This window comes from Oricola thermophila, from assembly GCF_013358405.1.
Taxonomy (GTDB): domain Bacteria; phylum Pseudomonadota; class Alphaproteobacteria; order Rhizobiales; family Rhizobiaceae; genus Oricola; species Oricola thermophila.
Map to the genome: position 1 here is coordinate 624056 of NZ_CP054836.1, position 225329 is coordinate 849384.

Below are 225329 nucleotides of genomic sequence, written 5' to 3' on the forward strand. Positions count from 1 at the left end.
TCTTCGCGACGGGCGGCAATCCCGAGGCGGCCATGCTGGCCGGCATCAACACGCGGCTGCTCACGGTGAAGGTGTTCGCCATCATGGGGCTTCTTTGCGCGATTTCCGCGGTCGTGGCCTCGTCGCGCCAGACCTTCCACTCCAACGACATCGGCACGCTTGACGAGTTGCGGGTCATCGCCGCGGCCGTGATTGGCGGCACCGCGCTTTCCGGCGGCATGGGCACGATATACGGCGCCATTCTCGGCGCGCTGATCATGCAGAGCCTGCAGTCGGGCATGGCAATGGTCGGCGTCGATGCGCCGTACCAGAACATCGTTGTCGGTATCGTGCTGGTTCTCGCCGTTTTCATCGACATCGTCTATCGCCGCAGGACGGGAGACAAGATATGACCACACCGCTTGTCGAACTGCGCGACATGCAGAAGTCGTTTGGCGGCATCAAGGCCGTCGATCATGTCAGCTTCGATCTCTATCCGGGGGAAGTGGTCGGCGTGCTCGGTCACAACGGAGCAGGCAAGTCCGTGTTGATGAAGATGCTGTCGGGCGCGTTGCCGCGCGACGGTGGCGAGATCTACATCAACGGGGAGAAGGCGAATATCAACAATCCGCGAGACGCCCGCGACTACAAGATCGAGACGATCTACCAGTATCTCGCGCTCGCGGATAATCTGGATGCCGCGTCGAATCTCTTCCTCGGTCGCGAACTCGTCACGCCGAGCGGTTTTGTCGACGACGCGCGGATGGAGGCCGAGACGCGCAAGATCATGAAACGCCTCAACCCGAATTTCCGGCGCTTCCACACGCCGGTCGCGGGGCTGTCGGGCGGCCAGCGCCAGTCGGTGGCAATTGCACGCGCGGTCTATTTCAACGCCAGGATCCTGATCATGGACGAGCCGACCGCTGCGCTCGGCGTGCAGGAAACCAAGATGGTTGCCGAACTTATCGAGCAGCTGAAGTCCGAAGGTATCGGCATCTTCCTGATCGATCACGACATCCACCAGGTGAAGATGCTGTGCGACCGGGCCAATGTCATGAAGAACGGGCAGCTTGTCGGCACGGTCAAGGTGGACGAGGTTTCCGAGGATGACATGCTGGGGATGATCATAGCCGGCAAGTGTCCGCCGCAGGGCGTCCCGGGGCCCGGCGCGATCTCCTGATCCGCCATGCGGGCGCGGTCGTGACATGTTGCCGCGCCCCTGCTCTTTCTCTCAAATTCATATATAGTGAGCGGACCTTCCTTCGTGGTGATCCGCGGGGGAAGGATTTGCCTTGAGTCTCGGAGAGCGGATCGTCATGGATACTGCACGCAAGAACGAACAGTCCTCGGAAATTCCCGCTATCTGCCGTTCTTGCGAGGCGCGCCACGGAGGGATTTGTGGCGTGCTTTCCCCCGATCAACTGAAAAAGCTCAACCGTTACACCAAGCAGTATTCCTACGAGAGCGGGAACGAGCTTCTTTCCGCCGGCGAGGAAGCCCATCGCTATTCGAACATTCTTCGCGGCGTGGTGAAGCTGTCCAAGCTGCTTGCCGATGGCCGTCAGCAGATTGTCGGCCTGCAGTTCGCTCCCGATTTCATGGGCCGCCTGTTCCGCGAGGAAAGCGATGTGATCGCTGACGCGGCGACCGATGTGACGCTTTGCACGTTTCCACGCAACGTGATCGAGGAACTGGTTCGCGAATCGCCCGAACTCGAGCACAAGCTGCACGAGCAGGCCTTGAAGGAACTCGACGAGGCACGGGAATGGATGCTCACGCTCGGTCGCAAGACTGCTGGAGAAAAGGTGGCCAGCTTTCTTTACCTTATCGCGGCAAATGTCGATCCGGAACTCGCTGACCATGACGGGCCGATCCGGTTCGAACTTCCGCTCAAGCGTTCGGATATCGCGGATTTTCTCGGTCTGACCATCGAAACCGTCAGCCGGCAGATTACCAAGCTGCGCAAGGCCGGGGTGATCCAGATCGAGAACAACCGGACGGTGATCGTGCCCGATCTCGAGAGACTCGAAGCCGCCTGCGAAACCGACCGTTGATCAGACGGCCTTGGAATAACGTACCGAACTGTCTTCCAGGTAGGCGTCGAACCAGCTTGCGACGATGCGCGTGAAGCGGCGCGCTTCCTCCCTGACGCGGAATCTGCGGTCATCGGCTTCGGAGAGGCCGAAGCGGTCCGTCGCGGCGACCAGCCGGGCCTCGGCGATGTAGGGCCGGGCCAGGTCGCCGAACCTTTCCTCCATCGCCTCAAATGACACGGCGAAATCGCACATGATGCGTTCGATCATGTAGGCACGAATCCGGTCGTCGACACTCAGCTCGACACCGCGCGCAGCCGCGATCTTGCCGTTGCGGACGGTATTCTCGTATTCTCTGGTAGGGACAATGTTCTGCACATAGGCGTCCCCGTAGGAGCTGATCGCGGATGCGCCGAGACCGATCAGCGTGCGGCAGGCGTCTGTCGTGTAGCCTTGGAAGTTGCGGAACAGGCGCCCCTTGCGGGCGGCAAGTGCAAGGCTGTCGTCCGGCTTCGCGAAGTGATCGATCCCGATCCGGTCATAGCCGGCGCCGGCAATCATGTCGGCGGCGAGTCCGGCGTGATGGAACCGCTCGATCGTGCCGGGCAGATCCTCCTCGCGGATCAGTCGCTGGTGCTTCTTCATCCAGGGCACATGGGCGTAGCCGAACAGCGCGATTCGGTCCGGGGACAGGGTGAGTACCTTGTCGATGGTGGAGACGAGTCGTTCCTCCGTCTGTAGCGGCAGGCCGTAAAGGGCATCGACATTGATCGAGCGCACGCCCGATTCGCGAAGCGTATCGATGATCTCGCGGGTCTGCTCGAAGGTCTGCGGCCGGTTGATTGCCCGCTGTACCTCTTCGGAAAAGTCCTGGACACCGACGCTGGCGCGGGTGACGCCGAGAACGGAGAATCCCTTCAACGTTTCGGCCGTGACATCCGACGGATCGATCTCGATCGAGATCTCCGTATCCGCGCCGAGCCTGAAATTGTCCTGCAGCGCCCGGGCGAGACGCTCGATGTCCGGCTGGCGCAGCATGCTCGGAGACCCCCCGCCGAGATGCAGATGCGCCAGCCGGAACCGACGGCCGGCGAGTTCCCGCACGGTCGCCATTTCTTCCAACAGTGCCCCGACATAGGCCTCGACCGGCGCATATTTCAGGGTGTGCTTGGTATGACAGCCGCAAAACCAGCAGAGCCGGTCGCAGAAGGGCACATGCAGATACAGTGAAACCGGTTCGTCAGCGGGCAGGCGCTCTAGCCGGGCTCGGGCTATGGACAGTCCGTCCGGCGCGCTGAAATGCGGCGCGGTCGGATAGCTGGTGTAGCGCGGCACGGCACCGCGCTGGCTGGCGAGAATCCGCTCCGCGTCGATCATTTGGATACCTGTTTCTGGCAAAGAAGCGGCACGATGTGCTCGCGCTCGAAAGCTATGTGGCGCCGCAGCCCCTCGAAAAAGCCGCGCAGCATGTAGGCAAGGGTTTCGACATTCACGGAGGCCTTGTCCGTGACGAACCGAGACAACGCATCCGAAACCTCGTCGGCGTAGCTCTCGTCCTCCCAGTGCTCGTAGCGGAGCCGCTCAAGGGAGGCCTTCAGGTTCGAGTCGATTCCGTCGCTCGCCATCAGAATGGGAAAGACTGTCCTTTCCTCGTGTTCATGTGCAGCACGGACCATCGGCTGGATCTTGCGGGCCAGACTCAGACACATCTGCGTGTCGGAAATTTCGGGCAATTCGTCCGCGATTTCCTCGAGTTTCTGGCACAGGGCCAGCTGCTCTTCGTGATGGGCAAGGATTTGCGCGCAGACCTGCCCGGCGTCCACGCATGTATTTCGCAGCAGCGGAACGACGTTGTCCTTCTTTGCGTCTTCGCGCGTTTTCATTTGTCTACAGCCTCGCAGGGCGATTAAGGTCAGCGGCAAGCATTGCGCCTTGGCGAGTCCCGCACATTGATTCAGGTCAAGGCGCGTCGGTACGAAGCACTGACATATCGAGGATGCGAATAGATGCCAGCGCGGTCGGGACAGCCGCGGCTGGCCTGAGCGCATGTCCGAAGGGGGTTCCCATGAACAACAGCTACATGACCGCGCTGGTGGGGCTGGCGGCGTTTCTCGCCCTGCTCGGAGCGGCATTCGCCCAGGATGCGGCTTTCCAAGCGCATGCCTGGGTCGTCTTTTTCGCGCTGGCGATCGGCACGATTGTCATGCTGCGGAAACTTGAATTCGCGCCTGCCGGCGCGGCGGCCGACGAGTCGGCCTATTTCGACAATGTGGTGCGCTATGGTGTCGTCGCCACGCTTTTCTGGGGCGTTGTCGGCTTCCTGGTCGGTGTTATCGTTGCTTCGCAGCTGGCATGGCCCGAACTCAACATCGAGCCCTGGTTCAATTTCGGTCGTATGCGTCCGTTGCATACCTCGGCCGTCATTTTCGCCTTTGGCGGAAACGCGCTGATCGCAACCTCGCTCTATGTCGTTCAGCGCACGACGCGGGCGCGCCTGTTCGGCGGAAGCCTCGCTTGGTTCGTCTTCTGGGGGTACCAGCTCTTCATCGTCATGGCCGCGACCGGCTACCTGCTCGGAATAACCGAAAGCCGCGAATATGCCGAGCCTGAATGGTATGTCGACATCTGGCTGACGGTGGTGTGGGTTGCCTACCTGATCGTGTTCATGGGAACGCTGTTCAAGCGCAAGGAACCTCACATCTACGTGGCGAACTGGTTCTATCTTTCCTTCATCGTGACGATCGCGATGCTGCACATCGTCAACAACCTGTCGATGCCCGTGTCGCTGCTTGGTGCGAAGAGCTACTCGCTGTTCGCCGGCGTGCAGGACGCGCTGACGCAATGGTGGTACGGCCACAACGCGGTGGGCTTCTTCCTGACTGCCGGATTCCTCGGCATGATGTACTACTTCGTTCCGAAGCAGGCCGGACGCCCGGTCTATTCCTACCGGCTTTCGATCATCCACTTCTGGGCGCTGATCTTCCTCTACATCTGGGCGGGCCCGCACCATCTCCATTACACGGCGCTGCCCGACTGGGCGCAGACGCTGGGCATGGTGTTCTCGATCATGCTCTGGATGCCTTCGTGGGGCGGCATGATCAACGGCCTGATGACGCTCTCGGGCGCCTGGGACAAGCTGAGAACCGACCCGATCATGCGCATGCTCGTGATCTCGGTCGCCTTCTACGGCATGTCGACCTTCGAGGGGCCGATGATGTCCATCAAGACGGTGAACTCGCTGTCCCACTACACGGACTGGACCATCGGGCACGTTCATTCTGGCGCGCTCGGCTGGGTCGGCATGATCTCCTTCGGTGCCATCTACTATCTTGTGCCTAAACTGTGGAACCGGCAGCGCCTCTACAGCCTGCGCCTTGTCAGCTGGCACTTCTGGCTGGCGACTCTTGGCATCGTCGTCTACGCGGCGGTCATGTGGGTGTCGGGCATCCAGCAGGGCCTGATGTGGCGCGAGTACGATGATCAGGGCTACCTGGTCTACTCCTTCGCCGAATCCATCGCAGCCATGCATCCCTACTACGTGCTGCGCATGCTCGGTGGCGTGCTCTACCTGGCGGGTGCGCTGGTGATGGCGTTCAACATCTACAAGACGATCCGCGGCGACGTCCGGTCCGAGGTGCCCATGGGTGCCGAGCAGCCGGAAGCGCTTGCGCCGGCGGAATGAGGAGCTGAAACATGGCTTTGATCGATAAACACGAGATACTCGAGAAGAACGTCACGCTCCTGTTCCTCGCCTCCTTCGCGGTGGTGACGGTCGGAGGCATCGTCGAGATCGTTCCGCTGTTCTACCTGGAGAACACGATCGAGAAGGTGGAGGGGATGCGTCCCTATTCGCCGCTCGAACTGGCAGGCCGGAACATCTATGTGCGCGAAGGCTGCTATGTCTGCCACAGCCAGATGATCCGTCCGTTCCGCGACGAGGTGGAACGCTACGGCCACTACAGCCTGGCTGCAGAGTCGATGTACGACCACCCCTTCCAGTGGGGATCGAAGCGAACCGGGCCGGACCTGGCCCGGGTCGGCGGGCGATACTCAAACGAGTGGCATGTGGAGCACCTGAAGGATCCGCAGTCGGTCGTTCCGGAATCCGTCATGCCGTCCTACGAGTTCCTCGCCAACACGGAACTGAAGATCGAGAACGTGTCGGGTCACCTGATCGCGAACCGGCGCGTGGGCGTGCCCTACACGGACGAGATGGTCGAAAACGCGGAGGCCGACCTGATGGCGCAGGCGGATCCCGAGGCCGACTGGAGCGGGATCGAGGAGCGCTATCCGAAGGCAGTGCTCGGAGATTTCGACGGCAATCCGACGAAGGTTACGGAGATGGACGCGCTTGTGGCCTATCTCCAGATGCTCGGCACGCTCGTCGACTTCTCGGTCTACGAACCTGAAGAAAACTACCGGTAGGGGAGGGACAGATGGAATTCGACTACCACTCCATGCGTACCTTCGCCGACAGCTGGGGCCTGCTCTACATGTTCGTGATCTTTCTCGCGGTCGTCGTGTGGGTCATGCGTCCCGGTTCCAAGAAACACAGTGAAGATGCGGCCCGCATCCCCTTCAAGGAGGACTGATCCATGGCCGACAAAAAGGATATCGATGAAATCTCCGGTGTCGAGACCACGGGCCATGAGTGGGACGGCATCAAGGAACTCAACAACCCGCTGCCGCGCTGGTGGCTCTGGACATTCTACGGCTGCATCGCCTGGTCGCTGGCCTACACGGTATTCTATCCGGCCTGGCCGGGCATCACCGACGCGACGGCGGGCGTTCTCGGCTGGTCCAGCCGTGCCCAGCTTGCCGACGAGATGACCGAGCTCCAGGCGGAGCGCGCCGTCTATCTCGACAGGATTGCGTCGATCGACGTGACGGAGATCAGCGCGGATCCGGATCTTGTCCAGTTTGCCACGGCAGGCGGCGCATCGACCTTCAAGGTCTATTGCGTGCAGTGCCACGGCTCCGGTGCGCAGGGCGGTCCGGGCTATCCGAACCTCAATGACGACGCATGGATCTGGGGCGGCACGGTAGAGGACATCTATACCACGATCATGCACGGCGCCCGCTACGAGACGGACGAGGACACGCGCATCTCCGACATGCCGGCCTTCGGCCGTGACGAGATACTGGAACGCGACGACATCGTCGATGTTGCCTGGTACGTCCGCAAGCTGTCCGGCCAGGAACATGACGAGGAGGCGGCGGCGCGCGGCGAAACTGTCTATGTCGACAACTGCGCCGTCTGCCATGGCGATGCGGGCGAGGGAGATCCCGAACTCGGTGCGCCCAATCTGTCGGACGCGATCTGGCTCTATGGCGGTACTCACGCCGACATCGTTGCCCAGGTAAGCAGCCCGCGACAGGGCGTCATGCCGGCCTGGGGCGATCGCCTCGGCGAGTCGACCGTCAAGCAGCTCGCCGTCTACGTGCACGGTCTCGGCGGCGGTCAGTAAGACGCCGGCGCGTAACTGCAAGATAGGCCGGGCGGCGTCAGCGCCGCCCGGCCTTTTTTGTCGCTCAGCGGAATTTTAAGCTTTCGGTGGTCTCCTTGCCTTCCAAGGGTGGGACGGACCATGAGCGACAACCAGGCGATTCATGTTGCGAAACCGATGGCGGGGTTCGGCGCGCTGGTACTGCCGCTGTTTTCGTTGACGATCTTCCTCAGCGCCTTCCTGCTTTTTTCCGTCCAGCCCCTCTTCGCCAGAATGGTCCTGCCGAAGCTGGGCGGCACGCCTGCGGTGTGGTCCGTCGCCATGGTCTTCTTCCAGGCGATGCTGCTCGCCGGCTACGGCTATGCGCATTTCCTGACAAAGCGGCTGAACCTGCGCGTGGCGGCCGTCGTGCACATTGCGGTGATGGCTTGCGCGCTCGTCTTCCTTCCGATCGCTGTTTCCGAAGCGTGGGGGCAGCCGCCGCAAAGCGGCCAAGCGATCTGGCTGTTGGGCCTGTTCGCGGTCTCGGTCGGGCTGCCGTTCTTCGCGGTATCGGCCAACGGGCCGCTGCTTCAGGCCTGGTTCCATCGCACCGGGCATCCGCACGCGCACGATCCCTATTTCCTCTACGGCGCCTCGAACATCGGCAGCTTCGCATCGCTGGTCCTCTACGTCGCGTTTTTCGAGCCGGCATTCGTCCTGCAGGCGCAGTCTGCGATGTGGGCGGGCGGCTTCATTGCGCTCGGCGCGGCCATCGCCGCCTGCGCGCTCGCCGCGGGCAGGGGGACGCTGCAACGGGCAGCGGCGGAGCAGGCGGACCCTGTCGAAGCCGGGCCGCGCACGCAAGCCGGATGGCGCACACGGCTGCAATGGGTCTGGCTGGCCTTTGTGCCGTCGGGCCTGATGGTCGCGGTAACGGCACACATCTCGGTGGATGTCGCGGCGATCCCGCTGCTCTGGATCGTGCCGCTGTCGCTGTATCTGATGACGTTCGTCTTCGCCTTCGCGCGCAGGCCTGTCGTGCCCGTCAGATTCCTGGACCGCGCGCTGCCCGCGCTCGGTTTCGGAGCGCTGGCGGTCAGCTATTTCAACCTGTTCCCGCTGGTCGCTCAGATGCTGATCCAGGTCGTCTTTTTCTTTGCCGCGGCGCTGCTTGCCCACAGCGTCCTGGCGTCGAAGCGGCCGGCGGCGTCCGACCTGACGAATTTCTATTTCTGGATGTCCACCGGTGGTGTGCTCGGTGGCGTCTTCGCATCGCTGCTGGCCCCGGTCCTGTTCGACTGGATTGCCGAATATCCTCTGCTCGTGCTCGCCGCGCTGTTGATCCGCCCGTCCATCTGGGCGGAGGACGCTCGACCGGCGTGGATCGTGTCGATCGCGGGCCTCATCCTGCTGTTTCTTGCCGGAAGTCCGTTCGGCCCGGCCTTGTTCTCGGCGGTTCCGACGGACTTGACGCTGATGGCGTTCATCGCCTTCGCCGCCGCCGGATCGATCGTCCACCTGCGAGCGGAACCCGCCTTCGTCGCTTCGGTGATGGCCTTCGGTGTGCTCTGTTTCGGGCTTCAAATGCAGGGCAACCAGCTCTTCATGGAACGGTCATTCTTCGGCGTCCTGAAGGCGCGCCTGAGCGAGGACGGGGAGTTCATGAACATGTCGCACGGCACGACGATCCACGGATCGATGCGCGTCGATGAAACAGGGACCCCGACTCCGCTGACCTACTATCACGCAAGCGGCGGTATCGCCCGCGCGCTGTTCTCCGTCCAGCGGCGCAAGGCGGGCGAGCCGGCCGAAATCGGCGTTGTTGGCCTCGGCGTCGGCTCGTTGATCTGCCATCGCTCGCCCGGCGAGCGGTGGACGCATTTCGAGATCGATGCCGACGTGGTGCGGCTCGCGCGCGACCCCGAATACTTCCGGTTCATGTCCTCCTGCGAGATGCCCGACGACCGCATGGTCATCGGCGACGCGCGGCTGAAGCTGGCCGACGAGCCCGACCGGCGGTTCGACTATCTGTTGATCGATGCATTCTCGTCCGATTCGATTCCCATACATCTGCTGACGACGGAAGCTTTCGACCTCTATCGGGACAAGCTGGCCGAAAGGGGCTTGCTTGTCGTGCACATCTCGAACCGGTACATGGAGCTTGCCACTGTCTTGGCGGCCATCGCCCGCGAGACCGGCATGGCGATGCGGGCCGGAAAGTTCATTCCGGACGCGGCGGCGCGAGACCAAGGTGCCACGACCTCCATGGTCGCCGTGCTGGCCCGCGACGAGCGGGACCTTGCCGCACTGGCGGCTGACAATACCTGGCAACCCGTCGATCCGGGCCGAACCGCGGCCTGGACCGACGGCTACTCCAACGTTCCGGCCGCGATCCTGCGCAAGTCCTGGTACGCCGAGCCCGAGGCGAAATGACGCGGACGGGGCCGGTAGCCCTTCCGCCACTTGGTGGCCTTGATTCAGGTCAAGGATTGTTGGGCGCTCTGTCGCCAAAAAGGGGCATGCGGGGCGCATGTTTGCGCGCCCACCGCTATGGCAGGAGCATGTTTTGGATCAGGCGACCGAAGTTCCGTCCGTCGACGTCGAACCCGTCAACGCCGGCGCGAAGAAGAAAGCACAGCCGCTATACGCGGCCCGCAAGCAGATTTTCCCGAAACGGGCGGAGGGCCGGTTCCGCCGCCTGAAGTGGCTTATCATGCTGGTCACGCTCGGCATCTATTACGTGACGCCGTGGCTACGCTGGGACCGTGGCGATCATGCGCCGGACCAGGCCGTTCTGATCGACATGGCCAATCGGCGCTTCTATTTCTTCTTCGTCGAGATCTGGCCACAGGAGTTCTTCTTCGTCGCCGGCCTTCTGGTGATGGCGGGCGTCGGCCTGTTCCTGGTCACATCAATCGTCGGGCGCGCCTGGTGCGGCTATGCCTGTCCGCAGACCGTGTGGACGGACCTTTTCATCGCGGTGGAACGATTCTGGCAGGGCGACCGCAACGCGCGCATGCGCCTCGCCAAGGCGCCATGGTCGTTCGAGAAGGCCCGAAAGATGGTCGCGACCCATGCGTCCTTTCTCGCCATTTCCGTGGCGACGGGTGGTGCGTGGATATTCTACTTCGCCGACGCGCCGACGCTGCTGAAGGATCTTGTGACCTTCCAGGCACCATTCATCGCCTATTCGACCGTCGCGGTCCTGACGGCAACGACCTATGTGTTCGGCGGCCTGATGCGCGAACAGGTGTGCATCTACATGTGTCCGTGGCCGCGCATCCAGGCGGCTATGCTCGACGAGGATTCGCTGGTCGTCACCTACAACGACTGGCGCGGCGAGCCACGCAGCCGCCATGCCAAGAAGGCCGCAGCCGAAGGCAAGGCCGTCGGCGATTGCGTCGATTGTAACGCCTGCGTTGCCGTCTGTCCGATGGGCATCGACATCCGCGACGGACAACAGCTGGAGTGCATCACCTGCGCGCTGTGCATCGACGCCTGCGACTCGGTCATGGACAAGATCGGCAAGAAACGCGGGTTGATCGCCTATGCGACGCTGCACGAGTACAACCACAACATGCAGCTCGCCACGGACCCGGAGACCGGGGCCGTCGACCCGGCGCGCGTGCGCGGCGAGGACGGAAAGTTTGACGACCGCATAAAGCATTTCAACTGGCGGATCATCTTCCGCGTCCGTTCGCTGATCTACATGGGCGCATGGGCTGCCATCGGCCTCGCCTTGGTGGTTGCGCTGCTCAGCCGCGACCGGCTCGAGGTGAACGTGCAGAAGGACCGCAATCCGGTTTTCGTCACGCTGTCCGACGGATCGATACGCAACGGCTACACCGTCAAGCTCCTCAACATGATCCCCGAGCCGCGGGTCATCTTCCTGTCGCTGGAGGGACTGCCGGGCGCCACCATGAGCATCAACGGCCTCGACCAGCCGGACGGCACCAGTTTCGCCATTCCGGTCGAGCCGGACAAGTTGCGGGCGCTTAAGGTGTATGTCACGCAACCGCTGGAATACACCGTGGAAGGGCGCGCGCCGTTCCACTTCATCGCCGAGGACAAGCAGTCCTTCGAGAGCGACGTCTATGACGCGGTATTCGAGGCACCGGAAAGATGACCATGATCGAGAAGATACTCGGGCTGAAGCATTTCACCGGCTGGCACATGCTGGGCGTGCTGGTCCTGTTCTTCGGGACCATCATCGGCGTCAACCTGACGCTTGCCTGGTTTGCCAATTCCAGCTGGACGGGGCTGGTGGTGCAGAATTCCTATGTCGAGAGCCAGCGTTTCAACGAGGTGACGGCCGAGAAACGTCGTCAGCTCGCGCTTGGCTGGCAGGCTGAAATCGCCTATGGCGGCGACACCTTCACGGTGGAGATGACCGACAAGGACGGCGCGCCGTTGCGCGGTGCCATCGTTTCGGCGAAAATCGGTCATCCGGTCCAGGACCGGAACGACCAGACGGTATCGCTGCTCGACAGGGGCGGCGGGGAGTATGCCGCCGATGTCGCGCTCGATCCGGGCATCTGGAACGTCGACCTGACGGTCACGGGGGCGAAGGGCGAGATCTGGACGCGCGCGATCAGGTTCCTGGTCAGGGAGTAATGCGCCATGGCGGGTAGCTGTTGCGGCGGAGATCTCGGGGTGGACAATGCGCTTGCCTCTGCGGGCGTGGGCGATTTCACGCGCGTGGAGGAGTTGCAGCGCGCCGGCCACATCGAGAATGACGGCACCGTGCGCTACGTGCTTTCGGTGCCCGAGGTGCATTGCGGCGCCTGCATCTCGGCGATCGAGCGCGGGCTGAACGGCCTCGAAGGCGTCGTTTCGGCGCGCGTGAACCTGTCGCTGAAACGCCTGACGGTCATCCTGGATTCCGAAGACCGCTCGCCCGGCTTCGTGCTCCAGACGCTCGACCGCCTGGGGTATCGCGCCATGCCGGTCGACCTGGGCGAACTCGGCGATGTAGAGCACAAGCGGCAGTCCGAGCGCCTTTTGCGGGCGCTCGCGGTCGCGGGCTTTGCCGCGGGCAACATCATGCTCCTGTCGGTGTCGGTCTGGTCCGGCGCCACCGGTGCCACTCGGGACCTGTTTCACCTGATTTCCGGCCTTGTCGCCGTTCCCGTCGTCGCCTATTCGGGCCAGGTGTTCTTCTCCTCGGCGCTGAAGGCCCTTGCTGCGCGCCGCCTCAACATGGACGTGCCGATCTCGCTTGCCGTAATCCTGGCGCTGGGCATGAGCGTCTATGAAAGCCTGACCGGCGGCGCGGAGGCCTATTTCGACGCGGCCGTGACGCTCCTCTTCTTCCTGCTTATCGGACGCTATCTCGACCAGCTGATGCGCGACCACGCCCGCTCCGCCGTGCTCGGGCTTGCCCGCATGACGGCGCGCGGCGGCAATGTCGTCGGGGATGACGGCTCGCTCACATATGCGCCGGTCGACGAGATCGAGCCGGGCATGGTGGTGCGGGTCGCTCCGGGCGAACGCATTCCCGCGGACGGCCGTGTAGTCCGGGGCACCAGCGATCTCGACCGTTCTCTGGTGACCGGCGAGAGCGCGCCGGTTGCTGTCGCGGCCAATACCGAGGTGGAGGCCGGCACGCTGAACCTTACCGGCCCGATCGACGTGAAGGTCGTTCGCAAGGCCGACGAATCCTTCATCGCCGAGGTGATGCAGATGATGGAGGCCGCCGAGAACGGTCGCGGGCGCTACGTGCGCATCGCCGACCGGGCGGCGCGGGTCTACGCGCCCGCGGTGCACCTGTTGGCGCTGTTTGCGTTTCTCGGCTGGATGATCGTGACGGAAGGCGACTGGCATGCGTCGCTTTACACCGCCATTTCCGTCCTCATCATCACCTGTCCTTGCGCGCTCGGCCTTGCCGTGCCCGTGGTGCATGTCATCGGGGCCGCACGCCTGTTCGGCCGTGGCATCCTGATGAAGGACGGGTCGGCCCTCGAAAGGCTGGCCGAAGCCGACACGGCGGTCTTCGACAAGACCGGCACGTTGACCACGGGCACGCCGCGCATCGCGGCAACGGCGATCGGCGCCGACGACGCGCCGGCGGCCAAGGCGCTGGCCATGCACTCGATCCACCCGGCTTCGCGTGCGGTCGCCGTGTTCCTGGCGGATACGCCGGTCGCTGCGCTGTCCGATATCCGCGAGGTTCCGGGCTACGGTGTCGAGGGTATCGTCGATGGCGAGCGCGTGCGCCTCGGTCGTGCCGAATGGGCGGCCGAAATGGCCGCGCCGGGGACCGGGGAGGCAGCGCGGGGCGCCGGGCTTGCCTTTGCCCGCGAAGGGGGCGAGGTGGCCGGCTTCACCCTGTCGGAGACCCTGCGGCCCGATGCGGCGGATGCCGTCGCAGCGCTCAGGGAACAGGACATGGCGGTCGAACTCCTGTCGGGCGACAGCGCCGCCGCGGTCAAGGCAATCGCAGCCACGGTCGGCATCGAGGCGGTACGAGCGCAGGCCACTCCCGCATCCAAGATCGCCCGCGTCCGCGAACTCCAGGCCCATGGCCGCCATGTCATGATGGTCGGCGACGGACTCAACGATGCTCCGGCGCTCGCGGCGGGGCACGTTTCCATGGCGCCGGCCTCGGCGTCGGATATCGGCCGCATGGCCGCCGATTTCGTCTTCACCCGGGAGACCATGATGTCGGTGCCGTTTGCCCGCGAGATCGCGCTCAAGGCGGGCCGGCTGGTGCGGCAGAATTTCGGGCTTGCCGCGCTCTACAACGTCATCGCCGTGCCGCTGGCCGTCGCCGGCTACGTGACACCGCTGATCGCTGCGCTCGCCATGTCGGGATCGTCCATCGTCGTCGTGATGAACTCCATGCGCCTGGCGCGCGGCGGGCGGTTGCTGCCGCGCCTCGGACGCACGCGGAAGGCGGCGGAACCGAACGAGGTTCTGGCATGAACGTGTTGATCTACCTCATACCCGCGGCACTCGGGATGGGCGCGCTTGGTCTCTTCGCCTTCCTGTGGTCGATGAAGAGCGGCCAGTACCAGGATCTCGACGGCGCGGCGGAACGCATCCTCGACGAGGAAGCTGACGAGAAGCCGCTCTAGGGGAGAGGGCAGGGCCACCGGAACGCGGCGGCTATGCTCCGTTCGCCTGCCGTCTCTGTCTTGCCGCCAGTCTTTCCCGGTGCAGGGTGTAAATGCCCGAGACCATGATGATGGCCGCGCCGATCAGGGACCACGCGTCCGGCAATTGCGAGAAGAGCAGCCAGCTCAGGCCCGTGCTCCAGATGATCATCGTGTATTGCAACGGAGCCAGCGTCGCCGCTTGGGCAAGTTCCAGGGCCCGGATGATGAGAAACTCCCCGATCCCTGCGGTGCAGGCAATGAGCAGGATCAGCAATACCTGCCTGAGGCTGGTCGGCGTCTGCCAGACAAGGATCGTCGGTATGGTCAACAGCACGACACTGCTGATCGCCGTGTAGACGATGGTCGTGATCGTCCGATCCACCGGCCCGAGAACGCGCGACAATATCTGTCGCACCGCGAACAGGGAAGCTGCTGCGAGGACCACGAAGATCGCGGGATGGAACAGGCCGAGGCCGGGACGGATCACGATCAGCGTTCCGATGAAGCCGATCGTGACCGCCGTCCAGCGGCGTATGCCCACTGTTTCGCGCAGCACGACCGCGGCCAGTATGGTGACGACGAACGGTGCGACAAAGCTCACGGCGGTGGCATCGGCCAGCGGAACGTAGCCGACAGCGAATATGAAGGCGGATGCCGACAGCGCGGCCGCCATCCCCCTGCCTATCTGCAATACAGGGCGGGCCGTCCTGAAAACCGAACGACCGCGTGTGGCGACGATCCATGTCGCGATGGTCAGAAGCCCGAGCTGGCGAAACCATGCAATCTGGAATGGCTCGAAATCCCGCGTGAGTATCTTGGCGGTCGCATCCGTTATTGAAAAGAACATGAAGCCGAGAAGCATCAGGCCGATTCCGAGGCCGGTTCGGCTTGTTCTGGGCGGTTCGGTGGAGGCTATGGGCGCGTTCGGAAAGGTCATGCAGTCCGCCCATACCCCTTTCCGCGGCGCGAGGCCAGCAGGCAGGGCGTTGCGATGACGGTTCCGCGTGCCGGCTACCGCTTCAGCGAGCGGAAATGGTCGTCCCAGCCCCGGTGTCGACGACCGGTGGCCGCGAGATGGTCGCTCTCGTTGTCCGGCGCACGCACGATTTTGGCGCCGAGCTGTTCCGATACGGCGGTAACAGCAATGGTCATGGCAATGTCGTGCGGTCAGCTTCGAAGGTGGGCGGGAATATTGTTGTTGGCCGGCGAGCTGTGGACCGGCTCGATGTCGTCTTCCCCGACGACGCGCTCATACGCCTCATGCTCGCTCTTGATCCTGTACTGGACGATGCCTTCGCGCGGGGGCAGGACGGCGCTGACCTCGAAGGAGTCCGGCATCTTCATGAGGGTGCGGCTGCGGTAGCAGACGAGGTCGCCGACGCTGAATCTGTGGGTGTCCATAATCCGATTTCCCAATAAAAAAGCGGGGACCAGTCCCCGCTTCGTGTGTCGATGGGAACCGGGCAGGGGACGCTTGGCGGTCCGCCCGGTTTCACTGCCGGTTAGAGCAGCTGGAGGTTCGCCGCGCTCGTACGGCCGTCACGGCCGGACTCGAGGTCGAAAGAGACCTTCTGGCCTTCGACGAGACCGCCGATGCCTGCGCGCTCGAGGGCGCTGATGTGGACGAACACGTCCTTGCTGCCGTCTTCCGGCTGGATGAATCCAAAGCCCTTCTGGCCATTAAAGAACTTTACGGTACCTGTAGTCATGTCTGCTATTCCTAAGCGTAACTTGCCGCGCCGCAACGTGCGGACGCGATCCAAACATCGAAATTTTGGAAAGAAATTGGCGGGTCGATAGCGTTGACGCCGCGAATAGCCAAGACTGGCCAAAAGAACGATGATTTTACATAGTACGGATTTGCGGTTTATTCAAGGCCGTCATCCGAAGTCTTGCGAAAATGTGCACTGGCTGACGGCGAAACGCCCGATATCGGCGTTCCCGGCCGATCCGGCACAAACAAAAAAAGCGGGCTATTGCCCGCTTTCCCCGTTCAACCGTGACCTGCCAGGTGCCAGTACATCCGTGGTCACGTGGCGGTCTTCCGGTTGTCGCAGCCAGCGCCGGGGACCTCTCGACACATCCGGAAGGAGCCCCACGCGGCGCCGTGCCGCTCAACAATAGATGGGCGGCGCGGGGCGCGGTTTCAAGGCCTGAACCGAGACATGGTCGGAAATCCGACTACTCGAAGCTGTAGGGCACCGTATCGCGCGCCTTTTCGTCCACGAACAGCTTGTGCTTGAGCGGCGGCACGGCGCGCTGGTGGCAGTCCTGGCGCTCGCAGATGCGGCACGAAATGCCGATTGGCTCGAAGGCCTCGTCGCGGCCGGTGTCGAGATCGTCGGCATAGACCAGCTCGCCGGCATGGCGCACCTCGCAGCCAAGCGCCAGCGCATAGCGCTGCACGGGGGCACGGAAGCCGCCTCCCGGTTTCGAGACGGTCGTCGCGAGGCACAAATACCGAATCCCGTCAGGGGTTTCGGCCAGTTGCCTGATAATCCGGTTCGGCGTCTCGAAGGCGGAGTGCACGTTCCAGAGCGGGCAGGCGGAACCGAAGCGGGCGAATTGCAGCTTGGTGGCCGAGTGGCGCTTGGTGATGTTGCCGGCCTGGTCCACGCGGGCGAAGAAGAAGGGCACGCCCTTCAGCCCCGGTCGCTGCAGGGTCGACAGCCGGTGGGCGACCTGCTCGATCGAGGCACCGAAGCGCTCGGCAAGCAGCTCGAGGTCGTGACGCAGCTCCCGGGCGGCTTCCATGAATTCGCCATAGGGCAGCAATGCCGCGCCGGCGAAATAGTTGGCCAGGCCGATCCGGCAGATGGCCTCGGCATCCCTCGAGCGGAAGGCGGCCTTGCGCACGATCTCGTCGATGGCATCCGAATGGGCGATCAGGGCCAGCTGGTGGGCGATCTGGAAGGCCCGGGTGGCGGGCGAGGAGCGCGGATTGAGCGACAGTACCTTCGAATGACGGTCGTAGCGCCTGATTGCGCCGGGCCGTGCCGCCGCTCCGCCGATCACCGTGCGCACGCCGTGGCGGGACTCGATGAACCCGGCCAGCGCGCGCGTTCGGTCGGTGCGACCGGCATCCAGCTGGCCGGCGAGATCCTCGGCCGCGCGGTCCAGCCAGTCGATGTAGTTGTCCATGTAGTGAAAGAAGTCGCGGACTTCCTCGTAGGGTGTCGGCTCGGCCTGTGCCCCGGAGCGCTCCAGCGTGTCGTCCAGTTCCGCCAGCCTCTCGCCGGCGCGGCGCAGCGCCTGGTGCATGGAGAGGAAGGCATGGGCCACGGCGGGCGTGTTCTGGACGACCAGCTTCAGGTCCTGCGCCGGCGGCGCGTCGCCGGAAAACAGAGGGTCGGCGAGGGCTTCCGACAGGTCCGCCAGCAGCCGGTCGTCGTCATTGCCCGACAGGTCCTTGATGTCGACGGCGAAAACCTCGGCCAGCGCCATGAGGACCGGGGCGGTCACGTGGCGCTGATTGTTCTCGATCTGGTTGAGATAGGAGGTCGAGATGCCGAGCTGGGCCGCGAAAGCCGCCTGGGTCAGGCCGCGTTCCGTGCGGATGGAGCGGATCTTGCGTCCGGCGAATACCTTGCGTGCGCGCATGTTTGCAATTTCGCAATTTGCTATTTGATTTTTCACTAAATCCGCTTGCTTGCTTTTTCAACCCTAGCTGCGCAGGCTCGCAGGCGTTACGGAAAACGCCCCGGCAAACGCGAGGACTTCATGCAGGATATTCTGGAACAGCTGGAAGAGCGCCGGCGCGAAGCGCGCCTCGGCGGCGGTCAGAGGCGTATCGACGCACAGCACGCCAAGGGCAAGCTGACCGCGCGCGAGCGGCTGGAGGTGCTGCTCGACGAGGGCTCCTTCGAGGAATACGACACCTACAAGGCGCATCGCTGCGCCGATTTCGGCATGGATCAGACGAAGATCCCCGGCGACGGCGTGGTCACGGGCTGGGGCACCATCAACGGCCGGCCGGTCTATGTCTTCTCCCAGGATTTCACCGTTTTTGGCGGTTCGCTGTCGGAAACGCACGCCGAGAAGATCTGCAAGGTTATGGACCTTGCCATGCAGAACGGCGTGCCGATCATCGGCCTCAACGATTCCGGCGGCGCGCGCATCCAGGAGGGGGTGGCCTCGCTGGGTGGCTATGCCGAGGTGTTCTGGCGCAACGCGCAGGCCTCCGGCGTCATCCCGCAGATTTCCGTCATCATGGGCCCGTGCGCGGGCGGCGCGGTCTATTCGCCGGCCATGACCGACTTCATCTTCATGGTGAAGGACACCAGCTACATGTTCGTCACCGGCCCGGACGTGGTGAAGACCGTCACCAACGAGATCGTCACGGCGGAGGAACTCGGCGGCGCATCGACCCATTCGAAGAAATCCTCCGTCGCTGACGGCGCCTACGAGAACGATGTCGAGGCGCTGCTCGAAATCCGCCGCATGTTCGACTTCCTGCCGCTGTCGAACCGCGAGGCGCCGCCGGTCATACCGACCGCCGACCCGGGTGACCGCGTCGAGATGGCGCTGGACACGCTGGTGCCGGAAAATCCGAACAAGCCCTATGACATGCACGAGGTCGTCACCAAGGTGGCGGACGAGGGCACCTTCTTCGAGATCCAGAAGGATCACGCCGGCAACATTCTCTGCGGCTTCATCCGTCTCAACGGCTCGACCGTGGGCGTGGTGGCCAACCAGCCCATGGTGCTGGCCGGTTGCCTCGATATCGATGCTTCGAAGAAGGCCGGGCGCTTCGTGCGTTTCTGCGATGCCTTCAACATCCCGATCCTGACCTTCGTTGACGTGCCGGGCTTCCTGCCGGGTACCGCGCAGGAATATGGCGGCATCATCAAGCACGGCGCGAAGCTCCTGTTCGCCTATGCGCAGGCGACCGTGCCCAAGGTCACGGTGATCACCCGCAAGGCCTATGGCGGTGCCTATGACGTGATGGCGTCGAAGCACATTCGCGCGGACGTCAACTACGCTTGGCCGACTGCGCAGATCGCGGTGATGGGGGCCAAGGGCGCGGCCGAGATCCTCTACCGCTCGGAGCTGGGCGATGCCGACAAGATCGCGCAGCGCACCAAGGAGTACGAGGACCGCTTCGCCAATCCCTTCATCGCCGCCGAGCGCGGCTTCATCGACGAGGTGATCATGCCGCACTCGACGCGTCGCCGCGTGGCGCGGGCCTTCGAGCTGCTGAAGGGCAAGCAGGCGGAGGCCCCGGCCAAGAAGCACGACAACATTCCGTTGTGAGGGTGGCGGCTGCCGTGGAAGGACAATTCGCAATTTCTCGTGATGAGGGGCGCCGCAGTCGGTGCGTTCTTCCTATATGGTGCAGCGCCAATGCAAACCTCAGGAAGGACATGAATTCATGACCGATCAATTCGATCCCGCAAACAACTTCCCCGCCGGCTACGTTCCGCCGAAGGTCTGGGAATGGGAGCAGGGCAATGGAGGCACCTTCGCCTCGATCAACCGGCCGACCGCCGGTGCGCAGTTCGAGAAGGAGCTGCCTGTCGGTCGGCATCCGCTGCAGCTCTATTCGCAGGGCACGCCCAACGGGGTGAAGATCACGGTCATGCTGGAGGAGCTTCTGGCTGCCGGCCACGAGGGAGCCGAATACGACGCCTGGCTCATCCGGATCGGGGAGGGCGACCAGTTCGGCTCCGGCTTCGTTTCCGTCAACCCGAATTCCAAGATCCCGGCCATGATGGACCATGCGCCGAAGGGTGGCGGCGAGCCGATACGGCTGTTCGAGTCCGGCTCCATCCTGCTCTATCTCGCCGAGAAGTTCGGCGCCTTCCTGCCGACCGACATTCGCGGGCGTACCGAGGCGCTGAACTGGCTGTTCTGGCAAATGGGCTCCGCTCCCTATCTCGGCGGCGGCTTCGGCCATTTCTACGCCTATGCCCCGATGAAGATAAAATACGCCATCGACCGCTTCGCCATGGAGGTGAAGCGCCAGCTCGACGTGCTCGACCGGCACCTGGCCGACCACGAGTACATGGCCGGCAGCGAGTACACGATTGCCGACATGGCGATCTGGCCCTGGTACGGGCGGCTCGCCAGCCACGGCGCCTACAACGACGCCGGCGAGTTCCTCTCCGTCGACGAATACGAGAACGTCCAGCGCTGGACGAAGCAGATCGCGCAGCGTCCGGCGGCGCAGCGCGGCTCGATGGTCAACCGCACCTTCGGCGATCCGGCGAAGCAGCTGCACGAACGTCACGACGCCTCCGACTTCGAGACGAAGACGCAGGACAAGATCGGGGACGCGGGCTGATGGTGAAACTGCCGCACATGACCAAGCATCGCGGCTTCCCGTCCGGCCTGCCGGGCACGGGGTACCAGTTCACGATCCGCCGCGCCAACCCGAAGGGAGTGACGCCGATCGTGCGCCGAGAGCGCAAGCGGGATCGCCTGCCGGTCGAGATACTTGCCGACACCGCCTTCCTGCACGCGTTGTGGCACCATTTCGGCAACGAGCCCTTCGAGCGGGGCAATCTCGACGCGGGCCGGCTGTCCTGGCTGTTCGGGCGGGAGGTCGTGCCCGCCGAGCAGCCCTTCGACCCGGCCTCCTACGAGGCGCTGCTGAAGATCGATGAAGAGGTCGCCCGGGCGAGTTTCCCGGACGCATTCGAGGATGTGCTAGAAGTATGACAACAGAGCTTTTCTCCAAGATCCTCGTCGCCAATCGCGGCGAAATCGCCTGCCGCGTCTTCAGGACCGCGAAACGTCTCGGCATCGGAACCGTCGCGGTGCACTCGGAGGCCGACCGCAACGCGCTCCATGTCGAGATGGCCGACGAGGCCGTGGAGATCGGCCCTGCACCTGCCTCCGAGAGTTACCTCGTCATTGACAGGATCATCGAGGCCTGCAAGGAGACCGGCGCCGACGCCGTGCATCCCGGTTACGGCTTCCTGTCCGAGCGGGCCGAGTTCGCCGAGCGGCTGAAGGCCGAGGGCATCGCCTTCATCGGCCCGCCGGTCAATGCCATCGAGGCGATGGGCGACAAGATCACGTCCAAGAAGCTTGCCGCCGAGGCCGGGGTCTCCACCGTCCCCGGCTTCATGGGGCTGATCGACGATGCCGATCATGCGGCGAAGATCGCGTCCGAGATCGGTTATCCGGTGATGATCAAGGCGTCGGCGGGCGGCGGCGGCAAGGGCATGCGGATCGCCTGGAACGACGACGAGGCACGAGAGGGCTTCGCGCGCTCGAAGTCCGAGGCCGCGTCCTCCTTCGGCGACGATCGCATCTTCATCGAGAAATTCATCACCGAGCCGCGCCACATCGAGATCCAGGTGCTGGCCGACTCCCACGGCAATGCCGTCTGGCTCGGCGAGCGGGAATGCTCGATCCAGCGGCGCAACCAGAAGGTCATCGAGGAGGCGCCGTCGCCCTTCCTCGACGATCAGACGCGCCGGAAGATGGGCGAGCAGGCCGTCGCGCTGGCGAAGGCCGTCGGCTACTCGTCGGCCGGCACGGTCGAGTTCATCGTCGACCGGGACCGCAACTTCTACTTCCTGGAGATGAACACCCGCCTGCAGGTGGAGCATCCCGTCACCGAGCTGATCACCGGCGTCGATCTCGTCGAACAGATGATCCGGGTTGCCGCCGGCGAGCGGCTGACGCTGGCCCAGGACGACATCCGGCTGGACGGCTGGGCGATCGAGAGCCGGCTCTATGCCGAGGACCCGTACCGCAACTTCCTGCCCTCCATCGGACGGCTGACGCGCTACCGCCCGCCGCGCGAGGGAAAACGCTTCGACGGCGTGATCGTGCGCAACGATACCGGCGTCTTCGAGGGCGGCGAGATATCGATGTTCTACGATCCGATGATCGCCAAGCTTTGCACCTGGGCGCCGACGCGCGACGAGGCGGTCGAGGCCATGGCGGAGTCGCTCGACGCCTTCGAGGTCGAGGGCATCGGCCACAACCTGCCGTTCCTGTCGGCGGTGATGGACCATCCGCGCTTTCGCGAGGGACGTATCACCACGGCCTTCATCGCCGAGGAATATCCGGACGGCTTTGCAGGCGCGGAGCTTTCCGCCGAGAACCTGCGCCTGGTGGCGGCCACGGCCGCGGCGGCGCAGTGGATATCGGAGCGCCGCGGCAGCTTCATCACCGGCCGCATGGGAAGCGGCCATCGCGCCGAGCCGCGGGAAACGCCCTACGTGGTGCGTGCGGGCGGCGAGGAGTTCGAGATCGCCATCGACGCGGAAGCCACGCGCGGCTTCTACGACGCCGAAAGCCTTGTCGCGCCGTCCGGCGGCGAGTGGGGCGGCCCGATATGGCTCACCTTCGCCGACGAGGACGAGGCGCGCGGCTACCAGGTCGCCTGGCGGCCCGGAGACCGGGTGGCGATCCTGTTCGCCGAGACCGGCGAGAAGGGGCGCTGGCGCGAGATCGCGGCGATGAAGATCGCGCCGATCCCCGGCGGCTTCCGGATGCGCTACCGCGGCGCCGATCTCGCCGTCCATGTCATGGCCCCGCACGTGGCGCGGCTTGCCGCCATGATGCCGGAAAAGGAGGCGCCCGACACCTCCAACCTGCTGCTGTGCCCGATGCCGGGCCTCGTCGTCGCGCTGCATGTCGAGGAAGGCGAGAAGGTGGTCGAAGGCCAGCCGCTCGCCATCATCGAGGCGATGAAGATGGAGAACGTGCTGCGTGCCGAGAAGGCCGGCACGGTGGCGAAAATCCCCGTCTCGGTCGGCGAAAGCCTCGCCGTCGATGCGGTCATCATGGAGTTCGAGAGATGAGCAGGACGAAGCGCGACTGGCTGGACCTCGCCACGAAGGAACTCAAGGGCCGCGATCCCGCCGAACTCGACTGGGAGACGCCGGAGGGCATAACCGTCAAGCCGCTCTACACGGCCGAGGACCTGCCGGAGGGCGCCGTCGACGAGCTGCCCGGCTTCGCGCCCTTCACCCGCGGCGTGCGCGCCACCATGTATGCGGGCCGTCCGTGGACCATCAGGCAATATGCGGGCTTCTCGACCGCGGAGGAGTCCAACGCCTTCTACCGGCGCAACCTTGCCGCCGGGCAGAAGGGCCTCTCGGTCGCCTTCGACCTGGCCACCCATCGCGGCTACGATTCCGACCATCCGCGCGTTGCCGGCGATGTCGGCAAGGCGGGCGTCGCCATCGACTCGGTCGAGGACATGAAGATCCTGTTCGACGGCATCCCGCTCGGCGAGATGAGCGTGTCCATGACCATGAACGGCGCCATCATACCGGTGCTGGCCATGTTCATCGTCGCCGGCGAGGAGCAGGGCGTCGACAAGTCGAAGCTCACCGGCACGGTGCAGAACGACATCCTCAAGGAGTTCATGGTCCGCAACACCTACATCTACCCGCCGGAACCGTCGATGCGCATCGTCGCCGACATCATCGACTTCACGGCCCGCGAGATGCCGCGCTTCAACTCCATCTCGATCTCCGGCTACCACATGCAGGAGGCCGGCGCGACGCTGGCGCAGGAGCTGGCCTACACGCTGGCCGACGGCATGGAATATGTTCGCGCCGCCACCTCGCGCGGCCTCGACGTGGACGCCTTCGCCGGGCGCCTGTCCTTCTTCTTCGGCATCGGCATGAACTTCTTCATGGAGGCCGCCAAGCTGCGCGCCGCGCGCCAGCTCTGGGCGAGGATCATGACCGATTTCGGCGCGAAGTCCGACCGCTCCAAGATGCTGCGCACCCACTGCCAGACCTCCGGCGTCTCGCTGACCGAGCAGGACCCGTACAACAACATCGTGCGCACCGCCTACGAGGCGCTGGCCGCGGTGCTCGGCGGCACCCAGTCGCTGCACACCAATTCCTTCGACGAGGCGATGGCGCTGCCGACGGACTTCTCCGCCCGCATCGCCCGCAACACCCAGCTGATCCTCGAGCACGAGACCGGCGTCGCCAATGTCGTCGATCCGCTCGGCGGCTCATACTATGTAGAGGCGCTGACGAAGGATCTCGCCGACAAGGCGTGGGAACTGATCCAGGAGGTCGAGGCGCTGGGCGGCATGACGAAGGCCGTCGAGCAGGGCCTGCCGAAGCTGCGCATCGAGGAGGCGGCGGCCAAGCGCCAGGCGCGCATCGACAAGGGCGAGGAGGTGATCGTCGGCGTCAACCGCTTCCGCCCGGCCGACCCGGACAAGGTGGACATCCTGTCCATCGACATCTCGAAGGTCCGCGCCGCGCAGATCGCCAAGCTGAAGAGGGTGCGCGAGACGCGCAGCCAGTCGGCCGCCGAGAGCGCGCTGGCGGCACTGGAAAAGGTCGCGGCGAGCGGGCAGGGCAATTTGCTGGAAGCGGCGATCGAGGCTGCGCGCGCCCGCGCCACGCTGGGCGAGATCTCGGATGCCATGGAACGCGCCTTCTCTCGCCACAAGGCCGTCACCCGCGTCATCTCGGGCGTCTATGGCGAGGCCTATGCCGACGACCCGGAATACAAGGCCATCCGCACCCGCATCGAGCAGGCGACGAAGACGATGGGCCGCAAGCCGCATATCCTCGTCGCCAAGATGGGCCAGGACGGCCACGACCGCGGCGCCAAGGTGATCGCCTCGGCCTTCGCCGACATGGGCTTCACCGTCGATTTGTCGGACATGTTCGAGACGCCCGACGAAGTGGCCGGGAAGGCGAAGGCCATGGGCGTCGACGTGGTCGGCGTCTCGTCGCTGGCCGCCGGGCACCTGACGCTGGTGCCCGAGCTGATCGACCGGCTGAAGGCCATCGGCGCCGGCGATATCAAGGTCGTCTGCGGCGGCGTCATCCCCGAGCAGGACTACGCCGCGCTAAGGGCGGCCGGCGTCGCCGAGATCTTCGGCCCCGGCTCCAACGTGCTGGAGGCGGCGAACGCGGTGTTGGCGCAGGTTGAGGGGGTGAGAAGGAACCGGTAGAGTTCAGTAAAGGGCAGAATTTCTACCTAGATTACTTTCTTGGATTTCGGTGTATCCGGCAGGTGGATAGTCTTAATATAGCGCCCATATGATTTGTTGATGGCGAACGGTTCAGGCCGGAGGAAAAGCTGTATGTGTTCTCCTTTCTTTTGGCCAGGGTAGGGCGTTCCGGCTTTTACGAAACCCGAACGTTCCAGAATGCGGTGCATTCCGATATTGTCTGTCCGGGTTGTTGAAAATATTCCCCGGTTTTCGGCGCATTCGATGGACGCCCTTATCAACTCACTCGCGTAGCCGTTATTGCGCACGACCTCTGCGACAAACACATAGCCGAGTTCGTAAGGGTAATCCGCATCCCCAACATACACGCCGGTTCTCTTGGGGAATTTTGAGCGATAGCTGGCTTGAGGTATTTTAAGTGCGGCAGCCCCGAGCGCTGTGCCTCTAACACGAAGGAAAATAAGACGTTTGGCATTCGGCACATTGGTCCGAAGCGTCTTTTCGCTAACCTCGCCGCCAACCAATATAAGATCAATGAAATCCTTTTGAAGAACGGAAGAAAAATCGTCCGGGTTTCCTGTAATAATCTCAATCACTACGGCACCCTTGATTTGTAGTCGACGATTGCCGCAGTAATTCGCTCCAACAACGGCTTGAAGCCGTTAAAATCGATTTTGTCTGCATTGGGCCGGACCACTTGCTCGGCGAATACGAACTTTCCGTAGCCACCGGAAGCGCCACCATATTTTAACGAATTGAACTTCTTTCCTTTGACTTTGGTTTCCAAAAGGGAAGGCTCGAAACAATCCTCGATGCAGGATTTCCCTGACTCTCCTTTCTCGATAGTTTTAACGAGGTAAAGATTATCGGTGATGTGGTAGAATTTATCATCTGATTGCAAATCAATTGTTATTCCGAAATTCTGCTTGATAGTTTTGAAAAGCCCCTTAGCACCGTCGTCGTTGTCGATCAGCACGATGACCGGGTGTTGCAGCGGTTTGTGGCCGAATCTATTTATGATTTCGTGGTAGCGCGTCTTGATAAAGAAGAACTTCAAATCCTCGGTGCCGCCACCCAACTCCAGCACTGAGTGCACACGGCCAGTGTAGTTGAAGAAAGATATTTTCGAAGTGAATTTTTCGTCCTTTATTTTGGCCAATTCCGGAAATGACGGCGTGAGTTTCCGCAGCGCACACTTCAAGTAGATACTGTCAGTCTTGCCTTCACAAATTACGAGCGGTTGATCTAGGCAGACGAATTTCTTGAATATCAAAAACCGCCTATAGAGCTGGCGCGCCGCTGTCCCGTGTCTTCTTTTCTCCGGTTCGATGCGTACATCGATGGTGTCTTTGACGTGATGGATATGGCTCAGAATTCCCTCTAATGGATTCAGGGATTCGATCATTTCAGGCTCTTTTTCACCAACGACCGACACTTTAGATGGCCGATAATATTTTCCCGACTTGAAAGCCTGGTGGCACATTGAGCGAGCGTAACGGTAGTACTCCGGACGGATATTGACTTTGTCGTTGACAGTAAGTCCTGTAACGAGTTGGCGGCCATCCCGAAATTGCATGCGGGTCTTGTCGGGATTGATCTTAAAGCCGGCGCCTTCAATCGCCTTTGTCAACGGATCTGCGAGTTTCCAATCCGGTCCCTCGCCAGCTACAGGTTGTGCCAAAGCCGCCGGAAATTTCTTCAAGCTTGTAGAAAAGGTGATGTCGTCGGCATAGCGCGAGTAGGTGACTTTGTGGTCTTTCGCAAGCCGTACGAGCCGCGCGTCAAGAATGTTTGCGATCAGATCAGCAATGATGGGCGAACACGGGCTTCCTTGCGGAAGTGAGTTCTCGTGGCAGGCAATCTGGCTGATAAGCGTTGCAACGTTTTCGTGAAAACCAAAGCGGTTGTCACTAATGAAAAAACCACGCACTCGCCCGAAATTGAAGGTAGGAAAGAAATCCTTCAGGTCGAGGTTTAGGACGTAGCGACGACGTTTATGCTTCCGCGCATTCGAGATAATGGAATGCCCGCGACGAAAGCCGTGGGAGGTAGAGTTTATTCCTTTTTCTGCCTCAATTGAATCAACAGAGGCATAGAGCACATTGGCGAGCCGTCGCTGGAGCGTTTTCAGCGGTTCGATGGGTGCGCAGATTTCTCTCTCGCCTCCGTGGGATTTTTTGATCTTGAATTTCTTGTACTTTGAATTTTCTTCCAGCTTGTATATTATGTAAGAAATTCCCTTTGGCGAGAAGCCAAGTATTTTTGCGAGGTCTTCTAAATCTTTAGCGTCTTGTAGTTTCTTTAGTATGGTCATTTAGCAATTTCGTAATAAGGAAATGCTTACAGGCACTCCTATGCGATACCCAGTTTTCGTCCATTCATCACAAACGAATAGGCATTAAGGATCGTCGGGAAGCGATTCCCTCCTGACATTGTTTCTTATATCGCGATACGCGATAACAATTCTGCCTGTAAGCGGTTTTCTAATAACCGCTTCAATCAAATGGCACAAGTTTGTCAATCATCGGCGAACATGGAAAGCTATCTGGCGCACGGTGATAGTTTGTACCGGTCGCAACCAATATACTGATGTTGCACTTCGAGGCTTCTTATCCCCGTTTTTGCGGGCTAGCCTTAATCCAACTCTCCTTATTAAACTTTACCCGCCCTCCCTATCTCCTCCCCCCCCCCCCCCCCCCCTTGAACTCCGTCCCCACCGTCCCCATCTATTGATCAACCGGCTGACGCCGCGTGAAGCTCCTTCCAGATAGGTTGCGAGGTTTCGGGCGAGGTCGGGTCAGAGCTGATCGACAGTCTGGCGACCGCGGAAGTACCGGCGCCATCCAAGTCTCAGCGAACGAGGGAAGCGGGCAATAGCCCGCTTTTTTTGTTTCCGGCGCCGAGCCGGTCAAGCCCGGTGATCACGTCAGGGCGGCGAACTGCTTGCGGATGTCGGCGACAAAGACGCGCATGCGCGCCGTATGCCGGAAGTCGCGGTGGTAGAGAATCCAGACATCCCGGTCCGATTTCACCGTCAGTTCGGGAAGCTGGACGAGATCCGGTATCCAGGCGCCCACGATGACCGGGAGTTCGACCACGCCCATATTCGCCAGCGCCGCGGCAACCGCGGCAAGCTTGGTATCGACCCGGCAGGCCGCGCGCCCGCCGGGAAAATGCGATGCCGCCCATTCGGGCCGACCCTCGCCCGTGTCGTGCCAGATCCAGTCGAGGTCGGTGCGCCGGGTTGCTTCCTCCGCATCGGTTCCCTTCGCTTGCAGGTAGGCCCGCGTGCAGTAGAGGCTGTTCCGGTTCGCGGTCAGCCGATGCCCGACCAGCGTCTCTTGTGGCGCGGCGGTCGCACGGATGGCGACGTCGGCCTCGCGCCTGTTCAGGCTCGCGAGCTCGTCCGAGGCCAGCAAGGTGACCTCTATCTGCGGGTAGCGCGACGAGAAACCGGCGATCATTGGCATGAGCAGGTAGTGCGCGAGAAGGGGCGGCGCCGCTATCGTGAGCTTGCCGCCGATGCGGGCATCCCTGGCGCTTGCGCCGCGCGAGAAGCGCGACACCTGGTTCTCGACCTGCTCCGCGATCGGAACGAGTTCGCTTCCCGCGGCCGTCAATGCAAGCCCGCTCGCCAGCCGGTCGAACAGCCTGACGCCCATCCGCCGCTCGAGCTGCGCTATGCGGCGCGATACGGTCGAATGGTTGACTGCCAGCCGACGGGCGGCCGCGGTTATGCTGCCCGTTCGGGCAACGGCCAGGAAATGGCGGATGTCGTCCCAGTCGTGCATTGTGCAAAAATGCACGAGAAGTCTGCAAAAGTCGAGAATTTTCGAACCGGTCCGACCCTGCTAGCAACCGGGACCTGCCCGTAGGCGCAGCGCACAGCAAAACAGGAGCCAACCCATGCACATCGATAGACGCAGCTTTCTCACCGGTGCAGGCAAGTTCGCCTTTGCAACCGCCCTGGTTTCGCCGGGCGCTGCCCTGCAATTAGCTTCCCATCCAGTCCGGGCGAGCCAATCCACCGGCGCGCACAGCTGGAGCGTCGGCGATATCAGGATCACCGCCCTGCTCGACGGCTTCGTCGAACTCGACGCGACGATATTTGCCGACGCGGACCCGTCCGAGCGGCGAACGCTTCTGGAGGAAGCCGGCCAGAAGCCAGGCAAGTTCGCAGTCGACGTGAACGCGTTTCTGCTGGAACACTCGGGCAAGCTCACGCTCATCGACAGCGGCACCCGCGATCTCTTTGGCCCGACGCTCGGCAAGGTGCCTGCGGCGCTGAGGAACATCGGCGTGGATCCCGCCAACATAGGCCATGTGCTGCTTACCCACATGCATAACGATCATGTCGGCGGTCTGCTGGACGAGAATGGCGCGGCCGCGTTCCCCAATGCCGAGCTTGTCGTTCCGGCTGCCGAGTGGGACTACTGGACGTCCGAGGACGTCTACTCCGCCGCATCGGATCAGGGACGGTATTCCTTCGCCGGAGCACGGGCCGCGGCGCCGGTCTACAAGGACCGGGTGAAGACCTTCGCGGGTGAGGCCGAGATACTGCCGGGCGTCTTTCCGATCGCGTTGCCCGGCCACAGTATCGGGCACACCGGTTTCCGCCTCGCATCGGGCTCCGAGCAGATGATCGTCTGGGGCGACATTGTCGTTTCTCCGCAGGTGCAGTTCGCGCATCCGGAATGGGCGTCGACCTTCGATGCGGACGGCCAGCTTTCGATCGCCTCGCGCATACGGATGTTCGACGAGGCTGCGGCCGACAGAATCCTCGTCGCGGGAATGCATCTTCCATTCCCGGGGGGCGGACGTGTCGAAGTGCACGGTCTCTCCTACCGGTTCTTGCCATTCGAATAGCGGACTTCCTGTTAATGTCGGTCGGTGACCGACCGGTGTTTCCCTGTCCGCTAAAAATGCAGGGGCTTTCCCGAAGCGACTGGACGGAAGGGCAGGGGCGGAGCAGGTGGAAGAGTGCACCGCCCCCGCCCCTTGAACTCCGTCCCCACCTATTGATCAACCGGCTGACGCCGCGTGAAGCTCCTTCCAGATAGGTTGCGAGTTTTCGGGCGAGGTCGGGTCAGAGCTGTTCGACAGTCTGGCGACCGCGGAAGTACCGGCGCCATTCGAGTCTCGGCGAACGAGGGAAGCGGGCAGTAGCCCGCTTTTTTTGTTTCCGGCGCGCCCCGGCGCGGTGGAAACGGCCGGGCGGCCCGTGCAGGCCGCCGCGCCGTCGCGGTCATTCGATGCCGTCCGAACCAGCGGGCAACGCCCGCCGCCCGCTACTCCTGGCTTTCCAGCGTCAGGAACATCAGCGCCAGGTAGACCACCGGCATGACGCCGAGGACGATGAGTTCCAGCCCCATCGAGATGCCGCAATTGCTCGCATGCATCCGGTAGCCGACGAAGATCACCGCCGCCAGGATCACGGCAAGGCCGATGAACCACGGGGTGAGGCGGTTGCGCTTGCGGGTTTTCCCGCTCATGAATCCTCACCTTCTCCCGGGGCCGTCATGTGCTTGGCGATATAGGCCGGCTCGCCCATGCGCGAGAGCAGGTCGAGCTGCAGTTCCAGCCACGACATGTGCCCCTCCTCGTCGAGGGCGATGGTCTCGAACAGCAGCCGCGAACCCACGTCGCCTTCCTTGGCGGCATCGCGGGCGGCCTGGCTGTAGAAATCGATGGCCTCCTTCTCGTCCGCGAGATCGGCCTCGAACATCTCGGCAAGCGACGTCGCGATCGCCGGCGGCTTGGCCAGTCGCAGCTCGGGCTCGCCCTTCAGGAACATGATGCGCTCGATGTAGTCGTCGGAATGTCCGAGTTCCTCGTGCATTTCCTCGCGCATCTTGTCAGCGAGGCGGTCGATGCCCCAGCCGTCGAGCACATGGGCGTGGAGCTGGTACTGGTGCGCAGCGCTCAGCTCCATGCCCAGCGCCTTCTGAAGGTTCTTGAGTGTCTTGGCATGTGCCATGGTCGCATCCCCTGTTGACGAGAAGTCGGTCGCGGCTTCGGCAGCGCGCGGTTGCGCGCGACATATTTCCGCAAGGGAATGTTACGCCAGTTTTCGCGCGGCGCCTAATCGGCGGCGCTTCGGGAGGCGAGGGGGCTGCTATCCCGCGTTGCGCGGCCGGTTGGTGCTCTGGCGGGCTATCACCTCGAAGCCGAGATCAACGAGGGTCTCGTCCGGTTCCCGGCCCTCGAGGGCGTCGACCATCATCCGCATCGCGCGTTTCCCGATCTCCTGGCGGTGCGTGCGGACGCTGGTTATCGGCGGCACCGCCGATGCCATCATCTCGAAATCGTTGAAACCGCAGATGCCCATGTCGGCGGGCACCGACAGTCCGCGCCGCTGGCACTCGAACAGGGCGCCGAGGGCAAGGTCGTCATTGTTGCAGAAAATGGCGTCGGTGTCGGGGGCGCGCGAGAGCAGGTCGGCCATCAGCAGGCCGCCCAGCGTGACGGTGGAGGGTTGCGGCGTCGTGACGATGCGGTTCTCGTCCATCATGCCGGCGTCCTGCAGTACGTCGCGAAATCCCTCGAGGCGTCGCTGGGTGCGCGGGTCGAGCCGGGCGCCCAGAAAGCCGATGTGGCGGTAGCCCCTCCCGATCAGGTGGCGCGTCGCGGCGCGCGCGCCCTCGATGTGGGAGAAGCCCACCAGCATGTCGAGCGGCCGGTCCGTTGTCTCCATGATCTGCACGATACGGCAGGAGGATTCGCGCAGCAGCTTCCGCGTCTCTTCCGACTGGTCGATGCCGGATATGACAAGGCCGGCCGGGCGCTGGTTCAGGAATGTGCGCACCAGGCTTTCCTCCTCCAGCGGCGAATAGCGCGAATTGCCGAACTGGACCTGCCACCGCGTGTTCCCGGCCGCGTCGTAAAGGCCCCGCATGACGTCGGCGAAGACGTTGTTCGTCACCGACGGAACGATCACGCCGATGACGTTCGTCCGCCCCGCGGCAAGCGCCTGGGCTGCCGGGTCGGGCACGTAGCCGAGCCGGTCGATCACGGCACGGATCTGCTTCAGCGATTTGGCGGAAACGCGATCCGGCTCGCGCAGCGCTCGCGATACCGTCATAGCGCTAACACCGGCTTCCCGCGCGACGTCGGCAATCGTAACAGTCTTGTTTCTGTTGTTTTTCAACAGCTAATCCCGATTTTATGAAGTTCGTCTCAACTTATCATTATTTGCCGTGTTGACAAATGTTAGCGTTATCATATTCCTTGCGGCGGGAGTTTGATCATGCGAGCGGGAAATCCGAACGACGTTCTGGTGGTGATGGGGGTATGCGGCGCGGGGAAGAGCGCCGTCGCCGGGCGTCTTGCCGCGTGTCTCCGGGGCGGACTGATCGAGGCCGACGATTTCCACACCGACGAGGCAAGGGCGAGAATGTCGCGCGGCGAACCCCTCGACGACGCCCTGCGCCTGCCATGGCTCGATCGCATCGGCGAGGCGACGCTGGCCAGGCTGCGGCAGGGCGGTCCGGTCGTTGTGGCCTGCTCGGCGCTTCGCCGTCTCTATCGCGACAGGCTGCGCGGGTTCGTTCCGTCCGCGCTCTTCATTCACCTGAACGGAGACCGCGAGCTGATCGCGCAACGGCTGGACCGGCGCGAAGGGCATTTCGTGGGCCGCTCGCTGCTGGACAGCCAGATTGAGGCTCTTGAACCGCTCGCACAGGATGAGGCGGGCATGGTTCTTGATGTCGCGGTACCTCTCGACACGCTCGTCGGGACGGTACTGCGCGAACTGGGGAATGCGGAAACGCCGTCCCTGAATTCCGGTCCGGTCGGCGACGATGTCGCAGGCCGGCAAAACTGAAACATGTGTCTGGGAGGTATCTACATGCTCAAGTCACTCATAAAGGCAGCCCTTGCTTCGGCCGTCGGTATCGCGCTCGGTGCGTCGGCCATTGCGCAGGAGATGACGCTGAAATTCCAGTCGTCCGATCCGGCGGGCAACGCGAACTTCATCCTCCAGCAGGGCTGGGCGGAAAGCGTGAAGGAAAAGACCGGCGGACGCATCGCCATCGAGCTTCTTCCGGTGGAATCGATCGTTGCCCACAACGAGACCCAGGACGCCATTGCCGCCGGCATTCTCGACGGCCATGTTACCGACACGTCCTATTTCGCGGGCAAGGATCCCGCCTTCGGCCTGATCGCGAACCCCGTCGGGGCTTGGTCCTCGCCGCAGGAAATGTTCGACTTCATGGAGAAGGGTGGCGGCAAGGCGCTGATGAACGAATTGCTCGAGCCCTACGGCCTGCATTTCATCGGTGCGACAACGCCGGGCCTCGAGGCTTTCGTATCCAAGGTTCCGCTCGATGGAGTCGATGATCTCAAGGGCGTGAAGATGCGTGCGCCGGAAGGCCTGGTGCAGCAGGTGTTCGCTGCCGCGGGTGCCGTGCCGGTCAATCTTCCGGGGTCGGAAGTGTTCACCTCGCTCGACAAGGGGGTGATCGAAGCGGCGGACTACTCCGTCTATTCGACCAACAAGGCGCAGGGTCTGCATGATGTCGCGAAGCACCCCGTCTATCCCGGCTTCCATTCCATGCCGCTGGTCGAGATTTCGATGAACAAGGCGAAGTGGGATGCGCTCGACGACGATCTCAAGGCGGCGCTGGAGGAAAGCGTACGCGAGTTCGCGCAGAATCAGGTTGCCGCGCTCGCCGAAAGCGACCTGAAGGCCGTCGAGGAAGACAAGGCAAGCGGCGAGGTGACGGTGCATGACTGGCCGGCCGAAGAGCGCGCCCGGTTCCGTGCCATCGCGACCGGCGAATGGGCCAAGGTGGCCGAGCGCTCGGAAAACGCGAAGAAGGTCTACGATGTCCTGACCGGCTATCTGAAGGACAATGGCCTGTTGAAGTGATCCGGCAGGAAGCTGTAACCGAATGGTAGCACCGGGCGGCTAGGCCGCCCGGTCTTTCTCGGGAGGATGACCACGATGAGCGATGAAAAGGCAGTTCCGGACGAGGGCCGGGAAGCGGGGGCGATCCCGCAGGCAGGGCTTCTTGGCCGGCTGATCGACCGGGCGGGCGTCGTCTTTGCTCTCGGCATTGTCCTGTCGATGGCCATTCTCATCAACGAGGTCGCACTGCGCTACATCTTCAACGCGCCGACAATCTGGGCGCACGAGACCACGATCTTCCTGTGCGGCATCGCATTCGTCTATGGCGGTCTCTATTGCAGCGCCCGCGACAAGCACATTCGAGTGGTGCTGGTCTATGATGCACTGCCGGCACGCGCGCGGCGTATCCTCGATGTCTTCATATCCCTCGTCTGTGCAGCATCCAGTGCCATGTTCGCGTGGGCGGCCTGGGCCATGGTGCAGCGGGCGGCCTTTCGCCCCGACGGCTCGTTCCGCCTCGAGCGTTCGGGCAGCGCGTGGGATCCCGTCTATCCCGGCCTCCTGAAGATATTCCTGCTGGTCGTCATGGCCGTCATGGCTGTCCAGTTCGTCATCCTCGCCATCAACTACGCCCGGGGCCGCAACTGATGGAAATTTTCGGGTCGTTCCAGTCGCTCGGGATCGAGGGCGGCACGCTGCTCATGTTCGCCATGCTGCTCGGCTTCCTGGTCTGCGGCATACCGCTGGCCTTCGTCACGCTGCTGGTGGCGCTGATCTTCGCGCTGGGCTGGTTCGGGCCGATGGTCGTCCCCCTGATCACCAGCCGCGTCTTCTCCTTCGTCTCCTCGTTCGTGTTCGTCTCGGTGCCGATGTTCGTGCTGATGGCCGCCATCCTCGACCGGTCGGGCATCGCCCGCGACCTGTTCGACGCGATGAGACTGCTCGGCGGGCGGTTGCGCGGCGGCGTCGCCATCCAGACGATCGCGGTCGCCGTCATCCTGGCAGCAATGAGCGGCATCATCGGCGGCGAGGTCGTGCTGCTCGGACTCGTGGCGCTGCCGCAGATGCTGCGGCTCGGTTACGACAGGGGGCTTGCCATCGGCGTGGTCTGTGCGGGCGGTGCGCTCGGCACGATGGTCCCGCCCTCCATCGTCCTCATCATATACGGGTTGACCGCCAATGTTTCGGTCGGTGACCTGTTTACCTCGGCATTCGTTCCGGGCCTGATGCTGGCCTCCTTCTACGTGGCCTATGTGTTGATCCGCGCCTATCTGAATCCCGCCGTCGCCCCGATTCCGGAAGGACCGGCAGCTCCGACAGCCGAGAAGATCCGGTTGCTCAAAGGGCTCATCCTGCCGCTTTGCGTCGTGGGCGGGGTACTGGGGTCCATCTATGGCGGAATTGCCAGCGTGACGGAGGCTTCCGCCGTTGGCGTGGCCGGCGTGATCCTGTCGACGATCGTGCGCGGCGAGTTCACCTTGGGGCTGCTGAAGGACGCTGCCCTGCAGACCCTTCAGACGGTGGGCATGATCGTATGGATCGGCATTGGCGCGAGCGCGCTGGTAGGCGTTTTCAACCTCATGGGCGGTATCAAGTTCGTCTCCGAACTTATTACCGGAATATCCGACAATCCGACGATCGTCCTGCTGTTCATGATGATGATCCTGTTCGTGCTGGGCATGTTCCTGGACTGGGTAGGCATCGCGCTACTGACCATGCCGATCTTCGTGCCGATCATCATCGAACTTGGCTATGATCCGGTCTGGTTCGGCGTGCTGTTCTGCATGAACATGCAGGTCTCCTTCCTGTCGCCGCCTTTCGGGCCCGCGGCGTTCTACCTGAAGAGCGTCGCCCCGCCGGAGATTTCGCTGGGAATGATCTTCCGCGCGCTGCTGCCGTTCATCGCCCTGCAGGTGCTGGCCCTCGCACTCCTGATCGCTTTTCCGTTCATTACCGGGCGATAGGATTGTCCGCTTTGCCGGCAGCCGCGCGTTGCCGGGGATATTCGGCCGGATCTCCTATCCGCTCCACCTGCCCCTGCCGCTGATCGCGATCGTGCCGGCGGCTGCCTGCGCTTGGTAGGACGGAAACAGCCTGCTGCCGGCGGCGGTGCTGCCCGTCTTCCTCCTTCCCGTCATCCGCGCCGTTTCGCCTTCCGCGGTTCCGGCGCGGCCGCAATGGCGGCAAGGCCGGCCCCCGCCACGCAGGAGGCGGCCGCGAGCCACGGCCACAGCCCCGGCAGGATCGAGAACAGGAACAGGTAGTCGCGCGTTGCCGCCCAGGCGGGCAGGCAGACAAGCGGCAGGGCGAAGACGCCGGCGGCAATGCGCGACATCCTGCCGGCGGGACGTCGCCATGCCGCCCATGCAGCGGCGATGCCGCCAAGGACAAGTGCCGCGATGGCGAAGCGCGCGGCGGTCTCGGCAAGAAGCACGCGGGTCATGCCGACCGGCGCCACGCCGAGGCTTTGCGACCAGGTCCGCAGCACGTCTGCGAAGAGCGGCCAGGCGCGCTGGCTGTTGGCGAGGATCACGATGCCGTCGCCGGTTTCCGGGACCATGTGCAGATGCGTCATCCAGCCATGGCCCTGGCCGCCATGCCACACAGCCCTGCGCCCGTCCGACAATGTCTCGACGAAATGGCCGAGGCCGTATGCCTCGGCGGCGAAGCCGAACAGCCCGCCCACCTCGACGGCCGGGGCATGCAGCTCTTCCACGCCCTGTGCGGACAGTACCGGTTGTGCCGCTTCCGCCATGCCGGCGGCGGCGAAACGTGCAATATCCGTCGCAGTGGCCAGCAGGCCGCCGGACGCGCGCGCCGGGTAGACATAGGGAGCGACGGTGCGGCCGTGCAGGTCGTGGCCCACCGGCATTCCGGCGCCGGTCCACTCGAAGCTTGCTTGCTCCATGCCCAGCGGCTGCAGGACTTCCCGTTTCATCATCAGGGAGAAATCCTCGCCGGTGCAATCCTCCATCACCAGTTCGAGCAGCGCGAAACCCGTGTCCGAATAGGCAAATCCGGAGCCGGGATCGCCGGGTTGCGCGAAATCCGCGTCCAGGAACCGTGCCAGGTCCGGGCGAGGACCCGCCGGGTCGTAACGCGCGGCGTAGTCGCCAAGGCCGATCCCCGCCGTATGCGACAGGAGCTGCCGGACCGTAAAAGGCTTCGTGCCGGACGGCGGAACCCAGCGCGACAGGCAGCCGGAAATCGGCGCATCAAGGTCGAGTCGTCCGGTCTCGGCAAGCCGCATGGCGCCCCATGCGGTCACGGGCTTGGACAGCGACTCGACCCGGAAGAGCATGTCCGCCACCATCATCTGGCCTGTTGCGGGATCGGCGATGCCGAAGGCCGTGCTCCATGCCGGGACGCCGTCCCGCAGCACGACGATCACCGCGCCTGCCACACCGTCGGCTTCCATGCGGGCCGGGACCCGCGTCCGGAGGTTGGCCGCCAGCGTCCCGATATTCTCGTCTCCGGCCGGCGCGGCCGGCGTGCCGGCGAGGCCCGGAAAGGCGGCGAGGGCAAGTGCGGCCGCGGCCGGACGCAACAGGCGGTGAAAGAAGGCAAGGAAATTTCGCGTGCGTGGCGTCTGTTCGGGATACATGTGCCTGCCGTTCATTGCGCGAATGCGGTCCGCATTCGCGTTTCAAGCGATCTAGTTCCGGATGCGTCGCGGGCGACATGATGCAGATCAACTGCTGCGGCTCCGCCTCCGTTGGACAAATTCTGCGCCGCTTTCCCGGAATCCCGGCATTTCCGCGAAAACTTGTCCACCGCCCTCCGGCCTCCCTTACCCTTCCCCTTGCCCCCTCGCGGAAGCCTGAGTGCGCACCGGCATTTCGGGGAGGGGGACGGTACCCGGTGTCCGCGTGCAGGTGGCGCGGGCAGGAGCCGGCTTGACGGAAGTCGCCCAACAGCTCCGAAACCGGGGAGGCATATCGGTCCCGCGCGTGACCGCCGTGCCGCCGGCTCCCCCGGGCGGTAGCAGCAGCGGCGGGCGAGCGGCGCCGGAACGCGAGCGCATCCGCCACGGGGAAGGCGGGTCACAGATGCGTGCCGTATCCGGCCTGCGAGCTGCCCACGGGCAAGGCGGCGGGATGACTGATGTCGTGAGAATGCCGAGCGGGCGGTCGGGGGACCGCGCAAAAATCAAGATGAGCGGCCTCCGACCGCCCGTCTTCCACCCGTTTCAATGGCCAGACCGGTTGGTTCCGGGGCGTGGCGAGGATAGGGCATGGCCTGATGCGGGGCCGGTTGCTTTACCCGTGCGATGCGCGGCATTCCGCCCAATTCCGGCCATCGCCACCATTTCGCCCCATTTGTGCCGTGAAAGGGCTTCGGTCGTCGCCCTTAACGCTTTGTTAGGGTTAACGATTTGTGTGCTTGAGCGTATACGGAGGGGACGTGCCGCTTATTCGCGGGGACAAGGGCCGGCGCAGGTTCCGACGGATTTTCCGCATTGCGGCGCTTCCGGCGATCGCGGTATTCGCCAATCTCTCCCTGCCGACCCAGGCCGCGCTTCCCCAGTTCTCGACAACCGGATGGACCGAAGCCCGCGTGGACGAGGCCGGCAAGATCGGCCGCTGGTGGGCGGTGTCGCGCGCCGCGGGCGAGGCGGCGGCCGTGCCGGACCGGGCAGTGGCCCGCGCATTCGCCAATGTCGCGCCGGAACGCCTGGCCGGACCGCTGCCCATGAGGCCCGATCCCGTGGTGGAGGGCGAAACCGATCCCTACGCCATCGCCTACACGCCGTTCGAGGCGAAGCGCGTAGTTTGGTCGCCGCTCGCCTTCTACACCCAGCCGCCGGTAGGGAAGGGCGATCACGCCTGGATGCGAAAGCCGCTGCCGGAAAACGTGTTCACGGCGGAGGAACAGCAGTGCCTCGCGACCGCGATCTATTTCGAGGCGCGCGGAGAGAGCCGCAAGGGGCAGGCGGCCGTTGCGCAGGTGATCCTCAATCGCGTGCGCAACCCGGCCTTTCCGAACACCGTGTGCGGCGTCGTCTACCAGAATGCCGACCAGCGAAACCGCTGCCAGTTTTCCTTCGTCTGCGACGGGATACGGGACGTCATCCGTTCGCGCAGCTCATGGCAGCGCGCCAGAGATGTGGCGATGGCCGTGACCTCGGGCGAGACCTTCCTGCCGGAAGTCGGCTCGGCGACGCATTACTTCGCCAGCTACGTGCGGCCGCGCTGGGCCGGGGCGATGCAGAAGATGGCGTCCATCGGCCAGCACCAGTTTTTCCGCACGCGCGGCGGCGGCTGGAAGTAGCCCAGGAGGCGGTATCAGGCGGCGGCGCGATGTTCCGACGCGCCGGTATGCGTGATCCGCTCGACAAGCGCGTCCATCATGCCGATGCCGTCACCGGCGAATTCCTGCCACAGGGACAGGTGCGACCGGGCCGGCAGTGCGAGTTCCGCTTCCAGCGTCCCGGAATCGAGCCGGGTGACGATGCGGCCGAATTTCCTGAGCAGGTGCCGCATCTTCCGGTTCTCCGGCAGGCAGGCGATATAGATCGATTTCGCATTGCGGTTGCGCGCCAGCACCAGCGAGCGCCGCAGCAGTTCCGTGCCGATACCCTGTCCCTGGAAATCGTGCTCCACCGAAAGGGCCAGTTCGCATCGCCGGTCGCCGTCGTCCTCGAACCACAGTTCCGACGCACCGCGCAGGGTGCCGTCGACGAAACAGCCGATGACCACGCTCGACGGACCGCCGACAAGCGAGCAGTGGGCACGTATGAAATCGTCGTTGACCCCGCCCATGAACCGCATCACCCGGTCCTCGCCGCCGACACGGAGCAGGTGTTCCTCGAGAAGCGGGTTTTCCTTTTTCGTCAGCTTGCGGATGCTGAGCATGAGAATCTCCGGTTAGCTCCTCCCGGAATTCCGATTCACGCGTCGTCTCGACGCCTGCAGGTCCAATATAATACCTTTGTCGCAGCAATCCGTTGCGGAGTGTGCATGGGAGCCATGCGACGAATGCATTTCCCAGGATGAGAATATTGGCTCAAATCACTCAAAATTAAGAAAAATACTCGTTCGCGAAGAATCCGTTCCTTCATCACCGGTGGTTATTCCTGCGCCGACGAGGAGCATGGACATGACCGCGATCACGCCCGTATCCCCAGTTTCCGAAACACGTCCGACCCACGGGCTGCGGACCCTGCCCGGCGAGACCGTCAGCCCGCCGCTGGAAACGCAAGGCATCGCCGCCGGTGGCGCGACGAGCGTCGAGGAAATGCTGCTGAAGCTGCAGGAAAAGGCCTTCTACACCGAAGCCGCGCTGCGCGTTCAGGTTGGCGACATGGGCCGGCAGCCGCTCGCGCGTGTCGATATCACCGATCTTGCGTTGATGATCATTTCCGGCAAGGCCATGAGCGACGCGCTGGCCGCGCGCGCGGCCGACCAGCCGCCGATATCGGCCACGCCGGCTTCCGCCTACCGCGGCTGACGGCAGGCGGCGCGACCGGCTCATTCACCGAGCGCGATGCCTTCCCGGCGCGGATCCGCCCCGCCGCTGAGACCGTCCGGCCGGATGGCTATGGCGTGCAGGCCGGAATTGAGTTCACCGACATTCACCTTGTAACCCATCGCCTCCAGGGCCGGTTTCAGGGATTCGGCCACTGTTCCTTCTTCGAGGTCGAAGGTTCCGAAGCGGTTGACCGCGTGCGCCATGGAGACCGCCCGCTGCACGTCCATGCCCCAGTCTAGATGGGCGATGATTGCCTGCGCGACGTAGCCGATGATGCGGCTGCCGCCCGGCGAGCCGATGGCCAGCACCGGCTTGCCTTCGCGCAGCACGATGGTCGGCGACATGGAGGATCGGGGGCGCTTGCCCGGTTCGACCCGGTTGGCGATCGGCCAGCCGCCGGCATGCGTCCGGAAGGAGAAGTCCGTCAGCTCGTTGTTGAGCAGGAAGCCGTTGGTCATCAGCCGCGAGCCGAACCCGTTTTCGATGGTCGTGGTCATGGACAGGACATTGCCGTCGGCATCGACGATGGAGATGTGGCTGGTAGAGGGAAACTCGATCGAGGCGTCGTCGCCTAGCAGCAGCGCGTGGTCATAGGGCGGTTCGCCGGGCAAGACTTCCTCCAGCGCCCCGAAGCCGTCGATCCGGTCGCCCTCGATCAGGTTGGCGCGTTCGGCCAGGTAGTCGGGATCAAGCAGGCCTTTGACCGGCACGGGGACGAAGTCGCTGTCGGCCATGTAGCGGCCGCGGTCGGCAAAGGCGAGGCGCGAGGCATCGCCGATCAGCCGCCAGGTATCGGTATCGCCCGGATCGCCGAGCGAGAAGTTCTCGATGATGCCGAGGATCTGGCCGACGGTCAGCGCGCCGGAGGAGGGCGGCCCCATGCCGCAGACGTCATGGCCGCGATAGGGCGCGCAGACAGCGGGCCGTTCCTTTACCGTGTAGGTCTCGAAATCCTTGATCGACAGGACACCGGGGTTGCCCTCGGCATTGCGTACCGTGTCGACAATGGCCTGCGCTATCGGACCCGAATAGAACGCGTCCGCCCCGCCCATCGCAATTGCGCGCAGCGTTTCGGCATATGCGGGATTCTGCAGCCGGTCTCCAGCATTCAGAGGCGTGCCCCCCGGGAGAAAGTAGTTGGCCGTGGTCGAAAAGCGTGAAAGTCGCTTTGCGTCGGCGGCTATCATGCCCGCAAGGCGGGGAGACACCTCAAAACCGTTTTCGGCAAGCGCGATGGCGTTGGCGAACAGATCGGGCCAGTCCACCTTGCCCCAGCGTTTCCAGGCTTCCTCCAGCAGCATCGGCGTTCCGGGCGTTCCGACCGAGCGCCCGCCGACGACCGCGTCGAAGAATTTCAGCGGCTCGCCGTTCCCGTCCTGGAACAGGGTCGGGGTTGCTTCCATCGGCGCTGTCTCTCGGCCGTCCAGCGTGGTGATTTCGCCGGTCGCCGCGTCGTACCAGACGAGAAACGCGCCTCCTCCGAGTCCGGAAGATTGCGGCTCGACCAGACCGAGAACGGTCTGAACGGCGACCATCGCATCTGCCGCGCTGCCGCCGGCGCGCAGAATCTTTGCGCCTGCTTCGACAGCCAGCGGATTGGCTGCCGCGACCATCCAGTTCTTCGCCTCGACCGGCTTGCCGGCGGCCTTGGCTTCCAGTGCGGCACGAATCTCCGGCGACGTGAAGCCGTGGGGGCCGGTAGTCCCGATTTCGGGTGCGATGGCATCGGCGGCTTCCTGGGAGCGGGCATTGCCGGCAAGGGCTGACAAGCCTGCGGCGGCAATAATGGCAATTCGGATGCTGGCTCGAAAGGTCATTGGGGCCTCCTTTCTCCCCATATTAGAGGATGGAAAGGGCCTCGCGGCAAGACTTGCCTCCTTGTCGGCAGGTGTAACAATCTCGCAGGATATGGAAGCCTCATCATGATCGAAGACCGTTTTACAGTCGTTCAGGGCGACATCACCACGCTCGACGTCGATGCCATCGTCAACGCTGCCAATGAGAGCCTTATGGGCGGTGGCGGCGTGGACGGCGCGATTCACCGCGCGGCCGGGCCGGGGCTGCTGGCCGAATGCCGCACGCTCGGCGGCTGCCCCACCGGTCAGGCGAAAATCACGGCCGGCTATGACCTGCCGGCGCGCCACGTCATTCACACGGTCGGGCCGGTGTGGCGCGGCGGCGGGGTGGGCGAACCGGCATTGCTGGCCTCCTGTTACCGGAATTCGCTGCTGCTGGCCGCGGAACATCGCTGTTCCACCGTTGCCTTTCCGGCGATTTCCACCGGTGTTTACGGCTATCCGGCGGAGGCGGCGGCGAAGATCGCTGTCGAAACCGTGGCTCGGACGCTTGGCGAACTGCCGAAGATCGAGCGCGTCACCTTCTGCTGTTTCTCGGAGCGGTCGGTCGAACTCCACCGCGTGGCGATTGCCGCACTGTAAATGACGGACAGGATCAGTCCGGCATGTCCGTTTCCGCCAGTTCCCGCATCGCTTCGGCACCGATCCGGAAGGACTGCAACCGCGCCGCGTGATCGTGGATATGACCGGTCAGGATCACCTCGTCCGGGCGGTATTCGTCGATGAAGCGGGCAAGCTGGTTCCTGACGCTTTCGGGGGAGCCGACGGCGGTGATCCGGAGCGCCTCGTCTACCATCGGGCGCACATTCGGGTCGATCGCGGCGTCGATGTCCTCGACGGGGCGCGGCAGCTTGCCGGGCATGCCGGTGCGGAGCCTCGCGAACCCGAGTTGCATCGAGGTCCGGATATACCGGCCTTCCTCGTCCGTCGGTGCGGCAAAGAGGTTGATCGCGAGCATGAAATGCGGCCTTGCGAGAAACTCGGACGGCCGGAAAGTGCGGCGGTAGATTTCGGATGCCTGTTCCAGCGCCGCCGGGGCAAAGTGCGAGGCGAAAGCATAGGGCAGGCCGAGATGGGCGGCGAGCTGCGCGCCGTAAAGGCTCGATCCGAGGATCCAGATCGGCACCTTCGTGCCGGTGCCGGGGATCGCCCGAACCTTCGCACCGGGATCGGAATCGCCGAGGTAGCCGATCAGTTCCACCACGTCGTTGGGAAAATGGTCGGCGCCATCCATGCCGCGGCGCAGTGCCCGCGCCGTGGCCATGTCGGTTCCCGGCGCGCGGCCGAGGCCGAGATCTATGCGGTCAGGGAAGAGCGTCGCCAGCGTACCGAACTGCTCGGCGACGACGAGCGGTGAATGGTTCGGCAGCATGATGCCGCCGGCTCCGACCCTAATCCGCTTGGTTCCGCCTGCGACATGGCCGATCAGGACCGATGTTGCGGCGCTGGCGATGCCGGGCGAATTGTGATGCTCGGCCAGCCAGTACCGGTTGTATCCCCATTCTTCCGCATGGCGGGCGAGGTCTAGCGTGTTGCGAAGCGCATCGGCGGCCTCGAAACCTTCGGGTATGGGCGAAAGATCAAGCAGCGAATAGGGGACCATGGAGGCTCACAGGGAACGGTTGCGGTCGCCACGACCTATGGTCTGTGCCGCCCCGGTTCAAGCGGGCCCTTGTCCGAACGAGCGCTGGTCGGCGCCGTTTGGTCGTCGTTGTCGATCTTCAACTCGACACGGTCGGCGGCAAAGCGGGTTTCCGAGTAGTGGACGGGTTTTCCCTCGGCATCGACATTGATTGCACGTGTCACCAGCACGATGGCGCCGGCCGAAAGACCAAGGAGTTCGATGTCCTCCGCGGATGCATGGCGCGCCTCCACCACAGTCGACCTGCGCATGTAGTCTCTCACGCCGCAGGAGGCCAGCGCCCTGGTGATGGAGGCATGTTCCTCGAAAGTCTTTCGGATGTCGGCGAAACGCGTGGCGTCAAACCACGAAGTCGCGCGCGACACCGGTACACCGTCGGCGTCGCTGATCGTCTCGAGGCGTATCGCCGGATCTCCGGCAGAAATGCCCAGCGCGTCGGCGACTGTCTCGGACGCGGGTTCTTCGTGGCTTTCAAGCATGCGGGTGCTTGTAGAACCTGCCTGGTTGCCGAGGCCGGCTGAGAAGCGTGTGCGCCTTGTTATGGGATAGCTGAGCCGTTTCCGGCGCCGGACAAAGGTGCCGCGTCCCTGCTCGGAACGGAGTACGCCTTCCTGTTCGAGCGAGGCGATCGCGGATCGAACCGTGTGGCGGTTTACACGGTAGCGTTCGGCCAGCTTCATCTCCGACGGCAGCTTTCCGTCCGCGCCGGCGGCGCCGCTGGCAATGTCCGAGCGGATCATGTCGGCGATCTGGCGCCAAAGTGCCACGCCCGATTTTCGCTCCAGCAACTTGTCACGCAAATCCCGTCCTCCGTCATACTTCTGTCATCCGCGACGGATACATGAATAATATGTTCAGTTGTCTATATCAATAGACATGTTGTGATCCAAGGTGGCCAGGGAATGGGATGGCAGGACAGGTAACGGGAAATCAAAGGCAGGAGCGGTTGTCGGTGCTTGCCAGGGCCAGCGGTTCGGAACTGGCCGAGTTGTGGCAGCGACTTGGAATCGACCCGGCTTGCGAGATCGTGCGTGGTCCGGAGACCGGGCTGGTGGCGTTGCGCGGTCGGATCGGCGGGGGCGGCGCGCCGTTCAATTTTGGCGAGGCGACGGTAACGCGGGCGACGGTGCGGCTGGAAAACGGCGCGGTCGGCCATTCGGTTGCTCTAGGGCGTGACCGGCGAAAGGCGAAGCTGATCGCGATCCTCGATGCGCTTTCTCAGGACCCGGCGATGGCGGTGCGTGTCGACACGGAAATCGTGCAGCCTCTGCTGGAATCGCTTGTCGCCCGGGATGAGAAGCGGCGTGCGGAAACAGCAGCGACCAGGGTCGATTTCTTCACGATGGTGCGAGGAGAGGACTGATGATGGCAAGCGCAGAGATCGTCGAGGGCGGCTTTGCCGAACCCGTTTTTGCCGCGCAGTCCGTGTTTCGCGCCGTGATGGATGCGATGGCGCAGCCGGGCACGGTGCACAGCATCGAAACGGTTGCCGGTCCTCCGGCGCCGCTGAGCGCAACGGCGGGGGCGGTGGTTCTGACACTTGCGGACGCTGACACGCCGGTCTGGCTTGATGCCAATTTGGCGCGCAGCGACGCGGTGAAGGGCTGGATATCCTTTCATGCAGGTGCACCATTCGCGAGCATGGCTTCGGATGCATCCTTCGGGATCGTCACGGATCCCGGGCTGGCGCCTCCTCTTTCCGGCTTTACTCTCGGTACGCAGGAATATCCGGACCGCTCGACAACGCTGATCCTGCAGGTCGAGACATTGACCGGGGGCGATCCGCTGACGCTTCGCGGTCCCGGTATCCGGAATACGCGATCCTTTGCCCCGCATCCGCTACCCGGCCATTTCGAAATGCAGTGGCGCGAGAACGGCGCAATGTTTCCGCGCGGCATCGACATCATCCTGGCTGCGCCGAATGCGGTCGCCTGCCTGCCGCGCACGACGCGGATCGTCGAAGGGGGAGCCTGAACATGTATGTCGCGGTGAAGGGGGGCGAGATCGCCATTCGCAATGCGCACCGGTTGCTCGCCGACCGGCGGCGTGGTGACCGATCGGTGCCGGCGCTTGGGTTGGAGCAGATAGCGGAGCAACTTGCGCTGGCATGCGACCGTGTGATGTCGGAGGGCTCGGTCTACGACAGGGAACTGGCGGCACTCGCGATCAAGCAGGCAAGGGGAGACCTGATCGAGGCGATTTTCCTGTTGCGTGCCTACCGCACGACGCTGCCGCGTTTCGGATATTCGGAACCGATCGATACCGCCGAGATGCAGGTCGAGCGGCGTGTCTCGGCAACCTACAAGGACCTGCCGGGCGGACAGATGCTCGGGCCGACCTTCGATTACACGCATCGCCTGCTCGATCCGGAACTGGCGCGCGACAGCGAGGTCGCGGAGCCGGAAAGCCGGATGGGCGACGACGCGCCGGTGATGCGGGTTTCCGACATTCTCGCCGAGGAAGGGCTGATAGAAGAGGACGGCGATGTGCCGGGCGACGGGATCGGTGACCTGACCCGCACGCCGATGGAATTCCCGATGACCCGCGACACCCGGCTGCAGGCGCTGGCTCGCGGCGACGAGGGCTTTCTCCTGGCGCTCGGATATTCCACACAGCGCGGCTATGCCCGCACCCACCCCTTCGTCGCCGAAATCCGCATCGGCGAGGTCGAGGTCAAGCTGGACGTGCCGGAGCTTGGGTTCGCCGTCACGATCGGCCGGATCCAGGTGACCGAGTGCCAGATGGTCAACCAGTTCAAGGGATCGGCCAAGGCGCCGCCGCAATTCACCCGCGGCTACGGCCTCGTTTTCGGTCAGTCGGAACGCAAGGCGATGGCCATGGCGCTGTGCGACCGCGCCCTACGCGCAGGCGAACTCGGCGAGGATGTCGTCGCTCCGGCGCAGGACGAGGAATTCGTCATTTCACATTCCGACAACGTGCAGGCGACCGGTTTCGTGGAGCACCTGAAGCTTCCGCATTACGTCGATTTCCAGGCGGAACTCGACCTGGTGCGACGCATGCGCAGCGAACATGCGAAGCGGCAGGGTGGTGACAGCGACATGCAGGAGGCGGCGGAGTGACGATCGGGACCGATATGGATGACGGGCTGGCGACCTACAACTTCGCCTATCTGGACGAGCAGACGAAGCGGATGATCCGGCGTGCGATCCTCAAGGGGATCGCGATACCTGGCTACCAGGTACCGTTCGCATCGCGCGAGATGCCGATGCCATACGGCTGGGGCACCGGCGGCGTGCAGGTGACGGCCTCGATCATCGGGCCGGACGATATTCTGAAGGTGATCGACCAGGGTGCCGACGACACCACCAATGCGGTATCGATCCGGGCCTTTTTCGCCAGGGTCGCCGATGTCGAGACAACCACCGAGACCGGCAAGGCGACGATCATCCAGACGCGTCACCGCATTCCCGAGGAAAAGCTCAAGAAAGGCCAGGTGCTGGTCTACCAGGTGCCGATCCCCGAGCCACTGCGTTTCCTTGAACCGCGGGAAACCGAGACGCGCAAGATGCATGCGCTCGCGGACTACGGGCTGATGCATGTGAAGCTGTACGAGGACATTGCCCGAAACGGTCATATCGCCACCACCTATGCCTATCCGGTCCAGATCGAGGGGCGTTACGTGATGGACCCGTCACCGACTCCGAAATTCGACAATCCGAAGATGCACATGTCGGACGCGTTGCAATTGTTCGGCGCGGGGCGCGAGAAGCGCATCTATGCGGTGCCGCCGCACACGCAGGTGGTCAGCCTCGATTTCGAGGACTACCCGTTCGAGATCCAGCAATTCGAGGAGCCGTGCGCCCTGTGCGCCGCGAAGGGCGTCTATCTCGACGAGGTGATCCTCGACGATCACGGCGGGCGGATGTTCGTCTGTTCGGATACCGATTATTGCGAAAAGCGGCGCGCGGAAGGCCATCGCGGCCATCTCGCCGGCGAGACGACGGAGGCCGCGGAATGAGCGACCAACCACTATTGAGAGTCAGCGGCGTATCGAAATTCTACGGCACCCGTACCGGCTGCCGCGATGTCAGCTTCGATCTGTATCCCGGCGAAGTGCTGGCCGTCGTCGGCGAGTCCGGCTCCGGCAAGACGACGCTGCTCAATTGCATTTCGACGCGGCTGATGCCGACCGCCGGGACCGTCAGTTACCGCATGCGCGACGGCCGGTTCCGGGACCTCTATCGCATGGGCGAGGCGGAACGGCGATTCCTCATGCGCACGGATTGGGGTTTCGTGCACCAGAACCCTGCCGACGGGTTGCGCATGAGCGTTTCGGCCGGCGCCAATGTCGGTGAGCGGCTGATGGCCGTCGGCGAACGCCACTACGGCAACATCCGTGCCACGGCGACCGACTGGCTCGGGCGGGTGGAAATCGGTGCCGACCGCATCGACGACCAACCGCGCGCCTTCTCCGGCGGCATGCGGCAGCGCCTGCAGATCGCCCGCAATCTCGTCACCGGGCCGCGCCTCGTTTTCATGGACGAACCGACCGGCGGCCTGGACGTGTCGGTTCAGGCGCGACTGCTGGACCTGCTGTGCGGTCTCGTCAACGACCTCGGTCTTGCCGTGGTGGTCGTGACCCACGACCTCGCGGTGGCGCGGCTGCTGTCGCACCGCATGATGGTGATGAAGGACGGGCAGGTGATCGAGTCCGGCCTTACCGACCGGGTGCTTGACGATCCGCGCGCGCCCTACACCCAGCTTCTCGTTTCCTCGATCCTGCAGGTTTGACGATGCCCACTCCGCTTGTCGTTTCCGATATCGCGAAAACCTTCACCATGCATTTGCGCGGCGGCGTTGAAATTCCGGTGGTCGAACATGTCGACTTCTCGCTGAAGGCGGGACAATGCGCCGTGCTGGGCGGGCCGTCAGGCGCGGGCAAGAGTTCCATCCTGAAGATGCTCTACGGTAATTACGGCGTCGACAGGGGGCAAATACTCGTCAGGCACAATGGCGATTATGTCGATCTCGCCACCGCCGATCCGCGCATGGTGATCGCCATCCGGCGCGACACGATCGGCTATGTCAGCCAGTTCCTGCGCGTCGTGCCGCGGGTTTCGGCGCTCGACGTTGCGTCCGAACCGCTGGTACAGCGTGGCGCCGATCCGGGAGAGGCGAGAGCCAGGGCGGCGCATCTGTTTTCCCGGCTCAATCTTCCCGAAACGCTGTGGAACCTGCCTCCGGCGACGTTTTCCGGCGGCGAGCAGCAGCGCGTCAACATCGCGCGCGGCTTCATTACCGATCATCCCGTTCTGTTGCTCGACGAACCGACGGCTTCGCTGGACGCGAGGAACCGGCAGGTGGTGATCGACATGATTGCGGAGAAGAAGGAAGCCGGCGTCGCGTTGCTCGGAATCTTTCACGACCAGGACGTGCGCGACGAGGTCGCCGATGCGGTCATCGACGTCACGCGTTTCGCGGCCAAACGGGCGGCCTGATCACCGATGACGAAGAAGCTGGGCATCGAGCCGTTCATCCATCCGACGGCGCGCGTCACCAATTCCACCCTCGGACGCTACACGGAGATCGACGAGCGGTGCATCGTTTCCGAGTGCGAAATCGGCGACTATTCGTACCTTATCCGTGAAACCGAGGCGTGGTGCGCGACCATCGGAAAGTTCGCGAACATCGCCAGTCATGTGCGCATCAACGCGACCAATCATCCGACCTGGCGGGCGACACAGCACCACTTCGTCTACCGGGCAGGCGACTACTTCGACGACGCATCCCACGAGGACGAATTCTTCGAATGGCGTCGCGGCAACCGGGTGGTCATCGGTCACGATACCTGGATAGGCCACGGGGCGATCATCCTGCCCGGCGTGACCGTCGGCGACGGTGCCGCCATAGGCGCCGGCGCGGTCGTCACGAAGGACGTTGCACCGTACACGATCGTGGGGGGCGTTCCGGCGCGGCCGATCCGGGAACGCTTCTCCAGGGCGACGGTGGACCGGCTACTGGCACTGGCCTGGTGGGACTGGGATCACGCCCGCCTGCGTTCTGCGCTCGAGGATTTCCGTGCGCTCGATGTCGAGGCGTTTCTGGACAAGTACGAATCCGCCTGAGTTGCGCAGCGTTCATCATCCCGATTGCCGCACTTGTTGACAGTTCCGTGACATGACGCGGACGGGAGCCCGGGCGACCGGCAGGAGATGCCCTGTTTTCAAGCATGCCGGGAGGGGCGGATGACCGTCCACAGCTCCGTTCGACATGTCATGGAATTGAAATCGAACTGACATTCTCCGGTTATCGAAGCCGCATAGACCCCGCATTGGCTCAATCGAAATCGGGGTTGCCGATGCTCGAAATCAGGAACGTGACGCGCCGTTTCGGCGCAAATACGGCAGTGAAGTCAGTCGACCTCAGGATTCCGACCGGCCAGATGGTCGGCATAATCGGCGCTTCGGGCGCCGGAAAATCGACGCTCCTGCGGATGATCAACCGGCTGATCGATCCTTCTGAAGGCAGCATCCTGTTCGAGGGCAGGGAAGTGTCGTCGCTAAAGGGCAAGGCGTTGCGGAGCTGGCATCGCGATTGCGCGATGGTATTCCAGCAGTTCAATCTGGTGCCGCGTCTCGATGTCGTGTCGAACGTTATGCACGGCTTGCTGAACGAGCGCTCGACGCTGGCGACAATATTCAACGTCTGGCCGCGCGCCGACATTCTGCGCGCCATCGACATTCTCGAGCGCCTCGGCGTCGGCGATCACGCCGTGAAGCGCGCCGAAGCGCTCTCCGGCGGCCAGCAGCAGCGCGTGGCCATTGCGCGGGCTCTGATGCAGCAGCCGAAGGTTGTTCTCGCCGACGAACCGATTGCATCGCTCGATCCACGCAACGCGCAGATCGTCATGCAGTCGCTCAGGGACATCAACCGGCAGGACGGCCTCACTGTCATTACCAATCTTCATACGCTCGACACCGCGCGAGCCTTCTGCGAGCGCATCATCGGCATGTCCGCGGGAGAGGTGGTGTTCGACGGCACGCCGGAGGACCTCACGGAGGCCGCTGCACGCCGCATCTACGGGGCGGACGGCCTCGATGAGGCGTTCTCCGAATCTGTCACCTCGACCAGCTTCAACGCCGTGCGGGAGACGGTCGCGCCCAAGCCCGAGCCGGAAGTGCTGGCGGCGCAGCCCTGACGGCGGTTTCGGAATTCCTCGCGATGTGGGTCGCGTCGCGCGGATGCATGCTTCGAACGACCACCAACCGGGCAATCCAGCCCAACAGGAGAGACCTTATGTTCAAGAAGCTTCTTCTCGCGACGGTCGCCGTTGCTGCTGTCGCAGCCGGCTCCCTGTCCGCCAAGGCGCAGGAGATCAACGAGTTCCGGATCGGCATTCTCGGTGGCGAAAACGCCCAGGATCGCCTGACCTCCAACGAGTGCGTCCGCGCCTACGTCCAGGACCTGCTCGGCGTCGAGACCAAGCTGTTTACCCCGGCTGATTATGACGGCGTGATCCAGGGGCTGCTCGGCGGGACCATCGACATGGCCTGGCTCGGCGCCTCGGCTTACGCGAAGACCTATCTGACCGATCCGGAAGCCGTGGATGTCGTACTCGTCAAGACAAACCTTGACGGTTCCTTCGCATATCACTCTGTCGGCTTTGCCCGCGCCGATTCCGGCATCAAGTCGCTTGCCGACATGAAGGGCAAGGTCTTCGCTTTCGGCGATCCGAACTCGACCTCCGGATATCTCATTCCCTCGATCGAGATTCCGCAGGAGATTGGCGCCACGATGGAATCCGGCGACTATTTCAAGGAAGTGAAGTTCGTCGGCGGTCATGAACAGACAATCGTTGCCGTCAACAACGGCGAAGTCGACGCGGGCGTCACATGGGCCGACGGTCAGGGTGCCTGGGAAGACGGCTACAATTCCGGCGCATTGCGCAAGGCCGTCGACTCCGGCCTCATCGACATGAACGATCTCGTCGAGATCTGGAAGTCCAAGCCGATCCCGGAAGGTCCGATCGTGCTGCGTCGTGCGCTGCCGGAGGATGTCAAGACCAAGGTCGTCGACTTCCTGAAGGGCCTGCACGACAGCGACCCCCAGTGCGCCTACAACATGGCCGCCGGCGATACGGCGGGCTTCCGTCCGATCACGCACGAGGCCTACGAGACGATCATCGCCGTCCGCAAGGCCAAGGGCAGCTAGTCGCAAGATTTCAACATTGCCGGGCGGGTTTCCCGCCCGGTGCCTGATTATTGAAGGTCTGGGACATGGCGCAAATCGCGGCGGGCGGAAGCCAGGACATCAGGACTGCATATCTGGCGATGGCGCGCCAGAAGCAAGTGTATAGCGGGATCATCGTACTGGTCTTCGCGCTTCTGATGGTGTCGGGCTATCAGCTCGCAAACATGCGCAGTGCCGGCGGTTTCCTGGACGGGTTGACGAGCTTCTTTGACTTTCCCCACGAGGTCATTGCCGAAGCGAGCGAGAAGGCCGCCAATCTTCCGGGACTGCTGGTCAGGTTTTTTCCGTCATTGATCGAAACCATCAACATAGCGGGCGTTTCGACCCTGATCGGTGCGATCGCGGCCGTGTTCCTGTCCCTGCTTTCGACGCGCGGACTCGCGCGGTTTCCGCGTCTGATCCCCGTTTTCCGGCGGATCATGGACGTCACGCGCGCGATTCCCGAGATCGTCGTCGCGCTGATCCTCATCTTCGTTCTCGGTGGCGGTCCGGTTCCGGCCATGATTGCCATCGCCGTCCACACATCGGGTGCGCTGGGCAAGCTGTTTTCGGAAGTCAACGAAAACGCGGACCTGAAGCCGCTGGAGGGACTGGCTTCCGTCGGCGCCAACTGGTCGCAGCGCATGTGGCTCGGTGTCGTGCCGCAGGTTGCGCCGAACTGGCTCTCCTACGGATTGCTTCGCTTTGAGATCAATGTCCGGGCTTCTGCCATTCTCGGCTTCGTGGGCTCCGGTGGCATTGGCCACGACCTGCGGCTGGCCATGCAGTGGGGTGTTGGCCGTTACGACGAGGTCGTCTCGATATTCATCCTGTTGTTCCTCGCCATCGTGATTATCGACCAGGTATCCAGCCACTACCGAAACCGTCTCGTGAAAGGTCACTGAAAGCCATGTCCGCAACAGCCGCCGATTTCGGTTCAACCGGCGCCCGCACCGACCTGCGCGAAGCGGTGGTCGCCGGGATCAACCGGCGCAAGTGGATATCCTTCGCGATTCCCGTGCTGATCCTCGTCTATCTGGGCTATTCCGCGTTCGCGTTCGACGTGGCGGGCCTGTTGCAGAGAGCCCGGCTCGACAACGTGCAGATACTCCTCTCGGACTTCGTGAGCTACAAGACGCACGTTACCCGCGACAATCGTTCGGCGTCGATCGTCGTCGCCATCGAGGGGGAAAACAAGGGTACATATCCCGAGGGACAGATGCCGGGCTTTGTCTCGATGGATGGAGATGTGGTGAGGATCGATCTCGGTGGCGGGCATCGTGTGACCTACGAGGGCCCGGTCGCGACCTACAGCTACCCCGGCTATGGCGAAATCGTTGTCTCGCGGGACGGCAATCGCGTCGACCTGTCATTGCCGGGAGAGGATTTGCCTCCCTTCATCAATGCCTCGCGCAGCCGCGTGACGATCAAGACACCTCGGGGCCGGATGTCGTACACGCGCAACAAGATCGAGACCTTCAAATACGACTATGGCTGGGAATTGTTCTTCTTCACGCTGGACAGCCCGTTCGCCGGCAAGGGGCCGGGAGAATTGATCGAACTGGCGCTGTGGGGCGAGCGGATCGATCCGGACAGGAGCAACCTCTCCTACATGTTCTCCGAATTCTGGAACAACCGGATGTGGCGACACAAGGACGTCATGTGGGCGATTTTCGAGACCGTGCTCATGGCTTTCCTTGGGACCATGACGGCGGCTCTCGTGGCGCTTCCACTTGCCTTTGTCGCGGCACTGAACTTCACCCCGTCACGTGTGGCTCGCGCAGGCGCACGCCGTCTCTTCGATTTTTTCCGCGGCGTGGACGGCCTGATCTGGACGATCATTTTGAGCCGCGCCTTCGGCCCCGGTCCGCTTACCGGTGCTATTGCGATCGCGATCACCGATACCGGCAGCTTTGGCAAGATGTTCTCCGAGGCGCTCGAGAACGTGGATCACAAGCAGATCGAGGGCGTTCAGTCGACCGGCGCCAACGTGCTTCAGCGGGCACGTTTCGCAGTCTTGCCGCAGGTGGTCCCGGTGTTTCTCAGCCAGGTGCTCTACTACTTCGAATCCAACACGCGGAGCGCGACGGTGATCGGCGCCATCGTGGGTGGCGGCATCGGACTCCTGCTGACGCAGGCAATCTCCACCCAGAAGGACTGGGAAGAAGTCAGCTACTACATCGTGCTCATCATCCTGATGGTGATGGCGATGGACAGCGCTTCGGGCTGGATCCGGGCCAAACTGATCGGCCGGTCGTCCTGAACGCATGCGGTTGGCCGGGCCAGCGACGGCGGAACGTAAACCTGCCGCCTTTCCCTGCCACTGCGTCATTGCGGAATCGGATAAAGGAATGGGGTAAGTCTTTTCATGAACGAAATCAGGGGCGCATTGGCCTTCGCCGTGACACAGTCGGAAGAAATTTTCACGAATGCTCGCATCGTCCTTGCCGACGAGGTGCTTGACGGCACCGTTGTCGTGCGGGACGGGCGGATTGCCGATATCCAGCCCGGCGGCACGGCGGTGCCCGCACATGACCTGGAGGGCGACTATCTGACGCCCGGCCTTGTCGAGCTGCATACGGACCATCTGGAAACCCACTACAGCCCGCGCCCCGGCGTTGTCTGGAACCTGATGGCATCCGTGCAGGCGTATGACGCGCAGATCGCCACGTCCGGCATCACAACGGTGTTCGATTGCTTCCGCATGGGATCGGACGAGGACGGCGGCTTCCAGCCGGGCGAGATGCGAAAGCTGGCGGACGCGCTGAAGGCGGCGCAGACGAAGGGTCGGCTGCGCGCTGAACACCGCATCCACCTGCGCTGCGAGGTGTCGTCCCACAACGTGCTCGAGGAACTCGACCAGTTCCGTGGCGAGGAACTGGTCGGTCTTGTCTCGCTGATGGATCATGCGCCGGGGCAGAGGCAGTTCCAGACAATGGACAAGTATGTCCTCTACTACCAGAAGAAGCGTGGCCTGAACGATGACGAGTTCGCGGAGTTCGTGAAGCGCAGGCAGGAGGAATCGGCACGCTATTCCGACAGGCATCGCGCGGAAATCGCTGAACACTGCCATGCAATGGGCATCGCCATCGCCTCGCATGACGACGCCACGCTGGATCATGTGGCGGAAGCGATCCGGCTCGGTGTCAGGCTGGCGGAATTCCCGACCACCCTCGAGGCTGCGAAGGCTTCGCACGAGGCGGGCATGAGCGTGCTCATGGGGGCGCCCAACATTGTGCGCGGCGGCTCGCATTCGGGCAATATCGCGGCAATCGATCTGGCGAGGCACGGAATTCTGGATGTGTTGTCCTCGGACTATATCCCGTTCAGCCTGCTGCATTCGGTCTTCGTCATCGCGCATGACGTCGAGACGATCACGTTGCCGATAGCAATGCGCATGGTCACCAAGACGCCGGCCGAGGCTGTCGGATTGGTGGACCGCGGCGAGATCGCGATCGGCAAGCGCGCGGATGTCGTTCGGGTCCATCATGACCCCGAACACTCGGATCATGTGCCCGTGGTGCGCGGTGTCTGGCGCGCAGGTCGCCGCGTGGCGTGACAGGCATGGCGATGCCAGGAGAGCAGGGCTGCTTCATCGCCGTTGTCGGGCCGAGCGGATCCGGCAAGGATACGATCATAAACTGGCTGAGGCCGAGACTGGCGGCGGACGCGCGGGTGATGTTCGTGCGCCGCGCCGTGACCCGCGATGCAGACGGCGCGACCGAGGATCACGACTCGCTTGATCGGGAAACCTTCGATCGTGAGGAGGAGGCCGGGCGCTATGCCGTCTGCTGGAACGCACATGGCCTTCGCTATGGCCTTCCCGCCGCGGCCCTCCGTCATGTCGAACGCGGCGGCATAGCAATCGGCAACGGATCGCGTCGAGCGCTGCGCGAAATCGAACTGGTATTCGGAAATCTTCTGGTCGTCAGCCTGAAGGTGGACAGGGATGTCCTCGCGCGGCGGCTTGCAGGGCGGGGGCGCGAAACAACCGAAGAGATCGCAAGGCGGCTGGCACGCAGCGAACTGGCCCTGCCGGTTGCCTGCCGCGTGGTCGAGATCGACAATTCGGGCCCTGTCGATCGGGCTGGCGAGGCTTTCCTGGCGCTGATTGAGAATGAATTCGGCCTGGGAACCGTCCGACCGGCCTAGTCCTCCGGCAGCGGCCCGTCCTTGACTGCCTGCATCGAGACATAGGTCGAGGTGTTGGAAACGTGCGGCAGGGACGAAATCGCTTCGCCCAGCACACGCCGGTAGGCCGCGATGTCGCGGGTGCGCACCTTCAGCAGGAAATCGAACGGCCCCGCAATCATGTGGCACTGTTCGACCTCGGGGATGCGCTTCACCGCGGCATTGAAATCCGCGAGTGCCCGTTCCGTCGTGTCGGAGAGCTTCACTTCGGTGAAGGCGACGTGTTCGCGGCCCATCTTTGCCATGTCGAGCACGGCCTTGAAGCCGAGGATGTAACCATCCTCGATCAACCGTTTCAGACGCACCTGGCAGGGGCTCTTGGAAAGGCCGACGCGGCGGGCGAGCTCCGTCACCGGCAGGCGCCCCTCGGATTCAAGGATGGCTATGATGCGTCGATCGTATCGGTCAAGTCGATTGCCTTCCGGTCTTGTATCATCCATGAGGACTTCATTCCGGCTCAAAATTGGGAAAACTTCCTGCGATGCCCGAAAACTAGGGAAAATGGCCTTCAGGGTCAATGTTACGATGACGGCAGGTTCGCAGTTCGGAGAGAGCCATGCCGATTGATCCCATATCCCACGCCCGTCGGGCCATGCGGACAGCGCATCGTGCCGACGAGGCAGCCATCGTTGAAAGCTTGATCGCCGGACATGCGCCGGAACTTGCGATAAGGGAACGGTCTGTGCGGCGCGCCGCCCGGCTGGTCAAAGCGATCCGCGCGGAAACGCGTCCCGGCTTGATGGAGGTGTTCCTCGCCGAATACGGGCTTTCGACCGAGGAGGGCGTCGCGCTAATGTGCCTGGCCGAGGCACTGTTGCGTGTACCGGATGCCGCGACGATAGACGAACTCATCGAGGACAAGATTGCGCCGTCACAATGGGGGCGCCATCTCGGGCGGTCCAATTCCCCGCTGGTAAACGCTTCAACCTGGGCGCTGATGCTGACCGGCAAGGTGCTGGATACGGAGAACGCGCAAGGCATGGCCGGCTTGCTGCACGGTGCAGTGAAAAGGCTCGGCGAACCGGTGATCCGTGCCGCGGTTCGCCAGGCGATGAAGGAACTCGGCAACCAGTTCGTGCTCGGCGAAACCATCGAGGGAGCGATGCATCGCGGCTCGGCGATGGAGGCGAAAGGCTATACCTATTCCTATGACATGCTGGGGGAGGCGGCGCTGACCGCGGCTGACGCGGCCGCCTACTTCGATGCATATGCTTCCGCGATCAGGGCCATATCGAGCGGCTGCCGGTCGGATGACATCCGCCGCAACCCGGGCATCTCCGTCAAGCTTTCCGCACTTCATACGCGCTACGAGATGGCGCAGCGCGAGCGTGCGATGGAGGAACTCGTGCCTCGCGTTGCCGACCTGGCCGCAAAGGCCGCGGAAGCTCGCATGGGGTTCAACATCGATGCCGAGGAGGCCGACAGGCTGGATTTGTCGCTCGATATGATCGAGGCCGTGCTGGCCGACGAACGACTTGCCGGCTGGGACGGCTTCGGCGTCGTGGTGCAGGCCTATGGCAAGCGCGCCGCGCACGTTATCGACTGGCTCCATGCGTTGGCGGAAAGGCTCGATCGACGCATCATGGTGCGCCTTGTCAAGGGCGCCTACTGGGACACGGAGATCAAGCGGGCACAGATCGACGGCGTCGCGGACTATCCGGTGTTCACGCGCAAGTCGGCGAGCGATGTCTCCTATATCTGCTGCGCCAGGAAGCTGCTCGGCCTGACCGACCGGATCTATCCGCAGTTCGCAACCCACAATGCCCATAGCGTCGCCGCGATCCTGGAGATGGCCGAAGACAGGGACTCGTTCGAGTTCCAGCGGCTGCACGGCATGGGCGAGGCGCTGCATCGGCTCGTGCTCGAGGGCGAGGGGACGCGCTGCCGCATCTACGCGCCCGTGGGTGCCCATCGCGATCTTCTCGCCTATCTCGTTCGGCGGCTGCTGGAGAACGGCGCCAATTCCTCCTTCGTCAACCGTATCGTCGACGAGACCGTTCCGGTGGCGGAGATCGTCGCAGACCCGTTTGCCGCTTGGGCGAAAGACCCGACGTCCAACCCGCGCATCCGCAAGCCGGCGGACATCTTTCTGCCGGAACGCGGCAATTCGCGCGGCTTCGACCTGCGCAACCGCGACGATCTGGAGGAAATCGAGGCCGCTCGCGCGCCCTTCCGCACGGAGCGTTTTCGCGCGGAGCCCATGCTCGGCAGCGCATTCGGGCGCGACAGGCCCGTGCGCGAGATACGCAATCCGGCCGATCCCGCGGACATCGCCGGCGAGGTCGCGGATGCGGACGGGGCCGATGTGGAGGCGGCGCTGGACGCGGGGCGTGACTGGTCTCATTGTTCGCCGGAAAAGCGTGCCGAAGTGCTGCGCCGGGCAGGGGAGCTTTACGAGCGGGATTTCGGCGCGATCTTCGCGCTGCTGGCCCGCGAGGCCGGCAAGACGCTTCCCGATGCCGTCGGCGAGCTGCGCGAGGCGGTCGATTTCCTGCAATACTACGCCAATCAGGCCGGGGCGCTGAAAGCGCCGCCGCGCGGGCTGTTTGCCTGCATTTCGCCATGGAACTTCCCGCTGGCGATCTTCACCGGCCAGATCGCGGCGGCGCTCGCGGCCGGCAACGGCGTGCTCGCGAAGCCGGCCGAGCAGACGCCTCTGATCGCCGCGCGCGCGGTGAAGCTCATGCACGAGGCCGGCGTCCCGCGCGACGTGCTTCAGCTCCTGCCCGGCGATGGAGCGACGGTCGGTGCGGCACTCACGTCCGATCCGCGCGTCGACGGGGTCTGTTTCACCGGCTCGACGGAGACGGCGCAGGCGATCAACCGGGCGATGGCACGGCATCTTGCGCCCGATGCGCCGCTGATCGCGGAAACGGGCGGGCTGAACGCCATGATCGTCGATTCCACGGCCCTTCCGGAACAGGCCGTGCGCGACATTGTCGCTTCGGCATTCCAGTCCGCGGGGCAGCGCTGCTCGGCGCTGCGTGTGCTTTACTTGCAGGAGGATGTCGCCGACGGTGTGCTGGAGATGCTGTTCGGCGCGATGGACGAGTTGCGCGCGGGCGATCCCTGGGCCCTGGCGACGGATACCGGGCCGGTGATCGATGAGGAAGCCCGCAGGGGGATTGTCGGCTACATCGAAAAGGCAAGGCTCGAGAATCGCTTGCTGAAGGAACTTGAGAAACCGATTCGGGGAACCTTCGTCGCGCCGACGGTTATCCGGGTGAACGGTATTGGCGATCTCGAACGGGAAATATTCGGTCCGGTTCTTCATGTCGCCACGTTCAGGGTGGCGGAGATCGACCAGGTCGTCGCCGATATCAATGCCTGCGGCTACGGGCTGACCTTCGGCCTGCACAGCCGTATCGACGACCGGGTGGAACACATCACGTCCCGGCTCCGGGTGGGCAACATCTATATCAACCGAAACCAGATCGGCGCCGTTGTCGGTTCGCAGCCCTTCGGCGGCGAGGGGCTGTCCGGAACGGGACCCAAGGCCGGCGGCCCGCACTATCTTTCAAGGTTTGTGCGGACCGGGATCCGTGTCTCCACGGTCCGGCCGGCTGAAGCGGCTGACGCCGGCGTTGTGCAAGCGCAACTCGACCGGTTGAGGCCGGATCGGCACAGGGTGCTGTCAACACGTGACATGCCGGGCGTTACGGGTGAATCGAACCGGCTGTCCGATTTTCCGCGCGGGGTTGTGCTGTGCCTCGGGCCGTCGGCGGAGGACGCGGAGGCGCAAGCCGAACTGGCCAAGGGGCGTGGCTGCGTTCCGCTGATCGCCACGGGCCTTGATCACGCGGCACTTTCGACACTTTCGGGTTTCGATGCCGTCATGCTGTGGGGCGGCGAGGATGATCTGCGTGCCGCGCGCATCGCGCTGGCGAAACGGGAAGGACCGCTGATCCCGTTGATTGCGGAGGCCGATCCGGCCGTGCGGCTGATCCTCGAGCGTCACGTCTGCATCGACACGACGGCGGCGGGAGGCAACGCTGCACTGCTCGCGGCGAATGCGTGATATTCTACAGCCCGCGCTCGATGGCTTGCAGTAGCCGGAACCGCAACTTGCCCGTGCCGCCGCCAAGCGAGATCACAAAACGCACATCGCCGTGGCTCGAGGTCTTGGCCACTCCCGCGAGGGTTCTTACGCCGGAGAACGTACCGGTCTTGTAGCGTGAGCCGCGCTTGGTTCGCCGCATAAGGTCCGCATGCGGGGCAAACAGGTCTAGCACGCCGGCAAGGCCGCGGGCCGTGAAGCTGTTGTCGCGGCTGATGCCCGAACCTTCGACCAGGTGAATGCCTTCCGCTAGGTCGTGTGCGGCGAGGAGTTCCTTCGCGACGCGGAGCGATTTCTCGAGGCTGACAGGGGCGCCGTGGCGGCTCGCGCCGACTTCTAGGAAAATCTGGTTTGCGATGTAGTTGTTCGAGCCGATCAGCATTTGTCGCAGGATCTCGGAGAGCGGGCGGGACTGCCGGTGCACGTAAACCGGCTCCAGTCCTTCGGGAACCGGGCCGACGGTTATATCGCCCTCGACGCTTCCGCCGGCGCGTTCGATGAAGGCCGAGATGAGTTCTCCGGCATAACGCACGCTTATGTCGGGATCCTCCTGGGTCAGGCTGATACGGCTTCGACCGTTGGGACCGCGGGCGCGGAACTGGCTGATTGCCAGGGGCGTGATCGGGGTCTGCTCCTCGGCCGAGCGCACGGTCTTGCCGTTGCGCACGGCATGGATGGTGTTGAAATTGACCGCGAGCGCCGAGTTGAGCGCGTCATAGGCCTCGTCGGTCGCCTCTATGCCGGGGATGCGGAGATCGGCGGGGTAGTAGCTCCCGTCGAGCACCATGCCGGCGAACGGCTCCTTGCCTGTCGCCTCCAGCAGTTGCGGAGCGAGCAGGGCCAGTTCCTCGGAAATCAGGAACGGGTCGCCGCCGCCGCGCACGTGGAGAACCCGGTCGGCATCGAGGTAGAAACTCGTCTTGAACCGGTAGTCGCCGCCCAGCACTTCCATCGCCAGCCATGCGGTGACGATCTTGGCGACGGATGCGGGAACAAAGGCCTTGTCCGCGTTCTGTGCCACGAGTTCCTCGCCATTCTCGTCGACGACGAGAACAAGTGCCGACGGCGCAAGCGCCGCGATCTCTTCCTTCGCCCCGGCAAGGGCCGACGCGGGCAGCAGCAACGTGGCTAAAGCCACGGCAATCAGGCGAAACCGCATGGCGACTCCTTTTCGGGAACGGTCAGGGATATCCGGCATCACAGTAACGCCGCCCAGCCGCAACGCAAGGGAATGCGCAGGTTTCGCGGATGGCAGATCGTCAACGGTCCGGTTCCGCGTTCAGCTCGTTGTTGACCGCGCGGGCGATCACCCGTTCCTCGTCTGTCGGAACGACCATGACGCGGGTGCGACCGACGGCGAGATCGAGTGCGTGATCGGCGTTTCTTTCATCGTCGATCTCGATGCCGAGCCATTCCATGTTTTCGCAGACCTTCCGGCGCACCAGCGCCGAGTGTTCACCGATGCCGCCGGTGAACACGAGCGCATCCAGTCCGCCGAGCGTTGCCGAAAGCGCGCCCAGTTCGCGGCGGATCCGGAAGACGAAATATTCGATGGCCTCGGCCGCTTCGGGCCGGCCGGATGCCTCCAGTTCGCGCATGTCGTGGCTGACGCCGGACAGGCCCTTCAGTCCGCTTTCGTGGTAGAGCAGCTTCGAAATTTCCGGGGGCGTCATCTTCTCCTGATCCATCATGTAGAGCAGGACGCCGGGGTCGAGCTGGCCGCAGCGCGTGCCCATCGGAAGGCCGTCCAGCGCGGTGAAGCCCATGGTGGAGGCGATGCTCCTGCCGTCGCGTACCGCGCACATGGATGCGCCATTGCCGAGATGGGCTATCACGACCCGGCCATGGCGCAATTCCGGCGCAATGCGTGCCACCTCGCCGGATACATATTCGTAGGAAAGTCCGTGGAAACCGTAGCGGCGCACGCCGCGCTCGTACCATTCGCGTGGCAGGGCGAAAGTGTCGTTCACCCACGGGTGTGCGCGGTGAAAGGCCGTGTCGAAACAGGCAATCTGGACCGCGGACGGAAAGGCGCTGCGTGCCGCGCGAACCGCGGCAAGGTTGTGCGGCTGGTGCAGCGGCGCCAAGGGTTCCAGCGCGGCCAGTCGCTCGACGGTCGCGTCGTCGAGGCGGGTCGGCGTGGTGAAGTCGGTACCGCCATGGACGATACGGTGGCCGACACCGGCAACTGTCTCCCCGTCGAGCGCATGGCCCGAATGGGCCAGGATCGCCGCCATCGCTGCCCGGTGATCGACATGGCCGATCTGGAAACGCCTTTCGCCGCCGTCTCCCCGCACGATGGCCAGTTCGGCATTGTCCCCGCCGATCTTCTCGACCTCGCCGCGCAACCTTTCCTCCGGCTCGTCGCCCGCCATGTATATCGAGAACTTGATCGACGACGAACCGGCATTCAGCGTCAGGATGGCACCGGATGTCATGGCCGTTTTCTCCACTCGTGATAGAGCGCGGCGACCGCGCATGAGGCTAGGCGGGCCTTGTCGTCGTCGGCGCGGCTGTTGAGAATGATCGGGCACAGTGCGCCCATGACGATGCCGGCGGCCTCGGCGTGGGCGACGAAAGTCAGTTCCTTGGCGAGCATGTTGCCCGCTTCCATGTTCGGCACGACAAGGATATCGGCATGGCCGGCGACCAGCGAGCGTATGCCCTTGGTTTTCGCGGCTTCGATGTCGACCGCGTTGTCCATGGCCAGCGGGCCGTCGACCAGGCCGCCCTTTATCTGGCCGCGCTCGGCCATCTTCGAGAGAACGGCTGCGTCGATGGTCGAGGGTATCTTGGGATTGACCGTTTCGATGGCCGAGAGGATTCCGACCTTCGGCTGCTCTATGCCGAGCGAAAGACCGAGGTCGATTGCGTTCTGGGTGATGTCGACCTTTTCCTCGAGTGTCGGCGTGATGTTGATGGCTGCGTCGGTGACCATCAGCAGGTGGTCCAGCCCCGGAACGTCCATGACAAAGACATGGCTCAGGCGCTTTCCGGTACGCAGTCCGCCGTCGCGTTTGACGATATGGCGCAGCAGGCGGCTTGTATGCAGATGCCCCTTCATGAGGGCGTTGGCACGTCCCTCGTGAATCAGCCGGACGCCGGTCGCGGCAGCCTGATCGTGGTCGGGCTCGTCGAGCAGTTCGAAACCGGTCAGGTCGGCTCCGATCTGCGCGGCCACTTCGGCGATCTTCCCGCTGTCGCCGATGAGGATCGGGCGTATCAGCGTGTGCTCGGCAGCCAGAAGCGCGCCGGCCAGCGCGTTTTCCTCCTCGGGGCACACGACCGCGGTGGGGATCGGGTCGAGCGGTTCGGCCAGGTCGAGCAGCCTGTCGAAATGGACATGGCGGCGCACGGTCAGGCCGGGGAGGTCCTCGTCGTCGAAAGTGACCGACCTTTCGGGGGCTATGACCTCCGCAACACCCTCGACGATCCGGCGGCCGTCTTCGGCCTCGATCCAGGTTTCGAAGCAGGCGACCCTGTCGGGCTTCAGCTCGGTCAGGCGCACTTTCACCGTCAGCTCCTCGCCCGCACGGGCGCGGTCGAGGAAGCGCAGTGTCTGTCCCTTGTAGAGTGTTCCCGGGCCGGGAAGCATGTTGCCGAAAACCGCGGAAAACAGCGAGGCGACCCACATGGACGGCGCGACCGGCTCATCGGGCGTGCCGTCTCCGTCATGGTCCTCCCTGGGCAGATGCATCGGGTTGTGATTGCCGGAAGCGTTGGCGAAGACGAAGAAATCCTCGGCCCGGCACAGGCGCCGGATTTCCGCCTCCATGCCGACGGAGAGCTCGCTGTATGGTGTGCTGGAATAGAGCGTCATGGGTTCGATCTCTACAATCTCGTTGCATCCGGAGCGGATTCTGGGCCCTTGTCCACCATTGGGCGCAGACAATGGTTGCAGATAGGTTCCCTTTGCCGGGCGTGGCGGCGCCGACCCTCGCATGGCTGCTGGCCAGGGGAATTGCGCCCGATCAAAAACTGCGCATTCAAATTTGACCTTTTGATAAAATTCGGTCATCCTCGACTTCTCACGGCGGCGCGCACGGGCCGCAGGGCAACGGAATGTGGAGGGAGTGCCGCATGAATGCTCAACAAGGCAGCCGCGATGTCAGGGCCGGCAGGCTCGGCGCGGAAGAATATGCAGAACTGTTTTCGGACCTGCATCCGCCGCTTGACGATCACGAGGCCCATGTCGAGGCCGATCGCTGTTATTTCTGTTACGACGCGCCGTGCATGACGGCCTGTCCCACCTCGATCGACATCCCGATGTTCATCCGCGAGATTGCGACGGACAACCCGCTGGGTGCCGCCAAGACAATCTTCGACCAGAACATCTTCGGCGGCATGTGCGCGCGGGTCTGCCCGACCGAGACGCTTTGCGAAGAGGTTTGCGTCCGCGAGACGGCCGAGGGCAAGCCGGTCAAGATCGGGCTGCTGCAGCGCTACGCGACGGACAAGGCGATGGCGGAGGGAAGGCAGTTCTATGAGCGTGCCGCCCCGACCGGGAAGAGGGTTGCCGTGGTCGGTGCAGGCCCTGCGGGACTCGCCTGCGCGCACCGCCTTTCCATGCGTGGCCATGAAGTCGATGTCTTCGAGGCGCGCGAGAAGGCCGGCGGCCTCAACGAATACGGTATCGCCTCCTACAAGACACCTGGCGGCTTTGCGCAGGCGGAGGTCGACTACATCACTTCCATCGGCGGTATTGCCGTTCACTACGGCAAGACGCTCGGACGCGACATCACGCTCGAAGGGCTGGCGAAAGACTACGATGCCGTGTTCCTCGGCATGGGCCTTGCCGGCGTCAATGCGCTCGGCGAGGCGGATGCCGATGCCGAGGGCAGCCTGGACGCCGTCGACTGGATCGGCAACTTGCGCCAGGCTTCGGATATCTCCGAGATTCCGGTGGGGGCCCGTGTCGTCGTCATCGGAGGCGGCATGACCGCCGTCGACGCGGCGGTGCAGGCCAAGGCGCTCGGTGCCGACGAGGTGACGATATGCTATCGTGGTCCGCGGGAACGCATGAAGGCGTCGGAATACGAGCAGGAGATCGCACAGGTGCGCGGCGTGACGATCCGCTGCAACATGACGCCGAAGCGCATGCTGGTCGAGGATGGCGCGGTGGTCGGCATGGAGTTCGATCGCAACGGCGAGACGGTGACGATCCCTTGCGACGAGGTGATGAAGGCGATTGGCCAGTCCTTCGACCACGGCAGCGTCGACGGCGCGCAGATCGCGCTCGACGGCGGTCGCATTCGTGTCGATGACGAGGGCAGGACCTCGATGACCGGGGTCTGGGCCGGCGGCGACTGCGTCAATGCCGGCGACGACCTGACCGTGACGGCGGTGGCGCAGGGGCGCGATGCGGCCGAAAGCATTCACCGCGCGCTCAGCGCCTGACGAGGAGGACGCGACATGGCTGATCTTTCCACCAACTTTCTCGGCATCAAGTCGCCGAACCCGTTCTGGCTGGCCTCCGCGCCGCCCACCGACAAGCAATACAATGTCGAGCGCGCCTTCGAGGCCGGCTGGGGCGGCGTCGTCTGGAAGACGCTCGGCGAGGCCGGGCCGCCCGTCGTCAATGTCAATGGTCCGCGCTACGGGGCGATCTGGGGCGCCGACCGTCGTCTGCTCGGGCTCAACAATATCGAGCTCATCACCGACCGCGACCTGGAGATCAACCTGGCGGAGATCAAGGCGGTCAAGAAGAACTGGCCCGATCATGCCGTGGTCGTGTCGCTGATGGTGCCCTGCGAGGAGGAACCCTGGAAGAAGATCCTCGGTCGCGTGGCCGAGACCGGCGCCGACGGCGTCGAGCTCAATTTCGGTTGCCCGCACGGCATGAGCGAGCGTGGCATGGGCGCCGCGGTCGGCCAAGTGCCGGAATATATCCAGATGGTCGCCGAGTGGTGCAAGAAGCACACGGACATGCCGGTGATCGTCAAGCTGACGCCCAATATCACGGACATCCGGTACCCCGCCCGCGCGGCTAAGGCCGGCGGCGCCGACGCAGTGTCGCTGATCAACACGATCAATTCCATCGTGTCGGTCGATCTCGACAGTTTCTCGCCCGTTCCGTCCATCGACGGCAAGGGTACCCATGGCGGCTATTGCGGCCCGGCGGTCAAGCCGATCGCGCTCAACATGGTCGCCGAGATCGCGCGCGATCCGGAGACTGCCGGCATGCCGATTTCCGGTATCGGCGGCGTGACGACGTGGCGGGATGCTGCCGAGTACATCGCGCTCGGCTGCGGCACGGTGCAGGTTTGCACGGCTGCCATGACATATGGCTTCAAGATCGTGCAGGAAATGATCGCGGGCCTGTCCAACTACATGGACGAGAAGGGCTTTGCCACGATCGAGGACTTCCGCGGCATGGCGGTGCCCAACGTCACCGACTGGCAGTATCTGAACCTCAACTATGTCACCAAGGCCAAGATAAACCAGGAACTGTGCATCAAGTGCGGCCGCTGCCACATCGCATGCGAGGATACCTCGCACCAGGCGATCACGAACATGGTCGACGGAGAGCGTCACTTCGAGGTGATCGACGCCGAATGCGTCGGCTGCAATCTGTGCGTGAATGTCTGCCCGGTCGAGGACTGCATCACGATGGAGCAGATCTCCGGGGTGGATCCGCGGACCGGAAAGCCGATCGACCCGAACTATTCCAACTGGACCGAACATCCGAACAATCCGGCCGTTTGGTCGAAGCAGGCCGCGGAATAGGCACATAGGCATGGCCGGGAGGGGCGCCGCGACGAGCGACGGCACCGCCGCGTCGCGGACGGTGCATGCGAAAGGCCGCGAGAAGCTTCTCGGCCATCTGGCCATGATCCTGTTCGCGCTGCTGATCGCGGGCTCGTTTTCCTTCGGTGCGATGACGGCGCCGCATATCGGGGCTGCGCCGCTCAATTCGATCCGTTTCGCGATCGGCGCCGCGATCATCGCGGTGATCGCATTCGGCGTGCGGCGCGAGCCGCTCCGCCTGCCGCCGGCGCCGTGGCGTTTCCTCGTGCTGGGCGCGCTCATGGGCGTCTATTTCGTCACCATGTTCGTCGCGCTCGGCATCGCCCTGCCGGTGTCGGTGGGAGCTGTCTTCACGCTCAATCCTCTGCTTGCGGCGGTTTTCGGCTTTTTTGTCCTGGGGCAAAGCGCGCGCCCGGTGGTCATCGCCAGCCTGCTGGTCGCCGGCGCCGGCGCCCTGTGGGTGATATTTCGGGGCGATGTCGAGGCGATGATGGGGCTAAGGATCGGGCGAGGCGAGGCCATCTTCGCGGTCGGCGTCGCCTGCCATGCACTCTACGCGCCCCTGTTCCGTCGCTTCGCGCGCAGCGAGCCCGTTGTCGTCTCCACCTTCTGGGTGCTGCTTTTCACCGGCATTTGCATCACGCTATACGGCGCGCGCGACATTCTCGCGACGGACTGGACGTCGATGCCCGCGATGGTCTGGATCGCGATCTCCTATCTCGCCGTCTTCGCCACGGCAGCGACCTTCTTCCTCGTGCAGTTCGCCTCGCTGCGCCTGCCGGCGGCCAAGGTTTTCGCCTATGGCTATCTCACTCCCTCCTTCGTCATCGTGCTGGAAGGGCTGATCGGCCATGGCTGGGCGAGCGGGGCGGTGCTGTCCGGCGCGGTCGTGATCGTCCTCGGACTGATCGTTCTCGCGTTCGCGCCGGACGGGTAGGGCGCTTCCCTCTCAGCGCGGCCTGATCCCGTAGAGTATGATCGACAGGATTGCCTGCCCCGCCTGCTCGTAGAAGCCGGGACGACCTGCCTGCGTGCCGAGCACGGCCCGTATCTGGACGTCGAAATCGGCATAGTGCTGGGTCGTCGCCCATATCATGAAGATCAGGTGATAGGGGTCGATGGGGGCGAGCTTGCCTTCCCCGACCCAATGGCGAATGACTTTCGCCTTTTCGTTGACGAGATTCTTCAGCCTGGTTTCCAGGAATTCGCCGATCACCGGTGCGCCGTGGAGAACCTCGTTTGCGAAGAGCTTGGAAGCGTTGGGATTGTCCTCGGACATCTTCAGCTTGACGGTGATGTAGCGGCGCAGTTCCTCGATCGGGTCGCCATCGGGGTCGATATCCTCGAACGGCGCCAGCCACTCTCCGAGCGTCTGTTCCAGAACCTGCTGATAGATCTGGCGCTTGCTCTTGAAGTAATAGAGCAGGTTCGGTTTCGACATGCCGCAGCGGGTTGCGATCTCGTCGATGGTCGCGCCACGAAAGCCCGATGCGGCAAAGACCTCGATCGCTGCATTCAAGATTGCCTTGCGATTTGCCTCCTGTATGCGGGACAGGGGCTTGGCGGATGTTGCCGCGTTTCGTTTTGTCTCTTTCACCTGAATCTTCTTTCGCCTCGTTTCTCGGGCCGCATGTTCCGATTGTAAAGCACTTGACCGCTTCGAAAAGCTCTTTTAGCGTTCGATTTGACCAAACGGTCAAGCAAGCGTCCGGCGCATTTCGGCATGCCGGATGCGCCACGGGAGGGTATAGCCGTTTTGCCGGGCAACCGGAATGTCTGGCGGCGGTCAAAGGGTGAGCAGTATGTCCGAGCGAGCAGTGGTTCCAAACAATCTCGAAGCCTTCTGGATGCCGTTCACGGCGAACCGGCAGTTCAAGAAGAATCCGCGCATGCTCGTCGGCGCGCAGGACATGCACTACACGACTGCTGACGGTCGCCAGGTCCTCGACGGCACGGCCGGTCTTTGGTGCTGCAACGCCGGTCACGGCCGGCCGAGGATCGTCGAGGCCATCCAGAAACAGGCCGCCGAACTGGACTACGCCCCGGCCTTCCAGATGGGACATCCCAAGGCATTCGAGCTTGCTGCCCGGCTGGCCGCGAAACTGCCGTCGCCGCTCGACCACGTATTCTTCACCAATTCCGGCTCCGAGAGCGTCGACACGGCTCTGAAAATCGCGCTCGCCTATCAGCGCCAGATCGGCCAGGGCACGCGCACCCGCCTGATCGGCCGCGAGCGCGGCTATCATGGCGTGGGTTTCGGCGGCATATCGGTCGGCGGCATAGTCGCAAACCGCCGCACATTCGGAACCATGCTGACCGGCGTCGATCACATTCGCCACACGCACGACCCGGAGCGCAACGCGTTCACCCGCGGTGAGCCGGAACACGGCGCCGAATTCGCGGACGATCTGATCAGCGTCATCAACCTGCATGATCCGTCGACCATTGCCGCCGTCATCGTCGAGCCGGTTGCCGGCTCCACCGGCGTGCTGATTCCGCCGAAGGGCTATCTCAAGCGACTTCGCGAGATTTGCGACAAGCATGGCATCCTGCTGATATTCGACGAGGTCATCACCGGCTTCGGTCGACTCGGTGCGCCTTTCGCGACCGACTATTTCGATGTCGTGCCGGACCTGATCACCACCGCCAAGGGGATCACCAGCGGCACGGTGCCGATGGGGGCGGTGTTCTGCTCCGCCGACATCTACAACGCCTTCATGACCGGGCCGGAGAACATGATCGAGCTGTTCCACGGCTACACCTATTCGGCGCATCCGATCGCCTGTGCGGCGGCGCTCGCCACGCTCGACACCTACGAGGAGGAGGGGCTGCTGACGCGCGCGTCGGAGCTTGCCTCCTACTGGGAAGATGCGGTTCATTCGCTGAAGGACTGCCCGCACGTCATCGACATCCGCAATCTTGGCCTGATTGGCGCCATCGAGCTGGAGCCAATCGAGGGGCAGCCGACGAAACGCGCCTTCTCGGCCTTCCTCGAGGCCTATGAGAGGAACCTGATGATCCGCACGACGGGTGACATCATCGCGCTGTCGCCGCCTTTGATCATCGAAAAGAGCCAGATCGACGAGTTGTTCGACACCTTGCGCGGCGTCCTGAACTCGATCGAATAGAAAAAACGGGAGGACGGCATGGAAACGATAAGGAACGCAATCAACGGTAAACTCGTCCAGTCGTCCTCCTCGCGATCCCAGCCGGTCTTCAATCCCGCGACGGGCGAGGAATCAGCGGTCCTGCCGCTTTCAAGCGCGGCCGAACTCGACGAGGCGGTGGCCGCCGCCAAGGCAGCCCTGCCGGCCTGGCGCGACATGCCGCCGCTGAAGCGCGCGCGCTTCATGTTCAGGTTCAAGGAACTGCTCGACGCCCACGCTGAGGACATCGCGCGGGCGATCTCCAAGGAGCATGGCAAGACCCATGACGACGCACTGGGCGAGGTCGCGCGCGGCATCGAGGTCGTCGAGTTCGCCTGCGGCATCCCGCATCTGCTGAAGGGCGAGTTCAGCCGCAATGTCGGCCCGGCGATAGACTCGTATGCCGACAGGCAGCCGCTCGGTGTGGTCGCCGGCATCACGCCGTTCAACTTCCCGGCCATGGTGCCGCTTTGGATGTATCCGATCGCGGTGGCCTGCGGGAACACCTTCGTCCTTAAGCCGTCGGAGCGCGATCCGTCGGCGCCGATGCTGGTCTACGAGCTGTTTCAGAAGGCCGGATTCCCGGATGGTGTGCTCAATGTTGTGCATGGCGACAAGGAAGTCGTGGACGCGATCCTCGACCATCCCGACATAAAGGCGGTTTCCTTCGTCGGCTCAACGCCGATCGCCGAGTATGTCTATTCGCGCGGCACGGCGGCCGGAAAGCGCGTCCAGGCGCTGGGCGGCGCGAAGAACCACATGGTGGTGCTGCCGGACGCCGACATCGACAAGGCGGCCGATGCGCTGATGGGTGCGGGCTACGGTTCCGCCGGCGAACGCTGCATGGCGATCTCCGTGGCCGTCCCCGTCGGCGAGGAGACGGCCGACAAGCTCGTCGCGGCGCTCAAGCCGCGCGTCGAGGCGTTGAAGATCGGACCGTCCACCGACAGCGAAGCCGAAATGGGACCGCTGGTCACGAAACAGGCGCAGGAACGCGTTCTGGGCTATATCGACAAGGGTGTGCAGGAAGGCGCCGATCTCGTCGTGGATGGGCGCGGCTTCTCGCTGCAGGGCTACGAGAACGGCTATTTCGTCGGCGGCACGCTGTTCGACCGCGTGACCACGGACATGACGATCTACAAGGAGGAGATTTTCGGGCCCGTGCTGTCTGTGGTGCGGACCAATTCCTACGATGAGGCTGTCGGGATGATCGACGCCCATGAATACGGCAACGGCACTGCCATCTTCACGCGCAACGGGGATGCCGCGCGCGACTTCGCAAACCGCATCGAGGTCGGCATGGTCGGCGTCAACGTGCCTATCCCCGTGCCCGTGGCGTATCATTCGTTCGGCGGCTGGAAGCGGTCGCTGTTCGGCGACCACTCGATCTACGGGCCGGAAGGCGTCCGGTTCTACACGAGGCTCAAGACGGTCACGACACGCTGGCCGGATGACATCCACGAGGGAGCGGTCTTCACGTTCCCAAGCATGAAGTAATAAGAAAGGAGAGCGAGACCATGGCAGCACCGGGCGAAAATCTGAGGATCAACGGAGACAGGCTGTGGGACTCGCTGATGGAGATGGCGAAGATCGGCCCCGGCGTCGCCGGCGGCAACAATCGCCAGACCGTGACCGACGAGGATGCCGAGGGGCGCCGCCTGTTCCAGAAATGGTGCGAGGAGGCCGGGCTCACCATGGGCGTGGACCAGATGGGTACCATGTTCATGCGGCGCGAGGGCACCGATCCGGATGCTCTGCCGGTCTATGTCGGCTCGCACCTCGACACCCAGCCGACCGGCGGCAAGTTTGACGGTGTGCTCGGCGTGCTTGCCGGCCTCGAGATCGTGCGCACGCTCAACGATCTGAACATCAAGACGAAGCACCCGATCGTCGTGACCAACTGGACGAACGAGGAGGGCACGCGATTTGCCCCGGCGATGCTCGCCTCCGGCGTTTTCGCGGGCATCCATGAGCTGGACTGGGCCTATGAGCGCGAGGATGCAGAGGGCCTGAAGTTCGGCGAGGAACTGGAGCGGATCGGCTGGAAGGGCGACGAGGAGGTCGGCGCGCGCAAGATGAAGGCCTTCTTCGAGCTGCATATCGAGCAGGGCCCGATCCTCGAGGCCGAGGGCAAGGATATCGGCGTCGTCACGCACGGCCAGGGCCTGTCTTGGACCCAGGTCACGATCACCGGAAAGGAGAGCCATACCGGTTCGACACCGATGCCGATGCGCAAGAATGCCGGTCTCGGCATGGCGCGCGTGTTGGAGCTGGTCGACGAGATCGCCTGGAGCCACAAGCCGCACGCGGTCGGCGCGGCCGGGCATATCGATGTCTATCCCAACTCGCGCAACGTGATCCCGGGCAAGGTGGTGTTCACCGTCGACTTCCGTTCGCCGGACCTCGCCGTCATCACCGACATGGAAGAGCGGTTGAAGAAGGGTGCGAAGGAAATCTGCGACGAGATGGGCCTCGGCATCGAGTTCGAGAAGGTCGGCGGCTTCGATCCGGTCGAGTTCGACAAGGACTGTGTCAAGGCCGTGCGCGATGCCGCCGAAAGGCTCGGCTACTCGCACCGGGATCTGATCTCCGGCGCCGGGCACGATGCCTGCTGGATCAATCGCGTCGCGCCGACCGCCATGGTCATGTGCCCGTGCGTCGACGGGCTGAGCCACAACGAGGCGGAGAAGATTTTCCCGGAATGGGCGCGCGCCGGGGCTGACGTGCTGTTCCACGCGGTCGTCGAGACGGCGGAAATCGTTGAGTAAGGAGAAGCGGACATGCCAGCTACAATAATCAAGAACGGAACCGTCGTTACCGCGGACCTGACCTACAAGGCCGACGTGAAGATCGAGAATGGCGTGATCACCGAGATCGGGCCGAACCTCTCGGGCGGCGACGAGCTGGATGCGACCGGCTGCTATGTGATGCCGGGCGGCATCGATCCGCATGTGCATCTCGAAATGCCCTTCATGGGTACCTATTCGGCAGACGATTTCGAGAGCGGCACCCGCGCCGGCCTTGCCGGCGGCACGACAACGGTTGTCGATTTCTGCCTGCCCGATCCCGGCCAGTCGCTGCTCGACGCGCTGAAGCGCTGGGACAACAAGTCGACGCGGGCCAATTGCGACTATTCCTTCCACATGGCGATCACCTGGTGGGGCGAGCAGGTCTTCAACGAGATGGAGACCGTGGTCCGCGAGAAGGGTATCAACACCTTCAAGCACTTCATGGCCTACAAGGGCGCGCTCATGGTCAATGATGACGAGCTCTTCGCCTCGTTCCAGCGTTGCGCGGAACTGGGGGCGTTGCCGCTCGTCCATGCCGAGAACGGCGATGTTGTCGCCTCGATGCAGGCGAAACTGCTGGCGGAAGGCAACAACGGCCCCGAGGGGCATGCCTATTCGCGGCCGGCGGAAGTGGAAGGCGAGGCGACCAACCGCGCCATCATGATCGCCGACATGGCCGGCGTTCCGCTCTATGTCGTGCACACGTCCTGCGAGCAGGCGCACGAGGCGATCCGCCGCGCCCGCCAGGCGGGAAAACGCGTCTATGGCGAACCGCTGATCCAGCACCTGACGCTCGACGAGAGCGAGTATTTTCACAAGGACTGGGACCATGCCGCGCGGCGCGTGATGAGCCCGCCCTTCCGCAACAAGCAGCACCAGGATTCGCTGTGGGCCGGCCTGCAGTCCGGATCGCTCCAGGTCGTTGCCACCGATCACTGCGCGTTCACCACCGAGCAGAAGCGCTATGGCGTCGGCGACTTCACCAAGATCCCGAACGGCACCGGCGGTCTCGAGGACCGGTTGCCGATGCTGTGGACCTACGGCGTGAGCACCGGGCGGCTGACGCCGAACGAGTTCGTGGCCGTTACTTCAACAAACATCGCCAAGATATTGAACATGTACCCGAAAAAGGGCGCGATACTTGTTGGTGCCGATGCCGATATCGTCGTTCTCGACCCGGAGAAGGAGAAGACGATCTCGGCGAAGACGCAGCAGTCCGCGATTGACTACAACGTCTTTGAAGGCAAGCATGTGAAGGGGTTGCCCCGCTTTACCCTGTCCCGTGGCAAGGTGGTGGTCCATGACGGCGAGATCAGGACCGAGGAGGGGCACGGCAAGTTCGTCGCACGCGAACCGTTCCAGGCGGTCAACAAGGCGTTGTCGACCTGGAAGGAACTGGTAGCGCCGCGACCAGTCGAGCGGACCGGCATCCCGGCGAGCGGGGTGTGATCTGCCCATGCTTGCACCGGACAGGACAATGAACACCGTCATCAAGGCCGACAAACTCAATCTTACGTTCCAGACCAATGACGGGCCGGTTCACGCCCTGTCGAATATCGATCTCTCGATCGAGAAGGGAGAGTTCGTCTCCCTGATCGGCCCGTCGGGTTGCGGCAAGACCACGCTGTTGCGGGTCATCGCCGATCTCGAGAAGCCGACCGAGGGGACGATCTCGGTCAACGGCATGACGCCGGAGGAGGCGCGCCTCAAGCGCGCCTACGGCTATGTCTTCCAGGCCGCGGCCCTGTTCCCGTGGCGCTCGATTGCCGACAACGTCGCCCTGCCGCTGGAGGTCATGGGCGTAGACAGGGCCGAGCGGGAAAGGCGGATTGCGGAGAATCTCGAACTGGTCGATCTTGCCGGCTTCGAGAAGAAGTTCCCGTGGCAGCTTTCGGGTGGCATGCAGCAGCGTGCCTCAATCGCCCGCGCGCTCGCCGTGCAGCCCGACATGCTGCTGATGGACGAGCCGTTCGGCGCGCTGGACGAGATCGTCCGCGACCATCTCAACGAACAGCTCCTGAAGCTGTGGGCGGCGACGAAGAAGACCGTCGTCTTCGTCACCCATTCGATCCCCGAGGCCGTGTTCCTGTCGACCAAGATCGTGGTGATGAGCCCGCGTCCGGGTCGCATCCACGACGTGATCGACTGCGATCTCGGCGACGAGCGCCCGCTCGACATCCGCGAGACGCCGGAGTTCCTGAAGATCGCGCACCGGGTGCGCGAGGGGCTTCGGGCAGGGCATGCCTATGACGATTGAGGTATCGCAGCCGTGCTGAAGTCCCGCATTCTTCCCGTTCTCACGGTCGCCGCGGCCATAATTGCGATCTGGTACGTCGCAGCCGCGATCCTCAACGCGCCGTTCGAATACGCGCAGGCCGAGCGCGCCGGCAAGGAGATTTCCTTCTCGGAAGTGCTGCCGAAGACCATGGCGCAGGAACGCCCGGTCCTGCCCGCACCGCACCAGGTCGTTGTCGAGCTCTGGGAGACGACGGTCAACAAGAAGATCACGTCCAAGCGCAGCCTCGTCTACCACGGCTGGGTCACGCTCTCGGCGACGCTGCTGGGCTTCGTCATGGGCACCGTGCTCGGCATCCTGCTTGCCGTGGGGATCGTGCACAGCCGCGTGCTCGACAAGAGCCTGATGCCGTGGATCATCACCTCGCAGACGATACCGATCCTCGCCATCGCGCCGATGATCATCGTCGTGCTCAACGCGGTCGGCATCACAGGCCTGGTTCCCAAGGCATTCATCTCGACCTATCTCTCCTTCTTCCCGGTCGCCGTCGGCATGGTGAAGGGGCTGCGTTCGCCCGAGGCAATGCACCTAGACCTGATGAAGACTTACAGCGCGTCGCGGTCGGACGTGTTCTGGAAGCTGCGCTGGCCGTCCTCGGTACCGTTCCTGTTCACGTCGATGAAGGTGGCGATCGCGGCAAGTCTCGTCGGTGCCATTGTCGGCGAGCTGCCGACCGGGGCCGTCGCCGGGCTCGGCGCGCGCCTGCTCGCCGGCTCCTATTACGGCCAGACGATCCAGATATGGTCGGCGCTGTTCGCCGCGGCGATCATGGCGGCCGTGCTGGTCACGCTGGTCGGACTGGCGGGCGACCGGCTCAACAGGCGCATGGGTGTCAGACCGGAGGGCGCACGATGAGCGGAATCGGTATCTTCGTTGCCGCGCTGCTGTTCTGGGTGGCCGCCTGGTATGCCAATGCGCGGCTGTCGGCCGTCAAGGTGGAGAAGCGCGAAACCGCGGTTTTGATAAACCTGCTGATTCCGCTTCTCTTCGGCGCCGCCCTGCTGGTGTTGTGGGAGGGCGTGACGCGGGGCTTCGACGTGCCCGCGGTGCTGCTGCCGCCGCCGACGATGATCTGGGAGCGGATCACGAATTCCGTGTCGATCCTCTGGGCCGACTTCCGCCAGACCTATCTCAAGTCGGTGATCTCGGGCTACCTGCTCGGGTGCGGTGCCGGGTTCGCGATCGCCATTCTGGTGGACCGGTCGCCCTTCCTGAAGGCGGGCATCATGCCGGTCGGCAACCTCGTCTCGGCGCTGCCGATCGTCGGTATCGCGCCGATCATGGTGATGTGGTTCGGCTTCGACTGGCAGTCCAAGGCCGCGGTCGTCATTGTCATGACCTTCTTCCCCATGCTGGTGAACACGGTCGCGGGACTGGCTGCCGCCGGGCACATGGAGCGCGACCTGATGCGCACCTACGCATCGAACTACTGGCAGACGCTGTTCAAGCTGCGGCTTCCGGCGGCGATGCCGTTCATCTTCAACGCACTGAAAATCAATTCCACGCTGGCGCTGATCGGCGCCATCGTGGCCGAGTTCTTCGGCACGCCGATCGTGGGGATGGGATTCCGCATCTCCGCGGAGGTGGGCCGACTGAACGTCGACATGGTCTGGGCAGAGATCTTTGTCGCCGCATTGGCGGGGTCGCTGAGCTACGGGCTGATAGCCCTGATCGAGCGGTCCGTCACATTCTGGCATCCGTCAAACAGAAACTAAGGGTTGGGAGGACCCATAAACAGGCGGGAAAAAAAGGGTGCCAACACGCAACCGAAGCAGGAGTGTCTAACATGAGAAAATGGATTGCATTGGCAACCGGTGTCGCACTGTCCGTGACGGCAACCGCATCGCAGGCGGCGGACGAGCTGACGCTGCAGCTCAAATGGGTGACGCAGGCGCAGTTCGCCGGCTACTACGTCGCCAAGGACAAGGGTTTCTACGACGAGGAAGGACTCGACGTGGAGATCAAGCCGGGCGGCCCTGATGTCGCTCCGCCGCAGGTGATCGCCGGTGGCGGCGCCGACGTGGTCGTCGACTGGATGCCGTCCGCGCTCGCCACGCGCGAAAAGGGCGTTCCGCTGGTCAACATCGCCCAGCCCTTCAAGAAATCCGGCATGATGCTGACCTGCCGGAAGGAAACCGGCATCACGTCGCCGGCCGATTTCAAGGGCCGGACACTGGGCGTCTGGTTCGGTGGCAACGAGTATCCGTTCCTGTCCTGGATGAGCCAGCTCGGCATTCCGACCGAGGGCGGCGAAGAGGGCGTGACCGTGCTCAAGCAGGGCTTCAACGTCGATCCGCTGATCCAGAAGCAGGCCGATTGCATCTCGACCATGACCTACAACGAGTACTGGCAGGTGATCGATGCCGGCTTCACGCCGGAGGATCTCGTCGTCTTCAAGTACGAGGAGCAGGGCGTCGCCACGCTTGAGGACGGCCTCTACGTGCTCGAGGAAAGCCTCGAGGACGACGCCATGGTCGACAAGCTGGCCCGTTTCGTGAAGGCTTCCATGAAGGGTTGGAACTATGCCGCGGAGAATCCCGACGAGGCAGCCGAGATCGTGCTCGACAACGACGCCACGGGCGCCCAGACGGAGAAGCACCAGAAGCGCATGATGCGCGAGATCGCCAAGCTGATCGACGGATCGGACGGCACGCTCGACGTCGCGGCCGCGGAACGCACCGTCGACACGCTTCTGGCCGGCGGTTCCGACCCGGTGATCACCAAGAAGCCGGAAGGCGCCTGGACCGACAAGATCACCAACATGATCAAGTAGTCGCTATCCGGCGATTGCACGAAACGAAACGGGGCCGCGTGAGCGGCCCCGTTTTTCATGTCCCGTGAATCGGTTGGCGCGGGAAGCTGAGAAAAAGATTCAGGCCGCGATCGCTTCCGCCGGCGGCTCCGCGGCCCCGGTCATGAAGGCGACGGCGTCGGACATTGTGTAGTCCTTCGGGTTGATGACGCAGAGCCGCTTGCCCAGCCGGTGGACATGGATGCGGTCGGCGACCTCGAAGACATGCGGCATGTTGTGCGAGATCAGGATGATCGGGATGCCGCGCGATTTCACGTCCTGGATCAGTTCCAGTACGCGCCGCGATTCCTTGACGCCAAGCGCTGCCGTGGGCTCGTCCAGGATGATGACCTTCGAACCGAAAGCCGCCGCGCGCGCCACCGCCACGCCCTGGCGCTGGCCGCCGGACAGTGTCTCGACGGCCTGGTTGATGTTCTGGATCGTCAACAGGCCGAGTTCGTTCAGCTTCTCGCGGGCGAATTTCTCCATCGCCGGTCGGTCGAGTTGGCGGAGCAGCTTGCCCATGATGCCCGGCTTGCGCAGTTCGCGACCCATGAACATGTTGTCGGCGATGGACAGGGCCGGGGACATGGCAAGCGTCTGGTAGACAGTCTCGATGCCTGCTTCCCGGGCGTCGTTGGGCGAGGTGAAATGAAGGCGCCGGCCCTCCATCCATATTTCTCCGGCATCGGGCGTGACCGCGCCGGAGATGGCCTTGATCAGCGTCGACTTGCCGGCGCCGTTGTCGCCGATGACGGCGAGGATCTCGCCCGGCATCAGGTCGAAGTCGCAATGGTCGAGAGCGACGACCTTGCCGTAGCGCTTGACGAGATTGCGGGCGGTGAGAATGGGTTCGCTCATGCCGAAACCTTTCTGATCCACTGGTCGACTGCGACGGCGGCAATGATGAGCACGCCGATCAGCAGGTAGGTCCATTGCGCGTCCGCTCCGAGCAGGCGCAAGCCGAGGGTGAAGACGCCGACGATCAGGGCGCCGAACAGGGTGCCGAGAACGGAACCGCGGCCGCCGAACAGCGATATGCCGCCGATCACCACGGCGGTGATGCTCTCGATATTGGCGAGCTGGCCGGAGGTCGGCGACACCGAGCCGATGCGGCCGATCAGGGCCCAGCCGGCGAAGGCGCAGATCAGGCCGGACAGCATGTAGACCGAGATAAGCGTGCGCTTGACGTTGACGCCGGACAGTTCGGCGGCTTCCGGATCATCACCGACCGCGTAGACATGGCGTCCCCAGGCCGTGTGGCGGAGCACATAGGCGAGGACGAGCACCAGCAGGATCATGAAGATGACGCCGAAGGTGAAGATCGCGCCGCCTATGTTGATCTTGTTGCCGAAGAACTGGAGCAGGGGCGCCTGCGCCTCGATGTCCTGCGCGCGGATGGTCTCGTTGGCGGAATAGAGGAAGTTTGTCGCCAGAACGATCTGCCACATGCCCAGCGTCACGATGAAGGGGGGCAGCTTGACGCGGGCGACGAGAAATCCGTTGATGAAGCCACACAGAGTGCCGCAGACGAGGCCGCAGAAGACCGCAATGCCGGGTGGCAGGCCGTAGCGGAATGCGAACTGTCCCATCACCACCGAGCTCAGCACCATGATTGCGCCGACCGACAGGTCGATGCCGGCGGTCAGGATGACAAGGCTCTGGGCCGCGGCCACGATGCCGACGATCTGCACCTGCTGCAGGATCAGCGTCAGGGCGAAGGGCGAGAAGAATTTCGAGCCCAGCAGCAACCCGAAAATCAGAATGGACATCAGCAGGACGATCAGCGGCACCAGCGACGGTGTCTGGTGCAGCGCGTGCTGCAGCCTGCTTATGAGGCTATCGGTATGGTCTTCGAACTCTGCGACCTGTGCGGGGGTGTGGGCGAGGGCGGCCTCGAAATCCTGCCCCTTGCCGATGCTGTCGGCCATGCTCCTCCTCCGTGATCCGGAATTGCGCGACGTGACGTGCCCCGGATCGGGCGCCTGTCGCTTCTGGTTGTCCGGCGGGGGGACCGTTGCGACGGTCTCCCCGCTTCATCCTACACGATTTAGGCGATTAACCCCAGCAAAGGTCCATGCCTTCCTTCACCGAAATGGACGGCACGCCATCCGCAGGCTTGTCCGTAACAAGGGCGACGCCGGTGTCGAAGAAGTCCTTGCCCTCCGTCGGCTGGGGCTTGGTGCCGTCCTTGGCAAACTGGGCGATGGCCTCGATACCCTTGGAAGCCATCAGCAGCGGGTACTGTTGCGAGGTGGCGCCGATGATGCCCTCGGCGACATTCCGCACGCCCGGGCAGCCGCCGTCGACCGAGACGATAAGCACGTCGTTCTCCCGTCCGATCGCCTTCAGCGCCTCATAGGCGCCGGCAGCGGCCGGTTCGTTGATCGTGTAGACGACGTTGATCATCGGGTCGGTGGCCAGCAGGTTCTCCATCGCCTTGCGGCCGCCTTCCTCGTTGCCTGATGTCACGTCATGGCCGACGATGCGCGGATCGGTCTCGTCGCCCCACTTGTTCGGATCGCCGAGGTCGATACCGAAGCCCTGAAGGAACCCCTGGTCGCGCAACACGCCGACTGTCGGCTGGCTGACGGCGAGGTCGAGCATGGCGATCTTCGCGTTGGCGGCCTCGTCGCCGAGCGTGGCGGCAGCCCACTGGCCGATCAGCTCGCCCGCCTTGAAGTTGTCGGTGGCGAAGGTCGCATCGGCCGCGTCGATCGGATCGAGCGGGGTGTCGAGGGCGATGACGAGCATGCCCGCATCGCGCGCCTGCTGGACGGACGAGACGATGGACGAGGTGTCCGAGGCCGTCAGCAGGATGCCCTTGGCGCCGTCGGCGATGCAGGTCTCGATGGCTTGCACCTGGGTCTCATGGTCGCCGTCGATCTTGCCGGCGAAGCTCTTCAACTCGATGCCGAGTTCCTCGGCCTTGGCTGCGGCGCCTTCCTTCATCTTGACGAAGAAGGGATTGGTGTCGGTCTTGGTGATCAGGCAGGCGATGGTGTTGTCCTGCGCGGATGCGGGGACGGCGAATGCCGCGGCAAGTGCGAGCGCGGCGGATGCTGCGAGTAGATGCTTCTTCACGATTTCCTCCCAGGAGTTGAAAACCCGGACCCGTTTGTCCGGGGCGGTTGACGCGAAGGGCGTGTGCGGACGCCTCAAACGCTCGACCTGCAAAAATGGAACAACAACCATGCGCATCTGTCAATAACTAATTCATCATGATTTAATTATTGACAGGATCGGCGCACATGCACATTCTTTCGATGCAGGAGGTACCCCCAGATGACGAATCCGGGTAAGTCGTGGCCGAGATTGAGAGGCGGGGAGAGTTCGGCATGGCCTGGTCGGAGGAGATGTCCATGCCGGTGAGCGAGTCCGGCGGCGCGCAGCTGCGCGGCACCAATCAGAGCGGCATGCGCATTTACAACGAGAAGCTGATCCTGACGCTTCTGCGCCGTTTCGGCGCAATGCCGAAATCGGAACTGACGCGCATGACCGGCCTGTCGGCGCAAACGGTCTCGGTCATCATGCGCGGGCTGGAGAATGACGGGCTTGTGCTGCGCGGCGAGCCGGTACGCGGGCGCATTGGCCAGCCATCCACTCCAATGGCGCTTGATCCCGACGGCGTTTTCTCCATCGGCATGAAGATCGGGCGCCGCTCCGCCGCGCTGGTGTTGATGGATTTCACCGGCGCGATCCGGATGCAGGAGCGGGTCCACTATCGCTATCCGCTGCCCGGCAGGATGATGGAATTCCTCCGCGAAGGGCTCGAAAAGGCGAGGGGCCAGCTCGACGACGTCCAGTGGGGTCGCGTAGCCGGGATCGGCATTGCCGCACCGTTCGAGTTGTGGAACTGGCCGGAACAGCTCGGCGCACCGGCGGCGGAGATGGAGGCCTGGCGGGATTTCAGCTTCGGCGAGGAGATTGCCCGTTTCACGCGCCTGCCGGTTTTCGTGGAGAATGACGCAAGTTGCGCCTGCGGCGCCGAGAACGTCTTCGGTCTGGGGCGCGAATATTCCGATTTCGCCTATTTCTTCGTCGGGTCGTTCATCGGCGGCGGTGTCGTCCTCAACGGCGCCATTTTCACCGGGCGCACCGGAAATGCCGGTGCATTCGGCACGCTGCCGATCCGCCATCATGACCGCAAGGGCGACCAGTTGATCGACAGTGCCTCGATCTTCGTCCTGGAAACGCGGCTGAAGGAAGCGGGCATCGACCCGTCGCCGTTGTGGCTCGATCCCGACGGCTGGGACCGGTTCGAGCCCCATCTCTCGGACTGGATCGAGATGACCGGCGAGAGCCTTGCGATCGCCGCCGTGTCGGTGTGCTCTGTCATCGACTTCGAGGCCGTGCTCGTGGATGGCGGCTTTCCGGCCGCGGTCGGCGAGCGCATCGTCGCGGCGGCGCGGCGGTCCCTGGATACGGTCGACTGGCAGGGAATCGAGAAGCCGAATATCCAGCGCGCCGAGGTCGGCGCCAATGCGCGGGTTCTGGGGGCCGCTAGCCTGCCGCTGTTCGCCCGCTACCTGCTCAGCCACGCGATAAACAGGAAGGAAGCGGCCTGACGCCGCACCGCCTTCGCGAAGACGTTCCGCCCGATTGACACCCGGCATGCGCATTGCTTTTGTGCACCGGCGCCCGTGCCGGGCGCGCCTGCGGCCCGTGCCGCCAGACACGCATGAAAGGGACAAGATGGGCGATGTAACCGCGCCGGAACTCGGCTCGTTTTCCTGGGAGGATCCTTTTCGCCTCGACGGCCAGCTGAGCGACGAGGAGCGCATGCTGCGCGACGGCGCGCATGCCTTCGCGCAGGACAGGCTGCAACCGCGCGTCATCGAGGCATTCGCCAACGAGACGGTGGATCCCTCCATCTTCGCCGAAATGGGAGAGATGGGCCTGCTCGGCGTCACCGTGCCGGAGCAATATGGCGGCGCCGGTGCGAGCTATGTCGCCTATGGCCTGATCGCCCGCGAGGTCGAGCGTGTCGATTCCGGCTACCGCTCCATGATGAGCGTGCAATCCTCGCTGGTCATGTACCCGATCCACGCCTATGGCTCGGAGGAGCAGCGCCGGAAATACCTGCCGAAGCTCGCCTCGGGCGAGTGGATCGGCTGTTTCGGCCTGACCGAGCCGGATGCCGGCTCCGATCCCGGTTCCATGAAGACCACGGCGCGCAAGAGCGACGGCGGCTACGTGCTGAACGGCTCCAAGATGTGGATATCCAACGCCCCGATCGCCGATGTCTTCGTCGTCTGGGCGAAGTCGGAGGCCCATGGCGGCAAGATCCGCGGCTTCGTGCTGGAAAAGGGCCTGAAGGGCCTGTCGGCGCCGAAGATCGCCGGCAAGCTTTCCCTGCGCACCTCGGTGACGGGCGAGATCGTGCTGGACAATGTCGAGGTGGGCGAGGATGCGCTCCTGCCGGGCGTGGAGGGGCTGAAGGGTCCGTTCGGCTGCCTCAACCGGGCGCGCTACGGGATCGCCTGGGGCGCGATGGGCGCGGCGGAGTTCTGCTGGCACGCGGCACGCCAATACGGTCTCGACCGCAGGCAGTTCGGCAAGCCGCTGGCGCAGACGCAGCTGTTCCAGAAGAAGCTCGCCGACATGCAGACGGAGATCGCGCTGGGCCTGCAGGCGGCGCTGCGCGTCGGCCGGCTGATGGACGAGGGCAATGCGGCGCCGGAGATGATCTCGCTCATCAAGCGCAACAATTGCGGCAAGGCGCTCGACATCGCGCGCATGGCGCGCGACATGCACGGCGGCAACGGCATTTCCGAGGAGTTCCAGGTGTTCCGCCACATGGCGAACCTCGAGACGGTCAACACCTACGAGGGCACGCATGACGTGCACGCCCTGATCCTCGGACGGGCACAGACCGGGTTGCAGGCGTTCTTCTGAGATGACCGCCGATCGCGCCGAACACGTTCACCGGCGGTTCCTTCACCGCGTCGCTGCCGGAGATCTTCCGCCGGCCGGCCTGCCGCGCGAGCTGTCGCTCGATCGCGAGTCCGCCATCGGCATCTTCCGCTCGCAATGCATCTCGCGCCATCTCGACCGGATGGGGCGGAAGATGCAGAAGGCGGGGCTGGGCTACTACACCATCGGCTCGTCAGGCCACGAGGGCATGGCCGCCGTTGCCGCCGCGCTGCGTCCCACCGACATGGCCTTCCTGCATTACCGCGACGGTGCGTTCCAGGTGCAGCGCTCCGCCCAGGTCGGCGGGCAGAACCCGATCCGCGACATGCTGCTTTCCTTCGCCTGCTCGTCGGAGGACCCGATCTCCGGCGGCCGGCACAAGGTGCTGGGATCGAAGGCACTGGCAATCCCGCCGCAGACCTCGACGATCGCCAGCCACCTGCCGAAGGCGGTGGGCGCGGCCTATTCCGTCGGGCTCGCGAAGCGGATCAATCCCGAGCACCGGGCGCTTCCGCAGGATGCGGTCGTGATGTGCTCCTTCGGCGACGCCTCGGCCAACCATTCCACGGCGCAGGGCGCGTTCAACACGGCAGCCTGGACCGCCTACCAGGGCGTGCCGCTGCCGCTGATCTTCGTCTGCGAGGACAACGGCATCGGCATCTCCGTGAGGACGCCGCCGGGCTGGATCGAGGCCAATTTCTCCAAGCGGGCGGGACTGGCATATTTCTCCTGCAACGGACTCGACATCTTCGACACCCATGCGACGGCCCTGAAGGCGGCGGCGTTCGCCCGCCGGAAACGCCAGCCCGTGTTCCTGCACGTGAAGACCGTGCGGCTGTTCGGCCATGCCGGGTCGGACATCGAGGCAGCCTACAGGCGGAAAGCCGAGATCGAGCAGGCGGAGGACAACGACCCGCTGGTGCACACGGCGGCGCGGCTCGCGGCCGCCGGATATCTCGCGCCCGGCGAGGCCGCGGCGCTCTATGCCGAGGTCGAGGCGGAATGCGAGGCCGAGATGGAGCGGGTCGTCGCCCGGCCGCGGTTGAAGACCGTCGCGGAGGTGATGGCGAGCCTGGTCCCGCCGAAGCGGGCCTGCGCGCCCACAAACGGCCCGTCGGAAGAGGAGCGGGAACAGGCCTTCGGCGGCGACTTCAGGGCGCTGGAACAGCCGCAGCCCATGGCGAAGCTCATCAACTGGGCGCTGACCGATCTCATGCTTGAACATCGCGAGATCGTGCTGGCCGGCGAGGATGTCGGCGCCAAGGGCGGCGTCTACGGCGTGACCCAGAAACTCTCCGAGCGCTTCGGCCGCCATCGCGTCATCGACACGCTGCTCGACGAGCAGTCGATCCTGGGACTTGCCATCGGCATGGCGCACAACGGCTTCGTGCCGATCCCCGAGATCCAGTTCCTCGCCTATCTGCACAATGCCGAGGACCAGTTGCGCGGGGAGGCGGCGACGCTGCCCTTCTTCTCCAACGGGCAATATGCGAACCCGATGGTCGTGCGCATCGCCGGGCTGGGCTACCAGAAGGGTTTCGGCGGCCATTTCCACAACGACAACTCGCTGGCCGTGCTGCGCGACATTCCGGGCATCGTCATCGCATGTCCCTCGAACGGCGAGGATGCGGCGATGATGCTGCGCGAATGCGTGCGCCTCGCACGCGAGGAACAGCGCGTCTGCGTATTCGTGGAACCCATCGCCCTCTATCCCATGCGAGACCTGCACGCCGAGAAGGACGGGCTGTGGATGCGCCGTTACCCGTCACCGGATCGGCGCATACCGCTCGGCGAGGTCGCCGTGGAGGGGATCGGCGAGCATCTTGCCATCGTCACCTACGGCAATGGCTGCTACCTCGCCCACCAGGCGGCAAAAAGGCTGATCGAGGATCACGGGATCGAGCCGCGCATCGTCGACATGCGCTGGATTGCGCCCTTGCCCGAAAAGGCGATCCTCGACGCAGTTTCCGGCTGCCGCCACGTGCTGATCGTGGACGAGTGCCGGCGCACCGGCTCGCAGTCGGAGGCGCTGATGGCGCTGATGGCGGAAAGCGGAGTGAAGTCCTTTGCCCGGGTTGCGGCGGAGGACAGTTTCATCGCCACCGGCCCGGCCTATGCGGCGACGCTGCCTTCGGCGGCGGGCATCGTGGATGCCGCGGTCCGGCTGGCCGGGGCGTAGGGGAGTTTCCGGAAGATTTTTCGGCCTGTCCGCGTAGGTGCGGCCACTTGCATGCGTGTCACTTGTCGAGGCGCGGGCAATCGGCCCGTGCGCGCTTGGCCGAAAGGATAGACCATGACACGCATTCTCCTTCTGCTCGCCGCCGGGCTGGTGCTGCTCGGCATCGCCGCAATTCCCGCATCGGCGGCGACGCCGGCGATCGCCACCACCGACGTCAACATGCGCGCGGGGCCGGCGACTGCCTATCCCGTCGTGACCGTCATTCCGCGTGGAGCGCGCGTTGTCACGCATGGCTGCGTGGCCGATTTCAGCTGGTGCGACGTGGCCTGGGCCGGCAAGCGCGGCTGGGTTCATGCGCGCTACGTGCAGATCGTCTGGCGAGGCGCGCCCGTGGTCGTGACGCCGGCAGTCGCGGCGCAGGCCGGTGTCGTCGTCGTCACCTACGACCGCGCATACTGGGATACCTGGTATGTCGGCTATCCCTGGTACGGTCGCTGGACCTACTATCCGCCCCATGTCGCGCCGCGCGTGACATCGCACAGCCGGACGGTCGATTGCGGCAACGGAAGCTGCACGGCGATCCGCTCCACCACCGGCATCCATGGCGGCTCCTCGACGCATGTTCGCAGCTGTGCGAATGGCGAGTGCACGGCTACGCGTACCGCGGTCGGTCCCCATGGCGGAACCGCGACACGCACGCGAAACTGCAGCCGCGCGGATGCGTCGTGCACGGTTAGTCGCACACGTTCCGGTGGTGGAACCGTATCGCGAACGCGCGTCTGGTCGCGTTAAGGGGTCAGGCTTCCGGTCGGATTGTCCGTCCGTCGGCGGCGAGCATCCGCGCGAACCCGTCGAGATCAGAGGGCCTGGAAAACCGGTATCCCTGAGCGATCGTTATGCCCAGTTCCTTCATGCAGGCGATGTCGCGTTCGCTCTCGATCCCCTCGGCGACCACGCGAATGTCCAGGGTCTGCGCGATATCGACCACGATCTGCAGGAACCTGCGCGAAACGTCGTCGCCGCGGGCTGCGGCCTGGAGGATCGACTTGTCGAACTTGACCTCGTTGAAGGCCCCTTCGCGCAGCAGCTCGAAATTCGAAGCGCCGGTGCCGAAGTCGTCCAGCGACATCTCGAAGCCGGCCATGCCGAGCCGCGCGATCACCTCGAGCAGGCGGGTCGCGTCGCGCGGGAGCCTGGCCTCCGTCAGTTCGATGGTGATACGGCCGGGTTCGATGCCGTGGCGTTTCACCGCGGCCTTGATCCGGGGCAGCAGGTCGCCTCGTTCCAGGACGCGTGCGTCGATGTTGAAGGAGACGTTCTTGTCCCAGCCGGTCCGGCTTTCTAGCGCCTTCATGTCGGCGCACAGCACGTCGAACATCGATACGGCCAGTTCGACGCGCGGGGCGACGGCTTCCTGGCCGGCCAGCAGCGCCTCGGGGCCGTATAGCGTGCCGTCCGGCGCGCGGCAGCGCAGCAGCGCTTCCGCCCCGACCACGCTTTCATCGCGTATGTCGATCTGCGGCTGATAGTGAAGCAGCGGCACGAGGCCGGATTGGCCGGCCGGGTGCGCGGGCGTAAACTCCGTCTTCTCCTTCGGGCGTTCCGCCTGCGCCCGCCGGATGATGTCCCGCAGCCGGTCGGCGGCGACCGGCTTGGCAAGGGTGCCGAGGATCTTGAGGCCCTGCTTCCCGGCGATGTGACGCGCCGAGGAAAGGATGGTCTGGCTGCCGCCGCTCAACAGCACGATGCCGCCGTCGAAGCGGGCCTCGGCCAGGGCGCGCAGCAAGGCGAGGCCGTCGATGCCGGGCATGTTGAGATCGAGCAGCACGAGATCGTAGGGCGGATCGGCCTTGACGATCGCGTCGAGCGCGCCGGCTCCCTCGGAGCGACAGTCGATGTCGTCGAAGCCGAGGGAACACAATGTTCTCTCGGCGCCGGCACAATCGGTATCGTTGTCGAGAATAAGGGTATGCAATTCCGCGCGTTCCGGTTGGTGCCCCATTGTCGTAGACGGCAAGAGCGAACAAAAGCTTACCCCGCCCGGGCGGCATTGTCTTGGCCGACGCAAGGTGGCAATTAAAGCGCGATGGCTAAGCAGGACGACAGGCGGGGCAGGCCCGCTCCCAGGCGCAGGCGCCGCCGCAAGGAGGCGCGGCCCGCCGAGTTGATCGAGGCGGGGCTGGCGGAGTTCGCCGAGAAGGGCTACGCGGCGACGCGAATGGAGGACATCGCCGCGCGCGCGGATGTGGTGAAGGGTACCATCTATCTCTATTTCGAGAGCAAGGAGGCCCTGTTCAAGGAGGCCATCCGGTCGCGCATCGAGCCGGCCATCGCCGACATGCAGGGAATGGTGGACACGTTCCCCGGCGACACGGAAGATCTGCTCCGGCTCGTTTTCGGGGTCCTGTACGACAAGCTGGTGCGCGGCGATGCCCGCGAGATCATCCGCATCCTGATTGCCGAGGGGCCGCGCTTTCCCGACGTCGTGGAATATTACCATGCCAACACGGTGAAGTTCGGGAAGGGGATGTTGACCACCATCCTGAAGCGGGGCGTGGAGCGCGGCGAGTTCCGCCCCGACCTGCCGGTGGACCAGCCGATCGCCATCGTCGCTCCGGCCATCGCAGCTGCCATCTGGCGCCTGACCTTCGATCCCCACGATCCGCTGGACGTCGAGGCCTATGCTAAGGCGCATGTCGACATTATTCTCAACGGCCTGCGTGCCCGCCCGGCACCGGGGGCGGGGGACGCGGAGTGACGTGGACGCCGTTGCAGTGCCGTGCGTCGCTGCGCCATGGCGGGAGGGGCGACTGGATATGACCGACGATTCAGCAAGGAACCGGTGGAAGCGCGATGCGGAGGCCTTCTACGAGGCGCTCGTGGAGGCGCACGAGGGGCTGACCCTCGAGCAGTGCGTCCGCATGGATGCCCTGCTGATCATGATCCTGGCAGAGAAGATCGGCGATCCCGACGTGCTGAAGGCCGCTCTCGCAGCCGCGCGCAGGGGCGCGAAATAGCCCGGCCGCCTGCCTGTCCCGAAAAGGCTAAAAAATGGGCAGTTTCAGGCGCCGCCTACAAAATATGCATAATTCCGGCTCCTTGCCGCTTTGACGTGCATGGGCAGCATTTATTCCGATTTCCGAATATTGGTTTAGATTGCGTGCGTAATAGCCTGATTGAAAACAACTAATCCAATCCGGTTCCCCGGGGTTTCCTCGGTTGGCACGGCGATTGCTGCTCCCCCAGCGTCACCAACGTGAGGAACCACCGATGAAACCCATTCGCAACACAATAGCGGGCATCGCTGCCGGCGCCGCAATGACGGCGAGCGCGCTGATGTCCCCGGCACAGGCGCAGGAAGAAACGATCAAGATCGGCGTCCTGCACTCCCTGTCCGGCACGATGGCCATCTCGGAGACGACGCTCAAGGATGTCATGCTCATGCTCATCGACGAGCAGAACAAGAAGGGTGGCGTTCTCGGCAAGAAACTCGAGGCCGTTGTCGTCGACCCGGCTTCCGACTGGCCGCTCTTTGCCGAAAAGGCGCGCGAGCTGATAACCGGCGACGGTGTCGATGTCGTGTTCGGCTGCTGGACCTCGGTGTCCCGCAAGTCGGTCCTGCCCGTCTTCGAGGAGCTGAACTCGATCCTCTTCTATCCCGTCCAGTACGAGGGCGAGGAGAGCCAGCGCAACGTCTTCTACACCGGCGCCGCGCCGAACCAGCAGGCCATACCCGCCGTCGACTACCTCATGAACGAGGAAGGCGTCGAGCGCTGGGTCCTGGCCGGCACCGACTACGTCTATCCGCGCACGACCAACAAGATCCTCGAAGCCTATCTCAAGGACAAGGGCGTTGCCGAGGAAGACATCATGATCAACTACACGCCGTTCGGTCATTCAGACTGGCAGACGATCGTGGCAGACATCAAGGCCTTCGGCTCGGCGGGCAAGAAGACCGCCGTGGTCTCGACCATCAACGGCGACGCCAACGTTCCGTTCTACAAGGAACTGGGCAACCAGGGCATCGAGGCTTCCGACATCCCGGTCGTCGCCTTCTCGGTCGGCGAGGAAGAGCTTGCCGGTCTCGACACCACGCCGCTGGTCGGCCATCTCGCCGCCTGGAACTACTTCCAGTCCGTCGAGACCGAGGCCAATGCCGAGTTCATCGCCGCCTGGAAGGCGCGCATGGGCGAGGACCGCGTGACCAACGACCCGATGGAAGCCCACTATATCGGCTTCAACATGTGGGTTAAGGCGGTCGAGAAGGCCGGCACCACCGATCCCGACGCCGTCATCGACGCGCTGCCGGGCATCGAGGCGCCGAACCTGACCGGCGGCATCTCCACCATGCTGCCAAACCACCACATCACCAAGCCGGTGCTGATCGGCGAGATCCAGGACGACGGCCAGTTCGAGGTCGTGTGGGAGACCGAGGATCTCGTGCCGGGCGATGCCTGGTCCGACTTCCTGCCGGAATCCAAGCCGCTCAAGTCCGACTGGGTCGACCTGAAATGCGGCAACTACAACACCGAGACCGAAGAGTGCCTGGGGTCCGCCTCCTGACACCCTGGAATCCGGGGAAGCCGGCTTGCCGGCTTCCCCTCGCTCCGAACTCCCACCCGGAAAGATTTTTGACCAGGCCATGCGGCTGATCCATCTCCTTACGGGCCTCCTGGCCCTCCTGCTGGCGGCGAGCGGTCCCGTCCATGCCGACGATGCGGCCCTGCGCGAGACGATCGCGAAATTCGCCGAAGCGAAGAAGTTCAAGGACACCGAGGCGATCGTCGAGGAAATTGCCGGGCTCGGCGATCCCGCCGCCGCGCCTGCGCTCGATGCCCTGTCCCGGGGGCTCCTGCAGGTGCGCGAGAGCGACGGCGCGGTCTTCGTCGTGCGCGGTTCCGACCTGCTCGATCCCGTTTCGCTGGAACCTGCCGGCATTGCCGGTGAAGGGCTGCGCAAGGTGAAGATCAAGAATTCGATCCGCCGCCAGATCGCGGACGCGATTTCCGGCCTGACGCTGAGGGCGAATGATCCCGCCGTGCGCATGCAGGCCGCTGAAACCCTGTTTTCACGGCCCGATCCGGACATGATCGAAACCCTTGATGCGGTGATCGCCGGGGAGGCCGTGGCCGACGTCCGGACCGCCTTTGTCGAAGCCCGTGCCGCCGCCGTGCTGCAATCGGATTTGCCGGAGGCCGACAGGCTGGAAGCCGTCGCCGTGCTGCGGGACCGCGGCGGACGTGACGTGCTCGCGGTGCTGGCCGCGGCCGCCGACGGCGAGGACGCGGTGGCGAAGGCCGCCGCAAGCGCCGTCGCCGCCGTGGAGAAGTCGCTCGCCTTCTGGTCCGCCGGCCAGAATGTCTGGTACGGCATCTCGCTCGGCTCCGTCCTTCTGCTCGCCGCCATCGGCCTCGCCATCACCTTCGGCGTGATGGGCGTCATCAACATGGCCCATGGCGAGATGGTGATGCTCGGCGCCTACACGACATTCGTGGTGCAGGAATTCATCCGCACCTCCGCGCCCGGCCTGTTCGACTGGTCGCTCGCCATCGCCCTGCCGCTCGCTTTCCTCGTCTCGGGCACGGCCGGTCTCGTGATGGAGCGCGGCATCATCCGCTACCTCTACGGACGGCCGCTGGAAACGCTGCTTGCGACCTGGGGTGTGTCGCTGATCCTCCAGCAGGCCGTCCGGTCCGTGTTCGGGCCGACCAACCGGGAAGTCGGCAACCCGTCATGGATGTCCGGCTCCTTCGAGGTCGGCGAGATGCTGATTACCACCAACCGGCTGTGGATCGTTGTCTTCTCCCTGGTCGTCTTCGCCATACTGCTGGTTGTGCTCAAGCGCACCCGCTTCGGCCTGCAGATGCGCGCGGTGACGCAGAACCGGGCGATGGCCTCCTCCATGGGCATCGCCACGCCCTGGGTGGATGCCTTCACCTTCGCGCTCGGCTCGGGCATTGCCGGCATTGCGGGCGTGGCGCTCAGCCAGATCGACAATGTCTCGCCCAATCTCGGACAGGGCTACATCATCGACTCCTTCATGGTCGTCGTGTTCGGGGGCGTCGGCAATCTGTGGGGCACCCTGGTCGGGGCACTGACGCTCGGCGTCGCCAACAAGTTTCTCGAGCCCTATGCCGGGGCGGTGCTGGCGAAGATACTGATCCTCGTCTTCATCATCCTGTTCATCCAGAAACGCCCGCGCGGCCTGTTCGCGCTCAAGGGGAGGTCGGTCGAGGCATGATCACCGGTTTCCTTTTCCGCGCGCTCGATCGCAAGGCCATCTGGGTGGCGCTGGCGCTGCTCGCCGTCGCCGTCCTCGTCCCGCTGTCGAACCTGGTGCTGCCGGTTTCGCATCCGCTGCACGTGCCGACGCACATCATGGCGCTCGCCGGCAAGTATCTCACCTACGCCATGCTGGCGCTGGCGCTCGATCTCGTCTGGGGCTATTGCGGCATCCTCTCGCTCGGCCACGGCGCCTTTTTCGCGCTCGGCGGCTATGCCATGGGCATGTACCTTATGCGCCAGATCGGCACGCGCGGCGTCTACGGCCACCCGGTCCTGCCGGATTTCATGGTGTTCCTGAACTGGAAGGAGCTGCCCTGGTACTGGTACGGCTTCGACCAGTTCTGGTTCGCCGCGCTGATGGTGCTGCTGGTGCCCGGCGCGCTCGCCTTCGTCTTCGGCTGGTTCGCCTTCCGCAGCCGTGTCTCCGGCGTCTACCTGTCGATCATCACCCAGGCGCTGACCTACGCGCTGCTGCTCGCCTTCTTCCGCAACGAGATGGGCTTCGGCGGAAACAACGGCCTGACGGACTTCAAGGACATTCTCGGCCATTCCGTGCAGGCGCAGGAGACCCGCGCCGCGCTGTTCGCCGCCACGGCGATCGCGCTCGCCATCGCCTTCGTCATCTGCTCTGGCATCGTCAATTCGCGCTTCGGCAAGGTGCTGGTCTGCGTGCGCGATGCCGAGAGCCGCACCCGCTTCATCGGCTACCGGGTCGAGCACATCAAGCTATTCGCCTTCGTCGTCTCGGCGATGATGGCGGGCGTCGCCGGTGCGCTCTACGTGCCGCAGGTCGGCATCATCAATCCCGGCGAATTCGCCCCGGCCAATTCCATCGAGGTGGTGATCTGGACGGCCGTCGGCGGGCGCGGCACGCTGGTCGGACCGATCATCGGCGCCATCGCCGTCAATGGCGGCAAGAGCTACTTCACCGCCGCCTTCCCGGAAATCTGGCTGTTCGCGCTGGGCGCGCTGTTCGTCGCAACGACGCTGTTCCTGCCGAAGGGTATCGTCGGGCTGTTTTCCGCCGGTTTCACGCGGCTGCGCGCGCGCCGGAAGGAGGCCGACCGGATCGAGGAAACCCTTCCGGCCGAAGTGGAGGCTGCCGAATGACCGACAGGCTGACGCAATCGCTACTCTATCTCGACGGTGTCTCCGTCTCCTTCGACGGCTTCAGGGCGATCAACGACCTGTCCTTCACCGTCGAACACGGGGAGATGCGCGCCATCATCGGCCCCAACGGCGCCGGCAAGACCACGATGATGGACATCATTACCGGCAAGACGCGGCCCGACGAGGGGACCGTGCTGTTCGAGGGCACGGTGGACCTGACCCGCCACGACGAGTCGGACATCGCGCGGCTCGGCATCGGCCGCAAGTTCCAGAAGCCGACCGTGTTCGAGAGCCACACGGTCGAGGACAACCTGGAACTGGCGCTCAAGCGCGATCACGGCATCCTGTCGACGCTGTTTTCCGACACGTCTGCCGAACAGAAGGCGCGCATCGACGCGATCCTCGACACGATCCGCCTCGGCCATCGCCGCGCCGACCTCGCCGCCGATCTGTCGCACGGCCAGAAGCAGTGGCTGGAGATCGGAATGCTGCTGGCGCAGGACCCGAAGCTGCTGCTGGTCGATGAGCCGGTGGCCGGCATGACCGACGCCGAGACGGTGGAGACCGCGCGGCTGCTGCGCGAAATCGCCGGCGAGAAGGCGGTCGTCGTCGTGGAGCACGACATGACCTTCATCCGCGATCTCGACGTCAAGGTGACGGTGCTGGCCGAGGGATCCGTGCTGGCGGAGGGGTCGCTCGACCATGTCAGCGCCGACGAGCGCGTGATCGAAAGCTATCTGGGGCGATGACCGGAATGATCGTTCATACCATCCGGCGGGGGCCGGGCGAAGTCGTCGGCAGGGCATGTGCCGGCGGCTTCGCGACCGAATTCCTTTGGGAGGCAGTCTCGTCATGACCGCGTTGACCGTTTCCGATGTCGACCTGTTCTACGGCGCAGCGCAGGCGCTGCGCGGCGTATCGGCGAGGGCCGAGTCCGGAAAGATCACCTGCATCCTCGGGCGCAACGGCGTCGGAAAGTCGTCGCTGCTGCGGGCGGTGACCGGGCACCTGCCGATCCGCAAGGGCGAGATCGCGCTGGACGGCGAGGCGCTTGCGGGCGCGCCGCATGCGCGGGCGGGCAGGGGGCTTGCCTATGTCCCCCAGGGCCGCGAGATCTTCCCGCTCCTGACCGTGAAGGAAAACCTCGAGACCGGCTATGCGCGGCTGCCGCGAAAGGAGCGCACCGTGCCGGAAGACGTGTTCGAGCTGTTCCCGGTGCTGAAATCCATGCTGTCGCGGCGCGGCGGCGACCTGTCGGGCGGCCAGCAGCAGCAACTCGCCATCGGCCGCGCGCTGGTCACGCGGCCCCGCGTTCTCGTCCTCGACGAGCCGACCGAGGGCATCCAGCCCTCGATCATCAAGGATATCGGTCGCGCGCTGCAATATCTGCGCGACGAGAAGGGCATTTCCATCCTGCTGGTCGAGCAGTATCTCGATTTCTGCCGCGAGCTTGCCGACAGGGTTTACATCATGGATCGTGGCGAGATCGTGCACGAGGGGTCTGCCGAAAGCCTCGACGACCCGGCCGTGCGGAAGCACCTGACGGTGTAGGCGGGCACGTTTTCGTTCCCGTGCGTTGGACATGGTTGTTTCCATGAATTTTCAGAAAAAGTCATCAGGTGATTGAAATCCCAAGAAAACGCCTTCGCTTTTCCCGCGGGTGACGGCCGGGTTTGTCCACCGTTCCCGCCACGCATCTATCCTTGTTCCGGCCGCATGGTGCGGCTTGGGAGACGGACGATGCAGTTCGACTGGGCACTGGCGATGGAGAGAAACCGCAGGGACCTGCAGCGCATCCTGCGCGAGCTCTTCGCGCTCGCCGGGCTGGATTTCGGGACGGCACCCGCGCCGACCGGTTCCACTGCCGCCCCCGAGGCCGCCGCCGGCTCGTTCGCCCTTCCGTCGGTCCTCCCGGCGACCCTGCCGCGCTACGCCGTTCTCCACATCCGCCGCATCCTGCGCTCCGCCGAGGCCGCGGTGCGAAGGCTGATCGTGATTGCCGCGCGGGACATCGAGGTCCGGATCCGCCATGCGCCTGCCTTGAAGCGGAAGGGCGGTGAGGAGCCGGTCGCCGCGCCAGCGGCGAGCCGACGATCCAGTGAATCGTCGGCAGGCTCCGAACGCCGGGGAGCTGCGGTACGCAGCGGGGTCCCCGGCCGCCGAGTCGCCGCGCCAGCGGCGATCCGACGATCCGGCGAAGCGCCGGCAGGATCCGAACGGGCGGGAGGTGCCGGAGGCAGCGGACCCCGCCCCGGCCATGGAGCCACCCCCGTCACCGTCACCATCCGCCCCGAGCCGCCGCTGCCGGAAAAACCGCTTTCCGGTGCCCCGCAGCTCGTCCGCGTGCCGGTGAACCTTGGGCTGGCCAATCTCCGCATCATCCCCGACCCCGAACCGGAGGAAGAGGAGGACGCGGACGGGCCGGTGCCGCTGGGCACCATCCCGGCCTTTTCCCTCATCGACCCGCGCAAGCGCTTCGATTTCACCCGTCCCCGCCGCCGCTACGGCAGATCCCGTCCGCGCATCCGCCTGCTGGGGGACAACCCGTTTCCGGTCTACATTCGCCACCCGCCATCGCCGGAACCCGACCTGCGCCTGCCGGGCGATGCCGTTCCCGCCGTCACCCTGCTGCGCCGCCTGGTCTCGGCGCGCATGGCGCTGGACAACATCGACCGCGAGGCCCGGCGCCTTGCCCGTCACGAGGCGCGCCGCCGCCACCGTCCCATAGACAGCCGGAAGGTCATCTACACCGCCATGCGCCCCGGCCCGCCGCCGGGATACCGCAAGCGAAACGTCCACGACATCGACGAGGTCCTGAAGGAATGCCAGCGCCTCGCCTTCTGGGCCACGAAGGACGACCCGTAGCGAAACGAAAGGGGGAAATGTCGACCCGGCCTCCGATGGGACGCGCGGGCGACCGCGCGCGTCCATGCACCTGTTTCTGCCGCGATGCCGGCGTCTCCCCTTGACCTTCCAGTGACTGGAAGCCCTATCTGCGGCCTGCCACGACTGGAAGGTTCGAGAAATGGATCACCACCACGATCACGCCGGCACCTGCTGCGGCGGCCATGAGGCGGAGAAGGCCGTGCCGGACGGCGCCACCGCCATCGATCCCGTCTGCGGGATGACGGTGAAGCTCAACGCCGGCAAGCCGTCGCTGACATACAGGGGCGAGGCGTATCACTTCTGCAATCCGAAGTGCCACGACCGCTTCGAGGCCGACCCGTATTTCTTCCTTTCCGGCAACAGCAAGAGGAAGAAGAAGGCCGAGCCGAAGAACGCGCTCTATACCTGCCCGATGGACCCGGAGATCGTGCAGGAGGGCCCGGGAACCTGCCCGATCTGCGGCATGGCGCTGGAGCCGATGAGCGGCGTTTCCGACGAGCCGAACCACGAGCTGATCGATTTCACCCGCAGGCTGTGGGTCAGCGCCGGCGCCGCCATCCCGCTGATGATCCTGACCATGGGGCCGATGGCCGGCCTGCCGGTGCGCGAATGGATCGGCGAGCGGATCGCGCTGTATCTCGAGTTCCTGCTGGCCACGCCCGTCGTGCTGTGGGCGGCGGCCCCGTTCTTCCAGCGCGGCTGGACCTCGCTGCAGACCCGCAACTTCAACATGTGGACGCTGATCATGCTCGGCGTCGCGGCGGCCTATGCCTATTCGGTGGTCGCCACCTTCCTGCCGGGCCTGTTCCCGGAATCCATGCGCACGGGCGGCCATGTGCCGGTCTATTTCGAGGCGTCGGTCGTCATCATCGCGCTGGTCTTCGTCGGCCAGGTGCTGGAACTGCGCGCCCGCGAACGGACCGGCGACGCCATCAGGGCGCTGCTCGATCTGGCGCCGAAGACGGCGCGGCGCATCACGCCGGACGGCGACGAGTATGACGCGCCGCTGGAAAACATGATCGAGGGCGACCGGATGCGGGTGCGCCCCGGCGAAAGCGTGCCCGTCGATGCCGTGGTCCTCGAAGGCCGTTCCTCGGTCGACGAGAGCATGCTGACCGGCGAGCCGCTGCCGGTCGAGAAATCGCAGGGCGATACCGTCACCGGCGGGACGCTCAACGGGAACGGCACGCTGGTCATCGAGGCGGTGAAGGTCGGCGAGGACACGATGCTGGCCCGTATCGTCGAGATGGTCGCCTCGGCGCAAAGGTCGCGCGCACCGATCCAGGGGCTGGCCGACCGGGTGGCTTCGTATTTCGTGCCGGCGGTCGTCGCCGTCGCGGTCATGGCCTTCATTGCATGGATGGTCTGGGGCCCCGATCCGGCCTTCGTCTTCGCCATCGTCTCGGCCGTGTCCGTTCTCATCATCGCGTGCCCCTGCGCGCTGGGCCTTGCCACGCCGATGTCGGTCATGACGGCGACCGGGCGCGGCGCGCAGGCGGGCGTCCTCGTCCGCGAGGCCGGCGCGCTGGAACGGATGGCGAAGGTCGACACGCTGGTCGTCGACAAGACCGGCACGCTCACCGAGGGCAGGCCGGAACTGGCCGACGTGATCGCGCTTGGCCGCCGCTCCGGGGACACGGTGCTCGGCCTCGCTGCCGCGCTGGAGAAGGGATCGGAACACCCGCTCGCCGGGGCGATCGTCGCCGGGGCGGAGGCGCGAGGCGTGAAGACCGGTTCGGCCTCCGGCTTCGAGTCGGTGACCGGCAAGGGCGTGAAGGGCAGGGTCGGCGGAAAGGCGGTGGCCCTCGGCAACGGCGCGATGATGCAGGCAGAGGGCATCGACACGTCGGCGGCGGAGGAACGGGCCGACGCGCTGCGCGGCGAGGGAAAGACCGTGATGTTCGTCGCCGTCGACGGCAAGCTTGCCGGCATGGTGGCCGTGGCCGATCCGGTCAAGCAATCGACGGCCGGCGCGATCGAGGCGCTGCATGGCGAGGGCCTGCGCATCATCATGGCGACCGGCGACAACGGGCGCACCGCCAATGCCGTCGCCACGCAGCTCGGCATCGACGAGGTGCGCGCCGGCGTGCTGCCGGAGGACAAGAAGGCGCTGGTCGACGAGCTGCACGCGCAGGGCCGCAGCGTCGCCATGGCCGGCGACGGCATCAACGACGCGCCGGCGCTGGCCGCGGCCGATGTCGGCATCGCCATGGGCACCGGCGCCGACGTGGCGATGGAGAGCGCCGGCATCACCCTGCTGAAGGGCGACCTGCAGGGCATCGTCAAGGCGCGCCGGCTGGCCCGCGCGACGCTCGCCAACATCCGGCAGAACCTGTTCTGGGCATTCGCCTACAACGCCGTCGGCGTTCCGGTTGCCGCGGGCATCCTCTATCCTTTGACCGGCACGCTGCTGTCGCCGATGATCGCCGCGGCGGCGATGAGCCTGTCGTCGGTGTCGGTGATTTCCAACGCGCTGCGCCTGCGCTCGCTGAAACTTTAGGGGAGGGCGCCATGAACATCGGAACGGCTTCCGAGATGGCCGGCCTGCCGGCCAAGACGATCCGCTACTACGAGGAGATCGGGCTGGTCACGCCAACCCGGTCGGCGAACGGCTATCGCGACTATTCCGAGAGCGACGTGCACCGGCTGCGCTTCCTGCAGCGCTCGCGCAGCCTCGGCTTCACCATCGACGAGTGCCGGCACCTGCTGTCGCTCTATGACGACAAGAACCGGGCGAGCGCCGACGTCAAGGCGATGGCCCTGGAGAAGGTGGCGGAGATCGACCGCAAGATCGCCGAGCTGCAATCGCTGCGCGACACGCTGGCGAATCTCGCGCGGCACTGCCACGGCGACGACCGGCCGGACTGCCCGATCATCGACGATCTCGCGGGCGGTTCCTGAATTCGTTCCACGCGGCTATATGGGTTCGCGAGCGACTCACGGACAGGGAGTGCGGCCCGGTCGTCGTGCCCGTCGCGCGCATTGTCCGGCCACAGGGAGAGGTGCGTCATGAAACGTTCGACCGTCAACGAGATCATCCGGGAGAGCGAAGCCTTCATCCGGTCCTTCGGATACGTGCTGCCGCCTTTCGCCTACTGGTCGCCGGCGGAACTGAAGGCTCGCGTGGCGGATGACAGCGCGCGCATCCGCGATCACCGGCTGGGCTGGGACATCACCGATTACGGCCAGGGCCGCTTCGAGGAACTCGGCCTGTTCCTATTCACCGTGCGCAACGGCTCGCTCGCCAATGTCGAGCGGGGCCGGGGCATGCTCTATGCCGAGAAGATCATGATCTCCGGCGAGAACCAGATATCGCCGATGCACCGGCACAACCTGAAGACCGAAGACATCATCAACAAGGGCGGGGGCACCCTGGTGCTGGAGCTCTTCAAGGCGGATGCCGACGGCTCCATCAGCGAGGATGCGGAGGTCCGGGTGCTGACCGACGGGACGGTCCGGACCCTGCCGGCGGGCGGGCATCTGAAACTCGCGCCGGGGGAAAGCGTCACGCTGGAGCCCGATACATGGCATGCCTTCTGGGGCGAGGGCGGCAGCGTTCTGATCGGAGAGGTGTCCAACGTCAATGACGACCTGACCGACAACATCTTCCGGGAGCCGATCGGCCGCTTCTCCCGGATCGAGGAGGACGCGGAACCGCTCCATCTCCTCGTCTCCGACTACGATGCATGGCTGAAATGACAATTCCGACCCTCGGCGGCATGGCCGCCTCGGGTTGCGGTGCAGCAACGAATGGCGGTTGACGGGAAGGGACCCGTATCGCATCTTGCCGCGATACATAGGGAAAACACTATGAATCTTGAGCAGTTTTTCGCCGACCGTCTTTCCAGCTTGCGCGAGGACGGCAACTACCGCGTTTTTGCGGATCTTGAACGCCATGCGGGTGAGTTTCCGAAGGCGACGCGCTACCGCGAGGACGGGTCGACCCAGGACGTGACGGTTTGGTGCTCGAACGACTATCTGGGCATGGGCCAGAACGACAAGGTCGTTGCGGCCATGCACGAGGCGATCGACAAGTGCGGCACGGGGGCGGGCGGCACCCGCAACATCTCCGGCACCAACCACTACCACGTGAAGCTGGAGCGCGAGCTTGCCGACCTGCACGGCAAGGAGGCGGCGCTGATCTTCACGTCGGGCTATGTCTCCAACTGGGCGGCGCTGGGCACGCTGGCCTCGAAGGTTCCGGGCATGATCGTCTATTCGGACGCGCTCAACCATGCCTCGATGATCGAGGGCATCCGCCATGCGCGCTGCGAGAAGCGGATCTTCAGGCACAATGACTGGCGCGATCTCGACCGCCTGATGGCGGCCGACGACCCGGCGGCGCCGAAGCTGGTGGCCTTCGAGAGCGTCTACTCGATGGATGGCGACATCGCGCCGATCGCCGAGATCTGCGACGTCGCCGACAAGTACAACGCGATGACCTATCTCGACGAGGTTCACGCGGTGGGCATGTACGGGCCGCGCGGCGGCGGTGTCGCGGAGCGCGAGGGCCTGATGGACCGGCTCACGGTGATCGAGGGGACGCTGGGCAAGGCCTTCGGGGTGATGGGTGGCTACATCACGGGCACCCGCAACCTGATCGACTTCGTGCGGTCCTTCGCATCGGGCTTCATCTTCACCACGGCGCTGCCGCCGGCATTGGCTGCGGGCGCGACGGCGTCGATCCGGCATCTCAAGCAGAGCGCGGCGGAACGGGCTGCGCACCAGGCCAATGTGGCGCGGGTGCGCGCGGCGCTGGACCGGCAGGGTATCCCGCACATGCCGAACCCGAGCCACATCGTTCCGGTGATGGTGGGGGATGCGAAGAAGTGCAAGTGGCTCTCCGACATCCTGCTGGACCAGTACGGGATCTATGTGCAGCCGATCAACTATCCGACGGTTCCGGTGAAGACGGAACGGCTGCGCATCACGCCGACGCCGCTGCACACCGAGGCGGACATCGACCATCTTGCCTCCGCACTCAGCGACCTGTGGTCGCAATGCGCGCTGGCAAGGGCCGTGGCCTGAACGCCTATTCGGCAGGCTGGTTCGCGAGGGGCGGGCGCGGACCTGAAGGCACTTCCCTTCCGCGATCGACCAGCCAGTCGGTAACGCCGGCCGCAAGCCACATGCAGAACAGCGTGATCCAGGCGGTCATGGCGAAGACGGAGGCGCCGGTGACGCCGGCGCCGACGGCGCAGCCGCCGGCAAGCATTCCGCCGAAGCCCATCATGGACGCGCCCAGCAGGTAGCGCCGCATCGAGCGCCCGTCGTGAAACCCCTGCAATTCCAGCTGTCCCGTCAGCCACGCGGCAATGAAGGCGCCGATGAAAACGCCGGGCACGAGGCCGACGTCGAAGTCCATCATCGAGCCGGGCGGGGTGAGGAACAGCATCAGCGTGTCGGCCGAAGGCCCGGTGAAGGTGAGCGAATTCATGGTGATCGGCTCGAATGCGATGCCGCGCATGACATGGGTGAACAGCCATGCCGCGGGTATGGCGAGGCCGACCAGGAAGGCGGCGGTGGCCCGCCAGGCATCGACCTTCTGTCGCGTGGCGACGATGACGGACAGGATGAGGGCGATGCCGGCTGCCGTAGCCGCCTTTACGGTGTCGAGGCCGGTCATGGCGAGCAGGTCGTTCCCGCCGGTCGAGACCGTGGTCAGAGGGCGGGCGAGCGCCTCGCGCGCCGGCGACAGGAAGCCGCGAAGGCTTGCCTGGGCAACGACGGCAAAGACGAGGCCGGACAGGAGCGCCCGCAGGTTCCCCGTTGCAGAAAGGACGAGGAGGCGGCTGGCGCAGCCGCGCGCCAGTATCATGCCGCTGCCGAAGAGCAGGCCGCCGATCGCCGCGCCGGACAGGCTCTGCGGCGAAGCGATCTGGCGGGCCTCGCTCGTTGTCAGCATGCCAATGGCATCGAGCAGCTGCGTGCCGAACATGGCCGAGGTGAAGACGAGCAGCCACACCGATGTCTTCTCGCCGATCCGTCCGCGCGAGAACTCGACGGTGGCGGCGCGGAGACAGAAGCGGCTCTGCTGGGCAAAGGCGCCGAACAGCGCGCCGATCACGGCACCGCCCAGGACAAGCGTCCACGCTTCTCCGATGCGGTCGACGATGGCGACAAGGGCGTTCGTCAGCATGTCCATTGGTATCCCCCTTGCGCCATGATGGCCGCAATTCGGGATGCATGACGTTGACCTTGATCAAGCATCCTCTCATATATTTGAATACGAATATGCTTCGACCGGGGGAGGAACCCAATGAACATCAAGAGTCCGACGCGCCGCGAGGCGATGGCGCTGTTCGGTGCCGCTGCGTCCATGCCGCTGCTTCCGGGCCTCGCATCGCGCGCTGTTGCCGAAGTGTCCCTGGGAGAGAAGTCGGTCACGACGGTGAGCGACGGCAACCTCGTCTTGCCGCTCGATTTCGCGTTTCCCGACGTGCCGGAGGCCGAGCTGAAGGCGCTTCTCGAGACGGCGGGCCTGTCCACCGACGCGCTGGAACCGGACTGCAATGTCACGGTGCTCAGGGACGGCGACCGCGTCGTCCTGTTCGACGTCGGAGCGGGACCGAACTTCATGCCGAGCGCGGGAAGGATCCTCGACAACATCGATGCTGCCGGCGTCGCCCCCGAGGAGGTGACCGACGTGCTCTTCACCCATGCGCACCCCGATCACATCTGGGGTCTGCTGGACGATTTCGACGAGTTCGTGTTCCCGGAGGCAAACTACTACATCAACCGGGTCGAATGGGACTTCTGGCGGGCGGACGACACGCTGGAAAAGATGCCCGAAGCACGCAAGAGCTTCGTCGTCGGCGCGCAGAACCGGCTCGCGGCCCTCGAGGACATGATCCAGCTATTCAACTGGGGCGACGAGGTGCTGCCGGGCATCGAGGCGATCGACACGCACGGCCATACACCGGGACATACTTCCTTCGCCATCCACGAGGGCAGCGACAGCGTGACAGTCATCGGCGATGCCGCGACCAGTTCCGTCGTGTCCTTCGCGCATCCCGAGTGGCCGTCGGGGTCGGACCAGGATGCCGGGGAGGGGATCGCGACCCGCACCCGGCTGCTCGACCGGCTTGCGCAGGAGCAGACCCGATTTGTCGGGTTCCACCTGCCCGAGGGCGGCATCGGCCGTGTCGAGAAGGCCGGATCGGCCTATCGCTTCGTGGCCGACGGCTGAGGCTACTCGGCCGGCTGGCCAGAATGACGGTGCCGGCGCAGGAAGGCGGTGGCCGATCCCTCGAGCAGGTAGGCCAGGCCCATGCGCGCGCCGAAGGCGATGGACAGCATCGCGATCGGCGACGACACCGCCATCACGGAGGCGGCGCTGACACCCTGTCCGATGGTGCAACCGAGCGCGAACACGCCGCCGGTGCCCATGAGAAAGGCGCCGAGCAGGTGGCGGCTCAGCTCTCGTGCGTCGTCGCAAGCTTCCCAGCGCATGTCCTTCGATCGCCAGGCGCTGATCGTCGCCCCGATGAGCACTCCGGCAGCGAGGCCGACGCCATAGTCGGGCAGGGTGCCGGTTACAGTTATGATCTGCAGCATCGCGTCGCCGAGCGGCATCACGAAGGATCCTGCCTCGATCTGCACGGGGTGGAACAGTTGTCCGGAAAAGTGGGAAGTCACGGCCCAGCCCGCGGCAATCGCCGCGCCGATCACCGTACCGGAAATCACCTTTCCGCGATCGCGCCGAAACTCGGCGCTTCGAAAGATCCAGATGAACAGGCCTGCCGCGATCAGGACGGCAAGGGGAAGGGCGATGTCGAAGCCGAACAGGTTCGACAGCAGCGCGCCGGCAGACTGGCCGCCGAAGGGACCGAGATCGAGCGAGAAGGGATCGAGGATTGCCGCGCGCACGTGACCGGTCAGACCGCGCTGGGCGGCCAGCGCGGCCAGGGCGATACCGGTGAGTACCACCAGCGCACGCATGCTGCCGCCGCCGAAACGGATGATGGCGCCGAAACCGCAGGTTCCGACCAGTGCCATGCCGACGCCAAACATCACGCCGCCGATGATCGTGCCGATAACGGAAAGCGGCTCGGTCAGGTAGAAGCTGTCGGATATGTCGATCCAGCCCAGCGCCCGCATGACCTGGGTCAGCGACAGCGCAACCGCCGCGGCGAGTACCCAGGCGCGCAGACCGGTGCTGTCGCCGGCATACCAGTGGCGTTCCAGGGCGGACATCGTGCAGAAATGATAGCGGCGTGCGACGAATCCCATGACCGATCCGATCACGACGCCCGCAAGTGCCAGCGACCAGGCGCTTTCCAACAGGTTCATGGCGTTTCCTCCCGCGCATCCGGCGGCGCTATGCCTGCGAGCCTGCCGCGTTCAGTTCCGCTTGGCAAGCACGGCTTCAAAATGTTCCTACACGAGGAGACTACCGGTTTCGCACCGGGCCGCAGAAGAGCTCGTAGAGTCTCTCGACAACGGCCGAGACTTCGTCCCCGGCCACGCTGTAATAGATCATCCGTCCTTCCCGGCGAGTCTTCACCAGCCGGTCGAAACGCAGTCGCGCGAGCTGCTGCGACACGGCAGCCTGCGGCATCGAGAGGATCTCCTCCAGTTCGGATACCGACTTTTCACCCTCCGAAAGGATGCAAAGGATCAGAAGGCGCGTTTCATGCGAAAGGGCCTTGAGCAGATCGCTTGCCTCGCGCGCCTGCTTCATGAGGGCCGCCGCATCGCTGGCTTCCATGTCCGGGTTGAATTTCGGTAGCGGCATGAATCTTGTCCGATTTTCAATTTCGCGTCACATATATATCCGCAGCTTGGCGGATTCGAAACAGGATTATCCCGCTTCCTTCGCTTCCAGCTTCCTGAGCATTTCGTCGAGAAGAAACCAGAAAAACTCGTCTCCCTGGTAGCCGCGCATGCGGCCGATTTCCTGTCCGTTCTCGACCAGCACGAATGTCGGCGTGAACCGTTCGACACGGATGTTCGAGAGGTCTTCGGGAATCGGCTTGTTGATATCAACCCGGCGAAGTGGCGCGATCCTGCCCTCGTCCGTATTGGGATAGGCGGGGCCGATCTCCTCGTTCCATCGCTTGCACCAGGCGCATCCGGCCTGCTCGAACATGACAAGTTCGGCCGAAAGGGCAGGCGTGCCGGCCAGGAGCGCGGCAAGCGCGGCGTAGAGGAGTCTTGCGAAGGGTCTGGCCATCTCTGTTTTCACGGTTCCGGGACTTGATTTCTATCTATATATAGCATTGTGTGCATATTTTACAGCCCGCTTGCATGATCGGGCTGACGACACGGGAGGATCTGTGTGTTTGACATCGGCTTTGGCGCCGCGTTTCTTGCCGGCCTTCTTTCATTCGTATCACCCTGCGTGCTGCCCATCGTGCCGCCCTATCTCGCCTATCTCGCGGGCGTGTCATTTTCCGAACTGCAGTCGTCGGACATGGAGCGCGACCGTGCGCGCCGGATAATCCTGTCGGCGGTTGCATTCGTGCTTGGCTTTTCCACAGTGTTCGTCGCGCTCGGCGCCACCGCCAGTGCCATCGGACAGGCTATAGCGCAATATTTCAATGCCCTGTCGGTTATCGCGGGGATCATCATTCTCGTGATGGGGCTGCACTTCCTCGGCCTGTTCCGGATAGCAATGCTGTACCGCGAGGCGCGCGTCGACGTACAGAAAAAACCCGCCGGGCTGGTCGGTGCCTATATCATCGGCCTCGCCTTCGCCTTCGGATGGACGCCCTGTGTCGGGCCGGTGCTCGCGGCGATCCTGTTCATCGCCGGCGCGGAGGACACGGCGTTGCGCGGAGCGGGCCTGCTGGCGGTATACTCGCTCGGCATCGGCCTGCCCTTCATCGCCGCGGCCGCATTCGCGAGCCGGTTCATCGGCTGGGCCAACCGGTTCAAGCAGCACATGGACAAGGTGGAAAAGGCGATGGGTGCGCTACTTGTACTGACAGGCATTCTGTTCATGACAGGGCAGATGTCGCGGATTGCCCAGTGGCTGCTGGACACCTTCCCGGCATTTGCCACCATCGGCTAGGAGGAGCGGTATGAAACGTATGATCGCATTTGCTGGTGTGCTGTTGCTGGCGCTTGCCGGCCCGGCTGCGGCCGCCGAGATCGGAGATGACGGCCTGCACAAGGAGGACTGGTTCTCCATTACATTCAAGGATGTTGCCGAGGACATCGAGACGGCAGCGGACGAGGGCAAGAGGCTTGTGCTGATCTTCGAGCAGCGCGGCTGTATCTACTGCCGTGCGATGCACGAACAGATTCTGTCCGATCCCGAAGTGTCGGATTTCATCAAGGCCAATTTCAAGGTCGTGCAGTACAACATGTTCGGCGACGAGGAGGTGACCGATCTTGACGGCGACGTGTTGACGGAGAAGACAGCGGCACGCAAATGGGGATATGTATTCACGCCCACTATCGTCTTCCTGCCGGAAGAGGCGCCCGAGGGTGTTTCCGTTGCGGAGGCGGCCGTGGCCACGATGCCGGGCGCGTTCGGGAAGTGGACCTTCCTGAACATGTTCCGCTGGGTGCATGAGAAAGGTTACGAGGGTGACGAGCATTTCCAGAAGTACCATGCCCGGATCATCAACGAGTTGCGCGAGGCCGGCCGCCTGGATGCCGAATGAGGTTCGAGCAGGCGCGACAAAAGTATTCAAAAAATCATATTTGTGCATTGAATGATGGCACGCATTTGGGTAGTTTGGCGGAAAGGGGCGACCTGCCTGCTCAAGGTTGCCGGGAAGACTGGGTGCCTTTGGAGGAGTGCTCGCTTGGAGGAGGAACGATTGCCTATGGTATTCAAGACACGGACTTGGCTCGCGACCGGGGTTGCCATCATGGCGTCCTCGGCGGTCGCTTTCGGCGAAATGGCGCCGGGCGATGTCAAGATTATGGACATGAAGGTCAGCGGGTCGCTTACCGGCGTGCCGGGTGATCCGGCCGAGGGCCGCAAGGTTTTCGCCGACCGCAAGCTCGGAAACTGCCTGGCCTGTCATGCGGTCAGCGATCAAAGCGATCAGCAGTTCCATGGAGAGGTGGGGCCCGAGCTGGACGGAGTGGCGGATCGCTGGTCGGTCGACGAATTGCGCGCGATCGTGGTCAACTCGAAGGCGATCTTCTCCGAGCAGACGATCATGCCGGGCTTCTACACGCTCGATGTCGGCATCAACGTTCGCAAGGACCTGGTGGGCAAGACCATTCTGACCGCCCAGCAGGTCGAGGATGTCGTCGCGTATCTCGCGACGCTGAAGGAATGATCCTTTAGGAAGGAGAACAGGGAATGACACTTACACGGCGTTCGATGCTCACCTTGTCGGTGGGCGCAGCCATTGGCGCTGTCGCCGGCATGCGTACGAGCCCGGCCCTGGCTACCGCGGAAGATGCGATGGCCAAGGTCAAGGAGTTTGCGGGCGGTGCCGAGCCCGCGACAGGCACGATCACGTTGAACGCGCCGGAGATCGCGGAAAACGGCAACACCGTACCGGTTTCGGTGTCGGTTGAGAGCCCGATGACCGAGGACGACTACGTCGAATCGGTTGCCATTTTCGCGGACGGCAATCCCAGCCCGGATGTGATCACCTTCAATTTCACCCCGATGAGCGGCGAGGCCTCGGCAACGACGCGCATGCGGCTTGCCAAGACCCAGAACGTGATTGCGGTTGCGAAAACCAGCACGGGGCAGGTCTTCATGGACAAGAAGGAAGTCAAGGTGACCATCGGCGGCTGCGGCGGCTGATCGTAATCGGAGGTTAGAGAAGAAATGGCATCGGTTAAACCACGCGTCAAAGTGCCGAAGTCCGCTTCTGCGGGCGAGGTCATCACGATCAAGACCCTGATCAGCCATCCGATGGAGTCGGGCCAGCGCAAGGATAGCGACGGAAACCCCATCCCGCGGCAGATCATCAACAAGTTCACCTGCGAGTTCAACGGTCAGGTGGTGTTCTCCTGCGACATCGAGCCGGCCGTATCCGCGAATCCGTATCTGGAATTCACGGCCAAGGTGAACGAGGCGGGCACGTTCAAGTTCACCTGGGTGGATGATGACGGGTCCGTTTACACGGAAGAGAAGGAAATCGCGCTGAACTGAGGCGCTCGGCCTGCGCGGGAGGGCAGGCCGTTCGACCCTTTCCGGGAGGAAGCACTTTGATGAAGAAAATTCTTGTCACTACGGCCGCTATCGCGTTGGCCGGCGCCTGCAGCGCCACCGCGTTCGCCGGCGGACCCGTCGATGAGCAGCTTGTCATTGACGGTGAAATCGAAATGACAACCCGCACTGCGCCACCGGAGGGGCATCCGCTCGATGAACTGATTTCCGGCTGGCACTATCGAACCAAGGAAACGCGGGAACTCGAGGCGGATACGTTCGAGAATCCGGCCATGCTTTACGTGGAGCAGGGCGAGGAGATCTGGAACACCGTGGAAGGCACGGAAGGAAAATCCTGCGCGAGCTGCCACGGAGATGCCTCGGAATCCATGGCGGGTGTCGGCGCTCACTATCCGAAATGGGATGCCGAGGCGGGCCGGCCCATCAATATCGAGTTGCAGATCAACAAGTGCCGCGAGGAGCGGATGGGTGCCGAACCCTACGCGTTCGACAAGGGCGGCCAGAAGCCGCTCACGGCCTACATCAAGCACCAGTCGCTTGGCGAGCCGATGTCGATCGACCTGGCCGAGGGCGACATGCAGAGCTGGTGGGAGCGGGGCAAGGAGATGTACTATACCCGCACCGGGCAGCTCAACCTTTCCTGCGCCAACTGCCACGAGGATCACAATGGCGAGTACATCCGCGCCGACCATCTCAGCCAGGGGCAGGTCAACGGTTTCCCGACCTATCGTCTCAAGCAGGCGTCGCTGGTGTCGCTGCACAACCGTTTCCGCGGTTGCATCCGCGATACGCGGGCGGAATATCCCGCGGCCTTCTCGGATGAGTTGATGGCACTGGAGGTCTACGTGACCTGGCGCGGAACCGGGCTTTCGGTCGAAACGCCGGCAGTCCGCCAGTAGGCGACTGCCCATTGAACGACCGGGGCGAAGCGTCCCGGTCATCGAAAATGTTCTTTAGGCATGGCTGCCGGTCGTTTCTGCCGGGCGGAATGTCTTTGTCTTGTCTGGAGCTGGACTGGAATGTTCTCACGTCGCGAATTCTTGATGGCATCTGTCGCAGCGGCCGCCGTGGCCGGTCCCGGGCTCGTCGGAAGCTGGTCCCGCGCGATGGCGCAGCAGGCGATCTCGGAGGATGACCTGCTGTCGTTCGACGCGACCGGCAATGTCACGCTCGTGCACATCACGGACATACACGCCCAGCTCAAGCCGCTCTACTTCCGCGAGCCGTCGATCAATCTCGGCGTCGGCGAGGTGACCGGATTGCCGCCGCATGTCACCGGCAAGGACTTTCTCGAGCTCTACAATATCGAGCCCGGCACACCCCATGCCTATGCCCTGACGTCGGAGGATTTCGTCTCGCTGGCGAGGACATACGGCATGATGGGCGGGCTGGATCGCTGCGCAACGGTCATCAAGAGCATCCGTGCCGAGCGCGGCGACGACAATGTGCTGCTGCTCGACGGCGGGGACACCTGGCAGGGTTCCTACACTTCGCTCAAGACCGAGGGCGCGGATATGGTCGAGGTCATGAACGCCCTCAAGCCGGATGCCATGACAGGCCACTGGGAGTTCACCTATGGCGCCGACCGGGTCACGGAACTGGTCGACAGCCTGCCCTTCGCGTTCCTCGGCGGCAACATCTATGATGCCGAGTGGAACGAGCCGGCCTTCGAGGCCTACCGGATCTTCGACAAGGGCGGCGTGCGTGTCGCCGTCATCGGCCAGGCCTTCCCCTACACGCCGATTGCCAATCCGCGCTGGATGTTCCCGAACTGGTCCTTCGGAATTCGCGAGGAGGATGTGGTCGCCAATGTGGCGGCGGCTCGCGAGGAAGGGGCCGACGTGGTCGTTCTTCTTTCTCACAACGGTTTCGACGTGGACCGGAAGCTCGCCTCACGGGTCGACGGCATCGACGTGATCCTGACCGGCCATACGCACGACGCGCTGCCGGAGCCGGTAATCGTGAACGACACGCTTGTTATCGCCTCGGGCTCCAACGGCAAGTTCATCAGCCGTGTCGATCTCGACGTGCGCGACGGTGCGGTGCAGGGCTACAAGTACAAGCTGATACCGATCTTCTCCGATGTCATCACGCCGGATGCCGAGGTCTCTGCCCTTATCGACAAGGTGCGCGAACCCTACGAGGCGGAACTGTCCCGGGTCTTGGGAAAGACGGACTCGCTGCTCTACAGGCGCGGCAACTTCAACGGCACCTTCGACGACCTGATCTGCGATGCGCTGATCTCCGAGCGGGATGCCGATATCGCCCTGTCTCCGGGATTCCGCTGGGGCACCAGCCTGCTGCCGGGCCAGTCGATAACGGTGGAAGACCTGCACAACGCGACGTCGATGACCTATCCGTCCGCCTATCGCTCGATGATGACGGGTTCGACGCTCAAGGACATCATCGAGGATGTCGCTGACAACCTGTTCAATACCGATCCCTACTATCAGCAGGGCGGCGACATGGTGCGGGTCGGCGGCATGGGCTACCGGATCAACGTGCACGAGCGGATGGGCTCGCGCATATCCGACATGACGCTGCTGAAGACCGGCGAGCCGATCGAGGCCGACAAGGAGTATGCAGTTGCGGGCTGGGCGTCGGTCAACGAGGGCACCGAGGGGCCGGCCATCTGGGATGTCGTCGAGAGCTACCTGGCGAAAAACCCGGTCGTGCAGCTGAAGGAAAACACCTCGGTCATCGTCGACGCCTGATTCATGGAAGATACGCATTCGACATGCGGAGTTTTTTCTGATATATAGAAAAAACTGAATATATGTATACGATCCGGGAGGAACGTGTGAGCAACAAACCCAAGGACAACCGGGAAGGGGCGGTGACTTCGCGCCGTCGTTTCCTGCAGGCGGGCATCGCCGGCGGGGCGACGCTGGCGACGGCGGCCATGGCGCGCGCCGAAGGCGATCCGCTCATTACCGAAGTGCAGGACTGGAACCGCTATCTTGGCGCGGGCGTCGATGAAACGCCCTACGGAATGCCGTCGGAATACGAGGCGCATGTCGTGCGTCGCGATGTCCCGTGGCTGACTGCCGACCCGGTTTCGTCCGTCAACTTCACGCCGCTGCATGAACTCGATGGCATCATCACCCCGAACGGCCTGTGCTTCGAGCGGCACCACGGCGGCACCGCGATCATCGATCCTGCGGATCATCGCCTGATGATCAACGGGCTGGTGGATACGCCGCTCGTGTTCACCATGCAGGACCTGATGCGGTTCCCGCGCGAAAACCGGGTCTACTTCCTCGAATGCGCAGCGAATTCCGGCATGGAGTGGCGCGGTTCCCAGCTCAATGGCTGCCAGTTCACGCACGGCATGGTCCATTGTGTCGTCTATACCGGCGTGCCGCTGAAGCACTTGCTGGCCGAGGCCGGGGTCAAGACCAGCGGCAAGTGGGTGCTGGCCGAGGGGGCGGACGCGTCGGCGATGACGCGCTCCATCCCGATGGAAAAGGCCCTCGATGACTGCCTCGTCGCGTTCAAGATGAACGGAGAGGCATTGCGCCCTGAACAGGGCTATCCGGTCCGCCTCGTCGTGCCGGGCTGGGAAGGCAACATGTGGGTGAAGTGGCTGCGCCGCCTTGAGGTAGGGGACCAGCCTTGGGCGCAGCGCGAGGAAACGTCGAAGTACACGGATCTCCTCGCGAACGGAAAGGCACGCCGGCATACCTGGGTGATGGACGTCAAGTCCGTCATCACCAGCCCGAGCCCCCAGGCGCCTATCACCCACGGCCGCGGCCAGACGGTGATCTCCGGCCTTGCATGGTCCGGATACGGCACCATCAAGCGCGTCGACGTGTCGCTTGATGGCGGGCGCAACTGGCACGAGGCGCGTATCGACGGCCCCAGCCTGCCCAAGGCGCTTCACCGCTTCTACTACGATTTCAACTGGGACGGGTCGGAGCTGCTGCTCCAGTCGCGCGCGATAGATGAGCGCGGTTACATCCAGCCGACCAAGAACGAACTTCGCGCAGCACGCGGCGAGAACTCGATCTATCACAACAACGGCATCCAGACCTGGTATGTCCAAGCCGACGGAGTGGTTGAGAATGTTGAAGTATCTTAAGGCCTCGCTGCTGACCGTCGCCGTCGCAACGCTTGCAACCCAGGCTGCCGCCCAGGATCCGGCACAGGGCGAAAAGGTCTTTCGCAAATGCGCGGCATGCCACTCGGTGGGCGAGGGCGCCAAGAGCCGGGTCGGGCCTCACCTCAACGACCTGTTCGGCCGGAAGGCCGGGACGGTTGACGGGTTCAAGTACTCGGCCGCCATGGTCGCTGCCGGCGAGGGCGGTATCGTCTGGGACGAGCGCACGCTGACCCAGTTCCTGATAAAGCCGCGTGACCTGATAAAGGGAACCAGGATGGCCTTCGCGGGGCTGCGCACGTCAGGCGACGTCGCCAATGTCCTCGAGTATCTGAAGACCTTCGACAAGGATATGGCCGCGTCCGTCGAGACGGCGGAGGCGCCGACGGGCGAGGAAAAGGCTGTCGAGGTCGCGAAGGCCGACGCCCCGGCGCTCGCAGCCGACGCTCCGCTGCCCGATCATGACGGCGTCTTCGGACTGGGACGCGTGGCCACGGATGACGAGATCGCTGCCTGGGACATCGATGTCCGTCCGGATGGCACGGGCCTGCCCGTCGGTCGCGGAACGGTCGCGGACGGGGAGGTGCTCTATACCGACAACTGTGCTGTCTGCCATGGCGACTTCGGCGAGGCGGTCGGGCGCTGGCCGGTTCTGGCGGGTGGTCACGATACGCTGACCGACGAGCGGCCGGAGAAGACGATCGGTTCCTACTGGCCGTATCTGTCGACCGTCTATGACTATGTTCGCAGGGCAATGCCGTTCGGCAACGCGCGTTCGCTGTCCGATGACGATGTCTATGCGATCACGGCATATCTGCTGTATCTCAACGATATCGTCGACGACGAGAACTTCGAGCTGTCGAACGAGAATTTCGCCGAGGTCCGTCTTCCCAACGAGGACAACTTCATACCGGACGACCGGCTGAAGGAACCGCATTACGCGGACAAGAAGGAAGCCTGCATGACCGATTGCAAACCGGGTCCCGTCGAAATCACCATGCGGGCCCGCGTGCTTGACGTCACGCCGGAAGGTGGAGACGATGATGAGAGCGTAGGCGGCGGAATCGACTAGGACTGGCCGAAAATTCTCGTCGTCGGCTTGGGAGTGAGCCGATGCGCATGGAGACAGGAAAACGCACCTTCTTCCGTCGATTGACGAGCGGTGTGCTCGGCTTTTGCCTTGCGGTCTTCCCGATTCCTTTCCTCCCGGCGCTCGCCCAGGATCAGGTGGATCCTGCCGGCGAGCGTCTTTTTTCACTGTGCAGGAACTGCCACGAGGTCGGGGAGGGTGCCCGGCACAAGATCGGCCCGCATCTGGACGGGATCATCGGTCGGGTGGCCGGCTCCATGGACGGGTTCCGCTACTCGAAGGCCATGCGCGAGGCAGGTGAGAACGGCCTCGTCTGGGATGCGGAGACACTTGACGGCTACCTGGCAAAGCCGCGCGAATTCATCAGCGGCAACCGCATGTCGTTCCGCGGCATGGAGGATCCCGAACAACGGGCTGTCCTGATCGCCTGGCTGGCCACCGTATCGGAGAGCGTTCCGGGTTCGCTGGTCGATGACGCCGACAACGGGAGAGAGGCGCGTGAAGCGCGAAGCTTCGCCGACATCGTTCTGGCGATGGAGGGGGACCCGGACTATGGCGAGTATCTGGCAGGCGAGTGCGTGACCTGCCACCAGGAAACGGGTCATGCCGACGGCATACCGTCCATTGTCGGTTTGCCGAGGGAATACTTCGTCAAGGCGCTGTTCGAATACAAGACGAACGTGCGCCGCAACGAAGTCATGAAGTTGCGCGTCTCCAAACTGGCGAACGAGGAAATCGCGGCTCTGGCCGCATATTTCTCCGGATTGGAGCCGCAATAGCGCCCGGTTGACCGGGCTAACCAGAACGGGAGGTTTCACATGACCCAGTTTACAAGGCGCCGTTTCGGCCTAGTCGTCGGGGCAGGCGCGGCAACGCTTGCCATGCCGGCCTATCTCCGTGCACAGGGCAATCCGAAGGTGGTCGTGATAGGCGGCGGTGCCGGTGGCGCGACAGCGGCGCGGTACCTTGCCAAGGACTCCGAGGGGGCGATCGACGTGACGCTGATCGACGACTCCGATCAGTTCACCACGTGTTTCTTTTCCAATCTGTATCTTGGCGGATTCCGGGATTTCGCCTCGATCACCCATTCCTATGACAAGCTGCAATCCGACTACGGGATCACGAAGGTTACCGGCATGGCGGTTTCCGTCGACCGCGACGCGAGGACGGTGACGATGGCCGATGGCGCGACCATTCCATACGATAGGCTCGTGGTTTCTCCGGGTATCGACCTGATCTGGGATTCGGTGCCCGGATATTCCGAGGAGGCTGCCGAGATCGCGCCGCATGCATGGAAGGCGGGCCGGCAGACGCAAATCCTGAAGGAAAAGCTCGATGCGATCGGCGACGGCCAGCAGATCGTGATGGTCGCGCCCCCGAATCCCTATCGTTGTCCGCCGGGTCCGTACGAGCGCGTTTCCATGATGGCGCATGTGCTCAAGGCCAAGGGCGTGGACGCGAAGATCATCATCATCGATCCGAAGGACAAGTTCTCCAAGCAGGGGCTTTTCCAGGAAGGCTGGGAGAAGCACTACCCCGGCATGATCGAATGGTACGGGCCCGACGTTCATGGCGGCATCGAGAGCGTCGATGTGGCCTCGGGAACCGTGGAGACCGGGATCGATACTTTTCGGGGTGACCTGCTCAACGTCATCCCGGCACAGAAGGCCGGCATGATCGCCGCCGAGGCGGGTTTGACGAACGAGACCGGCTTCTGTCCGATAGATGCGGCTTCCATGCGATCGACCGTCGATGAAAACATCTTCGTCATCGGTGATGCTTGCATTGCCGGAGCAATGCCGAAATCGGGATTCTCGGCGAACAGCCAGGCAAAGGTCGCGGCAATGAACATTCGCGGCGACCTGATCGATGCGAAGGTCTTTCCGGCCCGGTATTCCAACACCTGCTGGAGCCTGATCGAGACGGATGACGGGGTGAAGGTCGGCGCGCAATATGCGCCGCAGGAAGGAAAGATCGCCTCGATATCCTCCTTCATCAGCCAGACCGGCGAGGATGCCGCGACCCGAAAGGCAACCTACGAGGAATCGATCGGCTGGTATGCGGGCATAACCGCGGACATGTTCGGCTGACGACTTCGAATGCCGATGGCGGCGGTCGCGCAGAACGCGACCGCCGGGTTCATCGCGCCGCCATGGCGGTTGCTGAGCGTTGTGGCCGCGAGCGCCTGTTTCTGTCCACCAAGCGGTCGGTGATCATGGCGGACAGGATCATCGAAGCGAGCGCGAAAAGCGACGAGATCGCCATTACCGCGCCGCCGGTGAAGCCGGCTCCAATGGTGCAGCCGACCGCGAGAATGCCGCCAAAACCCATCAGGACGCTGCCTGCCGCATAGCGCAGCCAGTGCGGTGTGCCCGGCTCGGCGAAGGTGCGGATGCGGAACGAGCCCGAGAGAATGGACGCTGCGAGGGCGCCGAGCACGGTGCCGGCAAACAGGCCGACATCCATGGAAAGGAAGGACTCGTCGCCGCCGGAGGCGGCGAAGTTCAACGTGTTGGCCAGCGGGCGCATGAAGGACAGGCTGTCGGCCTGGACGGGCTCGAAGACCTGGAGCGAGAAATGATAGGTCAGGTACCAGCCCGCGGCGATAAGGCCGCCAATTGCGATCCCCGCGATTGCTTGAAGCACAGGGAGCCCGCGCAGAACCGCCACCGTGCCGGCGAGGATAGCGAGCAGGAGCCCGGCGCCGAGCCCGGTATATGCTCCGGTGCCCGTGACTGCCGCGAGATCGTTGGTTCCGATGGACGAGGTCATCAGCAGCCCGGCGACCGAGTTGCGTATTGGCACGAGCGGTCCCTGGTAGGTGGCCCAGGCGACAACGGCGATCACGGCAATCGAGAACACGGCGCGCAGGTTTCCCGACGATCCGAGCACGAGAAGGCGGCTGGCGCAGCCGCGCGTCAGGACCATGCCGCCGCCGAACAGCGTGCCCCCGATCACGGCGCCTGACAGGCTTTGGGCCGTGCCGAAGAAACGTGTGTCGGAAAGGTCGACCGCCCCGGCCGCGACAAGCGCCTGCGTTGCGAGGATGGCGGCGGCGAATGCGACCAGCCACAGCGGCAACATGCGTCCCGGCTTGCCGTTCGACAATTCCAGCGCTGCGGAACGGGTGCAGAAACCGGTACGCTCGGCAAGCACTCCGAAGGCAAGCCCAAGTGCCAGGCCGATGACGGCAAATGTCGCGGGTTCGCCGATGGCGTCGATGAGGGGTACGAAGTCCATGGGACGCTCCTGTCGATTCAACCGTTCATAACCGACAACCGCCGTGAACGCGCGGCAGCAGAGTTCTTTCGACAGTCTTCCACGGGAAAACGATCCGCCTTTCGCGGCCAATCGGGGAATCCTATACCTTCGGAGCTCGATCCGGACCGGACGACCGGAAAACCGGCTATCCGGTGACGGATTGGACCTTGGCTTCCTCGACCAGCGTGCTTACGGCCTGGTGCTGGCTGAGAAAGACCTTGCCGGTCAGGTGACCGAAGAAGTCGGAACGGCGCAGCCGGTCCATGACCGGGCCCTTTATCTCGCTCAGGTGAAACTTCACGCCGAGCTGCCGAAGCCGCTCGTTGATCGCTTCCAGCGATTCCAGCGCGCTCATGTCGATCGCGTTGACCGCCGGGCACATGAGGATGACGTGTTTCAGCTTCGGCCGCTGCGCGACCATGTCGTAGATCTTGTCCTCGAGAAATCGCGCGTTTGCGAAATAGAGGCTCTCGTCGACCCGCAATGTGAGGATTTCCTCGTGGGTGATGACGTCATGGCGCAGCACGTTTCGATAGTGCTCGGTTCCCGGCACCTGGCCGACGATCGCCATGTGCGGTTTCGACGAGCGGTAGAGGTGGATCAGGATCGAAAGGGCGACGCCCATCGTCACGCCGATCTCCACGCCGAGGAAGAGCGTTGCCAGGATTGTCACTGTGACGGCGGCGAAGTCGGGGCGCGAATAGATCCAGGTCTTCTTGAGAATCGAGAAGTCCACGAGGGAGAGGACGGCCACGATGATCGTTGCGGCGAGGGTGGCCTGCGGAAGATGGTAGAGAAGCGGGGTCAGGAAGAGCGAGGCCATCAACAGTCCGAGGGCGGTGAACGCGCCCGCGGCGGGGGTTTCCGCGCCCGCGTCGAAATTCACCACCGAGCGTGCGAAACCGCCGGTCACCGGATAGCCGCCCGTGAAGGCGCCGCCGAGATTGGCCATGCCGAGGCCAATGAGTTCCTGGTCGGGATCGATGCGTTGTCGTTTCTTGGCGGCAAGCGTCTGCGCCACCGAGACCGATTCGACGAATCCGATGATCGAGATCAGGATTGCGGAACCGGCAAGGCTGGCCCACAGGTCCGGGGAGAACGATGGTATCGTCAGCGGTGGCAGACCCTGCGGCACGGCACCGACGGTTTTCACGCCGTGATCGGCCAGCGAGAACGCCCAGGCGACGAAGGTCGTCAAGGCGACCACGATAACGGGGCCGGATTTGGCGGCAATGTCCGCGGTGCGCGGCCGCATGCCCTTCGATACGAGAAGCGGCTTGAGGCCCTTGCGAACCCAGAACAATGCTGCCGTGGCGGTCGCACCGATGGCGAACGTCATCCAGTTGATCTCGCCCAGATGCCCGAAGAGCGAGACGAGCAGTTCGAAAAGGTTGTGTCCGGACGCGTCGACGCCGAGGATGTGCTTGAGCTGGCTCGCCGCGATGATGATGCCGGAAGCGGTGATGAATCCCGCGATCACGGGGTGTGACAGGAAATTCGCCAGGAAGCCCAGTCTCAGGAGTCCGATCGCGACAAGGAAGGCGCCCGAGAGAAACGAAAGGGTGATTGCGGCGGCAATGTATTCCGGGGTGCCTTGTTGCGCGATGTTGCCGACGGCGGCTGCCGTCATAAGGGAGACGACGGCTACCGGGCCGACGGCGAGCGCCCGACTGGTTCCGAAGATCGCGTAGAGGATGATCGGCAGGATCGATGCGTAGATTCCCATTTCCGCCGGGAGGCCGGCAAGCAACGCATAGGCAAGCGACTGCGGGATCAGCATGATCGTCACGATCACTGCCGCGAGCATGTCGTTCGCGAACATGGCGCGGTCGTAGCCTTTTCCCCATTCGAGGATCGGCAGGTAGCGTGACAGGATCGCAGGAGAGCCGAGCTTCATCGATTGCTTCAGCCGGGAAGGCGGTCGAGCAGACTTGCCATGTCATAGCCGGCGCGGGCGGCGGCATCACGAAGCTCGTCTTTCGGCTTGCCGGCGAGAATGCCTGCCATCGTCCACAGCATTGTGCAGCGCGTACCCGTCCGGCAGTAGGCGAAGACAGGCCCGTCGCTTCCGCCGACCGCGTCCGCGAACGCGCGGGCGCTGTCCATGTTCATGTTCGCGGACGTAATCGGCTGGAACGTGACGGTCAGGCCCGCGGCGCGGGCAGCCGCGGCAATTTCATCGAATGTCGGCTGTCCGGGGTCTTCGCCGTCCGGACGGTTGCAGACAACCGTCCGGAAACCCGCCCGCGCAAGTTCCTCCATGTGATGGGGCGCGATCTGCGCACAGACCGCAACCTTTTCGTCCAGCCACCTGATATCCATCATCCACTCGCTGTTAGAGGCCGTTGACCGGGACTTTGAGCATGGGGCGCCCGTCCTTGTCCTTCGGGATCTCGCCGGCGCGCATGTTGACCTGAAGGGAGGGGATGATCAGCTTCGGCATGGCGAGCGTGGCATCGCGCTCTTTGCGCATGCGGACGAACTCCTCCTTCGTCCTGCCGCCGCCGACATGGATGTTGTGTGCCTTTTCCTCGGCGACGGTCGTCTCCCACTGTATGTCCCGGCCATTGGGGCCGTAGTCGTGGCACATGAACAGCCGCATGTCGTCCGGCAAGGCAAGGACCTTCTGGATCGAGTCGTAGAGTGTGCCCGCGTCGCCGCCCGGGAAGTCGGCGCGCGCCGAGCCTCCGTCGGGCATGAAGAGGGTGTCGCCCACGAACGCCGCGTCGCCGAAGACATGGGTCATGCAGGCCGGGGTGTGGCCGGGCGTGTACATGGCGAAGGCCTGCAGGTTCCCGACCATGTAGGTGTCGCCGTCCTTGAACAGGGCGTCGAACTGTGACCCGTCGCGCTGGAATTCCGTGCCTTCGTTGAAGATCTTTCCGAAAGTGTCTTGTACGACCATGATCTTCTCGCCGATGCCGACCTTGCCCCCCAGCTTCTGCTGTATGTAGGGCGCAGCGGACAGGTGATCGGCGTGTACATGGGTCTCGATGATCCACTCCAGCTTCAGGTCATTCGCCGAAATGTAGTTGATGATTTCGTCGGCGTGGTCGTAGGTGATCCGGCCGGCTGCATAGTCGATGTCCATGACGGAATCGATCACGGCGCAGGCGGCGCTTTCCGGATCCTTGACAACATAGCTGATGGTGTTCGTTGCCGGGTCGAAGAAGGCCTTCACGTCCGGCTTCACGTCCATTTTCACAGGGTAGTTCGACATCGATGCCTCCATCTTCCGTGCAGTCTGGGTCTAAACGCTCTGCACTTTCAATATGGATGTCTGAAGGGCGCGGGCCGCTACTATACCGAGCATCATCGCACCCACGAACAGGAATGTTTCCGTGTATCCCAGTCCGAGGGCAGGGATCGCGCCACCAGGGCAAAAGCCGGTTACACCCCAACCGATCCCGAACAGGGCCGAGCCGCCGATGAGCCTGGCATCGATCGCGCGGCTTACGGGGAGGTTGAAGGTCTTGTCGAGAACCGGCTGTTCCAGTCTGCCGAAAACCAGCCGGTATCCGATTGCCGTCGTCACGAGGGCGGATATCATCACGACGAGAAGGCTCGGATCCCAGCTGCCGGCAACATCGAAGAAATTGAGTACCTTGGCCGGATTGGCCATGCCGGCGATCGCGATGCCAAGGCCGAAAACCATGCCGATCAGGAGCGCAAGAACGATACGCATGGCTCAAATCCCCCCTAGAACATGGCGCACCACGTAGACGGTGGCGAAGGTCGACGCCATGAAGATGAGGGTCGCGACTATCGATCGGGGAGACAGGCGTGCGATGCCGCAGACCCCATGGCCGCTGGTGCAGCCGGAGCCGACCGTCGCGCCGAAGCCCACGATCACGCCGCCCACGATCAGGGCCGTAGTGGAAACCGGTACGTCGAAGGGGATGTCGATGCCTCCTGCCAGCATGAGAAACGGCGCGAGTACCGATCCCGCGAGAAAGGAGGCGCGCCAGGGCCAGTCAGGCGCCAACGGCGGAACGATGCCCCCGACGATGCCTGTCATGCCCGCAATGCGGCCGTGCAGCGCCATCAGGAGAACCGATGCCAGTCCGATCAACAGACCGCCAAGCGCTGCGGCAAGCGGCGTGAACTCCGTTGTCATTCGTTTCCTCCCAATTGCCCGATTACCCTTCTGAATGCTGCGCCAAGGCGACCGGATCGAAGCCGGCAACTGAATTACGGCAGAACCCGATCGCAGCGATTTTCCCGTTTCACTTGCCTTCAGATGACATGACACATATATTTGTAACCATGAATATGCAAGAGATTGAATATAAAAAGATGGACATGGCGGCGTTCGAGGAAAAGATACTCGACGCGTCCCGGCTGCTGGAGATGATGGCGCATCACCAACGGTTGCGAATTCTGTGCCTTCTGATGGAAGGCGAGCGCAGCGTTTGCAGCCTGGTGGATGCGACCGGGCTCACACAGCCCGCCATTTCGCATCACCTGAAAAAGTTGCGCGACGCGAATCTCGTGAAGACGCGCCGCGATGCGCAAACCATCTACTACTCGCTGCAGGGTGGCGAGGTGGAATCGGTGCTCCGTACCTTGAACGGCATATACTGCACCTGAGAAATGGCAGCGGGGGCATGACCGGCGAGCGCGTTGGCGTGCCCATTTGCCTGCAGCGTCGGGAATGCTAATGGGGCGGGCCATGTGGGGATACCGGAACCCCATGCAACTGCATCGGCACGGAGGACTGTAACGTGCAATTTGCCCTGCTCAACGGCGTAACGATTCACTACCAGACGATCGGTGCACCCGCCGGCAAGCCCGTGATTGTGTTCTCCAATGCGCTCGGGACCGATTTTCGTATCTGGCGTGACGTGATCGTGAGGCTGGCAGGCGATTACGCCATTGTCACCTACGACATGCGCGGACATGGTCTGTCGGATATTGGCGAAGCACCATATTCGATGGACGATCACGTCTCCGATCTGGAGGCGCTGCTGGACCATCTCGAACTGAAACAGGCGATCATATGCGGCCTGTCGGTAGGCGGCATGGTTGCCCAGGGGCTTTACACGCGGCGTCGCGATCTGGTCCGGGCGCTCATCCTGTGCGATACGGCCTCGAAAATCGGCGATGCCCATGGCTGGAACAGCCGTATAGAGGCCGTGAATGGCGGCGGCATCGCAGCAATTGCGGACAGCATACTCGAGCGATGGTTCACGGCCGATTTCCGCAGGCCCGGCAACCCGGAATTTGCCGGCTACCGCAACATGCTGACGCGTACTCCGGTGGAAGGTTACGCCGGAACGTGCGCAGCCTTGCGCGACTGCGACTACACGCACGAGGCCGGTCAGATCGGCGTTCCGGCGCTTTGTGTCGTCGGTGAACAGGACGGTTCGACGCCGCCCGATGTCGTGCTCGATACGGCCAAGCGCATTCCGGGCGCCCGTTACGAGGTCATCAGCGGGGCAGGGCATATGCCCTGCGTCGAGCAGCCGGAAACGCTGTCAGCCGTTATCCGGGCCTTCATTTCCGATCTCGACACCGGCGGACGCGAAGGATAGACGTCACCAGCATTTCGAACCGGGGGGATTCCGAGACATGGCCGATGCTTTCATCTGTGACTACATTCGCACGCCGATCGGCCGCTTTGGCGGCGTACTTTCCGGGGTGCGCGCAGACGATCTCGGGGCTATCCCGATCCGTGCGCTGACGGAGCGCAACAAGGATGTCGACTGGGAGGCGGTTGACGAGGTCTATTACGGATGCGCCAATCAGGCCGGCGAGGACAACCGCAACGTCGCGCGCATGAGCCTGCTGCTGGCCGGCCTGCCGGTCAGTGTTCCCGGCACCACGATCAACCGGCTGTGCGGCTCCGGCATGGATGCGGTGATCATGGCCGCGCGGGCCATCAGGGCAGGCGAGATTGACATGGCGATCGCCGGCGGCGTGGAAAGCATGAGCCGAGCGCCCTTCGTCATGCCGAAGGCCGATACCGCCTTTTCCCGCCATGCCGAAATCCATGACACGACCATTGGCTGGCGTTTTGTCAATCCGCTGCTGAAGGAACAGTACGGCGTAGATTCCATGCCGGAGACCGGCGAGAACGTGGCCGAGGATTTCCATGTGTCGCGCCAGGAACAGGATGAATTCGCACTGCGCTCGCAGACGAGGGCCAAGGCTGCGCAGGGGAATGGCCGGTTGGCGAAGGAAATCGTCGAGGTGACGATTCCGCAGCGCAAGGGCGAACCGGTCGTCGTCGATACCGATGAACATCCGCGCGAAACCACTCTGGAGGCATTGGGAAAACTGCGCACGCCGTTCCGCGAGAATGGCAGCGTGACCGCGGGCAATGCCTCGGGCGTCAATGACGGCGCGGCGGCGCTGATCGTCGCGTCGGAGGCGGCCGCGCGCAAGAACGGCCTCACGCCGATCGCACGCATCGTTGGTGGCGCGACCGCGGGCGTCCCGCCACGCATCATGGGCATCGGGCCGGCGCCCGCGACGAAGAAGCTGTGCGCCCGCCTCGGGTTGACGCCTCGGGACTTCGACGTGATCGAGCTGAACGAGGCTTTTGCCAGCCAGTCGATTGCCGTGCTGCGCGAGCTCGGAATTGCCGAGGATGCCGGGCATGTTAATCCGAATGGCGGGGCGATCGCGCTCGGTCATCCGCTGGGCATGTCGGGGGCGCGTATCACCGGCACGGCCGCGCTGGAAATGCGTGAGCGTGGCGCCAAACGCGCGCTTGCGACCATGTGCATTGGCGTTGGTCAGGGCATCGCTGTCGCGCTCGAGGCTGTGTGACGGAACCGGACGCCAACGAAAAATGCACCGACCGATGCGATCGGTGCATGTCCATTTCGGAAATCACATCGGCGCGGGACGGGTTCACGCAGTGGTGCCATCCCATATTTCCTCCGCCTTCTTGACGACCAGTTCGAGCTGGCGCTGCTGGTCGTCAAAGGTGATCTAGTTGCCTTACTGCGTGCTTCCCTGACCGATTCCGGCCGCAGGATTCTGCCGACGTGGTCGGCGCGGAAAGGCGGTTCGGCAACGCTCGTCGGAATCTCCGCATGCGAGACAATATGATGCGCTGCGTGCAGGTTGGATGCCCGAACGTCGCAACGGCGCTGCCGGATGTCATGGCCAATCGGCGAAATTCGGAGGTGAGAATTCTTCCGGTTCAGGATTGGAAGACACCGTCAGGCGCCGGAAACGGCCGGGTGTAAGGCCGGTCATCCGGCGGAAGAAATTTGAGAAATGGGCGGGATCCTTGAATCCGAGCGAATAGCTCAGTTGCTTGACGGAAAGGGTCGAGCGTTCGAGGCCGAGTGCCGCCTCGCGGGCGAGGCGCTCCGCGATCAGTGACTTGGGCGTTTTGCCGAGTTCGCGCATGCATATGGCGTGCAGTCGGTCGTGCGTGATGCCGAGTTCGCGCGCGTAGTAACCGACCGGATGGTGTGCCCTGAAGCCGGCCTCGAGCAACTGGCGGAATCGCTGCAGGTAGTGCGCATTGTTTCCATGGGTCGCCATCGCAACTTCGTCGACGCCGGAGGCACGCAGGATCGTGACCAGGACGATCCGCAAATGCGCTGCAATCATCATGCCGGTGGCCGCCTGCGGTGCGGTCAACTCGCTGCCTATGCTGTTCAGACCCGTGCAGATCGTCTTGTGCGAGGCCGCATCCTCTGCCAGCGATCGTGTCCAGTCGCTTTCGAACAGGGTGTGCATCGCGGCCGATTCGAAGAAGTCGCCGATCGCGCGAGACAATGTTTCCTCGGCGATCTCTGCGATATGGGCCGAGGAACCCGCCTCCATGATCAATCGGAAATCACCGGCACTCCGGCGCCACGCAATTGTCGGCCCGGAAAGTGCAACTCTGCCGTCGCGTCCCTCAATGCTCGCATCGCCGTCGGAGAGGAGAAACAGAATGCGTGCATCGGGACCCAGCCCGCGGTTCAACGTTTCAATGCGGCGTTGCAAACCGCCTTCAACGCGGTTCAGGTAGATGGGGAGAGGTGTGAATTGAGGCAGGTTGTGCATCATCACCGACCGCAGCCTGTTTCCGGGGGTGGTGGCAATCTAGCCCACTTTTCTGCAATATTCGACCAGTATTTCGCATTTTCTTTCGAGCCCGTTACGCTATCCTTCCGCCCGGAGGAATTTTGGCTTTCTCCCGCTTCGAACAGATGAAGTTCTGAGCGGCCAGGAAAGGCAGGTCAGGGAGGAGGAATGCTTGAAGCGGCGCTCCTTATAGACAGCGATCTGGTTCCCGCCACCGGCGGCCAGACTTTCGAGCGGATCGACCCCGTTTCGCGGGCGGTTTCTACGCGTGCCAGCGCGGCGACTGTCGATGATGCCAATCGCGCCGCGAATTCCGCTGCTCGCGCGTTTCCCGCATGGTCCGAGACATCTCCGAGCGAACGGCGTGCCGTACTCAACAAAGCCGCCGATCTCGTCATTGAGCGGTCGGAAGACTTCGTCGCCGCGATGATTGCGGAAACCGGCAGTACTGCTGCTTGGGGAGAGTTCAATTGCCGCCTGGCGGCCAGCATCCTTCGCGAGGCCGGTGCAATGGCAAGCCAGGCCACGGGAGAGGTGGTTCCGGCGGACAAGCCCGGTTCATTCGCGATGGCAATACGCCAGCCCTGTGGGGTTGTCTTTTCGATGGCTCCCTGGAACGCGCCGGTCATCCTGTCCGCGCGCAGCGTCGCCATGCCGTTGGCTCTTGGCAACACGGTTGTAATGAAAGGGTCGGAGCTTTGTCCGCGCACTCACAGCCTTCTCGGGGAGGTGCTGAATGCGGCGGGACTGCCCAAGGGATGCATCAATGTCATTCATTCCGCGCCGGAGATGGCGCCGGAAATCGTGGAGACATTGATCGCGCACAAGGCGGTTCGGCGAGTGAATTTCACCGGATCGACGCGTGTGGGGCGGATGATCGCGGAAAAGGCTGCCAGGTACCTGAAGCGCTGCCTGCTGGAACTTGGCGGAAAGGCGCCGCTGGTCGTTCTTGACGACGCCGATGTCGGAGCCGCCGTCGACGCGGCGGTGTTCGGCGCATTCTTCAATCAGGGCCAGATCTGCATGGCAACGGAACGCGTGGTCATCGATGAAAGTATCGCCGACGAATTCGTCGAAAGATTCCGGGTACGCGCAGAAAAGATCCGGGCGAGCGACCCGCGTGATCCGAACTGCGTGCTGGGTGCAATGATCACGGAGCAGGCCGCGCAACGCGTTAAGGGGCTGATCGATGACGCCGAAATGAAAGGCGCCGACCTCGTGACCGGTGCCCGCCAGGAAGGCGTGTTCGTGGATCCTGCAATCCTCGACAATGTCTCGCCCGCAATGCGCATCTATCATGAGGAAAGTTTCGGCCCGGTGGCCTCGATTATCCGCGTCCGCGGCGACGACGAAGCCGTCTCCGTTGCCAACGATACGGAGTATGGACTCGCGGCAGCGGTGTTCAGTCGCGATGTGGGGCGGGCGCTGGCCATTGCGCGGCGCTTGGAAAGCGGCATTTGTCACATCAACTCGGCGACCATCCATGACGAGCCGCAGATGCCGTTCGGAGGCGTGAAGGCGTCCGGCTATGGCCGCTTCGGCGGCAAGGCCGGCATAGACGAGTTTACCGAGCTTCGCTGGATCACCATCCAAGAAGGCGAAAACCGATACCCGCTCTAGGGATCGGACCTTGCAGACCTTCGTTCAAAAGGGAGGATATCAATGGAACGCAGAACGCTTTTCAAGACTATCGCGGCGACGCTTTTGGCAAGTACGCTGGCTGCTGGCCCCGTGCTTGCCGACGGCGTGATCAGGATCGGCGCGAGCGCTCCGAAAACCGGACCGCTCGCCGGTGGCGCAGCGGTGACCTACTGGCCCGCGATCAAGCTCTGGGTTCATGATGTAAACGAACGTGGCGGCATCGATGTCGGCGGCGAAAAGATGAAGGTCGAGTTGGTTGAGTACGATGACCGTACCTCCAACGAGGAGGCGATAAAGAACATCCAGCGCCTTGCGACCGTCGACAAGGTGGACTTCATTGTTCCTCCTTACGGAACCGGCATCAATCTGGCCACTGCGCCCCTGATCGCGAAATATGGCTATCCGCACATCGCCGTCACAGCGGTTGCCGATGGCATCGAGGAATTTGCCAAACGCTGGCCAAACTCCTTCTGGACGCTCGGTACGTCAACGGCCATGGCGACTTCTCTCGTGGATGTTCTGGTCGAGATGCGCAATGCTGGGCAGATCAACGAGAAGGTGGCCCTGGTCAACGTGGCCGACTCCTTCGGCATCGAACTCGTCAATGCTGGCAAGCCGGCGCTGGAGGCGGCGGGATTCGACATCGTCTACGAGACTTCCTATCCGCTTCAGCAGCAGGATTTTGCGCCGATCATCTCGGGTGCGAAGAACGCTGCTCCGGACACCTTTGTCGCCTTCTCCTATCCGGGTGACACATTCGGTCTGACCAAGCAGGCAGCCATAGCCGATCTTCCGGTCAAGGCGTTCTATGTGGGCGTGGCAACGGCCTTTCCGGCATTCCCTGCTGCCAATGGCGATGCCGCAAACGGGATCATGGGGGTTGGCGGGGTGAATGCCGACAGCGAACTCTATCAGGATTTTGCGTCCCGGCAGAAAGAAGTGACAGGCGAAGCGCCGGACTACTGGGCAAGCCCGGTGCAGTACGCCAGTCTCCAGGTCCTCGAGCAGGCCATTACGGATGCCGGCACTCTCGACAAAGCTGCCGTGATCGATGCGATCAAGAACGGCACCTTCGATACCATAATGGGCGAGTGGACCTTCGAGGATAACATCATCACAAAATACTGGACGGTTGGGCAGTGGCAGGATGGCGTGTTCCGCGGCATCGCGTCGACAGGTGTCGGCGGCGAGGCCGAGCCGATCCTGAAGTCGGGCTGGAACTGAGATCGGGGAACGCGACACTTAACCACGTTCCGGTGCGGCCTTCCGGCCGCACCGGTCGAAACGGCCAGAAACACCCATGGATATCTTGGTGACAGGAACGGTGCTGGGAGGCACCTACGCGCTGATCGCGCTGGGTTTGACGTTGCAATATGGCGTCGCCCGCATCATGAATCTCGCCAATGGGGAGAACCTCGTCTTGGCGTGCTTTTGCGCATTCTGGCTGTATACGGCGACCTCCATCAATCCCATTTTTGGCATCGCCCTCATCGCCCCCGTCGCCTTTGTGCTGAACTGGGCCATCTATGCCTATGCGATGAAGCCGCTGGTTGATCGTGCAAGAGATCCCGGCCAGCTGGAAATCGACAGCATACTGGCCACATTCGGCCTCATGTTCATCATGCAGGGGATAATGCTGCTGGTGTTCGGCGGCGAATATTTCTCATACAATTTCCTGTCGGAACCGGTTCGAATTTTCGGCGAGAATTACGGTCTCAATCGAATTGTCGCGCTTTGCGCGGCCGGTGCGATCGCGGTGGCGCTGTACCTGTTCCTGTACCGAACGCGCCAAGGGACCGCCGTGCGTGCGGTATCGGTCAACCCGTCTTCCGCAAGTCTCGTGGCTATCGACGTTCCGCGCATTTCAGCATTCGCGTTTGCGCTCGGCGGTGCGCTGACCGCAGCCGGGGGCGCGCTTCTGTCTACCTTCTATACGTTCAATGCATCGATGGGCGTAATCTTCACCATGAAGGCGCTGATCATCGTCATCATGGGCGGCGTGGGCGATGTGCGCGGTGCTGTCCTGGCGGCGCTGCTGCTGGGACTTGCGGAAACCGCGGTTGCAACTCTGATCGATCCGGGACTTACGATGGCGGCGACCTACACGTTGTTCCTACTCGTGCTGTTGTTCCGGCCGCAGGGCATTTTCGGAAGGCAGACGTCATGATCGCACTGAAGGAAAAGGAATGGCGCGTGGCGGGCGTCGCGATTCTGCTCTTCGGGGTGGCGGCGATGATCCCGTTCGCAGATGACGGGTACTACCTTTCGCTTGCTGTCAATATCGTCATGTATGTTGTCCTCTGTACGGCCTGGACGCTGTTTTCCGGACCGACCCACTACATATCGCTGGCAACCGCCGCATTCTTCGGCATGGGCACCTATTCGGTCGGTCTCGGGATCGATAGCCTGCCATTCCCCCTGCTTATCGGCATCGGTGCGCTGGCTGGTGGTGTTCTCGCCGGTCTTGTCGGCATGGCGACCTTGCGCCTGTCCGGCGTTTACTTCGTGATATTCACGCTTGGGTTGGCTGAACTGGTGCGCCAGGTGGTGACCTGGCTTCAGGTGAAGTTCGTTGGTGCGGTTGGTCTATATGTCTTTACCGAATTGAACGAGACTCACATCTTCTGGATGCTCTTGGCTCTGGCTGCGGCGGTCTTCCTCGCGGGGTGGCTTATAAGCCGGTCACGGCTCGGTTTCGCCATGCGGATCATCGGAAACGATGAAACCGTTGCACGTCATGTCGGCATCGATGTCGCCCGCTCCAAGGTGATCCTGTTCACGGTTTCGGGTGCCTTCATTGCCGCTGCCGGCGCAATTCTTGCCCCGCGTTTCGCATATGTCGAGCCGCCGTCCGCATTCAATCCGGTGATTTCCTTCCAGGTGGTCATCATGGCGCTGCTTGGTGGTACGGGCCGGCTGTGGGCGCCTTTGCTTGGCGTTGTACCGTTCACGATCCTGTTCGATCGCATCTCGGCGAGCTTTCCCAATCACACCAGCCTGTTGATCGGTGTCGCGTTCATGGCCGTCGTGTATTTCCTGCCCCGCGGCGTCATCGGCCTCGTCGAGGACTTTCTGGCGCGGCATCGCAAGCGAGACCTCGCCCGAGGGCGGCACATTTCGGAGGCGGTCGAATGAGTGGAAGACCGCTTCTTTCCGTCGAAGGTGCGCACAAGGCATTTGGCGGCCTTGTTGCCGTCAAGGATGTCGATTTCATCGTCAAGCAAAGCGAACTGATCGGTCTTATCGGGCCGAACGGTTCGGGCAAGACGACGATGATGAACCTGATATCCGGCGCGTTGAAGCCCACTTCTGGCACGATCCGCCTGGATGGCGAAATCATTTCCGGAGCCCCGCCGCAGCGGATTGCCCGCCAAGGTGTCGCGCGCACCTTCCAGCTTGTACGCATTCTGCCTTCACTGTCGGCGATCGAGAACGTGATTGCGGGCGCCGTCTTCGGACATGTGCGTGCATGGGGCGACGATGCCTACAGGGAAGCAGAGATACTGCTGGAACGTGTCGGTCTCGGCGGACGCGCCAACGTACCCCCCGGGGCGATGAACTATATCGATCAGAAGCGGTTGGAACTTGCGCGTGCTCTGGCATCCAATCCGCGTCTTCTGTTGCTCGACGAATGGCTAGCGGGGCTCAATCCCAGCGAACTGCAGATCGGTATCGATCTGATCCGTGATCTGCGCGATGACGGATGCACGATCATCATGGTCGAGCATGTCATGGATGCAATCCGCTCGCTTTGCGATCGCTGTATCGTGATGTCGAGCGGTATCAAGATCGCGGACGGCTCCGTGCAGGACGTGCTGTCGCAGCCGGAAGTCGTGGCCGCCTACCTGGGGGAAGAGGATGCTTGAGGTCGAACATCTCTCGGTCTCCTACGGCGCCCATCGCGCATTGGAGGATGTATCTCTTCACGTGGCAGCGGGAGAAATCTGCGTGATTCTCGGCGCGAATGGTGCGGGGAAGAGTTCGTTGCTTAGAGCGATTGCGGGAATGGTGCCTTCTGCGACCGGCGCGCGGATCACCATCGGCGGCAGGAATATTGCCGGCGCCAAGCCCCACAAGGTTGTAGAGGCCGGCCTGGCTCTGGTGCCTGAAGGCAGGGGCATATTCGGAGACCTGACGGTCGCAGAGAATCTCCAGCTCGGAGCCTATGGCCCGCAGGCGCACGCCGGCAAGAAGGCACGTCATGCCTCGATCCTTGATCTGTTTCCCCGCCTGGCCGAGCGTAGCGGGCAGATCGTTTGCACGATGAGCGGCGGCGAGCAGCAGATGGTGGCTATCGGTCGCGCCCTGATGTCCGCCCCGGAGATCCTGATGTTGGACGAGCCATCGCTTGGCCTGTCTCCCTTGTTGACCAATGACTTGTTCAAGTCATTGAAAGCTGTGCGTGAAACCGGAGTCGGCATCTTGCTGGTCGAGCAGAACGCAAAGCAGAGTTTGGCAATCGCCGATCGGGGATACCTGATTGAAAACGGCCGTATCACCGGCGAGGGAACCGGTGCCGAGTTGGCGAGGGATCCGGCAGTGCAGGCTGCATATCTGGGCGGCGCGGTCGCGCCGGCTTCTGCGGTGCCCGCAGATGCGGACGGTTCGTACATGATGCCGACGGAAACAGGTGGATCGTGTGTCGGGCGCGAACGGCGCCAGCGAACGCGGTTGGCCGCTGGTGACACTGGCGGATTGAACGGTCACAGGCACGGAAAGGCAGGAGTAATGGCCAAGAGGGAAGACGCGATCATCAGGTCGAGCCAGGCGCAAGAACTAAGCCTGCAGGCTGCGGAAATGGCAAAGAGAGCCACCCGCATCCAGCGTGAACATGTAGAGCTGCAGCGGGTAAACCACCACGTTTCATCGGCAAAGGCGGCCGCGAAACCAGAGCGAATGGCAACTGCCGGCCCGAGTGCCGAAGCAGGTGACGGGACGGCGGCGCTGGAAAGCAAGAAGGTGAAGGGACGCGGCAGGAAGTTGGCAAAGAAAGCCATGAAACTGGCCCGTAAAGCCGAAAAGCTGGCCGAGAAGGCGCTGAAGGCGAGCAGGTAAACAGGACATCAACGGGAGACTGAAATGGCACGTGTACTGGATGGCATGTATATTGGTGGTGGCTGGACTACCAAGTCACAGACTTTTCCGGACTACAATCCGTCCGACGGTTCGATCTGGGCGAATGTCCCGGATGCCTCCGTCGAGGATACCCGCCGGGCGATTGAGGCTGCGCATGAAGCCTTCGGGGAATGGTCTGCAATTCCGTTCACCAAACGCTCGCAGATACTAATCAAAGCCGGCGAGATCTTCGAGAATCGTCGCCAGGAGATTGCCGAGGCGGTGATGGCCGAAGGCGGCGGCTGGTTCGGCAAGGCCATGTTCGAAACGGGGTACACTGCTGAATTGTTTCCTGCCGCGGCTGCGGCGAACTACGGATCCATCGGCGAGGTGTTGCCTTCCGAATATGGCAAGGTATCAATGGCCGTACGCCGGCCGATGGGCGTCGTTTCCGTGATCAGTCCATGGAATTTCCCGCTCATCCTGACAGGGCGTGGCATGCTTTTCCCGATGGTTGCGGGCAACACGATCGTGTTGAAGCCGTCCGAGGACACGCCCTATATCGGCGGCCTTTTGTGGGCCGAGATATTCGAGGAGGCCGGCCTGCCGAAAGGCGTGCTCAACGTCGTGACGTGTTCCCGCGAAAACGTCGCTGCTGTCGGTGACGAGTTGATTGAGAATCCGCTGGTCAAGGGCGTCTCCTTCACCGGGTCTACGGCGGTTGGACGCCAGATCGCGGCCAAGGCCGGCGCGCATCTGAAGAAGTGTTGCGTGGAACTCGGCGGCAAGAACGCGATGATCGTCTGTGACGATGCGGACATGGAGCGTGCTGTCCAGGCAGCGAATTTCGGAGCGTTCATGCATCAGGGCCAGATATGCATGTCGATCGAGCGCGTGATCGTGCACGAGAAGATTTACGATGAGTTCATCGAGAAGTTCATTCCGCGCGTTAAGAAGCTGACGGTCGGCGAAACGAGCAACAAGGACAATGTGCTCGGGCCTGTCATAAATGACCGCGCGGCGGAGCGCATTGAGCGCCATATCGAGGATGCGAAAGCCAAGGGTGCCACGCTCCTGGCCGGGGGAGAGGTGAACGGCCGTTTCGTGACGCCGACGGTCTTTGCCAATGTGACCCCGGACATGCTGCTCTACCAAGAGGAAACCTTCGGACCTGTCTGCTCGATATTCAAGGCAGCAAGCGATGAGGAGGCCATTCGCATCGCCAACGACAGCGAATACGGGCTGACGGCAGGCGTGCTGTCCGAGGATGAGGGCAGGGCACTGGAAATTGTCAACCGGCTCGATACCGGAAACTGCCACGTGAATTGCTCCCCGGTAAACGACGAGCCGCATGTTCCGTTCGGCGGCTTCAAGGCCTCCGGGCTCGGCAAGCATGGCGGCAAGTGGTCTATGGAAACCTTTACCGAAACCCGCTGGATCACGCTCGATCGGGGCGGACGACCGTTCCCGCCGGTATTCTAGCGCCTGGAATTTCACGACGAGCGGGACTGTGGTCTCGCTCGTCTTTCGTTTCGCAAATTGAGTGGTTGGATCTGGCCGTAGTTACGTGCAGGTGCTGGCCGATCGGGACGGGATATCAGTCCGGCAGGACGCAAACGTCGAGCAGGGCTGCGCGGCGGTTCTCGCGGACGACCCGAAGCGCTTGTTCGATCACCTTCGGCAGTTCCTGCGGATCGGTCACTTTACGGGCCCAGGCGCGGCTGGCGGCCGCGACGTTGGTGAAATCCGGTGACGGCTTCAGCGCCGTCAGCGGCATTTCGTTGGCGCGTGATGCGAAACCATTCGGGTAGAGACCCGTGACGGATGCACGTACCGCCCCCCATTCCGCATTGTTCAGGATGACGACAAGTACCGGAAGCTCCAGTGCCTCGGCGATTTGATGGCATGCGGTCGGGTTCGAGAACATGTAGGAACCGTCGCCCATGGTGGCAATGCAGACCCGATCCGGGTCGGCGAGCTGAGCGCCGAGCGCGGTGGGGAAACTCCAGCCGAGCCCGCCCGAATGTGGTTCCTGGAACCATGAATTGTGCTCCTCTCGGACAATCGTACCCAGTATCGTGCCAAGTTCGGAGAATACGCTGGATTTGATGCCTCGCAACGCGTTGCCGAGGCAATGGCTTACATAGGCCTTGGTAATCCCGCGTGATGTATCACAGGCTTTTTCGACGATCGAGGCGCGTAGCTTTGCCGACGCTTTCGCCAGCGCATTGCGGCGCGTGACCAAGGCATTCTCGTCGCGTCGAAGCGGTTTCATCGCGTCGATCAGTGCAGGGATGGTTAGGGCGGTTTCGCCGGCGATTGTGAGGTCGGACCGGAAGTTGCGAACCGGGAACCGGCTGAAGACGGGATCCGGGCCGATATTGATAACCTTGGCACCTTCCGCGAGCTTGTGCTTGTCCGGCCACCAAGGGGCGAGGCAGTTCAGCACAACAACAACATCAGCCTTTTCCATCCACGGGCCAGGATCCGCACCGACATGGCAGGGATGTTCCGTCGAAATCGCCAGGTGCGTCGCCCACCAGGAACACACGGCGATGCCCCAGTACTCGGCCCATTTCGAAAACGCCGCGAAGCTCTCCTCGTCGCCCGAACCGCGCTGGGCTATGACCAGCGGATTCTTCGCCTCGGCGAGCCAGCGTGCGGCGGTATCGATATCCTGCGGATTCGGTGCACCGGTTGCGGGCTGGATCGAAGGCGGGGCCTCGAGCCCGTCACTGGGCGTGACTTCGCACAGTACCTCGCGCGGCAAGGAGAGGTAGACCGGCCCCTTGGGTGTGGAGTTGGCGATGGCATGCGCCCGGTCCAGCAGGCCGGCGATCTGCTCCGGGAACTTCAGTTCGTAGTCCCACTTGCAGGCTTCGCGAACCAGCGCTGTCTGGTCACGCATTTCCTGGCCCCAGCCGATGGGGACGGTGCGTGCTCCAAAGCGGTCACCTTCCATGACGGGCGTACGGCCCGACATGAGCAGCATCGGGATTTGCTCGCAGGCGGCATTGATGGCGCCGGTTGCCCCGTTGGACAGGCCGACATTGGTATGAAGCATCACGGCTTGCGCCCTGCCGGTCATGAGGTAGTAGCCATGCGCCATGCCGAGCGCGGCGTGCTCGTGGGGGATCACGACCGGCTTAGGCAGTTCGATGCTCTTAGCGGCAGCCTCGGCCAGTCCCTCGATGATCGGCGGAAAATCCGTGCCGGAATTGGCAAAGACATAGTCGACACCGAGCGCCTTGAGACGCGAGAAAATCGCGCCGCCCGCCGTGATGTTATCTGAAACCGTGTGTTTCATTGCCTCAACCCGGTCCTGCCAGTCCATTATCCGCTCAGCAGCCGTGGCAGCCAGAGCGTTATTGCCGGGAACGACAGCAGGATCGCTACCCGGATCACTTCTGCGAAGAAGAATGGCATGACACCCTTAAAGGTTTCACTCATGGGCGTGTCTTCGGCCATTGCCGAAATGACGAAGACGTTCATGCCAACCGGCGGCGTTATCAGGCCGAGCTCGACCACGATAAGCGCCAGGATGCCGAACCAGATTTTCAACTCCTCGGTGCTCATGCCGAATCCGGCGCCTTCGGCGCCCTGGAAGGTGCCGCCATTCAGCTCCATGAGAACAGGCCAGAAGAATGGTATGACCAGCAGGATCATGGACAGGCTGTCCATCAGGCATCCCAGAACGATCAGGGCGAACAGCAGGAGGATCAATACGAGCATCGGAGAAAAGCCCGACCCGACCATCCATTCGGCAGTCGCCTGCGGAAGACCGATCCTGCTCATGAAGATCTTCATCAGCTCCGCGCCGAGCAGGATCAGGTAGATCATGCCGGTCGTACCCGCGGTTTCCTTCAGGGAGCCGATCAATTCACGGATTCCTATGGTGCGAGTGAACGCACCGTAGATCCAGACCAGCGCCACACCGACAGCTGCAGCAGGCGTCGGGTTGAAAAATCCGCCATATATGCCGCCGAGAACCAGGCCGAAGATCACTGTTACCGGGATAAGGCCCATGGTCGCGTCCCGGAACTCGGCAAAATCCACACCTTCATGGCGCGGGCCGGCCTCGGGCTTGATCGCGACGTAGATGGCGATCGTCAGGATGAAAAGTATGACAGCGAGAATTCCCGGCAGCATCGCCGCGGCGAACATGGTGACGATGTTCGCCTCCACGATCACGGCATAGATGATAAGTACAACCGACGGAGGAATGAGGATGCCGAGAACGCCGCCGGCAGCCAGAGAACCCGTGGCCAAGGCGCCGGAATATTTGAACCTTCGCAATTCCGGCAGGGCGACCTTGCCCATGGTCGAAGCAGTAGCGAGCGACGAACCACATACCGCGCCGAAGCCCGCGCAGGCCGAGATGGCCGCCATCGCGGTTCCGCCGCGGAGCCATCCCAACCAGGCATTCGCGCCACGGAACAGCGCCTGACTGAGGCCGGCCCTGGAAGCAAGTGCGCCCATGAGCACGAACATCGGCACGACCGATAGCCCGTAATTCGAAAAGACGCCCCATCCCAGCGTCTTGAGCTGGCTCATCACCAGTTGCGGGCCGTTGACCGTCATGATGCCGACGCCCCCGACCAGAATCATCGCATAGGCAATCGGAATTCGGAACGCAATCAGCAGAACAAGGGCGACAAGCCCCAGGATGCCAAGTGAAATCGGGTCCATCGTGCTAGCCCCTGACCATCTTATTCAGCGCATCCACCACCGAGGCAAAGCTTGCCAGCACGAGCAGGGCGAGTGACAGGAGACAAGCGGCGTAGGCCCACCAGAGCGGGATCTGCAGGATCGCCGTGGTGGAGTCATAGGTTCGCTGATCCAGCATGCCGTAATACATGCGCCAGAGCAGCAATGCGCCGAATCCGAGGGCGATCAGCGAGCCCAGCAACGAGAACAGGGCAAGCGCGAAACGCGAAGCACCAGATGTGAAGATATCGGCTGTGACATTCAGGCCGGCGATCTGACAATAGGGAAGAAAGGAAAAGGCGGCGATGGCGACTCCTACCTCGGTCAGCTCGAAATCGCCTTGCAGGGCCTTGTTGATCGTCGCCGCACCGATGACGGACACGACGTTGGCGGCGACCACAGCCAGCAGGACGAATCCGCCCAGAATGGCCCATCCGGTAGACAAGCGAAGGACGAGGCCGTGAAGCCTCGTCCCGTGGTTTGGAGCATCAGCCATCTTATTCGCTGTTCTTGGCGACCAATTCCCTGGCCTTGGCCATGATGCCGGCGCCGTCCAAACCCTTGGCGTTGACTTCGTCAACCCAGCGCTGGCGCACAGGCTCGAGAGCGTCGATGAATACCTGGGTTTCGGCTTCAGTCAGCATGACATGTGACTTGCCGGCATCGGTGGCCATCTTGATACCGAAATCGTCATTGGCGCGCCACATGTCGGCAACCTTGCCCCACCAGTCACGCGAGGAAGCGTCGCGGAAGGCTTTCTTGATGTCGTCCGGCAGGCTGTCCCAGCGTTCCTTGTTCATCGAAACCTGAAAGGTGGTGTTGCCAAGGCGGGTCTCATCATGTCCCTCGACGAAATAGTCGATTTGCTCATACGCCTTGATGACCGGAATGATCTCCCAGGGAAGGAGCGTCGCGTCGATCACGCCTTTCGACAGCGCGGAGGGAACTTCCGGGACCGGCATCGCGAGCGGCGAAGCGCCCAGCGCCTCGATCACCCAGCCGCCCGTGCGGCTCGGGATACGGATTTTCATGCCCGCAAGATCGGACGGAGAGCGGACTTCCTTGTCCACGGACATGATTGCCTGTCCGGCATGAACATGCAGCCACATCACCTCAAGGCCCTTGTAGTCGTCCTTAAGGTCACTCTCGAACATGTCGTACATGGCGAGGTTCGTTGCCCGAATGTCGTTCACATAGACACCCGGCAGTTCGAAAACCTCCGTGCGGGGGAATTGCCCCGGCGTGTAGCTGTTGACGGTCCAGATCAGGTCGACAACACCGTCGCGCGCCTGCTGGACGAGTTCCGGCGGCGTGCCGCCGAGCGTCATGGCCGGGAACATCTCGATCTTCACGCGACCGCCCGAATTCTCCTCGACCTGTTTCGCCCAAGGCTCAAGCATGTCCTTCTGAGCCGGCGAAGTGGCGGGAAGGAAGTGATGGAGCTTGAACGTGAATTCCTGGGCAGAGGCCCAGCCCGTTCCCGCCACGGCGATGGCGGCGCCAAGCACTGCGGCTCCCGCGAGTTTTGCAAGTTTCATGACTGATAACTCCTCCTCAGACATCCGTATCTGACCAGAACCGGCTGGATCGTCCAATCGCTTCGGCGTCCGGCAAAGTTGGTCCCGCAGGTGCGGATCCCCTCCACCAGCTGTTATGTCGCCCCCCCCTCTTAGTCGCTCCTGCCGTTCAATCCCATTAATAAGCACCGTCGGATTTGTCATGCAAACCCTCAGCCCCTTGGTTCTATCTCAAGATCGTATGCAAAAACTTGGGAAAAAAGTGCAAAAAAAAGGCATAATGTTTCGAACCGGCGAAATCCGGTTTCGATCATCGCGTTCCTCGGATGAAAGCGCTTGCCCATGGGAGCCGGGTGGACCTATTGAGACGCTGCAGCGATTTCGCAATGCCAACGTCAACGCTACGATCGAAGCAGGAAATCTCCCCATATGTCCGAAAATCAATTTGTCCTGACCCTCACTTGCGAGGACAGGCCCGGCATTGTCGCCGCAGTTTCAACTGAACTTGCCGCGGCTGGTGCGAACATTGCCGAGTCCAACCAGTTCTGGGACCGCCAGACGAACCGCTTCTTCCTGCGTATCGCGTTCACGACACCACAAGGCGTGGACCAAACGGATGTCGAAAGGGCACTCAAACCCGCAATCGATCGATTTTCCATGAAGGCGAGCATCGGGGACCTCGCGCGACGTCCGAAGATCATCATCATGGTCTCGAAATTCGACCATGCGATGCTGCATCTGCTGTACCAGATACGCGTGGGTTGGCTGAATGCGGAAGTTGTCGCCATCGTTTCCAATCACGAGGATTCGCGCCGGACTGCGGAACTGGAGGGGATTCCCTATCATCATTGGAAGGTCACAAAGGACAACAAGGCGGAGCAGGAAGCCAAGCTGCTGGCGCTGGTGAAGGACACGGGGGCGGAACTCGTCGTCCTGGCGCGCTACATGCAGGTTCTCTCGGACCACCTGTCGAACCGGCTGTTCGGGATGGTGATCAACATCCACCATTCCTTCCTGCCAAGCTTCAAGGGAGCCAAACCGTACCACCAGGCATTCGAGCGCGGCGTCAAGCTGATCGGCGCCACCGCCCATTACGTGACGCCGGATCTCGATGAGGGACCGATCATCGAACAGGAAACCGAACGTGTCAGCCATGCAATGACGGCCGAGGATTTCGTGGCTGCTGGCCGCGACATAGAAAGCCGGGTGCTGGCCCGTGCCGTGAAGCTTCATCTGGAGCGACGGGTAATGCTCAACGGCCACAAGACCGTGGTGTTCGAGAAATAGCGCGGCAGACATGCGTCTTCGCGCACCGAAATCGTGCCGCCGGTCGTGTCGCGCGGCACATTTCCGGTTGGCTCGAAGGGGTGCGAATTAACTCATTCTTATGACTTTTCGGGCCTATTTCCGGTCAGCAATTAGTGCCTGAGGCATCCCGAGGATGCGCCGACATGATGTCGTCAACCGCTTTCGAGTGAAGCCTGCGGAGTCGGCGACGTGCAAGGATTTCACAAAATCGAGCGGTGCGGATGATCTTGCCGGACAAGTGGCCGGCGAGTGTTGAATCTGGCCTGCTCGGCAAGGGGCATCGGGTGTCTCAAGCGAGCAAGTGCCTCGCGACCAATACCGATGAGTGGAGATGCGCGATGCGTGAAGAAAGTACGAATTCCTCGGAGCCCACGCTGAAAATCATATCGTTCCGCCTGGCCGATCAGGTTTTCTGCCTCGACATCATGGCGGTGAAGGAGATCCGTGTTTGGGTCAAGGCGACCCCGTTGCCACATTCACCGGACTATGTGCTGGGCTTCATCAATCTGCGCGGCCGGGTGATCCCGGTTGTCGACATGGCGCGTCGACTCGGCTTGCCGGCCATTGAGCCGACCGAGCAGAGCGCCATCATCGTGATCGACGAGGGAGATCGTGGCGTCGGCATCCTGGTGGAAAGCGTATCAGACATGGTCAGCGTCCGGCCGGAAGACATGCAGCCGGTTCCCGACGTCATGAGTGACGAGGAAAAGGCGCTGACCAAGGGCATCGTTCCGGTGGGGGACGACATGATCTGCTTCCTCGACCTGAAGGGCCTGTTCGATCAGGTCGGGAGCGTGGAGACTGGCGACGCGGCCGTGGAAGCCGCCTGAGAACGACAGGCGGCGCCGGCCGTGGATGGCGCTAGCGGTCGGACGTCTTCCAGCGCGGATTGATCCAGGGTTCGGCGTTTTCGCGAGGCAGTGGTGGGCGGCCCAGAATGTGATCCGCCGCCTTTTCGCCGACAAGAATCGATGGCCCGTTCAGGTTGCCGTTGGTGATGCGCGGGAAGATTGACGAGTCCGCGACGCGCAGCCGCTCGACGCCGATAACCCGGCATTCCGGATCGACGACCGCCATCAGATCGTCGGGTCGACCCATGCGCGCTGTCCCGCAGGGGTGATAGGCGCTTTCCACGTGTTCGCGAATGAAGTCGTTCAGCTCGTCATCCGACTGGACCGATTCTCCCGGCTGGATTTCCTTGCCGCGATAGGGGGCAAACGCTTCCTGCCCGAATATCTCTCGGGTGAGCCGGATGCAGTGGCGGAAATCGGCCCAGTCCTGTTCATGGCTCATGTAGTTGAAGAGTATCTTCGGCGCCTCGCGCGGGTCGGCTGAGCGTAGCGTGACGCTGCCTCGCGAGGGAGAACGCATCGGTCCGACATGGGCCTGGAAGCCATGTCCCTCTGCGGCGGCCTGGCCGTCATAGCGCACCGCGATCGGCAGAAAGTGATACTGTATATCGGGATACTCCACGCCCGGCTTCGAGCGCAGGAAGGCAGCACTTTCGAACTGGTTCGAGGCGCCGATTCCGCTCTTCGTCACGAGCCATTTCAGGCCTACGAAGGCTTTTCCGAGCAGGTTCCAGTACTTGTAGAGCGTGATCGGCTGGGTGCATGCCTGCTGTATGTAGAGTTCGAGGTGATCCTGCAGATTCTGGCCGACGCCGGGACGGTTGGCGACAATGTCGATGCCGTGTTCCGAAAGGTGGGCGGCGGGCCCGATGCCCGACAGCATGAGTATCTTCGGCGTGTTGATCGAGGAGGCGGCGAGGATGACCTCGCGGCGTGCGGTCAGGGTCTCCACCTGGCCGCCACGCTCGATCTCGACGCCCACGGCGCGGTTGTTCTCGATGACGACGCGGCGGGCGAAGCCGCGCACCAGGGTGCAGTTGTTCCGCTTCAGGGCAGGTTTCAGATAGGCATTGGCCGTGGACCAACGGCGGCCTTGCCAGACCGTTTGCTCCATCGGGCCGAAGCCTTCCTGCTTCTCGCCGTTGTAGTCGGACGTAAGTTCGAATCCGGCTTGCCTGCCGGCCTCGACGAAAGCCGCGTGAAGCGGGTTGTCGCGCTTGCCGCGCGTGACGTGCAACGGTCCGGACCTGCCGCGCCAGGCGGGATCGCCGCCATGTCCGCAGTCATGCCAGTTTTCCAGCCGCTTGAAGTAGGGAAGTACGTCGGCATATGCCCAGCCCGTGGCGCCGCTTTCCGCCCAGTGATCGTAATCCCGGGCATGGCCGCGCACATAGACCATTCCGTTGATCGAAGAGGAACCGCCGATGACACGACCGCGCGGCGTCACCAGCCTGCGGCCGCCGAGATGCGGTTCCGGCTCGGTCTGGTAGCCCCAGTCGTACCGCTTCATGTTCATGGGGTAGGAGAGGGCCCCCGGCATCTGGATGAATGGGCCCGCATCCGAGCCACCTGCCTCGATCACGATCACCGAATGCTTGCCGTCCTCCGAAAGGCGGTAGGCCATGGCCGAACCCGCCGATCCCGAACCGATGATGATGAAATCCGCTTCCATGTCCTGCTTGCTCAATATGGGCTTTCGACCGGGCCGAGGCCGACGTAGACGCTCTTGATCTGGCTGTAATTCTCGATGGCTGCGGCCGCGTTTTCGCGTCCGAAACCGGACGCCTTGGCTCCGCCGAAGGGCATTCCGGCGGGTGTGAGGTTGTAAGAATTGATCCAGCACGTCCCGGCCTGGAGTCTTGCGATCGTGCGGTGGGCCCGCGCCAGGTCGGACGTGAATACGCCCGCGGCGAGGCCGAACTGCGTCGCGTTCGCGCGCGTGATCACCTCGTCTTCATCATCGAAATCGAGAACCGACATGACCGGCCCGAATATCTCCTCCCTGGCTATGGTCATGTCATCCCGGACATTCGTGAATACCGTCGGTTCGATGAAGAAGCCGTTCTCGAAACCCTGGATCGCCGGGATGCCGCCCCCGATCTCGAGTTTCGCGCCCTCCTTTCGGCCGGTTTCGATGTAGCCGAGGACCTTTTCGCGCTGCGCGGCCGAGACCAGGGGGCCCATCTGGACGGTTTCGTCCATCGGGTCGCCGATGACGATCGCCCGGGTTCGCACGACGAGGCGTTCGACGAACCGTTCGCGAATCGAGCGGTGGACAAATACGCGGGTGCCGTTCGAGCAGATCTGGCCCGTCGAGTAGAAGTTGCCGAGCATCGCGCCACCAATGGCGTTCTCGATGTCGGCATCCTCGAACACGATCAAGGGGGACTTACCGCCGAGTTCCAGTGTGACATGGCGGAGGCCGTCGGCCGCGGCCGCGTAGACCTTGCGCCCGGTCGGCACGGATCCGGTCAGTGAGACCTTGGCGATGCGCGGGTCGGCGGTCAGCGCGGCACCGACATCGCCATGACCCTGTATGACATTGAAAAGTCCGGCAGGTGCGCCGGCCTCGACCAGGATTTCCGCCAGCTTCAGCGCTGACAGCGGCGTCACCTCGGATGGCTTGAAGATCATCGCGTTGCCGCAGGCGAGTGCCGGCGCGGCCTTCCAGCAGGCGATCTGGATGGGATAATTCCAGGCGCCGATACCGAGGCAGACGCCGAGCGGCTCCCGGCGGGTGTAGGCGAAATCCCCGCCAAGCTCGACGGTCTCGCCTCCCATCGCGGGCACGATGCCGCCGAAGTATTCCAGCGCGTCGGCACCCGACATGGCGTCGGCCACCAGGGTCTCCTGAAGCGGCTTGCCGGTGTCGTGCGTCTCCAGCTCGGAAAGTTCGCGATTGCGGGTGCGAATGATGTCGGCAGCGCGGCGCAAGACGCGGCCGCGTTCCGTCGGGCTGAGTGCGGCCCATTTCGTCTGGGCATCCACGGCGCTTGCCAACGCCTGTTCGATGATGTCGGCGGTGGCGGCGTGAACCGTGGCGACGGTCTCTCCCGTCGCAGGGTAGATGACGTCTATCGGCTTGCCGTCGGTGTCCTCGACGGGGTGTCCGGCTATGAAATGGCTTGCGGCGGGTTCAACGCGCATGATGTGGTCCGTGCGTTCGGAGTTGCGTTTCAGGCGGCCTTGCGTCGCCCTTCGCGGGCTAGCGCAAGGTCAAGGTAGTCGGTCACCATTGCGAGCGTCTGTTCGCGGCTCGGTGCAAGGTCTTGCAGCGCATGACGAAGATAGACGCCGTCGATCAATGCTCCCAGCGTGGACGCAATGTGCTCGGCGGCGTCGCGGTTCACCAATTCGACGAGGCAGGCGACAAGATTCGTATGCAGTCGCTTCCGGTAGACGCGAAGCAGCCGTGCAGCGTCGTCGGAAGTCTGCGCCTGGACGTAGAATACCAGCCAGGCGGCAATCACATCGGGATCGAACTGGTCGTCCGCAAAGCTTGCCTCGATAATGGCATCAAGACGCTCCCGTGGCGTATGCGCTCCGGCTAGCCGGGCGCGCACACCGTCGCCGAAAAGCGTCAGGATCTGGCGCATTGCGGCCAGGAATATGCGGTCCTTGGAGCCGAAATAGTGGTGCGCAAGCGCCGAGGACATGCCCGCCCGGCGGGCGATCTGGCTTACCGTGACATCAAGCGAGCCGACACGCCCGATCTCTCGGATGGTGGCATCGATCAGGGCGCTACGGCGAATGGGTTCCATGCCGTATTTGGGCATCGGGGCACCGAATTTTGCTTCGAGTGTTGCAATTCCGAAAATATGGTTTTTTATTGACTCGTCAATCAAGAAAAATCCGCGACAGCCGGATACCCGAACAGGAGCGACTAATGACTTTCTTCAAGTCCACCCTGACCGCGCTTGCCGCATTCGCCGCGAGCACGAACCTTGCCTTCGCACAGTGCGAGAAGGTCACTTTCTCCGATGTCGGTTGGACCGATATCACGGCCACGACCGCGGCCACGAAAACCGTTCTGGAAGCGCTTGGCTACGAAGTGGATGTCAAGGTTCTTTCGGTGCCGGTCACCTATGCATCCCTGAAGTCCGGTGATGTCGACGTGTTTCTTGGCAACTGGATGCCGACAATGGAGGCCGATATCGCGCCTTATCGGGAGGACGGTAGCGTCGAGACCATAAGGGCCAACCTGAAAGGGGCGAAATACACCCTTGCCGTCAATGATGCGGGGGCCGCGCTTGGCATTGCCGATTTCGCCGACATCGCAGCCCACAAGGAGCCGCTGAACGGGAAGATATACGGGATCGAGCCGGGCAACGACGGCAACCGCCTCATCATAGATATGATCTCGACAAACGCCTTTGGTCTCGAGGATTTCGAGATCGTGGAAAGTTCTGAGCAGGGGATGCTCGCCCAGGTGGAGCGCGCGACCAAACGCGGCGATCCGATCGTGTTCCTCGGCTGGGAGCCGCATCCGATGAATGCCAATTTCGATCTTACCTACCTGACCGGCGGTGACGATTTCTTCGGTCCGAACCTCGGTGGTGCCACGATCTATACGAATACCCGCAAGGGATATTCGGAAGAGTGTCCGAACGTAGGCGCGCTGCTTGCCAACCTGGAATTCACGCTCGCCATGGAAAACGAGATCATGGGCGCGATCCTGAACGATGGCGAAGATCCGGATGATGCGGCTGCGGCTTGGCTCAAGACCAATCCGGATGTGCTTGATGGCTGGCTCGATGGCGTGACGGCACTCGATGGCGGCGACGCGATGGCCGCGGTCAAGACCGAGCTTGGCCTTTGACGGCGATCGAAGGCCCCGGATTCCAACCCCGGGGCTTAATTTCCCGGAGCGAACAACCGCCTGATCGCAAGGTCATCGTCCAAGGGCCGGAGGGAGAGGACCCATGGAATGGCTGACTGAGGTCAAGATACCTGTCGGCAAAATAGCGAAATCCGCATTTGACTGGATGCAGGACCATGGCGGCTGGTTCTTCGACGGTCTATCTGCAGCGATGGAGGCGTTGATCGAGGCGCTTCTGTGGATCCTGCAAACCCCACCGCCTCTGGTCGTCGTCCTGATCATTGTCGCAATTGCTTACCTCATTCAGCGCAACTGGAAGACGGCACTTTTCGTCCTGCTCGGCTTCCTGTTCATCCTGAACCAGGGGTACTGGGAGGAGACGACCGAGAGCCTCACGCTGGTGCTGTCGGCCTGCGTCGTGTGCATGGCGGTCGGCGTTCCGATCGGTATTGCCGCCGCGCACCGTCCGCGATTGTACCAGTTCATGCGCCCGGTTCTTGATCTGATGCAGACGCTGCCCACCTTCGTCTATCTCATACCGGCTATCGTGTTTTTCGGTATCGGCATGGTACCCGGGCTGATCGCAACCGTGATCTTCGTGCTGCCGGCGCCCATACGGCTTACCTATCTTGGCGTTTCCACGACTCCTGATGCATTGCTGGAGGCCGCCGACGCCTTCGGTTCCACGCCGACGCAAAAGCTTTGGAAGGTGGAATTGCCCTATGCCTTGCCCCAGATCATGGCCGGCCTGAACCAGACGATCATGCTGTCCCTGTCGATGGTCGTGATCGCCGCGCTGGTCGGCGCGGACGGTCTTGGCGTGCCGGTGGTCCGGGCGCTCAATTCCGTCAATACGGCATTGGGCTTCGAGAGCGGTTTCATCATAGTGGTCGTGGCGATCATTCTCGACCGGATGCTGCATTTCGGAAAGGACCGGACATGAGCAAGGCCGTCGTCTTCGAAAATGTGAGCATTGTCTTCGGCTCCGCCCCGCAATCCGCCCTGCCGCTGATGGACCAGGGCATGAGCCGTTCCGAAATCCAGGCTGAGACGGGCCAGGTGCTGGGGGTGCATGACTGCACCCTCGAAGTGGAGGAAGGCGAAATTCTGGTGCTGATGGGGTTGTCGGGTTCCGGCAAATCCACGTTGCTACGCGCAGTCAACGGGCTGAACCGGGTAGTGCGCGGCCGGGTTCTTGTCGACGGCGGCGACGGGCCGGTCGACATAACGAATGCCGATGCCGCCGAACTGCGCTACATGCGGCGCGAATGCATATCGATGGTGTTCCAGCAGTTCGGCCTGCTTCCTTGGCGCAACGTGATCGATAATGTGGCCTTTGGTCTCGAGCTGTCCGGGGTCAGTCGCGCCGAGAGGGAAGAAACGGCACGCGAAAAGCTCAAGCTGGTGGGGCTGACCGATTGGGCTGACCGGAAGGTCGCAGAACTTTCTGGCGGCATGCAGCAGCGCGTCGGTCTCGCGCGCGCCTTCGCCACAGATGCGCCGATTCTCCTGATGGACGAACCATTCTCGGCGCTCGACCCGTTGATCCGCACTCGGCTCCAGGACGAATTGTTGGAGCTCCAGGCCAATCTGAAGCGGACGATTGTCTTCGTCAGTCACGACCTCGATGAGGCGTTCAAGATCGGCGGCCGGATCGCCATATTGGAAGGAGGTCGGATCGTTCAATGCGGGACGCCGCAGGAGATCATCCGCAATCCGGTCAACGATTACGTCGCCGACTTCGTCGCGCACATGAATCCGCTGGGCGTGCTGTGCGCCGAAGACGTTATGGTCGAGGGCACCGCACCCGCGCAAGCGAAAGCGGTCGCGCATGACATGGCAGTCAGCGAGATCATGGATATCTTCTTGTCGAGCGACCAGCCGCTGCAGGTGCTTCGGGCGGGTGCGCCTGTTGGCGTCGTCACCCCCCAGAGCATTCTGGCGAGTCTCGCCGGAAAGCCGACGGTCGGCGACAGCGCCGGTCCGAATTGAAAAACCGGTCCGTAAAACGCATCCGCCCATTGGACGCGTGTGCCAAATAACTTATCTGCGAAATGCAATTGCGGACAGGAAGGAAAGCGCGGTGGCTATCAGGGACCTCGTTCTGGAACAGTTGAAGCGGGTCAAGGGCCCGGATCTTTCGGGCAATATCGTAGACTTGGGCCTGGTCTCGGAGATCGTGGCGACCGACGGGAAGGTGTTTTTCTCGATCACGGTGCCGGCCGAACGCGCCGAACAACTCGAACCGTTGCGTGAAGCGGCCGAGCGCGCTGCCCTTTCCGTCGCAGGGGTGGAGAAGGCTTCGGTCGTGCTGACCGCCGAAAAAATGACCGGCGAGGGCGGACAGCCGGGCGCGCCGCGTCGTCCGGTGCCTCCGCAAGGCGCTCCGCGCAAGCCTGCCGGTGTTCCCGGAATTAGTTCCATCATCGCCGTGGCGTCGGGAAAGGGGGGCGTCGGCAAGTCCACGACTGCGGTTAACCTCGCCCTTGCATTGAAAACGCTTGGGTTGAGGGTGGGGATCCTCGATGCCGACATCTACGGCCCCTCCATGCCGCGCCTTATGGGTATCAGCGGCCGCCCGCAGTCGGCCGGCGGGCGTGTACTGAAGCCGATGAAAAACTATGGCCTCAAGGTAATGTCCATGGGTTTCCTTGTCGACGAGGAAACGCCAATGATCTGGCGCGGGCCTATGGTGATATCCGCGCTCAACCAGATGCTGAAGGAGGTCGAGTGGGGCGAGCTCGACGTTCTGGTCGTCGACATGCCGCCGGGTACCGGCGATGCACAGTTGACGATGGCACAGAACGTGCCGCTGGCCGGCGCGATCATCGTCTCCACGCCGCAGGATCTCGCACTGATCGATGCGCGAAAGGGGCTGAACATGTTCCGAAAGGTGGAGGTGCCGGTGCTCGGAATCGTCGAGAACATGAGCTACTTCATTTGCCCAGACTGCGGGAGCAGGCATGACATTTTCGGGCATGGTGGCGCGCAGAAGGATGCCGAACGGCTCGGCGTACCATTCCTTGGGGGTATTCCGCTGACACTGCAGATCCGCGAAACCTCGGATGCCGGAGAGCCGATCGTCGTGTCCGATCCGGACAGCGCGCATGCGCAGACATATCGCGATATTGCGAAAACCGTTTGGGAACGCGCAGGCGCGGAACAGCAGTCGGCGCCGAGTATCGTTTTCGAGTAGGAGGCCGGTACCCACCTGCTCGGGTTCAATCCGGAAGTTCCTTGAACTCGCAGGCATTTTCTATAGGAAAAGGAAATCGGTCCAAGGCGGCGCCGGTTCTTCTCAAGGGAAGCGTCTCATGAATTGCGTGTTTGTTCAATTGCGTTGCAAGCCGGGGCAGGCCTACAAGGTCGCCGACAAGATCTACGAGCGTGAAATCGCCTCCGAACTCTATTCGACCAGCGGCGATTACGATTTGCTGATGAAGCTCTATATCCCGGAAGGAGAGGATATCGGGAAGTTCATCAACGACAATATCCTCGATATAGAGGGTATCTCACGTTCGCTCACGACCTTGACCTTCAAGGCATTCTGACCCGGACTTGGGCCTGCCGGACCTGCCATGCCCCTGTTTCGCGTTCAGAATTGGGATGATGCATACGCCAACGGGGCGAACATTCCCGGCGGCGAGCGGTGGCCGGAAGCGTGGGTGCAGCCGGCGGCCGACTTTCGGACCGTCACGGGAAAGCGGGCCGAGCTCGATATTGCCTATGGCGATCATCCGCGTGAAAAGCTCGACTTGTTCTTTCCTGTCGGCGAACCACGAGGGCTGTTCGTCTTCGTGCATGGCGGTTATTGGCTGGCGCTCGACAAGTCCTACTGGTCTCATCTCGCCGGCGGCGCAATCGGGCACGGCTGGGCCGTTGCCATCCCGTCCTATCCCCTGTGCCCGGAAGTCCGTGTCGCGGATATCGTGCGCTCGGTTGCCAGGAGCGTCGCGATGGCGGCAGCCAGGGTGGGCGGGCAGATAAGGTTGGCCGGCCATTCGGCAGGTGGACAGGTCGTCACGCGCCTGCTGTGCGGCGGAACCGGACTACCCGATCCGGTCGCCGCTCGCGTGGACGGGGTAATGTCAATCTCGGGCGTGCATGATCTGCGTCCACTGCTGCGAACCGAGATGAATGAAACGCTTGGTCTCGACATCCGCGAAGCGCGTGCGGAAAGCCCGGCGCTTCTGGAGCCGGTCATCGACGTGCCGGTTATCTGTTGGGCGGGAGCTGCCGAAAGGGCAGAGTTCGTGCGCCAGAACGCACTGCTCGCCAATGTATGGCGCGGCCTGGGGCTGGCGACGGAGACGGTCGAGGAGCCGGATCGCCATCATTTCAGTGTCGTCGACGGGTTGGCACAGGAGGATTCGCCGATGACCACTATCCTTTTCTCCTGATCGGTGTTGCCTGATCCGGGGTCGCATTGGCGGTTCCCGCCGTTTACAATGTCGGCGGGAATGCGTCTCAATCTCGAGGAGTCACAATGAGCGGGACAATCATCGCTCCGTCCGTGCTGTCGGCGGATTTTTCCAGGCTGGGCGACGAGATCGAATCCGTCGTGCGCGCCGGCGCCGACTGGATCCACCTGGATGTCATGGACGGCCACTTCGTTCCGAACATCACCTTCGGGCCGCCGGTCATCAAGGCGGTGCGTGCGCGGACGGACAAGGTGTTCGACTGCCACCTGATGATCGAGCCGTGCGATCCGTTTCTCGGCGCGTTCGCCGATGCGGGCTGCGACATCATCACGGTCCATGCCGAAGCGACGAAGCATCTCGACCGCTCGCTGCAGGCGATCCGCGATCTCGGCAAGAAGGCCGGCGTGTCGCTCAATCCGTCGACTCCGGAAAACGTGATCGAATATGTGCTCGACCGGCTCGACCTGGTGCTGCTGATGACGGTCAATCCGGGCTTCGGCGGGCAGGCGTTCATCCCGTCCGTCGTGGAGAAGGTGAAGAAAATCAAGGCGATGATCGGCGACAGGCCGATCGACATAGAGATCGACGGCGGCGTGACACCGGATACCGCGCCGCTGGTCGCCGCCGCCGGGGCCAATGTGCTGGTTGCCGGCTCGGCCGTATTCAGGGGCGGCGAGGAAGCCGCCTACAAGGCAAATATCAAGGCGATCCGCGACGCCGCAGACGGGGCGGCCCGCGCTGCCGCCTGAACTGCAAGGAGGTTCCCCATGGCCGCAATTCCCCCTGTGTGCGATTTCGGCTGGAAGGCCGTGGACGCCAGCCTGACGAGTACGGATGGCCGGGTGGTGTCGATCTTCGATTGCGCCGGGCCGAACGGGCTGGTCGTCGCATTCATCTGCAATCACTGCCCCTACGTGAAGGCGGTGATCGACCGGATCGTGCGCGATGCGCGGGACCTGGATGCGCTGGGCGTCGGGTTCGTGGCGATCAACTCCAACGACGCGGAAGCCTATCCGGAGGACTCCTTCGACAACATGAAGTCGTTCGCATCGGCGCACGGTTTCACGTTTCCCTACCTGCACGACGAGGACCAGTCGGTCGCGCGTGCCTATGACGCCGTGTGCACGCCCGATTTCTTCGGCTTCAACAAGGACATGGAGCTGCAGTATCGCGGCCGGCTCGACGCATCGCGCAAGCAGGCCGGCGGTGCGGACCTGCGGCGTGACCTGTTCGAGGCGATGAGGCAGGTGGCCGAGACGGGGCAGGGGCCGCGTGACCAGATCCCGTCGATGGGCTGCTCGATCAAGTGGAAGGACGCCGCGTGAGCACACGCTTCGCACAGAACGGCGCGCGTTGCGGCTGGCCGCAGGCGGTGCTGTTCGACCTGGATGGAACGCTGATCGATTCCGTGCCGGACCTGGCCGCGGCGGTCAACGAGGTGCTTGCCGCCGAGGGCCGGGAGCCGCTGCCCCGCGAAGATGTTCGCGCAATGGTCGGCCATGGCGTGCGCAAGCTGGTGGAGCGCGCATTCGCCGCACGGCGAATGCCGCTGGACGGCGAGGCGCTGGACCGGATGACCGGGCGCATGATGACGGCCTATGGCAACAGGCTCACCGCGGACACCACGCTGCTGCCCGGCGCGGAGGCGCTGCTTGCCGCCTATGCGCGGGTCGGCGTGAAGATCGGTGTCGTCACCAACAAGCCGGAAGCGTTCGCGCGCGAGATACTGGACCATTTCGGCCTCGGGCCGTCGGTGGATGTCGTCGTCGGCGGCGATAGCGGGCCGGCGCGCAAGCCGGCGCCCGACATGCTTCGCCATGCCATGGAGGAGATCGGCCTTGGCGCCGACAGGGCGGTGATGGTGGGCGACAGCGCTGCCGACATCGATGCGGCGAGGGCGGTGCCGATGGCCTCGATTGCCGTGCGCGGCGGATACACGACCGTTCCGGTGGACGAACTCGGCGCCGATATCGTGATCGACAAGCTGGGTGGCGTGCCGCAGGCGATCGAACGGCTCAAGGAGCCGGCGTAACCGACTGCCAGCCGAATGCCTTGCGGGCAATCGTCTCGATCTGCGGGAAAACATGCGGGCCGCCGGCGATGACGCCGGTGCCGTGAACGACAACGGTCGCCGGATCGAGCGGCATGATCTCGCCGCCCGCTTCCTCGATCATCAAAAGGCCTGCGATGCAGTCCCAGGAATTCATGTGTTGCTCGACATAACCGATCAGCCTGCCCGAGGCGACATAGGCAAGCATCAGCGCGCCGGAAGCGTTGCGGAAGAAAACGCCGCCCTGCGCGACAAGATCGGCAATCAGCCGGACTACGCTGTCGCCATCCTGGCGGGAGGCGAAGCCGGTGGCGACCGAACCCTGGGCCAGGCTGGGCGACTGCGATGCCCTGATCGGTTTGCCGTTGAGGAAGGCGCCCTTGCCTCGTTCGGCCCAGAAGGTCTCGTCATGTGACGGCTCGCAGATCACGCCGATCTCGGTGGTCCCTTCGAAGGAACAGGCCAGCACGACGCACCAGGCGGGAATGCCGGAGACGAAATTCGCCGTGCCGTCGATCGGATCGATGACCCAGACGTAACCGGTCGAACCTTCGACCGAAGCGTGTTCCTCGCCGACAATGCCGTCGTCGGGATAGGCTTCCGCGAGCGCGTTGCGAATGAAGGTTTCCACTTCCCGGTCGGCGTTGGAAACAAGGTCCTGGTGGCCCTTGTTCTCGATGGTCAGCGTGTCGAGCGAGCGGAAGTGCTTCATGCCGAGCTCCGCCGCGCGGCGCGCGAGGTCGATGGCGAAGGCAAGACGTTCGGAGGGCTGGGGCATGGCGCGGTTCCTGTCGGGCGGGAAGCTTCGGAATAATGGCCGAATGTGTCAGCCAGTTAAAGGAAACCACGGTAAATTGCACTCTTGCCGCGCCGGATAGTGCGAAGCCGCGCCGTCGCTGAATATGCCGGCTTGCGGCACGCCATCGTCCGATCTTGCATTCGGGACTTCGCCCATGCGGACCGGATTCGCGGCCTGACATGAACCAGGCCAGGGCAGGGACCGGCGAAAAGACTTCATGGATCAACGCGGCGGATTTTCACGCCGACGCGGTCAGTCGCCTTTCTTGAGCGAGGACCTTGGCAGGCCGTGCTGCTTGGACGGCGGCGTATGGCTGACATCGATCGGGCCGACGAGGGTGCCCAAGGCGATCAGGATGCGGCGTAACAATCCGCTTTCCTCGCCCGGCATGCCCTCCTCGAGCGCGACGTCCTCCTCGGAGACATTGTATTCCCAGCGGCGCAGAATCTCGATCTTCTGTTCCCTGTCCAGATCGTCCGCCTCGAGAACCGCCTCGGGTGTCTCGAACACGTCGGACGGATCCGCAAGCGCCTTCTCGTAACGTTGGGCGTCCATCCTGTCCCGTCCTAATCCTGACTGGTCAGCGTCAGATACATCAGCACCAGATAGACTGCCGGCATGACTGCCAGAACGATGAACTCCAAGCCGAGCGAGATACCGCAATTGCTCGCTTGCATCCGGTAAGCGACAAAAACGACGCCTGCCAAGATGACCAGCAGCCCGACGAACCATGGTGTGAGACGTTTGCGCTTGTGTGTTTCGGCAGCCATGAGCAGTACCCCGTTAAGTTTCGCCTGATTGAAACCTGCCTAGTCCGTTTGACCGCTCCTGCCATTGACCGCGGTCAATCGCGGACGCAATGGTGTTGTCCGGCCGGGCGCTGCCGCCGATTGCAATATCCGGCAGATTGCCGACTCGCCCATCAGCCGTTAGCCCTTGGAGCCGTAACGCAGCCGCGGTTCACCGGATCGTCAGTGTCTTCTGCCGAAACGTGACAGCGGGATCGATATAAGCGATATATGCTGCGCATCGAAGAGGAGGAATTCGATCGCACCGTCATGATTACACCAACCTATGACTACCTGCTGGTTGCGGCATCCGTGCTTGTTTCGCTCATGGCGTCATTTACGGGCCTGACGCTGACCAAGGGGATCTCCGCGCTGCCGGCCGGGCGGCGCAAGATGCAGATCGTCATGGCAGCGTTGGCGCTTGGCGGCGGCATCTGGTCGATGCATTTCGTTGCGATCCTGGCGATGCGCTTCCCGCTGCCGATAGACTACGATTCCATCTACACGCTGGGCTCCGCCCTGATCGCCATCCTGATGGCCGGCCTGGCGCTCCTGATCATGCATTTCGCGCCGAGGACATGGGTCAGCCAGATCGTCGCCGGCGTGATCCTCGGCAACGGCATCGTCGTCATGCACTATGTCGGCATGTCGGCCTTGCGCGGCTGCCTGGCGCTGTACGACCCGGTCGGCGTCATCCTTTCCGTCGTCGGCGCTACGGTGATGGGAATAATCGCCATCAGCGTGGCCTACGCCAAGCGGGACACGGCGCATATCCTCGCCTCGACGGTCATCTTCGGGTCGTCGGTCGTCGTCGTGCATTTCGTCGCCATCGCCTGGACCTCGTTCCAGGCTTCCGACTCATTTGCCGGCACGACGCCGCTGATCGAGAACGGCATGCTGGCACTGCTTGTCATGTTCTCGGCCTTCGTGATCTGCGGCACGTTCCTGCTCGCCTCGACCAATTACGTCTTCACGGGTTTCGGCAGCGCGGTGACTGCGGGCGCTCCGGCCGCGGTTTTCGCGGGCGTGCCGGAGGGCGGCGAAGAACCGCTGCCCGAGGAGGTGCTTCCCGCCGCATTCGTTCCGCATGGCGACGCGCCGCGCATTCCCTATGAGCGCGACAAGCGCACCTGTTTCATCCCGGCTGACCAGGTGATCGCCCTGCGCGCCGAAGGCCACTACACGGTGCTCTACACACGCGAGGAAAAGCTGTTCTGCCCCTGGTCCATCTCGGAAGCGGAAAAACGGCTGCCCGATTCGGTGTTCCTGCGCACGCACCGCAGCTATCTCGTCAATATCCACCAGGTGACCGCGTTCGAGCGCCACAAGGACAGCGGGTCCTGCCATTTCGACGGCGTGCAGTCGTTGAAACTGGTGCCGGTCAGCCGCGGCAACATCGTGGTCGTACGCGAGGCGCTCGGCCTCTAGGGCCGACAGGGCACTGTTTCGCATTTCGTGCGGATAAATCGCATTTCGTGAAATGCGCCGCGCCGGCCATGTCTTAGCGGTCGCCTGCGACAGTGCGCATCATATCCTTCCCACCACGCGGACGCCGGAGCAAACCGGGGCTGTCCGTTGTGCGGGAGGATACGCATGATACCTGGAAATTTCGATTATCACCGGCCGGAGTCCGTCGCCGATGCGGTGGCGCTGCTGGTCAAATATGGCGACGAGGCGCGTGCGACCGCGGGTGGCCACAGCCTGATCCCGATGATGAAGCTGCGCATGACAGAAATCGCGCATCTCGTCGACCTGCAGGCCATCGGCGACCTGAAGGGCATCAAGGTCGATGGTGACAGCGTCTCCATCGGAGCGATGACGACGCAGCATGAACTGATCACCAGCGATGCGCTGGCCAAGGCCGCGCCGATCATCCGCGAAGCGTCATTGCAGATCGCCGATCCGCAGGTGCGCTATGTCGGCACGGTCGGCGGCAATGTAGCCAATGGCGACCCGGGCAACGACATGCCGGGCCTGATGCAGTGCCTCGATGCGAGCTACGTTCTTTCCGGGCCGGACGGCACGCGGGAGGTCGCGGCGCGCGAGTTCTACGAGGCCGCCTACTTCACTGCCCGCTCCGACGAGGAGATCCTCGTCACGATCCGGTTCCCGGTGCCGAAAGGCGGGTACGCGTATGAAAAGCAGAAGCGCAAGATCGGCGACTACGCAACCGCCGCGGCTGCCGTCCTGATCGAAAAGGACGGCGGGAAATGCACGTCCGCTTCAATCGCGATGACCAACCTTGCCGACACGCCGGTGTGGTGCAAGGCGGCCGCCGATGCGCTTGTCGGAACAAGTCTCGACGGCGCGGCGCTCGATTCCGCCGTGGCCGCCATGCAGGAGGCGATCGATCCGCAGGAGGACAATCGCGGTCCGGTCGATTTCAAGAAACATGTCGCAGGCGTGATGCTGCGCCGCGCCATAGAACGCGCGGCGTCGCGCGCCTGAGGCGGGAGGGGAACTTACAATGAGCAAGATGCATATCAAGCTGACGGTGAACGGGAAGCAGGAAGAACTGCTGGCCGAGCCGCGCGAGTTGCTGATCCACGTGCTGCGCGAGCGGCTGGGAATTACCGGGCCGCATATCGGCTGCGACACGTCGCATTGCGGCGCTTGCACGGTCGACATGGACGGCAAGTCGGTCAAGTCCTGCACGGTGTTCGCCGCGCAGGCCAACGGCGCCGAGATCACCACGATCGAGGGGCTCGGCGATCCCGACGGGCTGCATGTCCTGCAGCAGATGTTCAAGGAGCATCACGGCCTGCAATGCGGGTTCTGCACGCCGGGCATGATCACTCGGGCCTACCGTTTCCTGCAGGAAAACCCGAACCCGAGCGAAGAGGATGTCCGTTTCGGCATGGCCGGCAATTTGTGCCGCTGCACGGGCTACCAGAACATCGTCAAGGCAATTCTCGCCGCCGCGGCCGAACTGAACGCCGCCAAGGAGGCAGCACAATGAACGAGATGACTCCCCCGAAAGCCGAACGCGCCGCCGCCCTCAAGGGCCTCGGCACCGAGCGCAAGCGCGTCGAGGACGCGCGGTTCACCCAGGGCAAGGGCAATTACGTGGACGACATCAAGATGCCGGGCATGCTGTTCGGCGATTTCGTCAGGTCGCCCTATGCCCATGCCCGCATCAAGTCGATCAACGCCGAGAAGGCGTTGGCCGTGCCGGGCGTTATCGCCGTGCTGACCGCCGATGACCTGCGGCCGCTCAACCTGCACTGGATGCCGACACTTGCCGGCGACGTGCAGATGGTGCTTGCCGACGGCAAGGTCCTTTTCCAGGGGCAGGAGGTGGCCTTCGTCGTCGCCGAGGACCGCTATATCGCCGCCGATGCGGTGGAGCTGGTCGAAGTCGAATACGAGGAGCTTCCCGTCGTCGTCGATCCCTTCAAGGCACAGGCCGAGGATGCGCCGGTGCTGCGCGAGGACCTCGAAGGCAAGATGGAAGGCGCACACGGGCCGCGCCGGCATCACAACCACATCTTCACCTGGGAGCAGGGAGACAGGGACGCGACCGATTCCGTGATCGGCTCGGCGGACGTGGTGGCCGAGGAGATGGTCTACTACCACCGCACCCATCCGTGCCCGCTGGAGACCTGCGGCTGCGTCGCCTCGATGGACAAGGTCAACGGCAAGCTGACGGTCTGGGGCACGTTCCAGGCGCCGCACGCGGTGCGCACCGTGGCGTCGCTGATCTCGGGCATCGCGGAACACAATATCCGCATCGTCTCGCCCGATATCGGCGGCGGTTTCGGCAACAAGGTCGGCGTCTACCCGGGCTATATCTGCTCGATCGTCGCATCCATCGTCACCGGCGTTCCGGTGAAGTGGGTGGAGGACCGGATGGAAAACCTGATGGCTACCGCCTTTGCCCGCGATTACTGGATGCAGGGCAAGATCGCCGCCACCAAGGACGGCAAGATCACCGGGCTGTGGTGCCACGTGACTGCCGATCACGGCGCTTTCGACGCCTGTGCCGATCCGACGAAGTTCCCGGCCGGTTTCTTCAACATTTGTACGGGATCCTATGACATTCCGACGGCCTACCTGGCGGTCGACGGTGTCTATACCAACAAGGCGCCGGGCGGGGTTGCCTATCGCTGCTCGTTCCGGGTGACGGAAGCCGCCTACTTCATCGAACGGATGATCGAGGTGCTCGCGATCGAGCTGGGCATGGATGCAGCGGAGCTGCGTGCGAAAAACTTCATCAGGAAGGATCAGTTCCCGTACCAGTCGGCGCTGGGGTGGGAATATGACTCCGGCGACTATCACACGGCATGGGACAAGGCGTTGAAAGCCGTCGGATACAAGGAACTGCGGAAGGAACAGGCCGAGCGGGTTGAAGCCTTCAAGCGCGGCGAGACTCGCAAGCTTCTCGGCATCGGTCTCACCCATTTCACGGAAATCGTCGGTGCCGGCCCGGTCAAGAATTGCGACATCCTGGGGCTCGGCATGTTCGACAGCTGCGAGATCCGCATCCATCCGACCGGATCGGCAATTGCCCGTCTTGGCACGATCAGCCAGGGGCAGGGTCATGCGACGACATTCGCGCAGATACTGGCGTCCGAAATAGGCATTCCGGCCGACGACATTACCGTCGAGGAAGGCGACACGGACACCGCTCCCTACGGGCTGGGTACCTACGGTTCCCGGTCCACGCCGGTCGCGGGTGCGGCGACGGCGATGGCCGGGCGGAAGATACGCGCCAAGGCGCAGATGATCGCTGCCTACCTGCTGGAAGTTCACGACAGCGACGTGGAATGGGATGTCGACCGTTTCGTGGTCAAGGGTGCGCCCGAGCGCTTCAAGACCATGAAGGAAATCGCCTTTGCAGCCTACAACCAGGCGATTCCCGGCCTTGAACCCGGACTGGAGGCGGTCAGCTACTATGACCCGCCGAACATGACCTATCCGTTTGGTGCCTACATCTGCGTCATGGAAATCGACGTTGATACGGGCGAATGGGAAATTCGCCAGTTCTACGCGCTCGATGATTGCGGCACCCGCATCAACCCGATGATCATCGAGGGGCAGGTGCATGGCGGCGTCACCGAGGCGCTGGCGATCGCGATGGGCCAGGAAATTGCCTATGACGACATGGGCAATGTGAAGACCGGTACGCTGATGGACTTCTTCATCCCGACCGCCTGGGAAACGCCGCATTATACCACCGACCACACGGTGACGCCGAGCCCGCATCATCCGATCGGGGCGAAGGGCGTGGGCGAGAGCCCGAATGTCGGCGGTGTTCCGGCCTTCTCCAACGCGGTCCACGACGCGTTTCGGCCGTTCGGCCTCAAACAGGCCCACATGCCGCACGATCACTGGCGCATATGGAAGATCGCTCACGACCTTGGCCTGCACGGCTGAGCGCGATCCGAAACCACCGGTCCCCGGGATTCAGTCCCGGGGCCTTGGGGAGATGAGCATGTCCTGGCAAACTTTGCAGGCCGACCTGTCCAATACCGGCTATGTCGCGTCCGACGACTTGGCGATGGCGCTTTTCCTGGCGGTGACGCTGGGCAAACCGCTGTTGCTGGAAGGTCCGGCCGGTGTCGGCAAGACCCAGATCGCCAAGTCTCTCGCCGAGTTGCGGGATGCGAAGCTGATCCGGCTGCAATGCTACGAGGGGCTCGATGCTAGCCACGCGATCTACGAGTGGAACTACCAGCGGCAATTGCTGTCGATCCGCGCCGCGGCGGAAGAGCGCAAGTCGTCCGCCGAGGTCGAGGACCACATCTTTTCCGAAAAGTTCCTGCTGCAACGGCCGCTGCTGGAAGCGATCCGGCAGGACAAGCAGGCGGTCCTTCTGATCGACGAGATCGACCGGGCGGACGAGGAGTTCGAGGCCTACCTTCTGGAAATCCTGTCCGATTTCCAGATCACCATACCCGAGATCGGCACCATCGAGGCTACGACGCGACCATACGTCATCCTGACAGCGAATGGCGCGCGGGATCTTTCGGACGCGCTGCGGCGGCGCTGCCTCTACAACTATGTCGACTATCCCGACCGGCGTACCGAGATGGCAATTCTCGCCAAGAGATGCCCGGCACTCGAGGACCGGCTGGCAGAACAGATCGTCGGGTTCGTGCAGGCGCTGCGCAAGGAGGAACTAGAAAAGAAGCCGGGTATCGCCGAAATGCTCGACTGGGCTGCTGCGCTGGCCGGTCTCGGTGTCAACGACCTGGCCGACGACCCCGAACAGACGCAGGCGACACTGGTCTGCCTCCTGAAGACCGAGCGCGATCGTGCGGCGGTGCCCAGGGAGGTGCAGCAGCGCCTCGTCGGAAAGGCAGCCTGAATGCAGGTGACGCGCTTCCCTGAACGCGCCAACGGCCCCGCCGAGCGGCTGGCGGGCTTCATGGCGCATCTGCGCCTCAACGGCATCCCGACGGGCCTGGGAGAGACCGAGACCGCGCTGGCCGCGCTTGCGGCGGTCGATGCCGGGCATGTTGGCGAGGTCCGTTCTGCGCTCAGGGCGGTCTGCGTCGGCGACGCCGAGCAGGAAAAGCGCTTCGATGACCTGTTCGATGCCTATTGGCTGAATCATGGCCGCAGTCGTGACGGCACGGTCGTCACGCATTCCGCACGCAACATGAAGGCGAAAAGCGGCAGCAACTACCGCATGGCGCCCGGCGAGAGCGACGAAGAAGGCGAAGCTGATATGCCGGACGAGGACGGGGAGGGCGCTTCCGCGGGCGATGGCACAGGACGGCTCGTCGCCTCGAAAATATCCAATATCGAGAAGACCGACCTGCGCAAGCTGATGACGCCGGAGGATATGACTCGGGCAGAGCGTATCGCCGAACGGATCGCGCGGAGCATTCGCGATCGGCGCTCCCGGCGGCGAAAGGCGGCGCTGCGCGGCGCGATGCCGGACATGCGCAAGATCCTGCGCAAAAGCGTTCAACGCGGCGGCGAGCCGATCGAGCTCTTCCGCAAGGCAAGGCCCGACCGGCCGGTGAACGTCATTGCCATTCTCGACGTATCGGGTTCGATGACGGTCTATGCGCGGGTATTTCTCGCTTTCCTGAAAGGTCTCGTTTCGGCCGACCAGCGCACGGACGCCTATCTGTTTCACACGCAGTTGGTGCGCATTTCCGATGCCTTGCGTGACAGTGACACGATGCGCGCCGTGAACCGCCTCTCCATTATGGCAAAGGGGTTTGGTGGCGGCACGAGAATCGGCTCGAACCTTAAACAGTTCAACGCGCAATACGCGGCGCAATCGGTCAACGGGCGCAGTGTCGTCATCATCCTGTCGGACGGCTACGACACCGACCCGCCGGAGATGATCGACGAGGCAGTGGCCCGGTTGAAGCGGCGCGGTGCGCGCATCGTCTGGCTCAACCCGTTGAAGGGCTGGAAAGACTATGCACCGGTGGCGCGCGGCATGGCTGCGGCGCTGCCGCATCTCGACCATTTCGCCGCGGCGAACACGCTTTCGGACCTGGCCGCGCTTGAGCCGTGGCTGAACGAGCTGTGAGGGAGGACGCCATGGGACAGAAGGCAGACATCCACGAACAGGTCGCCGAACTGAAGAATGCGGGTGAGGCGTTCGCGATCGCGACGGTGGTGCGCACGGTCGCCGCGACGGCGGCGAAGGCCGGCGCCAAGGCGATCATCCGCGCCGATGGCACGATCATGGAAGGCTGGATCGGCGGAGGGTGCGCGCGTGGCGCGGTTCTGAAGGCGGCCAGGGAATCGATGGCCGACGGCGTGCCGCGCTTCGTCTCGGTGCAGCCCGAGGACATGCTGGCCGAGCTGGGCGTTTCGCCGGGCACGGAAAAGGAAGGTGTACGCTTCGCGCGTAACATGTGTCCGAGCAAGGGAACGATGGACGTTTTCATCGAACCGGTCCTGCCGTCGCCGGGGATCATCATCTTGGGGGCAAGTCCTGTCGCTGTGGCGCTGGCTGAAATCGCGCTGCGCTTCGGCTACCACGTCACGGTCTGCGCACCGGGGGATGATCAGGGTGCGTTCGCCGCGGCTGACGCTCGTATCGACGGTTTCATGCTCGAAACCGCCGAAACCGCAGACAAGTACATCGTCGTTTCGACGCAGGGGCGCGGCGACGAGGCGGCGCTCAGCGCGGCGTTGTCTGTGCCCTCGGCGCATGTCTCTTTCGTCGGTAGCAGGGCCAAGGCTGCGGCCTTGTCGGCAAAGCTCAGGGACAAGGGCGTCGACGCTGATCGGCTGGCTACTCTGAAGGCTCCGGCCGGTCTCGATATCGGCGCGATAACGCCTGACGAGATTGCCTTGTCCATCCTGGCCGAAATCACCCAGGTCCGTCGCCGCAGACAGCGCGACGCGGCCGAGCGGGCGGGAGAAGGACGATGAGTTTGTGGCGATACTGCTTGCACGCGGTTCGGACAATGTTGTCTGCGCCGATCGCCGAGAGCGAAAATTCTGAAACCCCGGACAACGATATTGTGGTAGAGGCCATGCTGAATGGTCGATCCTGTTGTGGATGATTGAGGACTGAATACATGGAAATGAACGACGAAATCCGGATCGAAGCCCCGCGTGACCGGGTTTACGCCGCGTTGAACGACACCGAGACGCTTAAGGCATGCATTCCGGGATGCGAGGAACTCGTCAAGAAGTCGGATACGGAACTGGAGGCGAAGGTCACGTTGAAGATCGGTCCGGTGAAGGCGAAATTCGGCGGCAACGTGACTCTCGATCAGTCCAATGCGCCGGGGCGGTTTTCGCTTTCGGGTGAAGGCAGCGGCGGCGTCGCCGGCTTCGCCAAGGGTGGAGCCGATGTCGAGCTGGAGGAAGATGGCGATGCGACGGTGTTGCGTTACACGGCAAAGGCGGACGTCGGCGGGAAGATCGCCCAACTTGGCAGCCGTCTGATCGTTTCGACGGCAAACCGCCTGGCCGGCCAGTTCTTCGCCAAGTTCAAGGAAGTGGTCGAGGCAGAAGGCTGAGCGCCCGCCCTCATTCCCGACGGCACAAACGGCAAATGACCTGAGGTCTGGGGCCGCGGAGAAGGACTATACGCAGAATTCGTCGTAGAGCGTCTTCACGACGCGCCGGATGCGCTCATCCGCAAGCGAATAGATGATCGACCTGCCTGATCGCCTGTAGGCGACGAGGCCTTCTTCGCGCAGGCGTGCGAGCTGTTTCGACACGGCGGCCTGGGGCACACCAAGCATGGTTTCCAGTTCCCCGACGCTGGCGCCCGACTCACAAAGCCGGCACAGGATGACGAGGCGCGAGGGGTGCGCAAGCGATTTCAGGAACCTGGTCGTGCGCTCGGCATTTTCCATCATCCGGGCGGAAGCGGCCTGCTCCTCGTGATCGGGTGTTTCGGCCAACGGTGCAGTCAATTTCCGCTCTTTCGTGTCTGGGCGCGCAAGGTTTACCGCGCCTTCTAACACGGTGTTTCCCTTACGCAAAGTGTCGATGCCGGCACGCGAACAAAAAGCGTCAAGCCGTGAATTGGCATGGTAATTCCGGCGCCGATTTGATCTTCTGCGATTCGGTGACTAGGTAACGTGTGCCGCCAGCATGGCTTTCGCCGTGCTCTACTATGTCCGCAATTTCCCTGTTGGTGATTTTTTTTGCCGCGCGGACGACCAAGACGAAGGAAATACAATCCAATATGTGTGGAATTGCCGGAGAAATCCGTTTCGATGGCGCGTTTGCTGATACGTCAGCAGTCGCGCGCATGACCGATGCGCTTGCCCCGCGGGGTCCCGACGGCAGCGGGATCCTTGCGCAAGGACGCGTTGCGTTCGGTCATCGCCGTCTCAAGATCATCGACCTGTCCGAAAAGGCGGCCCAACCGATGAGCGATCCGGCCCTTGGCCTGACGGTGGTGTTCAACGGTTGTATCTACAACTACCCGGAACTGCGCAGAGAGCTCGAAGCGGACGGTTATGCCTTCTTTTCCCACGGCGACACGGAGGTCGTCCTCAAGGCATTCGACAAATGGGGCCAGGCCTGCGTGGAACGTTTTCATGGCATGTTTGCCTTTGCGATCCACGAACGCGATACGGGGGCGGTGACGCTTGCGCGCGACCGTTTCGGCATCAAGCCGCTCTACTACTCGGAGACGAATGACCGCATCCGCTTCGCTTCCTTCCTGCCCGCTCTGCTGAAGGCCGGCGGGATCGACACCGATATCGACCGGGAAGCGCTGCACAACTACATGAGCTTTCATGCGGTCGTTCCGCCGCCACGGACCATCATGAAGGGGGTGCGCAAGCTGCCGCCGGCCACGACGCGGACGATCGGCGCGGACGGGAGTATCGAGGATCGCGTGTATTGGCAGCCGGCCTACGAGCGGCGGCGCGAAGATGCGGGGCTGAAGCGCGATGACTGGCGGGACCGGGTTCATGACGCGCTGCGTCTGGCGGTGCGCCGGCGCATGGTGGCCGATGTGCCGGTCGGCGTGCTGCTGTCGGGCGGAGTCGATTCATCGCTGATCGTCGGGCTGCTGGCGGAGGAGGGGCAGAAGGACCTTATGACCTTCTCCATCGGCTTCGAAGAGGCAAATGGCGAGAAAGGTGACGAGTTCGTTTATTCCGACCTGATCGCCGAAACATTCAAGACGGACCATCACAAGATATTCGTTCCGTCCGCGGACCTCATCCGCCACCTGCCGGACACGATCGCCGCCATGTCGGAACCGATGGTCTCCTACGACAATATCGGTTTCTTTCTGCTCAGCCGCGAAGTCTCGAAACACGTCAAGGTCGTGCAATCGGGGCAGGGCGCCGACGAGGTGTTCGCCGGCTATCACTGGTATCCGCCACTGGCCGAATCCGACGATGTCGTCGGCGATTATGCCAACGTGTTCTTCGACCGTACGCATGCGACGCTGGCCGGACAGCTCGACGAGCGGTGGATGGCAGGAAGTGACGTCAGCCGTTCGCTTGTCAGCGAGCACCTGCAGCGCGGCGGCGCCGCCACGCCGGTCGACCGCGCGCTGCGCCTCGACTCCCATGTCATGCTGGTCGACGATCCCGTGAAGCGGGTCGACAACATGACGATGGCCTGGGGATTGGAGGCGCGCGTGCCCTTCCTGGATCACGAGCTGGTCGAACTGGCCGCGACCATCCCGCCGGAGTTCAAACTGCTCGACAATGGCAAGGGCGTGCTCAAGGACGTGGCGCGGCAGGTGGTGCCGCACGAGGTTATCGATCGCAAGAAGGGCTATTTCCCGGTCCCGCAGCTCAAGTACATCCAGGGCGAGTATCTCGACATGGTCAGGGATGCGATGGGATCGCGGGTGGCCCGGGAGCGCGGCCTTTTCCGGCAGGACTACCTGGAAACGCTCTATGCCGATCCCGCCGGCCGCATCACGCCGCTGCAGGGGTCAGAACTTTGGCAGGTCGCGCTGCTCGAAATGTGGTTGCAGACACACGGGGTGTGACGTCACCATGACGGACAAGGACAGGGACGGCGGCAAGGGCGGCACGGCACCGCGGGACCGGCAGGGTCGCGATGCCTATGCGCACCGGCTGAAGCGCATGCGCGACCAGGCGCTGAAACCGCCGATCGCGCAACATGGCGACGAGCAGGTGCAGATGACACCGGAAGCGGTGCTCGATTGCGGCTGGGGCAGGCTGGTCTTTGCCCAGACCTTCGATGAATCGGGCGCGATGGTCGCGGCATTGCGAGACGAGCAGCCCGACCGGCGCGACATCGCGCTCTATGTGCGGAACCCGCATGTCCTGCTCGCGAATGCTCCGCAGGAACTCTTCCTCGACCCGTCGCACACCTACCGGCTCGACCTCTCGCAATACCGCGCTTCGCGCAAGGCTCCGAGGGGCTTCTTCATCCGCCGCCTGACATCGCAGTCGGACGCGGAAGCGATCAACCGCATCTATTCGGCCCGCAGCATGATCCCCGTGCCGCCGGAATTCTTCTGGTCGAAGCGAGACGCGCGTACCATCATCTATTTCGTCGCCGAGGACGAGCAGACGGGAGAGGTGCTCGGCACAGTGACCGGCGTCGACCATGTCCGGGCCTTCAACGATCCGGAAGGCGGCTCGTCGCTCTGGTGCCTCGCTGTGGACCCGGCCGCGCGCCACCCCGGCATCGGCGAGGCACTGGTGCGGCGCCTGGCGGAGTATTTCACGACGCGCGGCTCGGCCTTTCTCGACCTTTCCGTCCTGCACGACAACGAGCAGGCCATCGCGCTCTACGAGAAGCTGGGCTTCGAGCGCGTGTCCTTCTTTTCCGTCAAGCGCAAGAACCCGATCAACGAAACGCTGTTCACCGGACCGGACACCGACCAGGAGTTCAATCCCTATGCCCGGATCATCGTCAACGAGGCACGACGGCGCGGCATTCACGTCGAGGTGGTGGACGCGGAGGCGGGCTTCTTCCGGCTCACGCAGGGGGGGCGCTCCATTCTTTGCCGGGAAAGCCTGTCCGAGATGACGTCGGCGGTGGCCATGTCAATATGCGACGACAAGGCGGTCACGCGCCGTGTCGTATCGGCCGCGGGCGTGCGCGTGCCCGCACAACTCGAGGACGGCTCAGGTCCGGACGAGATCGCGGAATTCGTCAAGCGGCATGGCAAGGTTGTCGTCAAACCGGCGCGCGGCGAGCAGGGACGCGGCATATCGGTCGGACTGTCGGATCTCGACGAGGTCAGGGAAGCGATCAAGGCGGCCAGGGCGGTATCCGACACCGTATTGCTGGAGGAGTACGTCGAGGGCGAGGATCTGCGGCTCGTGGTCATCAACTACCGGGTCGTTGCCGCCGCCATTCGCCGCCCGCCAACCATCGTCGGCGACGGGGAACGGACCGTCCGTGCGCTGATTGCTGCGCAAAGCCGCCGCCGGGCCGCCGCCACCGGCGGGGAATCCAGGATTCCCCTCGATGCCGAGACGGAGCGCACCGTGCGGGAAGCGGGCTGCGGCCTGGATGACGTGCTGGCGGCGGATACCGAGATCGCCGTGCGCAAGACGGCCAATCTGCATACCGGCGGCACGATTCACGACGTGACCGATATCGTCGATCCGGTGTTGGTGGACGCTGCGGTTGCCGCGGCGCGTGCCATCGACATTCCGGTGACCGGTATCGACCTGATGGTGAAATCGCCCCGCAGGCCGGATTATGCCTTCATAGAGGCGAATGAAAGGCCGGGACTGGCCAATCACGAACCGCAGCCTACGGCCGAACGTTTCATTGATCTGCTTTTTCCTCTATCGATGCCAGCGGCCGTGCGCCAGACCATGAACAGGGACAGGGTTTAGGACCAAAACGGGGGGCGAGCGGTGTCACGCTTGGCAATTGATCACGAATACATGCTCTCCGTGCTGGAGAAGCTTCTGCAGATACCGAGTCCGACCGGTTACACCGATCCGGTTGTCCGCTTCGTTTCGCGGGAACTCGAACGGCAAGGTCTGTCGGTGGAACTCACGCGACGGGGCGCTATCCGCGCCATACGTCCGGGCAAGCGCGAATCCGGTGCGCGGGCCATCGTTTCGCATCTCGATACGCTTGGTGCGCAAGTGAAGATGCTGAAGGACAACGGACGGCTGGAAATCGTGCCGATCGGGCATTGGTCGGCACGTTTCGCGGAGGGCGCTCGTGCGACCGTATTCGCGGATGGTGGCGGCTATCGCGGTACGATCCTGCCGCTGAAGGCGTCCGGACACACATTCAATACCGAGATCGACACTTTACCGATCGGTTGGGATCATGTCGAATTTCGTATCGATGCGATTGCGCGCAACAAGGAGGATATCGAACGTCTCGGCATCGAGGTCGGCGACATCATTGCCATCGATCCGCAGCCAGAATTTCTTGACAACGGATTTATCGTGTCCCGCCACCTCGACAACAAGGCAGGCGTCGCTGTCGCATTGGCTGCCTTGAAGGCTTTGCAGGATGAGCAGGCCGAAACTCCGGTCGATATCCATTTCCTGTTCACGATCGCGGAGGAGGTCGGCGTCGGTGCGTCGTCCGTGCTTACACATAACGTTGCCTCAATGATCACCGTCGACAACGGCACGACTGCGCCTGGTCAGAATTCCGACGAATTCGGCGTGACTATCGGCATGGCGGACCAAACCGGCCCGTTCGACTATCATCTTGCCAAGAAGCTGGCGACGCTGTGCCAGGAAAACGAGATCCGTTACCAGAAAGACATTTTTCGCTACTATCGCTCGGACTCGGCAAGCGCCGTCGAGGCGGGCGCCGATGTGCGGACGGCGCTGATCACTTTCGGCGTGGACGCGTCGCATGGCTACGAGCGTATCCATACCCATGCGTTGCGCTCGCTGGCGGAATTGATCACCGCCTATGTTGTCAGTCCCGTGATGATCACGCGTGACTTCAAGGAAACCTCCGGCGTCAAGGGCTTCACGCGCCAACCGACCGGCGAGGCAAGGCAGGAGCTGTCTCCGGAAGTCGAGGATGAGGAACTTGGCGAATAGAAAAAGTGGCGAGCGCTTTGACCATGCCCGCTGCAGCGGATAGTTCGTCTACATTATGAAAACCATGTCGTATCTGTACGGGCAGGTGGTGCCCAAGGTTGCCGTCGCTCCAATGATGGACTGGACGGACCGGCATTGCCGGTTTTTCCATCGTCAGCTGACGCGCCATGCGCTGCTGTATACCGAGATGGTCGTGGCCGACGCGGTCATCCATGGCGAGCGCAAGCGCCTGCTGGGATACGACCCGATCGAGCACCCGGTGGCGTTGCAGCTTGGCGGTAGTGACCCGGCCAAGCTGGCGGAGGCGGTGCGGATCGCGACAGATTTCGGCTATGACGAGTTCAACCTTAATGTCGGCTGCCCTTCCGACCGTGTTCAGTCGGGGACGTTCGGTGCCTGCCTGATGAAAACGCCTGATCTGGTTGCACGGTGTGTCGAAGCGATGAAAGAGGCAGCGCCCGCCGGTATCCCGGTGACCGTGAAGTGCCGTATCGGCGTCGACGAACAGGACCCAAATGCCGCGCTGTTCGATCTTTCGCGCCTGGTTTCCGATGCCGGCACGGATGCGATCTGGGTGCATGCCCGCAAGGCGTGGCTGGAGGGGCTCAGCCCGAAGGAAAACCGTGATGTTCCGCCGCTCGACTACGAGATCGTTTATCGACTCAAGGCGGAATATCCGAGTTTATTCATCGGGATAAACGGCGGAATTCAGGATTTGATTCAAGCGCGCGAGCATTTGGCGCGAGTTGACGGAGCGATGTTGGGGCGCGCTGCCTATCAGAACCCGGGATTGCTCGCGGATGCCGACAGGCTGATCTACGGCGAGACGATCGAAATGCCGTGCATGGAGGACGTCGTGGAAACGATGGCCGATTATGTCGATCGTCACGTTGCCGCAGGGGGCAGGGCAAATCAGGTGACCCGGCACATGGTGGGCCTTTTCCATGGCGTGGCCGGTGCGCGGCAGTGGCGCCAGATATTGTCGACGATGGCCGTCAAGCCCGGCGCGAACGGAGACGTTCTGCGCGACGCGCTTCGTGCGATCACGGATGCCAGGCAGAACGCCGCGTGATGCGTTGCTGCTTGCCAAAGGCGGCGAAAACGGCCATTGGCAATTTTCCGCAGCGAAGGGACGGGTATTCGGTTGGCTGAGTTTACATTCATGGACGTTGCCTGGCTTGTCGTGGCGCTTGCCGGAGCCGGGCTTGTTGCCGGCTTGCTTGCCGGACTGTTCGGGATTGGCGGCGGCGCCATCCTGGTCCCTGTCTTCTACCAGGTTTTCGGCCTCATCGGCATCGACGAGGCGATCCGGATGCACCTTTCGGTTGGCACTTCGCTGGCTATCATCGTGCCGACTTCAATCCGTTCGTTCCTTTCGCACAAGGCCAAGGGCGCCGTCGACATGGAACTGTTGCGGACCTACATCATCGCGGTGCCGACCGGCGTGCTGCTCGCCACGCTCGTTTTTGCCTCGATTTCCTCGGAAGGGCTGCGCATCGTGTTCGCGGCGATCGCCGTTCTTGTCGGCATCAGGCTTGTCGTCAATCGCTCGAACTGGCAGCTTGGCGACGAATTGCCGAAGGGCATCAAGCGTTTTGGGGTGGGGGCGCTGATCGGTTTCCTGTCGACGCTGATGGGTATCGGAGGCGGCGTTCTCAACAACACCTTCATGACGCTATTCAACAGACCGATCCACCAGGCCGTCGCGACGTCTTCCGGCGTCGGCGTGCTGATCTCCGTTCCCGGTTTCGTCGGTTCGATATGGGCAGGCTGGGGGGCTGAAGGCCTGCCATTTCTCTCCACCGGTTACGTCAACTGGCTCGCGGTGGCACTGATCATTCCTGTCACTCTTCTGGTCGCACCTGTCGGCGTGAAGATCGCGCACAAGCTCGAGAAGCGCCAACTGGAGATAGGGTTCGGCATTTTCATGTTCATTGTGGCCGGGCGTTTCATCCTGAGCGTGTTGCAGGGCTAGTTGCGCAACACCATCCGGTCGCCCCGGACCTCGAAGGAATCCAGCGTATCCAGGAAGTTCATTCCCAGAAGGTTCGACGACAACTGGTCATCCTTGGCGACAAGGGCGATCATGCCACTGCGCACGATTCCGCCGACCGTGACCTCGATGTCGGAAACCCTTGCAGCCATGGCCATACCATTCGCTGTCGCGATTGGAATACGGTAATCCAGTGTGGCGGGATCGATTCCGGCCTTGCGCGCGGTCGATTCGGTCAGGACCACTGTTGATGCGCCGGTATCGACCAGGAAAGTCTGGCGCGTGCCGTTGACGGTTCCGGCCGTTTCGAAATGACGCCCGCTGCGCTGGATGGTGACCGTCAAGTTCCCATTGGCGGATGTTTGCGTTATTGCCGCGCCGGGAACGAGGCCGGAGGTCACGCGGGTGGCGGTTTCCTGCAATTCGAACCGATATTCATACCCGATCACAAGCAGGATCAGGACGGCGATCCAGATGCCCGCCTGCCGGGCAAGCTGTCCGAAACGCCGGCCGGAAGCGAACATTCCGGCCGCTATCATCGCGCCGATGAGACCGAGATAGACCGTCCCGGCGAACTGGCCATCGGTCATCGGACCGACTGTTCCGTCATTCCCGTAGATTATCAGGATCAACAATGCGCCGCCGAGTATGCCGAAGAAAATGTAGGTAAACGCGTTCATGACGACCCACCCTGTTCCGACGGACCGCCGGCGCGTTCGCGCGCCATGCGCCGGCGACGGGTTTCGCGGCGCGGTCGGCGTTCGACGCTTTCCAGCCTTTCAGGCAACTCGGTCATGATTTCCCGGCGCTTTTCGGGAGGATAGGACATCCACGCGGCGATTTCGTCGCGCGTGCGGCCGCAACCGAAACAGTAGCCCGTCTTCTGGTCTATGGAGCAAACGAGTATGCAGGGCGATTCAATGGCGGTCATACGGCCCTCCTTGCGATTCAGGTGGGTATCGCAATTCCGAGTGCAAGGCCGGTGTAAAGCAGTATCTCGACGATCTGCTGGCATGCCCCGAGCGTATCCCCGGTCTGGCCGCCGAGCATGCGCATGCAGAGCCGCGAGAAGCCCTGCATTGCGGCGATCGCAAGCAGAATCGCGATGGCAGCATTGAGGAAGCCGATGGCCGCAGTCGCAACAACGGCGAATATCGCCAGCCCGGATATTGCGGCCATGCTGACCGCGCTTTCGCGAGGGGATCCGGCGCTGTCAGCGACTCCTCCCGGGCGGGCGCTGGGGAGGCTGGCCCAGAACCATACGATGGCCGCGCGCGAACACGCAGCAACGGCAATCAGGGCGAATGCCGCGGCGAGACTGCCATGGGCTGCCACGATGGCACCGAGGCCGGCCGAGCGCAGGAGCAGGGTCCCGGCTACGGCGATGGCGCCATAGGTGCCGATCCGCGAATCCTTCATGATCTCAAGGCGACTTTCCCGGTCGGAAGCTCCACCGAAACCGTCCGCTACGTCGCCAAGCCCGTCTTCGTGCAACGCGCCGGTGATCGCTGCCATCGCCATCACGGCAAAGGTGGCTGACATGAATGGCGGCACGCCTATGGTCGTCAGCAGAACCAGCGCCAATGCGGGAAGTATGCCGATCAATGTGCCGGCAAAGGCGAACGCAGCCGAATCGTCGCGCATGGACTGTCCGTCTTCGGCGAAGTGTTGTGGCGGGACCGGCAGACGGCTGAGGAACGCCGTTGCACGCATGGTTTGCCCAAACAATGCTGAAAAGGCTTTCGGAGCTTCGTTCATGGCAGTCTGAAATCCTTTCGCAATTGCGCGACTTGCTGTCGCGTCGGATACCGCTTCGTGTATAGGGCAGTGGCAATAAACCCGCCACCGATTTGGCAATGGAGATTCTCATGACCAGCGGTCTGCCATTCGACGATATCCGTGACCTTCTGAGCCGGCTTCCCGAACCCGACAAGGCGGCGGTCGCAGCCGTACGCGAGCGTGATGCACAACTGACAAAACCTGCAGGATCGTTGGGCAGACTCGAGGAAATCGCGGAGTGGCTTGCAGCGTGGACCGGGCGGAAACCTGCCGTGACGCGGCCCTTGGTGGCGGTTTTCGCGGGAAACCACGGCGTCGTCGAGCAGGGCGTGGCACCGTTTCCGCAAAGCGTGACTGCCCAGATGGTGGAGAATTTTGCCGCCGGCGGTGCAGCGATCAACCAGATCTGCGTTGCGCACGATCTCGGCCTGAAGGTCTTCGATCTGGCACTGGACTATCCGACCGGTGACATAACCAAGGAAGCCGCGATGGACGAGAAGACCTGTGCGGCGACCATGGCATTCGGGATGGAGGCAATCGCGGGCGGAACCGACCTGCTTTGCATCGGCGAAATGGGAATCGGAAATACGACAGTCGCGGCCGCGATCTTCCATGGGCTCTATGGCGGGACCGCCGAGGAGTGGGTTGGTCCCGGGACCGGCTCGGCCGGCGAGGTGCTGAAACGGAAAGTCGATGCCGTTTCGCGTGCCGTGGCACTGCACAAGGCTCATCTCGCCGATCCTCTGGAGGTTCTGCGCCGTCTCGGTGGGCGCGAAATCGCGGCCATGGCGGGAGCTATCCTGGCCGCCCGCATGGAACGCATCCCGGTCATCCTCGACGGCTTCGTCGCGACGGCGGCGGCGGCTGTGCTGCACGCGGCCAATCCGGCAGCGCTCGACCATTGCATCGCGGGCCACGTGTCTGCGGAACCGGCACACGCCAAGGCGCTGGAGAAGATCGGAAAGTCGCCGCTGCTGTCGCTCGGGATGCGGCTGGGCGAGGGAACAGGTGCGGCGCTCGCGGCCGGCATCGTCAAGGCCGCAGTGCACTGTCATGGCGGAATGGCGACTTTCGCGGAAGCTGGTGTCAGCAGCCCCGACTAACGGCGATCCGCACTCCTAGTCCTGGCCGACCGCGATCGGCTGACGCTTGGCATGGTCGGGTGTGGCCGTGCCCCGGCCGGAATTTTCCGTCTTGACCGGGGCCGCGGGCATGACATCCATGACGCGCGCCCGGGGGAATATGGCCAGCCCCTCCGTGCCCTCGCGCAGCTTCGATTTCAGCCGGAACGTGCCGTCGTGCATTGCCATCAATGCCTGGACGATGGGAAGTCCGAGGCCGGTTCCCTGTTCCGCGCTCTTGATGGCGATCGACCCCTGGCCGAATGCCGACAATACCACCGGTATCTCGTCTTCCGGTATGCCGGGGCCGTTGTCCCTGACCGAAATGTACTGTCCGCCAGACATCGTCCAGCCGACCTTCACCTTCACCGTTCCGCCCTGGGGGGTGAATTTGACCGCGTTGGACAGCAGGTTGAGGGTCACTTGGCGAACCGAACGCTCGTCGGCCAGAACGCGGGGCATTTCCTTCTCGAATGCCTGCTCGATGCGGATGCTCTTCTGGTTGGCCTTCATGCGGACCATGCCGATGCAATCGTCCACGACCGAGGCCAGATCGAGCGGTTCTTCGTGCAATTCCTGCTTTCCGGCCTCGATTCGGCTCAGATCCAAAATCTCATTGATCAGCTTCAGCAAATGCTGGCCGGATTGGTTGATGTCCTTGGCATAGGACTTGTAGTGCTCGTTGTTCATCGGGCCGAGCACCTCGTTGGCCATGACCTCCGAGAAGCCCAAAATTGCATTCAGGGGGGTGCGGAGCTCGTGGCTCATCGAGGCCAGAAAACGCGATTTGGCCAGATTGGCTTCTTCGGCGCGCCGCCGGGCCTCCTCGGAAATTGAGCGCGCCATTTCCAGTTCGGCGATGAGGGCGTCGTTTTCGCTGCGATAGCTTAGCGATGCAAGGCTGGCCTTGTTGAGGAGGACCGCGATGTAGGAGAAGAAGAGGAGTGCTGTCAGCAGGCTGGCGGAGGCCATTATGCCGCGCGGATCGAATATGCCATCGTGGGTCGCTGCGAATACAGCTATAGGCAGGCCGAATTCGGCCAGAACGGACCAGCGCAGATTGTGATTTATGGTCACGCTTGCCGCCATCGCCACCAGCAGTACCATCACCTTAAAGGTGAGCGTGTCGGCCTCGGAGCATGTGGCGCATGGTGAAAAGGCGAACCATGCCCAGCAAAGGCCGAGAAGGAAGTGAAATCCGAAGAACAGTGCCGTCCAGCGACCGATTTCTCCGGCCTTTCGTGGCGTGGCAAGGAAACGGCTGGCAAATTGGCCGCGTGCTGCCACGACCGCCGTTGCCACGGTCGCCCAGACAAGCATGTTCGCGCCCATTCCGAAAAACGCGGCGGCAAAGGCCGTCATGGCGATCAGCAGGATTATGGCAGGAGTGCCAGACCGTACGGCCCGGGCGTTGATGATCAGCAAGTCCTGATCGAAGTCGGGATCAGATATTCCCTTTTCGGCCAATCGGTCACGCGTTTTTCGCACAGCCTTTCGCACATCGCTGTTGCGATAGGACTTTCGCCGGTCAACAATGATCTTGTCGGTGAAGCCCGACGGCGAATGACTCATGATTTCAACAACTTACGCGTACGCGGCCGGCCCGGGTGCTGCCATTGGTGTATGAACATTATTGCCAATTCCTTAAAAACTTCCTGCGAATCGGGCCAATTCCCCGGCGACCTTGCGCAAATCCGGCCCGCGCTGGAGGGCGGGGGCGAAGATTCTCCATGATCTTGAGGTGTGTCCGCACGTCTGTACGATGCTGGCCAGCCGGTGCGATATTCGACCGGATATCAGCGCGGTCGATGTGGGCATGGCGTGGTGGCGATTGCGGTCATGCGGTAGCAATATGCCGGATTTGAACTTTGCCATGAAATCGTTCGGTGCGTCCGAGCAACAGGAGGAGAGATGATCCAGCACGATTCTCCCGGCTGCCGGCTGTTCGACGGCGGAAGGGCCCCCAACCCGCGCCGGGTCCGCGTCTTCCTGGCCGAAAAGGGCATCTCGGTACCCTTGGTGCCGGTCGACATGGCCGCACTCGGCCATCGTTCTGACGAGATTGCATCGCGTAATCCCATGAAGCGGCTTCCCGTTCTGGAACTCGAAGACGGCCGGACGTTGTCGGAATCAATTGCCATATGCCGCTATTTCGAAACGCTTTGCCCCGACCCGCCATTGTTCGGGGTGGGCGCTTTCGAGCAGGCGGAGATAGAAATGTGGCAGCGGCGAGTGGAATTCCTGTTCCTTCATCCGGTCGGGCAGGCTTTCCGGCATATCCATCCCGCGATGAAGGGGTGGGAAGAGCCTCAAATTCCCGAATGGGGCGAGGCGAACAAGCCCAAGGCACTGGAGTTTATCGCGTTTCTCAATGGTGAACTGGCGAGCCGCGAGTTCATAGCTGGGGATCGCTTCTCGGTTGCCGACATCACGGCGATGATTGCGGCCGATTTCTGCAAGCCTGCGCGCATTTCCGTTCCGGAGGACCTGGCGCATTTTCGGCGCTGGTATGATGCAATGAAGACGCGTCCGAGTTACGGTGCATGACCGAGAATTTGTCCGGGCTTCTCTCGGAAATTCGCGCGTGCCGCATTTGCCGGGACGCGCCGCGCTTCGGCGCCGCATTGCCACATGAACCGAACCCGGTTTGCGTACCGTCGGCGACCGCCCGTATTTGTATTTGCGGTCAGGCGCCCGGTACGCGAGTGCACAAATCGGGCCGGCCTTTTACCGATCCGTCAGGCGTTCGGCTGCGCCAATGGATGGGGGTGGACGAACAGGCGTTCTATGATGCCAGCCGCATAGCGATCATCCCGATGGGGTTCTGTTTTCCCGGACTGGACCGGAAGGGGGGCGACTTGCCGCCACGCCGCGAATGCCGCTCCGCGTGGCATGACCGCCTCTTCGGGGCGATGCCGCAGCTGGAACTGGTCATTGCTGTCGGGCGCTATGCGCAAGCCTATCACATGGGCAGAAAGGCGGGACCGACGCTGACCGATACCGTGCGCAATTGGCGTGCCGCATACGATGCCGGCAAGCCGCGTGTCCTGCCGTTGCCGCATCCCTCCTGGCGAAACAATGCCTGGCTCAGGAAGAATCCCTGGTTCGAGGAGGAGGTTCTGCCTGTCTTGCGTGCCGAAGTGGCGCGCCTTGTTGCAAAGGCGTGAACAGGCAGGCTTGGCAGAAAATATTTTTATGTATAGTTGTTTTTGCAATCGATATCGAAAAAATATTCCAATGGTGGCATGAATGGACAAGCTTGACAGGCGGATCCTCGGGATCCTGCAAGAGGATGCGACAATAGCGGTAGCCGACCTTGCGAAGAAGGTCGGGCTATCGACGACACCTTGCTGGCGACGTGTCCAGAAGCTGGAAGAAGAGGGGGTTATCCGAAAGCGCGTGGCGCTGCTCGATCCCGTCAAGATCAATGCGCGCGTAACCGTGTTCGTATCGATACGCACGAATTCCCATTCCATCGAGTGGCTCAAGCGCTTTTCCGAGGTGGTCGGCGAGTTTCCGGAGGTTGTCGAGTTCTACCGCATGAGCGGGGACGTGGATTACCTGTTGCGTGTCGTCGTGCCGGATATCGCGGCCTATGACGCGTTCTACCAGCGGCTGATCTCGAAGATCGAGATCCGCGATGTCTCCTCGGCCTTCGCGATGGAGCAGATCAAGTACACCACAGAGATGCCGCTCGACTACATGGTGCTCGCCAAGGCGTGAATTGACTTCCGTCAATGCGCTTCGTCCGATACATATTCAAAATAAGATATATTCAGAGGAGGAAGTGTTCATGACTTTCAGAACAATGGCGTCCGTCGGCGGAGCGTTCATGTTGACGGTGGCATCGGTTCTCGCAGCGGGTTCCGCGCATGCTGCAGGCGATGACGTAGAGATGCGGGAGACCGATGCGGCATTTGCCGACGTGGCGCAGGCGGTGAGCGACGCAATCATCAACCGGGGATACAACATAGACTATCACGGGTTCATCGGCGACATGCTGAAGCGCACAGCCGGCGATGTCGGCGCGAACAAGGAACTATACAAGGATGCGGAATTCTTCACGTTCTGCTCCGCCGTGGTTTCCCGAAAAGTCATGGAAGCCGATATCAACGATATCGCCTATTGTCCCTACGTGGTTTTCGTCTACGAGGCGGCTGCGGCGCCAGGCAAGGTAAAGGTAGGTTTCCGCCGCCTTCCTGACGGCGGAGCGCGCGATCAGGTCAACGCCTTGCTGGCCGAGATAATCGATGAGGCGGCCGAATAGCAGGGACGTAGCGGGCAGGAAGGCGGGCGCCCTTCTTCCGCTCATGCGGTGGCGTGGCGCCGCCGGATATCATCGCCAAACCCGTGTGCGGGTCATCACTGCGATCGGGCTGTTCGCCGTCGGTCAGCCGATGGTATCGATCTTTTGCAGCCGGGCCAGCAATGACGAGGTGTCCCATCGCTTGCCTCCCATGGCCTGTATTTCCTTGTAAAACTGGTCGACAAGCGCGGTGACCGGAAGCGAAGCGCCATTGTTGTTCGCTTCCTGCAGGACGATCGCGAGGTCCTTGCGCATCCAGTCCACGGCGAAGCCGTGCTCATATTCGCCTGCGATCATAGTCTTGTGACGGTTTTCCATCTGCCACGAGCCGGCAGCGCCCTTTGAGATGACATCAATCACCTTCTGCATGTCGAGACCGGCCTTGAGGCCGAAGTTGATGCCTTCCGCAAGTCCCTGAACAAGGCCCGCTATGCAAATCTGGTTGACCATTTTCGTCAACTGGCCTGCGCCCGTGGGTCCCATCAGGCCGACCATGCGGGCATAGCTCTCGATTACGGGTTTCGCCCTATCAAAGACTTCCTGGTCGCCGCCACACATGACCGTCAAGACGCCGTTCACCGCGCCGGCCTCGCCGCCGGAGACGGGGGCGTCGATGAAACCGAACTCGGCCTTGTCGGCGGCCGCCCGCAACTCGCGCGCCACTTCGGCAGAGGCCGTCGTGTTGTCGATGAAAATCGAGCCGGGCATCATGCCAGCAAATGCGCCGCTTTCGCCAATCGTCACCGAGCGAAGGTCGTCGTCATTGCCGACGCAGGCGAAAACAAAATCGGCACCCACAGCAGCCTCCTTTGGCGTGTCGGCCAGGGTGCCGCCGAACTCTCCGACCCATTTCTCGGCCTTGGAGCGTGTCCGATTATAGACGGTAACGTCATGACCTCCCTTTTTCGCGAGGTGGCCGGCCATGTGATAGCCCATCACGCCAAGTCCGATGAACGCCGCCTTTGCCATGCCGAAATTCCTCCGTCTTTCACCCATCTGCCTGCTCACGGTGGCGAGCAGTTCGCCTGATTACAGGATTTGCGCGCAGGATTGACCTGCTAGCGCTTGAGATGCCGCGTCAACCGGCCCTCCAGCCAATTCCAGACATTACGCAATGTTTCCACCATGATGAAGTAGAACACTGCCGCCCAGATATACATCTGGAAATCATACGTGCGCGAGAATGCGCGCCTCGTTTCTCCCATAAGGTCGAAGACCGTGACCAAGGCAACGATCGCCGATCCCTTGATCATCAAGATGATCTCGTTGCCGTAGGGGCGGAGGGCGACGATCAACGCCTGAGGAAGGATGACTTTTCGGAAGGTCTGAAGCCTGTTGAGTCCGAGCGCCTCTGCGCCTTCCCACTGACCGCGCGGCACGCTCTCGATTGCCCCACGCAGTATCTCCGCCTGGTATGCGGCCGTGTTCAGGGTGAAGGCGAAGAGGGCGCAGTACCACGCATCGCGGAAGAACCCCCATAGGCCTATCGCCTCGAGTTGCGGACGAAACGATCCGAGGCCGTAATAGATCAGAAACAACTGCGCGATGAGCGGTGTGCCGCGGAATACATAGACATATGCGAAGGCCATCCGGCTGACGAGCGGATTCCCCGACATCCGCCCAAAGGCGACGGGCAGGGAGACGATCGCACCGATGGCGATCGACAGGCCGACGAGCGTCAGCGTGACGACCAAGCCGTCACGGTACTTCGGGCCGTAGCGCAGAGCCTTTTCGATATCCCAGGCGGAAACGAGATAGATCACGAGGCCAATCGCGGCGGCGATCCACAATGCCATCAGTGCGTTGCCGGTGATCCGGGCCGGCGTCCACTTCTTCGGCGGTTCGGGCGGCGCCGGCTCGGCGGGAGCGAAGGATTCCAGCACTGCGCTCATCGGACATTTTCTCCGCGCTTGCCTCGGGTCTCTATACGGTTGAGTGCTATGGAAGAGAGCAGCGCGAGGAAGAGATAGAGCATGAAGGCAAGCGAATAGAAGAGAAATGGTTCTCGCGTAGCCGAGGCGGCCACCTTGGTCTGGCGAAGGATATCCGCAAGGCCGATAGCGGACACGAGCGCCGTGTCCTTGAGCAGGACCATCCAGAGATTGGCGAGACCGGGCAGCGCGATGCGGATCAATTGCGGCAAAATGATCCTGATCATTACGGTGCGCTTGCGCAGCCCCAGCGCATAGCCGCCTTCATACTGGCCCTTGGGTATGGCGCGAAAGGCCGACAGGAATACCTCGCTGGCATAGGATGAGAACACGAGCGCCAGCGCAATAACGCCTGCGGCAAAGCTGTTGATTTCTATGTATGATTCCACATCCATGGCATGGAGCGCCTGCTGGATGCCGAGCTGAAGGCCGAAATAGACCAGAAACAGCGTCAAAAGCTCAGGAAGGCCGCGAAAAATCGTCGTGTAGATCTCTGCGGCTGTGCGCACGGTCCATTCCGTGCTCTGCTTGCCCAGGGCAACCAGGAAGCCGACAACGAGGCCGATCGGAAGAGTGGCGAGGGCAAGCGAGACGGTTGTCAGCAATCCCCAAGCGATCTCGTCGCTCCAGCCCCGGTCGCCGAAACTCAGGTAAGTGAGATAGTTTTCCATCCGCCCGTGTCGTCAGGGGGCCGTGCCGCGAGCGCGGCACGGCACGGCATTTGATGCCTAGTATATGTCAAACGGGAAATACTTCTTGTTGATTTCGGCGTAAGTCCCGTTGGCGCGAATGGATTCGAGCGCCGCGTTGAACTTTTCCTTCAACTCCTGCTCGCCCTTGCGAACGGCGATGCCAATCTTGTCGTCCTTCGAGACGGGCTCGCCGAAGAAATCGTATCCCTGACCGTCATCGGAATTGATCCAGTCATAGAGGACGCCGAAATCTGCGAGAACCGCATCGCTGCGGCCGTTCTTGAGGTCTGCGTATGCCTCGAGCTGGGTCGGGTAGGCGTTCACATTGGTGTTGGGATAGTTCTCCTCAAGGAACTGCGCCGAAATCGTTCCTTCCTGCACACCCACGGTCTTGCCGGCCATGGAGGCGGGATCGACGCCTTCGAGATCCGCATCCTCCGCTGCCGCGAAGGTCAGCGAATTCGTATAGTAGTGGTCGGTGAAATCGACCTTCTCCATGCGTTCCTCGGTGATCGACATGGAGGCGATAATGGCATCGAACTTGCCGGCCAGAAGTGCCGGGATGATGCCGTCCCAATCCTGGGTGACGAACTCGCATTCTGCATTCATTTCGGCGCAAAGCGCCTTTGCGATGTCGATATCGAAGCCGGTCAGTGTGCCGTCAGCCTCGAGATTGTTGAAGGGCGGATAGGCTCCTTCGGTGCCGATCCTGATCTTCATCATGTCCTGAGCTTGCGCCGCACCCACTGTCAGGGTCAGCGTCGCGGCTGCAGCCATCAAACATTTGTAAAAACGCATATCTGTTCCCTCTTTACGTCACGCTCTTGAGGCAAGGCATCGGGGTACCTGTCAAGTCCCCGCCTTGCGGAGACGAGCATAAGCGCGAATATTCCCATCGTTTCGAAGGGAATTGCAACCGCAAATCGACCGGTTGGTCAGGAAATTATCTTCCGCCGGGGGCTGGTCTAATCACACGTGCCGGCACCCGGTCTTTCCAGACAAATCGGTGCATGAGTGCCCCGAGAACATGTAGCCCGACCAGCGGAATGAAGGCGTCGCCCGCGGTCGCGTGGATTTGCTTCACGATGCCAGACCATACGGGATCCGCGGGCAGGGGGACGTCGAGAGACAGCAGACCGAAGATCGACAGTGCATTGCCGTCCAGCGGCGGGACCAGGATACCCGTGACCGCAACCGCGAGCAGGCAGGCAAGGATGCCGATCATCACGAGCCTTTCGGCAAGGTTGAGCGCCAGAGGCTGGTCGGGAACGCGCGGAAAGCCCCGTCTTATGCGCCAGCAGGCCCCGAACAGGAAGACCGGAGCGACGATCAGGCCGGCTCCGAGATGAAGTGCGGTCCATTCGCGTTCCTGGCTGACGTACAGGAACGCCACGGCAATTGCTGTCAGCCAGTGCACAATGATCGAAGTCCGGCAATAGCCGGCCTGGGAATCGCGAATGTCGAACAGCTGACGCGCCATGGCAGAGGGTCCCGGTTGCCGATCCGGATGTATCCGACTCCCGGTCGGGCCTGCAAGGCCGCTGACGCTTCCCGCAGTTTCAGGCCCGCTCCCCAAGGATGGCCCCGGCCGCAGCGAGATCGTCCGGCGTGTTGATGTTGAAGAACGGATCGGTGCCGTCCTCGAGCATGGGGAAGGGGGCCTCTGCGAGTTCGTGCCGACTTGCCCAGGCACCGACCTTGAGGGTTTCGCCCCGTTTCAGCCATTCCGAGAGGTCTCCGGCCAGAGAGAGCGGCCACAGGGCGAATACCGGCTGACGGTGTCCCGCCGAGCAGGCCATGACGATGGTGCGCGGGGTTGCGGCGTTGGCGACCAGTCTTGCCGCGAGGTCTTCGGGGAAAAACGGCGTGTCGGCAGCGGCGGTGACGACATGTGTGTAGCCGGCCTGTCGACCTTCTGCCCAACGCATGGCCGAGTATATGCCGGCCAAGGGCCCGAGATAGCCGTCGATTGCATCGGAAAAGACCGGCACATTGAAGGGGGCAAAGCGCGAGAGGTCGCCGTTGGCGCTAATTGCGATCGTTTCGACCTGTGATGCCAACCGTTCGAGAACTTGCGCGATCAACGGTCTCCCGCCGAGCGGCAGAAACGCCTTGTCGCTTCCCCCCATGCGCCGGGAAAGTCCGCCCGCCAGGATGACGCCGGCGATGCTGTTCGGGACCTGTCGGTTCATGGCCCGAATATGCGCGCGCCGACCGGAAGCCGCAACCACGCCTTCAGGAAGACGACCGGCCCATGCGGACCGCCGTCAGCGTGAAACCGACGGCGACGAACGAGCAGGCGGCAAGGAACATGCATAGCGGTATCGGCAGGCCTTCGCTCCCGCTGACAAAGCCGGCGACAATCGATGCGCAGGCGCCGATGCCGATTTGCGTGGCACCGAGAAGGCCGGATGCCGCACCGGCGGAATCGGGTTTCAGGCCGATGGCCGCCGCGCTCGCGGTAGGGAGGGTGAGGCCGTTGCCGAACCCGACCAGCATCATTGGCAGGAAAAAGGCGGCGGCGTGTTCAATACCGGTCGCGAAAAGTGCGATTGCTGCCAGCGGTCCGGCCAGCGAAATGAAGACCCCGTCGAGCATCATGCGGTCCAGGCCGCGGCGCTCGGAGAACCGACCGGTGGCAAAATTGCCCAGAGAGTAGCCGAGGGCGGTGAATGCGAAATACAGGCCGTATTCGAGGGAAGAGAGGCCCAGGTAGATGTTCGAGACCGCCGGGCCGCCACCAAGGAAGCCGAAGAAAGCGGCCGATGCGAAACCCATTGAACAGGCATAGATCCAAAATATCGGCATACCGGCCAGCTTCCTGTAGCTCGCGACCTGCTCACGGATAGGCGCGCCGCGAAACCGGTTCGTTTCCGGGAGCGTGAACACCGTGGCGCCGAGAGCGATGGCGCCGAAAATTCCGAGAGCCACGAAACTCATGCGCCAGCCGGCAAGCTGGTCGATCAGTCCGCCGATTGCCGGACCCACCATTGGAGCCACGGCCATTCCCATGACCATGTAGCCCATGGCGCTAGCCGCCTTCTCGCGAGGATAGACATCGCGCACGATGGCACGCGAAAGCACCATGCCGCTGGCGCTGGCCGCCTGGACAATTCGTCCGGCCAGGAACATCCCTGCCGATTGAGCAAGAACGCACATCGTGGTGCCGACGAGAAACAGCACCAGGCCGCCGTAGATGACGGGACGCCGGCCGAACAGATCAGACAGCGGGCCGATGACGAGTTGCAACACGGCTACCATCACGAGATAGAGCGAGAGGCCCAGCTGGACAGTCGCGTAGGGCGCTTCGAGGTCCGCTGCGATGCTGGGCATGGATGGCACGAACAGGTTGATTGCCAGCGGACTGACTGCTGCGAGCAGGACGAGAGTGAGCAGGGCCGGCGGTGGACTGACCAGTCTCTGTTCGCCGGTTTCCGGTGCGTGGGCGATGTCACTGCTCATGCAATTCGCCTTGTCTGCTTCGTGGGTTGATCGCGGTTGGATACGAGATAGGTCATCCGCCAGGAGAGGAGGGACCATGTTGTGTATACATATCCGCGTGCGCGGAAAACAACCGACAATATCCGGATCGCGGACGATCCGGATGCGTGAATGCATGGCGGGGGGTGTCAAGAGGCGCTGGATGGCTAATGACCAAGGTCTATGCCGGCCTTCGTCAGAGCCAGCCCAATATGCCTGACCTGATTGTGTATGTATTATTCGGCGAAAGGGAGCCTGTCGCACAAGGACCGGCCGACACGATCGCCATGAAACGCAAGCCGGCGCCTATGCTCGGTCTGACGACTGTCGGTGTCCGGTTCGCCGGACGGGACTGGTACAGCACCGGAAATCATCCGGTCTTGTGCCGGGCAATTCATTTCATCCGAAATGCACGACTTTCCGTCCGGCGTCGCCGGGAGGTCAACGACCGAACAAGGAACCGATCATGTTCCGCAGGGCGGCGTCGCGATCGCGACGGGCACGTGCGATGATCGACTCGAGCTCGCGCGGCTGAAATTGCTGTTCAATGCGTTTCTTCGCGGACATTTTCTTCTTCCGTTTTGTCGTTGGTGTTCAGCTACGGGATTGTTGCTGCGCTGCAGCATGATTTGGGAGCTGTATGCGCCCTTTTCATGCCCGCAGACATGCTAATTTCGCTTGGCAGCCATGCGCCTTCGGCAGGGGCGGAATTCCGCTGGATTTTGATATTGAGACAGCTGCCTGCCCCACGTTGGTGGCCGTCGCCAGAAGGCAGTCGGGTATAGCCTCGGTTTGCGCGGGCCTATCCGCCGGTGACACTCATGTGGCGGGTTACCGCCGGCCGTTTCGTGCGACGGTCTATGACGAAATCATGCCCCTTCGGCTTGCGCCCGATGGCCTCGTCGATCGCGGCAGATACAAGCTCGTTTCCTTCCGACGCCCGCAGCGGGGTTCGCAGATCGGCCGCGTCGTTCTGGCCGAGGCACATGTAGAGCGTGCCCGTGCAGGTCAGACGCACGCGGTTGCAGCTTTCGCAAAAATTGTGCGTCATCGGCGTTATGAAACCGAGACGGCCCCCGGTTTCCTTTATCTTGACATAGCGGGCCGGCCCGCCGGTCTTGTAGGGGATATCCTCCAGCGTGAATTGGCGGGACAGGTCGGCGCGCAACATTGAAAGGGGCAGATAGCGGTCCGTGCGGTCTTCCTCGATCTCGCCCATCGGCATGGTCTCGATCACAGTCATGTCCATGCCCTGGCCATGAGCCCAGCGGATCATGTCGGGAATTTCCGTATCGTTGAAGTTCTTCAGCGCAACGGCGTTTATCTTGATCTTCAGGCCAGCGTCCTGCGCAGCCTTGATGCCGTCGAGCACACGTGACAGGTCGCCCCATCGGGTAATCTCGCGGAACTTCGCCGGATCGAGCGTGTCCATCGAGACATTGATGCGGCGCACGCCATGCCTGTAGAGGTCGCTGGCGTGCCTGGTCAGCTGCGAGCCGTTGGTGGTGAGAGTCAGTTCCTCCAGCGCCCCGGTCTTCAGATGACGGCCGATCTCTTCGACCAGGTGCATGATATTCTTGCGGACAAGCGGTTCGCCGCCGGTAAGGCGCAGCTTCTTTACGCCCTTGCCGATGAACACCGTGCATAACCGGTCCAGTTCCTCCAGGGTCAGGAGGTCCTTCTTCGGCAGGAAGGTCATATGTTCCGACATGCAATAGGTGCAACGGAAATCGCAGCGGTCGGTGACCGACACGCGCAGATAGGTAATGTCCCTCCCGAAGGGGTCGGTCATGGTTTGCCCGGTCAGCGGGGCGATTTCATCGGACATTGATCGCACGCTTGTTGTTGTCTGGTACGTATGTTGATGTCATAGCCGGGCACGTCAAGACATTCCGACCTCGAAGCAGCACACGAACATGACAGATTCATCCCTTTTGCCGACGGAATTGAGGGTTTCCAAAGATCGCAGGAACCTGACTATCAAATTTGGTGGCGGCGAGAGTTTCGAGATTTCTGCGGAAATGCTTCGTGTGATGTCGCCATCAGCCGAAGTGCAGGGGCACTCGCCGGAGCAGCGCGTGACCGTTGGCGGCAAGAGGGATGTGGCGATTGCCGAAATGGTGCCCGTTGGCAACTACGCGGTTCGCATCGTCTTCGATGACCGGCACGACACCGGCATCTACAGCTGGAGCTACCTGGCGCGTCTTGGTCGCGACCGCGATGCGCTCTGGAGTGCCTATCTGGATGAGCTCAAGGAAAAGGGACTCAGTCGTTGACGACATATGCCCCCGTAAATTCGGTTGAGGAACTCGAAGATATCTATGGTGAGCCGGGAGAGGCTTCGCTGCTCAAGGTGGCTGACCGGATCACGCCGCAATATCGCCGTTTCCTGGAAGCGTCGCCTTTCTTTACGCTGGCGACCGCGGGGCCGGAGGGACTCGACTGCTCGCCACGCGGCGAACTGGGTGGAGCGTTCCGTATTCTCGACGACAAGACCATTGCCATACCGGATCGGCGCGGCAACAACCGCATCGACAGCCTGCGCAATATCGTGCGAGATCCCCGCGTGGGGCTGTTGTTCCTGGTTCCCGGGTCGGTGACAACGATCCGCCTGAACGGAACCGCCATCGTAACGGTCGACCCTGACCTGCTGGCAAGTTTCGAGAAGGACGGGAAACAGCCGCGTTCAGTCGTGCTGGTGAGGGTCGGCGAAATCTATACGCAGTGTGGGCGCGCGATATTGCGCTCAAAACTGTGGGATCCGGCCCATCATGCCGATCCCGCCTCGGTGCCGACGGCGGGCGACATCCTCAGGGAGCAGTCGAACGGCGCGTTCGACTCCGAAACGTACGACAAGGAATGGGCCGGCCGCGCCGCAAAGACCATGTGGTGAGCGCCTAGCGACGCACAACCACCGGCGTTCCGATCTTCACCTGGTTGTAGAGGTGGGTCACGTCGTCGTTGGCCATGCGGATGCAGCCTGACGACATTGCCTGACCAATCGTCCAGGGCTGGTTGGTGCCGTGGATCCGGTACAGCGTGGAGCCGATATACATCGCGCGGGCACCGAGCGGGTTGTTCGGCCCGCCTTCCATGTAAGCCGGAAGGATGCGCCCCTTGGCTTTTTCGCGTGCGCGCATTGCCGGTGGCGGTGTCCAGCCGGGCCACTCGGCCTTGCGAGTGATGCGATGTTTGCCGGTCCAGGTGAAACCCTGTCGGCCAACGCCGATGCCATATGCCATGGCCTTTCCCGGTTTGATGACGTGATAGAGTCGGCGATCGGAAGTGTCGACCACGATGGTGCCGACCGAGTAACCGTCGAATTTCACGACCTTGCGCCGGATCGGCGATTTGTTCGACATGCGGTACGATGTTTTCCGGTTTTGCCGGAGATACTCTTCCCGCTCGGCTTTCGGCTTGAACAACAATTCGTGCAGCTGGACCTCAGCCCGCACAGATACGCCGCTTGTCAACAGCGCCGACGCAGCCAAAGCAGCAGCAGAAAGCAGCGCAATCGAGAATTTCACCATCGTACGACCCCCATCGAATCCCTGACGCCCCAATGTGACGTTGGCTTGGCTGCATCGAGGGGTCAAGGGCGACAGGGCGAGAAAGCCGGAATTCCGGCTTTTCCGCTAACCGAGATTAAGTTCCTTGAAGAAATCGTTGCCCTTGTCGTCAATCACGATGAAGGCGGGGAAGTCCTCGACTTCGATCTTCCAGATCGCTTCCATGCCGAGTTCGGGATACTCGACGACCTCGACCTTCCTGATGCAGTCCTGGGCGAGGCGCGCGGCGGGGCCGCCGATGGAGCCGAGATAAAAGCCGCCATGGCGGGCGCATGCCTCGCGCACCTGGCGCGAGCGGTTGCCCTTGGCCAGCATCACCATGGATCCGCCGAAGGACTGGAACTGGTCGACATAGGAATCCATTCGGCCGGCGGTCGTCGGGCCGAAGGACCCGGAGGCGTATCCCTCGGGTGTTTTGGCGGGACCGGCATAGTAGATCGGGTGGTTCTTGAAATAATCGGGCATCGGTTCTCCGGCCTCGAGGCGGGCGCGGATCTTCGAGTGGGCTAGGTCGCGTGCGACGATGATCGGGCCGGTCAGGGAGAGCCGGGTCTTGACCGGGTGTTTCGACAATTCGGCCAGGATTTCGCTCATCGGACGGTTGAGATCGATCTTCACCACATGTTCCGACAGCTTCGCCTCGTCGATGTCCGGCATGTATTTTGACGGATCGGTCTCCAGCTGCTCGACAAAGATGCCGTCCCTGGTGATCTTGCCGAGTGCCTGACGGTCGGCTGAACAGGAGACGCCGATTCCGATGGGGAGCGATGCGCCGTGGCGGGGCAGGCGGATGACACGCACGTCGTGGCAGAAATACTTGCCGCCAAACTGGGCGCCGACGCCGGTCTGCTGCGTGGCCTTGTGGATCTCCGCTTCCATCTCTAGGTCGCGGAATGCGTGTCCGGCTTCGGAGCCGCTGGTCGGCAGGGTGTCCAGATAGCGCGTCGAGGCGAGCTTGACGGTCTTGAGGTTCATTTCGGCACTGGTGCCGCCGATGACAATGGCGAGGTGGTAGGGCGGGCAGGCGGCAGTCCCGAGGGTGAGTATTTTTTCCTTCAGGAACTCGATCATGCGATCATGGGTGAGGAGGGATGGCGTGCCTTGGTAGAGGAAGGTCTTGTTGGCCGAGCCGCCGCCCTTGGCGATGAACAGGAACTTGTAGGCGTCCTCGCCTTCCTCGTAGATGTCGATCTGCGCCGGCAGGTTGTTGCGGGTGTTCTTCTCCTCGAACATCGACAGGGGCGCGAGCTGCGAATAGCGTAGGTTCTTCTTCGTGTATGCGTCGAGCACGCCGGATGCGAGCGCATCCTCGTCGCCGCCAGTGGTCCAGACACGGCGTCCCTTCTTGCCCATGATGATAGCCGTGCCCGTGTCCTGACACATCGGCAGCACGCCGCCGGCCGCGATATTGGCGTTCTTGAGAAGGTCGTAGGCGACGAAGCGATCGTTGTCGGTGGCCTCCGGATCGTCGAGGATGGAGGCGAGTTGCTTCAGGTGGCCGGGACGAAGCAGGTGGTTGATGTCACCGAAGGCCGCTTCGGAAAGTAAACGGAGCCCCTCCTGCTCGACGACCAGGATATCTTCGCCGCGGAAGGTGTCGACCGATACGTGGTTGGCTGTCAGCTTGCGCCAAGGCGTATCTGCATCGCCAAGCGGAAATAGGTTGTTGCGGCCGTCTGCCATGGTCTTGTCCTTGCCTCAAGGGATATTGCGGTCCGTCTCATATCGCAATGTGGCATGAAGGCAAGGGAACCGATGCCGCATTCCGGCTTTGCTGATACGCGTCGCCGCTCCCGACCGGTGAGACAGGATGCACATTCCATGAAAAAGGAGCGGATGGTGGGCGATGCTGGGATTGAACCAGCGACCCCTGCCGTGTGAAGGCAGTGCTCTCCCGCTGAGCTAATCGCCCGAACCTTGCGTGGGGCGCGGTATAGTCTTGGCCGCGCGGAAAAGTCAACCGGTCGCGGAGGTGCGGGGCAACAGGTTCCGCACCAGGTCGAGATCCATCTCGTCGTAGTGCGATATCACCCTGTCCGGCGCGAATTCGGCCACGGGGCGATCCGTGTATCCGAAGTCGACAGCTACAACAGGAATCCCGGCATTCCGGGCGGTCAGAATATCGGTTTCGCTGTCGCCTACCATGAGGGCGTGTCGACGATCTCCGCCCGCCACGTCGATCGTCCCGTAGAGGTGACCGGGATCCGGTTTGCGTACCGGGAAGGTGTCCTGGCCGCATATGGCGGAAAACAGGCCGTCGATCCCGAGTGCGCGGAGAAGGCGCTTCGCGCTGGATTCCACCTTGTTCGTGCATACGGCGACGAGAAAGTCGGCGGCACGAAACTTTTCTATGGCTGCGACTACGCTTTCATACGGCTTCGAACGGCCGGGCATGTTGGCCTGGTAGTGATCCAGGAAGTCGGTCATCATGGTGTCCAGTTCAGGCGGCGCTATGGTGCGCCCTGCGGCCTCGGTCGCGCGCTCGAGCATCACGCGGGCGCCTTTTCCTACATGCCGGCGGAAGCCGTCGTCCTCGATTGTATCGATACCGGCGCGGGCCAATGCGTGGTTCATCGCGTCGAGCAGGTCCGGCGCCGTGTCGACAAGGGTTCCATCGAGGTCGAAGACTATAATCGGCGGTCTCATATCCTGCCCTGCTGCCATTTGGACTCGCCCCGGACCTAGTCTGCACGCGCCCGATTGGCAATGCAGGATGGCACGACAGGCAAGCATTGCCGGTTGGCGCGAAGCCGATGCCGTGATAACCGGTCGCGGAATACGCTTAGGGAGCGCCTATACAATGTCGCAAGACGATAAGAAAACAGCGGCCGCACGCGCCGCGCTCGCCTATGTCGAGGACGGCATGAGGCTGGGGATCGGAACCGGCAGCACAGCGGAGGCCTTTGTCCGATTGCTGGCGGAAAAGGTGGGCGACGGGATCAATGTCACGGGCGTTCCGACCTCGGAACGAACGGCGCGCCTGTGCGTGGAGCTGGGCGTGCCGCTGGCAACCCTCGACGAGATGCCAAGGCTGGACCTGACCGTCGATGGCGCCGACGAGATCGATCCGCAACTGAACCTGACCAAGGGCGGTGGCGGTGCGCTGCTGCGGGAGAAGATAGTTGCCCACGCGTCGGAGATGCTGGTCATCATTGCCGATGACAGCAAGCTGGTGCCGGCACTTGGAGCCTTTCCGTTGCCGATCGAGGTCAATCCCTTCGGGCTCGAGGCGACCCGCCAGAGCATTGTGGATGCATACACGGAGCTCGGGCAATCGGGTGAAGTCCGTCTCCGCGTGCGCGACGGTCAGCCTTTCGAAACCGATGGCGGGCACTTAATTCTCGACGCATCATTCGGCCACATTTCCGACCCAAAGGCATTGTCGGACGCGCTACATGCCATTCCGGGCGTCGTGGAACATGGCATGTTCATTGGCATGGCCACCCTCGCTGTCGTCGCTGGAAGTGACGGTGTGCGAACGCTGGAAGCGCCGCAGGCACAGAATCGGGCGTCGTAGATCGGCGCCAAACACGAAACGATTGGAATAACCGGAGTTGATCGAAGTCATGACATCTCACGTCGTAAAACGCATTCGCGCCGGCATTGCCGCAGTCGCGCTGACATTTGCCGCGGTGCCGCTGGCGACAGCGCAGGAATTCACAGACACGCACATTGCCGCGGCCCGGTCGGCGATGGACGCGATCAACGCGACGGATCCCTACGACAATATTCTCCTGAGCGCGGCAGAACAGCTGAAGGCACGGCTGATTGCGAACAATCTGGATCTGGAAGGCGAGATAACCCAGACGGTGGATGAACAGGCGCTGGCACTCGTGGCGCGTCGGGGCGATCTCGAACTGGAGGCGGCGCGCATTTACGCAGCGGCCTTTACGGAAGAGGAACTGAAGGCAATTTCGGAGTTCTATGCGACAGAAGCCGGCAAGAAACTGCTGCAGAACGGACCGATCGTCGCACGCGAAGTTGCCAATGCCGCAGCGATCTGGCGCAGGGGAATCGAGCGCGACCTGCTGGAAAACGTGACCAAGGCCCTGAACGAGGCCGGTTTGCGCGAGCCCGCGCCGGCGCCTGCATCGCCGGCGACCCCGGCGGAAGGCGCGGACGACGCGGCCACGCAGGACTGACGACTGGCCGGCGGCGGCCATCACCATTGTTTGAAGGCCCGGCTAGAGCGCCGGGCCTTTCGTTTTTGCGATGCTTCAATTATGCGGGCGCTGACCCGCAATCCAATTTCCCGCATTTGGAGAATCCTCATGGCGCAATACGATTACGACCTCTTTGTCATCGGCGGCGGTTCCGGTGGGGTTCGGGCCGCGCGGCTCGCGGGCGCAATGGGGAAACGTGTCGGCCTTGCCGAGGAGTACCGGATGGGCGGCACCTGCGTGATCCGCGGGTGCGTTCCAAAGAAACTGTTCGTCTATGCCTCCCAGTACTCCGAACATATCGAGGATGCGCCCGGGTATGGCTGGTCTGTCGGCGAGGCGTCGTTCGACTGGCCTTCCTTGATCGCTGCCAAGGACAAGGAAATCGCCCGGCTCGAGGGGCTGTACCGCAAGGGGCTGGAAAGCAACGGTGTTACGGTGCACGAATCCCGGGCGAAGCTGGTTTCGCGGCATGAAGTGCTGCTGGAGGCGACCGGCAAAACCGTGACGGCCGACCAGATACTGGTGGCTGTCGGCGGGCGTCCGAACCTGCATGACGCGCTGCCGGGACACGAGCATTGCATAACGTCCAACGGTGCCTTTCACCTCGAGGAACTGCCGAAGGCCGTCATCATCGAGGGTGGCGGCTATATCGCTGTCGAGTTTGCCAACATCTTTCACGGACTCGGCGTGGACACGACCCTGGTCTATCGTGGGCAAAAGATACTCGGGGGCTTCGACGAGGATTTGCGCGATCACTTGCAGCAGACGATGATCGACAAGGGCATAAGGGTGATTTGCCATCAGGTGCTGGACAGGGTGGACAAGCGGTCGGACGGCCGGCTGCACGGTCATCTGTCCGGCGGCGATGTACTTGTAGCGGACCAGGTCATGCTGGCAATTGGGCGGGTGCCCAATACGGACAACCTGGGCCTGCACCATGCCGGTGTGGAAACGGATGCGCGCGGTTCGATCGTGGTGGATGATTTCTCGCGTACGACTGCGGACAACATCTGGGCGGTCGGCGATGTCACGAATCGCATGCAGCTGACCCCGGTCGCGATCCACGAGGCGATGTGCTTCCTGGAGACCGCATTCAAGGAAAACCCGACCCGGCCGGACTACGATACAATCCCGACGGCCGTGTTCTCGCAGCCGGAAATCGGGACCGTCGGATTGACGGAAGAGCAGGCGGCGGAGAAATACGCCGAGCTCGAAGTCTATCGCGCGAGCTTCCGGCCCATGCACAACATCCTGCCCGGGCGCGACGAGAAAATGCTGATGAAGCTGATCGTCGATGCAGAAAGCCGCATCGTGGTCGGAGCGCATGTCATCGGGCCGGGTGCCGGCGAGATGGCCCAGTTGCTCGGCATTTCGCTCAAGGCGCGCTGCACCAAGGACGTGTTCGATGCAACCATGGCGGTTCATCCGACCGCCGCCGAGGAACTCGTCACGATGTACACGCCGAGCTACCGCGTAAAGAACGGCGAGCGGCTCGGCTAGGCGCGACGCTTGAACCGGGCAGGGCAGGGGCTTGGTTCACGAACAACAACAGCAGGAACAGCATCACGAAACCATGGCACCGGAACAGATCGAAACAGTACTGGAAGCGGCGACGCGTGGTGAGGTGTTCGCCTATTTCGGCTATGGTTCGCTGGTGAACCGGAGCACCCATCGTACGGAACCCTTCGGGGCTGTTCGTGCTTCCGTACGCGGCTGGCGTCGACGCTGGCAGGGGCGGCCGGAAGGAGGTGGCGAGCCGATCTCGCTTCTGAGCGTCAAGCCCGAAAGCGATCCGGATCACCAGTTGGCCGGCTTGCTTGTGTTCGACCGGCTTGAAAATCTGCCGGCTCTCGACCAGCGGGAATGCGACTATCTCAGGCGAAGAATCGAGCCAGGTAGCATTGCAATGTCCGTCGAACTCGAAGTGGATGTGCCAATCTACATCTACGAGGGAATGCCGGAAGACTCGCGCAATACCGGACACGGCATCCTGCAGAGCTATCTCGATGCCGTGCTGCAGGGATATCTCCGCGAATACGGGCCGGACGCGGTGAGGCGGTTCATCGCCGAAACGCATGCCTTCGACAACACGCCGATCTTCCGCGACAGGGACAGGCCACGCTATGTCCGGAGCGTGTCGCTCGGGGAAGGCGAGGCCAGGCTGTTCGACGATGCGCTGGCTGCGCATGGCGTCGAATGGCGCGATATGCCGTAATTCCGGCACGCGTTGCAGGTACTACGGGCTGGAAACGGCTGGGTCTTTACCTTATAGGGGCGCGACGGTCGGGATTTTGTCGTCGACAATTTCACGCCGTTTCCAGACCTGCAAAGCAAACGCGAGTAAATACAATGGCACAGACGTGGACACCTGAGAGTTGGAGAAAGAAGCCAATCCTGCAGGTCCCGACCTATCCGGACCGGAAGGCTCTGGAAGAGGTCGAGGCCCGTCTGCGCACCTATCCGCCGCTCGTGTTTGCAGGTGAGGCGCGTGCGCTGAAAAAGCAGCTTGCCGCCGTCGGCGAGGGCAAGGGCTTCCTGCTTCAGGGAGGTGATTGTGCCGAAAGTTTCGCAGAACACGGCGCCGACACGATCCGCGATTTCTTCCGCGTTTTCCTGCAGATGGCAATCGTGCTCACTTTCGGCGGCTCGAAGCCGGTGGTCAAGGTCGGTCGCATAGCCGGCCAGTTCGCCAAGCCGCGGTCGTCCGATAACGAGACCAAGGACGGCGTGACGTTGCCGTCCTACCGGGGCGACATCATCAACGGCATCGACTTCACCGAGGAATCGCGTGTTCCGGATCCGAACCGGCAGGAGATGGCATACAGGCAATCGGCCGCGACGCTCAATCTTCTGCGGGCATTTGCGCAGGGCGGATACGCGAACCTCGAGAACGTGCATCAGTGGATGATGGGTTTCGTCGCGGACAGCCCACAGGGCGAACGCTACAAGGAGCTGGCCGACAGGATCTCGGAGACGATGGACTTCATGCGGTCCATCGGTATCACGGCCGACAATTACGCCCGTCTGCGCGAGACCGATTTCTACACCAGCCACGAGGCGCTGCTGCTCGGCTACGAGGAGGCGCTGACCCGCGTCGATTCCACCTCGGGCGAGTGGTACGCGACATCCGGCCACATGTTGTGGATCGGCGATCGGACGCGCCAGGCGGATCATGCGCATATCGAGTACTGCCGTGGCGTCCGGAATCCGATCGGTCTGAAATGCGGACCGTCGATCGAGGCCGACGATCTGGTGAACCTGATCGATATCCTCAACCCGTCCAACGAGCCGGGCAGGCTTACGCTGATCGCGCGTTTCGGCCACGACAAGGTGGAGGATCACCTGCCGCGACTCATCAGGGCGGTCGAGCGCGAAGGCAAGAAGGTCGTCTGGTCGTGCGATCCGATGCACGGAAACACGATCACAGCCAATGGTTACAAGACGCGCCCGTTCGAACGGGTACTCGCGGAAGTGGAGAAGTTCTTCGAGATCCATCGTGCCGAAGGCACTTATCCCGGCGGCATTCATGTCGAGATGACCGGCAAGAATGTGACCGAATGTACCGGAGGCGCACGCGCGGTTTCGGAAGACGAACTCTCGAACCGTTACCACACGCATTGTGATCCGCGCCTCAATGCGGACCAGGCATTGGAACTGGCATTCCTGATTGCGGAAAACCTCAAGCAGGATCGTGCCAACGGCGAGGGCAGGATCGCCATCAGCGCCTGAGGATAGCGGCAAATCTTGTCGTATTGAGAGCACTGTCGCCGACGGGGACGATCCATGATCGTCCCCGTTTCGTTTTGGGGAGACACGGATGGAAAAGCGGACGGGTGGCTGTCATTGCGGCGCCGTAAGATTTTCGGTGATCGGGCCGGTGCGCGAGGTTATCTACTGCCATTGTGAACAGTGCAGAAGGCAATCGGGTCATTTCGTCGCCGCGACGGCCTGTGACGATGATCTGCTCTCGGTTTCGGGCGCGGAGAACCTGACATGGTATGCGGCGTCGGACGTGGCGAAGCGCGCATTTTGCAAGACCTGTGGTTCCCTCCTGTTCTGGAAGGCGAATGGCGGAAGCCGGACCTCGATCATGGCCGGTGCATTCGACAAGCCGACCGGGCTGGTCGCGGGGCATCACATCCACATTGCCGACAAGGGCGACTACTACGAGATTGCCGACGGTCTTCCGCAGTATCAAGAACGCTGAGGAGCGTGTTCATCATTGGTGAACACCAAGTCTCCAATCGTCCTCTGGTTGGAGTGGGCGGTGGATAATAAATATCCTGCGAAGGAGAACGCCAATGAACCCCATGCCCAGCGTATTCGTGTCCCACGGCGGACCGAATGTCGTAATTGAACCGTCGGAGGCTCACGACTTCCTGAAGTCGCTCGGCTCGCTCCTGCCGCGGCCGAAGGCGATCGTCATGGTGTCGGCGCATTTCGAAACAGACGGTCCCGTGGTCGTGAGCGATCCCAATCCGGGCATGATCTACGATTTTGGCGGGTTTGCGCCGGAACTCTACGAGATGGTCTATCCGGCGCCGGGCGAACCGAAGCTCGCGACGCGGATTGCCCGGATGCTTGAGAGCGCCGGTCTCGATCCGCGTATCATGCCGAAACGGGGCTATGATCACGGAGCGTGGAATCCCCTGATCCTGGCCTGGCCAAAGGCCGATATCCCAGTCGTTCAGCTTTCCATCGATCCGCACCGCGACGCCGCCTATCACCATGCACTCGGCGAGGCGCTTGCGCCGCTGCGCGATGAGGGCATCTTGCTGATGGGGTCGGGGCACATAACGCACAATTTGCGCGCGATCTTCGCGTCGATAAGGCGTGGCCAGGAACCCGATCCGGAGTTGCCCGGCAGGATCGAGGCGTTTACCGAGTGGTTCGCAGAACAGTTCGAGCAGGGCAACAGGGACGCGATCCTCGACTGGCGAGCGCGCGCACCGCACGTGTCGGACAACCATCCGACCGACGAGCACCTGATGCCGCTGTTCTTCGCCTACGGCGCCGGCGGCTTGGGTGCTCGCCCGGAACGGATGCACCACTCGCGCCAGTACGGTTTCTTCTCCTGGGACTCCTGGTTCTTCCGCTGACAACCGGTGTTGCCGGGCGGAGCGACGCGATCGGGTTCAGTACCGGATTTCGAAACGGTCGGGCAGATCCAATGGTTCGGCTTCCTCGATCCGGACATCGGAGACCCGGGCTGCAACCGGTCCGTCCCGGAGCAGCTTCGTCATTGTCGCGACGGCTTTCGGTGCGCCCGACAACAGCGCGGACACCGATCCATCCGGTTCGTTGCGGACCCAGCCTTTCAGGTCCAGTTTCGTAGCCTCGCGACAGGTCCACGCGCGGAAGGAGACGCCCTGAACCCGTCCAGTCATGCGCGCGCGTACAGTCCTGTCGGCAATCTTCATTTCGCCTGCCTCCATGAACTTCCGGTTCCTGCCCGGATCACCATTTCGCTCTCGTCACGATCATCCAGATTTATCCTTGGGCGTGACAATTTGCGATCCTTGCGACTATAAGTCTGCCGTCCGGTTCGACCGACGCGTCGAGCCGACCTGCTGTACGCATCGCCGGCGACATTTCCCCCGCCGGCATTCGGTTTTGCGATTGGGCCAACGCCATTTCGCACAAGCTGCGTTGCAGAGCGCCATGCGCGCATCGTCCATTCCAGGCGATACCGTTGCTGTCCATTTCGCGCCGATACCTGGCGTTGCCGGATAGCGTTCCAGGGGCGCGGCATCTCGGTCGCCGCGTTCGAACTCGAACCAAAAGAGGAAGCCATTGCAAGTTCTCGTCAGAGACAACAATGTCGACCAGGCTCTGAGAGTCCTGAAGAAGAAGATGCAACGTGAAGGTCTTTTCCGCGAGATGAAGGCCCGTCGCGCGTACGAAAAGCCCTCCGAGAAGCGGGCTCGCGAGAAAGGCGAAGCCGTTCGTCGCAGCCGCAAGCAGGCGCGCAAGCTGGCACAACGCGAAGGCCTGATCGGCCGCAAGCGGGGCGGTCGCGGCTGATAGCGAATTTGACGCTGGCCGCGGAATGCGAACCGGTCCGCGCCGGCGTCTGCCATTTCGGCCGATTGCCCTTGCCGATTTACCGCGCTAATGCTCGGCCATGAACCAGGCCCCAGACATATTGCGTGTCGCCGTCGCGCAGCTCAATCCGATCGTCGGCGACATTGCCGGCAACCTTGCTCTCGCGCGGGAGGCACGCGCGGATGCTGCGCGTCATGGCGCCGACCTCGTGCTTTTTACCGAGTTGTTCATTTCCGGATATCCGCCGGAAGACCTGATCATGAAGCCTGCATTCCTGCGCGCCTGCGAACTGGCGGTGCAGGAGCTTGCAGCCGACACTGCCGATGGCGGACCTGGGATGGTAATCGGCGTTCCGTTGGCGCGTGGTGACCGGCGGTACAATTCCGTCATGGTGCTAGACGGCGGCAAGGTGACCGCCGAGCGCCACAAGGTCGACCTTCCCAATTACGGCGAGTTCGACGAGAAGCGCGTGTTTCACTCCGGCCCGATGCCCGGTCCCGTCGACTATCGTGGTATCCGGCTGGGGTTGCCCATCTGCGAGGATATCTGGGGCGACCTCGGCGTATGCGAGACGCTCGCCGAAAGTGGCGCGGAACTGCTGCTCGTGCCGAATGGATCTCCCTATTATCGCGGCAAGATCGATGTTCGCCACCAGGTGGCCATCAGACAGGTGATCGAAACCGATCTGCCGGTCCTTTATGCCAACCAGTTGGGTGGGCAGGACGAACTCGTCTTCGATGGCGCGTCGTTCGCGTTCAATGTCGATCGCAAGCTCGCCTTCCAGATGAGCCAGTTCGAGGAGCAGGTTTCCATTGCAACCTGGCGACGCGGCGAGGAGGGCTGGTATTGCGATGACGGGCCGATGTCGCGCATCCCCGATGTCGAGGAGGCGGACTATCGCGCCTGCATGCTGGGGCTGCGCGACTACGTCAACAAGAACGGTTTCAAGAGCGTCGTGCTGGGGCTTTCAGGCGGCATCGATTCCGCGATTTGCGCGGCGCTCGCGGTCGATGCGCTGGGCGAAGAGCGCGTACACTGCGTCATGCTGCCCTACACCTATACCTCGGAGGACTCGCTCACCGACGCCCAGGATTGCGCACGCCTTCTGGGCTGCCGATACGATGTCGTGCCAATATTCAAGCCGGTCGACGGTTTTATGGATTCGCTGTCGGATCTTTTCGAGGGCACCAATGAAGGCGTCACGGAGGAGAATCTCCAGAGCCGTACGCGGGGCACGATCCTGATGGCCATCTCCAACAAGTTCGGTTCCATGGTTGTGACAACCGGCAACAAGTCCGAGATGAGCGTCGGTTATGCCACGCTCTATGGCGACATGAACGGCGGGTTCAACCCGATCAAGGACATATACAAGATGCAGGTCTATGCGCTGGCACGGTGGCGCAACGAGCATACGCCGCCGGGCGCGCTCGGGCCGACCGGCATGGTGATCCCGCAGAATATCATCGACAAGGTGCCCTCCGCGGAACTTCGTCCCGACCAGACGGATCAGGACACGCTGCCACCCTATCCGGTGCTGGACGATATTCTGGAATGCCTGGTCGAGAACGAGATGGCTGTCGATGAAATCGTTGCGCGAGGGCATGATCGCGAACTGGTTCACCGCATTGAGCATCTGCTCTACGTGGCCGAATACAAGCGGCGGCAATCGGCACCCGGAGTGAAGATCACTCGCAGGAATTTCGGTCGCGACCGGCGATACCCGATCACCAACCGGTTCCGCGACCGGACCTGACGCAAACCGGTCCGGTCCGGAACGGAGGTGTTCATGCCCTATGCCCGGTTTCTGCGGGAGAATGCCCGCTGGCTTGCCGGGGGAATGCTGCTGACGCTGTTTTCAAGCTTCGGTCAGACTTTCTATATCGCGCTGTCGAGCGGCGGCATTCGGACAGAACTGGGACTGGGCCACGGCGATTTCGGCTGGCTCTACATGTGGGCCACGCTGGCGAGCGCGGCCGCGATTCCTGTTGCAGGCCGGTTGGCGGACACCATGCGTGTCGACCGGTACGCAACGCTCGTGATCGCCGGGCTTGCCGGTTCGATGCTGTTGCTGACGCGGGCCGGTTCGCCTGTGGCGCTGTTCGTTGCGATTGCAGGGTTGCGTCTGTTCGGCCAGGGATTGATGAGCCACGTGGCGATGACCGCGATGGGCCGCTGGTTCTCCGTCAATCGCGGCAAGGCAGTGTCGGCGGCCGCTCTCGGGCATCAGATCGGCGAAAGCGTGATGCCGATCAGCTTCGTCGCTGTCGCAGCGGTCGTCGGCTGGCGGGGCAGCTGGATGGTCAACGCCGCATTCATTCTCCTCCTGGTTTTGCCGACGGTATATATGTTGATGCGTGTACCCCGGGTTCCGCGTGCCGCGGAGACGCTGCTTGAGAGCGCGGGGCGACAATGGACACGCGGCGAGGCGTTGCGCGATCCCCTTTTCTGGATGCTGATGTCAGGTGTCCTTGCGCCACCGGTGATCGGCACCACCGTGTTCTTTCACCAGGTCTACCTGACCGAATTGCGCGGATGGGCGCTTGGCCAGTTTGCCGGATCGACGCCGGTTCTGTCCATGTTCGCGATTGTGGCGACGCTGCTCGCCGGGATGGTTGTCGACAGGTTCCACTCGGCCGTTCTCTTGCCGGTGATGCTGGTGTGTGTGGCGGTTGCCAACCTCGTGGTCGCTTTCGTCCCGCCGACATGGGCGATTCTGGTCTACATGGCCGGGATGGGAGCATCATTCGGCATCTATTCCACGGTCTTCGGAGCGCTGTGGCCGGAGATGTACGGAACCCGGCATCTCGGAGCGATAAAGGCGGCGGCAACATCCATCATGGTTCTTTCAACCGCTCTTGGCCCCGGACTCAGCGGATGGCTGATCGACGCCGGCGTCGCATTTCCTGACATTATCGCGGCGATGGGGCTGTACGGGGCAGCGGCGGCTGTGTTGATGGTCGCGGCAGAGCCGCTTGCGCGGCACCGCGCGGCTGCCCGCAATCAGGAAGAACACTAAACGGCGCCGGCCCAGTCGCGGAGCAGGTAGCCGATGGCATAGGCTGCGAATGCGGCGCCAAAGCCGATTGACAGCACTTCCAGTCCGGATTTCCACCATGCCGTGAGCGACCACCTGCTCTTCAGCGAGCCGATGCCGAAGAAGACAACCGATGTCACGAAGAGCGCGACCGGCATCGCCGTGGCACCCGGCAGCAGCAGGTATGGAACCAGTGGAACGGCGCCGCAGACCACGAAGGCCGCGAAGGTCGCCAGCGCGGATTTCAAGGGATCCCGGATCATGCCGCTTTGGCCATGCTCCTCGAAGAGCATCGTCGCCACCCAGCGTTCGCGGTTCGAGGTAATCGCCTCGACGGCCTTTTCCAACGTGTCGCCTTCCAGCCCCTTCAGCGCCATGATCTGGCGGATCTCCTCGCGCTCGCCATCCGGATCGACAGCGATGTGACGGTTCTCCATCGCGCGCAGCTTTTCCAGTTCGTCGACTTCCGTCTTGGTCCCGGAATAGTTGCTGGCGGCCATCGAAAGGCCGTCAGCCAGAAGATTCGCGAGACCGAGAATTATGACGATATGCGCGGACAGTGATGCACCGACAACTCCGGCGACGATGGCGAAGGTGGTTACTGCGCCGTCGATGCCGCCATATACGAAATCGCGCAGGTAGTTGGGGCGCGCGCCGGCCGACAGGCGGCTGCGGATTGCCTCGGCTGTGTGTTTGTGCTCAAGCGTTTGCATCTGCAGTCGCGATTCCGGTCTGTTGCAAACACCCTATCTCGGGGCCGGCAGGTAGACAACGATCGCCGGACGCGGTGTCGGCAATTCCTTCGAAGGCAGCAAGAGGCATGACATTCGTCAGGTTCATGGTCGAGAATGCGCGCTGGCTTGCCGGCGGGTTCCTGCTCACGCTGTTTTCGGCTTTCGGGCAAACATATTTCATTTCCCTGTCAGCCGGAGACATCCGCTCGGAGTACGGCCTGTCGCACGGCGAATTCGGAATGATCTACATGACCGCGACACTCGCGAGCGCGGTTTCCCTGACCTGGGTCGGGCGGCTTGTCGACCGTTTCTCTCCGTTTCAGGTAACTCTTATCATCGTGCCGCTGCTGGCTGCCGGATCGGTGGCAATGGCGTTTTCCCGCCACGTCCTTGCGCTTGTGCTGGTCATCTATGTGCTGCGGCTATTCGGCCAGGGGATGATGACCCAGAACGCGCTCACGGCAACCGCGCGCTGGTTCGCGGCGAACCGCGGTCGGGCGGTTTCCCTCGTCGCGCTCGGCCAGAACGCCGGGGAGGCGATGTTTCCCTTCATCTTCGTCATGGCCGCGGGATTGATCGGGTGGCGAATGGCCTGGGTCGCCGGCGCGGGCCTCCTGCTTCTCGTCGCCATGCCGGCCATTGCGGCGCTCTATCGCCAGGAACGGAAACCGAGGGCATCCGATCCCGAACCCAAGGTGACCGCACCGCGCGAGTGGACTCGCGGGGAGGTGGCGCGCGACCCGCTTTTCTGGCTCATGCTGGCCGGGGTGATGGCGCCGCCTTTCATCGGCACCACGATCTTCTTCCACCAGGTCTATCTCGTCGAGCTGCGCGGCTGGTCGCTCGACAGCTTCGCCGCGTCGTTCGTGCTGATGTCCGCCATGACCATCGTCTTCGCGCTCGTCAGCGGGGCGCTGATCGACCGGTTCACGGCGGTTCGCATGTTGCCGGGCTTCCTGATTCCCATAAGCGTCGCGTGCATCGTGCTGGCCCTGGTGCCCGCCGGCTGGGCTCCCTTCGCGTTCATGAGCCTGCTCGGGGTGTCAAACGGCTTTTCCGGGACGCTCGTCGGCGCGCTTTGGCCGGAGATATACGGCGTGCGGCACCTCGGCGCGATCCGTTCCTTCATCGTCGCGTTCATGGTGCTGTCGACGGCGGTCGGGCCGGGGGTGACCGGCGCGTTGATCGATCTCGGCGTCTCCTATCCCGGGCAGATTCTCGTGATGGGGATCTATTGCATCGGGGCCAGCATCGTCCTGCTCCTTGCGTCGCGCCGCGTCCGGGCGCGCAACGCCGCACTTGCGGCGGGCAGCTTGCAATGACGCCGATCGAAGTTTAACCGCTGACATTCAGGAACACACACGAGAACCGGCCCAGATACCATGTCCGTAACCGTTCGCTTCGCGCCGTCGCCAACCGGCAACATCCATATCGGCAACGTGCGTACAGCGCTGTTCAACTGGCTGTTCGCGCTCAAGAACGGCGGCCAGTTCATCCTGCGTTTCGACGACACGGATGTCGAACGGTCGAAACAGGAATATGCCGACCAAATCGCCTCCGATCTCGACTGGCTCGGCGTTCACCCGCACAGGATCGAGTACCAGTCGAAACGCACCGCGTCGCATGACGCCGCCGCCGAGAGGCTGAAGCAGGCAGGCCTGCTCTATCCCTGCTACGAGACGGCAGAAGAGCTCGATCGCCGGCGGAAGATCCGGCTGTCGCGCAAGCTGCCGCCCGTCTACGGACGGGAGGCGCTGAAGCTCACCGACGAGGAAAAGGCCGCATTCGAAGGCGAAGGCCGCAAGCCGCACTGGCGGTTCCTGCTGCCGAATTTCGAGGACAGCCCCTTCGAGACGCGACGTACGGAGGTCCATTGGGACGACGTGGTGCGGGGCCCGCAGACGGTCGATCTCGCCTCGATGTCGGATCCCGTTCTGATCCGCGAGGACGGCAGCTACCTCTACACGCTGCCCTCGGTCGTTGACGACATCGAGATGGGCGTGACGCACATCATCCGCGGCGATGACCATGTCACGAACACGGGCGCGCAGATCGCGCTGTTCCGGGCACTGGGCGCGGAGGCCCCGGCATTTGGCCATCACAACCTGCTGACCACGGTAACGGGCGAAGGGCTGTCGAAGCGCTCCGGCGCGCTCTCGATCAAGGCGCTGCGCGAAGACGGCTACGAGCCGATGGCCATCGTCTCCCTGGCCGTGCTGATCGGCACCTCGGAAGCTGTCGCGGCGGCGAGATCCACGGAAGAACTGGCGGAAACCTTCGATCCGGCGTCGAGTTCGAAATCTGCCGCGAAATTCGATCCCGCCGAGCTGGATGTTCTCAACAGGCAGATCGTGCACGGCTTGCCGTTCGCCACCGTCTCGGACCGGTTGGCGTCGGCGGGAGTGGATATCTCCGATCCGCGGGCGGAAACCTTCTGGAACGTGGTTCGTGCCAATGTGGAGAAGGTGGGCGATGCCGCATCATGGTGGCGAATCCTCACCGAAGGTCCTGACAGCGAGGCCGCGCTGGAGGGAGAGGATATCGACTACGTCAGGCAGGCATTCGACCTGTTGCCCGCAGGCGAGATCGATGCCTCGACATGGGGCGCCTGGACGTCGGCGGCAAAGGAAGCGACAGGCCGCAAGGGCAGGGCGTTGTTCATGCCGCTTCGCGTTGCGCTTACCGGACGACGGTCCGGTCCCGAGATCGCAGATCTATTGCCTCTTCTGGGTCGGGAAGGAATTCTGGCCCGACGACCCTGACTTTGCCCCGGTTCTCGGCAGAGCGGACGTCCCCGACTGTGACTGCACCTGTCAGTTCGCGAATGCGTTGGCCTGTAAGGCCGCTGGCGGCGTTCATCCGGGATTCCGGATCGGCCAGCGCGTCTGCGGGTTTGTCGGTTGGCAGTGGAACAGCCGGTCGGGTCTCCGTTCGATTTTCGTCGCTCCGGTCGGTTTGCGCCTGCGCATGCGTCGCCGGCTTGCCGCAGGTGCAGGACGGATCCGCGGTGTCGGTGCGGCGTTCGCGGTAAAGAAAGGCTGTCGGCAGTGCCGTGTACGGTTCGCCTTGCAGCGAGATCATCGCCTCGCTCTCCTCCCCGGGAACCCGGTGGAAATACAATTCCGTCTCGGCCGCCGGGCACATGGCGCTGCATGCCGCTGCATCGCGTTCGAAGAATGAAGTCGTCGTCGAGAACGAGACCGGGAAGTAGTAGCCGTCGCACTTGCGGACGCACAGGGTTCGGAATGTACCGGAGAGGCGTGGAACGGTGATCGCGTCGGGGTTCTCGAATACCCCGGTTGAATCGGGGGCAACGCCCAGGATGCGCGCTGGACCGGTGCCGTCACGAATGATCACGCGGCCCGTTGCCGACGCATCCGGCGGGTCCTGCGGGGCGCGGGCGATGGTCGGGCGTGAACCGCCGTTGCGGACGATCGGTTGCCGCGTGTCGCAACGATTGGCCTTCAGCCGTGCCTCGATGGCCCGGACGCGCCCGGCCTTCCGCCTCGAGGTCAAACGGTCGCGCCGGCTCTCGAGCGCCGAAAGATTGGATTTCATCTGGCGGATCATGCGCGCGAGCTGCTGGCAGGAGGCGTCCGGATTGCGGAAACATCCCTGCGCCTCCTGGATGGCGACGGTTTTCTCGATTTCCTCGGCCTGGCGACGTGCAGCATCCGTGTAGCGTTGAATCTCGGATGTCGCGCTTCCCGATACGTTTCGTGCGGCCCTGAGTTGTTCGCGCAGATCGGAACAGGTGTCCGCGGAAACCCGGGTGGCTGACGCAGCGAGAAGAGAAAGCGCGCAGACTACGGCCGCAACATGCCAGTTCCTGGCGCGGCTTCCTGTACTGCCATGACATATCGTGCCCGGCACGGCTCATTTACCCCAGTGATTACCCCTGTGGGGCAGTCTAGCGGCAAATTGTGTCAATGCGCGCCCAATCGGTCGGGTTCATGCGCATAGCGTTAACGCAGCTTCATCCCGTGGCGGTCGCCGTCCCGTCGCGTTGCGCGGCCTCGACCACGGCGAGCGCCGTCATGTTGACCACGCCGCGCGACGTTACCGAGGGGGTCAGGATATGCGCCGGCTTGGCAGTTCCGAGCAGTATCGGGCCAACATGCAGCGCATCCGTCATCGTCTTGACGGCGTTCAGCGTGATGTTGGCGGAATCGAGGTTCGGAAACACCAGCAGGTTGGCTTCGCCATTCAGGACGGAGTTCGGGTAGACACGATCGCGAAGCCCCGCATCGAGTGCTGCGTCCGAGTGCATTTCGCCGTCCACGCACAGATCGGGCGCCATGCTGTGCAGTATCGCGGTCGCTTTGCGCATCTTGACGGCGGGATCGGAGTCGCGCGATCCGAAGTTGGAATGCGACAGAAGCGCTGCCTTCGGCTCGATGCCGAAACGGGCGATCTCGCGGGCGGCGAGAATTGTCATTTCCGCGATTTCTTCCGCGCTTGGATCGACCGTTACATAGGTATCGGTGAAGAACGTCACGCCACGTTGCGAAATCAGCATGGACAGGGCTGAAAGCTCCTGCGCGCCTTCTTCAAGGCCGACGATCAGGCGAACGTGGCGCAGATGCCGCTCGTAGCGGCCCTCGAGGCCGCAGATCATGGCATCGGCCTCGCCGCGCTGCATTGCAAGTGCAGCGATCACCGTGTTGTTCGTTCGCACGAGAACCTTCGCCGCGTCGGGCGTTACCCCGCGCCGGCCGACCAGACGCACGCAGAGGTCGACATAGTCGCGGTAACGCGGGTCGTTTTCAGGGTTAATGAGTTCGAAATCCTCGCCGGGCCTGATCTTGAGGCCGAAACGCTTCAGCCGGCTTTCGACGACCTCTGGGCGACCGATCAGGATCGGATGGGCGATGCGGTCCTCCAGGACGACCTGGGCGGCGCGCAGGACGCGCTCGTCCTCGCCATCGGCAAAAACGACGCGCTTGGTGGCCGCGTTCTGCGCCTGTGCGAAGACCGGTTTCATCACCAGGCCGGAGCGGAAGACGAAGCGGTTCAACCGGTCGACATAGGCGTCCATGTCCTCGATCGGTCGCAGTGCCACTCCGCTGTCCGCGGCGGCTTTCGCGACGGCCGGCGCGATGCGCAGGATCAGGCGCCGATCGAAGGGGGAGGGGATCAGGTAGTCGGGACCGAAAACGGGTGTCTCGCCGGAATAGGCGCGCGCAGCGACTTCCGACGGCTCCTCGCGGGCAAGCTGCGCGATGGCGCGCACCGCGGCAGCCTTCATCTCCTCGTTGATCGTGGTCGCGCCGGCATCGAGCGCGCCGCGGAAAATGTATGGGAAACACAGGACATTGTTGACCTGGTTGGGGAAGTCCGACCGGCCGGTGCAGATCATAGCATCCGGCCGGGCTGCCCGCGCCACGTCGGGCATGATCTCGGGCTCCGGATTGGCAAGCGCCAGGATCAGCGGTTTCTCGGCCATCTCCTTCAGGCATTCGGGCTTGAGTACGCCGGCAGCCGACAGGCCGAGGAAGACATCGGCGCCTGGGATGACGTCCGTCAGGTTCCGCTTGTCCGTGTTTTGTGCATAGGCCGCCTTCCAGCGGTCCATAAGGTTCTCGCGACCCTCATAGACGAGACCCTCGATGTCGTTTACCCAGATGTTCTCCCGCTTCGCGCCGAGCGAGACGAGCAGGTTGAGGCAGGCCAATGCCGCAGCACCGGCCCCGGAGGTGACGATCTTGGCATCCTCGATACGCTTGCCGGCCAGTTCCAGGCCGTTGAGGACGGCCGCAGCAACGATGATCGCGGTGCCGTGCTGGTCGTCGTGGAAAACGGGGATGTTCATCTTCTCGCGGAGGCGTGCCTCGACCTCGAAACACTCCGGCGCCTTGATGTCTTCCAGGTTAATGCCGCCGAAAGTCGGCTCCAGCGCGGAGATGACATCGACCATCCGGTCGATATCCGGTGCGTCGATCTCGATGTCGAACACGTCGATAGCCGCAAACTTCTTGAACAGGACGGCCTTCCCTTCCATCACCGGCTTCGAGGCGAGCGGGCCGATGTTCCCCAGACCGAGTACGGCGGTGCCGTTGGATACGACGGCAACAAGGTTGCCGCGCGCGGTGTATTCCGCGGCCTTGCCCGCATCGTCGGCGATCGCCAGGCACGGCGCTGCGACGCCCGGAGAATAGGCAAGCGCCAGGTCGCGCTGGTTGCCAAGCGGTTTCGTTGCCTGGATTTCCAGCTTTCCGGGACGCGGATACTTGTGGAAGAAAAGGGCGGCATCCTCCAGGCTCGGCGTCGGCGTGCTCGCCTGGTCCGGCGTTTGGTCTTCCTGTTGCATGCCCTTTCGGCCTTTCCGTGTGTTCGTGGCAACCGTGGATCAGAATGCGCTCGGGTAGAGCCCGCCATCGATGCGGATATTCTGACCGGTTATGTAGCCGGCGTGCGCCGAGCACAAGAAGGCGCAGGCCTTTCCGAACTCTTCCGGCGTACCAAGTCGGCCGGCTGGGATCAGTTTTTCCTGGCGTGCGCGTTCTTCCTCGATGGTCACGCCTGCCTTGTCCGCTCCGAACTTGAAGGTGTCGCGGATGCGATCGGTGTCAAGCTTGCCGGGCAGCAACTGGTTGATCGTGACATTTCGATCGACAACGGAGCGTGCGATGCCGGCGAGGAACGAGGTCAGGCCGGCACGGGCGCCGGAGGAGAGGTCGAGACCGAGAATTGGCTGATAGACGGACAGGGACGTGATGTTCACGATGCGACCGAAGCCGCGATCGGACATCCCGTCGATGACCTTCTGGATCAGCTCGATCGGCGTGACCATGTTCTGCGTGACGCCGTCGAGGATCGCCTGGCGATCGAGTTCGCGGAAATCGCGCAGCTTTGGACCGGCATTGTTGTTGACGAGAATGTCCGGTTCCGGGCAGGCGGCGAGGACTTCGGCCTGTATCGCCGGATCGGAAATGTCGCCGAGAACCACCTTCACATCCACGCCGCGCGCGCGCAGCTCGTCTGCGGTGGCATTGGTAACGTCCGGATTGCGGCCATTGATCACAAGGTCGACGCCCTCATCGGCAAGCGCCATGGCGCAACCCTTGCCCAGTCCCCGGCTCGATGCACAGACAATCGCCTTCCGACCTTTCAGTCCCAGATCCATGATTTTCTCCCTTCTTTCGGTGCTCTTATAGGGCGCGAAAATCGCGTCCGAAAGAGCGAAACGGTCTGCTGTTCCGGTGATTTCAGCCCCAGAGATCCGCGCGTGGCGGTGAAACCGTGCTGCCGGCATAATCGAGTCCGTGCTGCCGGTCACGAGCCAGAAGCAACGGGCCGTCGAGATCGACGTATTCCGCGTCCTGCGCCAGCAGAACCGCAGGCGCCATCGAAAGCGATGTTCCAACCATGCAACCGACCATGACGCCGAATCCCAGTTCGCGCGCGCGCTCGCGCATGCGCAGGCTCTCGGTGAGGCCGCCGGCCTTGTCCAGCTTTATGTTCACGGCGTCATAGCGGGTGCGCAAGGCGTCGAGGTCATTGGCCGTGTGTGCGCTCTCGTCGGCGCAAATCGGCACAGGATGCGGTATCTCGGCCAGCATCTCGTCCTGCCCGGCGGGAAGCGGCTGTTCGACAAGGGCAATATGCAGGCGGGTGGCCTCGCGCATGAGTTCGGCCATGGTGTCCGGTGCCCATGCCTCATTGGCATCGACGATGATCCGGCTGCGCGGCGCAGCGGCGACCACTGCGTGCATAGCGGCGATATCATCGGGTCCGCCGAGCTTGATCTTGAGGACGGAGCGCCGCGACGCGCTACGCGCGGCATCGGCCATGGCGTCCGGTTCGTCGAGCGAAATCGTGTAGGCGGTTTCCACGGGGCGCGGCGGTTGGCTGCAGACCAGGAGATGGGCGCGGCGTCCGGACAGCTTGGCCTGGAGGTCCCACAAGGCGCAGTCCAGTGCGTTGCGCGCGGCACCGGGGCCCAGAACAACACTCAGCCGCTGGTGATCGAATGTCGGTCCCAGCTCCTCGCTTGCCTCGCGAATCGCGGCAAGCACCGATTCAACCGTTTCTCCGTACCGCGCGTAGGGAACGCATTCGCCGTGACCCGAAGTCCCTCCGGCGGAAATCCGGCAGACGACCACATGCGCTTCGGTCTTCGAGCCACGGGAAATGCGGAACTGTCCACGGATCGGGTAGGTTTCCACCCAGGCCTGTACGGTGCAATCGGTGAAGGCCAAGTCTGTCACGCTCCGGTGTCGTGATTAATAATCGGTTGATGTGGCGCCAGTGCCGCAGACTCGCCGTGGCGCTGTCGGTATTAATAATCCGATGGTCGAGGCGATGCACACGGAAAACGACGAAAAGGCGGGGACGACGTCCACAATGCCGCAGGTCCAGGTGCTGCCCGGCAGTGCTCCGTTTCGGCTGAAGCTGTCGGGTGCGTGGGCCACGCATACGGTCGCTGCCGTGGACAAGGTGATGCGTGATCGCGAGAACGATATCCGCAAGGGCGATGTCGTCATCGACATGTCCGGGGTGAGCTATCTCGACACGGCCGGGGCGTGGGTCGTGTACAGGACCGCGAGTGCCTCGGAAGATGCCGGCCATTCTGTCCGTCTCGACGGGGTGAAGCCGTCCCACCAGGTTCTGCTCGACGCGGTCCGGCACGCGCGCGAGCGGCTGGCCGAGCAGCCGCCAGCGGAGGAGAGGGCACCTCTGCACATTCGCTTGCTCGCGCAGATAGGAGAGGCGGTTTATGCCTTTCGTGCCGACCTTCTGCTGGGAATGCACATGGTCGGTGCGGCGGTCCGCGGCTCGCAGATGAAGCTCGGACACGGCAGCGGCCTGTCTATCGCCGCCGTCGTCAACCAGCTGGATCGTACCGGTGTAAGGGCGATTCCCATCGTCATCCTGATGTCCACGATCATCGGCGCGATCATCGCGCAGCAGGGGGCGTTCCAGCTTCGCTATTTCGGTGCCGAGATATTCGTGGTCGACCTGGTCGGAATCCTTGTCCTCAGGGAAATCGGTGTCCTTCTGACCGCCATCATGATCGCCGGCCGCTCCGGCAGTGCGATCACGGCCGAGATCGGATCGATGAAGATGCGCGAGGAAATCGACGCATTGACCGTGATCGGCCTGAACCCGGTCGGCGTGCTCGTGTTCCCGAGGCTGGTGGCCCTGGGAATCGCGCTGCCGCTGCTGACCGTCATCTCCGATCTCGCCGCGTTGGCTGGCGCGATGTTCGTGGCGAAGACCTATTCCGGCATTTCGCTCGACGCCTTCATGACGCGGTTGCGCGACGCAGTCGACCTGACCACCTTGTTCGCCGGTTTCATCAAGGCGCCGTTCATGGCCTTCATCATCGGCATCATAGCCTCGGTCGAGGGGATGAAGGTCGGCGGCAGCGCGGAATCGCTAGGCGAACGGGTCACGGCCTCGGTCGTCAAGTCGATCTTCGTGGTCATCGTTGTCGATGGCCTGTTTGCCATGTTCTACGCGGCGATCGACTTCTGATGGAACGCGATCAGCCCGTCATATCCGTTCGCGACGTCCGCGTGGCATTTGGCCCCCATGTCGTGCTTAACGACCTCGATCTGGACGTCTACCGCGGCGAAATTCTCGGGTTTGTCGGCGCGTCCGGCACCGGCAAGTCAGTGTTGCTACGCACGATCCTCGGTCTGACGAAAAAACAAGCGGGTAGTATCGTGGTGTTCGGCCGCGATCTCGACAGAATAGGCGACGAGGAGCGTATCCAGGTCGACATGCGCATGGGCGTGCTCTTCCAGCACGGTGCGTTGTTTTCCTCATTGACGGTGAAGGAAAACATCCAGGTGCCGATGCGCGAGTACCTGACACTGCCGCGACAGCTCATGGACGAGCTTGCCATGTTGAAGATCGAACTTGTCGGCCTTTCGCGCAGCGCGGCCGACAAGTATCCGTCGGAACTGTCTGGCGGCATGATAAAACGCGCGGCATTGGCGCGCGCTTTGTCCCTCGACCCGGACATCGTCTTCCTCGACGAACCAACCTCGGGTCTCGATCCGGTCGGGGCGGCCGAGTTCGATGAACTGATCGCCAAACTGCGCGACACTCTGGGCCTGACAGTCTATATGGTGACTCACGATCTCGACAGCCTTTTCACCGTGGCCGACAGGATCGCGGTCCTCGGCAACAAGCGTGTTCTGATCGACGGGACGATCGAGGACATGCTGAAGAGCGAGGATCCCTGGGTGAAATCCTATTTCAGGGGCAAGCGCGCCCGGCGGATAGTCTTAACCGAGAACGAACCAGCGCGAGCGGAATCCTGAATCATGGAAACCAAGGCAAACTATGTAACCGTCGGGGCATTCACGATCCTGGTCCTGCTGGCCGGATTCGTCATGGTGTATTGGGTCGCCCGCGTCGATACAGGCGGGCAGACGGCGCGGCTAGACGTCGTGATCGAGGGTTCCGTCACCGGGCTGGGCGTGGGTAGCCTCGTCAAGTTCAACGGCATCGATGTAGGCAAGGTGACCGGGCTCGGTTTCGACGAGCGCAATCCGCGCATTGTCATTGCGCGCACCGTCGTCAACCGGAATCTCCCCATTTCGAGCGAGACCGAGGCGGTACTGGGGTTCACCGGGCTGACAGGCATCGCCCATATCGAACTCGAGGGCGGAAGCATCGGCCAACCCAATATTTTCGAGATGGCCGAGGAGAACGGCGTCGTGGCCACCATTCAGGCGGACCCCTCGGCGGTGAACAACCTGCTCGCCACGGCGCAGGATATATTCGACCGGACCGACCGCGTGCTGAACGAGCTCGAAGGATTCGTCGTGGAAGCCCGCAAGCCGCTGGCGACGACGCTGGACAATGCCGCGGTGTTTTCCGAGGCACTAAAGGACAACGCGGAGAACATAGACAATTTCCTCGAAGGCATCGGCAAGGTCGGCGAAGCGCTCGCAGATGTCTCTGGCAAGCTGGACGGCACGTTGCAGGGCATGGAGCAGCTGTTGGCCGCGGTCGATCCCGTCAAGATCTCGTCGATCGTGGACAATGTCGATGTCTTTACGGGCGACTTGCGCGAGATGTCCGAGCAGATCCAGGGGGTTGCGGATTCGGTGGCAAACGTCATGGCCGACCTGGAGGATGTCGGCTCACGGATCAAAGGAACCTTCGACAGGGTCGATACGCTGATAGATGCAGTGCCTCCCGACCAGCTGGCGGCGGCGGTCGAAAGCCTGTCCGAGGCGGGGCAGTCGGCCCGGACCGCCCTGGCAGAAGTGGAAACCGCCACGCAAGGACTGGGCGAGCGCCAGGAGGACATCCAGGCGATCATATCCAATACGCAGCAGATGGCCGAGCGCCTGAACGCCGCATCGGAACGTGTCGACGGCATCCTCGCAAAGGTCGACGGGCTGCTCGGAACCGACGAGGGCGGCTCGCTCATGGCCGAAGCGCGCAAGACGCTGCAGTCGTTCAGGGAAACCGCAGAGACTCTCAATGCGCGGATCAACTCGATATCCGGCGGGCTGGAGCGGTTTTCCGATCGTGGCCTGCGTGACGTGGAAGCCCTGGTGAACGAGACCCGTCGCTCGATCTCGCGCATCGAGCAGGCGATCAGCGACCTGGAGCGCAATCCGCAACGCCTGATCTTCGGCGGAGACGGCGGAGTCAAAACCTTCGATGGCCGGGAGAGGCGTTGACACTCGATGACCAACCGATTTCAACTTTCGATCAACCACGGGTGGGAACGGCGGGCCGCGACAGCCGGCCGTCAACGGGCTGGCGAGGCATGATGAGATTTCTGCGAGCCGGATGGATAGCAACGATGCCGCTCGCGATTGCCGGCTGTGCGGCGATTGGCGGCGTGCAGCCCACCTCTGATACCTACGAACTCGACGTGCCGACAATCAGCGACGCTGCGCCGGTGCGTGCGGGTACGCAGATCTTGATCGCGGAGCCGCAGGCCCTGAAGGCCCTCGACTCCCAGAACATCGTGGTGCGAACGGATCCGCTGACGATCCGCTATCTGGACGAGTCCCAGTGGAGTGATCGGCTGCCGCGCCTGGTGCAGATGCGGCTGGCGCAGGCGTTCCAGAATTCCGGTCGGTTCAAGGGCGTCGGATTGCCGGGGCAGGGGCTGGCGATCGATTACCAGATCGTCACCGAGATCCGCGCATTCGGCATCGATGCCGGCAGCAATGTCGCGACCGTGGCGCTTGCGGTGAAGATATTGAACGACCGCAACGGCGTCGTCGCCAGCGAGCGGGTTTTCGAGACGCGAACCGCCGCGGGCGGTGCGGGCAATGCAGCCTATGTCGCGGCGATCGACCGCGCCTTCGCCAGTGTCGCCCGCGACGTCGTACTCTGGGTCACCGAACGCATCTAGAAGAAAAGGCCGCCGGAGAACCCGGCGGCCTTTTGCTTCCAGTCGTGACGACAATCGATCAGCGCAGCTTGCCGGCGGCGTGTGCCAGCATCGTGTAGACCTTGCCGGTATCCGACGTCAGGTAGGTCTGCGTCATGATGTTGTCGCGGTCGTTCTTGGCGATGTCGCGCAGCAGGCGCTCGAAATCGCTGATGTAGCGGTCGACCGATGCGCGGAACGCGGCATCGCTCTCGTACTTGCGCTTGATCTCGTCGAATGTCTGCTGGCCCTTGAGCGTGTAGAGGCGACGCGTGAAGACGTTTCGCTCGCCACGGCGATAGCGGTCCCACAGCTCGATGGATGCCTCGTGGTCGATGGCCCGTGCGATGTCGACAGACAGCGAGTTGAGCGACTCAACGGTGTGCAGCGGTTCACGCGGCTGGTCAACGCGCTGCGGCTGGCGCGGTGCCGGCTCATCTTCCTTTGAGGCACGGCGCAAGAGATCGCTTACCCAGCCCCCGGACGCCGGTGCGGAATCCGCCTCGGCCATCTCGAGGCTGCCGCGCATTGCCGGCTCCTTGAGCGCAGGCTCATGCTGGGCAGCCGGTGCGGGCTTGCGCGGCGCGGGCTGCGGCGCCTGCGGCGGCGCCGGCTTGCGCGAGCGGTTCGAACCGCCATTGCCGATGTCGAAGGCACGACCCGAGCTCTCGACGATGCGAGACAGGTCCTTGAGCGCGTTGATCTGCTCGGCAACCGCGCGACGCATCGCGTTGGTGGATTCGCGCGTCTCGTCCGGCAGGTCGAGAATTCCGCGGCGCATTTCCTCGCGCGTCTCGCCAAGTTCGTGGCTCATCTCGGAGGCGATGCGGCGCATCTCAGCGGTTGCGCCCTCGAAACGCTTCAATGCGGTTTCGATTGCCTGGCCGACATTCTGTGCAACCGACTGTGCCGAACTCTGCGCGGCACTTTCGGCATCCTTGGCGGCCTGGCGAAGCTTGAGCGAGATCTCGTCGGCCGAATTGCGCGTGCGTTCCTCGATAGTGCTGAAGGAATCGACCACCATCGTTTCGTAAGTCCGCATCAGGCGGCCGATTTCCTCGGATTTGCTGACAAGGCCTTCCGACAAGGCCTCGAGGGCCTCTCGGCGTTCCTCAAGCGTGCTGGACAGGCCGGACTGCGCGGAACCGAGCAGTTCGGATGCTGCCGACAACACCTTGCCGTGCTCCTCGAAGCGCGACGCGATGGAAGCCACTTCGTGCAGCGTGCCGGCAGAGACGTTGGTGAGCTTCGAAACGTTGGAGTCGAGCATGTTGACCGAGGCCGCAATGGATTCGGCGGCATTGGCCGTCTTGTCCGCGAACTGCGTAGTCGTGGTCTCCAGTCGCTGGTCGATCTGGCCGAGGCTGTCGGCGGCGGCGTGTATCAGCTTGCCGAGATTCGAGTTCGAGGACGACAGCCGGTCGATCATTTCGTCGACCTTCTCCGACAATCCGCTCTGAGCCTGTTCGACCGCGGACACGGTCTCGGCTGTGCGCCGTGCCATTGCCGTAATCAGGGCCGCATTCTCGGCCTTGAGGCGCTCGGTGGCCGCGGTGGTCGCTTCCTCGAGCTGCTCGGCGAGCTTGCGTCCGTCGCCGGTGAGGCGCTCGATGAGCGGCCGCGTCGAGTTCTCGATCAGATTCTCCATGTCCTTCGTGTGCGTCGACAGGAGTTCCGACAGCTCGCTGGTGCGCGACAGGAAGGTTTCCACCGCTTCCTGAGCCTTCGATCCCATTGCCTCGGTCGCTCCCGATGCCTTGGTCTCGAATGTCTCGAGCATCTCGCTGGTCAGGCGGCTGATCTCGGCGGCCTGTTCGGCCAGCCGCTTCTCGTTCGCCGCCAGTTCCTCGGAAATGCGGGCCTGGTTCTGGCCAAGCTGCTCCGAGAGGCGTTCGGCAAAGAGTTTGCCCTGACCGCCGATGGTCTCGCCGGCCTTCTCCGCCTCTTGCTCAAGCTCGCTGCGGGCCGTGTTGACGCTCTCACGCAGCGTACGCGCGACGGTGCCGGCGCTTTCCTCCAGCGTGCGGCGAACGTTCTCGAGGCCGAGGGAGAGGGCCTTCTGCATGGTCTCCGCGCGCTCGTCGATCACGCCCGTGTTCTGCGCGAACAGGTTCTCCAGGGCCTCCGTGCTGCGCGAGAGGGCAACGATGGCAGTATTCGACTTGTCCTCGACGGCATCCGTGGCCTTGGTGATCTCCTCGATGAGAGCGGAGGAGCGCTGGCCCATCGAATCGATCAGGCGTGTCGTCTTCTCTTCCAGGGATTCCGACAGGGCCGTCACGTTCTGGTCGAGGCGGGTCGTCCTGTCCTCGAACTCCGCCGCGCGCTGTTGCAGTCGTTCTGCAACCGACTCGACCCGGTTCTCGATGGACTCCCTGAACGCGGACGCGCTGCTGTCCAGAAGCTTGGACTGCGCCTCGAGGTCGGCCGAAAGCCGCGAAGCATGGCTGCCGACGCGGTCGATAAGCATCTCGGCCTGGGCGTCAAAAGACTGTCCGAACTGTGTCGCGGTGCGGGCGAATTCGTCCGAGCGCGAATCCAGCGTCGTTCCGAACAGTTCCGCCTTGCTGGCCAACTCCTCCGACAGGGCGCGGGTGCGCGCATCGATGGCCTCGGCAATGCGTCCGGCTTCGGTGTCCACAGCGGAGGACAGCTTGTCGGTGGTGTGGCCGACCGCGCCGTAGATCGCCGATGTCTTTTCGTCGAGGTTCCGCAGGAATTCGGTCGACTTGCCGGAGATCGTTTCGGTGGCATTGGCCGTGATCTCGCCGATACGTGCCGCGAAGGCCGACGAGTTCTGCTCCAGTACCTTGCTGAGCGATGTCTGCATGGCCGCGGTCTGCTCGGCGAAGGTCTGGCGCGCCTTGTCGGCAATCGCGCCGGCCTGGGCATTCCCGTGGGCATAGGTGTCGGCGATAGCGCGCGTGCGCTCGAGAAGCGTTTCGTTGATCTGCCGTGCCCGCGCGTCGAGTGCCGCGTTGAGCTTTTCCGTGCCGTGATTGATTGCCTGGACGCGGGTCTCGAAATCGCTGAGCAACTGCTGGCCGCGTTCGGCGAAGGTTTTCTTCAGCGTCGCCATGCGCTCGTCGAACTCGTCGGTGAGATTCGTGGCCGTCGAGGAAAGCAGCGTCACCATGTTGGTCGCGCGCGACTCCAGCGTCTCGGAGAGGCGGCGGCTCGCCTCGTCCGTCTGCTCGCTGAGGTTGGCGATGCGCATGTCGATCAGGCTGGCGAAGGTCTCGCCGGAATGGGAAATCTGGCTCGAAACCTCCTCCAGACGCGCGGCGATGGACTCGTTGACCTCCATGGAGCTCTGCTCGAGCCGATCGATGAGCGACTGGCCGGACTCGTTGATCGACAGGGTAAGCTGGGTGGAGGCGTTGCGGACGTTTTCGCGAATGAAGTCTGCGGAACCCGTCAGTTCGTCTTTCAACTGCTCATGGGCGCCGGCGATGGAAGCGCGCAGTCTCTCCGCATGGGTGATGATGCCTTCGCGCTCGTTGCCCAGATCGGTGAGCAGGGAGCGGACACGCATCTCGTTGTCGCTGTAGGCGCGCTCGAGTTCGGATACCTCCGACTGCATCATCGCTTCCAGTTCGCTGGCGCGCGCGATGGTGCGCTCGATGCCTTCGCCCATGGCGGCGACTTCGCGGCGCACGGCCTGGCCGACCGTCACGATGCGTTCCTTGGCCAGGTTTTCCGGCTCTGCGAGGCGCAGCGCGATCTCGCTCATCGAGTGGGCGGTCATGCGCATCTCGTGAGTCCTGCGGACCATGGCCGAGATGGCGAAGAACATGAAGATCGGCACGATGGTCGAGACGAGTATCGCGATCACGCCCGGCAGGTCGCGCAACTGATCGAGCGAGCGGATCTGCCAAACCTCGGGCGCATAGAGGGCATGGGCAAGCAATCCGCCGCCGACGGCCCAAACGATGCTGCCGATGATCGCGTTCCTGTGGGAGCCGGACTGGGCCGATCGGTTGAGCCGTGCGAGCAGGGCGGCATAGTCGCGCTGCGAGCCGTCATCATTGGCGGGCTGGAAATTCGTCTGCGCCGGCGTCGGCGCGACGGGCGTGCCCCTTTCGGCTGCCGCGGGCTTGTCGCCGGGCTTGTTCTTCGCTTCCTTCTCGACCGCCGGTTCCGCTTCGCGCGGCATGGCCGCGGCTGTCACCGCCTGTTCGCTCCCGGCAGATGAGACGCTGGCCGCGCGCTCTCCTTCGCCCGCTTCCTCGGCCAACTCGCTGGCTGCCGCGGCTACCTGGCTCTCGAAATCGTCAAGCGACAACTCGTCGTCGAGGCTGAGATCATCGCCCAGGCCGGCCTCAAGCGCCTCTTCCAGCGCTGCCTCCATATCCTGGTCGATATTTGCAGCGTTCTTGTTCACAGCCATTGCCGCCTCACTCAACAATCCGGCCCGCCCTTCGGGCGGCCGTACCCTCCAAAACTACAATCAGACACACCACAAAAAGGGCGCAACTGTGTTCACAACGCGCACCGGAGTGAATGCGTATCGTAACGGGACAGGTCCCGAATTGGAACTCGCGAATGCCCCGATCCGCAAAAGTTTAAATATAAAGTTAACGCGCTTCAAACGCTGGCCTGTCCGGTTGGGCGGCGCAGGCGATGCCGTGTCCGGTTAACTTCGCGGCAGCCTTTCAATGGCATCCTGATGACGGGTTCAACAGGCTCACGGGATGGTCATGAACGATACACCGGTTTTTGCTCCTCCGGATTCGGGAAGCGGACTTCGCTCCGAAGAACGTCCGGTCGATCTGGTTTTTCTCGCCCGCCAGACCGGCGGGGACAGGGCACTCGAGGAAGAGGTCCTGCGCCTTTTCTCTAAACAGGCAACCGTGCTCGGCAACGAACTGCGCAGTCAGCAGGACGAGGACGCGCGCCGACGCAACGCTCATACGCTGAAGGGTGCGGCACGCGCGGTCGGCGCTTTTGGTATCGCCGAATGCGCGGTCAGGATCGAGACCGAGCCGGACAATCCGGCTCCGGTGACCGAGCTCCTTCGCGAAGTCGAAGCCGTTCGAGACTACATCGAATCCCTGCTCCGATAGGCGCCAAAGTCCCGAAAAGGTCGGGTTGCGGCATGTATACAGGTTGACATTGCCCGTCCACCGGGTAAGTCGCAGCAAAGGCTGCTGTTGCATTTCGACCAAGTCCGGAGACCATAATGCCGAAGCTCACCGTCGTCGCGTTTGACGGCACGCGATTTGAACTCGATGCCGAGGCCGGCTCGACCGTCATGGAGAACGCCGTCAAGAACAGCGTTCCGGGAATAGAGGCCGAATGCGGCGGTGCATGCGCTTGTGCGACATGCCATGTCTATGTTGACGAAGCATGGGTCGAGAAGGTCGGCAAGCCTGACGTCATGGAAGAGGACATGCTTGATTTCGCCTACGAGCCGAAGCCCGAATCCAGGCTTTCCTGTCAAATCAAGATGAGCGACGAACTGGACGGCCTTGTCGTGCATGTTCCGGAAAAACAGGCCTGACCTGTTCCCGCAGGGATAAACCGCCCGATGGCATATTCCGCCGATAATGCCTTTGCGACCCGCCACTGGGCGCTTGCGCACGCGAAAAACGCGACGCTAGGCCCCAAGGGCGTGCTTATGGGCATTCTCAACGTGACGCCCGACAGCTTTTCCGATGGCGGCCAGTTGACGACCACCGGAGCCGTTGTCGCTCGCGCAGGCAAGATGGTCGAAGCGGGTGCGCAGATACTCGATATCGGCGGCGAGAGCACGAGGCCGGGCGGAGAGCCCGTCGATGCCGCAACGGAGCAGGAGCGGGTGCTGCCTGCCATCGCGTCCGTGCGCGATGCGTTGCCGGATGTGGTGCTTTCCGTCGATACGTACCGGGCAAGCACCGCGGCGAAGGCGATCGAGGCCGGGGCACATATCGTCAATGATGTATGGGGACTTCAGCGCGAGGCCGATATCGCGCGTGTCGCGGCAGACACCGGGGCGGGGCTTTGCATCATGCATACCGGCCGCGAGCGGGAAAAGCTCACCGACGTGATCGGCGATCAGCTCGCATTTTTCGAGACGTCATTGGCCATAGCGGGGAAGGCGGGGGTGCGCGACGAACAGATCGTGCTGGATCCCGGCTTCGGTTTTGCGAAGGATGCCGGCGAGAACTATGCGTTGATGGCGCGCTTCGAAGCGCTGCATGCACTGGGGTTTCCAATTCTGGTCGGCACCAGCCGCAAGCGCTTCCTGGGCCATGTCACGGGACGCGAAGCGGCGGATCGAGATGTCGCGACGGCGGCGACCACAGCGCTGTTGCGCGCGGCGGGCGCGTCGGTATTTCGTGTTCATGATGTCGCGATCAATCACGACGCACTTGCCGTTGCGGATGCTATGATCGCCGCGCGGCGGCCGGCGTGACCGGCCGAAAACAGGAAACCGATTTCCGATGTACCAGATTCGCATGGTGAATTGCGCGTTCTTCGCGCGCCACGGTGTTTTCGACCAGGAAGAGTTCCTGGGCCAGCGGTTCTATGTCGATGCTGTCCTCACCGTCGATCCGGGCGATGCGCTCGAAACGGACAGCATCGAGGGCACCGTCGACTACGGGGTCGCCTTTCAGGAGATCGAAAGGATCGTCACCGGAAAGCGCCGTTTCCTGATCGAGGCGATCGCCCTGGAAATCGCCAAGGCGCTTTGCGCGCGCTTTCCGCAGATTGTTACCGCCGAAATAACCGTACGCAAACCGAATGCTCCCGTGCCAGGTGTGCTCGACCACGTGGAGGTGACCGTGGTGCATGAAGCGAAGGCGGGCACTGGTGGCTGAGCCCGTCGTTGCCTTTCTCGGCCTCGGCGGCAATGTAGGCGATGTTGCCGATGCCATGCGCCGGGCGCTGGAACGTTTGGACAGCAATCCGGAGTGCAGCATCGGTGCCGTTTCGCGCGTCTTCCGCACTCCGCCCTGGGGACCGGTCGAGCAGGACTGGTTTCTCAACGCATGTGCGGAAATCGAAACCCGGCTGAGCGCACCCGACCTTCTGGCTCTCGTTCTCGAAACCGAGATAGCTCTCGGTCGCGTGAGGTCCGTTCGCTGGGGACCGCGCACGCTGGACATCGACATCCTGCTCTATGGCGACGCGCCGGTTTCCCTCGACAATCTGACGATTCCACATCCGCGCATGTCGGAGCGCGGATTCGTCATGGTGCCGCTGGCAGACATAGCGCCGGACATCCTCGTCGACGGACAAAGCGTGCGCGAACACGCTGCGGGATTTGCCGACGAGGGACTGGAAGTGACGGATATCGATATTCGGCCTTGAGGCGGCCCGCTATTTTACCGAACCAACCGCGACGGAATCGATGCGGTCGAGTTTCATGCCGATCACCGGCACCAGCTCGTCACCGACATTGACGGACACGGTGATGTTGAGCTGGTCCCTCGAAGCCAGCCGCGCCAGCATGGCGCCGTCAAGCTGCTTCCGCTTCAACTTCAATACCGCGCGGTCCGGCGACACGGAGCCGGATATCACGTCCAGCCCTTCGCCCTTGGCGCCGTCCAGGAATGCGCCGATATAGGAACGGCCGTTGCGTCGAACCGTTGCGCTCATCTTCTGGGTGAAGACGCCGACGCGGCAGCCGCCGTCGAGGGTCATCCCAAGCTTGTTGTCGGGGGTGAGGCCCGAAAACTCGCAGGTAAACTTCGTTCCCTTGTACTTGCCGGCGACGACTTCCCCCGGGCCGCGCCACTTGCCCTCGATCTGGCGAAAGAACCGTGCCTCGCGTTCGCTGGCATTCGCCGACGGAGTCGCGATTGCCGCAGAGGCAAGGGCAAGGGCGATAACGGCCATCGAACGAAAATACATGGCAGGCGACTTTCCTGATCGGCGGTGCGGTAGGCGCATCATTGGCTTTAATGGTTAACACATGCTTTGTAAGTCGCGCCAGAGCAGGCCTTTGGCCGCTCACGAAGTATTACAGGTCGCGATCAGTCGGAGTCCGCGTCGTCGTTGCCGGCCGTCAGGACGGAAAGGACAGACGAGAGTTTCGGCCGTTTTACCGCATGGAACGGGGCAGGGCGGCACACTTCCATCGCGGAGATGCCGACCCGAGCCGTCATCACGCCATTGAGCACGCCTTCTCCGAGGCGCGCCGACAGGCGCGAAGCCACTCCGTGGCCGATCACCTGCTGAACCAGTCCGTCGCCGATGCTGGCGGCGCCCGTGATCGCAAGATGGCCCAGAACCTTCCTGAACAGGCGCAGATTGCCAAAGGTGCCGCTTCGTCCGCCATACAGTTCGGCGAGGCGGCGAACGAGGCGGAAATTCTCGTAGATGACATAAGCCATGTCGAGGAATGCGCGCGGGCTCACCGCCGTCACCACGGACACGCGCTTCGCCGCGCCCGTGACGAGCAGGAACGCGTCGCGGTCGAGGCTCCTGAACAGTTCGCGTTCGGCCAGTGCATAGAAGTCGGCGGCATCGATGATCTCGCCGTCCTGCCGGGCGAGGACGGCCCTTCCGGCGGCGGATCTCGGGTTCGACGCCATGTGGCGAAGGAGGTTGTGCGTCGCCCGCGACAACGCCTTGTCGTCGGGCGCGGCAAGAGCGGTTTCCAGTTCGCCGCGCAACCGGTCTACGGATCGCAGGCGCCATATGGCCGCGATTTCGCGGATGACCACGATCGCCACGGTCAGCGCGATGATGCCTGCCAGTCCGAGCGACAGCCAGCCCAGCCATTCATTCCGCGCGAACAGGGCTCGCACCACTCCGTCGATCCAGAGGGAAACGGCGAGGCCGGCGAGCAGGCCGGTAGCGGCAAGGCCCAGGGAGGCGAAGGACAGTCCCCGGTGTTGCCGGTCGACCTCCTCGATCACGGCCATGTCGGTCGTCGTTTCCTCGCGCTCGAAGAAATCCTCCGGTTCCATCTCCAGCGCTGGACCCGGCGCAAAGGCGCGTGGCTTGCGCGGGGTCGGTGTCGGGGCCTGCGGGGCCGCGCTGTCGGCGGGGGCGGCCTCCGGGGTGTATGCACGCGGCTTGCGCCTCTTCGGCTTCTCATTCATGCGAACCTGTCTCCGATCAGGAACTGCAATGCCTTGTCGAGGCGGATATGCGGCAGCGAGAGTGTCGCCCCGTTATCGCCGGTCTCGAGCCGCGGGGGGCGGAAACGCACGAAGCGGTGATTTTCGGCGAGGTCGCTTTCCCTGAAAATCTCTTCCGGATTTCCAGGCAGGTCGCCCGGAAACACGGCGGTTTCGGTTTCCCCGTCGAATGTCACGCCATCAATCCTCTCGCCTTCGACAGGCGTCCCGACGATGACCGGCAGGCGGTCGGAGCCTTCCTTGACCGTCGCTTCCCGGGTGGCGCGCACCGCAGCCAGTGCGAGGGTCTCGACCTGGGCTCCGGTCACGCCGGCACGGTCTATGGCGCCCTGGACCAGGCGGCGGACGATGGCCTCCATCTTGGGATGGTCCTCGTGGTGGAGGTGGTCCGCCTTGGTGGCGGCGACGAGCACGCGGTCGATGGTGCGTTTCCACAACCCGGTCAGCAGGCTGCCGCTGCCGGGACGGAAGCATAACATTATGTCGGCGAGCGCGCGTTCGAGGTCGCGGACGGCCTCGGGACCGGCATTCATGGCGTGCATGGCGTCAATCAGCACGATCTGGCGATCCAGCCTCGTGACATGGTGCCGGAAGAACGGCTTCACGACCAGCGTCTTGTAGGAATCGTAGCGGCGTTCCATCATCGCCAGCATCGAACCGGGGCGCGCGCTATCTGGCTCTGCGGGAAGCGGCGCGAAGGTCAACGCCGGGGATCCGTCCAGATCGCCGGGCATCAGGAAGCGACCGGGTGGAAGCGTGGAAAGGGCGAGTGACTCGTTCCGGCACGCCTGGAGATAGGCCTTGTAGGTGTCGGCCAGCCGCTCGGCGAGGGGTTCGTCCGCATCGGCGTCGGGATCGACCGATCCGGCCAGTTCGAGATATTCGGCGGCCAATCCGGCCCGGCTGCCCGTGCGTGCGAGTTCCAGGGCATCGTCGCTGAATTCGCGGTATGACTTGCCGAGTAGTGGAAGATCGAGCAGCCACTCGCCGGGATAGTCGACTATATCTATATGCAGCTTGCCGCCGGACAGGAGGCGGCCCCAGCCGCTGGCGGCCTCATATTCGACCGTCAGACGCAGTTCGGAAATCGCGCGGGTGGAATCCGGCCAGTCGCGTTTTTCCACAAGATCGCGCACATGGCTCTCGTAACCGAAGCGTGGCACGCCGTCGTCAGGTTGCGGTTCCAGATAGGCGCGGGCAAGCCGTTTCGAGTGAACCGGTTCGAACAGCGGAAGCCTGCCGCCGTGTATGAGGTTGTGCACCAGCGCCGTGATGAAAACGGTCTTGCCGGCTCGCGAGAGGCCGGTCACGCCAAGGCGCATGTTGGGCACCAGAAGCCCGGAAGCCCGGTCGGCAATCGTGTCGAGGGCGATCAGCGCCTCGTCGCCAAGCGATACCAGTCTGCTCACGTCTTGATGTCCCCGCACGCCTTCATCGTCATCGCGATATAGGTATTGCGTGCCGACATGCCAAAGATCGGGGGCGGATCAGGCGTCGGCGGGCGTCAGGTAGGCTTCCAGGTAACCGGTGTCGGTCGCAAATGTGGAGGTCGGGCCGTCGAAGCGAATAATGGCGAGGCCGGCAGTTCGGAAGCCCATGTGCAGATGCTCCAGGGACGCCTCGTCGCCGTCTGCGGAGAGGGCCAGTGCTGCATCCTCGAGCATCGGATTGTGACCTACAAGCATGACGTCGCCATCGAAATCGGTCGCGGACGCTATTTCCAGGTAACCCGGTGCATCAGTCGCGTACAGGTTCTGTTCGTACGTGGTGACGTCCTCGAGGTGAAGCGAGGGATTGATCGCGTCAAGCGTTTCGACCGCGCGGACCGCGGTGGAGCAGATGACGCGATCAGGTACGAGGCCGCGCCGTTTCATCAGGTGGCCCATCGCGCGGGCCTCTTCCCGGCCCCGCTCGTCCAGCTTCCTGTCGAAATCGCGCATGCCGGGCTCGGCCCAGGCGGCTTTACCGTGACGAAACAGGAATAGGCGGCTCAAACGATAACTCCCGGCTGCACGTACCATTCCGCGATTAACGCGATGTGCGCATCTTCGCAATTGAAACATTGGTCTCGATATCCGGGGGAAGCAGATCCCCGGAAGCATTCGCGCGCAATTTCAACCCTTTGATCACTTCCTCGCGAAAAGCGTAAAAATGGAACTTGCCGCTGGGGCGAGAGGCGATTATAGAGCGCAAACAGATGCCATACTGGGAGTGATTCAGTGGCAGAAGAAGACATTCCTGCTGACTATGTACCGGCAGAGGACGAGCCGTTCATGAACGAACGGCAACGCGCCTATTTCAGGAAAAAACTTTTGGCCTGGAAGGCGGAAATACTGCGCGAGGCGCGCGAAACACTTGATCACATGCAGTCCGACAGCTCCAACCATCCGGACCTGGCGGACAGGGCCTCATCGGAATCCGACCGAGCCATCGAATTGCGTGCGCGCGACAGGCAGCGCAAGCTGATCAACAAGATCGACCTGGCGTTGCAGCGCATCGATGACGGGACATACGGATATTGCGAGGAGACCGGCGAACCAATCGGTGTGAAGCGTCTCGAAGCCAGGCCGATTGCCACGCTGTCGCTCGAGGCGCAGGAGCGTCACGAACGACGCGAAAAGGTATATCGCGACGATTGAAACAGGCCCGCGAAAGCGGGCCTTTTTTGTTCGTGCCGGACGACAGGCCCTATTTCTTGCGCGTGAGTTCGGCCAACAGTTTCTGCATCTCGTCCTCGAGCGTTCCGTCGTCGGCGGATTGGCTCTCGCTCGCAGATTGCTCCGTCTCGGCGATGCTTGCCTGCACATGCTCCTCGAAGGCTTGCGCGGCGTCCCCGTCCTTTCGGGCCGCAACGGCGGTCTCTGGTCGAATGTTGAAACCCAGTTCCTCGGTGCGGGGGGCGGGAGCGATTCCCGCACGTTCCGGAGATGGCTGAACCTGTTCCGGGTCGGGGGAGTTGGCCGCCGGAGACTCGTCCTGGAATTCGGCATATGCGTGCGGCAATTCGCCTTGCGACGCTGCCGTGACGGCCACGATCGGCCTTTCGGGCGATGCAGGTTCGGACCCGGGTTCGGGCGTCGGCGCTGGGCGCTGAGCCTGTTCGGGCGCGGGTTTCGTCTCGGGCTTGCGTACGGGGGCAGGCACGGGCCTTGCCGCCGGGCGCGGCGTTTCGACGGCCGCCGGTTTCGGCGACTCCCGCCTTCCCCTGGCGGGGGTGGCGCGGACACGCTTTTCGCCCGGAGCGGCTGCCGCCGGTCTGACGGGGGCAGCCGC

Annotated in this window: 217 protein-coding genes, 1 tRNA gene and 1 pseudogene (2 of these 219 running past the window's edge); 141 read left to right on the forward strand and 78 right to left on the reverse strand. The window is 63.0% G+C overall.

Annotated features, from left to right (window positions below; translation table 11 throughout):
- The 3 genes from HTY61_RS02885 to HTY61_RS02895 form a co-directional block, all read left to right on the forward strand.
- Positions 1-392: the 3' end of a sugar ABC transporter permease gene (locus tag HTY61_RS02885; RefSeq protein WP_175275385.1), read on the forward strand. Its footprint begins 910 nt before the window's first position; 392 of the gene's 1302 nt are visible here — the last part of the coding sequence; its start codon lies off the left edge, out of view; the stop codon is at positions 390-392.
- Positions 389-1159, forward strand: a complete 771-nt coding sequence (locus tag HTY61_RS02890; RefSeq protein WP_175275386.1) for an ATP-binding cassette domain-containing protein — start codon at positions 389-391, stop codon at positions 1157-1159. The genes HTY61_RS02885 and HTY61_RS02890 overlap by 4 nt, the downstream gene beginning before the upstream one ends.
- 136 nt (positions 1160-1295) lie before the next feature.
- Complete coding sequence (locus HTY61_RS02895; RefSeq protein ID WP_175275387.1) at positions 1296-2033, forward strand: Crp/Fnr family transcriptional regulator; 738 nt, start codon at positions 1296-1298, stop codon at positions 2031-2033.
- Here the strand turns inward: HTY61_RS02895 and hemN are convergent, their stop codons facing one another.
- Positions 2034-3389, reverse strand: coding sequence for an oxygen-independent coproporphyrinogen III oxidase (gene hemN, locus HTY61_RS02900; protein ID WP_175275388.1), 1356 nt, complete (start codon positions 3387-3389; stop codon positions 2034-2036). It abuts the gene before it with no gap.
- Positions 3386-3895: a hemerythrin domain-containing protein gene (locus HTY61_RS02905; RefSeq protein WP_175275389.1), complete on the reverse strand. Its 510-nt coding sequence runs from the start codon at positions 3893-3895 to the stop codon at positions 3386-3388. Before HTY61_RS02905 ends, hemN begins: the two co-directional genes overlap by 4 nt.
- Positions 3896-4077: 182 nt before the next feature.
- On the opposite strand from HTY61_RS02905, the gene ccoN reads away from it, so the two are divergent.
- The 9 genes from ccoN (at position 4078) to ccoS (ending at position 14517) form a co-directional block, all read left to right on the forward strand.
- A complete protein-coding gene (gene ccoN, locus HTY61_RS02910; RefSeq protein ID WP_175275390.1) occupies positions 4078-5694 on the forward strand; it encodes a cytochrome-c oxidase, cbb3-type subunit I in 1617 nt (538 codons plus the stop codon).
- 11 nt (positions 5695-5705) lie between these two features.
- Positions 5706-6437 (forward strand): cytochrome-c oxidase, cbb3-type subunit II, encoded by a 732-nt coding sequence (gene ccoO, locus HTY61_RS02915; RefSeq protein WP_175275391.1) that lies wholly within the window; start codon positions 5706-5708, stop codon positions 6435-6437.
- Positions 6438-6448: 11 nt separating this feature from the next.
- The gene (locus HTY61_RS02920; RefSeq protein WP_175275392.1) at positions 6449-6604 is read left to right on the forward strand and encodes a cbb3-type cytochrome c oxidase subunit 3; all 156 of its coding nucleotides are present in this window, start codon (positions 6449-6451) and stop codon (positions 6602-6604) included.
- Positions 6605-6607: 3 nt separating this feature from the next.
- Positions 6608-7480: a cytochrome-c oxidase, cbb3-type subunit III gene (gene ccoP, locus HTY61_RS02925; protein ID WP_175275393.1), complete on the forward strand. Its 873-nt coding sequence runs from the start codon at positions 6608-6610 to the stop codon at positions 7478-7480.
- A gap of 120 nt (positions 7481-7600) precedes the next feature.
- Complete coding sequence (locus HTY61_RS02930; protein ID WP_175275394.1) at positions 7601-9874, forward strand: fused MFS/spermidine synthase; 2274 nt, start codon at positions 7601-7603, stop codon at positions 9872-9874.
- A 97-nt stretch (positions 9875-9971) separates the two neighbouring features.
- A complete protein-coding gene (gene ccoG / locus HTY61_RS02935; protein WP_175275395.1) occupies positions 9972-11567 on the forward strand; it encodes a cytochrome c oxidase accessory protein CcoG in 1596 nt (531 codons plus the stop codon).
- A gap of 2 nt (positions 11568-11569) precedes the next feature.
- Positions 11570-12055 carry a FixH family protein gene (locus tag HTY61_RS02940; RefSeq protein ID WP_175275396.1) on the forward strand — a complete coding sequence of 162 codons (486 nt, stop codon included), beginning with the start codon at positions 11570-11572 and terminating at the stop codon, positions 12053-12055.
- A 6-nt stretch (positions 12056-12061) separates the two neighbouring features.
- Positions 12062-14365, forward strand: coding sequence for a heavy metal translocating P-type ATPase (locus HTY61_RS02945; RefSeq protein ID WP_175275397.1), 2304 nt, complete (start codon positions 12062-12064; stop codon positions 14363-14365).
- The gene (gene ccoS / locus HTY61_RS02950; RefSeq protein WP_175275398.1) at positions 14362-14517 is read left to right on the forward strand and encodes a cbb3-type cytochrome oxidase assembly protein CcoS; all 156 of its coding nucleotides are present in this window, start codon (positions 14362-14364) and stop codon (positions 14515-14517) included. The genes HTY61_RS02945 and ccoS overlap by 4 nt, the downstream gene beginning before the upstream one ends.
- 31 nt (positions 14518-14548) lie before the next feature.
- Here ccoS and HTY61_RS02955 read toward each other — a convergent pair whose 3' ends face one another.
- The 5 genes from HTY61_RS02955 to HTY61_RS02975 form a co-directional block, all read right to left on the reverse strand.
- On the reverse strand, positions 14549-15475 hold the full coding sequence (locus HTY61_RS02955; protein WP_175275399.1) for a DMT family transporter: 927 nt from the start codon (positions 15473-15475) through the stop codon (positions 14549-14551).
- Between the two features lie 74 nt (positions 15476-15549).
- Positions 15550-15690 carry a hypothetical protein gene (locus HTY61_RS02960; RefSeq protein WP_175275400.1) on the reverse strand — a complete coding sequence of 47 codons (141 nt, stop codon included), beginning with the start codon at positions 15688-15690 and terminating at the stop codon, positions 15550-15552.
- A 15-nt stretch (positions 15691-15705) separates the two neighbouring features.
- Complete coding sequence (locus HTY61_RS02965; protein WP_175275401.1) at positions 15706-15939, reverse strand: hypothetical protein; 234 nt, start codon at positions 15937-15939, stop codon at positions 15706-15708.
- A 101-nt stretch (positions 15940-16040) separates the two neighbouring features.
- Complete coding sequence (locus HTY61_RS02970) at positions 16041-16247, reverse strand: cold-shock protein (RefSeq protein WP_175275402.1); 207 nt, start codon at positions 16245-16247, stop codon at positions 16041-16043.
- Positions 16248-16719: 472 nt separating this feature from the next.
- Positions 16720-18138 carry a helix-turn-helix domain-containing protein gene (locus HTY61_RS02975; protein ID WP_175275403.1) on the reverse strand — a complete coding sequence of 473 codons (1419 nt, stop codon included), beginning with the start codon at positions 18136-18138 and terminating at the stop codon, positions 16720-16722.
- A gap of 120 nt (positions 18139-18258) precedes the next feature.
- Here HTY61_RS02975 and HTY61_RS02980 point away from each other — a divergent pair, with 120 nt between their 5' ends.
- The 5 genes from HTY61_RS02980 (at position 18259) to scpA (ending at position 25432) form a co-directional block, all read left to right on the forward strand.
- Positions 18259-19791 carry an acyl-CoA carboxylase subunit beta gene (locus HTY61_RS02980; protein ID WP_175275404.1) on the forward strand — a complete coding sequence of 511 codons (1533 nt, stop codon included), beginning with the start codon at positions 18259-18261 and terminating at the stop codon, positions 19789-19791.
- Between the two features lie 118 nt (positions 19792-19909).
- Positions 19910-20821, forward strand: a complete 912-nt coding sequence (yghU, locus tag HTY61_RS02985; protein WP_175275405.1) for a glutathione-dependent disulfide-bond oxidoreductase — start codon at positions 19910-19912, stop codon at positions 20819-20821.
- A complete protein-coding gene (locus HTY61_RS02990) occupies positions 20821-21198 on the forward strand; it encodes a hypothetical protein (RefSeq protein WP_197945359.1) in 378 nt (125 codons plus the stop codon). Before yghU ends, HTY61_RS02990 begins: the two co-directional genes overlap by 1 nt.
- Positions 21195-23300, forward strand: a complete 2106-nt coding sequence (locus HTY61_RS02995; protein WP_175275406.1) for an acetyl-CoA carboxylase biotin carboxylase subunit — start codon at positions 21195-21197, stop codon at positions 23298-23300. Before HTY61_RS02990 ends, HTY61_RS02995 begins: the two co-directional genes overlap by 4 nt.
- Positions 23297-25432: a methylmalonyl-CoA mutase gene (scpA, locus tag HTY61_RS03000; RefSeq protein WP_175275407.1), complete on the forward strand. Its 2136-nt coding sequence runs from the start codon at positions 23297-23299 to the stop codon at positions 25430-25432. Before HTY61_RS02995 ends, scpA begins: the two co-directional genes overlap by 4 nt.
- 26 nt (positions 25433-25458) lie before the next feature.
- Here the strand turns inward: scpA and HTY61_RS03005 are convergent, their stop codons facing one another.
- The 3 genes from HTY61_RS03005 to HTY61_RS03015 all read right to left on the reverse strand — a co-directional run bounded on the left by HTY61_RS03005 (position 25459) and on the right by HTY61_RS03015 (position 29223).
- On the reverse strand, positions 25459-26028 hold the full coding sequence (locus tag HTY61_RS03005; RefSeq protein ID WP_175275408.1) for a GNAT family N-acetyltransferase: 570 nt from the start codon (positions 26026-26028) through the stop codon (positions 25459-25461).
- Positions 26028-27746, reverse strand: a complete 1719-nt coding sequence (locus HTY61_RS03010; RefSeq protein ID WP_175275409.1) for a retron Ec67 family RNA-directed DNA polymerase/endonuclease — start codon at positions 27744-27746, stop codon at positions 26028-26030. Before HTY61_RS03010 ends, HTY61_RS03005 begins: the two co-directional genes overlap by 1 nt.
- A gap of 607 nt (positions 27747-28353) precedes the next feature.
- Positions 28354-29223 (reverse strand): LysR family transcriptional regulator, encoded by an 870-nt coding sequence (locus HTY61_RS03015; RefSeq protein WP_175275410.1) that lies wholly within the window; start codon positions 29221-29223, stop codon positions 28354-28356.
- Positions 29224-29338: 115 nt separating this feature from the next.
- On the opposite strand from HTY61_RS03015, the gene HTY61_RS03020 reads away from it, so the two are divergent.
- Positions 29339-30298, forward strand: coding sequence for an MBL fold metallo-hydrolase (locus tag HTY61_RS03020; RefSeq protein WP_175275411.1), 960 nt, complete (start codon positions 29339-29341; stop codon positions 30296-30298).
- Between the two features lie 422 nt (positions 30299-30720).
- On the opposite strand, the gene HTY61_RS03025 is transcribed toward HTY61_RS03020, so the two are convergent.
- The 3 genes from HTY61_RS03025 to gntR form a co-directional block, all read right to left on the reverse strand.
- Entirely contained in the window at positions 30721-30924 is a 204-nt protein-coding gene (locus HTY61_RS03025; RefSeq protein WP_175275412.1) for a hypothetical protein, read from the reverse strand.
- Positions 30921-31409, reverse strand: coding sequence for a bacterioferritin (locus HTY61_RS03030; RefSeq protein ID WP_175275413.1), 489 nt, complete (start codon positions 31407-31409; stop codon positions 30921-30923). Before HTY61_RS03030 ends, HTY61_RS03025 begins: the two co-directional genes overlap by 4 nt.
- Before the next feature lie 138 nt (positions 31410-31547).
- Positions 31548-32579 carry an HTH-type transcriptional regulator GntR gene (gene gntR / locus HTY61_RS03035; protein WP_175275414.1) on the reverse strand — a complete coding sequence of 344 codons (1032 nt, stop codon included), beginning with the start codon at positions 32577-32579 and terminating at the stop codon, positions 31548-31550.
- Positions 32580-32678: 99 nt separating this feature from the next.
- On the opposite strand from gntR, the gene HTY61_RS03040 reads away from it, so the two are divergent.
- The 4 genes from HTY61_RS03040 to HTY61_RS03055 all read left to right on the forward strand — a co-directional run bounded on the left by HTY61_RS03040 (position 32679) and on the right by HTY61_RS03055 (position 36244).
- Complete coding sequence (locus HTY61_RS03040; RefSeq protein WP_175275415.1) at positions 32679-33254, forward strand: gluconokinase; 576 nt, start codon at positions 32679-32681, stop codon at positions 33252-33254.
- Between the two features lie 24 nt (positions 33255-33278).
- Positions 33279-34301 carry a TRAP transporter substrate-binding protein gene (locus HTY61_RS03045; protein ID WP_175275416.1) on the forward strand — a complete coding sequence of 341 codons (1023 nt, stop codon included), beginning with the start codon at positions 33279-33281 and terminating at the stop codon, positions 34299-34301.
- A 75-nt stretch (positions 34302-34376) separates the two neighbouring features.
- The gene (locus HTY61_RS03050) at positions 34377-34928 is read left to right on the forward strand and encodes a TRAP transporter small permease subunit (RefSeq protein WP_175275417.1); all 552 of its coding nucleotides are present in this window, start codon (positions 34377-34379) and stop codon (positions 34926-34928) included.
- Complete coding sequence (locus HTY61_RS03055; protein WP_175275418.1) at positions 34928-36244, forward strand: TRAP transporter large permease; 1317 nt, start codon at positions 34928-34930, stop codon at positions 36242-36244. Before HTY61_RS03050 ends, HTY61_RS03055 begins: the two co-directional genes overlap by 1 nt.
- Positions 36245-36414: 170 nt before the next feature.
- On the opposite strand, the gene HTY61_RS03060 is transcribed toward HTY61_RS03055, so the two are convergent.
- Positions 36415-37899 carry a serine hydrolase domain-containing protein gene (locus HTY61_RS03060; RefSeq protein WP_175275419.1) on the reverse strand — a complete coding sequence of 495 codons (1485 nt, stop codon included), beginning with the start codon at positions 37897-37899 and terminating at the stop codon, positions 36415-36417.
- 1187 nt (positions 37900-39086) lie between these two features.
- On the opposite strand from HTY61_RS03060, the pseudogene HTY61_RS03065 reads away from it, so the two are divergent.
- A pseudogene (locus HTY61_RS03065) lies at positions 39087-39551 on the forward strand (cell wall hydrolase); the annotation flags it as partial.
- 14 nt (positions 39552-39565) lie between these two features.
- Here HTY61_RS03065 and HTY61_RS03070 read toward each other — a convergent pair.
- Positions 39566-40135 (reverse strand): GNAT family N-acetyltransferase, encoded by a 570-nt coding sequence (locus tag HTY61_RS03070; RefSeq protein ID WP_175275420.1) that lies wholly within the window; start codon positions 40133-40135, stop codon positions 39566-39568.
- 244 nt (positions 40136-40379) lie between these two features.
- On the opposite strand from HTY61_RS03070, the gene HTY61_RS03075 reads away from it, so the two are divergent.
- Positions 40380-40730 (forward strand): hypothetical protein, encoded by a 351-nt coding sequence (locus tag HTY61_RS03075; protein ID WP_175275421.1) that lies wholly within the window; start codon positions 40380-40382, stop codon positions 40728-40730.
- 20 nt (positions 40731-40750) lie between these two features.
- On the opposite strand, the gene ggt is transcribed toward HTY61_RS03075, so the two are convergent.
- On the reverse strand, positions 40751-42568 hold the full coding sequence (gene ggt, locus HTY61_RS03080) for a gamma-glutamyltransferase (protein ID WP_175275422.1): 1818 nt from the start codon (positions 42566-42568) through the stop codon (positions 40751-40753).
- Positions 42569-42673: 105 nt separating this feature from the next.
- Between ggt and HTY61_RS03085 the strand changes: the two genes are divergently transcribed.
- On the forward strand, positions 42674-43189 hold the full coding sequence (locus HTY61_RS03085) for an O-acetyl-ADP-ribose deacetylase (RefSeq protein ID WP_175275423.1): 516 nt from the start codon (positions 42674-42676) through the stop codon (positions 43187-43189).
- A gap of 13 nt (positions 43190-43202) precedes the next feature.
- Here HTY61_RS03085 and HTY61_RS03090 read toward each other — a convergent pair whose 3' ends face one another.
- Both HTY61_RS03090 and phnF read right to left on the reverse strand, forming a co-directional pair.
- Positions 43203-44210, reverse strand: a complete 1008-nt coding sequence (locus HTY61_RS03090) for an LLM class flavin-dependent oxidoreductase (protein ID WP_175275424.1) — start codon at positions 44208-44210, stop codon at positions 43203-43205.
- Between the two features lie 35 nt (positions 44211-44245).
- Positions 44246-44989, reverse strand: coding sequence for a phosphonate metabolism transcriptional regulator PhnF (gene phnF, locus HTY61_RS03095; RefSeq protein WP_197945393.1), 744 nt, complete (start codon positions 44987-44989; stop codon positions 44246-44248).
- Positions 44990-45156: 167 nt separating this feature from the next.
- On the opposite strand from phnF, the gene phnG reads away from it, so the two are divergent.
- The 13 genes from phnG (at position 45157) to phnN (ending at position 56591) form a co-directional block, all read left to right on the forward strand.
- The gene (gene phnG, locus HTY61_RS03100) at positions 45157-45612 is read left to right on the forward strand and encodes a phosphonate C-P lyase system protein PhnG (protein ID WP_175275426.1); all 456 of its coding nucleotides are present in this window, start codon (positions 45157-45159) and stop codon (positions 45610-45612) included.
- Entirely contained in the window at positions 45612-46223 is a 612-nt protein-coding gene (gene phnH, locus HTY61_RS03105; RefSeq protein WP_175275427.1) for a phosphonate C-P lyase system protein PhnH, read from the forward strand. Before phnG ends, phnH begins: the two co-directional genes overlap by 1 nt.
- Positions 46224-46225: 2 nt before the next feature.
- Positions 46226-47329 carry a carbon-phosphorus lyase complex subunit gene (locus tag HTY61_RS03110; protein WP_175275428.1) on the forward strand — a complete coding sequence of 368 codons (1104 nt, stop codon included), beginning with the start codon at positions 46226-46228 and terminating at the stop codon, positions 47327-47329.
- Between the two features lie 14 nt (positions 47330-47343).
- The gene (locus tag HTY61_RS03115) at positions 47344-48228 is read left to right on the forward strand and encodes an alpha-D-ribose 1-methylphosphonate 5-phosphate C-P-lyase PhnJ (RefSeq protein WP_175278389.1); all 885 of its coding nucleotides are present in this window, start codon (positions 47344-47346) and stop codon (positions 48226-48228) included.
- Positions 48225-49001, forward strand: coding sequence for a phosphonate C-P lyase system protein PhnK (gene phnK, locus HTY61_RS03120; RefSeq protein WP_175275429.1), 777 nt, complete (start codon positions 48225-48227; stop codon positions 48999-49001). Before HTY61_RS03115 ends, phnK begins: the two co-directional genes overlap by 4 nt.
- 2 nt (positions 49002-49003) lie before the next feature.
- Positions 49004-49708 (forward strand): phosphonate C-P lyase system protein PhnL, encoded by a 705-nt coding sequence (gene phnL / locus HTY61_RS03125; protein WP_175275430.1) that lies wholly within the window; start codon positions 49004-49006, stop codon positions 49706-49708.
- A gap of 6 nt (positions 49709-49714) precedes the next feature.
- Positions 49715-50335: a DapH/DapD/GlmU-related protein gene (locus tag HTY61_RS03130; RefSeq protein WP_175275431.1), complete on the forward strand. Its 621-nt coding sequence runs from the start codon at positions 49715-49717 to the stop codon at positions 50333-50335.
- A 233-nt stretch (positions 50336-50568) separates the two neighbouring features.
- Positions 50569-51408: a phosphonate ABC transporter ATP-binding protein gene (gene phnC, locus HTY61_RS03135; RefSeq protein ID WP_175275432.1), complete on the forward strand. Its 840-nt coding sequence runs from the start codon at positions 50569-50571 to the stop codon at positions 51406-51408.
- 98 nt (positions 51409-51506) lie between these two features.
- Positions 51507-52421 (forward strand): phosphonate ABC transporter substrate-binding protein, encoded by a 915-nt coding sequence (gene phnD / locus HTY61_RS03140; RefSeq protein ID WP_175275433.1) that lies wholly within the window; start codon positions 51507-51509, stop codon positions 52419-52421.
- Positions 52422-52486: 65 nt separating this feature from the next.
- Positions 52487-53344, forward strand: a complete 858-nt coding sequence (phnE, locus tag HTY61_RS03145) for a phosphonate ABC transporter, permease protein PhnE (protein ID WP_175275434.1) — start codon at positions 52487-52489, stop codon at positions 53342-53344.
- 5 nt (positions 53345-53349) lie between these two features.
- Positions 53350-54702, forward strand: coding sequence for a phosphonate ABC transporter, permease protein PhnE (gene phnE, locus HTY61_RS03150; RefSeq protein ID WP_175275435.1), 1353 nt, complete (start codon positions 53350-53352; stop codon positions 54700-54702).
- Positions 54703-54807: 105 nt separating this feature from the next.
- On the forward strand, positions 54808-55998 hold the full coding sequence (locus HTY61_RS03155; RefSeq protein WP_175275436.1) for an alpha-D-ribose 1-methylphosphonate 5-triphosphate diphosphatase: 1191 nt from the start codon (positions 54808-54810) through the stop codon (positions 55996-55998).
- A gap of 5 nt (positions 55999-56003) precedes the next feature.
- A complete protein-coding gene (gene phnN, locus HTY61_RS03160; protein WP_175275437.1) occupies positions 56004-56591 on the forward strand; it encodes a phosphonate metabolism protein/1,5-bisphosphokinase (PRPP-forming) PhnN in 588 nt (195 codons plus the stop codon).
- On the opposite strand, the gene HTY61_RS03165 is transcribed toward phnN, so the two are convergent.
- Positions 56588-57070, reverse strand: coding sequence for an Lrp/AsnC family transcriptional regulator (locus tag HTY61_RS03165; RefSeq protein ID WP_175275438.1), 483 nt, complete (start codon positions 57068-57070; stop codon positions 56588-56590). The genes phnN and HTY61_RS03165 overlap by 4 nt on opposite strands.
- A 116-nt stretch (positions 57071-57186) precedes the next feature.
- Between HTY61_RS03165 and putA the strand changes: the two genes are divergently transcribed.
- Complete coding sequence (putA, locus tag HTY61_RS03170) at positions 57187-60648, forward strand: bifunctional proline dehydrogenase/L-glutamate gamma-semialdehyde dehydrogenase PutA (protein ID WP_175275439.1); 3462 nt, start codon at positions 57187-57189, stop codon at positions 60646-60648.
- A 4-nt stretch (positions 60649-60652) separates the two neighbouring features.
- Here the strand turns inward: putA and HTY61_RS03175 are convergent, their stop codons facing one another.
- The 3 genes from HTY61_RS03175 to HTY61_RS03185 all read right to left on the reverse strand — a co-directional run bounded on the left by HTY61_RS03175 (position 60653) and on the right by HTY61_RS03185 (position 64507).
- Positions 60653-61846, reverse strand: a complete 1194-nt coding sequence (locus HTY61_RS03175) for a D-alanyl-D-alanine carboxypeptidase/D-alanyl-D-alanine-endopeptidase (RefSeq protein ID WP_246272904.1) — start codon at positions 61844-61846, stop codon at positions 60653-60655.
- A gap of 100 nt (positions 61847-61946) precedes the next feature.
- Positions 61947-63125, reverse strand: a complete 1179-nt coding sequence (locus HTY61_RS03180) for an acetate/propionate family kinase (RefSeq protein ID WP_175275441.1) — start codon at positions 63123-63125, stop codon at positions 61947-61949.
- Complete coding sequence (locus HTY61_RS03185) at positions 63122-64507, reverse strand: bifunctional enoyl-CoA hydratase/phosphate acetyltransferase (protein WP_175275442.1); 1386 nt, start codon at positions 64505-64507, stop codon at positions 63122-63124. The genes HTY61_RS03180 and HTY61_RS03185 overlap by 4 nt, the downstream gene beginning before the upstream one ends.
- A 260-nt stretch (positions 64508-64767) precedes the next feature.
- Here HTY61_RS03185 and HTY61_RS03190 point away from each other — a divergent pair, with 260 nt between their 5' ends.
- From HTY61_RS03190 to HTY61_RS03200, 3 genes are read left to right on the forward strand one after another with little or no spacing between them, the layout of a single operon-like run.
- A complete protein-coding gene (locus tag HTY61_RS03190) occupies positions 64768-66084 on the forward strand; it encodes an NAD(P)-dependent oxidoreductase (protein ID WP_175275443.1) in 1317 nt (438 codons plus the stop codon).
- Between the two features lie 15 nt (positions 66085-66099).
- A complete protein-coding gene (preA, locus tag HTY61_RS03195) occupies positions 66100-67413 on the forward strand; it encodes an NAD-dependent dihydropyrimidine dehydrogenase subunit PreA (RefSeq protein WP_175275444.1) in 1314 nt (437 codons plus the stop codon).
- Positions 67414-67423: 10 nt separating this feature from the next.
- Positions 67424-68371, forward strand: coding sequence for a DMT family transporter (locus HTY61_RS03200; protein WP_246272905.1), 948 nt, complete (start codon positions 67424-67426; stop codon positions 68369-68371).
- Between the two features lie 12 nt (positions 68372-68383).
- On the opposite strand, the gene HTY61_RS03205 is transcribed toward HTY61_RS03200, so the two are convergent.
- Entirely contained in the window at positions 68384-69037 is a 654-nt protein-coding gene (locus HTY61_RS03205; RefSeq protein ID WP_175278391.1) for a TetR family transcriptional regulator C-terminal domain-containing protein, read from the reverse strand.
- Between the two features lie 199 nt (positions 69038-69236).
- On the opposite strand from HTY61_RS03205, the gene aptA reads away from it, so the two are divergent.
- The 8 genes from aptA (at position 69237) to HTY61_RS03245 (ending at position 78438) form a co-directional block, all read left to right on the forward strand.
- Complete coding sequence (gene aptA, locus HTY61_RS03210) at positions 69237-70562, forward strand: omega-aminotransferase AptA (protein WP_175275445.1); 1326 nt, start codon at positions 69237-69239, stop codon at positions 70560-70562.
- 18 nt (positions 70563-70580) lie between these two features.
- Positions 70581-72077 carry a CoA-acylating methylmalonate-semialdehyde dehydrogenase gene (locus HTY61_RS03215; RefSeq protein WP_175275446.1) on the forward strand — a complete coding sequence of 499 codons (1497 nt, stop codon included), beginning with the start codon at positions 70581-70583 and terminating at the stop codon, positions 72075-72077.
- 20 nt (positions 72078-72097) lie between these two features.
- The gene (locus HTY61_RS03220) at positions 72098-73348 is read left to right on the forward strand and encodes a Zn-dependent hydrolase (protein ID WP_175275447.1); all 1251 of its coding nucleotides are present in this window, start codon (positions 72098-72100) and stop codon (positions 73346-73348) included.
- A gap of 12 nt (positions 73349-73360) precedes the next feature.
- Positions 73361-74818: a dihydropyrimidinase gene (hydA, locus tag HTY61_RS03225; protein WP_175275448.1), complete on the forward strand. Its 1458-nt coding sequence runs from the start codon at positions 73361-73363 to the stop codon at positions 74816-74818.
- Between the two features lie 28 nt (positions 74819-74846).
- The gene (locus HTY61_RS03230) at positions 74847-75626 is read left to right on the forward strand and encodes an ABC transporter ATP-binding protein (protein ID WP_175275449.1); all 780 of its coding nucleotides are present in this window, start codon (positions 74847-74849) and stop codon (positions 75624-75626) included.
- A gap of 12 nt (positions 75627-75638) precedes the next feature.
- Complete coding sequence (locus tag HTY61_RS03235) at positions 75639-76520, forward strand: ABC transporter permease (protein ID WP_428978274.1); 882 nt, start codon at positions 75639-75641, stop codon at positions 76518-76520.
- Positions 76517-77380 (forward strand): ABC transporter permease, encoded by an 864-nt coding sequence (locus tag HTY61_RS03240; RefSeq protein ID WP_175275450.1) that lies wholly within the window; start codon positions 76517-76519, stop codon positions 77378-77380. The genes HTY61_RS03235 and HTY61_RS03240 overlap by 4 nt, the downstream gene beginning before the upstream one ends.
- Before the next feature lie 71 nt (positions 77381-77451).
- Positions 77452-78438, forward strand: a complete 987-nt coding sequence (locus HTY61_RS03245; protein ID WP_175275451.1) for an ABC transporter substrate-binding protein — start codon at positions 77452-77454, stop codon at positions 78436-78438.
- A gap of 99 nt (positions 78439-78537) precedes the next feature.
- Here the strand turns inward: HTY61_RS03245 and HTY61_RS03250 are convergent, their stop codons facing one another.
- The 3 genes from HTY61_RS03250 to HTY61_RS03260 all read right to left on the reverse strand — a co-directional run bounded on the left by HTY61_RS03250 (position 78538) and on the right by HTY61_RS03260 (position 81540).
- The gene (locus tag HTY61_RS03250) at positions 78538-79317 is read right to left on the reverse strand and encodes an ATP-binding cassette domain-containing protein (RefSeq protein WP_246272906.1); all 780 of its coding nucleotides are present in this window, start codon (positions 79315-79317) and stop codon (positions 78538-78540) included.
- Positions 79314-80387: an ABC transporter permease gene (locus tag HTY61_RS03255; RefSeq protein WP_175275453.1), complete on the reverse strand. Its 1074-nt coding sequence runs from the start codon at positions 80385-80387 to the stop codon at positions 79314-79316. Before HTY61_RS03255 ends, HTY61_RS03250 begins: the two co-directional genes overlap by 4 nt.
- A gap of 127 nt (positions 80388-80514) precedes the next feature.
- Positions 80515-81540 carry a sugar ABC transporter substrate-binding protein gene (locus HTY61_RS03260; protein WP_175275454.1) on the reverse strand — a complete coding sequence of 342 codons (1026 nt, stop codon included), beginning with the start codon at positions 81538-81540 and terminating at the stop codon, positions 80515-80517.
- A 254-nt stretch (positions 81541-81794) separates the two neighbouring features.
- On the opposite strand from HTY61_RS03260, the gene HTY61_RS03265 reads away from it, so the two are divergent.
- The 4 genes from HTY61_RS03265 (at position 81795) to HTY61_RS03280 (ending at position 87343) form a co-directional block, all read left to right on the forward strand.
- Positions 81795-83024, forward strand: a complete 1230-nt coding sequence (locus tag HTY61_RS03265) for an ROK family transcriptional regulator (RefSeq protein WP_246272907.1) — start codon at positions 81795-81797, stop codon at positions 83022-83024.
- Between the two features lie 127 nt (positions 83025-83151).
- Positions 83152-84354 (forward strand): acyl-CoA dehydrogenase, encoded by a 1203-nt coding sequence (locus HTY61_RS03270; RefSeq protein ID WP_175275455.1) that lies wholly within the window; start codon positions 83152-83154, stop codon positions 84352-84354.
- 1 nt (position 84355) lies between these two features.
- Positions 84356-86551, forward strand: a complete 2196-nt coding sequence (locus HTY61_RS03275; protein ID WP_175275456.1) for a thiamine pyrophosphate-dependent enzyme — start codon at positions 84356-84358, stop codon at positions 86549-86551.
- A gap of 114 nt (positions 86552-86665) precedes the next feature.
- Complete coding sequence (locus HTY61_RS03280; protein ID WP_175275457.1) at positions 86666-87343, forward strand: SH3 domain-containing protein; 678 nt, start codon at positions 86666-86668, stop codon at positions 87341-87343.
- Positions 87344-87347: 4 nt separating this feature from the next.
- Here HTY61_RS03280 and HTY61_RS03285 read toward each other — a convergent pair whose 3' ends face one another.
- A complete protein-coding gene (locus HTY61_RS03285; protein WP_175275458.1) occupies positions 87348-88526 on the reverse strand; it encodes an EAL domain-containing response regulator in 1179 nt (392 codons plus the stop codon).
- 111 nt (positions 88527-88637) lie between these two features.
- On the opposite strand from HTY61_RS03285, the gene HTY61_RS03290 reads away from it, so the two are divergent.
- The 12 genes from HTY61_RS03290 (at position 88638) to hemA (ending at position 101860) form a co-directional block, all read left to right on the forward strand.
- Positions 88638-89309 (forward strand): TetR/AcrR family transcriptional regulator, encoded by a 672-nt coding sequence (locus tag HTY61_RS03290; protein WP_175275459.1) that lies wholly within the window; start codon positions 88638-88640, stop codon positions 89307-89309.
- A 58-nt stretch (positions 89310-89367) separates the two neighbouring features.
- On the forward strand, positions 89368-89568 hold the full coding sequence (locus HTY61_RS03295) for a DUF2783 domain-containing protein (protein ID WP_175275460.1): 201 nt from the start codon (positions 89368-89370) through the stop codon (positions 89566-89568).
- A gap of 301 nt (positions 89569-89869) precedes the next feature.
- Complete coding sequence (urtA, locus tag HTY61_RS03300; protein WP_246272998.1) at positions 89870-91114, forward strand: urea ABC transporter substrate-binding protein; 1245 nt, start codon at positions 89870-89872, stop codon at positions 91112-91114.
- 79 nt (positions 91115-91193) lie between these two features.
- Entirely contained in the window at positions 91194-92792 is a 1599-nt protein-coding gene (gene urtB / locus HTY61_RS03305; protein WP_175275462.1) for an urea ABC transporter permease subunit UrtB, read from the forward strand.
- The gene (urtC, locus tag HTY61_RS03310; RefSeq protein ID WP_175275463.1) at positions 92789-93946 is read left to right on the forward strand and encodes an urea ABC transporter permease subunit UrtC; all 1158 of its coding nucleotides are present in this window, start codon (positions 92789-92791) and stop codon (positions 93944-93946) included. The genes urtB and urtC overlap by 4 nt, the downstream gene beginning before the upstream one ends.
- Positions 93943-94695, forward strand: coding sequence for an urea ABC transporter ATP-binding protein UrtD (gene urtD / locus HTY61_RS03315; RefSeq protein WP_175275464.1), 753 nt, complete (start codon positions 93943-93945; stop codon positions 94693-94695). The genes urtC and urtD overlap by 4 nt, the downstream gene beginning before the upstream one ends.
- 103 nt (positions 94696-94798) lie before the next feature.
- Positions 94799-95497 carry an urea ABC transporter ATP-binding subunit UrtE gene (gene urtE, locus HTY61_RS03320; RefSeq protein ID WP_175275465.1) on the forward strand — a complete coding sequence of 233 codons (699 nt, stop codon included), beginning with the start codon at positions 94799-94801 and terminating at the stop codon, positions 95495-95497.
- Positions 95498-95686: 189 nt separating this feature from the next.
- Positions 95687-96811 carry a hypothetical protein gene (locus HTY61_RS03325; protein WP_175275466.1) on the forward strand — a complete coding sequence of 375 codons (1125 nt, stop codon included), beginning with the start codon at positions 95687-95689 and terminating at the stop codon, positions 96809-96811.
- A 160-nt stretch (positions 96812-96971) separates the two neighbouring features.
- On the forward strand, positions 96972-99332 hold the full coding sequence (locus tag HTY61_RS03330; protein WP_175275467.1) for a heavy metal translocating P-type ATPase: 2361 nt from the start codon (positions 96972-96974) through the stop codon (positions 99330-99332).
- Positions 99333-99343: 11 nt separating this feature from the next.
- Positions 99344-99733, forward strand: coding sequence for a Cu(I)-responsive transcriptional regulator (gene cueR / locus HTY61_RS03335; RefSeq protein WP_175275468.1), 390 nt, complete (start codon positions 99344-99346; stop codon positions 99731-99733).
- Between the two features lie 108 nt (positions 99734-99841).
- Positions 99842-100531 carry a D-lyxose/D-mannose family sugar isomerase gene (locus tag HTY61_RS03340; RefSeq protein ID WP_175275469.1) on the forward strand — a complete coding sequence of 230 codons (690 nt, stop codon included), beginning with the start codon at positions 99842-99844 and terminating at the stop codon, positions 100529-100531.
- Positions 100532-100642: 111 nt separating this feature from the next.
- Positions 100643-101860 (forward strand): 5-aminolevulinate synthase, encoded by a 1218-nt coding sequence (hemA, locus tag HTY61_RS03345; protein ID WP_175275470.1) that lies wholly within the window; start codon positions 100643-100645, stop codon positions 101858-101860.
- 4 nt (positions 101861-101864) lie between these two features.
- Here the strand turns inward: hemA and HTY61_RS03350 are convergent, their stop codons facing one another.
- A complete protein-coding gene (locus HTY61_RS03350; protein ID WP_175275471.1) occupies positions 101865-102977 on the reverse strand; it encodes a YeeE/YedE family protein in 1113 nt (370 codons plus the stop codon).
- Positions 102978-103091: 114 nt separating this feature from the next.
- Between HTY61_RS03350 and HTY61_RS03355 the strand changes: the two genes are divergently transcribed.
- The gene (locus HTY61_RS03355) at positions 103092-104021 is read left to right on the forward strand and encodes an MBL fold metallo-hydrolase (protein ID WP_175275472.1); all 930 of its coding nucleotides are present in this window, start codon (positions 103092-103094) and stop codon (positions 104019-104021) included.
- 2 nt (positions 104022-104023) lie between these two features.
- Here HTY61_RS03355 and HTY61_RS03360 read toward each other — a convergent pair whose 3' ends face one another.
- From HTY61_RS03360 to HTY61_RS03370, 3 genes are all read right to left on the reverse strand, one after another.
- Positions 104024-105124, reverse strand: a complete 1101-nt coding sequence (locus HTY61_RS03360; RefSeq protein WP_175275473.1) for a YeeE/YedE family protein — start codon at positions 105122-105124, stop codon at positions 104024-104026.
- 100 nt (positions 105125-105224) lie between these two features.
- The gene (locus tag HTY61_RS03365; RefSeq protein WP_175275474.1) at positions 105225-105569 is read right to left on the reverse strand and encodes an ArsR/SmtB family transcription factor; all 345 of its coding nucleotides are present in this window, start codon (positions 105567-105569) and stop codon (positions 105225-105227) included.
- A gap of 66 nt (positions 105570-105635) precedes the next feature.
- Positions 105636-106007, reverse strand: a complete 372-nt coding sequence (locus HTY61_RS03370; protein WP_175275475.1) for a thioredoxin fold domain-containing protein — start codon at positions 106005-106007, stop codon at positions 105636-105638.
- A 105-nt stretch (positions 106008-106112) separates the two neighbouring features.
- On the opposite strand from HTY61_RS03370, the gene HTY61_RS03375 reads away from it, so the two are divergent.
- The 11 genes from HTY61_RS03375 (at position 106113) to HTY61_RS03425 (ending at position 116202) form a co-directional block, all read left to right on the forward strand.
- Positions 106113-106847, forward strand: coding sequence for a cytochrome c biogenesis CcdA family protein (locus HTY61_RS03375; protein ID WP_175275476.1), 735 nt, complete (start codon positions 106113-106115; stop codon positions 106845-106847).
- Between the two features lie 19 nt (positions 106848-106866).
- Entirely contained in the window at positions 106867-107445 is a 579-nt protein-coding gene (locus HTY61_RS03380) for a SoxW family protein (RefSeq protein ID WP_428978288.1), read from the forward strand.
- 165 nt (positions 107446-107610) lie between these two features.
- Complete coding sequence (gene soxX, locus HTY61_RS03385) at positions 107611-108075, forward strand: sulfur oxidation c-type cytochrome SoxX (RefSeq protein WP_175275478.1); 465 nt, start codon at positions 107611-107613, stop codon at positions 108073-108075.
- A gap of 23 nt (positions 108076-108098) precedes the next feature.
- A complete protein-coding gene (gene soxY / locus HTY61_RS03390) occupies positions 108099-108554 on the forward strand; it encodes a thiosulfate oxidation carrier protein SoxY (protein WP_175275479.1) in 456 nt (151 codons plus the stop codon).
- Positions 108555-108578: 24 nt separating this feature from the next.
- On the forward strand, positions 108579-108905 hold the full coding sequence (gene soxZ, locus HTY61_RS03395; protein ID WP_175275480.1) for a thiosulfate oxidation carrier complex protein SoxZ: 327 nt from the start codon (positions 108579-108581) through the stop codon (positions 108903-108905).
- Positions 108906-108964: 59 nt separating this feature from the next.
- On the forward strand, positions 108965-109822 hold the full coding sequence (soxA, locus tag HTY61_RS03400; RefSeq protein WP_175275481.1) for a sulfur oxidation c-type cytochrome SoxA: 858 nt from the start codon (positions 108965-108967) through the stop codon (positions 109820-109822).
- Positions 109823-109942: 120 nt separating this feature from the next.
- Complete coding sequence (gene soxB, locus HTY61_RS03405; protein WP_175275482.1) at positions 109943-111637, forward strand: thiosulfohydrolase SoxB; 1695 nt, start codon at positions 109943-109945, stop codon at positions 111635-111637.
- Between the two features lie 62 nt (positions 111638-111699).
- The gene (gene soxC / locus HTY61_RS03410; RefSeq protein WP_175275483.1) at positions 111700-113004 is read left to right on the forward strand and encodes a sulfite dehydrogenase; all 1305 of its coding nucleotides are present in this window, start codon (positions 111700-111702) and stop codon (positions 113002-113004) included.
- Positions 112988-114094 (forward strand): c-type cytochrome, encoded by a 1107-nt coding sequence (locus HTY61_RS03415; RefSeq protein ID WP_175275484.1) that lies wholly within the window; start codon positions 112988-112990, stop codon positions 114092-114094. The genes soxC and HTY61_RS03415 overlap by 17 nt, the downstream gene beginning before the upstream one ends.
- Before the next feature lie 41 nt (positions 114095-114135).
- Positions 114136-114891 (forward strand): c-type cytochrome, encoded by a 756-nt coding sequence (locus HTY61_RS03420; RefSeq protein ID WP_246272908.1) that lies wholly within the window; start codon positions 114136-114138, stop codon positions 114889-114891.
- Positions 114892-114930: 39 nt separating this feature from the next.
- Positions 114931-116202, forward strand: a complete 1272-nt coding sequence (locus tag HTY61_RS03425) for an NAD(P)/FAD-dependent oxidoreductase (protein WP_175275485.1) — start codon at positions 114931-114933, stop codon at positions 116200-116202.
- Positions 116203-116251: 49 nt separating this feature from the next.
- Here the strand turns inward: HTY61_RS03425 and HTY61_RS03430 are convergent, their stop codons facing one another.
- From HTY61_RS03430 to HTY61_RS03455, 6 genes are all read right to left on the reverse strand, one after another.
- Complete coding sequence (locus HTY61_RS03430; RefSeq protein WP_175275486.1) at positions 116252-117352, reverse strand: YeeE/YedE family protein; 1101 nt, start codon at positions 117350-117352, stop codon at positions 116252-116254.
- 166 nt (positions 117353-117518) lie between these two features.
- Complete coding sequence (locus HTY61_RS03435; protein ID WP_175275487.1) at positions 117519-119270, reverse strand: SulP family inorganic anion transporter; 1752 nt, start codon at positions 119268-119270, stop codon at positions 117519-117521.
- A gap of 8 nt (positions 119271-119278) precedes the next feature.
- Entirely contained in the window at positions 119279-119695 is a 417-nt protein-coding gene (locus HTY61_RS03440) for a protein tyrosine phosphatase family protein (protein ID WP_175275488.1), read from the reverse strand.
- A 13-nt stretch (positions 119696-119708) separates the two neighbouring features.
- Complete coding sequence (locus HTY61_RS03445; protein WP_175275489.1) at positions 119709-120593, reverse strand: MBL fold metallo-hydrolase; 885 nt, start codon at positions 120591-120593, stop codon at positions 119709-119711.
- A gap of 30 nt (positions 120594-120623) precedes the next feature.
- Positions 120624-121058: a DUF6691 family protein gene (locus HTY61_RS03450; protein ID WP_175275490.1), complete on the reverse strand. Its 435-nt coding sequence runs from the start codon at positions 121056-121058 to the stop codon at positions 120624-120626.
- A gap of 3 nt (positions 121059-121061) precedes the next feature.
- On the reverse strand, positions 121062-121490 hold the full coding sequence (locus tag HTY61_RS03455; RefSeq protein WP_175275491.1) for a YeeE/YedE family protein: 429 nt from the start codon (positions 121488-121490) through the stop codon (positions 121062-121064).
- Between HTY61_RS03455 and HTY61_RS19585 the strand changes: the two genes are divergently transcribed.
- From HTY61_RS19585 to pcaF, 3 genes are all read left to right on the forward strand, one after another.
- Complete coding sequence (locus HTY61_RS19585; RefSeq protein WP_281367569.1) at positions 121484-121963, forward strand: ArsR/SmtB family transcription factor; 480 nt, start codon at positions 121484-121486, stop codon at positions 121961-121963. The two genes, HTY61_RS03455 and HTY61_RS19585, sit on opposite strands and share 7 nt — an antisense overlap.
- A 134-nt stretch (positions 121964-122097) precedes the next feature.
- Positions 122098-122907 (forward strand): 3-oxoadipate enol-lactonase, encoded by an 810-nt coding sequence (gene pcaD / locus HTY61_RS03465; protein ID WP_175275492.1) that lies wholly within the window; start codon positions 122098-122100, stop codon positions 122905-122907.
- Positions 122908-122944: 37 nt separating this feature from the next.
- Positions 122945-124147, forward strand: a complete 1203-nt coding sequence (gene pcaF / locus HTY61_RS03470; RefSeq protein ID WP_175275493.1) for a 3-oxoadipyl-CoA thiolase — start codon at positions 122945-122947, stop codon at positions 124145-124147.
- A 336-nt stretch (positions 124148-124483) separates the two neighbouring features.
- Here pcaF and HTY61_RS03475 read toward each other — a convergent pair whose 3' ends face one another.
- Positions 124484-125161, reverse strand: a complete 678-nt coding sequence (locus HTY61_RS03475) for an AraC family transcriptional regulator (RefSeq protein WP_246273001.1) — start codon at positions 125159-125161, stop codon at positions 124484-124486.
- A gap of 414 nt (positions 125162-125575) precedes the next feature.
- On the opposite strand from HTY61_RS03475, the gene HTY61_RS03480 reads away from it, so the two are divergent.
- From HTY61_RS03480 to HTY61_RS03510, 7 genes are all read left to right on the forward strand, one after another.
- Entirely contained in the window at positions 125576-127027 is a 1452-nt protein-coding gene (locus HTY61_RS03480; RefSeq protein WP_175275495.1) for an aldehyde dehydrogenase, read from the forward strand.
- 42 nt (positions 127028-127069) lie between these two features.
- The gene (locus HTY61_RS03485) at positions 127070-128272 is read left to right on the forward strand and encodes an amino acid ABC transporter substrate-binding protein (protein ID WP_175275496.1); all 1203 of its coding nucleotides are present in this window, start codon (positions 127070-127072) and stop codon (positions 128270-128272) included.
- Positions 128273-128348: 76 nt separating this feature from the next.
- Complete coding sequence (locus HTY61_RS03490) at positions 128349-129215, forward strand: branched-chain amino acid ABC transporter permease (RefSeq protein ID WP_175275497.1); 867 nt, start codon at positions 128349-128351, stop codon at positions 129213-129215.
- The gene (locus tag HTY61_RS03495; protein ID WP_175275498.1) at positions 129212-130183 is read left to right on the forward strand and encodes a branched-chain amino acid ABC transporter permease; all 972 of its coding nucleotides are present in this window, start codon (positions 129212-129214) and stop codon (positions 130181-130183) included. The genes HTY61_RS03490 and HTY61_RS03495 overlap by 4 nt, the downstream gene beginning before the upstream one ends.
- Positions 130180-130914: an ABC transporter ATP-binding protein gene (locus HTY61_RS03500; protein ID WP_175275499.1), complete on the forward strand. Its 735-nt coding sequence runs from the start codon at positions 130180-130182 to the stop codon at positions 130912-130914. The genes HTY61_RS03495 and HTY61_RS03500 overlap by 4 nt, the downstream gene beginning before the upstream one ends.
- The gene (locus HTY61_RS19635; RefSeq protein ID WP_175275500.1) at positions 130907-132103 is read left to right on the forward strand and encodes an ABC transporter ATP-binding protein; all 1197 of its coding nucleotides are present in this window, start codon (positions 130907-130909) and stop codon (positions 132101-132103) included. Before HTY61_RS03500 ends, HTY61_RS19635 begins: the two co-directional genes overlap by 8 nt.
- Before the next feature lie 24 nt (positions 132104-132127).
- On the forward strand, positions 132128-133585 hold the full coding sequence (locus tag HTY61_RS03510; protein WP_175275501.1) for an aldehyde dehydrogenase family protein: 1458 nt from the start codon (positions 132128-132130) through the stop codon (positions 133583-133585).
- Positions 133586-133700: 115 nt separating this feature from the next.
- Here the strand turns inward: HTY61_RS03510 and HTY61_RS03515 are convergent, their stop codons facing one another.
- The 4 genes from HTY61_RS03515 to HTY61_RS03530 are packed head-to-tail and all read right to left on the reverse strand — an operon-like array spanning position 133701 to position 138348.
- On the reverse strand, positions 133701-135410 hold the full coding sequence (locus tag HTY61_RS03515) for a thiamine pyrophosphate-requiring protein (protein WP_175275502.1): 1710 nt from the start codon (positions 135408-135410) through the stop codon (positions 133701-133703).
- 26 nt (positions 135411-135436) lie between these two features.
- On the reverse strand, positions 135437-136792 hold the full coding sequence (locus tag HTY61_RS03520; RefSeq protein WP_175275503.1) for a TRAP transporter large permease: 1356 nt from the start codon (positions 136790-136792) through the stop codon (positions 135437-135439).
- Positions 136793-136796: 4 nt separating this feature from the next.
- Positions 136797-137306, reverse strand: coding sequence for a TRAP transporter small permease (locus tag HTY61_RS03525; protein WP_175275504.1), 510 nt, complete (start codon positions 137304-137306; stop codon positions 136797-136799).
- 1 nt (position 137307) lies between these two features.
- Positions 137308-138348, reverse strand: a complete 1041-nt coding sequence (locus HTY61_RS03530; RefSeq protein WP_175275505.1) for a TRAP transporter substrate-binding protein — start codon at positions 138346-138348, stop codon at positions 137308-137310.
- Between the two features lie 408 nt (positions 138349-138756).
- On the opposite strand from HTY61_RS03530, the gene purU reads away from it, so the two are divergent.
- Both purU and HTY61_RS03540 read left to right on the forward strand, forming a co-directional pair.
- The gene (gene purU / locus HTY61_RS03535; RefSeq protein ID WP_175275506.1) at positions 138757-139614 is read left to right on the forward strand and encodes a formyltetrahydrofolate deformylase; all 858 of its coding nucleotides are present in this window, start codon (positions 138757-138759) and stop codon (positions 139612-139614) included.
- Between the two features lie 359 nt (positions 139615-139973).
- On the forward strand, positions 139974-140465 hold the full coding sequence (locus HTY61_RS03540; RefSeq protein ID WP_175275507.1) for a chemotaxis protein CheW: 492 nt from the start codon (positions 139974-139976) through the stop codon (positions 140463-140465).
- Between the two features lie 31 nt (positions 140466-140496).
- Here the strand turns inward: HTY61_RS03540 and betA are convergent, their stop codons facing one another.
- Genes betA through betI form a run of 3 tightly spaced genes read right to left on the reverse strand, consistent with a single transcriptional unit; the run spans position 140497 to position 144262 of the window.
- On the reverse strand, positions 140497-142158 hold the full coding sequence (gene betA / locus HTY61_RS03545; RefSeq protein WP_197945396.1) for a choline dehydrogenase: 1662 nt from the start codon (positions 142156-142158) through the stop codon (positions 140497-140499).
- Positions 142159-142169: 11 nt separating this feature from the next.
- Entirely contained in the window at positions 142170-143633 is a 1464-nt protein-coding gene (gene betB / locus HTY61_RS03550) for a betaine-aldehyde dehydrogenase (protein ID WP_175275508.1), read from the reverse strand.
- Between the two features lie 29 nt (positions 143634-143662).
- Positions 143663-144262 carry a choline-binding transcriptional repressor BetI gene (gene betI / locus HTY61_RS03555; RefSeq protein WP_175275509.1) on the reverse strand — a complete coding sequence of 200 codons (600 nt, stop codon included), beginning with the start codon at positions 144260-144262 and terminating at the stop codon, positions 143663-143665.
- A 110-nt stretch (positions 144263-144372) separates the two neighbouring features.
- Between betI and HTY61_RS03560 the strand changes: the two genes are divergently transcribed.
- From HTY61_RS03560 to gph, 9 genes are all read left to right on the forward strand, one after another.
- The gene (locus HTY61_RS03560) at positions 144373-145305 is read left to right on the forward strand and encodes a choline ABC transporter substrate-binding protein (protein WP_175275510.1); all 933 of its coding nucleotides are present in this window, start codon (positions 144373-144375) and stop codon (positions 145303-145305) included.
- Positions 145306-145408: 103 nt separating this feature from the next.
- On the forward strand, positions 145409-146248 hold the full coding sequence (gene choW, locus HTY61_RS03565; RefSeq protein WP_175275511.1) for a choline ABC transporter permease subunit: 840 nt from the start codon (positions 145409-145411) through the stop codon (positions 146246-146248).
- Entirely contained in the window at positions 146245-147297 is a 1053-nt protein-coding gene (gene choV, locus HTY61_RS03570) for a choline ABC transporter ATP-binding protein (RefSeq protein ID WP_175275512.1), read from the forward strand. The genes choW and choV overlap by 4 nt, the downstream gene beginning before the upstream one ends.
- A 91-nt stretch (positions 147298-147388) precedes the next feature.
- On the forward strand, positions 147389-148501 hold the full coding sequence (gene apbC, locus HTY61_RS03575) for an iron-sulfur cluster carrier protein ApbC (RefSeq protein WP_175275513.1): 1113 nt from the start codon (positions 147389-147391) through the stop codon (positions 148499-148501).
- 118 nt (positions 148502-148619) lie between these two features.
- Positions 148620-148856, forward strand: a complete 237-nt coding sequence (locus tag HTY61_RS03580) for an Lrp/AsnC ligand binding domain-containing protein (RefSeq protein WP_175275514.1) — start codon at positions 148620-148622, stop codon at positions 148854-148856.
- A 27-nt stretch (positions 148857-148883) separates the two neighbouring features.
- Positions 148884-149705: an alpha/beta hydrolase gene (locus tag HTY61_RS03585; protein WP_175275515.1), complete on the forward strand. Its 822-nt coding sequence runs from the start codon at positions 148884-148886 to the stop codon at positions 149703-149705.
- Between the two features lie 86 nt (positions 149706-149791).
- Positions 149792-150475, forward strand: a complete 684-nt coding sequence (gene rpe / locus HTY61_RS03590; RefSeq protein ID WP_175275516.1) for a ribulose-phosphate 3-epimerase — start codon at positions 149792-149794, stop codon at positions 150473-150475.
- An 18-nt stretch (positions 150476-150493) separates the two neighbouring features.
- On the forward strand, positions 150494-151051 hold the full coding sequence (locus tag HTY61_RS03595) for a thioredoxin family protein (RefSeq protein WP_175275517.1): 558 nt from the start codon (positions 150494-150496) through the stop codon (positions 151049-151051).
- Positions 151048-151758 carry a phosphoglycolate phosphatase gene (gene gph, locus HTY61_RS03600; RefSeq protein WP_175275518.1) on the forward strand — a complete coding sequence of 237 codons (711 nt, stop codon included), beginning with the start codon at positions 151048-151050 and terminating at the stop codon, positions 151756-151758. The genes HTY61_RS03595 and gph overlap by 4 nt, the downstream gene beginning before the upstream one ends.
- On the opposite strand, the gene HTY61_RS03605 is transcribed toward gph, so the two are convergent.
- The 3 genes from HTY61_RS03605 to HTY61_RS03615 all read right to left on the reverse strand — a co-directional run bounded on the left by HTY61_RS03605 (position 151742) and on the right by HTY61_RS03615 (position 153345).
- On the reverse strand, positions 151742-152554 hold the full coding sequence (locus HTY61_RS03605) for an inositol monophosphatase family protein (protein WP_175275519.1): 813 nt from the start codon (positions 152552-152554) through the stop codon (positions 151742-151744). The two genes, gph and HTY61_RS03605, sit on opposite strands and share 17 nt — an antisense overlap.
- 273 nt (positions 152555-152827) lie before the next feature.
- Positions 152828-153130 carry a hypothetical protein gene (locus HTY61_RS03610; protein ID WP_197945362.1) on the reverse strand — a complete coding sequence of 101 codons (303 nt, stop codon included), beginning with the start codon at positions 153128-153130 and terminating at the stop codon, positions 152828-152830.
- Between the two features lie 11 nt (positions 153131-153141).
- Positions 153142-153345, reverse strand: coding sequence for a hypothetical protein (locus HTY61_RS03615; protein WP_175275520.1), 204 nt, complete (start codon positions 153343-153345; stop codon positions 153142-153144).
- Between the two features lie 249 nt (positions 153346-153594).
- Between HTY61_RS03615 and HTY61_RS03620 the strand changes: the two genes are divergently transcribed.
- The 8 genes from HTY61_RS03620 to HTY61_RS03655 all read left to right on the forward strand — a co-directional run bounded on the left by HTY61_RS03620 (position 153595) and on the right by HTY61_RS03655 (position 162308).
- A complete protein-coding gene (locus HTY61_RS03620; protein WP_197945363.1) occupies positions 153595-154791 on the forward strand; it encodes an MHYT domain-containing protein in 1197 nt (398 codons plus the stop codon).
- A gap of 165 nt (positions 154792-154956) precedes the next feature.
- Positions 154957-155811: an FAD binding domain-containing protein gene (locus HTY61_RS03625; RefSeq protein WP_175275521.1), complete on the forward strand. Its 855-nt coding sequence runs from the start codon at positions 154957-154959 to the stop codon at positions 155809-155811.
- A gap of 19 nt (positions 155812-155830) precedes the next feature.
- Positions 155831-156322 carry a (2Fe-2S)-binding protein gene (locus HTY61_RS03630; protein WP_175275522.1) on the forward strand — a complete coding sequence of 164 codons (492 nt, stop codon included), beginning with the start codon at positions 155831-155833 and terminating at the stop codon, positions 156320-156322.
- Positions 156319-158739 (forward strand): aerobic carbon-monoxide dehydrogenase large subunit, encoded by a 2421-nt coding sequence (locus tag HTY61_RS03635; RefSeq protein ID WP_175275523.1) that lies wholly within the window; start codon positions 156319-156321, stop codon positions 158737-158739. The genes HTY61_RS03630 and HTY61_RS03635 overlap by 4 nt, the downstream gene beginning before the upstream one ends.
- A gap of 58 nt (positions 158740-158797) precedes the next feature.
- On the forward strand, positions 158798-159673 hold the full coding sequence (locus tag HTY61_RS03640) for an AAA family ATPase (RefSeq protein ID WP_175275524.1): 876 nt from the start codon (positions 158798-158800) through the stop codon (positions 159671-159673).
- On the forward strand, positions 159674-160858 hold the full coding sequence (locus tag HTY61_RS03645; RefSeq protein ID WP_175275525.1) for a vWA domain-containing protein: 1185 nt from the start codon (positions 159674-159676) through the stop codon (positions 160856-160858).
- A gap of 11 nt (positions 160859-160869) precedes the next feature.
- On the forward strand, positions 160870-161712 hold the full coding sequence (locus tag HTY61_RS03650; RefSeq protein ID WP_175275526.1) for an XdhC family protein: 843 nt from the start codon (positions 160870-160872) through the stop codon (positions 161710-161712).
- 149 nt (positions 161713-161861) lie between these two features.
- The gene (locus HTY61_RS03655; RefSeq protein WP_175275527.1) at positions 161862-162308 is read left to right on the forward strand and encodes an SRPBCC family protein; all 447 of its coding nucleotides are present in this window, start codon (positions 161862-161864) and stop codon (positions 162306-162308) included.
- A gap of 66 nt (positions 162309-162374) precedes the next feature.
- Here the strand turns inward: HTY61_RS03655 and HTY61_RS03660 are convergent, their stop codons facing one another.
- Positions 162375-162698: an ArsR/SmtB family transcription factor gene (locus tag HTY61_RS03660; protein ID WP_246272909.1), complete on the reverse strand. Its 324-nt coding sequence runs from the start codon at positions 162696-162698 to the stop codon at positions 162375-162377.
- A gap of 287 nt (positions 162699-162985) precedes the next feature.
- On the opposite strand from HTY61_RS03660, the gene HTY61_RS03665 reads away from it, so the two are divergent.
- The 5 genes from HTY61_RS03665 (at position 162986) to HTY61_RS03685 (ending at position 169755) form a co-directional block, all read left to right on the forward strand.
- Positions 162986-164761, forward strand: a complete 1776-nt coding sequence (locus HTY61_RS03665) for an N-acetylglutaminylglutamine amidotransferase (protein WP_175275528.1) — start codon at positions 162986-162988, stop codon at positions 164759-164761.
- A gap of 7 nt (positions 164762-164768) precedes the next feature.
- Positions 164769-166595 carry an N-acetylglutaminylglutamine synthetase gene (gene ngg, locus HTY61_RS03670; RefSeq protein ID WP_175275529.1) on the forward strand — a complete coding sequence of 609 codons (1827 nt, stop codon included), beginning with the start codon at positions 164769-164771 and terminating at the stop codon, positions 166593-166595.
- A gap of 21 nt (positions 166596-166616) precedes the next feature.
- A complete protein-coding gene (locus HTY61_RS03675) occupies positions 166617-167780 on the forward strand; it encodes an osmoprotectant NAGGN system M42 family peptidase (RefSeq protein WP_175275530.1) in 1164 nt (387 codons plus the stop codon).
- A gap of 64 nt (positions 167781-167844) precedes the next feature.
- Positions 167845-168852, forward strand: a complete 1008-nt coding sequence (gene dusA, locus HTY61_RS03680) for a tRNA dihydrouridine(20/20a) synthase DusA (RefSeq protein ID WP_175278399.1) — start codon at positions 167845-167847, stop codon at positions 168850-168852.
- 90 nt (positions 168853-168942) lie between these two features.
- Positions 168943-169755 (forward strand): sulfite exporter TauE/SafE family protein, encoded by an 813-nt coding sequence (locus tag HTY61_RS03685; RefSeq protein ID WP_175278400.1) that lies wholly within the window; start codon positions 168943-168945, stop codon positions 169753-169755.
- Here the strand turns inward: HTY61_RS03685 and HTY61_RS03690 are convergent.
- Genes HTY61_RS03690 through HTY61_RS03700 form a run of 3 tightly spaced genes read right to left on the reverse strand, consistent with a single transcriptional unit; the run spans position 169752 to position 171531 of the window.
- Positions 169752-170453 (reverse strand): TIGR02281 family clan AA aspartic protease, encoded by a 702-nt coding sequence (locus tag HTY61_RS03690; protein ID WP_175275531.1) that lies wholly within the window; start codon positions 170451-170453, stop codon positions 169752-169754. The genes HTY61_RS03685 and HTY61_RS03690 overlap by 4 nt on opposite strands.
- Positions 170450-170704: a DUF1289 domain-containing protein gene (locus tag HTY61_RS03695; RefSeq protein ID WP_175275532.1), complete on the reverse strand. Its 255-nt coding sequence runs from the start codon at positions 170702-170704 to the stop codon at positions 170450-170452. The genes HTY61_RS03690 and HTY61_RS03695 overlap by 4 nt, the downstream gene beginning before the upstream one ends.
- A 17-nt stretch (positions 170705-170721) precedes the next feature.
- Complete coding sequence (locus HTY61_RS03700; RefSeq protein WP_175275533.1) at positions 170722-171531, reverse strand: adenosylcobinamide-GDP ribazoletransferase; 810 nt, start codon at positions 171529-171531, stop codon at positions 170722-170724.
- A gap of 98 nt (positions 171532-171629) precedes the next feature.
- Here HTY61_RS03700 and cobT point away from each other — a divergent pair, with 98 nt between their 5' ends.
- Positions 171630-172655, forward strand: a complete 1026-nt coding sequence (gene cobT, locus HTY61_RS03705; RefSeq protein WP_175275534.1) for a nicotinate-nucleotide--dimethylbenzimidazole phosphoribosyltransferase — start codon at positions 171630-171632, stop codon at positions 172653-172655.
- 15 nt (positions 172656-172670) lie between these two features.
- Here the strand turns inward: cobT and HTY61_RS03710 are convergent, their stop codons facing one another.
- Entirely contained in the window at positions 172671-174245 is a 1575-nt protein-coding gene (locus HTY61_RS03710) for a sensor histidine kinase (RefSeq protein WP_175275535.1), read from the reverse strand.
- Positions 174246-174584: 339 nt separating this feature from the next.
- Here HTY61_RS03710 and HTY61_RS03715 point away from each other — a divergent pair, with 339 nt between their 5' ends.
- The 4 genes from HTY61_RS03715 to HTY61_RS03730 all read left to right on the forward strand — a co-directional run bounded on the left by HTY61_RS03715 (position 174585) and on the right by HTY61_RS03730 (position 176940).
- Positions 174585-175220 (forward strand): glutathione S-transferase, encoded by a 636-nt coding sequence (locus tag HTY61_RS03715; protein ID WP_175275536.1) that lies wholly within the window; start codon positions 174585-174587, stop codon positions 175218-175220.
- Entirely contained in the window at positions 175217-175840 is a 624-nt protein-coding gene (locus HTY61_RS03720) for a uracil-DNA glycosylase family protein (protein WP_175275537.1), read from the forward strand. The genes HTY61_RS03715 and HTY61_RS03720 overlap by 4 nt, the downstream gene beginning before the upstream one ends.
- A gap of 82 nt (positions 175841-175922) precedes the next feature.
- Positions 175923-176396 carry an Lrp/AsnC family transcriptional regulator gene (locus HTY61_RS03725; RefSeq protein WP_175275538.1) on the forward strand — a complete coding sequence of 158 codons (474 nt, stop codon included), beginning with the start codon at positions 175923-175925 and terminating at the stop codon, positions 176394-176396.
- Between the two features lie 70 nt (positions 176397-176466).
- Entirely contained in the window at positions 176467-176940 is a 474-nt protein-coding gene (locus tag HTY61_RS03730; protein WP_246272911.1) for a DUF302 domain-containing protein, read from the forward strand.
- Positions 176941-177063: 123 nt separating this feature from the next.
- Here HTY61_RS03730 and HTY61_RS03735 read toward each other — a convergent pair whose 3' ends face one another.
- From HTY61_RS03735 to moaA, 9 genes are all read right to left on the reverse strand, one after another.
- Positions 177064-177948 (reverse strand): NAD(P)-dependent oxidoreductase, encoded by an 885-nt coding sequence (locus HTY61_RS03735; RefSeq protein WP_175275539.1) that lies wholly within the window; start codon positions 177946-177948, stop codon positions 177064-177066.
- Between the two features lie 89 nt (positions 177949-178037).
- Positions 178038-178871 (reverse strand): ABC transporter permease, encoded by an 834-nt coding sequence (locus HTY61_RS03740; RefSeq protein WP_175275540.1) that lies wholly within the window; start codon positions 178869-178871, stop codon positions 178038-178040.
- Positions 178868-179581 (reverse strand): ABC transporter permease, encoded by a 714-nt coding sequence (locus HTY61_RS03745; protein ID WP_175275541.1) that lies wholly within the window; start codon positions 179579-179581, stop codon positions 178868-178870. The genes HTY61_RS03740 and HTY61_RS03745 overlap by 4 nt, the downstream gene beginning before the upstream one ends.
- 57 nt (positions 179582-179638) lie before the next feature.
- On the reverse strand, positions 179639-180379 hold the full coding sequence (locus tag HTY61_RS03750) for an ABC transporter substrate-binding protein (RefSeq protein ID WP_246272912.1): 741 nt from the start codon (positions 180377-180379) through the stop codon (positions 179639-179641).
- 166 nt (positions 180380-180545) lie between these two features.
- On the reverse strand, positions 180546-181082 hold the full coding sequence (locus HTY61_RS03755; RefSeq protein WP_175275543.1) for a cytochrome b: 537 nt from the start codon (positions 181080-181082) through the stop codon (positions 180546-180548).
- A gap of 79 nt (positions 181083-181161) precedes the next feature.
- Positions 181162-181794 carry a molybdenum cofactor guanylyltransferase MobA gene (gene mobA / locus HTY61_RS03760; protein WP_175275544.1) on the reverse strand — a complete coding sequence of 211 codons (633 nt, stop codon included), beginning with the start codon at positions 181792-181794 and terminating at the stop codon, positions 181162-181164.
- Positions 181795-181837: 43 nt separating this feature from the next.
- Positions 181838-183064 (reverse strand): multidrug effflux MFS transporter, encoded by a 1227-nt coding sequence (locus HTY61_RS03765; RefSeq protein WP_175275545.1) that lies wholly within the window; start codon positions 183062-183064, stop codon positions 181838-181840.
- 459 nt (positions 183065-183523) lie between these two features.
- Positions 183524-183649, reverse strand: coding sequence for a hypothetical protein (locus tag HTY61_RS19590; protein WP_281367570.1), 126 nt, complete (start codon positions 183647-183649; stop codon positions 183524-183526).
- Between the two features lie 235 nt (positions 183650-183884).
- A complete protein-coding gene (moaA, locus tag HTY61_RS03770) occupies positions 183885-184910 on the reverse strand; it encodes a GTP 3',8-cyclase MoaA (RefSeq protein WP_246272913.1) in 1026 nt (341 codons plus the stop codon).
- 88 nt (positions 184911-184998) lie between these two features.
- On the opposite strand from moaA, the gene HTY61_RS03775 reads away from it, so the two are divergent.
- Together HTY61_RS03775 and HTY61_RS03780 are read left to right on the forward strand one after the other, a co-directional pair.
- Positions 184999-185358 (forward strand): gamma-butyrobetaine hydroxylase family protein, encoded by a 360-nt coding sequence (locus HTY61_RS03775; protein WP_175275546.1) that lies wholly within the window; start codon positions 184999-185001, stop codon positions 185356-185358.
- Positions 185355-185975: a pyridoxamine 5'-phosphate oxidase family protein gene (locus tag HTY61_RS03780; protein ID WP_175275547.1), complete on the forward strand. Its 621-nt coding sequence runs from the start codon at positions 185355-185357 to the stop codon at positions 185973-185975. The genes HTY61_RS03775 and HTY61_RS03780 overlap by 4 nt, the downstream gene beginning before the upstream one ends.
- A 4-nt stretch (positions 185976-185979) precedes the next feature.
- On the opposite strand, the gene HTY61_RS03785 is transcribed toward HTY61_RS03780, so the two are convergent.
- The 4 genes from HTY61_RS03785 to HTY61_RS03800 all read right to left on the reverse strand — a co-directional run bounded on the left by HTY61_RS03785 (position 185980) and on the right by HTY61_RS03800 (position 189297).
- The gene (locus tag HTY61_RS03785) at positions 185980-186612 is read right to left on the reverse strand and encodes a L,D-transpeptidase (protein WP_175275548.1); all 633 of its coding nucleotides are present in this window, start codon (positions 186610-186612) and stop codon (positions 185980-185982) included.
- Between the two features lie 105 nt (positions 186613-186717).
- A complete protein-coding gene (locus HTY61_RS03790; RefSeq protein WP_175275549.1) occupies positions 186718-188334 on the reverse strand; it encodes a fumarate hydratase in 1617 nt (538 codons plus the stop codon).
- Positions 188335-188488: 154 nt separating this feature from the next.
- Positions 188489-188563 (reverse strand) — tRNA-Val (locus HTY61_RS03795).
- Between the two features lie 44 nt (positions 188564-188607).
- Positions 188608-189297 carry an HAD family hydrolase gene (locus HTY61_RS03800; protein WP_175275550.1) on the reverse strand — a complete coding sequence of 230 codons (690 nt, stop codon included), beginning with the start codon at positions 189295-189297 and terminating at the stop codon, positions 188608-188610.
- Between the two features lie 154 nt (positions 189298-189451).
- On the opposite strand from HTY61_RS03800, the gene rpiA reads away from it, so the two are divergent.
- From rpiA to HTY61_RS03835, 7 genes are all read left to right on the forward strand, one after another.
- Positions 189452-190168: a ribose-5-phosphate isomerase RpiA gene (rpiA, locus tag HTY61_RS03805; RefSeq protein ID WP_175275551.1), complete on the forward strand. Its 717-nt coding sequence runs from the start codon at positions 189452-189454 to the stop codon at positions 190166-190168.
- 49 nt (positions 190169-190217) lie between these two features.
- On the forward strand, positions 190218-190793 hold the full coding sequence (locus tag HTY61_RS03810; protein WP_175275552.1) for a DUF2059 domain-containing protein: 576 nt from the start codon (positions 190218-190220) through the stop codon (positions 190791-190793).
- 129 nt (positions 190794-190922) lie between these two features.
- Entirely contained in the window at positions 190923-192314 is a 1392-nt protein-coding gene (gor, locus tag HTY61_RS03815; protein WP_175275553.1) for a glutathione-disulfide reductase, read from the forward strand.
- Between the two features lie 73 nt (positions 192315-192387).
- Positions 192388-193029, forward strand: coding sequence for a gamma-glutamylcyclotransferase (locus tag HTY61_RS03820; protein WP_175275554.1), 642 nt, complete (start codon positions 192388-192390; stop codon positions 193027-193029).
- 134 nt (positions 193030-193163) lie between these two features.
- A complete protein-coding gene (locus HTY61_RS03825; RefSeq protein WP_175275555.1) occupies positions 193164-194543 on the forward strand; it encodes a class II 3-deoxy-7-phosphoheptulonate synthase in 1380 nt (459 codons plus the stop codon).
- A gap of 88 nt (positions 194544-194631) precedes the next feature.
- On the forward strand, positions 194632-195021 hold the full coding sequence (locus HTY61_RS03830) for a GFA family protein (protein ID WP_175275556.1): 390 nt from the start codon (positions 194632-194634) through the stop codon (positions 195019-195021).
- A 94-nt stretch (positions 195022-195115) separates the two neighbouring features.
- Positions 195116-195913, forward strand: coding sequence for a DODA-type extradiol aromatic ring-opening family dioxygenase (locus tag HTY61_RS03835; RefSeq protein ID WP_175275557.1), 798 nt, complete (start codon positions 195116-195118; stop codon positions 195911-195913).
- Positions 195914-195949: 36 nt separating this feature from the next.
- On the opposite strand, the gene HTY61_RS03840 is transcribed toward HTY61_RS03835, so the two are convergent.
- Entirely contained in the window at positions 195950-196249 is a 300-nt protein-coding gene (locus HTY61_RS03840) for an acylphosphatase (protein WP_246272914.1), read from the reverse strand.
- A gap of 358 nt (positions 196250-196607) precedes the next feature.
- Here HTY61_RS03840 and rpsU point away from each other — a divergent pair, with 358 nt between their 5' ends.
- From rpsU to HTY61_RS03855, 3 genes are all read left to right on the forward strand, one after another.
- Entirely contained in the window at positions 196608-196838 is a 231-nt protein-coding gene (gene rpsU, locus HTY61_RS03845; RefSeq protein WP_175275559.1) for a 30S ribosomal protein S21, read from the forward strand.
- Positions 196839-196938: 100 nt separating this feature from the next.
- A complete protein-coding gene (locus tag HTY61_RS03850; protein ID WP_175275560.1) occupies positions 196939-198612 on the forward strand; it encodes an NAD+ synthase in 1674 nt (557 codons plus the stop codon).
- Positions 198613-198645: 33 nt separating this feature from the next.
- On the forward strand, positions 198646-199875 hold the full coding sequence (locus HTY61_RS03855; protein WP_175275561.1) for an MFS transporter: 1230 nt from the start codon (positions 198646-198648) through the stop codon (positions 199873-199875).
- Here the strand turns inward: HTY61_RS03855 and HTY61_RS03860 are convergent.
- Entirely contained in the window at positions 199872-200606 is a 735-nt protein-coding gene (locus tag HTY61_RS03860) for a VIT1/CCC1 transporter family protein (protein WP_175275562.1), read from the reverse strand. The genes HTY61_RS03855 and HTY61_RS03860 overlap by 4 nt on opposite strands.
- A 107-nt stretch (positions 200607-200713) precedes the next feature.
- On the opposite strand from HTY61_RS03860, the gene HTY61_RS03865 reads away from it, so the two are divergent.
- Both HTY61_RS03865 and gltX read left to right on the forward strand, forming a co-directional pair.
- Entirely contained in the window at positions 200714-201949 is a 1236-nt protein-coding gene (locus HTY61_RS03865; RefSeq protein ID WP_175275563.1) for an MFS transporter, read from the forward strand.
- Between the two features lie 60 nt (positions 201950-202009).
- A complete protein-coding gene (gene gltX / locus HTY61_RS03870; RefSeq protein WP_175275564.1) occupies positions 202010-203389 on the forward strand; it encodes a glutamate--tRNA ligase in 1380 nt (459 codons plus the stop codon).
- Here the strand turns inward: gltX and HTY61_RS03875 are convergent.
- From HTY61_RS03875 to dgcA, 4 genes are all read right to left on the reverse strand, one after another.
- Entirely contained in the window at positions 203307-204500 is a 1194-nt protein-coding gene (locus HTY61_RS03875) for a DUF2865 domain-containing protein (protein WP_175275565.1), read from the reverse strand. The genes gltX and HTY61_RS03875 overlap by 83 nt on opposite strands.
- 103 nt (positions 204501-204603) lie before the next feature.
- A complete protein-coding gene (locus tag HTY61_RS03880; protein ID WP_175275566.1) occupies positions 204604-206937 on the reverse strand; it encodes an NADP-dependent malic enzyme in 2334 nt (777 codons plus the stop codon).
- Between the two features lie 39 nt (positions 206938-206976).
- Entirely contained in the window at positions 206977-207753 is a 777-nt protein-coding gene (locus tag HTY61_RS03885) for an SDR family oxidoreductase (protein ID WP_175275567.1), read from the reverse strand.
- Positions 207754-207835: 82 nt separating this feature from the next.
- A complete protein-coding gene (gene dgcA, locus HTY61_RS03890) occupies positions 207836-208828 on the reverse strand; it encodes an N-acetyl-D-Glu racemase DgcA (protein WP_246272915.1) in 993 nt (330 codons plus the stop codon).
- Between the two features lie 103 nt (positions 208829-208931).
- Here dgcA and HTY61_RS03895 point away from each other — a divergent pair, with 103 nt between their 5' ends.
- The 4 genes from HTY61_RS03895 to HTY61_RS03910 all read left to right on the forward strand — a co-directional run bounded on the left by HTY61_RS03895 (position 208932) and on the right by HTY61_RS03910 (position 212964).
- A complete protein-coding gene (locus HTY61_RS03895) occupies positions 208932-210107 on the forward strand; it encodes an ABC transporter permease (RefSeq protein WP_175278404.1) in 1176 nt (391 codons plus the stop codon).
- A complete protein-coding gene (locus HTY61_RS03900; RefSeq protein WP_175275568.1) occupies positions 210107-210901 on the forward strand; it encodes an ABC transporter ATP-binding protein in 795 nt (264 codons plus the stop codon). Before HTY61_RS03895 ends, HTY61_RS03900 begins: the two co-directional genes overlap by 1 nt.
- Positions 210902-210904: 3 nt before the next feature.
- Positions 210905-212278 carry an MlaD family protein gene (locus tag HTY61_RS03905; protein WP_175275569.1) on the forward strand — a complete coding sequence of 458 codons (1374 nt, stop codon included), beginning with the start codon at positions 210905-210907 and terminating at the stop codon, positions 212276-212278.
- Between the two features lie 125 nt (positions 212279-212403).
- On the forward strand, positions 212404-212964 hold the full coding sequence (locus tag HTY61_RS03910) for an ABC-type transport auxiliary lipoprotein family protein (protein WP_246272916.1): 561 nt from the start codon (positions 212404-212406) through the stop codon (positions 212962-212964).
- A 58-nt stretch (positions 212965-213022) separates the two neighbouring features.
- Here the strand turns inward: HTY61_RS03910 and HTY61_RS03915 are convergent, their stop codons facing one another.
- The gene (locus tag HTY61_RS03915; protein ID WP_175275571.1) at positions 213023-217372 is read right to left on the reverse strand and encodes an apolipoprotein A-IV repeat region-like domain-containing protein; all 4350 of its coding nucleotides are present in this window, start codon (positions 217370-217372) and stop codon (positions 213023-213025) included.
- Between the two features lie 310 nt (positions 217373-217682).
- Between HTY61_RS03915 and HTY61_RS03920 the strand changes: the two genes are divergently transcribed.
- The 5 genes from HTY61_RS03920 (at position 217683) to folK (ending at position 220278) form a co-directional block, all read left to right on the forward strand.
- Positions 217683-218048 carry an Hpt domain-containing protein gene (locus HTY61_RS03920; RefSeq protein WP_175275572.1) on the forward strand — a complete coding sequence of 122 codons (366 nt, stop codon included), beginning with the start codon at positions 217683-217685 and terminating at the stop codon, positions 218046-218048.
- Positions 218049-218164: 116 nt separating this feature from the next.
- Complete coding sequence (locus tag HTY61_RS03925) at positions 218165-218485, forward strand: 2Fe-2S iron-sulfur cluster-binding protein (RefSeq protein WP_175275573.1); 321 nt, start codon at positions 218165-218167, stop codon at positions 218483-218485.
- A gap of 27 nt (positions 218486-218512) precedes the next feature.
- Positions 218513-219379, forward strand: coding sequence for a dihydropteroate synthase (folP, locus tag HTY61_RS03930; protein WP_175275574.1), 867 nt, complete (start codon positions 218513-218515; stop codon positions 219377-219379).
- A gap of 28 nt (positions 219380-219407) precedes the next feature.
- Positions 219408-219785: a dihydroneopterin aldolase gene (folB, locus tag HTY61_RS03935; protein ID WP_175275575.1), complete on the forward strand. Its 378-nt coding sequence runs from the start codon at positions 219408-219410 to the stop codon at positions 219783-219785.
- Positions 219757-220278, forward strand: coding sequence for a 2-amino-4-hydroxy-6-hydroxymethyldihydropteridine diphosphokinase (gene folK, locus HTY61_RS03940; RefSeq protein WP_175275576.1), 522 nt, complete (start codon positions 219757-219759; stop codon positions 220276-220278). Before folB ends, folK begins: the two co-directional genes overlap by 29 nt.
- A 9-nt stretch (positions 220279-220287) precedes the next feature.
- Here the strand turns inward: folK and HTY61_RS03945 are convergent, their stop codons facing one another.
- The 4 genes from HTY61_RS03945 to HTY61_RS03960 form a co-directional block, all read right to left on the reverse strand.
- The gene (locus HTY61_RS03945; RefSeq protein WP_175275577.1) at positions 220288-220821 is read right to left on the reverse strand and encodes a hypothetical protein; all 534 of its coding nucleotides are present in this window, start codon (positions 220819-220821) and stop codon (positions 220288-220290) included.
- A 122-nt stretch (positions 220822-220943) separates the two neighbouring features.
- Positions 220944-222017: a YcjF family protein gene (locus HTY61_RS03950; RefSeq protein ID WP_175275578.1), complete on the reverse strand. Its 1074-nt coding sequence runs from the start codon at positions 222015-222017 to the stop codon at positions 220944-220946.
- Entirely contained in the window at positions 222014-223465 is a 1452-nt protein-coding gene (locus tag HTY61_RS03955) for a YcjX family GTP-binding protein (RefSeq protein ID WP_175275579.1), read from the reverse strand. The genes HTY61_RS03950 and HTY61_RS03955 overlap by 4 nt, the downstream gene beginning before the upstream one ends.
- 78 nt (positions 223466-223543) lie before the next feature.
- A complete protein-coding gene (locus tag HTY61_RS03960) occupies positions 223544-224050 on the reverse strand; it encodes a SixA phosphatase family protein (RefSeq protein ID WP_175275580.1) in 507 nt (168 codons plus the stop codon).
- Positions 224051-224329: 279 nt separating this feature from the next.
- Here HTY61_RS03960 and dksA point away from each other — a divergent pair, with 279 nt between their 5' ends.
- Positions 224330-224695 carry an RNA polymerase-binding protein DksA gene (gene dksA, locus HTY61_RS03965; RefSeq protein ID WP_175278405.1) on the forward strand — a complete coding sequence of 122 codons (366 nt, stop codon included), beginning with the start codon at positions 224330-224332 and terminating at the stop codon, positions 224693-224695.
- 49 nt (positions 224696-224744) lie between these two features.
- Here dksA and HTY61_RS03970 read toward each other — a convergent pair whose 3' ends face one another.
- On the reverse strand, positions 224745-225329 hold the 3' portion of the coding sequence (locus tag HTY61_RS03970) for a flagellar biosynthetic protein FliO (RefSeq protein WP_175275581.1). Its footprint extends 333 nt past the window's final position; only the last 585 of its 918 coding nucleotides appear in the window; its start codon lies beyond the right edge, outside the window; its stop codon occupies positions 224745-224747.

What these genes read in the sequence shown, in the direction of transcription:
- HTY61_RS02890 (WP_175275386.1), top strand. Translation starts at nt 389, where the DNA reads ATGACCACACCGCTTGTCGAACTGCGCGACATGCAGAAGTCGTTTGGC.
- HTY61_RS02895 (WP_175275387.1), top strand. Translation starts at nt 1,296, where the DNA reads ATGGATACTGCACGCAAGAACGAACAGTCCTCGGAAATTCCCGCTATC.
- hemN (WP_175275388.1), bottom strand. Translation starts at nt 3,389, where the DNA reads ATGATCGACGCGGAGCGGATTCTCGCCAGCCAGCGCGGTGCCGTGCCG.
- HTY61_RS02905 (WP_175275389.1), bottom strand. Translation starts at nt 3,895, where the DNA reads ATGAAAACGCGCGAAGACGCAAAGAAGGACAACGTCGTTCCGCTGCTG.
- ccoN (WP_175275390.1), top strand. Translation starts at nt 4,078, where the DNA reads ATGAACAACAGCTACATGACCGCGCTGGTGGGGCTGGCGGCGTTTCTC.
- ccoO (WP_175275391.1), top strand. Translation starts at nt 5,706, where the DNA reads ATGGCTTTGATCGATAAACACGAGATACTCGAGAAGAACGTCACGCTC.
- HTY61_RS02920 (WP_175275392.1), top strand. Translation starts at nt 6,449, where the DNA reads ATGGAATTCGACTACCACTCCATGCGTACCTTCGCCGACAGCTGGGGC.
- ccoP (WP_175275393.1), top strand. Translation starts at nt 6,608, where the DNA reads ATGGCCGACAAAAAGGATATCGATGAAATCTCCGGTGTCGAGACCACG.
- HTY61_RS02930 (WP_175275394.1), top strand. Translation starts at nt 7,601, where the DNA reads ATGAGCGACAACCAGGCGATTCATGTTGCGAAACCGATGGCGGGGTTC.
- ccoG (WP_175275395.1), top strand. Translation starts at nt 9,972, where the DNA reads ATGTTTGCGCGCCCACCGCTATGGCAGGAGCATGTTTTGGATCAGGCG.
- HTY61_RS02940 (WP_175275396.1), top strand. Translation starts at nt 11,570, where the DNA reads ATGATCGAGAAGATACTCGGGCTGAAGCATTTCACCGGCTGGCACATG.
- HTY61_RS02945 (WP_175275397.1), top strand. Translation starts at nt 12,062, where the DNA reads ATGGCGGGTAGCTGTTGCGGCGGAGATCTCGGGGTGGACAATGCGCTT.
- ccoS (WP_175275398.1), top strand. Translation starts at nt 14,362, where the DNA reads ATGAACGTGTTGATCTACCTCATACCCGCGGCACTCGGGATGGGCGCG.
- HTY61_RS02955 (WP_175275399.1), bottom strand. Translation starts at nt 15,475, where the DNA reads ATGACCTTTCCGAACGCGCCCATAGCCTCCACCGAACCGCCCAGAACA.
- HTY61_RS02960 (WP_175275400.1), bottom strand. Translation starts at nt 15,690, where the DNA reads ATGACCATTGCTGTTACCGCCGTATCGGAACAGCTCGGCGCCAAAATC.
- HTY61_RS02965 (WP_175275401.1), bottom strand. Translation starts at nt 15,939, where the DNA reads ATGGACACCCACAGATTCAGCGTCGGCGACCTCGTCTGCTACCGCAGC.
- HTY61_RS02970 (WP_175275402.1), bottom strand. Translation starts at nt 16,247, where the DNA reads ATGACTACAGGTACCGTAAAGTTCTTTAATGGCCAGAAGGGCTTTGGA.
- HTY61_RS02975 (WP_175275403.1), bottom strand. Translation starts at nt 18,138, where the DNA reads ATGCGCGCACGCAAGGTATTCGCCGGACGCAAGATCCGCTCCATCCGC.
- HTY61_RS02980 (WP_175275404.1), top strand. Translation starts at nt 18,259, where the DNA reads ATGCAGGATATTCTGGAACAGCTGGAAGAGCGCCGGCGCGAAGCGCGC.
- yghU (WP_175275405.1), top strand. Translation starts at nt 19,910, where the DNA reads ATGACCGATCAATTCGATCCCGCAAACAACTTCCCCGCCGGCTACGTT.
- HTY61_RS02990 (WP_197945359.1), top strand. Translation starts at nt 20,821, where the DNA reads ATGGTGAAACTGCCGCACATGACCAAGCATCGCGGCTTCCCGTCCGGC.
- HTY61_RS02995 (WP_175275406.1), top strand. Translation starts at nt 21,195, where the DNA reads ATGACAACAGAGCTTTTCTCCAAGATCCTCGTCGCCAATCGCGGCGAA.
- scpA (WP_175275407.1), top strand. Translation starts at nt 23,297, where the DNA reads ATGAGCAGGACGAAGCGCGACTGGCTGGACCTCGCCACGAAGGAACTC.
- HTY61_RS03010 (WP_175275409.1), bottom strand. Translation starts at nt 27,746, where the DNA reads ATGACCATACTAAAGAAACTACAAGACGCTAAAGATTTAGAAGACCTC.
- HTY61_RS03015 (WP_175275410.1), bottom strand. Translation starts at nt 29,223, where the DNA reads ATGCACGACTGGGACGACATCCGCCATTTCCTGGCCGTTGCCCGAACG.
- HTY61_RS03020 (WP_175275411.1), top strand. Translation starts at nt 29,339, where the DNA reads ATGCACATCGATAGACGCAGCTTTCTCACCGGTGCAGGCAAGTTCGCC.
- HTY61_RS03025 (WP_175275412.1), bottom strand. Translation starts at nt 30,924, where the DNA reads ATGAGCGGGAAAACCCGCAAGCGCAACCGCCTCACCCCGTGGTTCATC.
- HTY61_RS03030 (WP_175275413.1), bottom strand. Translation starts at nt 31,409, where the DNA reads ATGGCACATGCCAAGACACTCAAGAACCTTCAGAAGGCGCTGGGCATG.
- HTY61_RS03040 (WP_175275415.1), top strand. Translation starts at nt 32,679, where the DNA reads ATGCGAGCGGGAAATCCGAACGACGTTCTGGTGGTGATGGGGGTATGC.
- HTY61_RS03045 (WP_175275416.1), top strand. Translation starts at nt 33,279, where the DNA reads ATGCTCAAGTCACTCATAAAGGCAGCCCTTGCTTCGGCCGTCGGTATC.
- HTY61_RS03050 (WP_175275417.1), top strand. Translation starts at nt 34,377, where the DNA reads ATGAGCGATGAAAAGGCAGTTCCGGACGAGGGCCGGGAAGCGGGGGCG.
- HTY61_RS03055 (WP_175275418.1), top strand. Translation starts at nt 34,928, where the DNA reads ATGGAAATTTTCGGGTCGTTCCAGTCGCTCGGGATCGAGGGCGGCACG.
- HTY61_RS03060 (WP_175275419.1), bottom strand. Translation starts at nt 37,899, where the DNA reads ATGAACGGCAGGCACATGTATCCCGAACAGACGCCACGCACGCGAAAT.
- HTY61_RS03070 (WP_175275420.1), bottom strand. Translation starts at nt 40,135, where the DNA reads ATGCTCAGCATCCGCAAGCTGACGAAAAAGGAAAACCCGCTTCTCGAG.
- HTY61_RS03075 (WP_175275421.1), top strand. Translation starts at nt 40,380, where the DNA reads ATGACCGCGATCACGCCCGTATCCCCAGTTTCCGAAACACGTCCGACC.
- ggt (WP_175275422.1), bottom strand. Translation starts at nt 42,568, where the DNA reads ATGACCTTTCGAGCCAGCATCCGAATTGCCATTATTGCCGCCGCAGGC.
- HTY61_RS03085 (WP_175275423.1), top strand. Translation starts at nt 42,674, where the DNA reads ATGATCGAAGACCGTTTTACAGTCGTTCAGGGCGACATCACCACGCTC.
- HTY61_RS03090 (WP_175275424.1), bottom strand. Translation starts at nt 44,210, where the DNA reads ATGGTCCCCTATTCGCTGCTTGATCTTTCGCCCATACCCGAAGGTTTC.
- phnF (WP_197945393.1), bottom strand. Translation starts at nt 44,989, where the DNA reads ATGATCCGCTCGGACATTGCCAGCGGCGCCGCCGGCGCGGACGGAAAG.
- phnG (WP_175275426.1), top strand. Translation starts at nt 45,157, where the DNA reads ATGGCAGGACAGGTAACGGGAAATCAAAGGCAGGAGCGGTTGTCGGTG.
- phnH (WP_175275427.1), top strand. Translation starts at nt 45,612, where the DNA reads ATGATGGCAAGCGCAGAGATCGTCGAGGGCGGCTTTGCCGAACCCGTT.
- HTY61_RS03110 (WP_175275428.1), top strand. Translation starts at nt 46,226, where the DNA reads ATGTATGTCGCGGTGAAGGGGGGCGAGATCGCCATTCGCAATGCGCAC.
- HTY61_RS03115 (WP_175278389.1), top strand. Translation starts at nt 47,344, where the DNA reads ATGGATGACGGGCTGGCGACCTACAACTTCGCCTATCTGGACGAGCAG.
- phnK (WP_175275429.1), top strand. Translation starts at nt 48,225, where the DNA reads ATGAGCGACCAACCACTATTGAGAGTCAGCGGCGTATCGAAATTCTAC.
- phnL (WP_175275430.1), top strand. Translation starts at nt 49,004, where the DNA reads ATGCCCACTCCGCTTGTCGTTTCCGATATCGCGAAAACCTTCACCATG.
- HTY61_RS03130 (WP_175275431.1), top strand. Translation starts at nt 49,715, where the DNA reads ATGACGAAGAAGCTGGGCATCGAGCCGTTCATCCATCCGACGGCGCGC.
- phnC (WP_175275432.1), top strand. Translation starts at nt 50,569, where the DNA reads ATGCTCGAAATCAGGAACGTGACGCGCCGTTTCGGCGCAAATACGGCA.
- phnD (WP_175275433.1), top strand. Translation starts at nt 51,507, where the DNA reads ATGTTCAAGAAGCTTCTTCTCGCGACGGTCGCCGTTGCTGCTGTCGCA.
- phnE (WP_175275434.1), top strand. Translation starts at nt 52,487, where the DNA reads ATGGCGCAAATCGCGGCGGGCGGAAGCCAGGACATCAGGACTGCATAT.
- phnE (WP_175275435.1), top strand. Translation starts at nt 53,350, where the DNA reads ATGTCCGCAACAGCCGCCGATTTCGGTTCAACCGGCGCCCGCACCGAC.
- HTY61_RS03155 (WP_175275436.1), top strand. Translation starts at nt 54,808, where the DNA reads ATGAACGAAATCAGGGGCGCATTGGCCTTCGCCGTGACACAGTCGGAA.
- phnN (WP_175275437.1), top strand. Translation starts at nt 56,004, where the DNA reads ATGGCGATGCCAGGAGAGCAGGGCTGCTTCATCGCCGTTGTCGGGCCG.
- HTY61_RS03165 (WP_175275438.1), bottom strand. Translation starts at nt 57,070, where the DNA reads ATGGATGATACAAGACCGGAAGGCAATCGACTTGACCGATACGATCGA.
- putA (WP_175275439.1), top strand. Translation starts at nt 57,187, where the DNA reads ATGCCGATTGATCCCATATCCCACGCCCGTCGGGCCATGCGGACAGCG.
- HTY61_RS03175 (WP_246272904.1), bottom strand. Translation starts at nt 61,846, where the DNA reads ATGCGGTTTCGCCTGATTGCCGTGGCTTTAGCCACGTTGCTGCTGCCC.
- HTY61_RS03180 (WP_175275441.1), bottom strand. Translation starts at nt 63,125, where the DNA reads ATGACATCCGGTGCCATCCTGACGCTGAATGCCGGTTCGTCGTCGATC.
- HTY61_RS03185 (WP_175275442.1), bottom strand. Translation starts at nt 64,507, where the DNA reads ATGACGCTCTATTCCAGCACACCATACAGCGAGCTCTCCGTCGGCATG.
- HTY61_RS03190 (WP_175275443.1), top strand. Translation starts at nt 64,768, where the DNA reads ATGAATGCTCAACAAGGCAGCCGCGATGTCAGGGCCGGCAGGCTCGGC.
- preA (WP_175275444.1), top strand. Translation starts at nt 66,100, where the DNA reads ATGGCTGATCTTTCCACCAACTTTCTCGGCATCAAGTCGCCGAACCCG.
- HTY61_RS03200 (WP_246272905.1), top strand. Translation starts at nt 67,424, where the DNA reads ATGGCCGGGAGGGGCGCCGCGACGAGCGACGGCACCGCCGCGTCGCGG.
- aptA (WP_175275445.1), top strand. Translation starts at nt 69,237, where the DNA reads ATGTCCGAGCGAGCAGTGGTTCCAAACAATCTCGAAGCCTTCTGGATG.
- HTY61_RS03215 (WP_175275446.1), top strand. Translation starts at nt 70,581, where the DNA reads ATGGAAACGATAAGGAACGCAATCAACGGTAAACTCGTCCAGTCGTCC.
- HTY61_RS03220 (WP_175275447.1), top strand. Translation starts at nt 72,098, where the DNA reads ATGGCAGCACCGGGCGAAAATCTGAGGATCAACGGAGACAGGCTGTGG.
- hydA (WP_175275448.1), top strand. Translation starts at nt 73,361, where the DNA reads ATGCCAGCTACAATAATCAAGAACGGAACCGTCGTTACCGCGGACCTG.
- HTY61_RS03230 (WP_175275449.1), top strand. Translation starts at nt 74,847, where the DNA reads ATGAACACCGTCATCAAGGCCGACAAACTCAATCTTACGTTCCAGACC.
- HTY61_RS03240 (WP_175275450.1), top strand. Translation starts at nt 76,517, where the DNA reads ATGAGCGGAATCGGTATCTTCGTTGCCGCGCTGCTGTTCTGGGTGGCC.
- HTY61_RS03245 (WP_175275451.1), top strand. Translation starts at nt 77,452, where the DNA reads ATGAGAAAATGGATTGCATTGGCAACCGGTGTCGCACTGTCCGTGACG.
- HTY61_RS03250 (WP_246272906.1), bottom strand. Translation starts at nt 79,317, where the DNA reads ATGAGCGAACCCATTCTCACCGCCCGCAATCTCGTCAAGCGCTACGGC.
- HTY61_RS03255 (WP_175275453.1), bottom strand. Translation starts at nt 80,387, where the DNA reads ATGGCCGACAGCATCGGCAAGGGGCAGGATTTCGAGGCCGCCCTCGCC.
- HTY61_RS03265 (WP_246272907.1), top strand. Translation starts at nt 81,795, where the DNA reads ATGGCCTGGTCGGAGGAGATGTCCATGCCGGTGAGCGAGTCCGGCGGC.
- HTY61_RS03270 (WP_175275455.1), top strand. Translation starts at nt 83,152, where the DNA reads ATGGGCGATGTAACCGCGCCGGAACTCGGCTCGTTTTCCTGGGAGGAT.
- HTY61_RS03275 (WP_175275456.1), top strand. Translation starts at nt 84,356, where the DNA reads ATGACCGCCGATCGCGCCGAACACGTTCACCGGCGGTTCCTTCACCGC.
- HTY61_RS03280 (WP_175275457.1), top strand. Translation starts at nt 86,666, where the DNA reads ATGACACGCATTCTCCTTCTGCTCGCCGCCGGGCTGGTGCTGCTCGGC.
- HTY61_RS03290 (WP_175275459.1), top strand. Translation starts at nt 88,638, where the DNA reads ATGGCTAAGCAGGACGACAGGCGGGGCAGGCCCGCTCCCAGGCGCAGG.
- HTY61_RS03295 (WP_175275460.1), top strand. Translation starts at nt 89,368, where the DNA reads ATGACCGACGATTCAGCAAGGAACCGGTGGAAGCGCGATGCGGAGGCC.
- urtA (WP_246272998.1), top strand. Translation starts at nt 89,870, where the DNA reads ATGACGGCGAGCGCGCTGATGTCCCCGGCACAGGCGCAGGAAGAAACG.
- urtB (WP_175275462.1), top strand. Translation starts at nt 91,194, where the DNA reads ATGCGGCTGATCCATCTCCTTACGGGCCTCCTGGCCCTCCTGCTGGCG.
- urtC (WP_175275463.1), top strand. Translation starts at nt 92,789, where the DNA reads ATGATCACCGGTTTCCTTTTCCGCGCGCTCGATCGCAAGGCCATCTGG.
- urtD (WP_175275464.1), top strand. Translation starts at nt 93,943, where the DNA reads ATGACCGACAGGCTGACGCAATCGCTACTCTATCTCGACGGTGTCTCC.
- urtE (WP_175275465.1), top strand. Translation starts at nt 94,799, where the DNA reads ATGACCGCGTTGACCGTTTCCGATGTCGACCTGTTCTACGGCGCAGCG.
- HTY61_RS03325 (WP_175275466.1), top strand. Translation starts at nt 95,687, where the DNA reads ATGCAGTTCGACTGGGCACTGGCGATGGAGAGAAACCGCAGGGACCTG.
- HTY61_RS03330 (WP_175275467.1), top strand. Translation starts at nt 96,972, where the DNA reads ATGGATCACCACCACGATCACGCCGGCACCTGCTGCGGCGGCCATGAG.
- cueR (WP_175275468.1), top strand. Translation starts at nt 99,344, where the DNA reads ATGAACATCGGAACGGCTTCCGAGATGGCCGGCCTGCCGGCCAAGACG.
- HTY61_RS03340 (WP_175275469.1), top strand. Translation starts at nt 99,842, where the DNA reads ATGAAACGTTCGACCGTCAACGAGATCATCCGGGAGAGCGAAGCCTTC.
- hemA (WP_175275470.1), top strand. Translation starts at nt 100,643, where the DNA reads ATGAATCTTGAGCAGTTTTTCGCCGACCGTCTTTCCAGCTTGCGCGAG.
- HTY61_RS03350 (WP_175275471.1), bottom strand. Translation starts at nt 102,977, where the DNA reads ATGGACATGCTGACGAACGCCCTTGTCGCCATCGTCGACCGCATCGGA.
- HTY61_RS03355 (WP_175275472.1), top strand. Translation starts at nt 103,092, where the DNA reads ATGAACATCAAGAGTCCGACGCGCCGCGAGGCGATGGCGCTGTTCGGT.
- HTY61_RS03360 (WP_175275473.1), bottom strand. Translation starts at nt 105,124, where the DNA reads ATGAACCTGTTGGAAAGCGCCTGGTCGCTGGCACTTGCGGGCGTCGTG.
- HTY61_RS03365 (WP_175275474.1), bottom strand. Translation starts at nt 105,569, where the DNA reads ATGCCGCTACCGAAATTCAACCCGGACATGGAAGCCAGCGATGCGGCG.
- HTY61_RS03370 (WP_175275475.1), bottom strand. Translation starts at nt 106,007, where the DNA reads ATGGCCAGACCCTTCGCAAGACTCCTCTACGCCGCGCTTGCCGCGCTC.
- HTY61_RS03380 (WP_428978288.1), top strand. Translation starts at nt 106,867, where the DNA reads ATGATCGCATTTGCTGGTGTGCTGTTGCTGGCGCTTGCCGGCCCGGCT.
- soxX (WP_175275478.1), top strand. Translation starts at nt 107,611, where the DNA reads ATGGTATTCAAGACACGGACTTGGCTCGCGACCGGGGTTGCCATCATG.
- soxY (WP_175275479.1), top strand. Translation starts at nt 108,099, where the DNA reads ATGACACTTACACGGCGTTCGATGCTCACCTTGTCGGTGGGCGCAGCC.
- soxZ (WP_175275480.1), top strand. Translation starts at nt 108,579, where the DNA reads ATGGCATCGGTTAAACCACGCGTCAAAGTGCCGAAGTCCGCTTCTGCG.
- soxA (WP_175275481.1), top strand. Translation starts at nt 108,965, where the DNA reads ATGAAGAAAATTCTTGTCACTACGGCCGCTATCGCGTTGGCCGGCGCC.
- soxB (WP_175275482.1), top strand. Translation starts at nt 109,943, where the DNA reads ATGTTCTCACGTCGCGAATTCTTGATGGCATCTGTCGCAGCGGCCGCC.
- soxC (WP_175275483.1), top strand. Translation starts at nt 111,700, where the DNA reads ATGTATACGATCCGGGAGGAACGTGTGAGCAACAAACCCAAGGACAAC.
- HTY61_RS03415 (WP_175275484.1), top strand. Translation starts at nt 112,988, where the DNA reads ATGTTGAAGTATCTTAAGGCCTCGCTGCTGACCGTCGCCGTCGCAACG.
- HTY61_RS03420 (WP_246272908.1), top strand. Translation starts at nt 114,136, where the DNA reads ATGCGCATGGAGACAGGAAAACGCACCTTCTTCCGTCGATTGACGAGC.
- HTY61_RS03425 (WP_175275485.1), top strand. Translation starts at nt 114,931, where the DNA reads ATGACCCAGTTTACAAGGCGCCGTTTCGGCCTAGTCGTCGGGGCAGGC.
- HTY61_RS03430 (WP_175275486.1), bottom strand. Translation starts at nt 117,352, where the DNA reads ATGGACTTCGTACCCCTCATCGACGCCATCGGCGAACCCGCGACATTT.
- HTY61_RS03435 (WP_175275487.1), bottom strand. Translation starts at nt 119,270, where the DNA reads ATGAAGCTCGGCTCTCCTGCGATCCTGTCACGCTACCTGCCGATCCTC.
- HTY61_RS03440 (WP_175275488.1), bottom strand. Translation starts at nt 119,695, where the DNA reads ATGGATATCAGGTGGCTGGACGAAAAGGTTGCGGTCTGTGCGCAGATC.
- HTY61_RS03445 (WP_175275489.1), bottom strand. Translation starts at nt 120,593, where the DNA reads ATGTCGAACTACCCTGTGAAAATGGACGTGAAGCCGGACGTGAAGGCC.
- HTY61_RS03450 (WP_175275490.1), bottom strand. Translation starts at nt 121,058, where the DNA reads ATGCGTATCGTTCTTGCGCTCCTGATCGGCATGGTTTTCGGCCTTGGC.
- HTY61_RS03455 (WP_175275491.1), bottom strand. Translation starts at nt 121,490, where the DNA reads ATGACAACGGAGTTCACGCCGCTTGCCGCAGCGCTTGGCGGTCTGTTG.
- pcaF (WP_175275493.1), top strand. Translation starts at nt 122,945, where the DNA reads ATGGCCGATGCTTTCATCTGTGACTACATTCGCACGCCGATCGGCCGC.
- HTY61_RS03475 (WP_246273001.1), bottom strand. Translation starts at nt 125,161, where the DNA reads ATGGAGGCGGGTTCCTCGGCCCATATCGCAGAGATCGCCGAGGAAACA.
- HTY61_RS03480 (WP_175275495.1), top strand. Translation starts at nt 125,576, where the DNA reads ATGCTTGAAGCGGCGCTCCTTATAGACAGCGATCTGGTTCCCGCCACC.
- HTY61_RS03485 (WP_175275496.1), top strand. Translation starts at nt 127,070, where the DNA reads ATGGAACGCAGAACGCTTTTCAAGACTATCGCGGCGACGCTTTTGGCA.
- HTY61_RS03490 (WP_175275497.1), top strand. Translation starts at nt 128,349, where the DNA reads ATGGATATCTTGGTGACAGGAACGGTGCTGGGAGGCACCTACGCGCTG.
- HTY61_RS03495 (WP_175275498.1), top strand. Translation starts at nt 129,212, where the DNA reads ATGATCGCACTGAAGGAAAAGGAATGGCGCGTGGCGGGCGTCGCGATT.
- HTY61_RS03500 (WP_175275499.1), top strand. Translation starts at nt 130,180, where the DNA reads ATGAGTGGAAGACCGCTTCTTTCCGTCGAAGGTGCGCACAAGGCATTT.
- HTY61_RS19635 (WP_175275500.1), top strand. Translation starts at nt 130,907, where the DNA reads ATGCTTGAGGTCGAACATCTCTCGGTCTCCTACGGCGCCCATCGCGCA.
- HTY61_RS03510 (WP_175275501.1), top strand. Translation starts at nt 132,128, where the DNA reads ATGGCACGTGTACTGGATGGCATGTATATTGGTGGTGGCTGGACTACC.
- HTY61_RS03515 (WP_175275502.1), bottom strand. Translation starts at nt 135,410, where the DNA reads ATGAAACACACGGTTTCAGATAACATCACGGCGGGCGGCGCGATTTTC.
- HTY61_RS03520 (WP_175275503.1), bottom strand. Translation starts at nt 136,792, where the DNA reads ATGGACCCGATTTCACTTGGCATCCTGGGGCTTGTCGCCCTTGTTCTG.
- HTY61_RS03525 (WP_175275504.1), bottom strand. Translation starts at nt 137,306, where the DNA reads ATGGCTGATGCTCCAAACCACGGGACGAGGCTTCACGGCCTCGTCCTT.
- HTY61_RS03530 (WP_175275505.1), bottom strand. Translation starts at nt 138,348, where the DNA reads ATGAAACTTGCAAAACTCGCGGGAGCCGCAGTGCTTGGCGCCGCCATC.
- purU (WP_175275506.1), top strand. Translation starts at nt 138,757, where the DNA reads ATGTCCGAAAATCAATTTGTCCTGACCCTCACTTGCGAGGACAGGCCC.
- HTY61_RS03540 (WP_175275507.1), top strand. Translation starts at nt 139,974, where the DNA reads ATGCGTGAAGAAAGTACGAATTCCTCGGAGCCCACGCTGAAAATCATA.
- betA (WP_197945396.1), bottom strand. Translation starts at nt 142,158, where the DNA reads ATGGAAGCGGATTTCATCATCATCGGTTCGGGATCGGCGGGTTCGGCC.
- betB (WP_175275508.1), bottom strand. Translation starts at nt 143,633, where the DNA reads ATGCGCGTTGAACCCGCCGCAAGCCATTTCATAGCCGGACACCCCGTC.
- betI (WP_175275509.1), bottom strand. Translation starts at nt 144,262, where the DNA reads ATGCCCAAATACGGCATGGAACCCATTCGCCGTAGCGCCCTGATCGAT.
- HTY61_RS03560 (WP_175275510.1), top strand. Translation starts at nt 144,373, where the DNA reads ATGACTTTCTTCAAGTCCACCCTGACCGCGCTTGCCGCATTCGCCGCG.
- choW (WP_175275511.1), top strand. Translation starts at nt 145,409, where the DNA reads ATGGAATGGCTGACTGAGGTCAAGATACCTGTCGGCAAAATAGCGAAA.
- choV (WP_175275512.1), top strand. Translation starts at nt 146,245, where the DNA reads ATGAGCAAGGCCGTCGTCTTCGAAAATGTGAGCATTGTCTTCGGCTCC.
- HTY61_RS03580 (WP_175275514.1), top strand. Translation starts at nt 148,620, where the DNA reads ATGAATTGCGTGTTTGTTCAATTGCGTTGCAAGCCGGGGCAGGCCTAC.
- HTY61_RS03585 (WP_175275515.1), top strand. Translation starts at nt 148,884, where the DNA reads ATGCCCCTGTTTCGCGTTCAGAATTGGGATGATGCATACGCCAACGGG.
- rpe (WP_175275516.1), top strand. Translation starts at nt 149,792, where the DNA reads ATGAGCGGGACAATCATCGCTCCGTCCGTGCTGTCGGCGGATTTTTCC.
- HTY61_RS03595 (WP_175275517.1), top strand. Translation starts at nt 150,494, where the DNA reads ATGGCCGCAATTCCCCCTGTGTGCGATTTCGGCTGGAAGGCCGTGGAC.
- HTY61_RS03605 (WP_175275519.1), bottom strand. Translation starts at nt 152,554, where the DNA reads ATGCCCCAGCCCTCCGAACGTCTTGCCTTCGCCATCGACCTCGCGCGC.
- HTY61_RS03610 (WP_197945362.1), bottom strand. Translation starts at nt 153,130, where the DNA reads ATGGACGCCCAACGTTACGAGAAGGCGCTTGCGGATCCGTCCGACGTG.
- HTY61_RS03615 (WP_175275520.1), bottom strand. Translation starts at nt 153,345, where the DNA reads ATGGCTGCCGAAACACACAAGCGCAAACGTCTCACACCATGGTTCGTC.
- HTY61_RS03620 (WP_197945363.1), top strand. Translation starts at nt 153,595, where the DNA reads ATGCTGCGCATCGAAGAGGAGGAATTCGATCGCACCGTCATGATTACA.
- HTY61_RS03625 (WP_175275521.1), top strand. Translation starts at nt 154,957, where the DNA reads ATGATACCTGGAAATTTCGATTATCACCGGCCGGAGTCCGTCGCCGAT.
- HTY61_RS03630 (WP_175275522.1), top strand. Translation starts at nt 155,831, where the DNA reads ATGAGCAAGATGCATATCAAGCTGACGGTGAACGGGAAGCAGGAAGAA.
- HTY61_RS03635 (WP_175275523.1), top strand. Translation starts at nt 156,319, where the DNA reads ATGAACGAGATGACTCCCCCGAAAGCCGAACGCGCCGCCGCCCTCAAG.
- HTY61_RS03640 (WP_175275524.1), top strand. Translation starts at nt 158,798, where the DNA reads ATGTCCTGGCAAACTTTGCAGGCCGACCTGTCCAATACCGGCTATGTC.
- HTY61_RS03645 (WP_175275525.1), top strand. Translation starts at nt 159,674, where the DNA reads ATGCAGGTGACGCGCTTCCCTGAACGCGCCAACGGCCCCGCCGAGCGG.
- HTY61_RS03650 (WP_175275526.1), top strand. Translation starts at nt 160,870, where the DNA reads ATGGGACAGAAGGCAGACATCCACGAACAGGTCGCCGAACTGAAGAAT.
- HTY61_RS03655 (WP_175275527.1), top strand. Translation starts at nt 161,862, where the DNA reads ATGGAAATGAACGACGAAATCCGGATCGAAGCCCCGCGTGACCGGGTT.
- HTY61_RS03665 (WP_175275528.1), top strand. Translation starts at nt 162,986, where the DNA reads ATGTGTGGAATTGCCGGAGAAATCCGTTTCGATGGCGCGTTTGCTGAT.
- ngg (WP_175275529.1), top strand. Translation starts at nt 164,769, where the DNA reads ATGACGGACAAGGACAGGGACGGCGGCAAGGGCGGCACGGCACCGCGG.
- dusA (WP_175278399.1), top strand. Translation starts at nt 167,845, where the DNA reads ATGTCGTATCTGTACGGGCAGGTGGTGCCCAAGGTTGCCGTCGCTCCA.
- HTY61_RS03685 (WP_175278400.1), top strand. Translation starts at nt 168,943, where the DNA reads ATGGACGTTGCCTGGCTTGTCGTGGCGCTTGCCGGAGCCGGGCTTGTT.
- HTY61_RS03690 (WP_175275531.1), bottom strand. Translation starts at nt 170,453, where the DNA reads ATGAACGCGTTTACCTACATTTTCTTCGGCATACTCGGCGGCGCATTG.
- HTY61_RS03695 (WP_175275532.1), bottom strand. Translation starts at nt 170,704, where the DNA reads ATGACCGCCATTGAATCGCCCTGCATACTCGTTTGCTCCATAGACCAG.
- HTY61_RS03700 (WP_175275533.1), bottom strand. Translation starts at nt 171,531, where the DNA reads ATGAACGAAGCTCCGAAAGCCTTTTCAGCATTGTTTGGGCAAACCATG.
- cobT (WP_175275534.1), top strand. Translation starts at nt 171,630, where the DNA reads ATGGAGATTCTCATGACCAGCGGTCTGCCATTCGACGATATCCGTGAC.
- HTY61_RS03710 (WP_175275535.1), bottom strand. Translation starts at nt 174,245, where the DNA reads ATGAGTCATTCGCCGTCGGGCTTCACCGACAAGATCATTGTTGACCGG.
- HTY61_RS03715 (WP_175275536.1), top strand. Translation starts at nt 174,585, where the DNA reads ATGATCCAGCACGATTCTCCCGGCTGCCGGCTGTTCGACGGCGGAAGG.
- HTY61_RS03720 (WP_175275537.1), top strand. Translation starts at nt 175,217, where the DNA reads ATGACCGAGAATTTGTCCGGGCTTCTCTCGGAAATTCGCGCGTGCCGC.
- HTY61_RS03725 (WP_175275538.1), top strand. Translation starts at nt 175,923, where the DNA reads ATGGACAAGCTTGACAGGCGGATCCTCGGGATCCTGCAAGAGGATGCG.
- HTY61_RS03730 (WP_246272911.1), top strand. Translation starts at nt 176,467, where the DNA reads ATGACTTTCAGAACAATGGCGTCCGTCGGCGGAGCGTTCATGTTGACG.
- HTY61_RS03735 (WP_175275539.1), bottom strand. Translation starts at nt 177,948, where the DNA reads ATGGCAAAGGCGGCGTTCATCGGACTTGGCGTGATGGGCTATCACATG.
- HTY61_RS03740 (WP_175275540.1), bottom strand. Translation starts at nt 178,871, where the DNA reads ATGAGCGCAGTGCTGGAATCCTTCGCTCCCGCCGAGCCGGCGCCGCCC.
- HTY61_RS03745 (WP_175275541.1), bottom strand. Translation starts at nt 179,581, where the DNA reads ATGGAAAACTATCTCACTTACCTGAGTTTCGGCGACCGGGGCTGGAGC.
- HTY61_RS03750 (WP_246272912.1), bottom strand. Translation starts at nt 180,379, where the DNA reads ATGGCTGCAGCCGCGACGCTGACCCTGACAGTGGGTGCGGCGCAAGCT.
- HTY61_RS03755 (WP_175275543.1), bottom strand. Translation starts at nt 181,082, where the DNA reads ATGGCGCGTCAGCTGTTCGACATTCGCGATTCCCAGGCCGGCTATTGC.
- mobA (WP_175275544.1), bottom strand. Translation starts at nt 181,794, where the DNA reads ATGAACCGACAGGTCCCGAACAGCATCGCCGGCGTCATCCTGGCGGGC.
- HTY61_RS03765 (WP_175275545.1), bottom strand. Translation starts at nt 183,064, where the DNA reads ATGAGCAGTGACATCGCCCACGCACCGGAAACCGGCGAACAGAGACTG.
- HTY61_RS19590 (WP_281367570.1), bottom strand. Translation starts at nt 183,649, where the DNA reads ATGTCCGCGAAGAAACGCATTGAACAGCAATTTCAGCCGCGCGAGCTC.
- moaA (WP_246272913.1), bottom strand. Translation starts at nt 184,910, where the DNA reads ATGTCCGATGAAATCGCCCCGCTGACCGGGCAAACCATGACCGACCCC.
- HTY61_RS03775 (WP_175275546.1), top strand. Translation starts at nt 184,999, where the DNA reads ATGACAGATTCATCCCTTTTGCCGACGGAATTGAGGGTTTCCAAAGAT.
- HTY61_RS03785 (WP_175275548.1), bottom strand. Translation starts at nt 186,612, where the DNA reads ATGGTGAAATTCTCGATTGCGCTGCTTTCTGCTGCTGCTTTGGCTGCG.
- HTY61_RS03790 (WP_175275549.1), bottom strand. Translation starts at nt 188,334, where the DNA reads ATGGCAGACGGCCGCAACAACCTATTTCCGCTTGGCGATGCAGATACG.
- HTY61_RS03800 (WP_175275550.1), bottom strand. Translation starts at nt 189,297, where the DNA reads ATGAGACCGCCGATTATAGTCTTCGACCTCGATGGAACCCTTGTCGAC.
- rpiA (WP_175275551.1), top strand. Translation starts at nt 189,452, where the DNA reads ATGTCGCAAGACGATAAGAAAACAGCGGCCGCACGCGCCGCGCTCGCC.
- HTY61_RS03810 (WP_175275552.1), top strand. Translation starts at nt 190,218, where the DNA reads ATGACATCTCACGTCGTAAAACGCATTCGCGCCGGCATTGCCGCAGTC.
- gor (WP_175275553.1), top strand. Translation starts at nt 190,923, where the DNA reads ATGGCGCAATACGATTACGACCTCTTTGTCATCGGCGGCGGTTCCGGT.
- HTY61_RS03820 (WP_175275554.1), top strand. Translation starts at nt 192,388, where the DNA reads ATGGCACCGGAACAGATCGAAACAGTACTGGAAGCGGCGACGCGTGGT.
- HTY61_RS03825 (WP_175275555.1), top strand. Translation starts at nt 193,164, where the DNA reads ATGGCACAGACGTGGACACCTGAGAGTTGGAGAAAGAAGCCAATCCTG.
- HTY61_RS03830 (WP_175275556.1), top strand. Translation starts at nt 194,632, where the DNA reads ATGGAAAAGCGGACGGGTGGCTGTCATTGCGGCGCCGTAAGATTTTCG.
- HTY61_RS03835 (WP_175275557.1), top strand. Translation starts at nt 195,116, where the DNA reads ATGAACCCCATGCCCAGCGTATTCGTGTCCCACGGCGGACCGAATGTC.
- HTY61_RS03840 (WP_246272914.1), bottom strand. Translation starts at nt 196,249, where the DNA reads ATGGAGGCAGGCGAAATGAAGATTGCCGACAGGACTGTACGCGCGCGC.
- HTY61_RS03850 (WP_175275560.1), top strand. Translation starts at nt 196,939, where the DNA reads ATGAACCAGGCCCCAGACATATTGCGTGTCGCCGTCGCGCAGCTCAAT.
- HTY61_RS03855 (WP_175275561.1), top strand. Translation starts at nt 198,646, where the DNA reads ATGCCCTATGCCCGGTTTCTGCGGGAGAATGCCCGCTGGCTTGCCGGG.
- HTY61_RS03860 (WP_175275562.1), bottom strand. Translation starts at nt 200,606, where the DNA reads ATGCAAACGCTTGAGCACAAACACACAGCCGAGGCAATCCGCAGCCGC.
- HTY61_RS03865 (WP_175275563.1), top strand. Translation starts at nt 200,714, where the DNA reads ATGACATTCGTCAGGTTCATGGTCGAGAATGCGCGCTGGCTTGCCGGC.
- gltX (WP_175275564.1), top strand. Translation starts at nt 202,010, where the DNA reads ATGTCCGTAACCGTTCGCTTCGCGCCGTCGCCAACCGGCAACATCCAT.
- HTY61_RS03880 (WP_175275566.1), bottom strand. Translation starts at nt 206,937, where the DNA reads ATGCAACAGGAAGACCAAACGCCGGACCAGGCGAGCACGCCGACGCCG.
- HTY61_RS03885 (WP_175275567.1), bottom strand. Translation starts at nt 207,753, where the DNA reads ATGGATCTGGGACTGAAAGGTCGGAAGGCGATTGTCTGTGCATCGAGC.
- HTY61_RS03895 (WP_175278404.1), top strand. Translation starts at nt 208,932, where the DNA reads ATGCACACGGAAAACGACGAAAAGGCGGGGACGACGTCCACAATGCCG.
- HTY61_RS03900 (WP_175275568.1), top strand. Translation starts at nt 210,107, where the DNA reads ATGGAACGCGATCAGCCCGTCATATCCGTTCGCGACGTCCGCGTGGCA.
- HTY61_RS03905 (WP_175275569.1), top strand. Translation starts at nt 210,905, where the DNA reads ATGGAAACCAAGGCAAACTATGTAACCGTCGGGGCATTCACGATCCTG.
- HTY61_RS03910 (WP_246272916.1), top strand. Translation starts at nt 212,404, where the DNA reads ATGCCGCTCGCGATTGCCGGCTGTGCGGCGATTGGCGGCGTGCAGCCC.
- HTY61_RS03915 (WP_175275571.1), bottom strand. Translation starts at nt 217,372, where the DNA reads ATGGCTGTGAACAAGAACGCTGCAAATATCGACCAGGATATGGAGGCA.
- HTY61_RS03920 (WP_175275572.1), top strand. Translation starts at nt 217,683, where the DNA reads ATGAACGATACACCGGTTTTTGCTCCTCCGGATTCGGGAAGCGGACTT.
- HTY61_RS03925 (WP_175275573.1), top strand. Translation starts at nt 218,165, where the DNA reads ATGCCGAAGCTCACCGTCGTCGCGTTTGACGGCACGCGATTTGAACTC.
- folP (WP_175275574.1), top strand. Translation starts at nt 218,513, where the DNA reads ATGGCATATTCCGCCGATAATGCCTTTGCGACCCGCCACTGGGCGCTT.
- folB (WP_175275575.1), top strand. Translation starts at nt 219,408, where the DNA reads ATGTACCAGATTCGCATGGTGAATTGCGCGTTCTTCGCGCGCCACGGT.
- folK (WP_175275576.1), top strand. Translation starts at nt 219,757, where the DNA reads ATGAAGCGAAGGCGGGCACTGGTGGCTGAGCCCGTCGTTGCCTTTCTC.
- HTY61_RS03945 (WP_175275577.1), bottom strand. Translation starts at nt 220,821, where the DNA reads ATGTATTTTCGTTCGATGGCCGTTATCGCCCTTGCCCTTGCCTCTGCG.
- HTY61_RS03950 (WP_175275578.1), bottom strand. Translation starts at nt 222,017, where the DNA reads ATGAATGAGAAGCCGAAGAGGCGCAAGCCGCGTGCATACACCCCGGAG.
- dksA (WP_175278405.1), top strand. Translation starts at nt 224,330, where the DNA reads ATGAACGAACGGCAACGCGCCTATTTCAGGAAAAAACTTTTGGCCTGG.